Below are 206,622 nucleotides of genomic sequence, written 5' to 3' on the forward strand. Positions count from 1 at the left end.
AGGGCGCGCGGCCCCGACGGGAGGTAGACCCGGTGCACCAGCACGGTGGCGATGCACACCATGATCAGCGAGGCCATGAAATGAAATCCGACGATGAACGGGTTGAGACCGGTCAGCACGGTGACGCCGCCGACGAGGGCCTGGGCGAGAACGCCAACGCCGAGAATGACGGCAAGGTTGAACAGATCCTTGCGCTCGCTGCGCAGTCGCCACAGCAGCACGACGGCCGCTATCGCAATAATGCCGATCAGTCCGGTCATCAGGCGGTTTCCGAACTCAATGACGCCGTGCAGGCCCATCTCCGGCGTCGGCACGAGCGATCCGGCGACACAGGTCGGCCAAGTCGGGCAGCCCAGTCCTGAACCGGTGAGGCGTACGGCGCCTCCGGTTCCGACGATCAGGATCTCCGTCACGAGTGACAGCCAGGCGACGACCCGGATTCGTCGGTCGACAGCGCTCGGTAACCAATCGTGAATTTTCTGGCTGACGACCCGGTATCCTGCGCCGATAGCACTGGACAAGCCCTGATTTTTCCGATTCACCGGTTCTGCTCTCTCTGTCGTGCTTATCATCCGTGCGTTCTGATCGTGCCGTGTCCAAATGTGAATAGACCGGCAAGCACGCGAATCCCGGCGATCAACCTGTAGAATTGAGATATTCATGGAGATCCTTCCCGCGGTCATTCGATCGAGGGATTCAATCCGGGCCGCAGGGCTCGGGTTCATCGCGATACTCCATGAATATTCTAGGTACGCAACGTAGCTGTCCAGACAACCCGTTCCCCCCGTCTCCGTTGGAGGCACCGTGGGAATGACCGGACTAATATCCGGGTTGTGATGGGTAGAGAAGAGGTTAATATGTCGGATGTCCTGCTAGACCGTCCCGACCTTGAGGGGATCGGCACCTACGAATTCGGGTGGGCCGACTCAGACAAGGCCGGAGCATCCGCTCGTCGTGGTATTTCTCCCGAGGTTGTCACTGACATCTCGAACCTGAAATCCGAGCCGGATTGGATGCTGCAGCGACGGCTGAAGGCACTTCAGCTGTTCGAACGCAAGCCCATGCCCACCTGGGGCGCCGACCTCTCCGAGATCGACTTCGACAACATCAAGTACTTCGTGCGGTCCACGGAGAAGCAGGCCCAGACCTGGGAAGACCTGCCCGACGACATTAAGAACACCTACGAGAAGCTCGGTATCCCCGAGGCCGAGCGTCAGCGCCTCGTCTCCGGTGTCGCCGCCCAGTACGAGTCTGAAGTCGTTTACCACCAGATCAACGAAGAGCTCGAAGCTCAGGGCGTCATTTTCATGGACACCGACACGGCGCTCAAGGAACACCCGGAGTTCTTCGAGGAGTACTTCGGCACCATCATTCCCTCCGGCGACAACAAGTTCGCCGCGCTCAACACGGCCGTCTGGTCCGGCGGATCCTTCGTCTACGTCCCCCCGGGCGTGCACGTTGAAATTCCCCTCCAGGCCTATTTCCGCATCAATACCGAGAACATGGGCCAGTTCGAGCGCACGCTGATCATCGCCGACGAGGGCAGCTACGTTCACTACATCGAGGGCTGCACGGCCCCGATCTACAAGTCCGATTCGCTGCACTCCGCCGTGGTCGAGATCGTCGTGAAGAAGAACGCCCGCGTTCGGTACACGACCATTCAGAACTGGTCGAACAACGTCTACAACCTCGTCACCAAGCGGGCCACCGCCGGCGAAGGCGCGACGATGGAGTGGATCGACGGCAACATCGGTTCCAAGGTCACCATGAAGTACCCGTCCATCTACCTGATGGGCGAGCACGCCAAGGGCGAGACGCTCTCGGTGGCCTTCGCTGGCCCCGGCCAGCACCAGGATGCCGGCGCCAAGATGATCCACATGGCTCCCTACACGCAGTCGTCGATCGTCTCCAAGTCCATCGCTCGCGGAGGCGGGCGCAGCGGATACCGCGGTGAGGTTCGAATGGATGCCTCCGCGCACCACTCCGCCAACACCGTGCGCTGCGATGCACTCCTCGTCGATACCTCGTCGCGCTCCGACACCTACCCGTCCATCGACATTCGCGTCGACGATGTGCAGCTCGGTCACGAGGCCACCGTCTCCCGGGTCAGCGCCGAGCAGCTCTTCTACCTGATGAGCCGCGGCATGCCCGAAGATGAAGCCATGGCCATGATCGTTCGCGGATTCATCGAACCGATCGCCCGGGAGCTCCCGATGGAGTACGCCCTCGAACTCAACAAGCTCATTGAAATGGGCATGGAAGGATCCGTCGGCTAAATGTCCGCCGCTTCAGCGCTTTCGAAGAGCGCGTCAACAACTGTGCCCGAATCATCCACACCCGCGCCCGAGTCGGTTCTGCCGGCCGGTCAGCACGGAATCAAGAAACACTCCGACGGACGTTTCGGCTACGTGCCGGTCCAAACCCGATCGGATCGTTTCAAGAGTGTCAACGTCGCCGACTTCGAGACCGTCACCGGCCGCGAAGCCGTCTGGAAGCTCTCGCCCGTCGCGAAGTTCACCGATCTCACCGCCGGTACCCTCGACGGCTCGCGCTACGAGATAACGTCCACCCCGTCGGAGGACGTCTCCGTCGAGTGGGTCCCCAGAACGGATGCCCGCATCGGCACCGCCGGTCTGCCGGAAGAACGCGCCGCCGCGAACGCCTGGGGCGTTTTCGAGGACGCCCTCGCCATCACGGTGAGCGGCGAAGAGGCCAAGGAGATCACGGTCACGCGATCGGCCCTCGGGAACTCCGCCCGCGGCGCGCACACCATCATCGAGGCCAAGCCGTTCAGCCAGGCCACGGTCATCCTGGCGAACACGGGCGACGCCCGGCTGAGCGAAAACGTCGAGATCATCCTCGGCGAGTCCGCCAACCTCACGGTCGTCTCGCTGCAGGAATGGGACGACTCGGCGGTGCACCTGGCCAACCATTTTGCATCCATTGGTCGCGATGCGCGCCTCAAGCACGTCGTCGTTTCGCTCGGTGGCAGCATCGTGCGGGTGAACCCGTCTGTGCGTCTGGCCGGAGCCGGCTCCGACACGCTGCTACTCGGTCTCTACTTCGCCGATGCCGGTCAGCACCTTGAGCAGCAGGTGTACGTCTTCCACGACGCTCCGAAGAGCCGCAGCCGAGTCAACTACAAGGGCGCGCTGCAGGGCCAGGACGCCCGGACGGTCTGGATCGGCGACGTGCTGATCGGCAACAAGGCCGCTGGTACCGACAGCTATGAGCAGAACCGCAACCTCGTGCTCAGCGAGGGCACTCGCGCCGATTCCATCCCGAACCTGGAGATCGAAACCGGCGACATCGTCGGAGCCGGTCACGCCAGTGCCACCGGACGTTTCGACGACGAGCAGCTGTTCTACCTGCAGTCTCGCGGTATCACCGAGGACGAAGCGCGTCGGCTCGTCGTACGCGGATTCCTCACCGAGGTCGTGCAGCAGATCGGTTCCCCGGAACTCGAAGCTCGGTTGCAGCTCGCAATCGAAGCCGAACTTATTGGAACGGACTAAGCATGGCCGCGACGAAGATTTGCGCTCTCGATGAGCTCGAAGTAAACCAGGCCGTCAAGGTCGAAATCGACGGGGTCGCCATCGCCCTTGTGCGTGATGCCGCCGGCGATGTGTTCGCCATCGGTGATACCTGCACGCACGGCGATATCTCCCTGTCAGAGGGATTCGTGGAAGGCCAGACTCTCGAGTGCTGGGCTCACGGTTCGATGTTCTCCCTCACGACCGGCAAGCCGCTCTCGCTGCCGGCCTACGACCCGGTCCCGGTCTACAACGTTGAACTCATCGACGGCTTTGTCTTCGTCGATCCTTCCGTCACCGTCGCGGTCTAGTCACACCTTAAAGCAACCGCCTCACCAGCCATTTTTAGAAAGGGATAAGACATTCATGTCTGTTCTTGAAATTATCGACCTGCACGTCAGCGTCGAGACCGACCAGGGCACCAAGCAGATTCTGCGCGGCGTCAACCTCACCATCAACGAGGGCGAAATCCACGCCATCATGGGCCCGAACGGCTCTGGCAAGTCCACCCTCGCCTACACGATCGCCGGCCACCCCAAGTATCACGTCGAGAGCGGTTCCATCCTCCTCGACGGCGCTGACGTTCTCAAGATGACAGTGGATGCCCGTGCCCGCGCCGGCCTGTTCCTCGCCATGCAATACCCGGTCGAGATCCCCGGAGTCACCGTCACGAACTTCCTGCGCACGGCCAAAACGGCCATCGAGGGCGAAGCCCCGCCGATCCGCACCTGGATCAAGGATGTGCGCGAGTCGATGGCCAACCTGCGAATGGACAAGGCTTTCGCCGAGCGCAACGTCAACGAGGGCTTCTCCGGTGGCGAGAAGAAGCGCAACGAGATCCTGCAGCTTGAACTTCTCAAGCCCAAGTTCGCCGTACTCGACGAGACCGACTCCGGCCTCGACGTTGACGCGCTCAAGGTCGTCTCCGAGGGAGTCAACCGTGCCAAGGCCAACACCGGCCTTGGACTGCTGCTCATCACGCACTACACGCGCATCCTGCGCTACATCCACCCAGACTTCGTGCACGTCTTCGTCAACGGACGCATCGCCGAACAGGGCGGCCCCGAGCTCGCCGACCGCCTCGAGGACGAAGGCTACGATCGCTTTCTTGTCCCGTCGAACGTAGGCTAGTCGTATGGTCTCAACACTCAGTCCGGCCCGCTTCGACGAAATCGAAGAGGCTCTCAAGGACGTCATGGACCCGGAGCTCGGCATCAATGTCGTCGACCTTGGACTCATCTATGACCTCGGCTGGGACGACGAGAATGACGCGCTCATCGTGCACATGACGCTCACCTCGGCCGGCTGCCCGCTGACCGACGTGATCGAGGAGCAGACGGCAGAGGCGCTCGATGGCGTCGTCGACCAGTTCCGCATCAACTGGGTCTGGATGCCGCCGTGGGGTCCGGAGAAGATCACCGACGATGGTCGCGACATGATGCGAGCTCTCGGCTTCGCTATGTAGCTCTAGTTCTATCTTGAAGGCCCCGCCTGCACCGCAGGCGGGGCCTTTGGTCTGCCTGGTTCGGGTCGCGCCGAAACCTCAATGTCTGAGCAGTAGCAGGTGACCCGTCCCGGCGCGTCACACCACGACATCCGCTTTAGAAAAGGTTTCTACTCAGTAGAACGGTATGCTAGTTGTATGGATACAGGGGAAAACGGGGCCATGAGGCGGCGTGCGGCACAGGCGGCGAGTACGCGGGCGGAGATTGTTATGGCGGCGGGGCGCCTCATGCTCGAGCGCGGATACGTGGGCACCTCGGTCGCGGCGATCGCGGCGGAGGCTGGCGTGGTGGTGCAGACCATCTACAACTCCGTGGGGTCGAAGGCGGAATTACTCGCGGCGGTTCTTGATCGAGTGGCCGCGGAACCGGGGGCACCGGCGTTGCTATCGGGGGCCACACGCGAACGCATTGCCGAGGCGCGAACGGCGACCGAGGTCATCCGCATTCTGGCCCGGTCAAGTGCGCTCGTGAATGAGCGCACCTCGGGCATTCTGCGCATCGTCAGCGAAGCGGCCGTTGTCGATCCGGACGTGGGGGAGTTCGAGCAGAAACGGGATGCTGCCCGGCTGCACGGCTTCGGCGAAGTGGCGGCTGCGCTTCGGGAAAAGCGCGGACTGCGCGGTGGCATCAGCGACCACGAGGCGGCCGCGACGATGTGGGCGCTGGCCCACCCGCACACGTTTCGTACCCTCGTGCTGTCCCTCGGCTGGTCGACGGAGGCGTACCTGAATTGGCTGGAAAAGTCGCTTCTGGCGTCCCTGCTGTAGGCGCCGTGTGCCGAGCACAGCCTGAGGGCAAATATACTAGTGAGTTGGACCGCTCTGGCCCACCCACACTTCACACCCGTACAAACACTTCGAATGGACTATTGCTGTGCTCAACGTGCAAGATCTCGAAATCCGCGTTGGAGCCCGCGTGCTCATGGAGGGCGTCAACTTCCGCGTCGCGAGCGGCGACAAGATCGGCCTCGTCGGCCGTAACGGTGCCGGCAAGACGACGCTGACGAAGACCCTCGCCGGGGAGACAAACCCGACCAAGGGTTCGATCAGCCACTCCGGCGAGATCGGCTACCTGCCGCAGGACCCGCGCGCGGGCGACCCGAGCATGCTTGCCCGTACGCGCATTCTGGACGCCCGCGGCCTCGGCACCATTGCCCTGGGCATGCAGGAGTCCAGCATGGCCATGGCCGATCCCGATCCCAAGATCGCCGCCGCCGCCATGAAGAAGTACGGGCGTTTGACCGATGAGTTCAACGGCCTTGGCGGCTACGCCGCCGAAGCCGAAGCCGCATCCATTGCCAGCAACCTGAAACTGCCGGACCACATTCTCGACCAGGCTTTGAGCACCCTCTCCGGTGGCCAGCGTCGTCGCATCGAACTCGCTCGCATCCTGTTCTCGGCCGCCGAGATGATGATCCTCGACGAGCCCACCAACCACCTCGACGCCGACTCGGTGGCGTGGCTGCGCGAGTTCGTCAAGAACTACAAGGGCGGCTGCATCATCATCAGCCACGACATTGAACTCGTCGGCGAAACGGTGAACCGGGTCTTCTACCTCGATGCGAACCGCATGATGATCGACATCTACAACATGAACTGGAAGAACTATCTCCTCCAGCGCACAGCGGATGCCGACCGCCGCAAGAAGGAACGCTCGAACGCCGAGAAGAAGGCCTCGACCCTGCAGCTGCAGGCCGCGAAGTTCGGGGCCAAGGCCAGCAAGGCCGCCGCAGCCCACCAAATGGTGGCCCGGGCCGAGAAGCTGCTCTCCGGCCTCGACGCCGTGCGTGCCGTTGAACGCGTTGCCAAACTGCGCTTCCCCGAGCCAGCGCCGTGTGGTCGCACACCGCTTATGGCCAAGGACCTCTCGAAGAGCTATGGTTCCCTCGAAATCTTCACCGCGGTCGACCTCGCGATCGACCGTGGATCCAAGGTCGTCATCCTTGGCCTCAACGGTGCCGGAAAGACCACCCTGCTGCGCATGCTCGCCGGCGTTGATGAATCCGACACCGGTTCCATCGAACCCGGTCACGGTTTGCGCATTGGTTACTACGCCCAGGAACACGAAACCATCGACGTGAAGCGTTCGGTGCTCGAGAACATGGTCTCCTCCTCGCCGAGCATCACCGAGATGGAAGCACGTCGGGTGCTCGGTTCGTTCCTGTTCACCGGCGATGACTCGAACAAGCCGGCCGGCGTACTCTCCGGTGGCGAGAAGACCCGGCTGGCCCTGGCCATGATCGTGGTCTCCGGTGCCAACGTGCTGCTGCTCGATGAGCCCACTAACAACCTCGACCCGGCCAGCCGCGAAGAGATCCTCGACGCCCTCGCCCACTACGCCGGCGCCGTCGTTCTGGTCAGCCACGATGAGGGCGCCGTGCAAGCCCTCAACCCCGAGCGCGTCCTGATCATGCCCGAGGGCACAGAGGACCACTGGAACAAGGACTACCTCGACCTGATCGAGCTGTCTTAAGCAACTCCGTGACCCGGTCACCCGTCGGTGACCCAGGCAAAAGGACTAGAGCGTGATATCGATGAGAACGCCACTGCGCATCGCGCTGGTCTGCCTGCACACCTCGCCGGGCACGGACCCTGGCTCCGGCGATGCCGGCGGTATGAACGTCGTCGTGCGGCATCAGGCCGAGCAGCTGGCCGCCCTTGGTCACCGTGTGACGATTCTGACTCGGCGGTCAGCGGCGGATCAGCCCGAATCGCAACAGCTGGCCGAGGGCCTCACGCTGCGGTTTCTGGCCGCCGGGCCCGACCGAGCGCTGTCCAAGGGCACGCACGAGAACTATATCGATGAGTTCTCCGACCGGCTCAACGCTCTCGAGCCGGTCGACATCATCCACTCGCATCACTGGTTTTCCGGCATGGCAGCGCTTCCGGTCGCCCGCAACTGGGGCGTCCCGCACGTTCAGAGTTTCCATAGCATTGCAGCGGATGATGCGTCTCCGCTTTCGGCCGGAGAACGCGCCGAATCACCGGGACGGATGCGCGGAGAAGCGCGGCTGGCGCGGGAGTCCGACGCGCTGGTGGCGATCAGTGCGGCGGAGGCCGCCACGATTTCCGGGCGGCTCGGCGGCTCGGCGAGCCGAACCAGCATCGTGCTCCCGGGGGTGGACAGCAACCTGTTTTCACCCTCACGCCAGCCCGCCGGCAGCGCGGACGACCGCGGTTACGCCGTCGTCGCCGCGCGTTTGCAGCCGTTGAAGGGCCTTGATCTGGCGATTCAGGCCATCGCGGCACTGCCGGCGGGCCTGCGTCCCGACCTAGTTGTTGCCGGTGATGCCTCGGTCGACTACTCCGGTTACGTTGAGGAGCTACATCAGCTCGCCGAACGGGCCGGTCTGTCCGGTATCCGCTTTGTTGGGCCGCAGTCCCATGCGCACCTGGCTGAACTGTTTCGCGGTGCGCGCCTGGTGCTCGTGCCTTCGCACTCGGAAACATACGGTCTGGTGGCACTGGAAGCGGCCGCGAGCGGTGTGCCCGTCGTCGCTTCGGCGGCCGGTGGCCTGCGTGAAGCAGTTGTCGATGGGATCACCGGACTGGTCCTGGAATCCCGCGAACCGCGGGTCTGGGCCGACGCGATGGCGCAGATCCTGTCCGATCCGACCCTGGCACGCGAACTGTCGCTGGCTGCTCGCAAGCATGCCCTCGGCCTGGATTGGAACCGTTCGGCAGCGTCGCTGGTTCGGGTGTACCGCGGTCTCCTCGACGAGGCGACCGAGGCTCGGCAGAACCACCGCGCCGTCGCCTGAGGAGCCGTCTCGGCGGGCTCGACCAGCGAAGTGGACCAGCTCGAGAGTAGAGGTGGCTAGCCCCGTTGCCGGTCGAGCAGCTCGTCTTCAATCTCGGCATCATTGCGTGGCTTCGCCGCGCGCTTGCGGGCGCGTTCCTCGGCGCGTTCGCGCTCCTCGGGGTCCTCAGCATTGACGCTGCGGTATTCTTCGCGCAGGGCCCAGCCGAGTCCGATGAAGGCGAGTAGCCCGAATACGAACCACTGGAACGCATAGGACAGGTGTGGGCCCTCATCGCGGATCGGTTTCAGCACGGCGGCCGGGCGCTTCTCGGTCGCCGCGGGGCTCTCGGTGTCCATCAGGCCGTACGCGCCGGTATAGGTCGGGGCATTGAGTCGTTCGGCGATGGTAGTGAGGTTGATGGTCGCGACCTGGTTGCCGCTGGCCGTGCGGCCGGGCAGATCGGGTTCGCTGGCCTTGAGCCGGGCCACCACGGTGACCGTTCCGGAGGGCGCCGCCGGAACGGTGTCAGGAGCATCCTGTTCCTGCCCGGTGGGCAGCCAGCCGCGGTTGACGATAAAGATCGTGCCGTCGGTAAGCAGCAATGGGGTCAGTACTTCGAAGCCCGGGTTCACGTTGAGCGGGCGGTTGCGCGCGAGCATCTCGTCAGCGGTGAGGTAGGTTCCGGTCAGTTCCACCGGCATCCACTTTTGCGATTCGTCGAAGGCGGCCGGGTCTTCAAGAGCCTCGGCGACGGGCACCGGGTTCGAGTCGAAGTTGGAATCAATCTTGAACAGCTCGGTCAGTGCCTCATCGCGGCGGGCCAGCTGCCAGAACCCCAGCCCGGCGCAGACTGCGGCGAACAGCATGGTCAGCACGAGATATCCGGCCCAGCGGCGGCTGAAGGCGAACTTCCAGCCCGTCATCGCTGGGCTCCGGAGGAGTCGGGCGTGCACGTCTCGAGTGCGCTCACCGTCAGCGGAAAGTCCCGTGCGGCCAGGAATTCGCGCAGGTAGTCCACGTGTTCGTCGCAGGCCAGCCAGGTTTTCACCCGATCAGCAGAGTGGATGCGCGGGTTGCGCCAGTCCAGCCGCCACCCTCCTGCAGCGCGGCAGTCCGCCCGCGAACAAGTCGTAGATTCCAGAGGTCGACCCAGGCCTATCATCGGACTGCCGCCAGCAACCGCGTCCGCACTCACTTGACCTCGTCGTTGCCGCGGTAGAGCTCGACGCCGCCGGGCCGGAGCACTTCTGCTGCCGGAGGAGAAATTTTCACGGTCGCGACCACGACAGCAAAGTACGGCAGCAGAATAGCGCCGAGCGCGCAGACCACGAGCCACCAACCTTGTACGAAGAGCATGAGCACAATGCAGATGACACGCACTCCCATAGCAATCGAGTATTTGATCATTCGGTTGCGGCGTTCAACCTCGGGGGAGGCGGGGAGGGAGGTGATCGACTGCTGCTTCATAGGTCCATCGGGTTCGTCTACGGTGGAAACTCCACCTCTTCAAGACTACGTCTGCCCGGCGACTTTGTGGCACGCCTTAAACTTGAATTTGCCGGGTGTTTCCTTGAACCCGATTTACGATACCCAGCGCACCAGGACAGGAACATCATGACAACGACTCGAACAGTGCTCGTCACCGGCGGCAACCGTGGAATCGGCTTCGCCATCGCTGAGGAGTTTCTGGCCCAGGGACATCGGGTTGCCGTGACGTCCCGCTCCGGTCATGGACCGTCCGGCAGCCTCACAGTGCGGGCCGACGTGACAGACGCCGCATCCATTGACGCCGCCTTCACCGAGATCGAAGCGACCTACGGCCCGGTCGAGGTTGTCGTGGCCAATGCCGGAATCACCCGCGATACCCTGCTCATGCGCATGTCAGAGGATGATTTCACCGCCGTTATCGACACCAACCTCAGTGGTGCCTTTCGCGTGGTCAAGCGCGCGAGCAAGGGGATGCTCAAGGCCCGATTCGGGCGCATCGTGCTGATCTCCAGCGTCGTCGGCCTGTACGGCTCGGCCGGGCAGGTGAATTACTCGGCGTCGAAGAGCGGCCTGATCGGCCTGGCCCGCTCGGTCACCCGCGAACTCGGGGCCCGCGGAATCACCGCGAACGTGGTCGCTCCCGGCTTTATCGAAACCGATATGACCGCTGCCCTGCCCGAAGCGCAGCAGGCCGACTACAAACGCAATATTCCAGCCGGCCGGTTCGCCACGCCGAGCGAGGTTGCGCGCGTCGTCAGCTGGCTGGCCGGCGATGATGCCGGCTACATTTCCGGTGCGGTCATTCCCGTCGACGGCGGCCTCGGCATGGGGCACTGACCGTCCTTTTGCAGCTGTCCGTTCAGCCGCGCAGGCCGAGAAGCGGCAGCACCTGGCTGAGGTCGCACAGGTCGATCACCAGGTCGGCCTCACGTTTCACCCGCGGTTTCGCGTTGAACGCGACGGCGAGTCCGGCCGCGTCCATCATGCGCAAGTCGTTGGCACCATCCCCGACCGCAATAGTCTGCGCGAGCGCGATCTGCTCCAGTGCGGCCCATTCGCGCAGGGCGACAGCCTTGGCCTCGGCGTCGATGATCGGTCCGATAACGCGACCGGTCAGGTGGCCGGCCTGCACCTCAAGCCGATTAGCCCGCCAATGATCCAGCCCCAGCTCGGCGGCCAGGGGGTCGAGCAGTTCATGAAAGCCGCCGGACACCACCCCGACCACGCCACCGCCGGCATGAATGCCCGCGATCAGTTCGGGCACGCCGTCGGTCGGGCGGATGCGTCGCCCCACGTCGGCAAAAACGCTCTCCGGCAGCCCCGTCAAGGTCAACACCCGCTCACGCAGGCTCTCGGCAAAGTCGAGCTCACCGCGCATGGCACGGTCGGTCACCTCGGCGACGCGCTCGCGCACGCCGGCGGCATCCGCGAGCAGCTCAATCACCTCGTCTTGGATGAGGGTGGAGTCGGCGTCCAGAACGACGAGAAAACGTGCTGCGCAGCTAACGATCACGGAGTAACGAGCACGCCCTTACCGACGACGGTGATGCCGGATTCGGTCACGCTGAAGCCCCGCGCCAGGTCACGATCCCGGTCGACACCGACGGTGGCGCCAGCTTCGACGATGACTTCCTTGTCAAGGACGGCGCGCCGCACGATGGCGCCGGGTCGAATCTGCACCCGGTCGAAGATGATGGAGTCCACGACCTCGCAGGCGGAGCCGATCGATGTCCAGGGGCCGAGCACGCTGCGCTCGATGTGCGCGCCGGAGATGACACAGCCCAGCGACACGATCGAGTCGATCATGGTGCCGAGGGCGCCCTGGCCGTCGCGCACGAACTTGGCCGGCGGCGAATTCAACTGCATGCTGAAAATCGGCCATTCCTGGTTGTACAGGTTGAACACCGGCAGGGCCGAAATGAGGTCCTGGTGAGCCTCAAAAAACGAGTCGATCGTTCCCACGTCGCGCCAGTAGTAGCGGTCGCGATCGGTCGACCCGGGTACTTCGTTTCGCTTCAGGTCATAGACGCCGGCGTCGCCACGCGAGACGAAATCGGGAATAATGTCGCCGCCCATGTCGTGGCTGGAGTCGGTGCGCTCACCGTCACGCAGCACGGCTTCGATCAGGGCATCGGTGTTGAAGACGTAGTTGCCCATCGAGGCGAATACCTCGTGCGGGGCATCGGCGAGTCCGACGGCATCTTTGGGCTTTTCACGAAAGTCGCTGATTCGATCCGGGGTGGCGGCATCCACTTCGATGACGCCGAACTGGTCGGCGAGACCGATCGGCTGGCGGATGGCCGCGACGGTGGCGGACAGCCCCGACGCGATGTGGGCGTCGATCATCTGACTGAAGTCCATGCGGTAGACGTGGTCGGCACCGACCACGACGACAATGTCGGGCTTTTCATCGTGAATGAGGTTGAGGCTCTGCAGAATGGCATCGGCGGAGCCACTGAACCAGCGCTTGCCGAGGCGCTGCTGCGCCGGCACCGAGGCGATGTACGAGTTGAATAACCCACCCGAGACATGCCAGGTCTGCGACACGTGGCGGTCCAGGCTGTGTGACTTGTACTGCGTCAGCACGACGATCTGGGTCACGCCCGAGTTGATCAGATTGGAGAGGGCAAAATCCACCAGGCGGTAATGCCCGCCAAAGGGGACGGCAGGCTTCGCCCGGTCTTCGGTCAACGGCATCAGCCGTTTTCCCTCACCACCCGCGAGCACGATTCCAAAGATCTTCTTGGCCTTCATGTGTACAGAGTAGGGCCTCCCCGGCAAGCCGACTCGCAACATGGCTGTGCGCCGTGTCGCCCTGCGCTACCTTTGCTCCATGCGAGTGGATCTGATGACCAAGGAATACCCCCCGGAAATCTATGGGGGAGCCGGTGTACACGTGACCGAACTGGTGCGAGCGCTCCGGCATGACATCGAGGTGTCCGTTCGGTGCTTCGGCGCGCCGCGTGACGACCTCGACACGTTCGCCTACGACGTTCCCGCGCAATTGGCCGACGCCAATGCGACCCTGGGCACCCTCGGGGTCGACCTGCAGATGGCGCAGGACGCCGCTGGCGCCGATCTGGTGCACTCTCACACCTGGTACGCGAATGCGGCCGGGCACCTCGCCCAAATGCTGCACGACATCCCGCACGTGGTCACGGCGCACAGCCTGGAGCCATTGCGACCGTGGAAGGCCGAGCAGCTCGGCGGCGGCTATCGGGTGTCGAGCTGGATCGAGAAAACCGCCTTTGAAGCAGCGGATGCTGTGATCGCCGTCAGCGACGGCATGCGTAGCGATATCCTGCGCAGCTACCCCGCACTCGACGCCAGCCGGGTGCACACGGTCTACAACGGCATCGATCTTGAGCGGTGGAAACCGACCAGGGATGACGATTTTGTGCGCGGCCTGGGAATAGACCCCGAGCGCCCCTCCGTCGTCTTCGTGGGACGCATCACCCGACAGAAGGGCCTGCCCTACCTGTTGCGTGCGGCGCAGTTGCTGCCGCCGGAGGTGCAATTGGTGCTGTGCGCGGGCGCACCGGACACGCCCGGAATTCTCGCCGAGGTTACGGCCGGTGTCGAATCCCTGCAGCAGGAACGCTCCGGCGTGGTCTGGATCAACCGGCTGCTGGCCCAGCACGAGCTCGCCGCGGTCCTGACGCAGGGAACGGTGTTCGTCTGCCCGTCTATTTACGAGCCCCTCGGAATCGTCAATCTTGAGGCCATGGCCTGCGGCCTCGCCGTGGTCGGTACCGCAACCGGTGGAATCCCCGAGGTCGTCGCTGACGGCGAGACCGGGCGTCTCGTGCCGATCGAGCAGTTCACCGACGGCACCGGAACGCCCCTGCACCCCGAACAGTTCGTCGCCGACCTGGCCCGCACCCTCACCGAGGTCGTGAGCGATCCGGCTCGCGCGGCCGAGATGGGGCGCGCCGGTCGGGTCCGTGCCGAGCAAGTATTCGGCTGGGCTCAGATCGCCACCCGCACACGGGAGATCTACGCCGCCCTGCTCTGAGCTGGCCGTATCTGCTGCCTCGGCGCGTCCCACTGCGACGCGCCGAGGCAGGTTCGCACGGTCTGTCGGCAAGCGCGGCGCCCGATAACATGGCTGTATGGTCAACGTTTTGCATTTCACCGACGTCTCCGTCGTCCGGGGTGGCACCGCCATCCTCGACTCAGTGAATTGGAGCGTCGACGACGACCAACGCTGGGTGATTCTCGGCCCCAACGGTGCCGGCAAGACCACCCTGTTGCAGATCGCCGCCGCCTTCATGCACCCGTCGACCGGGCAGGCCGAGGTGCTCGATGAGACCCTCGGTGGAACGGATGTCTTCGAGCTGCGGCCCCGTATCGGCTTCGCTTCGACCGCCATGGCGCGCAAGGTTCCCGGCAACGAAAAGGTCATCGACGTTGTCATGACGGCCGCGTACTCGGTGACTGGCCGCTGGAATGAAGAATATGCAACCATCGATGAACGCCGTGCCCAGCGCGTTCTGCAGGAATGGAACCTCGATCACCTCGCCGATCGCAAGTTCGGCACCCTCAGTGACGGCGAGCAGAAGCGGGTGCAAATCGCCCGCTCGGTCATGACCGATCCGGAGATGCTGCTGCTCGATGAGCCCGCCGCGAGCCTGGACCTCGGTGCCCGGGAATCCCTGCTGCAGCTGCTGAGTGGTTTTGCCCGCGAGACGAACTCTCCGGCCATCATCATGGTGACCCATCACGTCGAAGAAATTCCCCTCGGATTCACGCACGTACTGCTGTTGTCGCAGGGCAAGATCGTCGCCGCCGGCCCGATCGCTGAGGCGCTCACCGCCACGGCGCTCAGCGAGACCTTCGGTCTCAAGATTGAGCTCACCGAGACAGATGGACGCTACGCGGCACGAGCGATCTAGGGCGGTTGCTTTCGCCGCGCGCCCAGCGCTCCAAAGCCACGGTGTTCTGCTAAAGTTAGTGGCTGGCCATTTGGCCAACCAGCTTGTCGCCTCCTGGGGCTGCGGGCCCAACATTCGAACAGCACTGTGACCAGTTACAAGTCTGTTCACCAGAAGTGCAAAAGGAAATTCTCATGAAGTCTGACATCCACCCCGAGTACGCTCCCGTGGTCTTTCGCGACCTCGCCTCCGGTGCGACCTTCCTGACTCGTTCGACGGTCTCCAGCAAGAAGACCATCGAGTGGGAAGACGGAACCACGTACCCGGTCATCGACGTGGAAATCTCCTCCGAGTCGCACCCGTTCTACACGGGCAAGCAGCGCATCATGGACTCCGCCGGACGCGTGGAGAAGTTCAACTCGCGCTACAAGGGTTTCGGCAAATAGGCCCTGTTTTTTAGTTCCAACGAAAAAGCGACCAGCCTCGGCTGGTCGCTTTTTCGTATCTGGAGTTGGTTGCTTAGCGCTGGTCCTAGTTAGCGCTGGTCCTAGTTAGCGCTGGGGCCAGGCAGTATCGGCCAAAAATTCGGGATCGCGGCCGCGGCGCATGTATTCCTGAAAGCTTTCGGCCTGCTGGCGATACCAAGTGACCTGCAGGGCGTGCATCTCATCGAGGGTGGTCGGCAGGGCCACGCGGTGCGCGCGGTGAATCGCCTGGGCGACCCGGCCGGCGGCGATCGCATCCGCACCGGCATCGTGCGCGTCATCGAGGCTGACACCGTAGAACGCGCTCGTCACTTCGAGGGTGCGCTTCCCCTTGCGGTACTTGTCGACGGCCTTGTCAATGACGAGGGGGTCGACCACCGGGCTGGGGGAGACGAGCGGGGCGATGCCATAGCGCACGGCTTCACGATTGAGCAGGGTGAGGTCGTACGGGGCGTTGTAGGCGACGATGGGCAGTCCGTCGGCCAGGTGCGCGCGAAGTGCCGCAACGATCTCGGCGACGGCTTCGGTGGCGACGCGACCGTGTTGCACGGCGTGCTCCGTGGTGATGCCGTGCACGTTGGTGGCACCGGCGGGAATCTCAACGCCCGGATCGACGAGCCAGTCGATGCGCTCGACGGCGGTGCCGCTCGCGTCGAGGACTGCGACGGTGGCCGACACGATGCGGCAGGATTCTACGTCGATGCCGGTGGTCTCAAGGTCGAATACGGCGAGGTGATCGCTCCAGGTGCTCATACTTCAACCCTAGGGCCGACCACCGACACACTTCCGCGGCGCCACTCTCCGGCGAGAGAACGGGCCGCGAGCGCTGAGATCGACCTAGGAGTTGCGGGTGGCTCACGTCCGGCGTAGGTGGTCGGTACGCGGGGCACAATGCTGGACTTCGGCGCCGCAGTGTCTGTTGCCAGCAACCAACGCGGTTGCGTCCCGGAGTGGGGTCAGCTATCGGCGGGGAATTCGTTAGAGCCGAATGCGACGGTTGATGACATTCTCGGCGCTCTCGCGCATGGTGTGGTTGCGGGCGCGGGCATCCGCTCGTAATCTCTTGAAGGCTTCGTCCATGTCGACGGTGCTGAGCTGGGCGATGACCCCCTTGGCCTGTTCAATCACGATGCGGCTGTTGAGGGCACGTTGCAGCTGTTCGTTGACCACGGCGTCTTCGCGCACGGTGCGTTCCTGCAGAATGCTGATCGTTGCAACGTCAGCCATGGCCTGGCCGATAGCAGCGTCTTCGGGTGTGACATCGCCGGTCTCGGTACGGAACAGATTGAGAGCGCCGATCGCCCGGTTACGTACCCGCATGGGAATGGCGTGCACCGAGCGGAAACCCTGGGACAGCGCGGCCGCCTTGAAAACGGGGTAGGTATCGCCGGAAGCAGCGATATCGCCCATGGTGACGACCTTGCCGGTGAGGTAACAGTCAACGCACGGCCCGGCGCCGGCCTGCTGTTGCAAAACTTCGACGAGATAACTTTCCTCGCTGGTTGAGGCGACGACCTGCAGTTCGCCGCTCGGATCGGCCAGCAGGAGGCCGGCAGCTGAGGCGTCGAGCAACTCAACGCATTCCTCGACGAGGGTGTGCAGCACGTCGAGAACGTCATATTCGCCCACCAGAGTGTCCGTCAACTTCACGAAGGCGGCGCTCACCATCGAGGCACGAGTCTGAGTGACCATGGGTTAATTCTATGACCTTTCCTGTTTTTTTACTCGGTTTCCGGCGTGAACTGCAACCGCCGCGCAACCACGTCACCGGCGATCGTGCGCACGGTCTTGCCGTGCGCAAACGCGTGCCCGCGCAGGAGTAGCAGCGCATCCGTCGGCGTGACATTCATCTGCACGAGCACCATGCCGGTGGCCTGATGAATTTCCCGCCTCGACAGGGGAGAAGCCTCCGTAATCGTCGCTGACGCGGTGGATTCCTTGACCCGAAGCAGCCGATCCAACAGGTTCCAGGCGGTTTGGTTGGCCAGGACCAGTGCTTTCGCCCGGTCGGTGCGATCCAGCGCTCCGGAGGTGGTGCTGTAGAGCTCGACGATGCCCACATCGAGCGCGCCGAGGGTGAGTGGAAAAACGTAGAGCGCCTCCACCTCGGTGTCCAAAAGTGCCGAGAAAAAGACCGGCCAGAGCGGATGCTCACCCTCGCGCACCCGAGGTTCGAGCACGGGAATGCGCGTGCGCGCCGCCTCCCACCGGGGGCCTTCGCCCAAATCGAACTGAAGCTCATCGAGGCGAGCGGCCAGCCCATCGGTGGCGCAGACAACCGTTTCGGGAACGGCCCCGCCAAAGACCGAAACCGCAGCGCCGGTGACCGGCAACGCGTCGAGAAATTTGGCGCACAGCGCCACGTCTTCGACGCCACAATCTGAGCTGGACAATTCAGGCACGATCGACCGGCCTCCAGACCTAGGACGACAGCTTGCTAGTCCTAAGGATACGTGCCATCGGTTGCGGCAACAAGGACAGCGGATGAGCTTTTGCCGAGCTCGCAGCATCCGGTTATCTGCGGCAGCATTCGTTTAATTGCCTGTCAACCGCAGTGCAGCCAGTAGAAGCTCTGCGCACCCAGGGTGAGCGTGAGCGATCCTTCGTCATTGAAGCTCGGAAAGACTGCTCCACCGAACAGGTCGTACAACCGCGTTCCGGCCATGTCGACGTCGTCGATCGTGAACGCGACCGGGTTGTGCGAGAAACTGAACACGCACAGCACGGTTTCGGGCTGGTCGCCAAACATGGAGCCGGAGCCGGCGTAGCTGCGGGTGAACACCAACACCGATTCGTGGTTGGTATTGAGCACGCGGATCGTGCCGAGTCCGAAGGTCTGGTGTGCCTTACGCACGTGGATCACATTGCGAATCCAGTGCAGGAGCGAACCGGACTGGGCCAGCTGCGACTCCACGTTGGTCTGGGTGAAGTTGTAGACGAGGGACTGCACAACGGGCAGAAATAGCTTGCCGGGATCGGCATCCGAAAAACCGGCATTGCGGTCGGGGGTCCACTGCATCGGCGTACGCGAACTGTCCCGGTCGGGAAGCCAGATGTTGTCGCCCATGCCGATCTCATCGCCGTAGTACAGAAACGGGCTGCCAGGCAGGGCAAACAGCAGGGCGTGGGCCAGTTCCAGCTCGGCCCGCGAATTGTCGAGCAGCGGGGCGAGCCGTCTGCGGATGCCGATATTGGCGCGCATCCGCGGGTCGTAGGCGTACCAGCCGTACATAGCCTGCCGGTATTCCTCGCTGACCATTTCGAGGGTGAGCTCGTCGTGGTTGCGCAGGAATACGCCCCAGCCGGCGCCCTCGGGGATGTCGGTCGTTTCGGAGAGCACTCGCACCAGTTCGTTGGCCTGCTGGGAACGTAAAGAGTAGAAAATGCGTGGCATGACCGGAAAGTCGAACGCCATGTGGCATTCCGGTTCTTCCTCGGTGCCGAAGAAGGCAGCGACCTCGCGGGGCCATTGGTTGGCCTCGGCGATCATGACTCGGCCAGGATAGTCGCGGTCGACCATGGCCCGCAGACGCTTGACGAACTCGTGAGTCGGCGGCTCGCCCTCACCGTTGCCCTCTTCGGACTCGAACAGGTAGGGGATCGCGTCGAGCCGAAAGCCGTCGACGCCGAGGTCGAGCCAGAAGCGGATGACGTCGAAGATCGCCTCCTGCACGGCCGGGTTTTCAAAGTTGAGGTCGGGCTGGTGCGAGAAGAAGCGGTGAAAAAAGAACTGCCGACGTACCGGGTCGAACGCCCAGTTCGATTCCTCGGTGTCGGTGAAGATGATGCGAATGTTGGGGTACCGCTCGTCGGTGTCACTCCAGACATAGAAGTCGCCGTAGGGCCCGTCCGGGTCTTCACGGGACTGCTGAAACCATTCGTGCTGGTCCGAGGTGTGGTTGAGCGGAAAATCGATCACGATGCGCATGTTACGTTCGTGCGCCTTGGTGACGAGATCCTTGAATTCCTCGAGGGTACCGAACTCCGGCAAAATCGTGCGGTAGTCGGCCACGTCGTAACCGCCGTCTTTCAGCGGAGAGTTGAAGAACGGCGGAATCCACAGGGCGTCGATTCCGAGCCACTGCAGGTAGTCGAGCTTCGATACCAGCCCGGAGAGATCGCCGGATCCATCGGCGTTGCTGTCCACGAAGGAACGAACCATCACCTCGTAGAAGACGGCGCGGCGATACCACAGCGGGTCGAGGGCCAATCCGGGTAACTGAATGGGGGCGGTGAAACTCACGGCTGTCCTTCCGTCCCCGCAAAGGGCTCTCTCTCGTTGCGCGTCGTGGCTTGAGTCTAGATCGAGCGATCCGGTTCAGGTCCAGCTTTGCGGAAGTCTCCCGCCTAAACTAGGGCCGGTGATCGTTTCTTCTCCCTACGACAAAGTCCTGGCTGGCCTGACGGTGCGCGAACTCACGGCATCCGTTCTCGGTGCGAACGGGCGAAGCAGCGCCACCCAATACTGGGAATACGGCGACCCCGCCGCCACGACCACTCTGGTTCTCGTGCACGGGTTTCGCGGCGATCACCACGGACTGCAACTGGTCGTGGCCGAGATGCTCGGTGCCGGTGAATTGTCCAGGGCCGTCGAAACGGATGCCGCAGCTCCCGCCCTGCGCATCATCGCACCGGACCTGCCCGGATTCGGCCGGTCGGAGCCGCTCCCCGACGGGGACCATTCCCTGGCCGGATACGCCCGCTGGCTGCGCGAATTTCTCAAGGTACTGGCCCCCACGGGGCGTCTGGTCGTGCTCGGGCATTCCTTCGGGTCGATCGTGGTCGCCGCGGCCGTCGCCGAGGGGCTGGCCGCCGACGACGTCGTTCTGGTCAACCCGATCGCCGCCCCGGCATTGTCCGGACCGCGCGGAATTCTGACCCGACTGGCCGTCTTCTACTACTGGGCCGCAGCATCCCTTCCGGAACGGTGGGGCTACGCTCTGCTGCAGAACCGGGCTATCGTGCGCGTCATGAGCGTGAGCATGGCGAAAACGCGGGACCCGGCGTTGCGGCGCTGGATCCACAACCAGCACGATCGATACTTCAGCGCCTTCGCAAACCGTCAGGTGGTCATGGCGGCGTTCACCGCTTCGGTCAGCCACGACGTGAGCGAATTTGCGGCACGCATTCGGCAACCGACGCTGTTGATCGCGGCCGACCGCGACGACATCACACCGCTCGACGCGCAATATCGGTTGCAGAGCTTGTTCCCGAACGCGACCTTGCGCGTCGTCGACAACGTGGGTCACCTCATCCACTATGAAACGCCGAAACCGGCGGCCACCTACATTCGTGAATTTCTTGCCGAGGAGCGACCGGAGTGAAAATCGTGGTCGACTGCCGGTACGTCCGTTTGGATCAGCACGACGGCATCAGCCGGTACACCGCTGGTTTGGTGACCGAACTCGGCCGGCTGCATCCGCTCACCATGCTGATCAGCGACCATCGGCAACTGGCGATGTTGCCGGCCTTGCCGTGGCAGCTTGTGCGGGCACCGACCAGTCTGCTCGAACCGCTGATCGCGCTGTCGGTCAACCGGTTGAAGCCCGACGTGGTGTTCAGTCCGATGCAGACCATGGGCTCGTGGGGCCGCAAGTATCGGCTGTTTCTCACCGTGCACGACCTCATTTATTACCGCAACCGCACACCACCGCGTGACCTGCCCGCGTTTATCCGTCTGCTCTGGCGGGCCTACCACCTCTCCTGGTGGCCACAGCGGATGCTGCTCAACGGCGCCGACGGCGTCGTGACCGTGTCCGAGACCACCCGGACGCTGATCACAGAGCATCGGCTCACCCGGCGACCGGTCACGGTGGTGGCCAACGCCGCCGATCCCGCTCTGGGGGCGGTGCGTCATCGCAGCATTCCGGAGACCACCCGGCTCGTCTACATGGGCTCGTTCATGCCGTACAAGAACCTCGACACCCTGGTTCTGGCCATGGCGGACCTGCCGGAATACGAGCTGCATCTGCTCAGCCGGGTGTCCGCAGCCGAACGTTCCCGGCTGAGCCGCCGCGCCCCGCAGGCGCGCCTGGTCTTTCACGATGGGGTCAGCGATGCCGATTATCACCGGTTGTTGCGCTCGGCCACCGCACTGGTGACCGCCTCGTTCGATGAGGGCTTTGGAATTCCGCTGGTCGAGGCGATGAGCCTCGGCATCCCCGTTGTGGTCAGCGACATTCCCATTTTTCGGGAGATCGGCGGGGTCGCCGCCCTGTATTTCGACCCTCGCAGCGAGAATTCCATTGCTAAGGCTGTTCGGCGTCTCGCCGAGCCGGGGGAGTGGGCGGCCAGATCGGCCCAGTCAGTCGATCAGGCGGCGCGGTTCACCTGGGCCGCTTCGGCCCGAACCCTGCTCGAGGTATTGGAAGGTACCGAGCCCCCGGCATAGCCGTTCGCGATCCGTGACCTAATGCCGTGAATCGACCGAGATTCGCCTGAGAATTCGCTCATCTCAAATGATGACACGATTCGGCCGGCGCCGCCCAGGCACGGAAAGCGGGTCGGGTCTCTCTCTGCTGTGGCCCCGCGGCATCCACCCGGCCTGGATCATCGCCGCCGTGGCCTTTCTTGCGCTCTTCGGTGCGGCCGGATTCCGTGCGGCCCCCGGAGTGCTCATGGTGCCGATCGAGGAGGAATTCTCCTGGTCGAGGGGGGGAACTCGCGGCAGCCGTTGGGGTGAACCTGCTGTTGTTCGGTCTGACCGCGCCGTTCGCCGCTGCCCTGATGCAGAGATTCGGCATTCGCGGAGTGACGACGGGTGCGCTCTTCATCGTCGCAGCGGGAAGTGCTCTCAGTACCTTCGCCACGTCACCGTGGCACCTCATGCTCACCTGGGGGGTGCTGATCGGCACCGGAACGCCGCCGCCGGCCTCTGCATCATCGCCGCGGTGGTCAGCGTGAGCATTCGCCGCGGATCCCCGACCGGCGATGCCGTTCCAACGGCCAGGGTCAACGCCGACAAATTTGAGTAGCGGCGAAGGTCACGCGTGCAGGGCTTGTGGCCACGCGTGAGGTGCCAACTTTGGCCGCATGGTGCTCGCCGCTCGCGAAAACAAAGGGGCGAAAAGTGGCACCTCGCTCCGCTGAGGCATCCCGCTGAACACGAGGTGCCAATTTCAGCGCCCTAAAGGCGCCCGCAGATCAGCTGGAGGCGTCACAGCACCGGCGACGAGCCGTGGTCGCCCGGCTGGCGCATCGCCGCATCGAAGTGGGTCAGCAGCAGCTGATCGTCCGCCCAGGCGAAATCGTGCACGGACCCATTGGCGATGTACTCGCCGTGCCGAGGGCGGTCGCCGTCCGTGAGGTGACGCAGCAGCGTTCCGATGATGCCGCCGTGACTCAACACGAGAACGGATTGGCCAGTATGCCTGGCGGCAAGTGCTGATAGCGCAGCGAGCACCCGGTCGATGACGTCGCGGCGGGTCTCGAGTCCGGGAACGGCCACACCGTCAGGAAAACGGTGCTGACGCTCGGCGAAGGTGAGGCCCTCGATGGCGCCGTGGTGACGTTCGGTCAGGGCGGGAACCACCTCGGGTTCCTCCAACCCGAGCTCCGCGGCAATAATTCTGGCCGATTCCGCAGCGCGCATCAGAGGGCTGGTCACGATGGCATCCCACTGCCGGCTCTGCAGACGCTCAGCGGCGGCGACGGCTTCGGCGCGCCCGGTGGCGTTGAGGGGAATGTCGGTGCGGCCCTGGATCCGCTGGTTCAAATTCCAGTCGGTCTGGCCATGACGCACAATGGCGAACCTGGTCACGAGTGATTGCCCCGATTCACCGGTGATTTCCAGGGCCGCGCACAAGCGCGGTCAGCCCAGCAGCCGGTCGGCCAGTGCGGCGAGGGTTTCGCTGGTTCCGGCCTCGAGCTTGTGCAGGGCTCGCCCGTCGCCCTTGGTCGCCCCACGGTTGATCACGATGATCGGCAGTTTGCGGCGCCTGGCCTGTTCCACCAGACGGATGCCCGAATTCACCGCGAGCGACGACCCGGCAACGATCAGGGCATCCGCAGCCTGAATCAAAGCGGATGCCTCCAGAAACGTTTCCGTCGGCACGAGTTCACCGAAAAAGACCACCCGGGGCTTGAGCATGCCGCCACAGACCGTGCAGGCCGGCACCACGAAGTCGTCGATGTTGCCGACGTCGGCATCGCCGTCCGGAGCGATTCGGATGCTGTCCGAATCACGCAGAACCGGGTTGTCGGCCTCCAGCCGGGCAGCGATGCTATCCCGGCCGAATGCCTGCCCGCAGTCCAGGCAGATGACCCGGTCGAGGGACCCGTGCAGTTCGACGACATGGCGCGATCCGGCCCGGGTATGCAGTCCGTCAACGTTTTGGGTGATGACCCCGGCAATGGCGCCGGCGCTTTCCAGCTGCACGAGAGAACGGTGTCCGAGGTTAGGTTCGGCCCGTCGAAACACGCTCCAGCCCAGGTGGCTGCCGGCCCAATAGCGTTTGCGGGATCGTTCGTCGGCGACAAAGGTCTGAAAGGTCATCGGCGTGCGCTTCGGCGCGCCTTCCCCGCGATAATCGGGAATTCCCGAATCGGTGCTGAGGCCGGCGCCGGTGAGCACGGCGGCGCGCTTGCCGCGCAGGAGCGTGGCGACGGCATCCACTGCCCGCTCGGAATCGAGGGCAACCGCCGAGGCGAGCGCGGCGTCGGCGTCGGGGGCGTCGGTTGGCTCGAGCGCGTCCACCAGGACCGTGTCGCGGGGCACGACCGAGTCGGCAGTCATCGGCGTTCCTTTCGGGCAGAGACGGGCAGCAAAAGTTGTTGGTCCCTTGATTCTAAACTCGTCTGTTTTCCCGTTTGACTACCCACCTGTCAGGCTTGAGCTCAATACCCCTTCTGAAAGGCACTTTTCCGTGCAGATCACCCGCATTACCGACCTGTCCAGCCCGGGTCTCGCCGACTATTCGCGTTTGACCGACGTCGCACTGCGACGAGTGCTGGAGCCGGCCGGCGGCCTCTATATCGCCGAGTCACCCAAGGTCATTGCTCGTGCTCTTCGGGCCGGCCATCGTCCGCGCTCCCTACTTATTCAGGAACAGTGGATGCCCGACGCCGAACGATTGCTCGCCGACTGGCCCGAAGTTCCGGTTTATGTCGGCGACGCGAGCGTGCTGGAACAGCTGACCGGCTACAACCTGCATCGCGGTGCCCTCGCCGCGATGCACCGGCCGGTGCTCGAGCCGGTCGAGGCGCTTCTCACCCAGGCCCGCCGCATCGTGATCCTCGAAGACATCGTCGACCACACCAACGTCGGGGCCATCTTTCGCTCCGTGGCCGGGCTCGGCGCCGATGCCGTGCTGATCACCCCGCGCTGCGCCGACCCGCTCTACCGGCGCAGCGTGCGCGTGAGCATGGGCACGGTGCTGCAGGTGCCGTGGACCCGCCTCCCGGAATGGAGCGTGGCCACCCCGCTGCTGCACGCCGCCGGTTTTCACCTCGCCGCGCTGGCGCTGGCCGACAATGCGGTCTCTCTGGACGTGTTTGCCGAGGCGCCGCCCGAGCGGCTCGCGATCATCCTCGGTGCCGAAGGCGACGGGCTCAGCCAGCACGCGCTCGAAGCCGCCGACACGGTCGTGACCATTCCGATGCTGCACGGCGTCGACTCGCTCAACGTCGCCTCCGCGAGCGCGGTCGCGCTGTACGCGCTGCGCACGCGGGCGTGAGCGCGCCGACCCGCCGAGCGCGACGAAGAAGTTAGGCTGAGCGGATGTCTCCCTCCCGGCGTGTCACCCTCCGACGGCGTCGACTCGCCGTCGCCAGCGTTCTGCTCGTGGTGCTGGGCGGCGTCGGCTATGTCGGCGCCACCGCCCTGGCTCCCGTTCCGGAGAGCGCTGCCACGATCGTGCAGCCAGCGGCGCTGACCCAACCAGCCGCCGCTTTGGTCTGGCCGACCTTCGGTGAAAGCGCGATCGGCGCAGTCGGTTTTCCCGGCGTGCTGGCCTCGAGCGGCGAACAGGACACGGTGCCGATCGCGAGCATCACCAAGATGGTCACCGCCCTCGTCATCCTCGATGCCAAACCACTGGGCGCGGGGGAGGACGGCCCCGCGATTACGTTCACCGACGCCGACGTCGATATCTACTACGAGGTGATCGCCGAAAATGGGTCGGTTGCGCCCGTGGTCGCCGGAATGGAACTGACCCAGCGGCAGGCTTTCGAAGCAATGCTGCTGCCCTCGGCCAACAATTATGCGGCGTCTCTCGCGGTGTGGGCGTTCGGCTCGACCGACGGCTACCTGGCGGCAGCGAAAACCTGGCTGGCCGACAACTCACTCAGCCAGACCAGCGTCGCCGACACGAGCGGCATCTCGTCGTCGAGCGTGAGCACTCCGGCCGACCTCGTTGAGATCGGCAAGCTCGTCGTCGGTCACCCGGCGCTGGCCGAAATCGTCGCCCTGCCCTCGGCGGTGCTGCCGGTCATCGGCACGGTAACCAACACCAACAAGCTGCTCGGTCGCGACGGCGTCGACGGTATCAAGACCGGTACAACGGATGTCGCCGGCGCCTGCCTGCTCTTTTCCACCGATTTCACCGTCGGCGACAACACAGTCACGCTCGTAGGCGTGATGCTGGGTGGCGACACCCACTCCGAACTCAATTCGGCGATCGCGGCGCTGATCCAGAGTGTGCAGCCCGGGTTCCACGACGTCGTCCTGGCCGAGGCCGGCACCGTGTACGGCAGCTATAGGACCCAGTGGGGTGACGTGAGCGATATCGTCGCCGCGCGGGCGGCATCCGCTTTGGTCTGGTCAGACTCACCTATTTCGGGTTCCGCGACGGCGACCGATTTGCAGCTGGGCCGGGCCGGCGACGACGTCGGCGAGTTGTCGTTCACGATCGGCACGGGATCTCCGGTGACGGTGCCGCTTGAACTGCAGGACAGCGTCACCGATCCCGGCCCGGCCTGGCGCATGGGCCACCCGGGCGAACTCGCCGCCGGCTGACCCGCCCGGCTGCCCACTCGCCCGGCCACGACCTGCCCCGTCTAGTGGACCGAAATGCGGGTCAGACGCGGGGGAGCGTGGAGGGGCCGGCTTTGGGACGCTTGGGCAGGACGTGATCGCCGGAGGACTGGTGGCGCACCCGGCGCAGCACCCACGGCACGAGGTACTCCCGCGCCCAGACAAAATCTTCGGTGCGGGCCTGCCGCCAGGTGGTTCCGGGCATGGGCTCCGGCTCGCTCGGCTCGAGCGAGTTCTTCACATTGAGGGTCTGCAACACCATGCGCGCCACGGTGTGGTGCCCGAGGGCGTTGAGGTGCAGCCGGTCGGGCGCCCACATGCGCGGATCCTGAATTTCGGTGAGCTGCCACATGTCGGCCACGATGCAGTCGTACTTCGTGGCAATGGCCCGGATATTCTCGTTGTAGATCGCGACCTTGCCGCGAATGCTACGAAACACGGGAGAGAATCCCACGTCGGCTCCGGTGAACAGCACGACCGTCGCGCCGTCCCGGGAGAGCCCGGAAACCACCTCATCGCAGCGGGCCGCGATGAAATCCGGGTCAGTTCCGGGACGAATGACGTCGTTGCCGCCGGCCGAAATCGTGATCAGGTCCGGGCGCAGGGCCAGCGCTGGCTCGATCTGTTCGTCGGCGATCTGCCGGATGAGTTTGCCGCGCACGGCCAGGTTGGCATAGGCGAAATCATCGGTCCCTTCGCTCAGTACCTCGGCGATCCGGTCGGCCCAGCCCCGGTGCCCACCAGGGCTCTGCTCTTCCGGGTCACCGATGCCCTCGGTGAACGAATCGCCGAGCGCGACGTAGCGCGACCATGGATGCTGTTGCTTCGTCATCAAACCATTGTGTCTGAACCCTGAGCCATTGGTGCAAACGGTGCCGTCGGCGACGAACGTCGGTGGTCTTTGGTAGATTTGTGAGAAGTGAATACTCCATCGGTTTTCGGTCCCGCGCAGGGAACGAGTGCAGCCGAACACCTGTCGCCGTCCTTCCCCGAACGCGCGGCCTGGGGTACCGCCGGCAAGCTGCGCGCCTGGCAGGCCGAGGCGCTCGAGGCCTACTTCGTGCACGAGCCACGCGACTTTCTCGCCGCGGCAACGCCGGGAGCGGGAAAGACCACGTTTGCCCTGCGCCTGGCCGCTGAACTCCGCTCCCGGCGCACAATCGACCGCATCACCGTTGTCGCGCCGACCGAGCATCTCAAAAACCAGTGGGCGGATGCTGCGGCGCGCGCCGGCATCCGTCTTGATCCCATGTTCAAGAACGCCGACCGCAGTTACGGCAGCCACTATCACGGCGTCGTCGTCACCTATGCCCAGGTGGCTGCCCGAGCCGCCCTGCACAAGCAGCTCACCGAGTCCAGCCGCACCCTGGTCATCCTCGACGAAATTCACCACGGGGGAGATGCCCTCAGCTGGGGCGACGCGATTCGTGAGGCCTTCGGCCCGGCCACCCGGCGCCTCTCACTTACCGGCACCCCGTTTCGCTCGGACACCTCGCCGATCCCGTTCGTCAGCTATCTGCCCGACAAACACGGCATCCGTATGTCGCAGAGCGACTATGCCTATGGCTACGGCCGAGCCCTCGCCGACGGTGTTGTGCGCCCGGTGATGTTCATGGTCTACGCCGGGCACATGAAGTGGCGTACCCGGGCCGGCGACGAGATGGAAGCCAAGCTCGGCGAGGGCAACGCCAAGGACATCACCAGCCAGGCCTGGCGCACCGCGCTCGAGCCCAGCGGGCAGTGGATTCCCTCGGTGCTGCGCGCCGCGAACTCCCGACTGACCGAGGTGCGGCGCGGCATTCCGGATGCCGGTGGCCTCGTCATTGCCACGGACCAGACCACCGCACGCGCCTACGCCGTCATCCTCGAGGACATCTGCGGTGAACCGGTCACCATTGTGCTCTCCGACGAGAAGGAAGCCAGCGACCGGATCGACGAGTTCTCCAAGAACACCCGTCGGTGGATGGTCGCCGTGCGCATGGTGTCGGAGGGCGTCGACGTGCCGCGGCTCGCCGTCGGTGTCTACGCGACCAGCGCGGCCACACCGCTGTACTTCGCCCAGGCGATCGGCCGGTTCGTGCGCGCGCGCCGACGCGGCGAAACGGCCTCCATTTTTCTGCCCAACGTGCCCGGGCTGCTCAGCCTCGCCAACGCGCTAGAGCTGGAACGCGATCACGCCCTCGATCGCAGCAATCGTGAAGACGGCGACGACGGCATGTACAACCCCGAAGATGCCATGGTCGCCGCGGCGAACAAGGAAGACAAGGCGTCAGACGACCTCGGCCTGGACGACTTCACCTGGCAGGCCCTCGACTCGCAGGCGACCTTCGACATGGTCATGTTCGACGGCGACGAATTCGGTGAGCTCGCCGAACCGGGCACCGACGAGGAATTCGACTTCATCGGCATCCCCGGCCTGCTCGAACCGGAACAGGTGTCGGAGCTGCTGCGTCAACGCCAGTCACGGCAGTCCAAACGTTCAACCGACAAGCGCAAGGATCCGGTGACAGGGGAGATCGCCCCGCTCGAGCCGCCGCCCCTGTACCGAACCCTGAAGGAACAGCGCACCCTGCTGTCGAGCCTCGTGGGCATGTGGTCCAAGCTCGCCAATGAACCGCACGGCATGATCCACGCGGAGATGCGTCGGATCTGCGGCGGGCCCGCCGTCGCCCAGGCCAGCGTGACCCAGCTGCAGATGCGGATCGATCTGCTGCGCCGCCGCCTCGGCCGCAGCTAGGCCGTCGCGACTGCTCCCACCGGCACGCGGGCGACCAGCAGGGCGGTGAGGATGTCGTCCATCAGATCGTCGACGTGCTCGAGCCCGATCGACAGCCGCACGATGCCGGCGCCCGGTCGTGCATCAGCCGCCACCGGTCGGTGGGTGAGCGAGGCCGGATGCTGCACGAGCGAATCGACCCCGCCGAGCGACACCGCGTGGGTGATCAGTCGCAGCGCCTCGGTGAAGCGCACGGCGGCGGCAAAGGAGCCGAGATCGAGCGCGATCAGGGACCCGGCCCCGGTGCTCTGCCTGCCGATCAGCCCGTGCGGGTCCTGGCCGGGCAGCCCGGGGTAGAGCACCCGGGTCAGCGCCGGATGGGCGCTGAGCCGGTCAGCAATCTCGCCAGCACTCGTCTGTTGGGCGCGCACCCGAATCGGCAGGGTGCGCAGCCCGCGATGCAGCAGGTATGCGTTGAACGGCTGCAGCAGGCCGCCGGTCAGCGCGCGTACCTGTCGCAGCCGCACCATCCACTCGGCCGGCCCGGACACCGTGCCGCCCATAGCATCGCCGTGACCGCCGAGAAACTTGGTCGCACTGTGCAGCACGAGCGTGGCGCCCGACTCGACCGGGCGCTGCAACACGGGCGTCGCAAAGGTGTTGTCCACCAGCACGGGAACCGAACCGGCAGCATTCGCCACCGCCCGGATGTCGGTCAACTCAAGCGTCGGGTTGGCCGGTGACTCCAGAATGACCAGACCGGTATCTGAACGGATGGCCGCACCAACGCCGGCCAGGTCGGTCCAGGTGACCGTCGTGCCGAGCAGCCCGTTCGCGAGAACATGATCGGTACCGCCATACAGGGGACGCAGCGCCACAATGTGCGGTTTGTCGGCCGTCACGGTGGCAATAAGGGTCGCGGTCAGGGCCGCCATGCCGGTGGCGAAGGCAACGGTGCCGGCGGTCCGTTCCAGGGCCGACAGTGCGTTCTCGAACCGGGCGACGCCCGGCTGCCACAGTCGCTGGTAGACGGCGGAATCGCCGGGTTCCGGCGTGCCGCCGGTGGCGAGGTTCTCGTAGGAATCCCCGCCAGACTCCACTCCGCGCAGCGGATTGGTGGTGGACAGATCGATGCCCGGAACGTGCGTTCCGGCCTCGGTGAGACCGTCCATTCCGGCGTGCACGGCAACGGTTTCGATATGTGACAGCGGTGGCAACATGAGCCAACAGAAACAGGTTCTGCCCTTGAACGCAAGTGACTATGCAGACCCTTGAAAATAACAAACCCGAATCGCATAAGCTTGCTAGAAATAAGGGAGTCTGCTGATGGAATCAAAGAAGCCGGAACTTGACCGGGTCGACCGTGCACTGCTGCGCGCCCTGTCGGTCAATGCTCGGGCCTCCGGTGCGGCCCTGGCCAGCGAGATCGGAGTGGCCGAGTCCACAGTATCGCTGCGACTGCGTCGGTTGCAGCAGCTCGGCCATATTCGTGGCTACCGGGCCAATATCGACCTGGCTGCGCTCGGGGCCAGCCTGCAGGCGCTTATTTCGGTGCGGCTGGCCAAACATGCCCGGGTGCAGATCGATGACTTTCGGAATGCCGCTCCGCACTGGCCCGGTGTGATCGGGCTCTTCCACACGGCCGGTGCCGACGACTACCTGCTGCACGTGGCTGCAGCGGATGCCTCGCACCTGCGCGACTTTGTGCTGGAACATCTCGCGGAGCATCCGGCCGTCGCCCATACCGAGACCAACCTGATCTTCGAGTATGTCGACGGTGATGGGTGGCAGGACCTGGTGAAGTAGGCCGGTCAGCCGCGAGGATTAAAACAAGAACGCCTCCCGCGTGAGCGGGAGGCGTTCTTCGCAAGCTCTATTTAGAGGGCGCGGATGTTCTCGGCCTGAGGACCCTTGGGGCCCTGGGTTACCTCGAACTCGACCTTCTGGTTCTCATCGAGGGACTTGTAGCCATTCGACGCGATCGCGGAGTAGTGCGCGAAAACATCGGCGCTTCCGTCGTCGGGTGCGATAAAGCCGAAGCCCTTTTCAGCGTTGAACCATTTCACGGTACCTGTTGCCATTTGTAAAACTCCTCCAGGAGTGTTAGACCGGCCCCGACTGTCGGAACCGTTCGTCGCGGTATTCGTCGTCCGCTTCCGAAAGGAATGTGGCGCACTAACTGTGATCCAGATGAATCACGATCAGGGCGTTTAAGACGTGCAAGCACTACAACTTCGAGTCCAACACTAGCCCACAAGTCTGGATGGTTTCGGAATTCAGCGCCTTTTTTACCGGAAAGCGTGTCGTTTGCTGTGGAAAAGGGGTGAACTCCGGGTCCACCACTGGGGATGACCGCGAATGCGAGATTGCCGAAAGCGACGCGAAAAACGTCATTCCGCTGTCACAAAGTCGATCAGATGTTCCACCCGGCCGAGAAGTTGCGGCTCCAGATCGGCAAAAGTGCGCACCTGGCCGAGGATGCGCTGCCAGGCCCTGGCAATATCGGCCTGCTCCTCGTGCGGCCAGCCGAGTGCCGCGCAGATTCCGTGCTTCCACTCGATGTTCCGCGGTATCTCGGGCCACGCGGCGAGGCCGACGCGAGCCGGTTTCACCGACTGCCAGACGTCGACAAACGGATGCCCGACCACCAGCACGTTCGCCGCAAACGGCCCGCGCGCCACAGCCTCCGCAATGCGACTCTCCTTCGACCCCGGCACGAGGTGGTCGACGAGCACGCCGACGCGGCGTCCGGCACCCGGTCGGAACGCGCGCAGAATCTCGTCCAGGTTGTCCACGCCCTCGATGTACTCGACGACGACGCCCTCGATGCGCAGGTCGGCACCCCAGACCTTCTCCACGAGTTCGGCGTCGTGCCGGCCCTCAACGAAGATCCGGCTGGCGCGCGCGACGCGCGCCGGGGCATCCGGAACCGCCGTCGAGCCCGAGGCGGTGCGCACCCGGCCGAGGGCTGCCGCCATGGTCGGAGCTATCAGTGTGACCGGTTTACCGTCGATGAGAAACCCCGAGCCGAGCGGAAACAGGCGCAGCTTGCCGTGGCGGTCTTCCAGAGTGACGATCTTCTTCTCGACCCGAATGACGGCCCCGCAGAACCCGGTCGCGACCTCTTCCACCACGAGGTCCCTGGTCGCTTCCTGGGTCGGAATAATGATGCGGCCGGCCTCGCGCCAGCCGGGGGAGAGCACGTCTGCGCTGTATCGATCGTCCATTGCATCGACGCTAGCTGATGCTCGCTAATACGTTAGGCAGGCCACGGTATTCTGGAGACATGTGTGGTCGATTCATCATTACCGATACGGCGCCCGATCTGGCTGCCATGTTCGACGTCGAGCATGAGGGAGAGAACCTGCCGGAACCCTCGTGGAATATTCGGCCAACGGAGCAGATCCCCATCGTGCTCGAGTCGGCGCGCACCGATCCGGCCGTGCGCCGGCTGGAATCGGCGCGCTGGTCCCTGATTCCGTCCTTCGCCACCGACCCCACCTCGAAGTTCCCGACCTTCAATGCGCGAGCCGAGACCGCCGCCGAGAAACCGACCTTCAAAACGTCGGTGCGTTCCCGGCGTGCGCTCGTGCCGGCCACCGGCTATTACGAGTGGCACACCGACGGAACTGCGAAGAAGCCGTACTTCATCCACTCGGACGACGGCCTTCCGCTCGCCTTCGCCGGCCTGTACGCCTGGTGGAAGAATCCGGCGGCCGCCGACGATGACCCAGCGCGGTGGGTGCTGTCCGCCACAATCCTGACAACGGATGCTCTGGGCCCGCTCGCGCAGATTCACGACCGCACCCCCGTTCCCCTGCCCGAGGAGTGGTGGGACCAGTGGCTGGATCCGGCGACGGACGGCGACCAGACGCTCGTCGATGCTGCTGTCGCCGCATCCCATGAGGTTGTGGAAACACTGAACTTCTACGCGGTCGCCCCGGTCGTCGGCAATGGACCCGAACTGATCGAGCCGCTCGACGCGATCGTCGGCGATTCCCTGTAATTCCGATCGGCCCCAGCCGGTACGCTCGAATAAGTACGTTCAAACCAGTTGCTGGGCGAAAACACCGGGCACTGCCGTGAAAGGGTTTCCCATGCACATTGTCGCCTTCATCGCCGCGTTCGCGATCTTCGTCCTCGGCCTCTGGCTGTTCGGTCTGGCGTTCTCCGTCACGTCGCTCATGGGCCTGACCTTCGTAGCCGGAATTCTCTGCGTGTCCCTCTCCATGGCGATCCCGTTCCACCTGCTGCGCGACTAGCAGCCACGCTGAACCCTCGCTGCTGTGAGACCGTCGCCCTCGGCGGGATGTCAGATTCCCGCGATACGGTGGATCCTCTGATCGTCTCGGAGACGATCTGCTCGCACCCGCAGAAAGGTACCGTTCAGGATGCATGACAGCCCGGCCGCATCCACCCCCTACGAGGTGCTCGGTGTGAGCCCGACGGCGACCAACGACGAGTTGCGCCGCGCTTACCGGCTCCTCCTGCGCAAAACTCACCCCGACGTCGGAGGCAGCGCGACCCGGTTTCATGCCGTTCAGCTGGCGTGGGAACGCATCGGTACTCCCGATCACCGGGCGGCCTACGATCGCCGTCGCTTCGGTGACACCGATCCAGAAGCGGATGCCTACGCCGCCCCCGCCGCCCGTGGCCCGGCCACGAAATCCAGCCTGAAAACCCGCATGCACGGTCACCCCGGCGGCCAGGCACGCCTGAGATACCTGGATCTCGTGCGCGAATGGGCCGGCCGCGGTACCGTCATCGACGATCCGTACGCGCCAGCCCTGATCCGCAGCGCCCCCCGTCTCGTGCGGCACTGCCTCGCCAAGGCCCTCGCCGAGGAGGCCACCGCTCAACTCGTGGCCAACCTCGGCATCGGATTCACCGCCTGGCACGACATCGACACCGGCCCGCAGACCGACAAACTCGACCACATCATCCTCGGCCCGGCCGGCCTGTTCGGCATCCTCTCCGAAGACTGGGGCGGCCCGGTGCAGCTGCGCCGCGGCGAACTGGTCGGTGACGATCTCGACCCCGACGACCGCCCGATCCATCAGTTCGAAGACGCCGCCAAATCGATCACGCGTGCCCTCAAGGTGCGTTTCACCGCCCTCATTATCGTGCTGCCCGACGGCACACTCGACGAAGCGGTATCGCTGCCGAAGCGCGGCCGCCGCCCGATGATCATCGGCATTCCGCGGTCACGACTGGTCGGCGTGCTGCGCGAGGGACTGATCGGCATGGAACGGGGCAGCTTCGAGAAGGTCTTCGAGCTGCGCAGCACGCTGCAGAACGGCATCCGCTTCGTCAATACGTGACGATCAGGCGGGCAGCGCCAACTTGTCGACCCAGTAACGCAGAAAAGTTGCCCCGGCTTCATCGTGAATCTGATCACCGATGACGATGACCGGATACGGCCGGTCGAGAATTCCATCGGCCGGGCGCACGTCGACGTGCGACACGTCATAGCCGGCCTCGTGCAGGTGGTCGGCCATACGGTAGTCGCTGCGCGAATCACCCACCGACCGCCACAACCGGGGCAGCGGACCGCTCTCGGCAAAGAAATCGAGCGCCCGCTTGGCCGCATAGTCCTTGTCCAGGGTGACCGATTCGATATCGGTCGAAATGATAGTGGCGTCCAGCCGAAACGGAATCTGCCCCGAGGCATCGGAGCTTTCGCGATTCTCGAATCGAACGCCGAGCCCGTGCCTGACCAGAATGGCGAAAGCGGCGTCATTGAACTCGGATTGGCGGGCCTGAAAGGCCTCCCGGCTGACATCGGTGCGCTGCTCAACCGAGATCATCGCCTGCTTGGTCTCGTCGAAGAACATCTCGGCGGCGAATGAGTCGGCGACCAGTTGGCGCACTTCATCGGTGACAGCCAGCGGTAGGGCGACGGCCCGATCAACCACGACTGTGCCCATGCCGTCTGACCCGATCGGAAACCAAACAGCACCCTTTTCACACACCCCGTACATGCGAAAATTCTCGGGCAGACCCGCGGCCACGAGCGGCGCGACGACCTGCTCGCGAATGAAATCGGCAGACCGCCCCGTAATGAAGGCGATCGGCACGTGCGCCCCGGCCAGGGTGATCAGGTCGGTCACAATGCTCGGCGCACTGATCGTGCGGGTGATCGGGCTCGCAATCGGCCCGTCCACGTCCAGGAGCAGCCCCAGCGGGGACGGAGTGTTTGGCATTGGGTCATTCTCCCACAGTGACGGGCGCCTGCTGCGAACGGATGCTCCGCGCGGCCCCCAAAAAGCGCCTATCGTAGTGCGAGATGATTACGCGACGAGAAGTAGCACTGCGCCTGGATATCCCCCTGGAAATGGCCACCCGCCACGGTATTCCGTCGCGCCTGAGCGAAGCTCAGCTGGCCAGGCTGGAGGCCGAACCGCCGGCCTGGTTGCTGCAGTCGCGCGCGAATCGCACCGGAAAGAAGCCGGTCTGGGCGTCGCTCACCTGCACCATCTGTGGCTACACCGAGGCCGTGCGGCCCAAGAAGTGGTGGCCGCCCTTCACCTACATCACCTGCTCGAACCACCGGGCGGATGAACTGCCCGATCCGGCCGACGGCCTCGGACGCACCGAGTGCGACGGCATCGGCAGTCAGTTCATAGGCATCACCGATGAGGCACCGAGCCGGAGCGAACCGACCCGCGATAGCCCCGAGTCCGGGGACCTGTAAATACGCTGACCCCACCGGTTGAGTGCGGCGTACGGGGCGTACGATCGCGGTATGAAGCTCGTGTCTCGAAATTCTCTCCGCTGGCTCCCGGCGTTCGTCGTTCCGGCAGTCGTCCTCGCTGCCGTCATTGCTGTGCCGCTCCAGGCCGGTGCCACCGTCGATCTGCCGGACAAGACACCGGAGCAGGTTCTCCTTCTGGTGAACGACAGCACGGTGTCCGCTTTCTCGGGAACCGTTGAACAATCAGCGGACCTGGGCCTTCCGTCATTAGACCTCAGCGCGGGCATGAGCGAAACCATGACGGGAGCCCTGCCCGAAGGCAACGACAGCGTTATTCCTTTGGGAGTGACCACGGCCCTCGAATTGCTGAGCGGCTCGCACGAATTTCGAGTGTATGTCGGCGGCGAAAGCCAGTCCCGGGTGCAGATCAAAGACCGCATGGCCGAACGTGATGTCGTGCACAACGGCGGAGACATCTGGCTGTATGACTCCAGCACGAACGCGGCGACTCACCTGAGCCTCGACCTCGAAGCCACCGCCCAGGCGAAGTCCGCCGAACTGCAGTCACAGCTGCCCACCGACCTCGCGACGCCGGCACAGCTCGCCGAGCGCTTCCTCGGCGAGCTCGACCCGAGTACGACGGTCTCGGTCGGCACCGATGCCCGAGTCGCGGGGCGCAGCGTGTACGAGTTGGTCCTCACGCCAAAAACGACTGAAACGCTCGTCGCATCCGTTTCTATCGCCGTTGACTCCGAAACCGGGCTGCCGCTTCAGGTGACCGTGCTGGCCCAGGGCCAGAGCGCGCCGGCATTCCAGGTCGGCTTCACCGCCATCGACTTCGCGGCCCCGAACGCCGACCTGTTCGCCTTCACGCCCCCGGCCACGGCCACCGTGACGGAACAGGCCATGCCGGCTCCGACGGAAGGCGCTAACGGCGACCAGCCGGGCGATCACAGCCCGGCAGCGGGCCAGGTTCCCGTCGTGACGGGTACCGGCTGGTCCACCATCGTTGAGGTGCCGGCAGCGGCCGTGCCGGCCGAGTTGAGCGCCAACCCCATGCTTGACCAGCTGACCACGGCCGTCGACGGTGGCCGTGCCGTGACCACCTCCCTCGTCACGCTGTTCCTGAGCAACGACGGGCGGGTGTTCGCCGGCGCGGTTCCGCTCGCCGCGCTGCAGGCCGCCGCGGAGTGACGACGGTGTCCGGGACCGGCATCCTGCGCACGGCACGATGACCGGCACCGTGACAGCCGCAAGCCAGGGTCACGGCCTGGCGATCGAGACCCGGGGGCTCACCAAAAAATTCGGCTCGCAAACGGCGGTGAACGGCATCGACCTCATGGTGCCGCGCGGCTCGGTCTTCGGCTTTCTCGGGCCCAATGGATCGGGCAAAACGACGAGCATCCGCATGCTCCTCGGACTCAGCCAGGCGACGAGCGGCACCATCAGCCTGCTCGGTCAGTCCATGCCCGCCCGACTGCGCGAGGTGCTGCCCCGCGTCGGCGCCCTCGTTGAAGGTCCGGCCTTTTACCCGTTTCTGTCCGGTGCGGCAAACCTGCGGCGCCTCGATACCGCCGATCGGTTCGCTCCACGCGGTACCCGTCGGGCCCGAGTTCAGGGTGCTCTCGAACGGGTCGGTCTCTCCCACGCTGCCGATAAGAAGGTGCACGCCTATTCACTGGGCATGAAACAAAGGCTCGGCATCGCCAACGCGCTCATCCTCCCACGCGAGCTGCTGGTGCTCGATGAGCCCACCAACGGCCTCGACCCGCAGGGCATGCGTGAAGTGCGCAGCCTCGTGCGCTCGCTGGCCGCCGAGGGCACGACCGTGTTCGTATCCAGCCATCTGCTCGCCGAAGTCGAGCAGATGTGCACGCACGCCGCCGTGATGAGTGCGGGCCGCCTCGTCGCGCAGGGCACCCTGGCCCAGCTGCGGCAGGTGGGCGAATCACGGGTCCACCTGCGCACACCGGACGCCGCCGGCGCCCTCCGGGTGCTCACCCACCTCGGGCTCGGGCCAGCACACGCCACGAGCGATGCCGCCGACGCGGTCGTCGTTGCGCCGCTCGGGGACACCAACTGGCAGCCGGAGGCCATCGTGACGGCTCTCGTGGCCGGTGGCGTGCGCATCCGTGGTTTCGCCATCGTGGAACCCAGCCTGGAAGAACGTTTCGTCGCACTGACCGGGGAGGGTTTTGATGTCGTCCAGTGAAGTCCTGCCACAGACGCCGGAGCGCGTCCTGTCAGCCCGCGCGGGAGGCTGGGATCTGCTCGGCTCGGAGATCTCCGTACTGTTTCGTCGTCGTCGTACCTGGGCCATGCTCATCGCGGTGGCGCTCATCCCGATTTTGCTCGCCGTGGCTGTGCGTCTGTCCTCGTCGACGCTGGACCCGGGGGAGGGGCCGCCGTTCCTCGACCGGGTCACCCAGAACGGCCTGTTCGTCGGCTTCACCGCCATGGTGGTCGCCATTCCGCTGTTTCTGCCACTGACCATCGGAGTCGTCGCCGGAGACACCATCGCGGGGGAGGCGGGCCTTGGCACCCTGCGCTACCTCCTGGTGGCCCCAGCCGGCCGCGTACGGCTGCTGTTGGTCAAATACGCCGGCGCTGCCCTGTTCTGCCTCGTCGCGACGCTGACGCTGACCGTGTCCGGCGCACTCATCGGCGCGGCACTGTTCCCGGTCGGGCCGGTGACTCTGCTCTCCGGCGACACCATCAGCGTGCCTGAATCGCTGTTGCGGTCGCTGCTGGTGGCCGCGTACGTCACGGTGTCGCTGCTCGGACTGTCCATGATCGGACTGTTCATCTCTACCCTCACCGATGTGCCCGTCGGAGCCATGGCGGCAACAATCGTGGTCTCGGTGATCGCGCAGATACTCGACGTCATCCCGCAGCTCGACTGGCTGCACCCGTGGCTGTTCAGTCACTACTGGCTCGGCTTCGCCGATCTGCTCCGGCAACCGCTCGACCTGGGTTCGTTTGGCCAGAACTCGATCGTACAGTTTTGCTACGTGGCCGTTTTCGGGGCTTTGGCCTACAGCCGATTCGTGACCAGGGACATCCTGTCCTGACCGACTCCCGTCACTGCTATGAATCTTAACGAGACAAGGCCGGATCCAGGGGATCCGGCCTTGTGAACTGTCTCAACCAGTCCTCGTTGATTTCTTGAAAGAAATCTCCGTGTCCGAGATGGGAATTGAACCCACACGCCCTTAACGGGCACTGGCACCTCAAGCCAGCGCGTCTACCAATTCCGCCACCCGGACTGGGTGAAACGGCCTCCGGATGAACCGGCTGCCGAGGTAACAACTTAGCACGGTTTAGAACGCCCGTTGTGTCACTGCACCCGTTGGCGACGGGTAGCGTGTGGTTATGGCTTCCTCCCCGAACACGATTCCAGCCGCAAGTTCCGCTGATTCAGCGGGTGCGTCACCCGGAACGGCCGCTGCGAAACTCGATCTGACCGCCGAAATCGCGCGCGATCTCATCCGTTTCGACACCACAAATTATGGAGAGGGTCGTTCAAACGGTGAAACGGATGCCGCCGAGTACGTTGCTGAGAAGCTGCGAGCCCTCGGCCTCGTGCCGGAACTGTTCGATTCCGAACCCGGCCGCACCAGTGTGGTGGCGCGGGTGCAGGGTCGCGATACCTCCCGCCCGGCCCTGGTCGTGCATGGGCACCTCGACGTGGTGCCGGCCGACCCGGCGAACTGGAGTGTCGACCCCTTCGCCGGCGTCATCAAGGACGGCTTGCTCTGGGGGCGCGGCGCGGTCGACATGAAGAATATGGACGCCATGATTCTGGCCTCCCTGCAGGACGTGATCGGCTCCGGCGGTGCGCCGGAGCGTGACCTGGTCATCGCCTTCTTCGCCGATGAAGAGGCCGGCGGTGTGCTCGGTTCCCATTTTCTGGTGAACGAACACCCGCACCTGTTCGACGGTGCGACCGAGGCGATCAGCGAGGTCGGCGGGTACTCCATCACCCTCGGCGGCAAACGCGCCTACCTGCTGCAAACCGGAGAGAAAGCCCTCATCTGGATCAAGTTGGTGGCCCGCGGCGAGGCCGGGCATGGCTCCCGCATGCATCCGAACAACGCGATCACCCGGCTCGCTGAAGCCGTGGCAAAACTGGGGCGTCACGAGTGGCCGATTCGGCTCACCGACACAACCGAACAGCTGCTCGGCGAGATCGCACGCATTCTCGACGTTGATCCGCAGCAGGTCGGCCCCGACGAGCTCGCCCTGGCGACCGGCACCGCCTCCGGCTTCATCCAGGCCAGCCTGCGCACGACCGCCAACCCGACCGGCCTCACCGCCGGATATAAGCACAATGTGATCCCGGACGCGGCCGAGGCGCTGATCGACATCCGCTCGCTGCCGGGGGAGGAAGACCTCGTGCTCGCTCAGATTCAGGACATCGTCGGTGCGGACATCGAAATCGTGACGATGCACCGCGATATCGGCCTGGAGACCGAGTTCAGCGGCCCGCTGATCGACGCTGTCGTGAGTACCCTGGAACGCCACGATCCCGGCGCGCCGGTGCTGCCGTATCTGCTGTCTGCCGGAACGGACAATAAGGCGCTGAGCACGCTCGGCATTAAGGGCTACGGGTTTGCCCCGCTGCGACTGCCGGCCGACCTCGATTTTCCGGCCATGTTCCACGGCGTGGATGAACGAGTGCCCCTCGACGCATTAGTGTTTGGCAGGCGGGTTTTGACCGACCTGCTCTCCAGCTACTAGCAAGCCCTGGATCCGACGCGGAGCGGGCATCCCCTGAATAATCTGAGAAAGCGAAGCGTGTGGACTTTCTGAATGCGATCATCCTGGGTCTGGTCCAGGGCCTGACCGAGTTCCTCCCGGTATCGTCGAGCGCGCACATCGCCATCGTCGGCCAGTTTCTGGGCACCGGCGAAGATCCGGGGGCACGCTTCACCGCCATCACCCAGATCGGCACCGAGGCGGCCGTGGTGATCTTTTTCTGGCGCGACATCGTGCGCATTATCGGCCAATGGGCCAGATCGCTCGGGGGCAGCGTTCCCCGCACAGATCCGGATGCCCGCATGGGTTGGCTCATCATTCTCGGTTCGCTGCCGATCATCATCCTCGGACTGCTGTTCCAGGACCAGATCGAGACCGTGCTGCGGTCGCTGTGGATCACCGCGACCATGCTCATCGTCTTCGGCATTCTGCTCGGAATCGCCGATCATGTCGGAGCCAAACGGCGCATGCTGCAGGACATCACGGTCGGTCACGGCGTCATCTTCGGATTCGCCCAGGCCCTCGCCCTCATCCCTGGGGTGTCGCGCTCCGGCGGAACCATCACGGCCGGACTGTTTCTCGGCTATGAGCGCGCTGCCGCTGCCCGTTATGCCTTCCTACTGGCCATTCCGGCGGTGCTCGGCAGCGGCTTCTTCCAGATCTACAAGTCCATTGCCGAGCCGTGTCTGGGCGGCGCAGCCAACTGCACGCCCGAAATCTTCGGCCCGCTGGAAACGCTCGTGGCCACCGTCATCGCCTTCTTCGTGGCCCTCGCCGTGATCGCGTTCTTCATGAACTACATCTCCAAGCGCAGCTTCCTGCCGTTCGTGATCTACCGCATCGTGCTCGGCATCGTGCTGTTCGTGCTCCTCGGCACGAACGTCATCTCCGCCTAGCCCGCTCGCAGGGCGACCGCCCTTTGAAAGCTAGGCTGGTTGTATGCGTGCATGGGAACGACCCGAAATTGTCTCTGTCCCCGGGGAATCCAGTGCTCCCTGGCTCCACGACACCAAAACGGACAGCCTGGTGCTGGCGCAGCCGCGGGATGCGGCCCGTCTGTACGTCTGCGGCATCACGCCCTACGACGCGACGCACATTGGTCACGCCAACACCTACCTGGCCTTCGATACCCTGCAGCGGGTTTGGATCGACGCCGGTTTCCGGGTGCACTATGCCCAGAATGTGACGGATGTCGATGACCCGCTCCTGGAGCGGGCGACGGCGACCGGCGTGGACTGGCGCGACCTCGCCGAATCGCAGGTGGAGCTGTTCCGTACCGATATGCAAGCGCTCAGCATCATTCCACCGGACGATTTCGTCGCCGTGACCGAGGTCATCGACGAGATCGCTGAGGCGGTCGCCGCGCTTCGCGATGCCGGGCTGGCCTACCCCGTGCCGACCGACGATGCCGTGGCCGGTGCTGACGGGCAGATCGCCGCTGATCTCTACTTCGATATCGCAGCAGCGCAAGCGAACACGGGCTGGACGCTCGGCGAGGAGAGCAACCTCGACCTGGTGAGCATGCTCCGACTGTTCGCTGAGCGCGGGGGAGACCCCGACCGATTGGGCAAGCGCGACCGTCTCGATCCGCTGCTCTGGCGGGCCGCCCGGGCCGGAGAACCGGCCTGGGAATCCCTCGTCGGTGCGGGGCGACCCGGCTGGCACATCGAGTGCTCGGTCATCGCCCTGAAGGAGCTCGGCACCGACTTCACCGTGCAGGGCGGCGGGTCCGACCTGATCTTCCCGCACCACGACATGAGCGCCGGACACGCGGAAGGGCTGTCCGGGCATCCGCTCGCCGGCGTCTACAGCCACACCGGCATGGTCGCCTACCGGGGGGAGAAGATGAGCAAGTCGCTCGGAAACCTCGTGCTGGTGTCGCGCCTGCGGGCCAGGGGCATCGATCCCCGGGCCATTCGTCTTGCCCTGCTCAACCGCCACTATCGCACCGACTGGGAGTGGACGTCCTCCCTGCTCGACGAAGGGGTGGAGCGTTTGGCCCGCTGGTCGGCGGCCTTCGGTGCCGATGCCACGTTCGGCGCCGGTGCCTCCGGTTCAGCGACAGCAATCGTGCAGTCGCTTCGTCTGGCTCTCCGACACGATCTGGACACGCCGGAGGCGCTGCGCATTCTCGACCACGCTGCAGCCGACACCGTTGACACCCCTGAACTCGTCCATCGCGCCGTCCATGCCCTGCTCGGCGTGGAGCTTTAGAACTTACTGCCGCGGGCCCTCTGGCCGGCTGCCCGGCCCGTCAGCGCGTCCATCGCGTCCGTCAGTGCCGCGTTTACGCAGGTATTTCTCGAATTCCTGCGCGATGGCTTCGCCGCTCGCTTCTGGGGAGTCGACGGTATCGCGGGCCTGCTCGAGCTGGGCGATGTAGGCGGCCATCTCTTCATCCTCACCGGCCAGCACATCGATCCCGGTTTCCCATTCGGCTGCCTCGGTGACGAGCGCCCCACGGGGGATCACGACGTCGATCACTTCTTCCAGCTTGTCGATCAGGGCCAGCATCGCCTTGGGGGACGGCGCGTTGTGCACGTAGTGGGGAACGGATGCCCAAATCGACAGCGTCGGAATGCCCGCCGTCTCGGCGGCGTCCGACAGCACGCTGAGAATGCCGACAGGCCCCTCGTAGTTGCTTCGTTCGATCTGCAATTCGCCGCGCACCTTCGAATTGTCGCTCGACACGAAGATAGAAATGGGTCGGGTGTGCGGAACGTCGGCGAGCATCGCTCCCAGAAACACCACACCGCTGACATCAGCGGCGAGGGCAGCGTCGAGAATCTCCGCCGCAAAACTCTTCCAACTTCGTGACGGTTCGGTACCGATGAGCAGGTAGATGTTGCCGGCATTCGTACCACTGACCCGCAACTCGGCGTCCTCGGCCAGCGGAACGCTGACCGGGCCGGCGGCCGTCGGTCCGTACATGATCGCGCTCGGCCATCCGATGGCACGCACGCCGTCTTCATTGGTCGACACGGTCGGTCGGTTGAACTGGTAGTCAAAGTACAGCTCCGGATCGACCTCGGTAATGACCTCGACGTCGAGGAGGTCCTTGAGTGCACGCACTGCCCCGGTCGCAGCTTCGCCGGCATCATTCCAGCCCTCGAAAGCAACGACGAGAAGCCGCCCGCCCAGAAACCCAATACCGTCAGTCACCGTGTAAGTCCTCAATTCTTTCGGCCTCCCGGTGGAGCGCCTCAGTCAAGGATAGGCGGTGGCCCTAGACTTGAACCCCGTGAATGTTTCTCCTGTGCCGCCCTCCGCGCCCGTTTCCCTTCCCGCCGCCGTCCTCTGGGACATGGACGGGACCATCGTCGACACCGAACCGTACTGGATGCGTGCGGAAACGGAGCTGGTCGCTGAATTCGGCGGCGTCTGGACGCATGATGATGGCATGCTGCTGGTCGGCTCCGGATTGTGGAACTCTGCGGCGATTCTGCAGTCCCGCGGGGTGGATCTCACGCCAGACGCCATTGTCGCTCGCCTCACCGACCGGGTGCAGCAGCAGCTGGCCGAGCATGGTATTCCTTGGCGCCCCGGTTCTCGTGAACTCCTGCAGGAGTTGAAGGCGGCGGGAGTGCCGACCGCGCTCGTCACTATGTCGGTCGAGCGCATGGCTCGGCAGATCATCGACCTGATCGATTTTCCCGCGTTCGACCTGGTTATCGCCGGCGATATGGTCGCCAACAGCAAGCCGCACCCTGACCCCTACCTCGTGGCCGCCGAACGGCTCGGCGTCGATCCGCGCCGGTGCATCGCCATTGAGGATTCCGTTCCCGGCGTCGCCTCGGCTGTGGCCGCCGGTACCATCACCATCGCTGTGCCCCACCAGATCGACCTGCCCGAAAGCGACGACTACACCCGCTGGCCGACGCTGGTCGGTCGCACGATTGATGATCTGGCAGCGCTCTATCGTTTCTCCACCGCTGAACTTTCCGAACCCGTTCATCTTCTCGCCCCCACCCGGGCTGCCCAACACGAAAGCGCACCACTCGCATGAGCAACAACCAGGTAATCCAAAACAGTGGACTCTTTCGCGTCGGCGACCGCGTGCAACTCACCGGACCGAAGGGGCGAATGAACACCATTTCGCTCCAGGCTGGCCTGACCTTTCACACGCATCGCGGAATTCTCGCGCACGACGACATTATCGGGCAGCCCGATGGATCGGTCGTCACCAACAACGTCGGGGTCGAGCATCTTGCGCTGCGCCCCCTGCTGGTGGACTTCGTGATGAGCATGCCGCGCGGCGCGGCCATCATCTATCCCAAGGATGCTGCACAGATTTTGGCCCAGGCCGATATCTTTCCCGGTGCCACTGTCGTCGAAGCCGGGGTCGGTTCGGGAGCGCTCTCGCTCTGGCTGCTGCGGGCGATCGGTCCGGCCGGTCGGCTCGCTTCCTTCGAACGGCGGGAAGAATTCGCCGACGTCGCCCGGGACAATATCGCCACGTTCCTCGGCAACGATCCGGAGAACTGGACCATCACGCTCGGTGACCTCGCCGAAACCCTGCCGGAGACCCTGCCGGCGCAGAGCGTTGACCGCGTCGTCCTGGACATGCTGGCACCGTGGGAGTGCCTTGGCTCGGTTTCCGACGCCCTCAAGCCCGGCGGGGTCCTGCTCTGCTACGTTGCCACGGTGACGCAGCTGTCTCGCGTGGCCGAGGCCATTCGGGGTACCGGGTTGTACACCAACCCGGACTCCAGTGAGACCATGATTCGTGGCTGGCACGTCGAGGGACTCGCCGTTCGCCCAGACCATCGCATGATCGGCCACACCGGCTTTCTCATCACCGCCAGACGGCTCGCTCCCGACACGATTCTGCCCGAACTGAAACGGCGACCGTCGAAGACCGACTTCAGTGACGCCGACGTCGAGGCGTGGACGCCCGGGGCGCTCGGTGAGCGCAATGTCAGTGCCAAGGTCATGCGCAAACGCGTGCGGATCGCCGGGACCAGCGCAGACCTCTCCAAAGCTCGAGACCTCGACGCCGGTTAGGATAGGGCCCGGCCCGTTTCGGTTGTACTACGTGCGAGGCCTCGGCCGCGCCACCCGGTCACAGATCGACCCCACAGCATCCAGCGCAGCGCCCAGTGCTGCAGCAACCCCGTATCGAAAGAAGGACTTGTGCGCAAAGCATCCGCGCTGATCGCCACCGCCGGACTCGTGATGGCGGCATTGACCGCCTGTGCCAGCCCCGGCACGGCCCAGGCCTCCTGTGACGCACCGATCTCCGCGGGTGCCGCCTCCGAGTTGGTGAAAGTTTCCGGCGACTTTGGTTCAGCACCGGAGGTCACTTTCCCGACGCCCCTCAAGTCCGCGTCCACCCAGCGCACCGAGGTGATTGCGGGTTCGGGGGACAACATCGTTCCCGGACAGAAGATCACCGCAGAGTTCAACCTCTACAACGGTACGACCGGTGCTGCGATCCAGCAGAGTGCTTTCGACGGCTCAACGGCCGTCCCGATCATCCTCAACGAGAGCACCCTTCCTGGATTCGTCGACGGTCTGCTCTGCGCCCAGGTCGGGGCACGTGTCGCCATCGTCATCGCACCCGAGGACGCCTTCGGACCAGCCGGCGGCAACGAACAGTTCCAGATCGCGGCGACGGACTCCCTCGTGCTCGTGGTCGACATCGTGAAGGCCTTCCTGCCTCGCGCCGACGGTGCAGACCAGCTGGTCGCCAACGGTCTTCCCGCGGTCGTCCTGGACGCCGACGGCACGCCCGGCATCGTGGTGCCGTCCGGCGATGCGCCCACTGAACTTGAAATCGGGGTCCTCAAGAAGGGCACTGGGGCCAAGGTCCTGGAAGATTCGACGGTCACCTTGAACTACACCGGAGTGCTCTGGAAAGAGAAGACGGTCTTTGATTCCAGCTGGGCGAACGGCAGCCCGGTCGAGTTCGTTCCCACTGAGCTCATCCCCGGCATGGCAGCGGCTCTCACCGGGCAAACCGTCGGGTCGCAGATCGTCGCCGTCATTCCGCCCACACAGGCCTACGGTAAGACCGCGTCGGGCGCAGTTCCGGCCGATTCCACGCTCATCTTCGTCTTCGACATCCTCGGCATTAACTAAACGGCGGGAGTGACCTCGTGCCTTCCCCGGTCGACCCAGACGAACGCGGCGACGCGCCCAAACCGCGCCCGGTCACCGCTCCGGAACGTCTGTTCAGCCTGGTCCTGGCGCTCGTAGCGACGGACACCGGGCTGACCAAGGCGGATATCCTCGCCAACGTTCAGGGCTATCGGCAGCGATTCCTGATCGCTGGACCCAATGGCAGTTTGGAGCGCCAATTTGAGCGCGACAAGGACGACATTCGCGAACTGGGCATTCCCCTCGAGACGATCGAGACGCCGGACGACCCGGGCAGCAACCATCACTTGCGCTATCGCATACCGAAAGGGTTGTACGACCTCCCGGCCGATGTGACCTTCACTCCCGACGAAGTGTCGCTGCTCAAACTCGCCGGCACGGTCTGGCGTGAAGGATCGCTGTCCGGTGAATCCCGTCGCGCCCTGATCAAGTTGAATTCGCTCGGCGTCGACTCGAGCGAACCTGTGCTCGGCTACGCACCGTTGCTGCGCACGCGGGACCATAGCTTTGACCCGCTCAGCAAAGCGCTGGATCGCACCGAGGTAGTGGCCTTTCTCTACCTCAAACCGGGCAACAGGAAACCGCTTCGTCGTGTGGTCGTCCCCCGGGCGCTCGTGCAGCATGAGGGGCGCTGGCACCTCTACGCGACCGATGAAGTCGCTCATGCTCCGCGCACCTTCCTCCTTTCGCGCATCGTCGGAGCGGTCAAGGTCGTACCGGCGGCGTTCCCGTCCCCGGTCACCGCTGCTGCCAACGACACGTCCGCCGACAGTGCCCGCGCCCTGGCCGAATTGGAAGAACTGTGGGCGAGCAACGTCGCGCACGTCCTGGTGCAGCCGGGCACCGACGCGGCAGTGCGCCTCGGCGCGCGTCAGTCGGGAATCCCGGCAACTGACCCGGCGTCCAGCCCGGAGCGCGTCGTGCATTTCACCGACCTGCACGTTCTCGCCGACGAATTGGCAGCCTTCGGGCCGGAAGTATTCGTCGTTGGTCCTCCCGCGCTCCGCACGGCCGTGACCACCCGATTGCTCGCTGTTCGCGATGCTCATTCGCCCGACCTGCCGGTCGGGGAAGCCGGAGCGGCGCCGCGCCGCCGCCTGACGCAACCCAAAACGCAACCGGCCACGACGGCCGCGCAGTCGCGAATCGCCAGCGACCAGCTCACTCTCCTGCTCTCGCTGGTTCCGTACCTGATCGAGCAGGGTCGGGTGACCGTCACGGAGGTCGCCGAGCATTTCGACCTGCCCCCTGAACGTGTGCGCTCCCTGGTCAGTCTCATCGCCTTATCCGGAATTCCCGGAGAAACCCGTCAGTATTTGCACGGCGATCTCTTCGACATCCTCTGGGATGAATTCGAGCTGAACGACCGCATCGTCCTCACCCATCAGGTCGCCATCGACGATTCGCCCAGGTTCTCGGCCCGGGAGGCTGCAGCGCTCATCGCCGGCCTGCAATATCTCTCGGCCCTACCCGACAATGCTGATACGGATGCGATTGCATCGCTGATGGCCAAATTGACCCGCGGCGCGTCGGCGCCGCCGACCCAACTCGCCGTCGCGCGGCGCGATGGCGGGGCGACACGTGTGCTCCTCCAGGCAGCTCTCACGTCGGGGATGCAGGTCGAGTTCGACTACCTAAACGCCCGCGGTGCTCAGGAACACCGTCTCGTCGATCCGCTGCGCATCGAATCTGTTGACAACGACTGGTACTTGCGCGGCTGGTGCCATCTCCGCGAAGCGGTGCGCACCTTCCGTCTCGATCGCATCAGCGACCCGCGCACGACCAGCAGAGCACGCAGCACGCACGCCGCGGATATTCTGTTGCCCGATACCCTGTTCCAGGCCTCCAGCGGCGACCTGGACGTGCGACTCGAACTCGAAACCGCGGCATTGCCGTTGCTCGCCGACTATCGCCCCGAACGGTCGATTCCGGTCGGTACGGGGGGTCGTACGCGCACCACTCTGCGGGTCGCCCACTCCCACGCCCTCAAACGACTGGTCGCGGGATTGGTCGGGATCGTCACTGTACTCGAACCGGCCGAATCGCGCCGTGTCGTCGCCGAGTGGGCGGCGGCCGGCGTCGCGCAGTACACCGATGCCCCGGCCAGTGAGGAGTAGCGGATGCCCTGGTGGTCCTGGCTGCTCATCTGGAGCGCGCTGACGCTGGGTTTCCTCGCCCTGCTGGTGTGGTCCGGTGTGCGGCTCTACCGAAAATCCCTCGGTGCGCTGCGTGCCTTCGAAGCCCTGGGCCATCAGATCTCCGCACTGAACGTGGACGTCAGCCCGAGGCCGGAGCAGTTCAGACCGGCCGTCTTCACGGATCTTGCGGCGCTGCGCCTCGAGGTCGAGCAGCGCGAAGCGGAACGCGTCCATCGGCGGCAGGTTCGTCGCGACGGCCGGATCGTGCGGGGTAAACTGATGCGAAACGCCCGCTACGTTACCCGCTAAGACAAGAGGACACACCCTCATGCTGCAAAACCTGACCGGATGGCATTTCCTGATCATCCTCGTTGTCGTACTGCTTCTCTTCGGTGCGCCCAAACTGCCCGGACTCGCCCGCAGCCTCGGCCAGTCGATGAAGATTTTCAAAAGCGAGATCAAGAGCGACAGCGTCGACCCCGATCCCAACGCACCGACCCAGTCGGGCGATGACGCCGCGAAGTCCGCGGGTCCGACCGACCCGGCCGCGAAGCCCTAGCTACCGTGGCGGTACGCACGCGTCGGCGTACGCCCGTTGAAGGCAAAATGTCGCTCGGCCAGCATCTGGTCGAGTTGCGTAAGCGCCTCTACCTAGCCGCCGCTGGCTTGCTGATCGGTGCGATTGCCGGTTGGTTCCTCTCGGATTTCGTCTGGGACCAGCTGCGCGAACCGATCTACGCCATCATCAACGCCCAACATCGCAACGCGCAGATCAACTACCCCGACATCACGAGCGCTTTCGACCTCAAGCTCAAGATCTCTCTGTATGTCGGCCTGATCGTGTCCAGTCCGGTGTGGCTCTACCAGGTGTTCGCGTTCCTGGTTCCCGGGCTCACCCGCACCGAGAAGAAGTACACCTTCGGGTTTCTGTTCACCGCCATCCCGCTGTTCCTGGCGGGCTGCGCCGCCGGCTGGGTCGTCCTGCCGCACGTCGTCGAACTCATGACCAGTTTCGCCCCGACCGAGGATTCCGCGTTCATCAATGCGCAGGGGTATTTCGACTTCGTCCTGAAGCTCGTCGTTGCCATCGGGATCGCTTTCGTCCTGCCGGTGTTCATCGTGCTTTTGAATTTTGCCGGTGTCATCAGTGCTGCATCCATCATCAAATCCTGGCGGATCGCCATACTGGTCATCGTGCTGTTCACCGCGATCGCCACCCCCGCGGCCGATGTCGTGTCGATGTTCCTGCTGGCGATCCCCATGGTCATGTTGTACTTTGCCGCCTACGGGATCGCGTGGCTGCACGATCGACGCGCGGCCAGAAAAGTGCTCGCGTTCGAAAAGGAACTTGGACTCCGGGCACACTAGGAGCCCGCTGTCGTAACTGTTAAGGATCACGTGACGCACACGCAATCGCCGGCCGAACGCTACTCGGCCGCTCGCACCCGGGCCAGTCAGCCAAAACTGCAGGCCTTCGAAAGCGGTCTCAAATTCGACCTCGACCCGTTTCAACGCGAGGCCTGCGCTTGTCTGGAGGCGGGCAATAGCGTGCTCGTCGCGGCACCGACCGGTGCCGGCAAGACGATCGTGGCCGAATTCGCGATCTACCTCGCGATGCAGCAGTCTCGCGCAAAGGTGTTCTATACCGCGCCCATGAAGGCGCTCAGCAATCAGAAATTCCAGGAGTTTGTCGCCGAGTACGGTGCGGATCAGGTCGGATTACTCACGGGCGACAGCAATGTGAACCCGGGGGCGCGCATCGTGGTCATGACGACCGAGGTACTGCGCAATATGCTTTATGCCAGTTCTGACCTGCTGACCAACCTGGCCTTTGTGGTGATGGACGAGGTGCACTACCTCGCCGACCGCTTTCGCGGCGCTGTCTGGGAAGAAGTGATCATCCACCTTCCGCAACCGGTGCGGATGGTCTCGCTGAGCGCCACCGTGTCAAACGCGGAAGAATTCGGCGACTGGTTGCAGGCGGTCCGCGGCGAAACCGACGTTATTGTCTCCGAGGAGCGCCCAGTACCCCTGGAACAACACGTTCTGGTCAAGAACAACATGCTCGATCTCTTCGATTCCACCGGTTTGATCGGCACTCATCGGGTGAATCCTGAACTCGTTCGGCTGGCCCACGCCGGCGGGCGTTCGGCCGGCGGGCGCGGCCGTGGCTCCGGCCGGCAGGGCGGTTCCTCCGGAGGGTATCGCGGTCATGACAAGCACCGCCCGCAGTTCGATGCCGGCCGGATGGACCGCGGCGACATCGTGCGCATGCTCGACGGTAAACATCTGCTGCCGGCGATCTTCTTCATCTTCAGCCGGGTCGGCTGCGACCAGGCCGTGCGGCAGGTGCTCCGCTCCGGTGTGCGCCTGACCCAGGAACACGAACGCGACGAAATACGCCGGATCGTCGACGACCGATGCCGCACCCTGCTCGACGAAGACCTCGGTGTGCTCGGCTACTTTGAGTGGCTCGACGGGCTCGAACGCGGAGTAGCCGCTCACCATGCCGGCCTGCTGCCCGCGTTCAAGGAGGTGGTCGAGGAGCTCTTTCAGAAGAAGTTGGTCAAGGCCGTCTTCGCGACCGAAACCCTTGCCCTCGGCATCAATATGCCGGCGCGCACCGTGGTCCTGGACAAGCTCGAGAAGTTCAACGGTGAAGCCCGGGTGCCGATCACGCCGGGGGAGTACACCCAGCTGACCGGGCGGGCCGGCCGTCGCGGCATCGACACGCTCGGTCACTCCGTCATCCAGTGGGCCCAGGGTCTGGACCCGCAGGCTGTCGCGTCGCTGGCCTCCCGTCGTACCTATCCGCTGAATTCGAGTTTCAAGCCGACCTACAACATGGCCGTCAACCTGATCGATCAGTTCGGCGTCGCCCGTACCCGAGGTGTCCTCGAATCCTCCTTCGCCCAGTTCCAGGCCGATCGGGCTGTCGTCGACCTCGCGCGCTCCGTGCGTCAGCAGGAAGAGTCCCTGGCCGGGTTCAAGACCAGCATGACCTGCCACCTCGGCAATTTCGAGGAGTACTCATCCATTCGACGACGGCTGACCGAGGTCGAGCGTGAAGGTACCAAGGCCGACAACTCACTCCGTGGGGAGCGCGACAAGCGGCAGCGTGAGGTGGCAAGCCTGCGCAAGCAGATGCGCGCCCACGGCTGTCACCACTGCCCCGACCGCGAGGCGCACTCCCGCTGGGCTGAGCGCTGGTTCAAGCTCAAGCGGCAAACGGATGCCCTCAACCAGCAGATCTCCCAGCGCACCGGCGCCATCGCGCGGGTTTTCGACCGGGTGACCGACGTTCTGCTCGGTTACGGCTACCTCGAATCCGACGCGCGCGGAACGATCGCGTTGAGCGAAAGCGGACGCATCCTGCGCCGCATTTACGCCGAGCGGGACCTGCTCGTGGCCGAATCCCTGCGCCGCGGCCTGTGGAAGGACCTCGATGCCGCCAGTTTGGCCGCCATGGCCTGCGCTCTGGTGTTCGAGCCGCGCCGCGAGGAGGGGCTGATCGATGCCCGCTACCTGCCCAAGGGGCCGTTCCGACCGGCACTGGACGAGACGCAAGACCTGTGGAGCCGCATCGACGACCTCGAACGCGACCACAAACTGCCCGGCAGCAATCCGCTGGCGGTTGGCCTTAGCCTGGCCATGTGGAAATGGGCCCGCGGCGCGTCGCTCGCCGATGTGCTCTACGAAGCCGAAATGGCCGCGGGAGATTTCGTGCGCTGGACCAAACAGACCATCGACCTCCTCGACCAGCTCGTGCAGGTTGACCAGCGCAGTATCGCCGGTACCGGTCGCGTTGGGCCGATCGCGCGCGAGGCCATGGACTCGATCCGTCGCGGCATCGTCGCGTACTCCTCGGTGGCCTGAGCCAGCCATGAGGGGGAGCGAGAGTGCGTTCAGCCTGCCACTGTGTGCATCCGTTCTGGTGGCGGCCGGTGCCGGCGCCATCCTCGACGCCGGATTTCCGGACCGGGACTGGTGGTTTCTCGCCCCGGTCGGCGTGGCGCTCATGCTCGTGGCGCTGCTCGGTCGAAGCCTCGGTACCGGGCTGCTGGTCGGGCTGGTCGCCGGGCTGTCCTTCTGGCTGATCCACATCTACTGGATCACTCTGTATCTCGGACTCGTGCCGTGGTTCGCGCTCGGTGGCTTGCAAAGCCTGTTCTTCGGCCTCGGCCTCGGCCTCACCGCGTTCGTTCTGCGGCACGGGCCGCGCCTCTGGCCGAGCGTCTGGGGCCGCGTCGGACTGGTTCCGGTCATCGTGGCCGGGCTCTGGACGGCCAGGGAAGCGATCAGCGCGGTCTGGCCTTACGGCGGATTCGCCTGGGGCCGAGTCGCGCTCTCCCAATCGGAGAGTCCGTTCGGCGCGCTCGTCGCCTGGGTGGGACTGTCCGGCCTGAGTTTCATCCTGGTCTGGCTGAGCGCCCTCGCCGTGCAGCTATTGCGGGAGCCCGACCTGGCCCACACCCTGCGGGCAGCCGTGGCGGTCGGTGCGGTCGCCCTCGTGCTCGCCATTCCCGCGTGGCCGACGCTGCCCAGCGGCACGACCCGGCTGGCCGCGGTGCAGGGCAACGCCGACGCCGGTCTGTTTGCGGAGTATTCACCCGGTCAGATTCTGCAGGACCACACTTCGGCCACCCTGCCGTTGATCGGCGAGAGCGTGGACTTTGTGGTCTGGCCGGAGAACGCGAGCGACATCGACCCGACCCGCTCGGCGGCGGCGGCGCAGGTACTGGACTACATCAGCACCGAAATGGATGCTCCGCTCATCACGGGCACGATCACCCAGCCCGAAGATACCTATTTCAACAGTTCTCTGCTCTGGGAGGCCGGACGCGGGGCCGTCGACGTCTACGACAAGGTGCATCCGGTGCCGTTTGCCGAATATATGCCGGATCGAGCGTTCTGGCGCCCGTTCGCGCCGGAGCTGATTGATCTGATCGCACGCGACTACGGTATCGGTACCCGCGACAATGTCTTCGACATCGACGGTGTGCTGGCCGGCATCGCAATCTGCTTCGACATCGCCGATGACCAGCTCGTGCAGGAGATGATCGACAGCGGGGCGCAGCTGATTCTGGCCCAGACCAACAATGCCGACTTCGGGCACACCGATGAAAGCGTGCAGCAGCTCGCCATCGCCCGGCTGCGTGCGATCCAAACCGGTCGCTCCGTTGTGAACATCTCCACGGTCGGGTCGAGCGCCATCATCACACCCAACGGTGACACCCTCGACAGCCTGCCCACCTTCACTGCGGGCGCCATGGTGCAGACGGTGCCGCTCAGCGACACCATCACGCCGGCGATGGTGGCCGGTCGGGGAACTGAGTGGTTGCTGTCGGGTCTGGGCCTGGCCGGTCTGGCGCTCTGCCTGGGCGCGGCCCGGCGACAGCGCCGGTAAAATCCGGGTTAACCAACGACGACCCCGCCACCACGGGTGCGAGTACGGGGGTACAAACACATTGGTGCGGGGTCGTGCGGGGATTTTGAGCGGTTAGGCACCGATCTTCTGCTGGCCACCACGGCGCAGACGCAACACCGAGAGGCGCTCTTCGAGCAGCTCTTCGAGTTCGTCCCTGGTGCGACGCTCCAGCAACATATCCCAGTGGGTCCGAGGAATTTTCTCGTCGGAGTGGTCAACGATTACGGGCATGGAGTCGACGAGCCGAGTCGCCGTCCGTGCGCAGTACTTGCATTCCCATTCGTCCGGAGCCTCGGCTTCGGCCGAGAAAATCATTACCGTCTCGCGCCCGCATGTTTCACACCGGTAGGTGTGGCCCACTCGGGGGGAGAAGGTGACGCCTTCTTCGCTCTGTAGGCTTTGTGCGCCCAATCTCATGCCACGCAAACTGCGGTCAGCCATAGTGTGGTCTCCTCTCGCTCGTAATCACAGATCGATCACGATGCCTTCACAGTTCTAAACCATCAAGCTGGGCGTTAACCTTCCCACTCCCCCCGTTCTGGGAGGTAACTCTCAGGTTCGGCGAGTAATGGCGGCAACGGCCAGATCTGCACGGTCCGTGACGAGGCCGTCAACTCCGCTGTCGAGGAGTCGAATCATGTCGATCGGATCGTTCACGGTCCACACATGCACCTCGACATCGACCCGATGCATCATCGCGATAAATCGGGGAGTGACTATGCGCACCGGTCCGAGCCGTTCGGGCACCTGCACAGCGACGCACCCCTGCAGGGTGCGTCGAACCAGGGCGGTCAGCCCCAGATTCGTCGCGGCGACGGCCTGGGCCACGAGTGACGATGACGCCGACGACACCACGCCGGGGAGAAGGCTGAGAGCGTGCCGCCGCCGTGGTTCGTTGAACGAGGTCACGAGCACTCGCTCAGAGGCCCGCTGATCGAGAATCGCCCGCGCGGTCGGCTCCGCCGCAGCATCACTTTTCATATCAATGTTGAACAGGGCGTCCGGAAAAGCTTCCAGAGCATCGCTGAGCGACGTGAACCCCTGGCCCTCGCCCAGACTGATGCGTTTGAGCTCGACCATGGTCAGCTGATCAATGCGCACATCCCGACCCAGCCGCGTGAGGTCGGGGTCGTGGCTGAGCACCGCGACACCGTCGAGTGATACCTGCACGTCGGTCTCGAGGTGCGTGGCTCCGGTCGCGAGCGCCTTCACGAAGGCTAGCAGCGTGTTTTCCGGGGCGGCCTGGGTCAGGCCCCGATGCGCGAACACCCGGGGCGGCGTCCCGCTGAGAAACACCGACTGGGCATTTTCGGCCACCGGCTAGCCCTGCGGCGAAACCGGGGGAGCGGATGCTGCCGGTGCGGCCGCGCCGGCAGCATCCGCCGGGTTCGCACCAGCAGTCTGGGCACCGTCTTGTTGTGCACCGTTTTGTTGTGCGCCGTTTTGTTGGGGACCGCTGTGTTGGGGACCGCTGTGTTGGGGACCGCTGTGTTGAGCACCGCTTTGTTGAGCACCGAACGCGCTGCCGATTCCCTTCATCGCCTCGGTGAGTTCACTCGGAACGATCCAGAGCTTGTTGGCGCTTCCCTCGGCGAGCTTGGGCAGGGTCAACAGGTATTGGTACGCCAGCAGCTTGGGGTCGGGGTCGCCATCGTGGATGGCCTTGAATACGGTCGTGATCGCTTCGGCCTCACCCTGGGCGCGCAGGACGGCAGCCTTGGCGTCGCCCTCGGCCTCGAGAATGGCCGCCTGGCGGGCGCCCTCGGCGGTGAGGATTGCGGACTGTTTGGTTCCCTCAGCGGTGAGGATGAGCGCACGGCGGTCACGTTCGGCGCGCATCTGCTTTTCCATCGAGTCCTGAATGGAGTGCGGCGGTTCAATGGCCTTGAGTTCAACTCGGCCGACACGAATGCCCCACTTACCGGTGGCTTCGTCGAGCACGATGCGGAGCTGACTGTTGATATTGTCCCGGCTGGTGAGGGCCTCTTCGAGGTTCAGGCCACCGACGACGTTACGCAGGGTAGTCGTGGTGAGCTGCTCGACCGCGCCGAGGTAGTTGTTGATCTCATAGGTGGCCGCCCGGGCATCCGTCACCTGAAAATAGACGACGGTATCGATCGAGACGACGAGGTTGTCCTCGGTGATGACCGGCTGCGGAGGAAAGGACACGACCTGCTCGCGAATGTCGAGGAGGGGACGCACCCGGTCGACGAACGGCACGAGCAGGTTCAGACCGGGCAGCAGGGTCTTGTGGTACTTGCCGAGGCGCTCGACCACGCCGGCGTTGCCCTGCGGAATGATGCGAATGGCGCGCAATAAAATGACGATGACGAACACCGCCAAAACGGCGAGCAGGGCGAACACGAAGATCTGTCCGATGAAGGCTGCGGGGTCAAGCATGATTCTGGGTCCTTTCGGCGGAGATGACGACGGCGGTGGAGCCTTCGATGAGGTGCACGGTGATCGCCTGTCCGGGATCAACGGATCCGTTGTCGGTGGTGCCGGCCGGTCCGACCAGGCGCGCGGTCCAGGTTTCACCGTTGGCCAGTTTGACGAGCCCGCCGGTCTGGGTTACCGTCGCGACGACGCGACCGGTCATGCCGATCAGGGCGTCGATATTGCTCAAGGCCGGATCGCCGCCCCTGCGCAGGGCACGCAGCAGGAACGGCCGGATGGTGAGTAGGAGCAGCACCGAAAGGCCGGCGGCGACGACGATTTGCAGCCACCACTCCAGACCGAGCAGATTGGCGCCCAGGCCGCCCAGGCTGCCGATGGAAATCATCAGGAAGGTGAATTCCAGGCTCAGGAGCTCGATCGTTACGGCGACGAGAATGAAGACGAGCCACAGAATCCAGAGATAATCAGTCAGGTCGACCATGGGTGCCACTTTCCCCAATCCATTTCCTCTGAAACTAGCAGGTGCCACCGACAACACGCCGGGGGAGCGACCGGTGCTTGTTGATATGGTCGACAGGCGAGTGTGTGGCAGTCGATGCCCGCCTCATCTAAATTCGACGTGAATGACTAACGTGCATGACTACCGGCGTGCATGAAACTAAAAGGAGCCCCCGTGACCAATCCACTTGCAGCAGGATCACTCGAGGGCAAGCGTGTACTCGTCACCGGCTCGTCCCGCGGTATCGGTGCCGATACTGTCGGGTACTTCGCCGAAGCCGGCGCCAGGGTCGTCATTAATTACCGCAATAAGGAGGCCCGCGCGAACAAACTCGCCGACGCCATTCGCGCTGCCGGCGGTACGGCCATCACGGTCGGTGCCGACCTGACCGACCCGGCCTCGGTCGCCGCGATGTTCGAGACCATTCGCAGCGAATTCGGCGGCCTCGATATTCTGGTGATGAACGCCTCGGGCGGCATGGAGAGTGGCATGGCCGCCGACTACGCCATGACGTTGAACCACGATGCCCAGGTGAACCTGCTCAACGAAGCGGTCCCGCTGCTCGGTGATGACTCCCGCGTCGTGTACGTCACCAGCCACCAGGCGCACTTCATCAAAACCACGCCGACCATGCCGGAGTATGAGCGGGTGGCTCGCAGCAAGCGTGCCGGTGAGGATGCCCTGCGCGCGGTGATCCCGCAGCTTGAGGAATCCGGCATCGGCTTTGTCGTGGTCTCCGGCGACATGATCGAGGGCACCATCACGGCGACGCTGCTCGAGCGGTCCAACCCCGGTGCTCTCAACGCCCGTAAGGAAGCGGCCGGTCGCTTGTACAACGTCAGCGAGTTCGCGGCCGAGGTCGTAGCCGCTGCGGTTGAGCCGGTTCCGGTCGGCAACACCCGCTACGTGGGCGACACGATCGGGTTTACGGGCGAATAGCATGACCACGAACCCGGCGAACCCGGAATCGGAGATGCAGGTTGCAGACAGCCACGACCTGATCCGTGTGCAGGGCGCTCGGGAAAACAATCTCAAGAACGTCAGCGTCGAGATTCCCAAGCGCCGGCTGACCGTGTTCACGGGCGTGTCCGGCTCGGGCAAGAGCTCACTAGTGTTCGGCACCATTGCTGCCGAGTCGCAACGCATGATCAACGAAACGTACAGCACCTTCGTGCAGGGCTTCATGCCGACCCTGGCCAGGCCCGACGTCGATGTGCTCGACGGGCTGACGACGGCCATTATCGTCGACCAGGAGCGGATGGGGGCCAACGCGCGCTCCACCGTCGGCACCGCCACCGACGCCAACGCCCTGCTGCGCATCCTGTTCAGCCGATTGGGCGACCCGTACCTCGGCTCACCCCAGGCGTATTCGTTCAACGTCGCCTCGATCAGTGGAGCGGGCGCCGTTTCGATCGAACGCGGGGGACAGACCGTCAAGGAACGCCGCAGCTTCAGCATCACCGGGGGCATGTGTTCCCGCTGCGAGGGTCGGGGATCGGTCACCGATATCGACCTCCGCGCGCTCTACGACGACACCAAATCCCTGAACGAGGGCGCACTGACCATCCCCGGCTACAGCATGGACGGCTGGTTTGGCCGCATCTTCAATGGCTGCGGCTTCTTCGACCCCAACAAAGCGATCAAGGACTTCACCAGGAAGGAACTCGCCGACCTCCTCCACAAGGAGCCGACCAAGATCAAGATCGAGGGCATCAACCTCACCTACGAAGGCCTGATTCCCAAGATCCAAAAGTCGATGCTCACCAAGGATGTTGACTCGCTGCAGCCGCACATTCGAGTGTTCGTGGAGCGTGCGGTGACCTTCACCGTTTGCCCCGACTGCAACGGCACCCGACTGAACGAGGGCGCGCGATCGTCGACGATCAACGAAATCAGCATCGCGGATACCTGTGCGATGCAGATCAGCGACCTCGCCGAGTGGGTTCGTGGCCTGAACGACTCGTCCGTCGCGCCGCTGCTGACCGCGTTGGAGCTCCTGCTGAACTCCTTCGTGCAGATCGGGCTGGGTTACCTGTCCCTGGACCGGGCCTCTGGCACGCTCTCCGGCGGCGAGTCGCAGCGTACCAAGATGATCCGTCATCTCGGATCTTCACTCACCGACGTGACCTATGTCTTCGACGAACCGACCATCGGACTGCACCCGCACGACATCCAGCGCATGAACACCCTGCTCGTCCAGCTGCGCGACAAGGGCAACACGGTGTTGGTGGTGGAGCACAAGCCGGAGATGATCGCGATCGCCGACCACGTCATCGACCTCGGGCCGGGTGCTGGTTCGGACGGCGGCGAGGTGGTCTTCGAGGGCTCTCTCGCCGGGCTTCGCACCAGCGGCACGTTGACCGGTCGGCATCTGGATGACCGGGCCGCCGTCAAGTCGACCGTGCGTGCACCGTCGGGTGTCCTGCCGGTTCGCGGCGCCAGCGCCCATAACCTGCAGAACGTCGATGTCGACATTCCGCTCGGTGTGTTGACCGTGCTCACCGGTGTGGCCGGGTCCGGTAAGAGTTCGCTGATCACCGGATCGGTCTCGGGTCGGGACGGTGTGGTGACCGTCGACCAGGGCACGATCAAGGGGTCGCGGCGCAGCAACCCGGCGACGTACACCGGCATGCTCGAGCCGATCCGCAAGGCATTCGCGAAGGCCAACGGCGTGAAGCCGTCGTTGTTCAGCTCCAATTCCGAGGGCGCCTGCCCCAACTGCAACGGCGCCGGCGTCATCTACACCGACCTGGGAATCATGGCGGGTGTCGCCATTCCCTGTGAGGTCTGCGAGGGCAAGCGGTTTCAGGCATCCGTCCTGGACTACCACCTCAATGGGCGCGACATCAGTGAGGTGCTGGCGATGTCGGTGACCGAGGCCGAGCAGTTCTTCGGTGCGGGGGAGTCACGCATTCCGGCGGCGCACGCAATTCTCTGCCGGCTCGTCGACGTTGGCCTCGGCTACCTCAGCCTCGGCCAGCCGCTGCCGACACTCTCCGGCGGTGAGCGGCAGCGGCTCAAGCTCGCCACGCAAATGGCCGACAAGGGCGATGTTTACGTTCTGGACGAGCCGACCGCTGGCCTGCACCTTGCCGACGTTGAGAATCTGCTCGGACTGCTGGATCGGCTGGTTGACTCCGGTAAGTCCGTCATCGTGATTGAGCACCACCAGGCGGTCATGGCGCATGCCGACTGGATCATCGACCTGGGCCCCGGCGCCGGGCGCGACGGCGGCCGAATCGTCTTTGAGGGAACGCCCGCCGATCTCGTGGCCGGGCGTTCGACGCTGACCGGCGAGCACCTGGCAGCCTACGTCGGCGCCTGATCCGGCGTTACCGGAGTGATGTTCGGCCCGCAGTTCGGCGGGCCGGACAACCCTCTCGACCACTCTCGGGCATGTGACTGATAATGCACATTATGTCAAGTACTGCGTGATAGGAGTCATTATTCCAAGCAACCACCATCGCCGCATACCATCCGCGATGACGGAGAGGAATTCGCAGCATGATCCAAGTTCGCATCAGCTGGAGATCAACTATTTTAGCCTGGCCCCCGTTTGTGGACACGGGTTCAGTGGTGAGTTGAACTTCCGCGGTCCGTGCGGTTTCCTACTATGTAGGATATCCTTACCTAACCAGCCCCTGCGCATCGTTCGAAAGTATTCTCGTGCTCCACACCATGCCCGCACCACGACTGACCCTCCTTAATGGCTCAGACGACGACGTCGCATTCGTCACCGGTAGTGGAGACCTCAGCTACGCCCAGCTAGCCAGGATGGTCGCCATACGCCGTCTCGAGCTTGGTAGTGTCCGCCGACTCGTGATGCTGGAGGCAGCAAATGCCGTCGAGCCGATCGTTACCTACCTTGCAGCTCTGGAAGGCGGCCACCCGGTGCTTCTGGTCGCACCGGGTGACGATGAAGCATCACGGACTCATCGCGCGTCACTGGCTGAACGGTTCGACCCTGACGTCATTGCCGTCCGCGACGGGGACGGCCCGGCCCTGCGGGAGACGCGGCCTGGATCCACGCACAGCTTCTCCGACGACCTAGCCATGCTGGTGAGCACCTCCGGGTCCACCGGGTCGCCGAAGCTCGTTCGGTTGTCCCGGCAAAACCTGCTGAGCAACGCACAAGCCATTGCGGCGTACCTGCGTCTCACGCCTGCAGACCGGGCAGTAACCACGCTGCCGATGCATTACTGCTACGGCCTCTCGGTCCTGAACAGCCACCTCGTGTCGGGAGCGAGCGTCGTCCTCACCGAGCGATCGGTGGCCGACGCGGCGTTCTGGGACGAGGCCGGGATGCATCGGATCACTTCTTTCGCCGGCGTGCCCTACACCTTCGAGCTTCTTGAGGCGGGCAATTTCACGGATCGGTTGCCAGCGAGTATCCGCTACCTCACCCAGGCCGGCGGCCGCCTCGCCCCAGAAACGGTGCGCCGTTTTGCACGCCTCGGTGAGCGTCGCGGGTTCGAATTCTTCGTGATGTACGGGCAGACAGAGGCCACTGCGCGGATGGCGTACGTCCCTGCGGAGCTCGCCGACCATGCCGCCGGCAGCATCGGCCGCCCCATTCCTGGAGGTCACCTGCGCATCGATGCCGAGGCGGGAGCGGACGTCGGCGAACTCGTCTACGAGGGCCCCAACGTCATGCTCGGCTACGCCGAGACACCGGCCGACTTCGCATTGGGGCGCACGGTCCACGAGCTTCGCACCGGCGATCTCGCCCGGCACCGCGAGGACGGCATGTTCGAGGTCGTCGGACGGCTGAACCGATTCGTGAAGGTGTATGGGCTCCGGGTCGACCTCGATTCCGTCCAACGCCTCCTCGCCGAGGAAGGAATCGAAGCCCGTACGGCAAGCACCGGAGAACGCTTGCTCGTATTCATCCGTGCGGCCCGGTACGTCGACAGGGCACGAACCCGCACCGCTGTGCTACTCGGAATCCCCACGCACGCTATACACGTCTACACGGTTAGCGAGTTTCCTCGCACAGCCAGCGGCAAGCCCGACCTTGCCTCGCTCGTCCGTTATGCCCAGATGATCGACGCCCAGAAGGCGTCGACAGCAGCGAACCCCGGGCAGGTCGCAACCTCCGACATGATCCGTAACCTGTTCATCGTGCTCCTTGGGCGCCCAGACGCGACCATCGACGACACTTTCGCCGGGCTCGGCGGGGATTCGTTGAGCTACGTCGAGGTGGCCCTGCGGCTGGAGGATCTCCTCGGCGCGTTGCCGCGGGATTGGCCAGCACAATCGGCCCGGAACCTCGCGTCCTCGGCCGACGGCCCTCCCCCACAGGCTGACAGCACGGCCGTGGGCGAAACGGCGAAGCGTGGAGCGGCGACAGTCGGAGCGCGGAAGGTCCGCTTTCCCCGGGTCGAGACTCCCGCCGTTCTCCGCGCACTCGCAATCGTGCTGATCGTCGGCACCCATGCCGACCTGATCACTGTGCAGGGCGGCGCACACCTGCTGCTCGCCGTCGCCGGATACAACCTGGCCAGATTTCAGCTCGCCGACGTTGCGGGGGCCACGCGCGTTCGCCGCCTGCTCAGAAGCGCAGCCCAGATCGCGATTCCGGCCACGCTGTGGATAGGGGCCGTCGCCGTGCTCACCGGCAAGTACACCTGGACCACAGCGCTGCTGGTCAACCACCTCGTCCCCGGCGACGGCAAGTGGAACGAGCAATGGCAATTCTGGTTTCTCGAGGCCGCCGTCTGGACCATGCTCGGCTTTGCAGCAATGTTCCTAATTCGCCCGATCGACCGCCTCGAACGACGGCACCCGTGGACGTTCCCGATCACCCTGTTGGCGGCAGCCGTCACGACCCGATTCGCACTCGTCGGCATCGAGGCAGAAGGAATTGAACGATACACCCCGTTCACCGTGCTCTGGTCTCTCGTGCTCGGCTGGGTCATCGCCCGGGCCGACAATAAGTGGAAGCGTGTGGCGGCATCGTCAGCGGCGATCGTCGCCACGATCGGATTTTTCGGGGATCCAGCACGCGAAGCAGTTGTGGTGGCCGGAATACTGTTGCTGATCTGGGTGGAACGACTGCGGATGCCGCGCACCCTCGTTCCGGCCGTTCGACTGCTGGCCAGCGCATCCCTGTTCATCTACCTCACCCACTGGGTCGTCTACCCGACTTGGGAGGCCAGTGCCCCCTGGTTCGGAACGATCTCGTCACTAGCCATCGGCGTCGCGGCGTGGTACCTGTATCGCCTGGTCGGCCGAGCAATCAATCACGTTGCCACCACAGGCTTGAGGAGCCGAAACCACTTTGCATTCCGAAGTTGAACCGCTTGACATCAATGGATCGAGCCAACCGAGCATGAATCGATGGGCAGCGGAGGGGAGCGGGACATTTCGCTCCCAGGATATGTGTTGCCGCGAGCCAGAGGCGGTGCTCGAGCGGAATCCTCTTCTGCACCGGACTCCAGGTGTTCCCGCAGCGCCAGGACTACGAGAGCGAATGCTTCACTCGTGCCAGCCGTAACGACGATGTCCTCGGCCTCACACCGCACTCCCCTGGCATGCCTCAGGTGGTCGGGTATCCCGGTGTCAAATCCAGCACATCAAGCGGATGCTGCTGACCCGCGTCCACCATCGGTCGCGCTGGCGCCGCGAGGGTTTCCCCGTGCAGCAGAACGGCCACGCGCGTCGGCGCTCCCTGAGTGCTGACCAAATATCCCTCGCCGTTGAGCTGCTCGTTCTCTCCGAACGGCTCATGCCCGGCCGAAGTGAAGAGGTGCGCCCGATGACGCGCCGCGAACTGGCAGCGGCCGTCGTGCTGTGCATACCCCTCACCGAGGTGAGCATGAAGATGCGCAGTGGTACACCGAGCGAGGCCGTCGACGATGGCGAAAGCCACGCGGTCTGGGCCGGAGTGGTCCCGGTGGTGACCGGATCGCGCGCACCATCTGCCTCACTGTTGACGGCGGATGGAACGGGAGTTCCCGCATCCGTTCGCCGGCGCTGAGCCAGTGACAGCGAGCTGGCCGCGCAATCAGAATTGCGGATCAGGCGTGCGCATGGTGCAGGACCATGCCGAATTCATTGACCGGTTCGAACGCGTCACGGTCCCAGGCCCCGGGGTGGGGCACCGGACAATTGACCACCGTGTTTCGCGACGAGTGGTCGATGGTGTGTTCACGCATCGCATGACCGCAGATCGGGCACGACCGGAAATCGGTTGCACCCCACTGTTCCGGACCGCGTGGGGTTTTCCTGTCCTGAATCATGCCATTACGATACGCCCGATTGGACAAAAAGGCACGCAGCTGGTACGCGAAACGTGCGGGCCGAGCTAGGCCTCGCCGAATCCGGATTCCAGCAGGGCCGCGAGGGCGCTGATTGCGGGCCCGGCCGCGGGGTCGGTCGAGGCCAGGTGCACGCTACTCCCCCGGGCCAGCCCGAGCGACATAATGCTGAGCAGGCTCGTCGCGTCCGTGCCGTTCACCGTGAGGGGCATCGCGAAGGTGCTCGCGAGGCTCACGAATTCCGCCGCCGGACGAGCGTGCAGACCGTCCCTGTTCACCAGGATCACGGTGCGGGAGATCTCCCCAGCCTCGGCTGGATCTGCGGTCCCGGCATCGGCACTACGCTCGCCCGCGTGGGCCGGCTGAAGTGCCGTGCGCGCGGCTGCCACGACGGCGTCGAGGTCTCCCCCGATTTCCGCGGCGACCGCCGCCGCAACCCCACCTTCGACCAGCGGAGCATCCACAATCCGTACCCGATCCTGCTCCGCCTTGTCGAGAAAATCGCGGGCCGTTTCCGCGGTCAGAATGGCCGAGCCAAGGTCGCACAAAATCACCACACCGGCGCCACCCTCCGCCTCGGCCAGTGCCGTCGTGATCATATCGAAGCTCGTTCCGATTGTGCCCTCGTCGGTGCCACCGGCAGCGACGAGGCGCACGGTCGGTGCCATCTGACGGGCTAGTTCAACCAGCCCCGCCGCGATCTTCGCGCTGTGCGAGACGAAAACCAGGCCAACCCGGTCAGCGGATGCCGGCACGCTCACTCCGTCACCAGGGTCGCGTCGACCGCGGCGCGTAGCAGGAGCGCCGTCGACTGTGCGCCCGGATCCCGGTGACCGATCGCCCGCTCACCGAGGTAGCTCGCTCGGCCCTTCCGCGCCACGAGCGGTTCGGTGTCCTGGGCGCCCCGCGCTGCGGCATCCGCTGCCGCTGTCAGCACGGCCGGTGCGCTCTCGCCCGCCGACTCCGCGGCCTGGGCCGCATCCACGGCCGGGCTCCAGGCGTCGATCATGGTTTTGTCCCCAGGCCCGGCTTTGCCGCGCAGGACGATGCCGTCCCTGGCCGCCGTCAGGAGGGCGACGAGTGCCATACCGTCGAGAGTGCCCACGGAAGCAGTTGCGCCGGCGGCCTTCAGAAACGCGGTGCCGTACAGTGGCCCGGCGGCTCCGCCGACGGTGGAGATGAGCGTGGTGGCGAGTAACTTGAGTACGGTACTCGGGTTCGCATCGTCAGCCAGACCGTCGAGTTTGGGCAGGACCGCCTGAAAACCGCGATCCATGTTTTCGCCGTGATCGCCGTCGCCGATGTCACGATCGAGCGTGTTCAACGCGGCGCGCTCGGCGGCCAGCACCTCTGCGCTGCGCCGAATCCACCGCACGGTCCAGGCGGTATCCAGGTCCGAGTTTGTTCTTGCGTCCGGGCTCATCGGCGCCTCCTTCTATCGTCCCCACCGTAGCGCGGCCGTCTGCACCGGTGCATCCCAGAGGGCGGTCAGCTCTGCATCCAGCTGCAGCACGGAAATCGACGCCCCCGCCATTTCGAGGCTCGTCGTGTAGTTGCCGACGAGGCTACGCGACACCGTGATGCCCCGCTCGCGCAGTACTTCGACCGCGCGCCGGAACACGATGTATAGCTCCACCAGCGGCGTGCCGCCCATGCCGTTGACCAACAGCAGCACCTGGTCGCCGCTGGCCAACGGTAGGTCCTCCAAAATGGGCATGAGCAGGCGGTCGACGATGGCATCGGCCGGCTCGAGCTTGATGCGTTCCCGGCCGGGCTCACCGTGGATTCCGATGCCGATCTCGATCTCGTCGTCAGCGAGCACGAAGCTCGGCTCGCCGGCGTGCGGCACCACGCACGGCGTCAACGCCACCCCCATCGTACGTACCCGAGAATTGACCTTTTCGGCCACGGTAACGACAGTAGCCAGGTTATCGCCGCGTTCTGCAGCGGCCCCGGTGATCTTCTCGACCAACACCGTTCCGGCCACACCGCGGCGTCCCGCGGTATAGAGCGAGTCCTTCACTGCGACGTCATCATTGATGATGACCGTGCGAACCTCAATTCCTTCAGCGGATGCGAGATCGGCTGCGGTCTCAAAATTCAGCACGTCGCCGGTGTAGTTCTTCACGATGTGCAGCACGCCAGCTCCGCCGTCGACCGCCTGCGTCGCGGCCAGGATCGGGTCAGGTGTTGGGGACGTGAAAACCGGCCCAGGAACGGCTGCGTCGAGCATTCCGAAACCGACGAATCCGCCGTGCAACGGTTCGTGTCCGCTGCCGCCACCGCTGACGATTCCGACCTTGCCCTTCACAGGTGCATCCGCTCGCACAATGAAAATAGGATCGTGCGAGACCCGCACCATGTCGGCGTGCGCCGCCTCGAACCCGGCGACGGCCTCGTTGACGACGTTCTTCGGATCGTTGATGAGCTTCTTCATGACCAGCCATTCACTCGGTGGTGCCACGGATTGATCGGACGCTTCGCCCCAAGCGCATTTTCCCACGATCAACGTACACGCATCGACCACGCACGGAAAGGGTCGAGGCCAACTCGAGCAGCCTATTCCCCTCGATGACAGCGCGCGCTATGTTGATGCCATCCGCTCACCGTAGAGGGGCAGCTTCGGCATCCCCGGCCTGACCAGAAAGGTTCTCGTGGACAATATCGGAGCTGTAATGATCTCGGAGGTCGTGGGCACCGCAATGCTGGTTCTGCTCGGAACGGGCGTTGTCGCCAACGTCGCCTTGGCCAAAAACAAGGGCCTCGGCGGGGGGTTTCTCATGGTCACCATCGGTTGGGGCTTCGCGGTCTTCGCCGGTGTCACCGTCGCCTACCGTTCGGGGGCGCACCTGAACCCCGCCGTCACCCTCGGACTGGTCGCCAACGGCGCCACGGAATTCGGCATGGGTGTTCCCGTTAACGTCGTCTCCGTGCTCGCCTACATCGGAGCCCAAATGCTCGGCGCCATCCTCGGCGCTGTCGCGTGCTGGCTGGCCTACAAACAGCACTTCGACGCCGAGCCCGAACCGGCCAACACGCTCGGTGTCTTCTCCACCGGGCCGGCCATCCGCTCGTACGGTTGGAACCTCGTCACCGAAATCATCGGCACCTTCGTGCTGGTCTTCGTCGTCATCGCCTTCGGCGGCGGTCGTCAGGGTGAGTCCGGCGGTCTCGCAGCGCTCGGAGCCCTTCCCGTGGCCATCCTCGTCATCGTGATCGGCACCTCACTCGGCGGGCCCACCGGCTACGCCATCAACCCGGCTCGTGACCTCGGACCGCGCATCGCCCACTTCATCCTGCCTATCAAGGGCAAGGGCAGCTCTGATTGGTCCTACTCCTGGGTTCCAGTAGTTGGACCGGTCATCGGCGGCCTGCTCGCCGGCTGGACCGCAACGGCACTTCTTCCCCTTCTCGTCTCTTAACCAGCCCACACGGGCCGGTACCCTTCGTGAGAATCGGCCCGTTTATGCCGCCACCCGCACGTCTCGCACCAATTTCAAGGAGGACACTGACCCATGACTGACTACATTCTTGCGATCGACCAGGGAACCACCAGTTCCCGCGCCATCATCTTCGACAAGGCCGGATCGATTGTCTCGACCGGGCAGCTGGAGCACGAGCAGATTTTTCCGCAGGCCGGGTGGGTCGAGCACGACCCGAAGGAAATCTGGGACAACACCCGCGAGGTTATTGGCCAGGCGCTGTCCAAGGCCAATCTGACCCGCCACGATATCAAGGCCATCGGCATAACCAACCAGCGCGAAACAGCCGTCGTCTGGGACAAGACCACCGGTATTCCGGTGTACAACGCCATCGTCTGGCAGGACACCCGCACCCAGCCCATTGTCGACCGCCTCGCCGCGGACGGCGGTGTCGAGCGCTTCAAGCAGAAGGTCGGCCTGCCGCTGGCCACCTATTTTTCCGGCACCAAGATTGTCTGGATCCTCGAAAACGTCGAGGGCGCGCGCGCGAAAGCGGATGCCGGCGACCTCCTCTTCGGCACCACCGACTCCTGGGTACTGTGGAATCTCACCGGCGGTGTCGACGGCGGAGTGCACGCGACCGACGTGACCAACGCGAGTCGCACCCTGTTCATGGACCTTGAAACGCTGCAGTGGGACGACGAGATCCTCGCCATCTTCGACGTGCCCCGGTCGATGCTCCCGTCGATTCGTTCCTCATCGGAGGTCTACGGAACAGCCCACACCTCGAGCCTGCTGCGGGAAGTTCCCGTTGCCGGCATCCTCGGCGACCAGCAAGCCGCAACCTTTGGTCAGGCGGCCTTCGACCAGGGCGAGGCGAAGAACACCTACGGCACCGGCAACTTTCTGATCTTCAATACCGGCACAGAGATCGTGCACTCGAAGAACGGGCTGCTCACGACGCTCGGCTACAAGCTCGGCGATGCAGCACCGCACTACGCCCTGGAAGGCTCAATCGCGGTCACGGGTTCCCTGGTGCAGTGGATGCGGGACAACCTCGGCATGATCAGTTCCGCCGCCGAGATCGAGGATCTCGCCAAAACGGTCGACGACAACGGCGGTGCGTACTTCGTGCCGGCGTTCTCCGGCCTGTTCGCGCCTTACTGGCGAGCCGATGCCCGCGGCGCGCTGGTCGGCCTGACCCGGTTCGTCAATAAAGGACACATCGCCCGGGCAGCGCTCGAGGCGACTGCGTTCCAGACCCGGGAAGTCATCGACGCGGTCAATGCCGACTCCGGTGTCCCCCTCACCGAGATCAAGGTCGACGGCGGCATGATCGCCAACAACACGCTCATGCAATTCCAGGCGGATATTCTCGGTGTTCCCGTGGTGCGTCCCGTCGTCGCCGAGACGACCGCCCTGGGCGCCGCGTACGCGGCCGGCCTCGCCGTCGGGTATTGGAGCGGACTCGACGAGCTGCGCACCAACTGGCAGGAGGACAGCCGCTGGACGCCCCAGATGAACGACGAGGAACGCAACCGTCAGCTGCGCAACTGGAAGAAGGCCGTCACCAAGACGTTCGGTTGGGTCGACGAGGACGTGTTGTAGCGGGCGATCGAGTGTACGGCGACCGGGGTCAGATCCGGGTCGCCGCCACCCAGGCCGACAATTTGGCCGTGGCCGCACCGGAGTCAATCGCTTCGGCGGCCACTACCAGCTTGCTGCGAAAACGATCCAAAATCGCAACCTGCACCTGAGCGGGATCGTTGGCGAGGTCGAAGGCGACGAGTCCGGCTGCGGCGTTGAGCAGCACGATGTCCCGAATCGGTCCCTGATCGCCGGCCAGCACGGAATGCACGACATCGGCGTTGTGCCGTGGGGAGCCACCAACCAGGTCGCCGATCTGCGCCCGCTTAATGCCGAGGTCACGCGGGTCAATGTCATGTTCGGTCACGAGGCCGCGGGAGACCTCCCAAATGTGGCTGTGCCCGGTCGTGGTCAGCTCGTCGAGCCCGTCGTCACCGCGAAAAACAAGAGCGGTGGCACCGCGGGTCTGAAACACGCCGACGAAAAGGGGGACCCGATCCAGGTTCGCCACTCCGACAGCGGATGCCTCCGGCCTGGCCGGATTGCACAGGGGGCCGAGGTAGTTGAACACGGTGGGGATGCCCAATTCGCTCCGGGTGAGGGCGGCGTGCCTAAAGCCCGGGTGAAAGGCCGCCGCAAAGGCGAAGGTAATTCCGGTCTCCTCAAAGACCTGCGCTACCCGAGCGGCGTCTCGCGACAGGTCAATGCCGAGTTCACCGAGTACGTCTGACGACCCGGAAGCTGAGCTGGCTGCCCGGTTTCCGTGTTTGACGACCGGCACGCCGGCCGCCGCACAGACGATCGATGCCATGGTCGAAATGTTGACCGTGCCGAACTGGTCGCCGCCGGTTCCGACGATGTCGAGCGCCATCGGATTGACGGGGAGTTCAATGGCATGCTCCAGCACGGCATCCCGAAAACCGACGATCTCATCGACGGTCTCTCCCTTGGCTCGCAAAGCGACCAGGAAGGCTCCGAGTTGGGAGGGGCTGGCCTCGCCGAGCATGATCCGTTCCATGCTCCATGCGGCGTCTGCCACGCTCAGATCCTGACCGGACAGGAGGGAATCTAAAATCTTTGGCCAAGTCTGGGATTCGAGCATGTTTTCGATCTTAGGAGAACGGGCCCGACTCGCCCGAATTCACAACGAAACCAGCCGGGAAAAGAACCACTCCATCGGGCATAAAAGGTCACTTGCATGGCAGATTGAGAAAAACTTGGGGGAATATCAGCCATAATAGAGGGGTGACCAGCACCTCAATTACTCAGACGGCGAGTGCGCCCGTTGTGAACCGGCCTAACAGCGTGGCTGTGGGCACCATTGTGTGGTTGGGCAGCGAAGTGATGTTCTTCGCGGGGCTCTTCGCCATCTACTTCACACTTCGTTCGACCTCTTCCGAGCTCTGGCTCTTCGAGGCGGACAAGCACAATTTCACCTTTGCGTTGATCAACACGCTCGTGTTGGTGTCTTCGTCGGTGACCTGCCAGTTCGGGGTATTTGCCGCCGAGCGGCTGCAAGCCCGATCGACCGGCTGGAAGCCGAGCGAGTGGGGCATGGTCGAGTGGTTCTTCCTCACCTATGCCCTCGGCGCGATCTTCGTCACCGGCCAGGTGTTCGAATACGCCACGCTGGTGTCCGAGGGAATCTCACTCTCCTCCAACGCCTACGGGTCAGCCTTCTACATCACGACCGGCTTCCACGGAATTCACGTGACGGCGGGCCTGATCGCCTTCCTTCTGATTATTGGGCGCGGTTTCGCGGTCAAGAACTTCGGACACAAGGAAGCCACCAGCGCCATCGTGGTTTCGTACTACTGGCACTTCGTCGACGTCGTCTGGATCGGGCTCTTCCTGGTCATCTACGTTCTTAAATAGAAGTTCTTACTGAGAAACGGGAGCGGACTACTTCAGCATGACCACGATCAAAAAGACTCGAGCACGCCGACCACGCAAAACCGGACGTCGCCACCCGCTCGCCAGCGTTGCCCTCATCGCCATCGGACTGCTGTTCACCGGAGGTGCCTATGCGGCCTTCAGCACCAGCACCGCCGTCGCGACAACGGATGCTTCCTCCCAGCAGACCATCGCTGAGGGTGAAAAACTCTTCGCCGCAAACTGTGCAACCTGCCATGGACTGAGCGCCCAGGGTTCCACAGAAGGCCCCAGCCTGATCGGAGTCGGCGCAGCGTCGGTCGACTTCCAGGTCGGCACCGGACGGATGCCCATGCAGATGCAGGGCCCTCAGGCACAGAAGAAGCCGGTGCAGTTCACGTCTGAGCAAATCGCAGCTCTCGCGGCCTACGTTGCTTCGCTGGCTCCCGGCCCCGCAATTCCGGCGGCTGAACTGCTCGACTCTGCTGCTGGCGATGCGGCAAACGGCGCAGAGCTGTTCCGCATCAACTGCGCGATGTGCCACAACGTGGCCGGCGCTGGCGGCGCCCTGACCGAGGGTAAGTTCGCCCCCGCGATCGAGAACGTGTCAGCTCAGCACATCTACGAGGCCATGATCACCGGCCCGCAGAACATGCCCGTCTTCAACGACATGAACATCACGCCGGAAGATAAGCGCGACATCATCACCTACCTCAAGTACGTCGAGGACAACCCGTCTCCGGGCGGCTTAGCACTCGGTTCCCTGGGGCCGGTGGCTGAGGGCCTCTTCATCTGGATCTTCGGGCTGGGCGCAATCGTGGCCCTGACCGTGTGGATCACCGCAAAATCCAACTGATGACCGGGAATCGGTCTTGACCAGTTCCCCCGTTTCACCCGAACGCCGCGCAGCACGAGCGCGCAGAGTATTTTCACAGCCCACAAAGGAGAACAATGGTCAAGGACGATAACGGCGCGGAGGACGTAACCGCCGCCGACTCGCCTGGCGACTCGCTTGCTCCAATCGCCGCAAGCACCGCCGTCGTCACACGGGATTCCCTGGTCAACCCGGGGCTCCCACCGCATCGTCCGCGCATCACCGACCTTGACCACAAGGAAGAGCGCAAGGCGGAGCGCGCTGTCTACACGTTGTTCTACGTTTCCATCGTGGGTAGTGTTTTCGCGATCGCGGCCTACATGGCCTTTCCCATCGTCCCGGAAGATCCGGGATCCGTACGCCTGAACAACCTGTTCATCGGTCTTGGGCTCAGCCTCGCGTTACTCGCCATCGGTATCGGTGCTGTGCACTGGGGCAAGGCCCTCATGAGTGATCATGAAGGCGTTGACGAACGCCACCCGGTTCGTGGAACCGAACCCGTTCGGGCCCGCGCCGTGGAGATATTTCAGCAGGCAAATGAAGAATCCGGCTTCGGTCGTCGCACGCTCATTCGTAACAGCCTGATCGGCGCGCTCGTCGTCTTCCCGCTGCCTGCCGTTGTCCTGTTCCGCGGGCTCGGTCCGATGGATCAGAACCCCGTGGATCTCCTAAACGAAACCATGTGGAAAAAAGGCGTCCGTTTGACCATGGACCCGAGCGGCACACCGATCAAGGCCTCGGATGTCACGTTGGGTTCGTCCTTCCACGTCATACCGGAAGGGCTGTCCGAGATGGAGCATGGTCGCCTGGAAGAAAAGGCCAAGGCAGCCGTCCTCTTAATTCGTATGGACCCAGCGGACCTTGTAGAATCAGAGGAACGCAAGACCTGGTCCTACCAGGGCATCGTGGCGTACTCAAAGATTTGCACCCACGTAGGATGCCCGGTGGCACTGTATGAACAGCACACCCACCACCTGCTCTGCCCGTGTCACCAGTCGCAGTTCGACGTTGAGAACCACTGCAAGGTCATCTTCGGTCCGGCGAAGCGGGCACTACCCCAGCTCCCGATTGCCGTGGACGCTGAGGGCTACCTGATCGCGCAGAGCGATTTCACTGAACCAGTCGGCCCGAGTTTCTGGGAGCGAGCATGACAACCGTAAACACCCGCGAATCTGCTGGGGACCAAACCGTCGGGGCGAAGAAGGCCGGTGGCTTTACCGCCACGGCCGCCAACTACATTGACGAGCGCACAAGCATCTCTGGCGCGGTCAAAGAACTTGGCCGCAAGATTTTCCCTGACCACTGGTCCTTCCTCCTCGGCGAAGTTGCGCTCTACAGCTTCGTTATCATCCTGCTGTCCGGGTCTTTCCTGACCTTCTTCTTCCAGGCTTCCATGGCGGAGGTCGTCTATGACGGCTCCTACGCGCCGCTCAAGGGCATCCCGATGTCGGTAGCCATGTCGTCGACCATGGACATTTCGTTTGACATTCGCGGCGGCCTGCTCATGCGCCAGGTACACCACTGGGCAGCTCTTCTGTTTGTCGCCGCCATCGGGCTGCACATGCTGCGGATCTACTTCACCGGTGCGTTCCGCAAGCCGCGCGAGCTCAACTGGGTCATCGGGTTCATCCTGTTCATCCTCGCAATGGCCGAAGGGTTCACCGGCTACTCCCTCCCGGACGACCTGCTCTCCGGTAACGGCCTGCGCATCATCGACGGTCTGGTCAAGGGCATCCCGGTTATCGGAACCTGGACCTCCTTCTTGCTCTTCGGCGGCGAATTTCCCGGCACCGACATAGTCGGACGGCTGTACTCGCTGCACATCCTGTTGCTGCCGGCGATCATCGTCGCGTTGATCGCGATGCACCTCCTCTTCGTCGTCGTGCACAAGCACACCCAGTACCCGGCCGCCGGACACACCAACCAGAATGTGGTCGGATATCCGGTGCTCCCCGTGTACGCCGCCAAGGCCGGTGGGTTCTTCTTCATCGTCTTCGGCGTCGTCATGCTGATCGCGTCCCTGTTCACGATCAACCCGATCTGGAATTATGGCCCGTATGACCCGTCACCGGTGTCTGCCGGTACCCAGCCCGACTGGTATATCGGTTTCGCTGACGGCGCCATGCGCCTGATTCCGCCGGGGTGGGAGTTCGTGTGGCTGAACCACACCTACTCGCTCAACATCGTGGTCGTACTGGCCGTGGTCGGGCTGTTCATCGTCACCGTCATGGTCTACCCCTTCATCGAAGCCTGGATCACCGGGGACAAGCGCGAGCACCACGTGTTGGATCGTCCGCGCAACGCCCCGACCCGCACCGCTATCGGTGCTGCCGGCGTCACGTTCTACGCCTCGCTCTGGGCTGCAGCCTCGTCGGACATCATGGCCACGCATTTCCACCTCACCATGGAAGGTGTTATCCACACCCTCCAGGCCACAACGTTGCTGGGACCGATTCTGGCTTTCTTCATCGCCAAGCGCGTCTGCCTCGCGTTGCAGAAGAAGGACCGCGAGATCGTGCTGCACGGCTACGAGTCAGGCCGCATTGTTCGACTGCCCGGCGGCGAGTTCGTCGAAGTGCACCAGCCGGTCGATGAGTATGAGCGCTGGAAACTGGTGAGTTACAGCGACTTCAAGCCGCTCATGCTTCGACCCAACGCCCAGAGCAAGATCGGCCCCGCCGAGAAGGTTCGCGCCGGACTGTCCCGCTGGTTCTTCGAAGACCGGATCACTCCAGTCACGCAGACCGAGCTGAATCGCGCTCATGGCGACCACCCCGCAGCGATCACCGACCAGGAACACCAGGCGGCGATCACCGACAAGTAGCGCTCTTCAGGCACCACCACAGATCGGGCATCGATGTCACTCCAGACGTTATCGGAGTGGCTTCGGTGCCCGAACTGCTTTCTGCCCCTCTCTCCGACGGGCGCACTCCGATTGGGATGCAGCACGGGGCATTCCTTTGACGTCAACAAGCGCGGTTTCATCAACCTCCTCACCGGCCCGCCCAAGTTCATCGGCGACAGCGCAGCCATGCTCGATGCCCGCGACAGATTTCTCGCAGCCGGCTGGTACGAGCCACTCCAGGCCGCCATTCGCGCCGTCATTTCCCCCGAGCATCCCCGACGTATTCTGGACGTAGGCTGCGGTACCGGCTACTATCTGCGCGAGGCATTGCCCCTAGGCGAGGACGTCCGGGCGCTCGGCATGGACCTCTCCCCCACTGCGGTGAGCCGAACCATCCGCTCGCATGACCGCATTGACGGGCTGGTAGCGGATGTCTGGTCCCCGCTGCCCGTGCAGGGAGCTGCGGTCGATGTCATCCTTAACGTCTTCGCGCCCCGCAATGCTGCGGAATTCCATCGCGTTCTCCGACCTGGCGGGCTGCTGCTCGTGGTGGTCCCTCGACCGACGCATTTGCGAGAGCTCCGGCGGGCCGGCCTGGCCGTGGAGATGCAGGCAGATAAGGCCGCACACCTCGAAGCGAGCCTCGCGGCCTGGTTCGCTCTGGAGAGCGCCCAGCACCTCGAACAAACCGTAGCGCTCTCAGTGGCCGAGGTGGCCTCGCTCATCGGCATGGGGCCGTCGTCGCATCACGCTGCACCGACGGGTCCTGAGCCGGCCCCAGATTCGTTGCAGGACGTGACGATCGCATTCGACATATTCGGGTTTCGGCGCCGCGCCACGGCCCCGCGTTGACACAGCCCGACCGGGACACGGACCTGCGCTGGCACACCCCGGCCCGGACACTACCCTTGCGCTGTCACAGCCTGACTCCAACACGCACCTGCCCTGTGACACAGCCTGGCCGAACGTTAAACGACGATACCGACCTGCCAGCAGCGGCAGATCGGTATCGGTTGGTGTTGTGTGCTTAGCGGGCGAACAGGCCGCGGTAGTACTCGTACACCCATCCGGTTAGGGAGATCAGACCCAGGCCGAGTCCAATGAAGGAGACCCAGAAACCCACGGCGAGACCGAGGAAGACCAGCGCCGTGGCGGCGGCCAGGAAGATTGGCCACCAGCTCCACGGGCTGAAGAAGCCCATCTCGGGATCCCCGTCGTCGATGTTGCCATCGAGACGGTCCTCGGGAAGCTCCCCACCCTGAGCGGCGTGCACCTTGTCCAGGTAGAACGCGACGAAGGCCACGAGCAGCGTGGACAGGGCGAGCATGAACGTGCCCGCCCACTCAATCTGGCCGTGGAAGGGATCGAGCAGGCTCCAGGCGACGTACACAACCGTGACGATTCCGAAGAAGACGGTGAGCACCCAGAGCAGGTTGACGTTGGTCTTCACTTATTTCACCTGATTCGAGTCGATGTCGTAGACGGGCGCATCGGGCGCATCCTTGCCGGGTCCGATTCCGACGGGGATGCCAGCTTCGGGGTGGTTGAGGTCGAAGGCCGGGCGTTCGGACCGAATGCGGGGAATGGAGGTGAAGTTGTGTCGCGGCGGCGGGCAGGACGTGGCCCACTCGAGAGAGGAGCCGTAGCCCCACGGGTCGTTGACCGTGACCAGGGGCGCCTTGCGGGCCGTGATGTACACGTTCAGGAAGAACGGGATCATGGACACGGCGAGGATCATGGCGCCAATGGTTGATACCTGGTTCATCCAGGTGAAACCATCCTCCGGCGAGTAGGTGGCGTACCGGCGCGGCATTCCCATGACTCCGAGCCAGTGCTGGATCAGGAATGTGGTGTGAAAGCCGATGAACAACAACCAGAAGTGCCACTTGCCGAGACTCTCGTTGAGCATCTTGCCGGTCCACTTGGGCCACCAGAAGTAGAACCCGCTGAACATGGCGAACACGACGGTACCGAAGACCACGTAGTGGAAGTGGGCGACGACGAAGTAGGTGTCGGACACGTGGAAGTCGAGCGGCGGCGAGGCCAGGATCACGCCGGTGAGACCACCGAAAGTGAACGTGACGAGAAAGCCGATGGCCCAGATCATGGGCGTCTCGAAGGTCAGCGACCCTCGCCACATGGTGCCGATCCAGTTGAAGATCTTCACCCCGGTGGGGACCGCGATGAGCATGGTCATGAGCGAGAAGAACGGCAGCAACACCGAGCCGGTGACGTACATGTGGTGCGCCCAGACCGAGATGGACAGCGCGGCGATGGAGATGGTCGCGTAGATCAGCGTCTTGTACCCGAACATCGGCTTGCGGCTGAACACCGGGAAGACTTCGGACACGATGCCGAAGAACGGCAGGGCGATGATGTACACCTCGGGGTGTCCAAAGAACCAGAACAAGTGTTGCCAGAGTATGGCACCACCGTTGGCCGAGTCGTAGATGTGCGAGCCGAAGATCCGGTCGGATGCGGCCGCGAGCATGGCTGCGGCAAGCACGGGGAACACCATCAAGGCGAGCAGAGCCGTGATGAGCGTGTTCCAGGTGAAGACGGGCATCCGCCACATCGTCATTCCAGGGGCGCGCATGGTGATAATTGTGGTGATGAAGTTGACCGAGCCGAGAATGGTACCGAAGCCCGACAGGCCCAGCCCGACCATCCACAGGTTGCCGCCGATTCCCGGTGAGAATGTCGTGCTGGCGAGCGGCTGGTAGGCGAACCAACCGAAGGACGCAGCACCCTGCGGGGTCAGGAACCCGGCAACTGCGATAAGGCTGCCGAAGTTGAAGAACCAGTACGCGAGCGCGTTGAGGCGCGGGAACGCAACGTCGGGAGCGCCAATCTGCAGCGGAACGAGGAAGTTGGCGAATCCGAAGAACAGCGGTGTCGCGAACATCAGCAACATGATTGTGCCGTGCATCGTGAACAGCTGGTTGTACTGCTCCTTCGTCTGCACGACGTCGAGTCCGGGGGCGAACAGCTGGGCGCGAATGATGAGTGCCATGACGCCGCCGAGGCAGAAGTAGATGAACGACGTGATCAGGTACATGTACCCGATGACTTTGTGGTCGGTGGAGGTGATCCACCGAACGAGGATATTTCCCTTGGGCTCCGCAGACGGAGAGACCGGCAGTGCCGGACGTGACTCGACTGGTGCGATGGTCGTGCTCATGGTTTAGTTGCCCTCCGGAGCCGTCGGGGCACTCGTGCCCGGCTGATTCTGATTGCGGTCGTAATTGTTGTCGAGCTGGCCGACGTTGCCCGCGGAACGCAGAGTCTGGATGTAGGTGTCGTAGTCCTCCTGAGAGACGACCTCGACGTTGAAAAGCATGAGCGAGTGGTACTCGCCGCACAGCTCGGCGCACTTGCCCTTGAAGGTACCGATGCGTTCGGGGATGACCGACATGTAGTTGGTCTTACCGGGAACGACGTCCTTCTTGTACAGGAAATCGATGACCCAGAATGAGTGGATGACATCGCGAGATTCGAGAGCGATTTCAACCTTCTGGTCGACTGGCAGAACCAGGACGGGAAGTTCGGACTCGATGAGTGAACCGCGTTCACCGTCGGGATCCGGCTGGCCCTGAATGCCCGGTGAATAGACGTCTTCGTCGACATAGTTGAAGTCCCACGCCCACTGCTTGGCCTGCACCTCGATCTTGACGTCGGGGGTCTCGAATCGGGTCTCAATGGCGATCTGGTCGCGAACCGTGAATGCGAAGAATCCGACGACCAGGATGAGCGGCACGACCGTGTAAAAAATTTCGATCGGCATATTGTAGCGCAGCTGAACCGGAAGTCCGGTCTGGCCCTTCCGGCGGCGGTAGACCACGATCGTCCAGATGATCAGCCCCCAGGTGATGAGGCCGACGACGAGGAGAACGATCCACCCCGTGGTCCACAGTCCGGCGATGCGATCAGTCTGATTGCTGACCGGCGCTTCACCCTCTTCAATAAAGCCGGGCAGGAAGCCGTGGAGCTGGGCCTGCGTGCATCCGGCCAGTACAACGGCTAACGTCGCTGCGAGCGGAATAGCAGCCCAACGAAGGCGGTGGTTATTGCGCACCGGGGGACCTTTCGGGAGATTCGAGGACACTTCTCAGGAAGTGTTTTGATCCATCCCAGCCTACTCCGCGAGAACGCTTCCGACGTGCACCCTCGGGTCGTGGCGGCGAGGTTTTCTGCAGCGCCACCGCTGATGGCTGGCTAAATCAGGCGAGACCACGGGAAAATGGCTGGGGAATAACGGGCTGGAAGCAAAAAAGGGCAGGAACATCATTGGGTAATAATGTTCCTGCCCTGCAGGTTTTTTTAAAGCGGATGCTTAGCTGAAGGAATCGCCGCAGGCGCAGCTGCCGCCGGCGTTCGGGTTGTCAATGGTGAACCCCTGCTTCTCGATCGTGTCCTCAAAGTTGATCGAGGCGCCATCGAGGTACGGGACGCTCATCTTGTCTACGACGACCTCGACACCGTCGAAGTCGACGAGGGCATCGCCTTCGAGAACTCGCTCGTCGAAGTACAGCTGGTAGATCAGGCCGGAGCATCCGCCGGGCTGCACGGCGACGCGCAGACGGAGGTCTTCGCGGCCTTCCTGGGTCAGCAGGCTGCGCACCTTGAGTGCCGCGACCTCGGTGAGGGCGATGCCGTGCGCGGCGCTAGGCGTCGCTATGTCAGCGGAGCTGATAGTCGGGGTCATGGTGTCGGTCATGCTTCTCCTTGGTTCGCGCAGTGACTGCTTCGCACGCAGGTTTTGGTCTTGACAATGCTATCCGGGACAACCGGAAAGTCGACCTGGGCATTCCCACGCTCTCATACTTCCCTGAGCGGGGTTTTCGAGGTCAATGCCCGGTGCGCTCATTCAGGCGACCGAGCAGGAACGCTTCACTCAGTACGGCCCGTTTGAAAACTCCCAGGTGCAGGGATTCATTCGGGCTGTGGGCGCGGGAGTCAGGGTCTTCTACCCCAGTCACGAGAATCTGGGCGGCCGGGAAAACGCGCACCAAGTCGGCGATGAACGGTATCGAACCGCCGACGCCAATGTCCACCGGCGGCGTGCCCCAGGCATCCGTCATGGCCGTGCGCGCTTCGGTCACGGCCCAGCCGCTGGTGTCGACCAGGAAGGGTTCGCCGGTGTCGATATCGTCGATCTCGACGGACGCGCCGAAGGGGGCGTGCTGACGCAGGTGCGTTTCGATGGCGACCGCGGCCTCGACCGCGGACTGCCCGGGGGCGATGCGCGTGCTGATTCGAACGCTGACGCTCGGTGTGAGGGTGTTCGACGCGTTGTCGACGCTCGGGGCGTCGATGCCGGTGACGGTGAGAGCCGGCTGCGACCAGATTCGACTGAGAATGGAACCGTGTCCGATCGGGCTGACGCCGGGCAGGAGCCCGGTCTCGGCGCGCAGCTGCTCCTCGGAGTAGTCGGGGGTGGGCACGTCGATGCTGGTCAGTCCGGCGACGGCAACCGAACCGTCATCGCCGTACAGCGTCGCGAGCAGTTTGATCATGGCCAGCATGGCGTCCGGGATTGCTCCGCCGAACACGCCGGAGTGCGAAGCATGCTCGAGCGTGCGCACGGTCAACCGCAGGGTGACGTTTCCGCGTAGTGCAGTCGTGATGGCGGGCGTGTTCACATCCCAGTTGTTGGAATCGGCCACGACGATCACATCGCCGCGCAGGGCCTCGCGGTTCTCGTCCAGGAACGTGGCGAACGAGCGGCTGCCGAACTCTTCTTCTCCCTCGATGAACAGCGCGAGCCCCAGATCGAAGTCGCGGCCGACAGCGGCGACGAGAGCTCGAATGGAGGCGATGTGCGCCATCACCCCGGCCTTGTCGTCGGCGGCACCGCGCCCGTAGAGCCGGTCGCCGCGGACGGTCGGGGTGAACGGGTCGGACTCCCAGTCTTCGTCCTTCCCGGGAGGCTGAACGTCGTGGTGAGCGTAGAGGAGCACGGTCGGCCGGCCGTTGCGCGCCGGACGAGAGGCGAGAATGGCGGGCTGGCCGACTTCGGTCCCGCCCGGTATACCTGCCTGCACGATGTCGACGGACTCGAACACGTCGAGGTGGCGCACGAGAGCGACTACGGCGTCGGCGCTGGCGGCGACGTGGGCACGGTCGAAAGCGGCCCAGGATACCGACGGGATGCGCACCAACGCGCACAGGTCAGCGATCGTGGTGGGGAGCCCCTGTTCGACGGCGGTGCGGAGGGCGTTTTGCGCCCCCGAATCCGCTTCCGAGTGTGCGGCGGAGCCCGTGGTTGGGGAATTTGTCTGTGGGTTACCAGTCATACGGGTAATCTTAAAGCACCCAATTGCAAGGATTTGATGTGGCTAAGACTCCCGTAAACCCCGACGCCCAGCCGTCGATTGAAAGCGCAGACGAGACCGCAGCGCGCCTCGGTCTCGCGCCCACTGCCGGCAAGGGTCAGGCGACCCCCACCCGCAAGAAGCAGGAAGCGGCCAACAAGCGCCCGCTGGTGCCGGACGACCGCAAGCTCGCCGCCAAGCAGGCGCGCGCCAAATCCACAGCAGCTCGGGATGTCGCTCGGGCCGGCATGGCTGCCGGAGTCGACAAGTATTTGCCGCTACGCGAACGCGGTCCGCAGAAGCGCTACGCCCGCGACTACGTCGACGCGCGGTTCAACGTCGGCGAACTGATGATCCCGATCATGTTCCTGGTGATCCTGCTCACGACGATTCCGAGCATTGACGTCTACGCGATCTTCGCGCTCTGGGCATTCTTCATCCTCGCCGTCATCGACTGCGTCGCACTCGGATTCATTCTCACCAAGAAGATCGAGGCCAAATTCGGCGAGGACAAGGCCGAGCGCATCCGCTGGTATGCAGCCATGCGCGCGCTGCAGCTGCGCCCGATGCGTCTGCCCAAGCCGCAGGTCAAGCGCCGTCAGTACCCGGTCTAATCGCTCCGGCGCCCCAGCAGGGGCGCCGGATTGTCTTCGTTATCGTTCAAAGGCACCCGCACGAATCAGTGGCACGCGCACTTCCTCATCGGTGAGGGAACCGTGCTGCCCGATCATGCCGCGCGCCTTCTGGTTCGCCGGCCGGGAATCGTAGTAGGCGATGCCTTTGAGGGCGGCAACGATCACATCGCCAATGCGCGGCAGCACCTCGTCGGCCACGCGCCCGTAGAGTCCGGCCGCTACCGCCTCAGCGCGGGTGTAGACCCAGGCGCGATCCCCCTGCGACTGCCGCCAGGCATCCGCGAGTGTGTCAGCGTCGACCGCGGACTGCTCCGGTTCGAGGTAGAGCTGCACGCAGCGCGGGTCCCCCGCCACGTGGCGAACTCCGGCGACGAGTGCCGGCTCGGTGTCGAACAGAACGTGTTTGGTGCTCGGCACGTCGATCACGCCGTGGTCTGCGGTGAGAAGCAGCCCCTCATCGGAGCGCAGAGTCGCCGCGAACCGGGTCACCTCCGAGTCGAGGTTCTCGAGCACGGCCAGCCAGCGGTCCGATTCCCAGCCGTGCGCGTGGGCGACAACGTCGAGTTCAGCGACGTACAGGTAGATCAGGGCGGTGGGGTTCTCATTCAGGATGCTGCGCGCTGCGGCAAAACGATCGGCCACCTTCTCGGCGGGCACGTACTGCGCCCCGCGCAATACCGCCTGGGTGAAGCCGGAGTCCAGAAACTTTTTCGGGCCGATGGCGAAGCTGGGCACGTTGTCGTCGGCGGCCCGGTCGAAAACGGTGCGGGCCCGCTGCCAGGTCGCGGGCTGCATGCCCGCGTCCCAGCCGGTCAGCTGGTTGACGACCCGGTCGCGAGCCGCATCGAGCACCTGGTAGCCGACCAGACCGTGCTGGCCCGGTTCCACCCCGGTGGTCAAAGTCGCTATCCCCGCCACGGTCGTTGCCGGGAAGACCCCGTCGATAATGTTGGATTTGTTGAGGCGGGAAGCCAGAAAACGGGCATGCCCGGCCCGAGCCCGGATCGAGCTGACGCCGAGGCCGTCCGCCAGAATCACGACCGCTTTGCGCACCGTGGGCAACCCGAGCAAATTCGGTCTGGCACAGACGGCATCGAGGGAACTGGTGAGAACATCGGCCAGGCGCAGGGCACTGAATTGGCGGGCCGGTAGCATGGTGGGCATCGGGTTCTATTCTTTCACAGGGACGAACCCGCGCCCTCCAGCGCTCCCGAGAGCGCCCCAGACGTAGTGCAGCCCGACCGGATCGTTCGGTCGCCGCCGCACGCTTGAAGCAGAATTCGCGAATGAGCCGCTCAGACAGCACCACACCCGACACCAGCACAGCCAGCACCGAACGCATCGAGGACGTCGATGTCGCGGTCGAGATGCAGGGGTCTTTCCTCGAATACGCCTATTCGGTGATCTACTCGCGCGCCCTGCCCGACGCCAGGGACGGTCTCAAGCCGGTGCAGCGACGCATCCTGTACCAGATGAACGAAATGGGATTGCGCCCCGACAAGGGGCACGTGAAGAGCGCCCGTGTTGTCGGTGAGGTGATGGGCAAGCTGCACCCGCACGGCGACACCGCCATCTATGACGCGCTCGTGCGCATGGCCCAGTCGTTCTCGCTTCGGGTGCCGCTGATCGACGGACACGGCAACTTCGGTTCTCTCGACGACGGGCCGGCTGCTCCCCGCTACACCGAAGCCCGTCTGGCGGCCCCGGCCCTCGCGATGACCGAGAACCTCGACGAAGACGTCGTCGACTTCGTGCCCAACTACGACAACCAGCTGACCCAGCCCGATGTGTTGCCGGCTGCCTACCCCAACCTGCTGGTCAACGGCACGAGCGGCATCGCCGTCGGCATGGCGACCAATATGGCACCGCACAATCTGATTGAGGTCGTCGGAGCGGCCCGGCATTTGCTCGCGCACCCGAACGCGACCCTGGACGACGTGATGGAGTTCGTGCCGGGGCCCGACCTGCCCACCGGCGGCACGATAGTCGGTCTGGCTGGCATCAAAGATGCCTACAGCACCGGCCGTGGCAGCTTCAAGACCCGGGCGCGCGTCTCGGTCGAGTCGATCAGCGCTCGTAAGACCGGGCTCGTCGTGACCGAACTCCCCTATCTGGTCGGCCCGGAAAAGGTGATCGAGAAGATCAAGGACGGCGTCAACTCGAAGAAGCTCAGCGGCATCTCCGACGTCACCGACCTGACCGACCGCACCAAGGGGCTTCGTCTCGTCATCGGCATCAAGACCGGGTTCAGCCCCGACGCCGTGCTTGAGCAGCTCTACCGCTACACCCCGCTCGAAGACTCGTTCAATATCAACGCAGTCGCCCTCGTCAACGGAGCCCCGCAGACCCTCGGCCTGCTCGAATTGCTGCACGTCTACGTCAATCACCGCATCGAGGTCGTCACCCGCCGCTCCGCTTACCGGCTGGCCCGCCGCAAGGAACGCCTGCACCTCGTGCTCGGCCTGCTCGTGGCCATTCTCGACATTGACGAGGTCATCCAGGTGATTCGCGCGAGCGACGACACCGAGCAGGCGCGCGCCAAACTCATCGACGTGTTCGACCTGAGCCAGATCCAGGCCGAGTACATTCTGGAACTTCGGCTGCGCCGCCTCACCAAATTCTCCCGCATCGAACTCGAAGCCGAACGCGACCAGTTGCTCGCCGAGATCGCCAAGCTGGAAAAACTGCTGTCCTCCAAGGCCGCCATCCGCACCCTGGTCTCCGAAGAGCTCGGTGCCGTCGCCGAAAAATTCGGCACCCCGCGCCGCACGGTATTGACCGAGGCCAAGCCGAGCATCGCCGGCCTCTCGGTCGCCGCCGCCAAACGCCAGGCGGCCGTGCTTGAGGTGCAGGACATCGCTACCCGTATTTTCCTGAGCGCGACCGGTCGCATTGCCCGGGTCGACCTGGTCGCGGTCGACGATTCACTTCCGCAGCGAATCCAGCCGCCCCAGCGACGTAGCAAGCACGACGCCGTGCTCTCCACGCTGGACACGACGAGCCGCACCGAGGTGGGCGCGGTGACCAACCGGGGTCGCCTCATCCGCTTCTCCCCCGTTGATCTGCCCGTGATGCCGCCGACGTCGATTCAACTCGCCGCCGGGGTACGAATCAGCGAGTACCTCGTGCTGTCCGATAAGGAGGAACACGTACTCGGCATCGTCTCCCTCAACTCCGATCGGGCGATTGCACTCGCCACCCGCCAGGGTGTCGTGAAGCGCGTCACTCCCGGGGACTGGGCCAACAAGCCCGATTTCGAGATCGTCGCGCTTAAACCGAAGGATGAAGTGGTCGGCGCGGCCCAGGGCGGCGAGGACGACGACCTCGTCTTCATCACCTCCGACGCCCAACTCTTGCGCTTCACCGCCTCCGGTGTGCGTCCACAGGGCCGGGCAGCCGGCGGCATGGCCGGCATCAAGCTGACGCCGGGTGAGACGGTCGTCTTCTTCACGAGCCTTTCGACCGAGGACGTCGCCACGGCGATCGTCGCGACGGTCGCGGCGAGCAGTCAGACCCTGCCGGGGACCGACCCCGGCAGCGCCAAGCTGAGCGACTTCTCTGAGTACCCGGCCAAGGGGCGAGCCACCGGAGGTGTGCGTGCCCAGCGTTTCCTGAAGGGCGAAGATACGCTCGCCGTCGCCTGGGTCGGGCCAGCGCCGGCGCGGGCCGTCGGTCCGGACGGTACTCCCCGTGCCCTCCCCGAGTCCGGATCCCGCCGAGACGCATCCGGGGTCATGCTTGACGCCATCATCGGAGCTATTGGCTCCGAAATATAGGCTCCCCTCCCCGCGAGAGCGCAAAAAGTGCCCGATTGAACTATCCAATCGGGCACTTTTTGCGCTCTCGCGGGAGGGTTAGACGTCGATGCGATCGCGGGAAAGCTTGTCGGAGCTGTCGATGATGAACTCCTTGCGCGGGGCCACATCGTTACCCATGAGCAGTTCGAACACCTTGCCGGCCGCCTCGGCATCGTCGACGCGCACCCGGCGCAGGGTGCGGTGGGCGCGTTCCATGGTCGTTGTCGCGAGCTGGTCGGCATCCATTTCGCCGAGGCCCTTGTAGCGCTGGATCGGGTCTTGGTAGCGGCGATTCTTCTTCTCGAGCGCCGTCAACACTGCGTGTAACTCGGTTTCGGAATAGGTATAGATGGTCTCGTTGGGCTTCGAGCCCGGGTTCATCACGATCACCCGGTGCAGCGGCGGCACAGCAGCGAACACGCGACCCTCGGTGATCATCGGGCGCATGTAGCGAAAGAACAGGGTGAGCAGCAGGGTGCGAATATGGGCGCCGTCGACATCGGCGTCGCTCATAATGATGACTTTGCCGTAGCGCGCCGCCGACAGGTCGAAGCTGCGCCCGGAGCCGGCACCGATCACCTGGATGATCGAGGCACACTCGGTGTTGGAGAGCATGTCCGAAACGGATGCCTTCTGCACGTTCAGAATCTTGCCGCGGATCGGCAGCAGCGCCTGATGCTCGCTGTCGCGCGCGAGCTTGGCGGTGCCGAGCGCCGAGTCGCCCTCGACGATGAACAGCTCACTCGTGGACACGTCGTTGCTGCGGCAATCGACGAGCTTGGCGGGCAGGGAGGAGCTCTCCAGGGCGTTCTTACGCCGCTGGGTTTCCTTGTGCGCCCTGGCGGAGATGCGCGACTTCATCTCGGCGACGATCTTGTCGAGCAACAGCGCTGACTGGGTTTTATCGTCACGTTTTGCCGAGGCATAGCGCTCCGCCATGGCCTTGGCGACAACGCTGGCAACGATCGCCCGCACGGCCGGCGTGCCGAGCACCTCTTTCGTCTGGCCCTCGAACTGCGGTTCGGGCAGGCGTACGGTGAGCACGGCGGTGAGGCCGGCCATCACGTCGTCCTTGTCGAGCTTGTCGCTGCCGACCTTGAGCCGGCGGGCATTCAGCTCCAGCTGACCGCGCAGAAATTTAAGCAGCCCGGCGTCGAAGCCGGCCTGGTGCGTGCCTCCCTTCGGCGTGGCGATGATGTTCACGAAACTCTGCACGATCGTGTCGTAGCCGGTCCCCCAGCGCAGGGCGATATCCACCTCGCAGTCGCGCACGAGTTCGGTGGGCACCATAGCGCCCTTGTCGGTGAGCACCGGTACGGTTTCGCTGAAGGTGCCGCTACCGGTCAGCCGCCAGGTGTCGGTGATCGGGGCATCCGTCGCAAGATGCTCGACGAATTCGCTGATCCCGCCATCGAACTGGAACAGGCTGACCACCTGCTCGTCGGTGCGCCGGTCGGCGACCTCGATCGCCAGGCCCGGAACCAGGAACGCCGTCTGCCGGGCCCGGTTCAGCACCTCGTCGGTCTGAAAGGCTGCACCTTTGGTGAAAATCTGCCGGTCGGCCCAATAGCGGATGCGGGTTCCCGTGACGCCGCGCTTGACCTTGCCGATCACCCGCAGCTCGCTCTGGTTCTCAAACGGAGTGAACGGGGCGTCCGGACTTTTCTCCCCCGTGTCGGCGAACAGGCCGGGCTCTCCGCGGTGGAAGGACATGGCCCAGGTCTTGCCGTCCCGGTCGACCTCAACATCGAGACGTTCGGACAGGGCGTTGACGACGGATGCTCCGACCCCGTGCAATCCGCCGGAAGCGGCATAGGATCCGCTGCCGAACTTGCCGCCGGCATGCAGTTTGGTGAAGACGACCTCGACGCCGGTCAGGCCGGTCTTGGGTTCGATATCGACCGGGATACCGCGGGCCGTGTCGCGCACCTCGACGCTCTGATCGGGGTGCAGCTCGATATTGATGCTCGCGCCGTGGCCACCGAGGGCCTCGTCAACCGAGTTGTCGATGATCTCCCACAGGCAGTGCATCAGACCGCGAGAGTCGGTCGAGCCGATGTACATGCCGGGGCGTTTGCGCACTGCCTCCAGTCCTTCGAGGACGGATAGGTGGCGCGCAGAATAGTCAGAACTCACAACAACCAAGAATACCGGGGCCAACCGGGGTGCCTTCGCGCAACGTCTGCCGCCCCTCGCGTCTCGCGCGGGTCACAACTGAGCAACACGGCTACGCGGTGAGCGAAATACCACCCAATCACCGCGTAAACCCAGCCAGGCCGTGTTTACATTAGTCAAAGGGTTCAAGCAACAAAGTCTGGAGGAGGAGAATATGTCCCAGATCGCCACCGAAAATGGTGCTGTAGACAACGGTGCTGAGAACAAGCAGGGCGCCCCCCACCAGCTCACCGCAGCCGACCGCTGCGATGCCTGTGGTGCCCAGGCCTACATTCGTGTCGTCGTGAAGAACAGTGAGTTGCTGTTCTGTGCTCACCACGGCCGCAAGCACCAGGAGAAGCTCGCTAGCATTGCCGAGAGCTGGCACGACGAGTCAAGTCGTCTGCTCGAAGACCAGCGTTCCTAGCTGGTCAATAATCTCGTTCGGCTCGAGCTGACGAAAGAACGGATGCCGCACGCGCGGCTGGCTCAGGCCAGTCTCGGGTGCGGTTTCCTCGTTAACGCCCGGCCGGCTACTATTCGGTCGGCTGCCCGAGCCGCAGCGCAACCTGGTTGCGCGCGGTGCGCGCCGTCTCATCGACGGACTCGGCCACAGCGCCGCGGGAATAGACGAGACTGCGGCGACGGAATGCCGCCTCGAGCAGGTGATCGGCCAGCCCGGGGTTTCTGGCCAGAACGGGTCCGTGCAGGTGGGTGCAGAACACCTCCCCCATGGTCAGTCCCTCGATCTGCGGTCCGCTCGCCGGAGCATCCGCATTGCCTGTGCCATGGAGCACCCGGCCCAGCGGGCTCGCCTCAGCGCCGACATAGTCGCGGGCGTGGTTCTCGAACCCGATCAGCCGCCCAAACTTTGACGACACGATGATGTCGTCGGTGGCGCGTTTCGTGCGGGGAACGGCGTGGCCCGCGACCAGTCCGAGTCCCTCGATTACGCTTCCGCCAGCGAGGTCTATCCCCCAGCTGATCAGCTCCCATCCGGTGCCGACGGCCAGAATGGGCACGCCGGAATTCGACCAGACTCTCAGGTCTTCCAGCACGGTGCGCAGGGCATCCCTCGCGGGCAGCAGCGCAGCATCCGTTCCCGATCCGATCGACACCGCGTCGACGTGTTCGGGCAGATCGGCCCGGGTATGCACGTCGACGACTCGCGCTTCGCGGCCGCTCCAACGGGCCCGCTGGGCGAACACGCGAGCGTTGCCGGCATCGCCGTTGGTGTCGAGGAGACGAGGCAGCAGCGAGACCACCGTGAAGGGGCGCTCAATCGACGTGGCGGTCATTTACGATTCCTCAACGTTGGAGACGAGGCCGAGGTGGGCACGGGTGCGCCGCATGCCGTCAGCCGAGAAGATGATCGTTTTCACCCCGGACACGGGATCCGGCAGTGCCAGGAAGGCATCCAGCGCGGTCGGGACGTCGGGTTCGATGCGATCGACCGCCACGCCGTCGTAGGCCAGCTGCAGGGCGATGTCGTGCGCCTTCAGCCCGGAGGCGATCAGCACGTGGCCAAGCCCCGAGGTATCGACCGGCCAGAAATAGGAGGGATCCCGCACATCGGAGCCGATGATCACGATGATCTGCTCCGTGCCGGCCTCGAGGCTGTCCACGTTGAGCTGAAAGCTCGACGGGTTTTGCACGAGCACGAATTCGATCGTTTTATCGCCGACGGTGACGACTTCGCCGCGACCGAAGACAGCCGGCATAGCCGAGAGTGCGGCACAGGCGGTAGCCGGGTTGAAAGTCTCCCCCAGCGTGGCCTCGGCGGCGCCGAGCGCGGTCAGAGCATCAACGGCGTAGTGGATGCCGCGGGCCGGCAGTGCAACGCTGTGGATGCCGCCATTGGAAGGGAATTCCACTTCGGCAGTTCGCCCCACCATTCCGGTCAGTTGGAGTCCCATTCCAGCGGGCAGACGCGATTCGGCGGTGTCGGCGTAGCCCAGGCCCCGGGGGTGCAGCGTGAGAACGTCGGCGGTGACGCCATAGCTGGACACCCGTATGCTCGGTTCGAGCCTGGAGCCGACGTCGGCGAGGTAGCGGTCGTCGGCATTGAGAACCACGGTTTCAGTGGCGCGGGCAGCGATCTTGCCGAGCAGGGCTGCGACCATCTCTGAGTCGTGGAACCGGTCGATCTGGTCGACCATGACATTGGTGAGGGCGACAACGCGCGGGCTCAGCGACCCGGCGATCAAGGCACCGTGCCCTTCGTCCATTTCCAGAACGGCAACGTCACCGGCGATGTGCCCGGTCAGAGTGACCCGTTCAAGCAGTGCGCTGGTCAAACCCTGGCTGATATTGGCCGTCGACTGGTTGGTGAACACGGTCAGGCCGTGCGCCCGCAGAATGGCCACGAGCATCTTGGTCGACGTCGACTTGCCGCTCGAACCGGTCACGATGACCAAACCGAGCGGAAAACCGTTGAGGGTGTCGGCCAAAAAACGAGGCGCGATGCGGTTGACGACGACGCCGGGGATGGCCGAGCCACCACCCGGTTTGCGCCAGCGGGCTAGAACCCGCACCGCTCGACCTATCAGAATTGCCGGAGCGTACTTCACCGACTTCACGAGAGCAGAGTCACGATCCGGGACCGCCGTGTCAACGCCACTCTTTACTCGAGGTAGTCGCGTAGGGACTGCGACCGGGACGGGTGGCGCAGCTTGGCCATCGTCTTGGACTCGATCTGACGGATGCGTTCACGCGTGACACCGAAGGTGTCACCGATCTGGTCCAGTGTCTTGGGCATGCCGTCGCCCAGGCCGAAGCGCATTCGAATGACGCCGGCTTCACGCTCGGAGAGCGAATCGAGCAGGCTCTCGAGCTGCTTCTGCAGCATCGTGAAGCCGACGGCATCCGCTGGTACAACGGCCTCGGTGTCTTCGATGAGGTCGCCGAACTCGCTGTCGCCATCTTCACCGAGCGGGGTGTGCAGGGAGATCGGCTCGCGACCGTATTTCTGTACCTCGACGACCTTTTCCGGCGTCATGTCGAGTTCGCGGCTGAGTTCTTCGGGCGTGGGTTCACGGCCGAGGTCTTGCAGCATCTGCCGCTGCACCCGGGCGAGCTTGTTGATGACCTCGACCATGTGCACCGGAATACGGATGGTGCGGGCCTGGTCGGCCATGGCGCGGGTGATCGCCTGACGAATCCACCAGGTGGCGTAGGTGCTGAACTTGAAGCCCTTGGTGTAGTCGAACTTCTCGACGGCGCGGATGAGCCCGAGGTTGCCCTCCTGGATCAGGTCGAGAAACTGCATGCCGCGACCGGTGTAGCGCTTAGCCAGCGAGACGACGAGGCGGAGGTTGGCACCGAGCAGGTGGCTCTTGGCGCGGGCACCGTCCTTGGCAACCCACTGCAACTCGCGGCCGAGCGCGTTTTTCTTCTCGACATCGGTCATGACCGAAAGCTTGTCCTCAGCGAACAGGCCGGCCTCGATGCGCATGGCCAGTTCGACCTCTTCGGCAGCGTTCAGGAGGGCGACCTTACCGATTTGCTTGAGGTAATCCTTGACCGGGTCGGCCGTCGCGCCGGTGATGGCACTCGAGTAGACCGGAACCTCATCGTCGTCGTCCACCAGCGACAGCACGAGGGCGCCGCTCGGCAATGGCTCGGTCGAGGCCGGGCGCTTGGTGCCTTCGTCGTCAGAGTCGTATTCCTCGCCGTCCGGCGCGGTGTCGACGTCGGCTTCTTCGTCTTTCTTGACGACCTTGGCCTTGGTGACGCGCTTCTTGGGAGCAGGCTTGTCGACGCCAGCTGCGGTGGCCGCGGACTTCTTCGTCGCGGCGGCCTTGGCTGCTGGAGCCTTGGTGACGGTCTTCTTGACCGTCGTCGTGGGCGCCTCGTCGGTCGCCTCGGTCTTTACGGTGGTTGCCATTGGAGCACCTCTCATGCGGAGTCTTACCTGCTTCTGTGCGACCGGTGACGGCGCCAGATGCGTTTTTGGGCAGAACTTGGACCCATGTCAAGCCCAGGGATGCCCAAACCAACACTGTAAGTACCACACGGTGTAGAGATGCCCCGGACCAGAACGGGTCCTAGAACAATTATTGCACGGTTTGTCTGGACGACAAGCCACGCCACGCACTACGATTATTCGTTACGTCGTTTCCAGGCGCGTGATAGTGCAACCCAGATGGGCGCCACCTCTATTCCCTCATCGCGGGAGAGCTGGCGACGGGTGCGGCGGCGGGCGTGCAGCAGAAATACGACTCCGATGCCGACCACGAGGTATTGCACCGAGAACGCCACCCGGAATGCATCGAGGGCGTACAGGTCGCTGGCCGCTCCCCCGGCGACCTTCCATCCGTTTTGCAGGTCGAGCAGCAGACCCACGAGATACATCGTGACGAAACTCGCGGTAAACCCGCCGACGTTGACCACACCGTTTGCCGAACCGAGACTGCGTTGCAGGTTGAAGGTGCGGGCAAAATCAAAGCCGATGAGCGAACCCGGCCCGCCGATGCCGAGTACCACGAGCAAAAGCACAATAGTCCAGAGTGGCGGAATACCCGGCCAGAGTAGAACGAGCGCCCAGGCGGCGGCTATGCCCGCGACTATTCCCAGCACGATATTGCTGCGGCGCAGGGGATGACGTGCCGTCAGCAGGCCGAGAATCGGCCCGAACACGAGCCCGGCCCCGACCAGCACTGTCAGCATGGCCGCAGCGAAGGCCGGTTCGTAGCCGAGGCCGAAAACCATGAACGGATAGCCCCAAAGCAGGCTGAACACGGTGCCGGCGGACTGCGTCACATAGTGCGACCAAAACCCGAGCTGGGTGCCTGGACGTTTGAAACTGTGCCGCAGCTGGGTCAGCGCGATGGCCAGGCTGTTCGTCCTGACCTGCTCGGTCAAGTCGCTGGGGCGGTCCCGCACAAAGATGACGACCACGATCAGGGCGATGACGGCGACGGAGGCGGCCGAGAGAAAAGCCGGCACCCATCCGCTCGTGTGCAGCAGCCAGGCCAGGGGGACCGCGGATAGAACCTGGCCGAGCTGGCCAATATTGCCCATCCATTGGGACAACAGCGGAACGATGCGTCCGCTGAACCACGAGCTGATCAGGCGAATCATGGAGATGAAGATGGTCGCATCGCCCGCGCCCACGAGAATACGCCCCACGACGGCAAGGGTGATGTCCGGTGCGAGCGCGAGGGTGATCTGCCCGATCACCATGAGTGCCGTGCCGGTGATCATGAGCACCCGCGGCCCAAAACGATCAATCAGAACGCCGACCGGGATCTGTGCCGCGGCATAGACCAGGAGTTGCACAACGGCGAGGCTCGAGAGCACGGCAGCCGAGCCGCCGAAACGCTCGGTGGCCGCCACTCCCGCAATCCCCATCGAGGTGCGCTGCAACACGGCGGACAGGTACGCGAACGATCCGATGACAAAGATCAGGGTGGATCGACGGGAGTTCACTTGTCCCAACTTACCGCGCTTGCGCCTGCCCCGGTTTCGGAACGCCCCCGCCGGTACTTGTCGTTAAGCCGACGGGCCGTCGTCGCGGCTGCGACGCAGCGCCAGGAAATTCTCCAGTTCGGCGGCGATTTCGTCGGCCGAGGGCAGTTCGCCGTCTTCATCGGTCAGCGGCGACCGTAATGTGCTGCCCTCCATGTAGGCGTCATAGCGTTGCTCCAGGGTGCCAACGAGCTTGGCCAGTTCGGGGTTATCCCGAACCTGGTCGTCGATGCGGGCGACGAATTCACGGTTGGCTTCGCGTAGACGATCGGTGGGGAAGATCAACCCGGTCGACGCGCTCGTGCTCTCCAACGCGCTCAGTGCTGCGGCGGGAAACTCGGCGTCGCCCAGGTAGTGCGGCACCAGCAGAACATAGCCGACCGCCCCGGCACCGCGCTCCTGCAGCCGAAATTCAAGCAGGTGCAGCACGTTGGCCGCGACCTGCGTGTGCGGCCGCCACACCGACCGATTCTCGATGAGGTCGGAGCGATTGCCGCTCACCGTGACGCCGATCGGACGGGTGTGCGGAACCGGCATCGGGATGGCGTGTACCCAGGTGGTCGAGGTAACGGTGAACCGGTCCACCAGCTGCATCACAGCGGCCGTGAATTGTTCCCAGCGAAAGTCGGGCTCGAACCCGGCCAGGAACAGGAATGGCTGCCCGATTTCGTCACGAGCCAGATACAGGCGCAGTGACGGCGGCTGATAGTCGGTCAGGTGGTCTTGATCGAAGTAGATGATCGGGCGTCGCGCTCGGTAATCCAGCAGAGCGTCGGTGTCGAACGACGCGACAACGGTGTGCTCGAGGGTGGTGAGGAGATAATCAGTGAATTGCGCGACCGCACCACCGGCATCCGCGAAGCCGGTCAGCCCCGCGACCAGGTGTAATCCCTCTGGAACGCCATCGGCGTCAGAGGTCAGTTCGTACAGCTCAGCAGGGTCTAACATTCCTTAACTCTAATCCGCACTGCCGTTTTTGGGGGGCTTCTGACGGAGCGCCGAGAGCGAACACCTCGCGCGCTGGCGCTGCCGGCAACCGGCGATCCTGCACCCCGTGGCTACCATCGAAGTATGACCGTTCCCACCCTGTCCCTGTCCACCAAGTCCGCCGTCGACTCTCCCGCCGCGATTCTCATCGTCGCTGCCCAACAAACGGATGACGGTGTGCGCCTCATCGAAACCGGAAGCGACACGCTGACGGCCGCGATCACGGCCCAGCTTCCGTTGCTCGGTGTGACCGGCGCCCGCGATGAGGTCGTGCGGCTGGTCACTGATGACGGTTCGCCGCGCGCGATCGCGATCGTCGGCCTCGGACGTACCGTCGATACCGATGCCTTACGGCACGCTGCCGGTTCCGCCGTTCGTCAGCTGACCGGCGTCGGTGCCGTCGCCTTCGCCATTTCGTTGACCGATGCCGATCAGGTCGAGGCCGTGCTCGAGGGCGCAGCTCTCGGCGGCTACTCCTACAACGCGTACCGACACAGCTCGCTCGCCGCGGCCAAGCTGCCGGCGTCGAGTGTGGTCGTGCACACCGGGGTCGCGGCACCCAACGCCATTGCGCGGGCCAGCGCGAGCGCCGAGGCGATCCGCCTGGTGAAGGACCTCGTGAACATGCCCCCCCTCGACCTCTACCCCGCCTCGCTCGCCGACGCAGCGGTTGAGGCCGCCACCGGTCTGCCGATCGATGTGACGGTCTGGGACGAGCAGCAGCTCGCGGCCGACGGCTTCGGCGGTATCGCCGGCGTCGGTGCTGGGTCCACTCGCCCGCCGCGCCTGGTCAAGCTCAGCTACACACCGGCCGGAGCCGACAAACACCTCGCCCTCGTGGGCAAGGGCATCACCTTTGATACCGGCGGACTCTCGCTCAAGCCGCCGGCATCTATGGTCGGCATGAAATACGACATGACCGGTGCGGCCACCGTGCTCGCCGTTGTGCTGGCCGCGGCGCGGCTGGAACTACCGGTGCGCATTACGGCTTGGATGTGCATCGCCGAGAACATGCCCTCCGGGTCGGCCATCCGACCCAACGATGTGCTGCGCATGCGCGGCGGACGCACCGTCGAGGTGCTCAACACCGATGCCGAGGGTCGCCTCGTACTCGCCGACGGACTGGTCGCCGCTGCCGAGGAACAGCCAGACGCGATCATCGACGTCGCCACCCTCACCGGAGCCGCCGTCGTCGCTCTCGGCACCCGGTATTTCGGAACAATGGGCGATGATGCCCTGGTGCAGCGGGTTCTCGCTGCCAGCGCTGCCGTCGGTGAGGCAGCCTGGCCGATGCCGTTCCCCGAGGAGCTGCGCGCCACCCTCAACTCCGATGTGGCTGACATCGCCAACGCCAAGATCGGCAGCACCGCCGGCGGCATGCTGCTGGCCGGCGTGTTTCTGCGGGAATTCATCGGAACGGATGTGAGCGGAACGACGATCCCCTGGGCTCATCTCGACATCGCCGGGCCTGCGCAGAACTCGGGAGCGGGGTGGGGGTTCACCGCTGCCGGACCGACCGGGGTATCAGTCCGGGCCCTGCTCCGACTGGCCGAGGACTTTTCACGCCCGTAGTACAGTCGTAGGGGCAAGAAAAAGCTTGTCAAACCACGTGGCCGATCAGCACAATTTCATCGGCCGTCGTGACAAAGCGTTAAGCGCGAGGGAGTAGCTGAGTGTCGGATCAGAATTTTGACATTGTCGTTCTCGGTGGCGGAAGCGGTGGATACGCAGCAGCGCTGCGCGCCGTGCAGCTGGGATTCACCGTTGGTCTGATCGAGAAGGGCAAACTCGGCGGCACCTGCTTGCACGTCGGCTGCATTCCGACCAAGGCTCTCCTGCACTCGGCTGAGGTCGCCGATGTCAGCCGCGAAGCGGCCAAATACGGTGTCAAGACCGCGTTTGAGGGCATTGACATGGCAGCGGTCACCGCGTTCCGCGAGGGCATCGTCGCGAGCAAGTACAAGGGCCTCCAAGGCTTGGTCAAGGCTCGCGGCATCACCGTGATCGAGGGTGAAGGCCACCTGGTCTCCCCCACGACCGTTCAGGTCGGTGAGGACACGATCGTCGGCAAGAACGTCATTCTCGCGACCGGCTCCTACGCCCGTTCGCTGCCCGGCCTCGAGATCGGCGGCCGCGTCATCACGAGCGAGACCGCGCTCGCCCTGGACTACGTGCCCAAAAAGGTCGCCGTGCTCGGCGGCGGCGTCATCGGTGCCGAGTTCGCGAGCGTCTGGAAGTCCTTCGGCGCCGACGTCACGATCATCGAAGCGCTCCCGCACCTCGTTCCGAACGAGGAAGAGTCCATCTCCAAGCAGCTGGAACGTGCATTCCGCAAGCGCGGCATCGAGTACTCCCTCGGCATCCGCTTTCAGAGTGTCACGCAGAGCGACTCCGGCGTCGTCGTCACCCTGGAAAACGGGGCAACGGTTGAGGCCGACCTTCTGCTCGTCGCTGTCGGCCGCGGCCCGGTCACGGCCGGACTCGGCTTCGACGAGGTCGGCGTCACCATGGATCGTGGCTTCGTTATCACCGATGAGCGTCTCGCCACGAACATTCCCGGCGTCTACGCCGTCGGCGACATCGTTCCCGGCCTGCAGCTGGCCCACCGCGGTTTCCAGCAGGGCATCTTCGTCGCCGAAGAAATCGCCGGACTGAATCCGATCATCGTCGAAGACATCAACATTCCCAAGGTCACCTACTGCGACCCCGAGGTTGCATCCGTCGGCTACAGCGAAGCGAAGGCTGCCGACAAGTTCGGTGCCGACCAGATTTCGACCTACGAGTACAACCTCGGCGGAAACGGCAAGAGCTCGATTCTCGGTACCGCCGGGTCGGTCAAGCTCGTTCGAGTCAAGGACGGCCCCATCGTGGGCATCCACATGATCGGTGCCCGCGTCGGCGAACTCATCGGCGAAGGCCAGCTCGTTGTGAACTGGGAAGCGTACCCGGAGGACATTGCTCCGTTCCTGCACGCCCACCCGACGCAGAATGAAGCGATGGGTGAGGCCTTCCTGGCTCTCGCCGGCAAACCGCTTCACGCGATGTAGTCGGAATCCCATTTTTATCCCATTTTTTTTAGACAATCAAACGGTTTTGAAGGAGACATGCGCATGAGCGAATCCGTCAGCCTCCCGGCACTCGGAGAGAGTGTTACAGAGGGCACGGTCACCCGCTGGCTCAAGAACGTGGGCGACCGCGTGGAGGTCGACGAGCCGCTGCTCGAGGTATCGACCGACAAGGTGGACACGGAAATTCCGTCCCCGGTCGCCGGCATTATTGAGGCCATCCTGGTGCAGGAAGACGAGACCGTCGAGGTCGGAACACCCCTCGTGACGATCGGCGACGGGTCCGGCGCTGCCGCTCCGGCAGCCGAGGCACCGGTCGAGGCAGCCGCAGCCCCCGTGGCAGAGCCGGTTGCAGCACCTGAGCCGGTTGCAGCTCCTGTTGCCGCCCCCGAGCCGGTCGCAGCGCCCGCACCGGTTGCAGCAGCCGCACCGGTTGCAGCGCCGGCACCAGTTGCCACAGCCGCACCGGTCGCAGCACCCGCACCGGTCGCACCGGTCGCATCGCCCGCACCGGTCGCCGCTCCCGCACCGGTTGCAGCACCCGCCCCCGTTGCCGCAGCACCCGCTGCGGTTGTGGGCGCCCCGGTCGCTCGCGGTTCGCACGCCGGGACCAGCGGGTACGTCACCCCGATCGTGCGCAAGCTCGCCAACGAGGCCGGTGTCGACCTGTCGACCATCAGCGGCACCGGGGTGGGCGGACGAATCCGCAAGGAAGACATCGTGCAGGCTTCGTCAGCGCGGCTGGCCGCGGCCGCCCCGGTCGTGGAGGTCTCACCGCTACGCGGAACTACCCAGCCGATGTCGCGCCTGCGCAAGGTCGTCGCCGAGCGTGCTGTCATCTCGATGCAGTCATCCGCTCAGCTCACGACCGTGGTCGAGGTGGATGTCACCCGGGTGGCCATGCTGCGCGACCGGGTCAAGGGTGCGTTCGCCGAGAAGACCGGCAACAAGCTCTCGTTCCTGCCGTTCTTCGCCCTGGCCGCGGCCGAGGCGCTTCGTGCCATCCCGATCGTGAACGCCACGATCGAGGGCGACACGATTGTCTACCCGGCCCAGGAAAACATCAGCATCGCGGTCGATACAGAACGTGGCTTGCTGACTCCGGTCGTGCGCAACGCCGGCGAACTCGATCTGGCCGGCTTTGCCGCCCAGATCGCGGACCTCGCTGCCCGCACCCGGGACAACAAGCTCAAGCCCGACGAGCTCAGCGGGGGAACGTTCACGCTGACCAACACCGGTTCGCGCGGGGCCCTGTTCGACACTCCCGTTGTGTTCCTGCCGCAGAGCGCCATCCTGGGCACCGGCATCGTGTACAAGAAGCCGCTCGTCGTCACGACCGACGGCCTCGACGCGATCGCGATTCGTTCGAGCGTGTACCTCGCGCTGTCCTACGATCACCGCATCATCGATGGAGCGGATGCTGCCCGCTTCCTCACCACGATGAAGGCACGTCTGGAAGCTGGAGCGTTCGAGGGCAACCTCGGCATCTAAGCTTCAGGATCTGCCGACGCTGAGCACTTCAGTAGTCGAAAATCTCACGAAGACGCCAGCCGCCCTCGCCCTTGACCACAAGGACCGAGGCCGGCTGGCTTTTTTCTTTCCCGGCGCCCGGGGCGAGCGCGACAACGGCCAGGTTGCCGGTTCGCTCCGCGAGGGTCGGCAGGTAGCCCACGTAGTCCGGCAGTTGCGGCCCTGACCCGCCCTGTTGCCGCTGACGCGCGTCGTAGCTGTCCAGAGCCAGCACGGCCGACCCGGTCTGGTCGACGCCCACCAGACAGACGAGGGACGCCGCAGCGAGGCAGGCGGCCCGGCCGGCGAGCAGCGCCACCACGGCCGCAATCGGATCATCCCCCGAAATCGCAGCCGCATCCGGCGTTTGAAGGTCGGAGGCGGCACCACTCGCCTGGCTCTGGTCTGAGGAACGGTCGTCCTCATCCGGGGTAGCGGACGTTGTGGGCGGTCCGGCCGCCACCGCGTCGGCGGCCGGACCGGGGCGCCCGGAATGACCGGAGAGCGGAAACAACGTCAGTGCCAGCACCAGCACGCTGACACCGACCAATCCCGCCACCAGGATAGGCCTTCGACGACCGTGCAGTCGTTTACGCAGACCATGCCCGAGTGCCTCGACCGGACGTGCGTCAACCAGGCTGTTGAGTAGCCGACTGGGCAGCCCGCTGAGGAGTTGCCGCAACCCGGCGACCCGCGCCACCAGGTTGCCGAGAGCCCGGGAGGGCAGTCTCAGGCCCGCATTGAGAGCAGAAGGATTCGGAGCAGAAGGATACGGGTCGGGGTCGTGCCGAACGGGGTCGTCGTGTTCCGGGGCGTACAGGCCCGGCGCAGTCCGTTCGGTGGCGTGGCCGCGTTCGCTGAACGTGCCTCGGATCTGCAGGTTTCCGATTAGCCGAGCGGGCTCCGCAACCTCCTGGCCACCGATCGACGGGTCAGCCGACCCGGCGCTGCCCGGATCCGGTTCGGTGACGAGTCGAAAGCCCCGCAGCGGTTCCGCGTCGGCCCAGTCGAACAGGGCGCGTTCCAGATCCACCAGGACCGATTCCGTCGGTTCCAATGCGAGGAACGCTCCAGGTTCTGCGCCGTACCGGCCAACATCGTACGGCCCAACACTGGTTTGACCAGCACCGTACCGACCCGCACCGTCGCTCGGATCCACCGCCTCGTGGAACCGCCGGATCAATTCTGCCCCGCCGTGGCTGCGCGCGTCAGTCTCGGCGAGCCCAGCACAGACGCACCGCCCGATGGTCGCCAGCCGGGTGTAATCGGCGCGGAGGAGCGGCATCCGCTCTCGTAAGGTGTCGCTGAACTGGCGGATCGCACCGAATCCGGTCAGCACAGAGCGGCCGCTCGCGTCGAGCAATACGGTGGCCTGGCTGAGGCTGCCGTGTGCGAACTCGGCAGAATGCAGCGCGTTGAGGGCCACCACGACGGGGGCGAGGAGGGTCACCGCTTCGCCCGGCGACAGCACGGGATGTTCGATCAAATAGCGGGCCAACGACCCGCCGGCGAGCCGTTCCAGGATCAGGCAGATTCGACCATCACCGAGCTGCGCGACATCGAGCAGCCGGACCAGCCCCGGCGCTGCTGCCGAGGTGAGGACGGCGATGTCGCTCTCGATGCTCGCCGACTCCGTGTCGGCACGGAATACCTTGAGGGCGACCATGGCGCCGCTCCCGGAATGTCCGAGATAGATTGCAGCGCGGTCCCCCGTGCCAAGCAGCCGAATCAGTCGGTAGCCGGCAACGACGCATTCGCTCTGCAGCGCTGCCGACCCCGGCGCGCGATTTCCGTCGACCTCCAGCTGTGGCCGAGGGACGAAGCGAATCGGGTCACCAACTCGGATCGGGTCTCTGAATCGGAACGGGTCATCGACCGGAGCCGGGGGCGCTGCGCTGCGTCGTTTCACGAGACCATGTTCCCGCGGGAATCCAGTGCGCAGACCTGGCCTGCACGCACCGGTGCACAACCGGCGAACCACGAAAGCGGGGAGGAGCGCAGAAACCTGACGGCAGCCAGACGGACAAACGTCTGCAGCACGCCCCAACTCCCCCGCAGCCCCCTAGACTGGGCCAATGCTCGACTTTGTCGTCGCGGGGCTAAGCGCCAACTCCGTGCCGTATGTTGAGGGCCTAGAGCTCCAACGCGCAGTCCACCGTTCCGTCGTCTCCCGTGAGCGACCGGACACCGTCCTCCTCCTGGAGCATCCCGCCGTGTACACAGCGGGTAAACGCACCCTGCCGGAGGAACGCCCCGTCGACGACACCCCGGTGATCGACGTCGACCGCGGCGGTAAAATCACCTGGCACGGACCTGGGCAGCTGGTCGGCTACCCCATCCTGCACCTGATGGAACCGGTCGACGTCGTCGGCTATGTTCGCGCGCTCGAGGGAATGCTGATCGACGTGCTGATCTCCTTCGGCATCGACGCCGTCCGGGTAGCCGGACGTTCGGGAGTCTGGGTCGGACCGGCCGGCCACGAAGACAAGATCGCCGCCATCGGCATCCGTGTCGCCCAGGGCGTCACCATGCACGGCTTCGCGCTCAACTGCAGCAACTCCCTCGAGCCCTACGAACACATCATCGCCTGCGGAATTCGCGATGCCGGAGTCACCACAATGTCCCGCGTACTCGGACGCACCGTAGACCCGAGCGAACTGATCGATCCCATCACCACCGCCTTCCGCAACACGGCCGCCCTCAATCCGGCCGGCCCGTCTGTTGTCACCTCAAACACCGTCAGGACACTCGCATGAGCGCAGCACCCGAAGGCCGCAAACTTCTGCGCCTGGAAATTCGCAACGCCGAAACCCCGATCGAGCGAAAGCCGGCCTGGATCAAGACCGTCGCCAAGATGGGGCCTGAATACCAGAAGCTGCAGGCGCTTGTGAAGAGCGAGAACCTGCACACGGTCTGTCAGGAGGCCGGCTGCCCGAACATCTTTGAGTGCTGGGAAGACCGCGAAGCAACCTTTTTGATCGGCGGCTCTCAGTGCACTCGCCGGTGCGATTTCTGCCAGATCGACACCGGCAAGCCCGCCGACTACGACACCGACGAGCCACGCCGTGTCGGTGAATCGGTCGTGTCGATGAACCTGCGTTACGCCACCGTGACCGGTGTGGCCAGGGACGACCTGCCCGACGAGGGGGCCTGGCTCTACGCCGAGACCATTCGCCAGATCCACCAGCAGAGTCCCGGTACCGGCGTCGAGATTCTGGTGCCGGACTTCTCCGGCAACCCGGAGCATCTCGCGCAGGTGTTCTCAGCGCAACCGGAAGTTTTCGCGCACAACGTCGAAACCGTGCCGCGCATCTTCAAGCGTATCCGCCCCGCCTTTCGCTACGACCGGTCGCTCGACGTGCTCACCCAGGGCCGCAACGCCGGTCTGATCACCAAGTCCAACCTCATCCTGGGAATGGGTGAAGAACGCGCGGAGATCACCCAGGCCCTGCACGACCTGTACGAAGCCGGCACCGACATCATCACCATCACGCAGTACCTGCGGCCGAGTGCCCGCCACCTGCCGGTCGCCCGCTGGGTGCGCCCGGAAGAATTCGTCGAACTCAATGAGGAGGCCAAAGAAATCGGCTTTCTCGGCGTGCTCTCCGGTCCACTGGTGCGGTCGTCCTATCGGGCTGGCCGGCTGTGGGCCCAGTCCATGGTCGCGACCGGCCGGGAGATTCCGGCGGAGCTGCGCCAGCTGGCGGATGCCCAACTTGGGTTCGCCCAGGCCGTCTCTTAATGCGAGGACGGGGCGAATTCGGTCACTCGGCATTCGAGTGACTGGGTAGTCTTATACCCATGGCACGCAGCAAGGAAAAGACCCCCAAAAAACCGAAGAAACCCGGCCGCTTGAAGCAAATGTGGCAGGTTTTCCAGATGACGAGACGATACGACTCGAATATCGTCTGGATTCTGGTTCTGGCCTTCCTCATCCCCGTTCTGATCAGCCTGGCCCTGGCCCTGCTGATCCCCGGCAGCAACGTCTTCACGATGGTGCTGTGGATCGTCGCCGGCGTGCTCGCTGGAATCCTGGCGATGCTCATCATTCTGGGGCGGCGGGCCGAGAAAGCCGCCTATTCGCAGATCGAGGGCCAGCCCGGTGCCGTCGGTGCCGTGCTGCGCAGCTCGCTCAAGCGGGGGTGGGTCGGCAGTGAAATGCCGGTCGCCGTCAACGGCAAGACTCAGGATGCTGTCTATCGCGCTGTCGGTCGCGGTGGAGTAGTGCTGATCAGCGAGGGCCCGAAAACGCGCACTGCACGCATGCTCGACGAAGAAAAGCGCAAGATCGTGCGCATCGGCGGCAACGTCGGCGTGACCGTGATCTCGGTCGGACCCGACGAGGACGCTGTGCCGCTGCACAAGCTGGCCCGCCGTCTGACCCGGATCAAGCCCACCCTGACCAAGGCCGAAGTTCTTGCGGTCAACAACCGCCTGAATTCCATGGGCACCAAGCTTCCCATTCCCAAGGGCGTCGACCCGATGAAGGCGCGCCCGCAGCGCGGTTGACTCCAGACAGATTCACCCGATTCCAAAGAACCAAAAGAAGGGCCCACGCTTCGCGTGCGGCCCTTCTTTTGGTTGTTCGGACTGTGCGGCACAGACCGGACCGCTACTGACGGATGAGGGCCGTTCCGGCGATCTTGTCGTGAAAGCCGCGCTGATCGGAATCCCAGACCAGGGCCGGAAGCGCGATCCCGAGCAGCAGCGAGCGCACCACCGGCCGCCACAGCCCGATCCAGCCACCGTGAATGGAGATGAGCCGCAGGCCAACGAGCCGGTGGCCGATACTGGCCCCGATGGTCGGAATGAACACGATCTGCAGGATGACGAAGATGATCAGGTTCGCGGCCGGATCGTAGTTGAAGAAGATCGCCGACACCGCAATTGCGATGGCCCAGTCGATGGCGAATCCCAGAATTCGCCGTCCCGGCCGACCGATCGAACTCGGCCCGTGCTTGGGTAGTCCGAGGCGCTCCCCTGGCCATTTACTCGGTGGCACTGGACCAAAAGTGTTCGGGCGGGAGCTGGAGTCTGGCACCCGATGAGTCTACCGAGCAGAGTCCCCTGTAACATGTGTGAAACATAAGCGTCACGAACAAGTAACGCAGCGCTACTAATCTCAGTGAAGCCGATGTGTCCGATTCGGCTGTTTCCACGTCCACGTCGTCTGGAGTTTATCCGCATGTTCCGCGATTCGTCAGAAGTGCTCAAATTCATCAAAGACACGGACGTCAAGTTTCTTGACATCCGTTTCACCGATCTTCCCGGTGTGCAGCAGCACTTCAACATCCCGGCATCCACCGTTGATGAAGAATTCTTTACCGTTGGCCAGATGTTCGATGGCTCGTCGATCCGCGGTTTCGCGTCGATCCACGAATCTGACATGCAGCTCATCCCCGACGTGTCGACGGCGTACATCGACGCCTTCCGCACCGAGCGCACGCTCATCATGCTGTTTGATATCTACAACCCGCGCAACGGCGAGATCTACTCCAAAGACCCGCGCCAGGTAGCCAAGAAGGCCGAGAAGTACCTCGCCTCCACCGGCATCGGCGACACCGCATTCTTCGGCTCCGAAGCCGAGTTCTACATTTTCGACGACGTGCGTTACGAAGTTAACCAGCACACCAGCTTCTACTCCGTTGACTCCAGCGAAGGCGCCTGGAACTCGGGCAAGAAAGAAGAAGGCGGAAACCTCGCCAACAAGACGCCGTTCAAGGGCGGCTACTTTCCGGTCAGCCCGGTCGACCAGCACGTCGACATGCGCGACGACATCTGCCTCAAGCTGATCGAAGCCGGCCTCATCCTCGAACGCAGCCACCACGAGGTCGGCACCGGCGGCCAGGGCGAGATCAACTACAAGTTCGACACCATGGTGCACGCGGCCGATGACCTTCTCAAGTTCAAGTACATCGTCAAGAACACCGCGCACGACTGGGGCAAGACGGCGACCTTCATGCCCAAGCCGCTGTTCGGCGACAATGGCTCCGGCATGCACACCCACCAGTCTCTCTGGGCCGACGGCAAGCCGCTGTTCTACGATGAGGCCGGCTATGGCGGACTCTCCGATGTGGCCCGCTGGTACATCGGAGGACTGCTCAAGCACGCCCCGGCGGTGCTCGCGTTCACGAACCCGACGGTGAACTCCTACCACCGCCTCGTTCCCGGCTTCGAAGCACCGGTCAACCTGGTCTACTCGGCCGGCAACCGGTCGGCGTCCATTCGTATCCCGATCACCGGCACCAACCCGAAGGCCAAGCGCCTCGAGTTCCGTGCACCCGATGCCTCCGGTAACCCGTACCTCGCGTTCGCTGCGCAGCTCATGGCCGGCCTCGACGGGATCAAGAACCGCACCGAACCGCACGAGCCCGTCGACAAGGACCTCTACGAGCTGCCGCCCGAAGAAGCCAAGAACATCCCCCAGGTTCCGGCTTCGCTCGAAGAAGCCCTGCAGGCCCTCGAAGCGGACCACGACTTTCTGCTGGCCGGAAACGTCTTCACCCCTGAGTTGATCGAGACCTGGATCGAGTACAAGCGCGAAAACGAGATCAAGCCGCTCGCTCAGCGCCCGCACCCGTTCGAGTTCGAGCTGTACTACGGCGTCTAAACCCAACGTATGAGAAAAGGACCGCATCCTCGGATGCGGTCCTTTTCTCGTAGCTGACGTCCCCGCGCAGGCTCAGCCGGCCGTCGGGCCCGGGCGCTCCACCGGGCCATAGAACAAACGTTCAAACACGGCGCGGGCGCGCCGCGTGACGGCGAGGTAGTCGTCTTCCAGCTGATTGGCCGACCCCGGTGGGTATTCCATCACGCGGGCGATGCCTTCGAGGGCTGCGCGATCCGTCGGGAGCACGTTCGAGGTGTGATTGGTCCACAGGGTGATGGCCGAGCGCGCGCGGGACGCGAAGACCCAGGCGCTGCGCAAGACCGCGGCATCCGCTGCCGGAATCAAACCCGCAGTCACAGCCTCGGTCAGCGCGTGCAGCGTCGACGTCGTGCGGAGCGCCGGAATGGCCGCGGCGTGCTGCAGTTGCAGCAATTGCACGAGCCACTCGACGTCGCTGAGCGACCCGCGTCCCAGCTTGAGGTGCCGGTTCGGGTCGGCTCCCTGCGGCAGACGCTCGTTCTCGACCCGCGCTTTGATGCGGCGGACCTCACGCACGGCCTGCTCGCTGATATTGCTCGGATACCGCACCTCGTCGGCCACGGCCTCGAAGTCCCGCAGCAGAGCGGCATCCCCGGCGACTCCGCGGCCGCGCAGCAGCGCCTGGGCTTCCCAGGTGAGCGACCAGCGCCGGTAGTAGGCCTGGTACGACTCAAGCGACCGCACCACCGGCCCATTGCTGCCCTCCGGGCGCAGGCCGACGTCCAGATCCAACGGCAGGCGGGCGTCGTCGCTCAGCCGGTTGAGTTCACGAACGATAAACCTGGCACGCTCGTTGGCGGCTTCACCCTCGAGGGTGCCGGCACGAAAGACGTACATGACATCGGCGTCGGAGCCGAAACCGAGTTCAGCACCACCGAAGCGGCCCATTCCGACGACCGCAAATTCAATGCCATCGGAAGAAGCGGATGCTGCGCTCTCAGCCGAATCGCTGAGTTCGCCCCCGCGAATGGCCGCGATCACTCCTTGGATATAGGTCGCATTGACATCGGTGAGGCCCTGACCCAGTTGGTCGAGGTTGATCTGGCCGAGGAGCGAGGCGAAGGCCAGGCGGAGCATCTCGCGCCGGCGCGCCGCCCGAAGGATGGTGCTGGCGGCATCCGCACTTTCGTGTCGGCCGAGTACCGCGCGTGTTTCGTCCCGCAGGGCCTTGAGTGGACGAGGCTGCAGGTCGTCCTCGTCTTCCAACCAGGCCACCGCTTCGGGGATCTTCTCGAGCAGTTCCCCGATGTAGCGGCTGCCGGACAGCACGCGGGTGAGTCGCTCCGCAGCGCCGGACGAGTCGCGCAGCATGCGCAGGAACCAGTAGGTCGAGCCAAGGTTGTCGCTGAGCCGCCGAAACGCGAGAAAGCCATAGTCGGGGTCAGCCCCCTGGGACAGCCACTGCAGCAGGACGGGCAGCAGATGACGCTGAATTGCCGCGCGTCGCGAGACCCCACCCGAGAGCGCCGCGATGTGGGCGAGGGCGCCCTTGGTGTTAAGGAAACCAATCGCGGCCAGCCGAGCCTCGGCCTGCGCACTGGTCAGATTCAGACCCTCGGCCGGCAGTGAGGCCACCGCTGAGAGCAGCGGACGGTAAAACAACCGCTCGTGCAGGCCGCGCACGCGTTGCTTGGTCTCTGACCAGCGGATGGTCAGCCCGGCAGCGCTCGTCGCCAGACCGGTCGACCGGGCCAGCACCCGCAGGTTCGCCTCGTCCCGGGGGACCAGGTGGGTGCGGCGCAGCTTCTGCAGCTGCAGCCGGTGCTCCATCAGGCGCAGCATACGATAGTCCTGAGCGAATTCGGTCGCTTCGGCCCGCCCGACGTAGCCGGCCGTGGCCAGTGCGGTCAGGGCGGGGAGAGTGCCGGACTGGCGCACCTCCGGATCAGTCTGGCCGTGTACGAGCTGCAGCAGCTGCACCGTGAACTCGATATCGCGCAGGCCTCCCGGCCCGAGCTTGAGCTGCACATCGACCTCATCGTCGGGGATATTGTCGGTGACGCGTTCCCGCATCCGCTGCACGGACTCGACGAAATTCTCGCGGCTGGCGCTGTTCCAGACCTTGGGTGTGACGGCGTCGATGTAGCGTCCCCCGAGCTCGCGGTCCCCCGCGAGCGTGCGCGCCTTGAGCAGGGCCTGGAACTCCCAACTCTTGGCCCAGCGATCGTAGTAGGCGAGGTGGGATTCGATCGAACGCACGAGCGCACCGCTCTTGCCCTCCGGGCGCAGGTTGGGATCGACCTCCCAGAGTTCCGGTTCGACAGCGGACTCGTTGAGTGCACGCATGATGAGTACGGCCAGCCGGGTCGCGATTTCGACTGCGCGGGAGCTTTCCAGCCCGACCGTGTCATCACCATCGGCGACGAAGATGACGTCGACATCACTGACGTAGTTGAGTTCACTCGCGCCGGCCTTGCCCATACCGATAATCGCCAGCCGGGTCGCGCGCACCTGTTCGGTGGGGAACACGCCGCGGCCGGCCGACTCGCCGCTGCACATGGTGCGCGCGACAGCGAGGGCGGCCTCGAGAGCCGCCGTCGCGAGGTCGGACAGGGTGCGGGCCACGCCGTCGAGCCCGGCCACGGGGTCATCCTGTTCGAGGTCGAAGGCCGCGAGTTGTGCCAGCCGGCGGCGGTATCGCACCCGAAGGGCGATCCAGGCCTCCTCGTCCACCAGGCGGGAGAATCCGTCGCTCGCGCCCACCGAGTCCAACAGGTCGCGCACCAGGTCATCGACGCTGGGCAGCACGGCCAGCGGTACCTTGAGGACGGACAATTCGTTCGGGTGTCGCAGGAAGAATTCGGCGAGGCCGCTCGACGCCCCGAGCACCCGGAGCAGACGCCCGGCCGCGGCGGGCGACTGCAGCAGGTGGAACAGTTCAGCGGATCCCTGCCGGAGCAGCGGGACCAGCGCGACCAGCGCCGCATCCGGACTGGCCGTTTTCGTCAGGAGCGGAAGCAGCTGGTGCGTGTCGGTCAACCGGTCGGTCGCCTCGGACGCGCTGTGCGGGCTGCTCGCACCGAGGTGCGCGACCTCGTCGAGCCGACCGCGCACCTCGGTGAGGTCCACGAAGCCGACCCGAACAAGCTCGGTCAGTGTTAAATACAAACGCTCCATCGCGGGTGATTCCTTCGATCATCGACAGGGTTGCGAGTTAGAGCATCTCCAGATTTTTCTGCAGCTCGAACGGAGTGACCTGCGACCGGTAGTCGCGCCATTCCTGGCGCTTGTTCAGCAGGACGTAGTTGAAGACCTGTTCCCCGAGCGTCTCCGCGACGAGTTCGGACTCCTCCATGAACTGAATGGCATGGTCCAGGCTCGCCGGCAGCTGAGTGTAGCCGAGGGCACGGCGCTCCGTGTCGCTCAGGCTCCAGACGTTGTCCTCGGCTTCGGGCGGCAGCTCGTAGCCCTCCTCGATGCCCTTGAGGCCGGCAGCCAGCATGAGCGAGTAGGCGAGGTAGGGGTTGGCCGCTGAGTCGATCGCGCGGTACTCAACGCGAGCGCTCTGGCCCTTGTTCGGCTTGTACAGCGGTACTCGCACGAGAGCCGAACGGTTGTTGTGGCCCCAGCAGACGAAGCTCGGGGCCTCGTCGCCGCCCCACAGCCGCTTGTAGGAGTTGACGAACTGGTTGGTCACCGCGGTGATCTCCGGCGCGTGCTTCAGCAGACCGGCGATGAATTGGCGGCCGATCTTGGACAGCTGGTACTTGGCACCAGCCTCGTAGAACGCGTTCGCGTCGCCCTCAAACAACGACATGTGGGTGTGCATGCCGGATCCGGGGTGCTCAGACATAGGCTTGGGCATGAACGTCGCGTAAACGCCCTGCTCAATGGCGACTTCCTTGACCACGGTGCGGAAGGTCATGATGTTATCGGCGGTGGTCAGCGCATCGGCGTACCGCAGGTCGATCTCATTCTGGCCGGGTCCCGCTTCGTGGTGGCTGAACTCCACCGAGATACCCAGGTCTTCGAGCATGCGCACGGACCGGCGACGGAAGTCGTGCGCGGTACCGCCGGGAACGTTGTCGAAGTAGCCCGCCGAGTCGACCGGGATCGGCCCGTTCTTGCCGTACTTCGAGGACTTGAGCAGGTAGAACTCCACCTCGGGGTGGGTGTAAAACGTGAAGCCGCGGTCGGCTGCCTTGGCCAGGGTGCGCTTGAGCACGTTGCGCGGGTCGGCCACGGCGGGCTGCCCGTCGGGCGTGGTGATGTCGCAGAACATGCGGGCGGTCGGGTCGACCTCGCCGCGCCACGGCAGAATCTGGAACGTGGTGGGATCCGGGTGAGCCAGGACATCCGCTTCGAAAGAACGGGTGAGACCTTCGATGGCCGAGCCATCGAAACCGAGGCCTTCGTTGAAGGCACCTTCAACCTCGGCGGGCGCGATGGCGACCGATTTCAGGGTGCCGACGACATCGGTGAACCAGAGTCGAACGAACTTGATTCCTCGCTCCTCGATGGTCCGAAGAACGAAGTCGCGCTGCTTGTCCATTCACGCTCTTTCTGATTGCTCCAACTTTAATAACTACTGCCTAGGCTACTGGCTCCAAGGACGATTGCTTGCCTGACTAAACTTGTCGCATGCCAGAGTTGACAGTGCCAGAGCCCATGGTCCCTCCCACCGATGTCCCGGTTCAGCAGCCGTATGGACACGCCCCCGAGGGCCCCAAGCGGGTACGCACCAGACATTTCCAGACCGCGAAGCTGCAAGGCATCCCGATTACCGGCCTGACCAGCTACGACATGCTCACCGCACAGATTTTCGATGAGGCCGGTATCGACTTTCTCCTGGTCGGTGATTCGGCCGGCAATAACGTCTTCGGTTACGAGACCACCCTGCCGGTCACCGTGGACGAGCTCATTCCGCTGACCCGCGCCGTGGCGCGCGCGGTAACCCGCGCGCTCGTCGTCGCGGATATGCCGTTCGGGTCCTACGAGAGCGGTCCGGATCAGGCCCTGGCCACTGCGGTGCGGTTCATGAAGGAATCCCAGGCGCACGCGGTCAAGCTGGAGGGTGGGGAGCGCAGCTACAAACAGATTCGGCGCATCGTGTCGGCCGGTATCCCGGTGATGGGTCATATCGGCTTCACCCCGCAGAGCGAACACGGGCTTGGCGGTCACATTATCCAGGGCCGCGGCGAAGCGGCCGAAGCACTCATTATCGACGCCCTCGCCGTTCAGGAGGCCGGTGCCTTTGCCGTGGTCCTTGAAATGGTCCCGGCCTCGGTCGCTGCCCAGGTGACCGAACGCCTGTCGATCCCGACTATCGGGGTCGGTGCCGGACCATCCGTTGACGGTCAATTGCTGGTCTGGACCGATTTCGCTGGCATGACCAGCGGCCGGGTACCAAAATTTGTGCGCCAGTATGCTGACGTGCGAGCGGTGCTAACGGATGCCGTGCAACGGTTCACCGCCGATGTCGCCTCCGGCGCCTACCCGGCTCCAGAGCACAGCTATGAGTAACGCGCCTTCGGGCCGTTAGCGAGCGTCTCGCGCGTCGTCCTCAGACCACTTGGCGCTGTTCGCCCGCAGCTTCTCCAGGGCGTGGGAGGCGTCCTCGCGGGTATTGAACGGACCGACCCGATCCAGCGACGTCGACTGCAGGCCGTGCTCGACCTCGCCGGTGCGCATGTTGTACCAGAATGCGTGTTCTTTGTCCTCGGCCATAAGCTTGATCCTATGCCTAAGGATTCAATCGGTCACCTCATCCCGGGAACGGTGTCATCGACCCGTTCCGTTCCCTCCCACATCGTTCGCCCGGAGTACGTCGGCAAGACCGGCCCGAGCCCGTTCACCGGCTCCGACGTCTACTCGGCCGAGAAGATCGAGCTCATTCGTGAGTCGGGCCGCATCGCCGCCGAGGCCATTGCCGCTGTCGGCCGGGCAATCGTTCCCGGCGTGACGACCGATGAACTCGACCAAATCGGTCACGACTACATGGTCGCCAACGACGCCTACCCCTCGACGCTCGGCTACCGCGGCTACCCGAAGTCGCTGTGCAGTTCGGTGAACGAGGTCATCTGCCACGGAATCCCCGATAACACCGTGCTCGAAAACGGTGACATCGTGAACATTGACATCACCGCCTTCAAGAATGGCGTGCACGGCGATACCAACGTCACCTTCATCGTCGGCGAAGCCCGCGAAGAGGTCACCCTGTTGGTCGAGCGCACTCGCGAGGCACTGGCCCGCGGCATCAAGGCCGTCGCCCCCGGCCGGCAGGTCAATGTGATCGGCCGCACGATCGAGTCCTATGCGAAACGGTTCAACTACGGCGTGGTGCGCGACTACACCGGGCACGGCGTCGGCGAAGCCTTCCACTCCGGCCTGATCATTCCGCACTATGACGCCCCGCAGTACGACACCGTGATGGAGGTCGGCATGGTCTTCACCATTGAGCCGATGCTCACCCTCGGCACGAGCGACTGGGATATCTGGGATGACGACTGGACGGTCCTCACCCGCGACCGCAGCATCACGGCGCAGTTCGAACACACCCTCGTGGTGACCGAACGTGGCGCCGAAATTCTGACCCTGCCCTGACCGCTCTTTCGACCAGATAGGTTCACTACATGACTGCAACGACGGCAATCGGCATCGACATCGGTGGCACCGGAATCAAGGGAGCCGTCGTCGATCTGTCGACCGGTGACCTTCTCTCGGAGCGGGTGAAGCTGCCGACACCCAAGGGTGGCCGACCGCAGGACATCATTGAAACCACGCGCACGCTGCTCGGGACGGTGTCCCAGGGAGTCGGCGACCTGCCGGTCGGCATCTGTTTTCCCGCGGTTGTCAAGAACGGGCACACCATGTCGGCGGCGAACGTGTCGTCGAAGTGGATCGGCCTGGCCGCTGAGGCATTGTTCGAAAAGAGCCTGGGGCTCCCCATCCACTTCGTCAACGACGCGGATGCCGCGGGATACGCCGAAGCGCAGTTCGGGGCGGCGAAGGACGTTGTCGGCGTCGTGCTGCTGACCACGCTCGGCACCGGAATCGGTTCGGCGCTGCTCAATGACGGTGTGCTGGTTCCGAACACGGAACTCGGCCACCTGCAAATCGACGGTCACGACTATGAGACCCGGGCGGCGTACTCGGCCAAGGAACGCGAGAACCTCAGCTGGGACAAGTGGGCGTCACGCCTGCAGAAGTACTACTCAACCCTGGAACTGTTGTTCACTCCCGACCTGTTCATCGTCGGCGGCGGCGTCTCCAAACATCACGAGGACTTTCTGCCGCTGCTGCGCCTGAAAACCAGGATCATTCCGGCCGTGCACCGCAACAACGCCGGCATCCTCGGTGCGGCCGCCCTCGCCGCCAGGTTCCCCGGCTGATTCGCACCAGCTGAGGCGCACCGCTCAACGTCAGCAGGACCGACATCACTTTTGTGGTGTCGGTCCTGCTGACGTTTGGGTTAGACGAACGCTACCGTGCCATCCGTTCGTCGACGGGGTCGTCCTCGGAAACTCGCTCAGACTCCATCGCACGCTGGCGTCGCTTCATCCAATACGACAGGGCGAAGATCACGATCAGCGAAACGTAGATGGTCGCCGCGATCGGTGACGCGATGAGCGCCGTTGGATCCCCCTGTGAGATCGCTAGCGACCGACGCAGTTGGTTCTCAAAGATCGGGCCGAGAATGAGCCCGACCACCATCGGCGCGATCGGGTAGCCGTAACGCCGCATGAAGAAGCCCAGCACGCCAACGACGAGCAGAATACCCACGTCAACCGGCGTGAAATTGAGCGAGAAGGCACCCAGCCCGGCGAACACCAGAATTCCGGCATACAGGTACGGGCGCGGGATCTGCAGAATCTTGACCCAGATGCCCACCAACGGCAGGTTGAGGATCAGCAGCATCAGGTTGCCGACGTACAGGCTGGCGATGAGTGTCCAGACCAGTGCGCCCTGGGTTTCAAAAAGCAGCGGCCCCGGTTGAATCTGATAGCGCTGGAACGCGACGAGCATCATCGCGGCCGTGGCCGTCGTCGGGATTCCGAGGGTGAGCAGCGGCACGAGCACTCCGGCCGCCGCCGCATTGTTGGCCGATTCCGGGCCGGCGACGCCCTCGATGGCGCCCTTGCCGAACTGCTTCTTATTCTTGCCCTTTGCCAGTCGACGTTCGGCCGCGTACGAGAGGAAGGTGGCGACATCCGCTCCCCCAGCGGGAATCGTACCGATCGGAAAGCCGATGAAGGTGCCGCGCAGCCACGGCTTCCAAGACCGCTTCCAGTCGTCCTTCTTCATCCAGGTCGTCCAGCCGCCGGTGACCGGAATCACCTTGACCGGACCGTGCCGCAGCCGGGACGCCACGTACATGGCCTCGCCGACGGCGAACAGGCCAACGGCGACGAGCACAACGTCGACACCGTCGGCCAGAAACGGATTACCGAAGGTGTAGCGCTGCTGACCGGTGAGGGCGTCGACGCCGATCAGCGCGATGAACAGACCGAGGGCCAGTGAGGCCAGCCCACGCAGAACGGATGCCCCGAGCAAGGCTCCTACCGTGAGAAAGGCGACAAGCATCAGAGCCACGTACTCTACCGGCCCGATTTGGATGGCGAACTCGGCCACAAACGGTGCCAGGAAGCTCAGCAGCACCGTCGCGAGGGTTCCGGCGACGAACGACCCGAGAGCCGCCGTGGCGAGAGCCGCAGCGCCCCGCCCGGCCTTGGCCATCTTGTTGCCTTCGAGGGCCGTCACGATCGACGCCGACTCCCCCGGGGTGTTGAGCAGGATCGATGTCGTTGACCCGCCATACATGCCGCCGTAGTAAATGCCGGCGAAGACGATGATGGCCGCTGTCGGTTCGAGGCTGTAGGTGATCGGCATCAGCAGGGCGATGGTCATGGCCGGGCCGATGCCCGGCAGCACGCCGATGGCGGTGCCGATGAAGACCCCGCCGAGCGCGTAGAGCAGATACATCGGCTGCATCGCGACGCTGAAGCCATTCATCAGGTTGATGAAGTTATCCATTGAAGATGGCCACCCCTTCCAGGAGGAAACCGGCCGGCAGGGACACGCCGAGGAGGCCCGCGAACACGAATTGCAGAATCAACGCCAGCACGATGCCGGTCAGGGCGTTCCGCCACCAGGGCTTGGCGCCGAGTGACCAGGCCGCGCCGAAGAACAACACGGCGGCCGCGACGGGCCAGCCAAGCGGCACGATCAGCACGATATGAACGATGACGAAGCCAACCAGTTTCACGACGGTGAGCCAGTCGGTTTTGATGCTCGGGTCGACGTCTTCGCCCTCTTCGGCGACGCCGACGTGGCCGCGCAGCAGCTGGAGAATCAGGCCGACGCCGATCAGGACGAGCAGTCCGGAGACCACAAAGGGGAACGCGCGGGGACCGATGTCACTGGCTGATGGCGGCGTGCGGATGTCGGCGCCGGCCATAAAGCCGACGACTCCCAGGCTGAGGATGACACACGCGAAAACTATTTCTCCGACGGGCCGGGCTGGAGCAGCCCAGTGCGGGCCACCCCCGCCCAGCGACTCGGCTGTGGGAACGGTCATCGGGTTACAGCAGACCGATGTCTTTCAGCGTGACCTTCACCGTCGCGATGTCTTCGGTGAGGAACGCGGCGAACTCGTCACCGATCATGAAGGCATCCGCCCAGTTGTTATCGGTGAGGGTGGTCTGCCAGGTGTCGGTCGCGTGCAGGTCTTCCATCAGCGTGGTGAGGATCTTCGCCTGTGCGGCATCGATGGATCCGGGGGCGACCACTCCGCGCCAGTTCGTCAGCACAACGTCGATTCCCTGATCGGTCAGTGTTTCGGTGTCGGGCAGCTGCGGGGCAGCATCCGAACCCGACACGGCCAGGGCCCGTAGCTTGCCGGCCTTGACCTGCTCGGCATACTCGCCGACGCCGGAGATGCCGGCGTTGACCTTGTTGCCGAGCAGCGCGGCCAGGGACTGTCCGCCGCCCGAGTAGGGGATGTAGTTGAGCTTGTCAGCGCCGATACCCTGTTCCTTGAGCATCATGCCGGCCAGAATATGGTCGGCGCCGCCGGCCGATCCGCCGGTGATCGAGACGGCCTGGCCGGTCTCGCCGATGTCGTCGAGCAGATCGCCAATGGTGTCGTACGGGGAATCCGCCGGAACGACCACGACGAGCGGTTCGTCGGTGAGGCGGGCGATCGGGGTGGTGTCTTCGATGCGGTTGGCCGCGCTGTTCGTTTCGACGGCACCGACCATGACATAGCCCATCACCATGAGGGTGTTGATGTCCTTCTCGGTCTTCATGGCGGCGAGCCCGTTGGTGCCGCCGGCGCCGCCGACGTTGACGACGGAGGCGCTCGTCACGAGGTCGTTGGCCTGCAGGTCCTTTTCGATGGCCCGACCGGTCTGGTCCCAGCCGCCGCCCGGGTCGGCTGGGACGATGATGTTGAGCTTGTCGATGCCGGCTGCAGCCTCATCGCTGCCGCCGCTGGTCGCTGCCGGGGTGCTGCACCCGGCGAGTAGCAGAACGGATGCTGCCGCCGTCACGATCAAACCGGTTCGACGCGTCATTGAGCCTTGTTTCATGCTGTCTTCCTCTATTCACTTCACTGTGATGCGTATGGCTACGCTGTGCCCCAGCGTATGGAGCCCCGTCGGCCCGAGGAAGAATTCGGTCATAGTGCGCATATTGGTCATTACGGACAGCGCCCGTCGGACTGCACGCCTGGCCAGATGGGAGAATGGGAAAATGATTCAGTCGATGTCGCTGAGAACACAGTTGTTCTTTCTGCAACTCTTTATTGTTCTCATCGTCGTCCTCGTTGCCGGGTCGGTCGCCATCCGCTTGCAGGAGCAGCAGATTCGTGATGCCTATCAAGCCCGCATGGTGGGAGTCGCGCAGTCGGTGGCCGAGCTGCCCGCGATCGTGGATGCCTTTGACGACAGTGATCCCAGCGCCACCATTCAGCCCATTGCCGAGCTGATCTCCGAGGCCGCCAATGTGACCTACGTCGTCGTCACCGACGACACCGGCGTGCGCTATTCGCATCCAAACCCGGCCATGATCGGCCGCGTAACCTCGACCGATCCGTCGATTGCGCTGTCTGGTGCGACCTATGTCGGCACGCAGACCGGCACGCTCGGGGAAACCTGGCGGGTCAAACTACCCATCTACGACGAGTCCGGAGTCATTATCGGCATGGCCTCGGTGGGAATTCTGGAGCAGACGCTGCGCGCCGACCTGTACAAGGTCCTGCCCGAACTGGTGATCTGGCTCGTCGGGGCTGCCCTGGTGGGAACAGCCGGGGCCACGATGATCTCTCGGATGGTGTGGCGCCGGATCCACCGGCTGGAGCCCGAAGAGATCGCCTCCCTGCTGGAGACCCGCGAGGCGATGCTGCACGGTATCGGCGAGGGTCTCGTCGCGGTGGATGCCGCCGGTTCCGTCGCGCTGGTCAACGACGAGGCTCGCAGGCTTCTTGGCGCGGACGATGACTCGGTGGGGCGTCCGGCGACGGACGTGGTCGGTGCGGAACTGGCCAGGATGCTGGCCGAGAGCGGAGAAAGCGATGAGACCGTGCTCGTCGGTGAACGTGTTCTGCTGGCGCGGTCCACCGATGCCGCCGTCGACGGTCGACTGGTCGGCCGGGTATTGATTCTGCGGGACCGGACCGAGCTGCACCAGCTTCTGCAAGACCTGGATGGCGCCAGGGATGTGACGCAGGCTTTGCGCGCCCAGGCCCACGAATTCGCCAACAAGATGCATGTCATTTCGGGGTTAATCGAACTGGGGCGCACCGAACAGGTGGTGGATTTCATCACTCGCGCCGGGCACGGTGGTTCCGTGCTCTCCCGTGCGCTCTCCCCCGGCATCACCGACCCCGACGTGGCGAGTCTGCTCATGGCCAAGAGCACCATCGCAGCGGAGAAGGGCATCAATCTGGTAATCGACGAAAATTCTACTTTGGCACCCGATGGGACGACGGATCCGGTCACTGTACTCGGCAATCTCATCGACAATGCGATGGAGGCGATCGGTGCCGACGGCACCATCCACGTTCGCCTCAGTGAAGACAGGACCGGTGCCACCATCGTCGTTTCCGATGACGGCCCCGGAATCGAGGAGAAGGACCGCGTGCGAATATTTGAAGCCGGCCAGTCCACCCGGGACGCCAGCCGCCCCGGAGCACGCGGTTTCGGCTTGGCGCTCGTGCAGCGCGTAGCCGTGCGCCGCACCGGATTCGTCACCTCCGAGCCGTCGCAGCACGGCGGAGCAACCTTCACCGTGCTCCTGGCCGCCGTACCATCTTCGCCCAACCCCATTGGAACCGCCTCATGACGCTCATTCGCACGGCTCCCGTTTGCACGGCTCTCATCCGCACGGTAGTCATCGACGATGACCGTGCAGTCGCGGGAATTCACACCGGTTTTCTGCTCGCTCACGGTGGGTTCGAGATCGTCGGCGTCGCCTATACCGGCACCGACGGCCTCGATCTGATCACGAGGCTGAAGCCAGACCTGGTGCTGTTGGACATCCATCTGCCCGGTATGTCCGGCATCGAGGTGCTGCGGGCCGCGCGTAATCTTCCCGGCGACCCGGTCGATATCATTGCCATCACCGCTGCCAGGGAGCTCGATACCGTGCGGGCGGCGATGGCCGGTGGGGTCATGCATTACCTGGTCAAACCGTTCACCTCGAACGTGCTGCTCGAGCGACTCGACCAGTACGTTCAACATCGGCTGGACCTGCACGAACACGCCGCCGTAACAGCATCGATGCTCGACCAGGCCCGAATAGACCGGATGCTGCAACCCGGCACGGTCGCGCCGCCAGCCAGTGCCCCTGGGCCCACCAGGTTAGCGCTGTCCAAGGGGCTGTCCGAGGTGACGCTCGACGCCGTCGTGGCCACGCTCAAGCGCGCCACCGTGAGCATCTCGGCCAGCGACGTAGCCCAAAACCTGGGTCTGGCTCGGGTGAGCGCCCGCAGATATCTTGAATTCCTGGTCGCCGCCGAACGTGCCGGCATCACCCAAAAATATGGTCACGCCGGGCGTCCGGAGAAGCTCTATCACTGGACCGCGGGGTAAATGAAGCGGAATGGGCCGGCTAGTACGCCGGGTTCTGTCCAGGTGCTTGCACACCGTCGACGGCCATCTATCTCGTGACTACGTTGCCGCAGCCCTCTAGCGGTCTACCCGAAAGCTCGGCGAGCCGCCTCAACGCTTTCTGTCTGACCTTGCTCCGGACGAGGTTTACCGAGCCGACCAGGTCACCCTGGCCTCTGGTGGTCTCTTACACCACCGTTTCACCCTTACCCCCAGCTCGCGCTGGTGGCGGTCTACTTTCTGTGGCACTGTCTCGCGGGTTACCCCGGGTGGGTGTTACCCACCATCCTGCTCTATGGAGCCCGGACGTTCCTCGGCATCCGCTTGACCCGAAGATCTCCCGAATGACGCGACCGTCTTGCCGACCCATTCCGAGTACAAAGCCTACCGGGCGGGCAGTCGACGTGCGAACCGGCGCTAGATTCCGGACTCTTCGGTGCGCACCAGCACGGCGCCACAGTCGGGGCAGAAGATGACCTCGTCCGCCGGAGCCTGACGGGCATCAGCGAGGTCGCTCCCGGTCAAGGTCATCGTGCATCCGCTGCAGGTACGCGCACGCAGCAGCGCCGCGGCGTTGCCGTGGCCGCTGATGCGCAGGCGCTCGTACAGGGCAGCGAGGTCATCGGGAATGGTAGCCGCGATCGTCGCGCGATCACGGGTCAACTCGCCGAGCTGACGGTTGAGGTCGACCAGCGACTCATCCCGAACGGCTTCCGTCGCGGCAACCCGCTCGGCGATGGCGTCGCGTTCCTGCTCCACCACAGCGACGGCCGCCTCGTGCTCTTCCTGGCGCTCAAGCACGGCAATCTCAATCTCCTCGAGATCGAACAGGCGCTTCTTGAGTGAAGCCACCTCGGAGTCCAAGGCCTGGATGTCCTTGATCGATGAGGTGTGCTGCAGGCGGTCGGTATCGCGGGCAATGCGCTTCTCAACGACCTCAACGTCGCTCTCGATGCGTCCCAATTCGGTGCGCACGTCGTCGAGCTCGCCAGACCGGCCGAGCAGCTTCATACGGCTGGCCTCAGCCTCCCGGTTGAGCGCGGCAAGCTCGGTGTGCGCCGCGAGTGATTTTGACTGGTGGCTGAGCTGAAGAACCTTGATGTCGAGGGCCTGAAGCCGCAGAAGTTCTTTCTGCTGGAGTGGTGATGCCTTCACGATGTCCTGACCTAACGCTGGAATTGAGTTGTACTGACGAAAGAAAAAAGAATTAGTGCACGACGGAAAAATCCCACGGGTCGGTGTTCAACTCACTCACCGTGACCGACACCCCCGGCAGGCTCGCCCGCAACTGCACGGCCGCCGGCTCAAGCCAGAGCCATTCGCTGGCCCAGTGTGCGACGTCGATGAGGGCGGGTCCGCCGACGCAGAGCGCCTGCTCGCGCGCCTCCTGCGCCGGGTGATGGCGCAGATCGGAGGTTATGTAGACATCCGCTGCCAGCACCTGCGGATTGCGAAGCAGGGAATCACCGGCACCGCCACAGAGAGCAACCGTCGTGATCGGGGCTGCATAGTCGCCGGCGACGCGAACCCCGGAAGCCGTGGCCGGCAACAAGGCCAGCACAGTGTGTGCCAGGTGTCCGAGCGTGGTCGGTTTCGACAGACGACCAACCCGTCCGATGCCGGTGCCCGGCACAGCGCCACTCGTGATGGGAAGTGCGTCGATCAGCCCCAACCGACTGGCGATCACGTCGGACACGCCGTCAGCGACCACGTCTGCGTTGGTGTGGGCGGCCAGCAGGGCACAGTCGGCGCGAATCAGCCGGCTGAGCAGTGCGCCCTTGTAGGTGTCCTCGGCGATGCTCGTGACACCGCGCAGCAGCAACGGATGATGCGTCAGCAACAGGTCGGCGCCGGCCGCAATGGCCTCGTCGACCGTGTCGGCGACGGTATCGACGGCCAAGTGGATGCTGCGAATCGGTCCGTTCGGATCGCCACTGACCAGCCCCGGTGTATCCCACGCTTCGGCACCGCCCGGGGGCCAGAGGGTATGGGCGACGCGGGTAACGTCGGCGAGCGAGAATGGCACCCGTTCAGCCTACCGGGCGACCGGTGCCAAGGTTTCGCGGACACGACGCAACCCGATGCGTCGGGTCCACGAAAAGGTAGGTCAGTAATCGAACTCGTCGAACTGCGCGGCAGCCGACTCCTCTCGGGTCCACGCCGCCGGAATCATGGCTCCGGTTTGGGCCTTGCGGTGCAGAAAGTCCGTGGTTTCCGGCTCTACCAGTTCTGGCGACAGACTGTCCGCGGTGACGCTGACCAGCTGACTCGCGGAACCGATCAAAAACTGAGCGCGAAGGAGAATACCGCCGTCGCCCATGACCGGTATATCAACGACGTCGACTTGTCGACGGTTACACAGTGCCTCGGCATACAGCAAGACCGCATCAGCCAGATCGCTGCCGGTAATCACTGACCCACCGGGGTGAAATATACGTTTCATGATCTCCCTCGCAAGCTCACCGTTGATGCGTGTGCTGCCAGGGTCCGGGGCTGCAAAAATTAGTATATGCCCGCCCAGCTTAAACGGCAGGTAAGTCTCGGCTAGTTCGCAACTAGCCGCGGCTTACGCTGCAACGCTAGAGGATCAGTACGCGATTGACGATGCGCTCGGCCACATCGGCCAGCGGAAGACCGTTATGACGGGAATACTCGCGAATCTTGTCGAAGGCATCGCCCATGTGCACCCCGTGGGTGTACGCCACGACGCCCTTGGCCTGTTCGATCAACACTCGACTGCTCAGCGCGTGCTGAAGTTGCTGGCGCACGATGTCGCTTTCGCGAATAGCGCGCTCCTGCAGGATGCCGATGGTCGCGACATCCGCGAGTGCCTGCACCGTGTTGGTGTCGGCCGTACTCAACCCGCCGGTGCGATCCCAGAACAGATTGAGTGAGCCGATGGTCGTTGCCCGCAGGCGCAGCGGTACGGCGTGCATCGAGGCGAAGCCCTGGGCGAGTGCCCCCTGGCGAAACTTGGGCCATTTATCGCCCGTGCTGTCGATGTCGGGAACGGCGACGGCCAGCCCGGAGGTGAAACTCTCAACGCACGGGCCACTCCCGGCTCGCAGCTGCAAAATTTCGACCAGGCGGCTGCGTTCGTTGGTCGACGCCACGACTTCCAGCTCGCCGTCACCGGCTGACAGGATGATGCCCGCCGCCGAAGCCTCCAGCAGGGCGGCGCATTTCTCAACCAGGGTGTGCAAGAGGTCGACGACATCGTAGTCGGCGACGAGTGTGTCGGCCAGGGTAACGAAGGTCTCAAGGAGTTGACCTTCCCGGGTTTTTGTCACCATATTTCCATTCTAAGACTCGGGAATCGACGAGAAATCCAATCGTCGTGTCACTACATCTGCGGCGACTTCCCGAACAGTTCGTCCATGAGCAAAAGCATGTCCATGAATTATCAGAAGCGCGTCGGTCGCGGAAAGATTGAGCTGGGCCAGAACCATTCCGGTCGCTTGATGCACGACACGCCTCGAATATCCTTCATTATCTTCCAGATTTGTTTTTAAGGTTTGCGCGGTGATGGATCGACGCAAGACCTGGAGCGCGGCGACCTGTGCGAGCACTTCCGCGTCCAGAATCTGCGCGGGTGTGAGGCCGCCGGAGAGGGTCGAAAACAGCGAGACAGCTCCGATATCGACCGACCCCATGATTAGTGGAAAGGCGTAGACGGCGTGCACTTCGGTGTTCCGTGCGGCTTTCATCAGCGCCGGCCAGGTCGCGCCCGACGACGTCGCAAAGTTGTCGACGAGTACGGGCCGTCTGGTGGCCAGCGCCGCCCAGGCAGGCCCCTCACCCAGGTCGAATTGCAGCTCGTCGAAGTGGGCCGCCATGGCATTGCTCGCGCTCACGGTCTCGGACCCAAACGGGGCCCCGAGCGTGCACACCGCTGCGGCATTGACCGGCAGCACCTGCATGAAAGGGGCACAGATACTGGTGCGGTTCTCGTGAGCGAGCGACAGCTGTTCGACCGCGGCCCCGAATGCCAGCCGATCAGACACAACAGACCAGCCCTACCCAGAAGCCCTGCATCGTGCGTGTCATTCGACCTCACGATCACAAGTTCTGGAAGAATTCTCTGTGGGCCCTACGGGGCTCGAACCGATAATATCCACGGTGTAAAAGGTCCGGTCGCAACCAAATTCAAGGAAAATCCGCAAGAACACTGACTTTCGAGAGACTGCGCATTTGCGGTAACTTGCTCGAAAATCCGGGATTGTGGCGAATCCTACTGCTGGAACACCAACGCTTCGCCGACTCAAAACACCCAGCAGATTTGTTCTGCCTGTACGCAACACTAGCCGAGCATTACGAGCTCGGCGGCACCCAACACCGGCGGTGCCGTTGGTCGTGACCCGGGGCTCCCGCGGACCGAGGGCATCAGGCCCTCATGAGGCCACGGAATGCACGAGTCCAGAGGACCTTCCCCCACTGGTTCTGGTCGCGATCTCGGCCATCCTGCTGTCCGGTAACCCACGCTTGCGATGAACAAGCGTCCGGCAGGAATTCGGATCGAAATCCACCGCGAGGGGTAGGCCATGGCGACGCATGCGCACCGTATCGCCATGGCGGCCACACCCTGGTCGATTTGTACTTCCTTGCCAAAGTGTGTAGGGGCGGACTACGGTTCGAACGTTCGATTCAAAATTCCGCACCGAAGGAGTGTCATGGTCAAATCACCTGCCATTCGCGCTGGACTGACGCTGGTGTCCGTCGCAGCGTTGATCCTCGCCACAACATCCGTCGCATCGGCCCGACCCGGGGACGACGGCTCGATATCGACCGCCGACGGCGCTCGCGACGCCCACCAGCACGGCGGAACGGTCGGTCATCTGCCGGCAACACAGTCCAATGTCACCGTAGTCTCCAAACTGAAGATGAAGAACGCGGTGCCTGAAAAGATCGCCGACGTGGGCGTCTTCAAGGATTATGCCTACCTTGCTGCGTGGGGCGTCGTATCGTGCACTTACAACGGGGTGCACGTCGTGGATATCAAGGACCCCGCGAAGCCGAAGGAGGTCGCGTTTATCCAGTCCAAGGAGGGCAGCTACCCGGGCGAGGGTGTCCAGGCCCTGCAACTCGATACGCCAGCCTTTACCGGCGACGTGCTCGTCACCAACAACGAGAAGTGCAAGGACAAAGCAGGTTTCGGCGGCATGAATCTCTATGACGTGACGAATCCCGAGCACCCCACACCACTCGCCGTGGGCGTTGGCGATTCAACAGCCGATGGTCAGGGCAAGAAGACCGCCAACCAGACCCACAGCGTCTTCGCCTGGGATGCCGGCGACAAGGCGTACGCGGTCATCGTTGACAATGACGAGGGCACCGATGTCGACATTATGGACATCACCAACCCGAAGAAGCCGTTCCTGACCGCGGAATACGATCTGGACAAGACCTTTCCGCAGATCCTCCAGAACGCACCGGCGAACCTGACCGACGTGTTTCTGCATGACCTCGTCGTCAAGCAGATCGACGGAAAACAGGTGATGCTGTTGTCCTACTGGGACGCCGGATACGTCACGGTCGACATGACCGACGTGCACACCCCGAGCTATATCGGCGATACAGACTTCACCAACCCCGACCCGCAGCTTCAGGAGTCGGCAGGCCTGATCGAGAAGCCCGAAGGCAACGGCCACCAGGGCGAGTTCACCCTCGACAACAGGTTCATAATCGGTGCCGACGAGGACTTCGCGCCCAACGGCGCGGAGGGCACCACGGATGATTCCGCGACGCCGTTTCAGATCTCGCAGGGCAGCGACACCCCGCAGCTGCAAGGCGGCGAGTCGCTGACCGGTGATGCCGTCTACGCGGGACAGGCATGTTCCGGTGATCCGATTGTGCTACCCGCACCGGTCACCGCAAGCGGCAGCCGGATCGCGATCGTCACCCGCGGCCTGTGCGCGTTCACCGAGAAGGTGGCGAACGTTGAAGCGGCCGGCGGCTATGACGGAATCGTCATTATCAACCGCGAGGGTACCGACGGATGCGGCGCGTTCGGGATGAGCGTTGCCGGCACCATCCCGACCTCTTCGGTCGACCGTCAAACCGGATTCGGTTTCTTCGACCTCGAGGCCTCGTACGATAACGCGGCCTGCCTCGCCGGTGCTGCCAGCGTGATTCCCGGCCTGAGTCTGGGCGCCGTCGGAGACCTCGTTTCCGTGCGCGCGTTCTTCGACGGTTGGGGTTATGTGCACCTCTTCGACAACTCGACGGGAAAGATGTCCGAGCTGGACACCTATGCAATTCCCGAAGCCATGGACCCGGCCTACGCTGCGGGCTTCGGCGACCTCTCGGTTCACGAGGTGGCCACGTCCAAGCAGCGGGCCGACCTGGCGTACTTCTCGTATTACGCGGGAGGTTTTCGAGTGACCACAATCATCGACGACAAACTCGTCGAGACGGGTCGCTTCATTGACGAGGGCGGCAACAACTTCTGGGGTGTGGACGTGTTCGAGAACAACGGCGTCGAATACGTTGCCGCCAGCGACCGTGATTTCGGGCTGTACATCTTCCGATACACGGGAAACTGAGCCGACAGCCTGATCTGAATTACCCACACGAAATCGCTCCTGAGAAACCCTCAGGAGCGATTTCGTTTGTCCCGGTGCGCCGCGGGAGGCGCCGGGCCATCTCGACCCGCCGGTTCAGCGGGGCAGCACCCGGGCACCGTCGATGTGACGGGGAATCGTGTCGTGGTGCTGAGCCTATGACGCCCGAACCCCCGTCGAGAAGCCGTTGAAGACCAGACGACCCACGGTTGGTGCGAGCGTATCGCTGATCTGACACCGAGATCGGGCTCGTTGCTGCTGTGGTTCTCGGTGGCGGTCAGCGAGGCTCCGCCGTCCCACAAAACGCGGATCATCGCCAATGGCCACAATCTGAATGCCAAGTCGGACTACAACAAGCTGAGCGTCGCAAAGACTGCGTATTACGCAGATATTTCCTCTGATCAGGCATTTATACTGTGGGCCCTACCGGGCTCGAACCGATGACATCCACGGTGTAAACGTGGCGCTCTACCAACTGAGCTAAAGGCCCCGACGACGACTCAAGGTCATCGGGTCTGTTCAGTATAGGTCAGAGGGCGGGTACGAGCTGTCCAAGGGCTGCCCGGTAGGCGTCGATCGGACGAGCTTCGCCCGGTGCTGTGATGAAACTGGCCCGAATGATGCCGCTCGGATCGATCAAAAACGTAGCCCGGTTAGCGAAGCCCTTGTCCTCGAGAAAGACGCCGTATTCTTTCGCAACGGCGCCGTGCGGCCAGAAATCGGCCACGAGGTCGAAGGTGTATTTTTCCTGCTCACCGAAGGCCCGCAGTGCGTGACGGGAATCGACCGAAATTCCGATGAGCTCGACTCCGCCGTCTTCAAACAGGGCCAGGTTGTCACGCAGTTCACACAGTTCGTCACTGCAGATGCCGGAGAACGCGAGCGGGAAGAATACCAGAGCGACGGATTTGATCCCCCGATACTGGCTCAACTGAACCGTTTCACCAAACTGATTGATGAGCTTGAAATCGGGGGCCTGGGTGTCATTTTCGAGAGCGATGAGAGCTTCTTTCCTCGGTGCCGGGCGCATGGATTGGCCGGTGACACACTCTAGCTCTGCAATCTGTCCGGTGTCACAGCGGACACGCTTTTGGGTTCAGTCACGCCCGCGCACGGACAAGTTGCGAAATCTGTAGGCTTACGTGGTGCCGCCGGTTGCAATCCAACCTGCTCTGTTACGGCACCTGCCACCGTTGTGTTCAAGCCGCGGGGCATCATCGCTGCATATACCCCAGGCTGCATCAACCACAGAGGAGAGGTCGACTATGACGGTCAACGACCAGGACCCGTATTCGACGAACAACGCCGACTCAGATCCGGAGGAGACTGCTGAGTGGTCGCAATCCCTCGATTCGCTCGTTGCCGAACACGGCCACGAACGCGGGCGCGAGATCATGCTGAGCCTGTTGAAGCGCTCGAAGGAGCTGCACCTCGGCGTGCCGATGGTTCCGACGACGGACTACATCAACACCATTGCTACGGAGAACGAACCCGATTTTCCCGGCGACGAAGACATCGAGCGCCGCTACCGTGCCTGGATCCGCTGGAACGCTGCCGTCCTGGTGCACCGGGCCCAGCGCCCCGGCATCGCCGTCGGCGGGCACATCGCGACGTACGCGTCATCCGCTGCCCTCTACGAGGTCGGTTTCAACCACTTCTTCCGCGGCCAGGACCACCCGGGCGGCGGCGACCAGATCTTCATACAGGGCCACGCCTCTCCCGGCACTTACGCGCGTGCCTTCCTCGAGGGCCGCCTGACCGAGAACCAACTCGACGGTTTCCGCCAGGAAAAGTCGCATGCCCCCGACGGCATATCTTCGTACCCTCACCCACGTCTGATGCCGGAATTCTGGCAGTTCCCCACCGTGTCGATGGGCCTCGGCCCGATCAACGCGATCTACCAGGCGCAGCTGAACCGCTACCTGACCAACCGCGGCATCAAGGATGCGAGCGACCAGCAGGTCTGGGCGTTCCTCGGCGACGGCGAAATGGACGAGGTCGAAAGCCGCGGCCAACTGCAGGTCGCCGCCAACGAGGGCCTCGACAACCTCAATTTCGTGATCAACTGCAACCTGCAGCGACTCGATGGCCCGGTGCGCGGTAACGGCAAGATCATCCAGGAGCTGGAAAGCTTCTTCCGCGGTGCCGGCTGGAACGTCATCAAGGTCGTTTGGGGTCGCGAGTGGGACAACCTGCTCAAGAACGACGTCGACGGCGCCCTGATCAACCTGATGAACGTCACGCCCGACGGCGACTACCAGACCTACAAGGCCGAGAGCGGCGCCTACGTGCGTGAGAACTTCTTCGGTCGCGATCCGCGTGCGCTCAAGCTCGTCGCACACTTGAGCGACGACGAGGTCTGGAACCTCAAGCGCGGCGGCCACGATTACCGCAAGGTGTACGCCGCGTTCAAGGCAGCGTCCGAGCACCAGGGCCAGCCCACCGTCATCCTGGCGAAGACGATTAAGGGCTACGGCCTCGGTCCGAGCTTCGAGGGCCGCAACGCGACCCACCAGATGAAGAAGATGACCCTCGACAACCTCAAGTCGTTCCGAGACAGCATGCACGTGCCGATCACGGATGCCCAGCTCGAGGAAAACCCGTACCTTCCGCCGTACTACACCCCCGGCGACCAGGATGAGGCGATCCAGTACATGCACGAGCGTCGTCGTGCGCTCGGTGGTTACCTGCCCGAACGTCGCACCAAGCACGCCAAGCTGAACCTTCCCGGCGACGACACCTACAAGGTCGCCAAGAAGGGTTCAGGCACCCAGGAGATCGCTACGACGATGTCGTTCGTGCGGCTCCTCAAGGAGCTCGTGCGGGCCAAGGACTTTGGCAATCGCATCGTGCCGATCATCCCCGACGAAGCACGTACCTTTGGTATCGACGCGTTCTTCCCGACCGCCAAGATCTACAACCCCAACGGCCAGCACTACACGTCCGTTGACCACGCCCAGCTGCTGTCTTACAAGGAGAGCCCGCAGGGCCAGATCCTGCACGTGGGCATCAACGAGGCCGGCGCCGCCGCAGCATTCACCAACGTCGGCACGTCGTATTCCACCCAGGGTGAACCGCTCATTCCGGTGTACGTCTTCTACTCCATGTTCGGATTCCAGCGCACGGGCGACGCCCTGTGGGCAGCCGGCGACATGATGACCCGCGGGTTCATCATTGGCGCTACGGCCGGGCGCACGACGTTGACCGGAGAAGGCCTGCAGCACGCCGACGGCCACTCTCCCCTTCTCGCGTCGACCAACCCGGCCGTCGTCTCGTATGACCCCGCCTACGGGTACGAGATCGGCCACATCGTGCGCGCCGGCCTCGAGCGCATGTATGGTGGCGCCCACACCGACCCGAACGTCATGTACTACATCACCGTCTACAACGAGCCGGCCGTGCAGCCGGTCGAGCCCGACAATGTCGACGTTGACGGCATTCTGCGCGGTATCCACCGGGTGAGCGCGTCGACGGTCAGCGGACCGAAGGCCCAGTTGCTGGCCTCGGGTGTTGCCGTTCCGTGGGCGCTGGAAGCTGCGAAGCTTCTCGCCGACGACTGGGGCGTTTCGGCCGATGTCTGGTCGGTCACGTCGTGGACGGAGCTGCGTCGCGATGGCCTGGCCGCCGAGGAGTACAACTTTCTCAATCCCGACGACGAGCCTCGCATTCCGTATGTCACCTCGAAGCTCGAGGGAGCTGCCGGCCCGTTCGTGGCCGTGTCGGACTTCATGCACGCCGTTCCCGACCAGATTCGCCAGTTCGTGCCGAGCGACTTCGCCACCCTCGGCGCCGACAGCTTCGGCTTCTCGGACACCCGCCCGGCAGCGCGTCGATTCTTCAAGATCGACGGCCCGTCGATGGTGGTGCGCACTCTCGAGCTGCTCGCCCGCCGCGGCGAGGTCGACCGAAGCCTGGCCGGCCAGGCCATCGCCAAGTATCGCCTGCACGACGTGAGCGCGGGCACCACCGGCTCTGCCGGGGGCGAGAGCTAAAAGCAGTGGCACCGGCGCCCAAGACGAAAGAGCAGACTCTCAACTGGTTGCGCACCATCTCCGGTGAGTTGTCCACGCAGACGCTGAAACGACTCGAAGACACGCTGTCCTGGTACGGCGATATGCCACCAGGGCGGCGGTCCGCTGTCGGCCTGGTCGCCCAGGCCGGAATTACGAGCTTCATTTCGTGGTTCGACGACCCGCGGTCAACACCGTGGATCGCCGCAGACGTCTTCGGCGCCGCTCCGCGCGAGCTGCTGCGCTCGGTGAGCCTGCAGCAAACGCTGCAGCTCATTCGAGTGACCGTCGAGGTCGTCGAGGAACGCGTCAAGGACGGTGGAGAGTCTCTCCGGGAAGCGATCCTGCTCTACTCACGCGAGATTGCCTTCGGGGCAGCGGATGTCTACGCGCGCGCCGCCGAGGCGCGCGGGCTCTGGGACGCCCGCCTCGAAGCCCTCGTCGTCGATTCCATTCTCAGCGGGGAATACGACGATGAGCTGCCCAGTCGCATCGCGGCCCTCGGCTGGCACGGCCACGGCGAGGTCTGTGTGCTCGTCGGCACCACATCGCAGATGCTTGACGTCGACCAGTTGCGCCGCGCCGCGCGCCATATGGCGGCCGACGTGCTCATCGGTGTGCAGGGCAATCGGCTGGTGCTCGTGATCGGGCGTGCCCGCCCGGCGCCGGTCGACAGTGAGGACGTCGGCACAGCGGCAGCGCTGACCTTCATGGAGATCGCCATGGCGCTCGAGCCCATCTTCGGGCCGGGACATTTGGTGCTCGGGCACGAGGTGCCCAACCTGGTCGACGCGTCCAAGAGTGCCAAAGCGGCGCTGGCCGGTTTTGCCGTTGCTCGGTCGTGGCGGAATGCGCCGCGCCCGGTGCAAGCCGACGACCTGCTGCCCGAGCGCGCCCTGGCTGGCGATCCGCTCGCCCGAGCCACGCTCATCCACCGGATTTACCGGCCGTTGCAGGCGCATTCCACCGAGTTGCTCACGACGCTGTGGTGCTACCTCGACAATGGGCGCTCACTCGAGGCGACCGCCCGGGAACTTTTCGTGCACCCCAACACCGTGCGCTACCGCCTCAAGCGGGTCTCCGAAGTCATCGGCTACGACGCCACCGGAGCCCGCGAGGCGCTCATTCTGCAGTCCGCCCTGATTATCGGTTCGATCAGCGACCACGACGGTTCCACCCGCCGCCGCTGACCGCCACCCGCGTTCACCGGCCAAATGTGCTGCTGCAAACAAAGGTTTCATGAATACTTAGTGTGATCTGCACACTCATTCGCGCTGCCAGATTGGAAGACTAATTAAGTGATCGTTGTCGTCTGCCCGGGTCAGGGCTCCCAAACCCCCGGATTCCTCGAACCCTGGCTGGCTATGCCGGCCTTCAGCGCCGGTCTCCGCCAAATTTCCGAAGACGCTGGACTCGACCTCGTCGCCCACGGCACCATCAGTGACGCCGACACGATCCGCGACACTGCGATCGCCCAGCCGCTGATCGTCGCCGCCGGCATCCTTACCCTCGAGGCCCTGCTCACGGATGGACGCCGCGACCGCATTGCCGGTATCGCCGGACACTCGGTCGGCGAACTCACCGCGGCTGCCGGCGCCGGCATCCTCAGCAACGCCGAGGCGGTGCGCTTTGTGCGGGAACGCGGCCTGGCCATGCAGGCGGCTTCCGCGCTGGTACCCACGGGCATGAGCGCCGTCATCGGGGCCGACGAAACCGAGCTGCTGGCCCGGGTCGCCGAGCTCGGTCTGGAACCGGCCAACTTCAACGGCAGCGGCCAAATTGTCGTCGCCGGTGCCCTCGACGCCCTCGCCGCCCTCGCCGAGACTCCCCCGCACCGGGCCAGGGTCATCCCGCTTCAGGTCGCCGGTGCATTCCACACTCGCTATATGCAACCGGCCGTCGAGCGGATGACCGTAGTCGCCGACTCGCTCAGCCCCGCCAATCCGACCCTCCCGATCTGGACCAACCGCGACGGCGACCGGGTGAGTGAGGGCATCCGTTTTGTGAAGCTACTCGTCGGTCAAGTGTCCTCGCCGGTACGGTGGGACAAGTGCATGGAGACTTTCGCTGCGGCGGGAGTCACCGGAATCATCGAGCTCGCACCCGCCGGCGCCCTCGTCGGTCTCGCCAAACGCGGCCTGAAAGGTGTCCCGAGTGTCGCCATCAAGACCCCGGACGACCTGCCCGCCGCCTGGGCCATGATCGACCAGCAGTCCTGAATGTTATGAGAGAGACAATGCCAAAGCCCACACTCCAGCAGTCCCACGGACCGCAGTTCACCCGCATTCTGTCCGTCGGCGCCGCTCGCGGCGAACACCTCGTGCCCAACGACGACCTGGTCGAAGCGATCGATTCGTCTGACGAGTGGATTCAGCAGCGCACCGGCATCATCACGCGTGCTCGGGCCGGCCAGGACATCGATGCCGTCGATCTGGCAACGGATGCCGCCCGCGAGGCCATCGAGAGAAGCGGCATCGACCCAGCCCTCATCGACGCCGTGATCGTCGCGACCATCAGCAACAGCCGCCAGACCCCGTCGATCGCTGCCGTCGTCGCCGATCGGGTCGGCACCAACCCGGCCGCCGCTTACGACATCAACGCGGCCTGCGCCGGTTATGCCTACGCCGTCGCCCAGGCCGACGCGCTGATTCGCACCGGGGCCGCGCACTATGCACTCGTCATCGGCGCCGAGAAGCTCTCCGAACTCGTCGACCCGACCGACCGCAGCATTTCGTTCCTGCTCGGCGACGGTGCCGGCGCTATCGTGATCGGCCCGAGCGACTACCCGGGTATCTCCACCACGGTGTGGGGCTCCGACGGATCCAAAGCAGACGCGATTCACATGAATCACACCCTTCAGGAGTACCGTCGCGGCGAGGCCGACTGGCCAACCCTGCGTCAGCAAGGGCAAACCGTCTTTCGTTGGGCCGTCTGGGACATGGCCAAGGTGGCCAAGAAAGCCCTCGAAGTCGCCGGAATCGAGAGCGCCGACCTTGCCGCGTTCATTCCCCACCAGGCCAACATGCGCATCATCGACGAGTTCGCCAAGCAGCTCAAGCTGCCGGAGTCCGTGGTCATCGCGCGTGATGTCGCTAACACGGGCAACACGTCATCCGCTTCGATTCCGCTCGCCACGCACCGTCTGCTCGAGGAACACCCCGAGCTCAGCGGCGGCCTCGCTCTGCAGATCGGCTTTGGTGCCGGACTCGTGTTCGGTGCGCAAGTCGTTGTGCTGCCCTAACCAACCCACCCCCTAAACTAGGTCTCGGTCAACCGAGACACCCCTCAAGGAGAAAAACATGGCACTGTCCACCGAAGAAGTTCTGACCGGCCTGGCCGAGCTCATCAACGACGAGACCGGAATTGCAACCGACACGGTTGAGCTCGGCAAGTCGTTCACCGATGACCTCGACATCGACTCCATCTCGATGATGACCATTGTCGTCAACGCAGAAGAGAAGTTCGACGTGAAGATCCCCGATGAAGAGGTCAAGAACCTCAAGACCGTCGGCGACGCCGTCGAGTTCATCGTGAAGGCACAGGACTAGGCCCGATCCTGAACCAGGTCGGCCGGAAATCGGCCGACCTGTTCATTGGGCTGGTGGCAGATCGCGCCGGCCCACACGTTTGTCGTTCCATGGAGAGTTGACTTATGACCAAGAAAATCGTTATTACCGGAATCGGTGCCACTACGCCGCTGGGCGGCACGGCGGTCGACACCTGGACGGCCCTTCTGGCCGGCGAATCGGGCGCTACCACCCTCGAACAGGCCTGGGTCGCCGAAACGGCGATCCCCGTAACTTTTGCCGCACAGGCCCGCGTGAAGCCCCTGGACGTGCTGCAGCGCTTTGAGGTAAAACGTCTTGACCCGTCCAGCCAGTTCGCACTGATCGCCGGGCGCGAAGCCTGGGCGGATGCCGGCGCCCCCGAGGTGGAGCCGGAACGCCTGGCCGTGGACTGGGCCACCGGAATCGGTGGAGTCTGGACCCTGCTCGACGCCTGGGACACCCTGCGCGAACGCGGCCCCCGTCGCGTGCTGCCGATGACCGTGCCGATGCTCATGCCGAACGGCCCGGGAGCGGCCATCGGCATGGACCTGCACGCCCGTGCCGGCATCACCACCGTGGTCTCCGCCTGTGCCTCCAGTACCGAGGCTTTGGTCAACGCCTACAACCGTCTGCAGGCTGGATTGGCCGACATCGTCATCGCCGGTGGCTCTGAGGCCGCGATCCACCCGCTGCCCATCGCATCCTTCGCGGCGATGCACGCCCTGTCGACGCGCAATGACGACCCGGCAACCGCGAGCCGCCCCTACGACGTCACCCGCGACGGATTCGTGCTCGGTGAGGGCGCTGCCGCACTCGTCATCGAAACCGAAGAGCACGCCAAGGCACGTGGCGCACACATCTACGCCGAACTGGTCGGAGGTGTCGTCAACAGCGATGCCTACCACGTGACCGCGCCGGACCCCGAGGGAACTGCAGCCGCCCGCGCGATGGTGTCGACCGTTCAAAACGCCGGCGCCTCGCTCGCCGACGTATCGCACATCAACGCCCACGCCACCAGCACCCCGGTCGGCGACATTGCCGAATACAACGCCCTCAAGCGGGTCTTCGGAGATCTGCTCGACGGCATCCCGGTGTCGGCCACCAAGGCGTCGACCGGCCACCTGCTCGGTGGTGCCGGCGCCCTCGAGGCGTTCTTCACGGTCAAGGCCCTCGCTGAGCGCACCGCGCCGCCGACGATCAACCTCACGTCGCAGGACCCGGAAATCCCGCTCGACGTCGTGACGACGCCGCGCGCACTGCCGGCCGGAGACCTGCTCGCCCTGAGCAACTCCTTCGGCTTCGGCGGTCACAACGCCGTCGTCGCGTTCCGCTCGGTCTAGTTTTGCGCGAATAGAGAATGACCCCGTCCAGCTGGACGGGGTCATTTCTGTCGGGCGGTTCAGGAGACTTCGTGATCTTGCCGCCGGGTAAAGTCACCGGTCGACAGGCCGCGCCACTACCGGCGAACCGCACGTTGCGCGGCCTGGCGGTTCAACCCACCTGGTGCAGCCAGACCACCGCGTTCAGGTCGCTCGCCTGCCGGAATGGTTCCAACTCGTCGTCCCAGGATTGCCCGAGGGCGAGCCGCAACTCGCGGTGCAGGTCGATCGCATTGGCGCCGGCGTTGTCCATAGCAGAGCGGATGCGGTCCTCCGGCACGACAACGTTGCCCACGCTGTCCGTCTGGGCATGAAAAATGCCCAGACCCGGTGTGTGCAGCCAACGGCCGCCATCCGTTCCCCGCCCGGCATCTTCGGTCACTTCGAAGCGCAGGTGGTCCCAGCCTCTCAGGCTAGAAGCGAGAACAGCGCCGGTACCCGGGGCGCCCTGCCAGTAATATTCAGCCCGCTGGGAACCGAGCAGCGCGGGCTGCTCAGACCAGTCGAAGTTCACCGCCTCGCCGAGCGCACGCCCAGCGGCCCACTCGACGTGCGGACACAAGGCGCGCGGAGAAGAGTGCACGAAAAGCACCCCCCGCGCGATCGGCGCCCGACGGTTCTGTATTGCGTCCATCGCGTTTCTCCGTTCTGTAGGTGCGTCTTCCCCAACGACCTCGGAACGACCGGACTCCCAACCTGAGGCTGTGAGCACGATGGTGGATGTGAAATTGTGCGGCAGTCGCGTTCACCCCAATGGAGATCCCGTGCAGTCGATAGCGTCATTATGCCCCAGGGAGCTGTGGATTGACAAGCGGGCGCGGGCATCACGATCTGATGATCGCGAGTGGCAGATCCGCCTCCGGCCGCAAGGGCGCCTAAGCCGCAGGACTCACCTCCCGGCTAGCTCCCACTAAGAATTCCTCGCAGGAAACCAGGTGGACCCCACGTGCACACAGCCCGCGGGGCCCGCCCTTTTGCGTGCCTCCCCCGTAGATCGGTTGCGTTGATCGACGTAGCCTCGTATGCCGGGCTTGGACCCAGCCTGTTGAGATTTCGACCGACGGGATGGGCGCGTCCCGTGGGCCTGGTCACGTCGGCGCGCTGGTGGTCTCGCCCTATTTGGCCTGGGCGTAGTTGTCGACGGTCGCAACCGTGAGCATGAAATCGACCGGAAAGTCGCCGAAGAGAAGCCGACCGGCGGTTTCGGCAGCCGTGACGATGATCTTCGCCACGACCTCCGCCTGGGCTGCCAACGTGTGCACGATGACCTCGTCGTGCAGAAAGAACACCAGGTGCGGCGCGTAATCGAAGGGCGCGCGTGCCCGCCCTGGTGCCGCGGGACGCTCGGCCGACGCAGCCAGGCCGGGCCCAGCATCCGCTCGTCGGAGTGCGCTGGTCGCACCGGCGGCCGGGAGGGCGGCGAGTTCTCGGCGAATCTCGGCCATCCAGCACAGCGCCCATTCCGCGGCGCTGCCCTGAACGATGAAGTTTCGGGTGAAGCGGCCCCAGTCCCTCGCTTGGCTGCGGGCCCGGCGCTCATCGGTCGCTGTGGCCGCCGGATCGTACGCCTGAGCTTGCACCTCATGCCAACCCTGCCCGGGTACCGGCGACGACCGCCCCAGCCGGGTGGTGACGACTTCGCCTCGCTCGCCGGCCCGGGCCGCCAACTCCGTCAGGGCGATCGCCCGAGGGTAGGCACGCGCCAGGCGCGGCAACAGCCGACCGCTCTCCCCCGTCGTGGCGCCATACATGGCTCCGAGCATGGCGACCTTGGCATGATCGCGGGTCTCCACGACGCCGCTCGCAACGATTCCGGTATAGAGGTCGGTTCCACGCCCGGCCGCAGCCATTCGCTCGTCCTGGGCCAACGCGGCGAGAATGCGCGGCTCCAACTGGGCGGCATCGGCGACGACGAGTTTCCAGCCGTCATCGGCGACCACCGCGCCGCGAATCTGCTTGGGCAGCTGCAACGCTCCCCCGCCGCGCGTCGCCCAGCGGCCGGTCACCACGCCTCCCGGCACGTAGTCGGGGTGGAATCGACCGTTGACGACCCAGGACTCCATCCAGGTCCAGCCGTTGGCGCTGAGCAACCGGGAAAGCTTCTTGTACTGCAACAGGGGCTCAATCACCGGATGCTCGAGCTTCTTCAACTCCCAGCCCCTGGTCGAGGTCACGGCCAGTCCCGCGCGTTGCAGGGCCTTGAACAGTTCCTGCGGCGAGTCCGGGTTGAGGGCATCATCATCCAGTTCCAGCCGGATCCGCTGGGCGAGCAGCTCAAGACGGTCCGGTCGCACACCCGGCAGGGCGCGGGGTCCCAGCTCCCGCGTCAGCAGATGATTGTGCACGTCGGTGCGCCACGGAAGCCCAGCGAAGCGCATTTCGGCGGCCACGAGCGCGCCCGCCGATTCCGCAGCGAGCAGCAGGCGCAACCGGCCCGGTTCGGCAGCGGATGCCACGGCGTCGAGTTGCCGGCGGAACTCACGCCCGGACGTCGATTCGGGGGCGCGAGAATCGAGGCCAGGTTCGGTGCCACCAGAGTCGCCGGTGCCGTCAGCGGCGTGGTCGGCGAGATCGTCACCACCATGGTCATCGTCGACATCAAACTCGAACAGGGTCGCCCGGAGCTCGATCTGGTCGGTTGTCACCGCGCTCGCTGCGTCCCAGCGATCCGGCGCGGCGAGGGCCAGTTCGCTCAACTGGGTCAGGGCGGAATTCTTGAGGATCACGTGGCACAGGCGCAGATCGTGGCAGCGCTCCACCCGGATTCCGGCACTGAGCAGCAGCGGATAGGTGTGGCCGGTGTCGTCCCAGACCCAGCGCGGGCGGCCTTCAATGGCCGAGGATTCCCTGGCGGCCACAAACGTTCGAAATTCGTCCAGACTCAGCCGGCGCGGCGGTTGCAGCGAAGCTCCGGCCTCATCGCGGGGTTCGACGACCAGGTCGCCACCGCCCGCCTGCCGCACCAGTACATACACCCTCCTATTCTGCCCGATTCAGCGTGGCTGACCTGTTCACGGCGCCGGGCAGAACGGCACCGTACCCATCGGCTTCGTGGTGCCGATGGGTGCGGGGGTTGTGCGTGCCGTCTAGCCGGCGATCTTGTCGCCGCTGGGTGACACCACCCACCAGACGTCGCCGACAGCCTGACCGGTGGTGTCACCGGCCGCCGCATCGCCAGCCCAGTAGTAAAGCGGGAGACCGTTCAGGGTGACCTGCTTGGTGCCATCCGTTCGGGTGATCACGCCAACGGTACCGGTGACTCCGTCGACCGTCGGGGTGTCCGATTCCGCGACGACCGGCGGCCACTTAACGAGACAGTCACCCTCGCAGGTACTCTCACCGGAGTCGGCAACGTCCTTGTCGAACACGTACAGGGTCATTCCGGCGCTGTCGACGACGATCGTGCCGAGGTCGCTGTCGGCCGTCGCGAGTGTCGCGTCGGCGGCCGGTTCGGCTACTTCGCTTGACGAGCTCGACTCGTCTGCCGGCGGCGTCGCGCCCTGCGAGCATCCGGTCAGTGCGAGGACGCTGATCGCCAGCGCCCCGACGACAGGCCCGACCTTGAGCCATATTTTGCTGTTCATGATTGCTTCCTTTTCTCGGTGCACTGCTTTGAAATGGTGCGTGATTGAGCGGTGCGTGATCACGTGGTGCGTAACGAGGGGCTACGTGAATTAGAACGAGATGCCATGCCGATTGGTTCAGCTCGGCAGAGCATATCCACTGAATCGATATCAAGCTGCAATCTTGAACTCTGCGCCGACATAGGAACGCGGGTGTGCCGATAACCTGACGGCCCTTTCCCGAAGTGCCACAAGTTGGTCCTGTTCGTCAGCGGTCAGATTGGTCACGGCAGAGAGATCGGCCAGAAGTCGACCTCGTCGAGATGTGCGTCCGGCAGAAGCATTCGCTTAATGTGACAGCGGCGCTTTCAGCCACCGCAGGAACGTGCCGCGAATCGTTTCTGATGTTTCCACCAGAATAAACAGGGACAAGTTTTACCAAATGTCGAGCATGAAAGCGGCGCGAGGTGAGTCGGGCCGTGCCGGTCGGCTGCTATATCGCTGCGCGGCGCGCGGCCTCCAGATCGTCGCCCGCCTTTGCGGCTTTTGCTGGGCAGCTTTTTTCTTTGCTGCAGGTGATGCTCATGGTCTTCCTTTTGCCAGCAGATCCATGCCCCCAATTTAGGCGGGTGTAAGCGGATGTAGGCGCTGCATCCGGGCTGGTCAACTTCTTCGATCAAATACGACGCCGGGCCTCGGCGTTCTCTTTGCCTGGCGCGCCGACCGGAGCAGATCGCCGATGCGTCAAAGAGAGGATTCTGATCGCGGAATACCTGAGCTCGCTCCCCGGTTTTGCACACGCTGAGAGAAGGTGGCTCACGGAGCCAGCTGGAATTCAACCCACAACGGAAAGTGGTCAGAGATCCGCCAGGAGACCTCGGTGCGTGTCAGGCTGCCGAGCAGGTGTGGCAGAAAGTTGAACGAACCCGCCTGCAGGGTGTAGGTCAGGGAGGTCAGCAGGGATTTTCCGTCTGGGTCCGAGAACCATGCGATCTGGTCATAGAAGTGCCTCGAGGTGTCGTTGTCGAACACCGTTCGTGGGATGTCATTCAGCTCGGTCGGAGGCCACAGCCCGGTCGATACAAATGCTTCAAACAGCGGGTCACCAATGCGGTCGAGGTTGAAATCGCCCAGCACGAGAAGGTTTTGGTTCCATCGGTCGGTCCGATCCGCCCAAGCACGCATCCACTCCGCGAACGCCGTGATCTCCGGCAGCCGCGCAGTCGGGTCAGCCCCCCAGATGACGTGCACGGTGGTCAAGGTGAATTCCGCTGAGCCGCGCACAAAACTGGCGGCGTACGGCGTTCGGGCGAACTGTTCGGCCGGCCCCTCGACCTGTGCTGGCAGCACGATCTCACCCACCAGTCCCGAAGGCTGCACCCGAGTCGAGTCATACAGAAACGTCAACCGTTCTCCGTTTCCTGGACCGCCCTCGGTGACGTCGGAGACGACCACTCTCCAGTCATCTCCGAGTAACTCGAGCAGAAATTGCAGGGCGGTTGTGTTGCGACGCACTTCTTGAACTGCCATCACATCAAAGCAGGCCACGACCGCAGCGATGCACGCGACGGAGTACCAGTCCCGCTTGGGAGTATCCCCCGGTTCGGCGTGCCACTTGGCTGTCAGATCCCCCAATGCCCGAAGGTTCCAGGTCGCGATCAGTAGATCGGCGGGGTGCTTCGGCGGCACCACTGCGGCCAGCGCTGCTCTGAAAGCGATCAGGTTTTCCGCCACGTCGGGCGGCATTGTTGTCGTCATGATTTGTGAACCAAACTGCTCCGCCCACATGTATGGGCCGTACGGCACTCAGTAATGGAAATCTGAAAAGATCATATCTCCGCCCACTCACGTACGTAAGGTAGCGGCCGCCGCCAGGAACGGTAATTTATCGAACTGGTGGCGACCGCACTTGCGCACCACTAGCCGGCATTGCGCAGCCAGTTCAGTACGTACCCCGGAGCCGTGTCGGCGGCCTCGAGAGCGAACGCGAGGACCGATCCATCCGTCCGTCCGTCCATCCGTCCGTCCGTCCATCCGTCCATCCGTCCAATACAGCTCGGAGCCGACAATATGCGCATGGGCATGCTCGGCGCTGGACGGTGGCAACGTATTATCCGAGCGCGCGTGCACGATCAGCGTCGGGCACGTGACGCGATCCAGCGATGCCGGAGTGAACGGACGGAAGTCGTTCTCCACGCCCCGCCGACGTTACTTCGCACCGAGCGACGCGCGAAGCGTCGCCTCCAGCTGCGCTGTGCGGTCGGGGATCGCCGCGAGCAGCGCAGCGCGATCGGACGCGACCGCCTTGGACTCGCTGCCCAATACGAGGAACAGTGCAGTGAGCGTCGGACTGGTCGCGTGGGTCAGTACTCGTTTGCACTGGTCATTCTGCCGGCATCGACCGTCGCTGTCACCTCGGATGGGGAACGTCTTGCGGGACGCATAGCCGGGAATGCCCTGGCGTCCCGGTGCGGCTCAGGGGCGTGTACGCGTATTTCCGATGGCGGTAAGGACTCCATCAACGGATGCACCGGCAGTGCATACGAGGAACGTGATCGCGGTGGTCCAGCCAGCAGGGCCGGCCATCACAAAACCTTGACCGCCTGCACGCTGCCCGTTACAGGCCCGCCGCAACGGCCACTAGGCCAACAAGTCGTGAGCCTGCTCGGGGTCTCCGCCCTTGGACCCGCGCCTGCATCAGGCGTCGGCGCCCTCCAGGCTCCACGTCCGTGACACGCGACACACAACGGCGCAGAACCGAGGTGTGCCTCAGGTCTGCGCCGCAGGGCGTGATTTAGATGTCGGTGGCGATCTCGAACTGCGAGACCTGCGGGGCGCTGACGAGGAGTGAGCCGAGCTCGGTCGCACCCGCGCCCGCACGCCAGGCACGGTAGGCCGAGTCGGCTTCGGCGGAGGCCCATCGCTCGAGCAGGATCAGGTGGGAGGAATTTTCGGCATCGACTAGTACGTCGACACCGAGGCAGCCGTCAAATGCCCGGGTGCCGGTGAGGATATCTCTCAGCATGGCCGGTGCATTGGCGACAGCCTCTGCTTTCAGACGAAGGTCGAGTAAAACGGTGAGTGCCATGGATGCTCCGATCAGGTGGGGTTGGTGCAGCGTCTAGAAGCTGAGGATCTGGTAGCCCTGAACGACCAGGTTGCGTGTGCTCGCTTCGCCCTTGTAGTCGGTGAGTAATGGCCATCCGCCGGTCTCGATCGCGTCGGAGACTCCGTGGGAGTTGACGCAGAAACCGCAGGCACCCAGGATGTTGTCCTGAAGCGCGACGGCGAGCGGGTTCATCTTGTGCTTGGGGTCGGAGATGGCGGCGAGAGACTCAACGCCGGAGCCGTCAAAGACCACCACGACCTCATCGCCGGCTTCCTTGAATTCGAGGGCGGTCTTGAGGCCGCGGTAAACGCGTGAGGTGTCGGAGCCGATGGGCTCGTAGATGACAACGGCGATCTTGAGTTCAGACATAAACATGTACCTCCTAGGTAGACCGATCTGGCCACTTATAACTATACCGATCTGTCTGGTATTGTCCAATCATGGGATCCACGACTACCGCTGCGACACGCAGCGCCCGGGAACGCCTGCTGGCATCCGCGGCTCAGCTGTTTCAGGAACGCGGCATCAACGCGACCGGAATCGACCTCGTCGTTCGCAACGCAGGAGTAGCAAAGGCCAGCCTCTACAACAACTTCGCGAGCAAGGAAGCGCTCGTCGTGGCCTATCTGGAACAAGAGTTGGACGGCTGGGTTCAGCACTCGCGCTCTCTGGACGACCCGTTCGGCGCGCGCCCGGAACGCGTGGCTGCCCTGTTCGAAGCGCTGGCCGTCTCAGTCGAATCCCACACCTTTCACGGCTGCCCGTTCACCAACGCGGTGATCGAGCTGCCCGAGTGCGTCAGCGTGCGCCGGGTAGCCGAACACTACCGTGAAGTCGTTCGCGCCCACCTCGCTTCCATCGCCGGCGAGGACCCAACCTCCACCTTGGTGTCTCGCCTCTTTCTGCTCTACGACGCGGCCATCACGGCCGCTAAAGTGGGCCGCGACGCTGGACTCGTGCGCCAGGCCAGCACCATGGCACAAGAACTCGTCTAAAACTCAGCTTCCAGGGAAGCGATCAATGAAGACATCAGCTGCGTTGCGGGCATTCGAGCTCAACACCCGACCGGTGCACCCGCCTTCCCGGGTGGCGCCCGCCAACGCTGGGAGGAAGCGACCTCAGAACGCCACCAAGTAGCGCCAAAGACCACATACACGCATTGATGAGCGTGGAAGCTCCATGGACGGTCGTCTGCGGAGACCTGGGTCAGAGCATGGAGCCAAGGTCGGAACCGACGGACGGATATGTCGCGGTCGCCGATTTTAGTTGTCGGGTGGTTAGGCCCAGCTTGATTGCGAGGCCGAAGATGTTGATCACTTCCGAGTAGCCGGGGCCGAGCAAATGTGCGCCGAGAATCTGATCGGTTGCTGTATCAATGATGACCTTCGTCGCCGCGACGGTCTCACCGACTCGGTAATTGGCGTACCAACTGCTGGTGTCGTTGTAGCGCACAGCGATATTACGGCCATCACGCACGGCTTCGTGCTCGAGCATGCCGACGCGGTTCAGTTCCGGGATCGTGAACACTGTGGTGGGGACGCCGGCATAGTCCGGCACGGTCATCGTGCCCTTGAGCATGTTGGATGCTGCCACCTTGCCCTCAAAAACGGCGACGGGCGTGAGGCGTTCTCCGGGGGTGTCGGCGGCGTCGCCGGCGGCGAAGACCGACGGATTACTGCGGCTTTGCAGGTGTCCGAACACATCGATCCCCTTCGGGCCCCAGGCAATGTTTGCCGCCGCCAGATTCAGGCCGTCGATGTTGGGCACCCGGCCTGCGCCGTGCACCACCAGATCTGTCTCGACGACGGTCGTGACGCCGTGCTGCGCGACGCTCACTTGAAGCCCCGTGGTGGTGCGCGCCACTGCACTGACCGTGGTGCTGTGCTTGACGCGGATGCCGGCTTGCTCACTGCGCTGCACGAGCAGATCGACGAGATCGGGGTCGAACGCGCGTAACGGCCGCGCCCCGTGATCGATGACCACGCAGTCCACACCAGCGCGGGCTGCGATGTGGGCGAACTCGAAGGAGACGAACCCGCCCCCGACGAATACGATCCGGCCGGGAAGCTCCTCGAGGTTGAGAAAGTCGGTGCTATCGATGAGGTGCTCGTGTCCGGGGAAATCGAGGGGGCGCGGTCGGGCACCAGTCGCTATGAGAAACCGCTTCGCCTGGTGCCGCACGCCGTTGATTTCGAGGTGATGGGGCCCGGTGAAGTGAGCGGCACCGTGAAAAGTGCTCACACCGTTGCGCAGAAGTTCGTCTTCCATGCTCTGAGGCACACCGTCGGTGAAGCCGCGCTTGTGACGCATCAGCGCCGCCCAGTCCAGCGTGAGCTCATTCTCGCTGATGCCTTTGCCCTGCATCAGATGGGCGGCGTCGATCACTTCCGCTCCCCGACGGAGAATCTTTTTCGGGTCACACCCGCGCAGCGCACACGTGCCCCCGTACGGCAGGGCATCAACGATCCCCACGCGCCATCCCTGTGCAGCGCACCTATTGGCTGCTGTGGTGCCGGCCATTCCGGCGCCGATCACAAACAGGTCGTATTCCTCAAACGTGTCGCTCATGCTGTGGTGATCGCATCGCGCAGTTGCTCCAGAGTGGGGGCGCCGGCTAATCCCGTGGGAGTCTTATAAATGCGGCACGCCATCCCGACCGACGCCGACTGGTCCGGAAAAAGGTCTGTTCCCCCCACCAGAATGCTCGGGGATCCCCGAAAATTGATTGCCTCTGCGTCTTCCAGATTCTCGACCAACCGCCGGGTCACGACGGTGCCGGGGCGTTCGACTGCGATAACCGCTAGCCGCTCAGCGGCAATTTTCCAGTTCGGGCACCCATCGAAGTACTGCAACGTAATATCCATGCCCTTACCGTAGACGTTGCACCATGGTGCAAGGTCAAGTGGTGGAATGGGACTATGCAAATTAGAGACCTGGCCATCGCGAGTGGCGCAACCGCACAGACCATACGGTTTTATGAGCGGCGCGGCCTGTTGGATCCCGCCGAACGTGCGGGGAACGGGTACCGGCGGTACAACGACGCGGCCCTCTCGCGTCTGCAGTTCATTCGGTCTGCCAAGACGGCTGGTTTAACCTTGTCCGAAATTGGCAGCATCATCACGGTGAGAGAAGCAGGCGAGGTGCCGTGCGGGCACGTCTTAGACCTTCTCTCGGCGAAACTGACGGATGTGCACCGCCGCCAGCAGGAACTTGCACTTCTTGAATCAGAGTTGCACCACCTCATCGAAGCGAGCCAACCTCTTGATCCGGGCGATTGCGAAGCGGGCAGTGTCTGTCACCTCTTCACCCAAGCTCACCATTAGCGCACAACGTTCATTCACGCCATTAATCGGTGCGAATTCACCGCCATTTAGCGCTGCAATTCAGACGTGGAGGTCACGTCCCGCCGGTTGGTGTAATTCATCGTCACCGTGCGGGTCAGCTGATTTGATTATGCAGCACTGAGCTCGGGGATCGGAATCACTCCCGTCAAGGCGCTGGCGTCGGCGTTCTCAGCGCGGTGGCCATGACCCACTATCGCTTCGACGGCGTGCGTGGTCAATGGCGCCAAATTCCGCGCGTGCAATTTCAGAGCGGATGCTGGCCCGCGCTCCCGACACAGGCTCGCGCTCATCCGTGGCGAGCGCACTATTCGCCAGGGCGCCGTCGAGTGTCAGCGCCGTGGCCTCGACGGTTGACCGAACGCTATCCTCGACAGCATGACGCGAAACGGCCCATCCGAATATGAAACAGACAGGGATGGCCTTCGCCTCATGGCCGACAGTCGGCAGCCGAAAGCGAATCAGCGCCAGCCCTGACCGCATCCTCGCCGGAGTCGACTCGATCACCGCACTGGTACATGTACCTCGATCGAGACGAGCGCCATCGCGCCGCTCAAGTCACTGTGCAGCATGCCGGCACGGTGCCCGTCATCGTCGGGATCGGCATCGGGTGGAGAGGATGCTCCTTCAGCACTCGATCACGTTCACGGCGAGGCCACCTCGGGACGTCTCCTTGTACTTGGTCATCATGTCGGCACCGGTGTCCCGCATGGTCTTGATCGCTTTGTCGAGTGATACCTTGTGGCTGCCGTCTCCGTGCAGGGCGAGGCGGGCAGCGTTGATGGCTTTCACACTGGCAATAGCGTTGCGCTCGATGCACGGGATCTGCACGAGCCCGCCCACGGGATCGCAGGTCAGGCCCAAATTGTGTTCGATTCCGATTTCCGCAGCGTTCTCCGCCTGGATGGGAGTTCCTCCCAGCGCTTCGCAAAGGGCGCCGGCGGCCATGGAGCAGGCCGCGCCGACTTCGCCCTGACAACCGACTTCAGCGCCTGAGATGGACGCATTGAGCTTGAACAGGATTCCGATCGCCGCGGCCGTCAGCAGGAAACGCACGACGCCGTCGTCGTCGGCCCCCGGGACGAACTTCACGTAGTAGTGCAGCACGGCTGGGATGATCCCGGCCGCCCCGTTGGTGGGCGCCGTGACGATCCGCCCACCGGCCGCATTTTCCTCGTTGACGGCCAGCGCAAAAAGATTCACCCATTCCATCGCCCGCAGGGGGTCGGTGGTGTCCTCCGGCGCCTGCAGCGCGCGGAACAGCCCCGGTGCCCGGCGCGTGACCTGCAGGCCACCAGGCAGAATACCGTCGGCAGCGCATCCGTTGGCCACGCACGTCTGCATGACGGACCAAATGTTCAGCAGCTTCGTGCGTAGCTCGATCTCCGTGTGCCAGGTGCGCTCGTTGGCCAGCATCACGTCGGAGATGCCGAGTCCCTCCCGGGCGCAGATTGCCAGCAGTTCATCGGCCGTCGTAAACGGATGCGGCAGGACGGTTTCATCCACAACCACACGATCCGCACCCACGGCATCCTCATCCACTACGAAGCCTCCACCGACGGAGTAGTAGGTGCGCTCCCGCACCACGCCACCATCGTGGCTCATGACCCGAAAGATCATGCCGTTCGGGTGTGCGGGCAATGATTTGCGCCGATGTAGGAGCACGTCCTCGGTGAAGTTGAAGTCAATGCCGTGCCGACCGGCCAGCATCAACCGTGCGTCGAGTGCGGCCGCCGCCACCTGGTCGTCGGCCGTTGCCGTGTCCACGGTTTCCGGGTCCAGGCCCTGGAGCCCGAGAACCACAGCCTTGTCCGAGCCATGGCCACGGCCGGTCGCGCCCAGCGAGCCGAACAGCTCTGCCTGAACCCGCACGATTCCGTCGAGCAGACCGTCCCGAGCCAGACCCTCGGCAAAGCGTTTCGCCGCGCGCATCGGACCCACCGTGTGGGAGGACGAGGGCCCGATGCCCACGGAGAAAAGGTCCAACACGCTCAATGCCATGTCGTGCTCTCCGCTACCGTGAACTCGCGCATCCCGTCCAGGAGCCAGCGTCCCAGGTAGTCGGCAAATGATGCCCGAGGGAATACGCGGAACGTTTCGTTCTCAGTTTTCCACAGGACGACCGGAACGTTGCCGATCACGGTGGCGATTGCCACGCCGGTCGAGAAGGCGCGGGGATGCAAGTCGGCCGCGCAGCTCTTCTCCAACACTGCCCGGGCGGAGGGGCCGGCTAGTTCGAACGTCGTGCGGTTGCTGGAGAGATCGACGGTTTGTCCGGCTCCATCGCCGAGGGCCGCCACTAGCTCGGCAGCGAGTGTGCCGTCAAGTGCCTCCTCCTCGGCAACCAGCAGAAACTCGTCCGGCCCCAGCCACAGCACGGCCATTCCGGCGACCCCTGCGGTCACCTGCCCACACGCGGTCGGCAGCCCTCCGGTGACGGCGCCGATGCGGCGACCACCCTCGGAGAGTGGGTCGACGCGGATGCCCACCATGACTTGGAAGGGGATCTCCCGGAGGGAGACCCGAGCCTCGGCCGACGCGGTTTTCGCGAATTCCGCCCAAAGATGTTCCGCGGGACTGTGGCGACGCGCCGTCAGGTGCGTTTGGTGGACATCCGTTATTTGAGCATCCGTGCTTTCAATCGTGTTAACCATCTCGGCGCTTCCCTTCGGCATCAAAAAGTACTGTTTCCCCAACGACGACGTCCACGCGCTCTGTTCCGAAGACGGCCACCAGGTGTTCCCCGATCCGGTCTCGACCGTTCGTGATCAGCGCGAGCCCGAAGGACCGGCCCAGGGCAGCACTATGATAACTCGACGTCACAAAACCCTGCATCGGAACGGGTCCGACTGCGGGGGTGATGGGCACACCGTGGTCGATGAGTTGGGTACCTTCCGGCAACCGGATCGTCCCATCCGTGGGCATTACGCTCACCAGATGTTTCCGGCCCTCCGAGCGCACACCGGCACGCTCGTATGAGCGTTTGCCGATGAAGTCCTTGACCTTGGACACCACCCACTCCATGCCCGCGTCCTGCGGGGTGACGGTACCGTCGGTGTCCTGGCCGACGATCGGGTATCCCTTTTCTGCGCGCAACACGTGCATGGTTTCCGTACCGTATGGGGTGATCTTGAACTCTGCGCCGGCCTCCGTCACGTCTTCCCAAGTCTGCAGCCCGTACCAAGCCGGAACGTTGATCTCGTAAGCCAACTCACCGGAGAAGGAGATTCGGCAGATTCGAGCGGCGACGCCGGAGGCGAGCACCGTTTCGCGGAACGTCATAAAAGGGAAGGCCTCAGTAGACAGATCAAGCCCCGGCGCCAGCTTGCCGAGCACCGCACGGGACTTCGGCCCGACGACGGCGATCGTGGTCCATTGCTCCGTCACTGACGTGCAGCTCACGTCCAGCTCCGGCCACTCGGTCTGCAGCCATTCCTCGAGCCAGTCCAGCACCTTCGCTGCACCGCCGGTTGTGGTGGTCATGAAGTAGCGGTCGTCATCCAGTCGAAGCGTCACGCCGTCGTCGAAGATCATGCCGTCGGGGGTGCACATGACGCCGTAACGGGCCGAGCCGGGCGCGAGCTTCTTGAAGGCATTGGTGTAAATGCGGTTGAGAAACTCCCCCGCTCCGGTGCCGCGGATTTCAATCTTGCCCAGAGTCGTGGCATCCATGTAGCCCACAGAGTCGCGCACAGCCGCGCATTCGCGCAGCACGGCAGCGTCCATGTCCTCGCCCGCAAGCGGGTAGTACCACGGACGTTTCCACTGGCCGACGTCCTCGAACAGCGCACCGCGCTGTTCATGCCAGGTGTGGATGGACGTCCGGCGAGCGGCGTCAAACAGGTCCCCGCGCTTTCGACCGGCCAAGGCCACGAACGACACCGGCGTGAACGGAGCACGGTACGTCGTGGTGCCGATCGAGCCGATGTCGGCGTCAACGGCGGTGCCCTGTCGGCGAAAAGCAGCAGCAATGACGCCGATCGCGTTCACACCAGAGGTCTTTCCCTGGTCATTGGCGGTGCTGATAGAGGTATAGCGCTTGATGTGCTCCACGCTGCGGAGCCCCGCCCCCGTAGACCGCCAGACATCGGCCACGCTTTGGTCGCGTTGAAAATCGACAAAGTGATGGTTCCAGTCGGACGTCGTCCCTTTGGTTCCGCCGACCAGCCAGAGGGCACGGGTCGGCGCGACGGGCTGCGCCGGACGAGCGGGACGGGCCAACGTGGCGATGGCAGCAGCTACGGCCGCTCCCGTGGAGAATCCGGCGTTGACAGCGGCAATCGCTCCCGCGGATACACCCTCGGCGATACAGTCGGCCAGTGCATAGCTCCCCCGCGCTGCGCCGACGACCTGCTGGTCGCGAACCACCGTCGACGGTACGAATCCGACGAGATCCTGGTCCCAACGCACCTTGCCCTGGGCCTGACTGTGCAGGTGTACCACGGGGCTCCAACCGCCGGAGATTGCCAGGAGGTCAGCCTCGAATTCCTCAATGCCACCCACCGGCGCACCGTCGTCGTCGATCCGGGCGACCGAGACCCGCGCCAGGCGCTGCTCACCCACGGTGTCAACGACAGCACTGCCGTAGAGAACGCGTACGCCCGTTTTGGCCGTCACGAGCGCTGCGAGCGCCGACGGCGCTGGCCGAGCGTCGACTACCGCTGCCACCTCTATACCCACCGCACACAGGTCGGACGCGAGCAGGTATGCGCTGTCGTTTGTGGTCCCGATCAGGACGCGGGAGCCCGCTGCCACACCGTACCGGTTGAGGTACGTGCGGGCAGCAGACGCCAGCATGATGCCGGGGCGGTCGTTGTTTTCGAAGACGATCGGTCGTTCGTGCGCGCCGGTCGCCAGCACCACCTGGTTCGCACGGATGTGCCAGATGCGGAGGTGCGAGACGCCGTCGGCCGGGGCCGTCTGCAGATGGTCGGTACGGTTCTCGACGGCGATGAGGAAGTTGCTGTCGTAGGAGCCGAACACCGTGGTGCGGCACAGGATCGTGCACTCGGGGATGCTGGCAAGTTCGGCTTTGATGTCGGCGACCCACTCGAGGGCATCGACGCCGGCTACCTGCTCATCACGGCCGGAAAGCAGTGTTCCGCCCAGCTCGGGCTGGTCGTCGATGAGGATTATGCGGGCGCCAGTGCGGGCCGCCTCCCGTGCCGCTGCCAGCCCGGCTGGACCGCCGCCGACCACAAGAACGTCGGCGTGAACATACTTCTTGTCGTACACCGCTTTGTCATCGCTCGGGTCGAGCTGACCCAGACCGGACAGGAATTCAGCCTCAAGACCGTCAACCAGCTCCACGGTCGTGGCTGGGAGCATAGATTCGGCGACGTGGCCGGGGAATCGTCCCGCCACCTTGACCAGCGCATTGGACTCCTCCACGCCGGCGGACATGATGCCGCGCGGTCGGTTCCCATACAGAGAATTGCCAACCGACACGCGGCCTGCGGCGAGCAGCGCGGAGGCCAGAGTATCGCCAGGATGGCCAGCGTACCCGACGCCGTCCACGGTGAATTTGAAGACCGTACCGCGGTCAATTCGTCCGCCATGGCTGAGCCGATTGGATTGAGTGTGCTGACCGGTCATAGCTGGACTCCTTCCGGTGTTCCTTGGCGGGTAGTACTCGTGGCCAGACCCGTCGTGGGTTGCGACGTCCGCAGGGCTGGCGGCTCATGGCCAATGCGATAGACGGCCGTGATGTCATAGCTCACGGTGTCCCGGAGCATATTGAACCACTTTCGGCATCCCGCACTGTGCACCCATCGCTCCGCAAAGAGCCCTTTCGTGTTCTGGCGATAGAAGAGGTACTCCGCCCACTCCCGGTCGGTGAGTTCTGCCGGATGCTCGGGGTAGGCCACGTGGGCTTGTCCCCCATAATGAAATTCGGTTTCGTTGCGCGGCCCGCAGTTGGGGCATGGAAACAGCAGCATGGCGTGCTCCTTACGTTCTGAGGGGTCGATTTCTAGTGAGCCACGGCGGCGGCGCCGTGCTCGTCGATCAGGGCGCCGGTTTCGAAACGTTCCAGAGAGAACGGCTTGTTCAGGGCGTGCGGGGCCCCGGTGGCGATGGTGTGGGCGAAGGTCAGGCCCGCTGCCGGCGTTCCCTTGAAGCCGCCGGTTCCCCACCCGCAGTTAACGTACATATTCTCAACCGGTGTGGTCCCGATGATGGGCGAGGCATCCATTGTGGTGTCGACGATGCCGCCCCAGGTGCGCAGCACATGGGCCCGGGCGAAGATCGGAAACAGCTCGACGGCGGCGGCCATCTGCTCTTCGATGACGTGGAAGGATCCACGCTGGCCATAGCCGTTGTACGAGTCGACTCCGGCCCCCATCACCAGTTCGCCCTTGTGGGCCTGGGAGACATACACGTGTACCTGATTCGACATCACCACCGTCGGGTGCACGGGTTCGTGCAGCTCGGACACCAATGCCTGCAGCGGGTGGGACTGGATCGGCAGCCGAAACCCGGCCATTTCGGCGAGCAACGAACTGTGTCCGGCCGCGCACAGTCCCACTTTGCCGGTGCTGATGGTGCCACGGCTGGTTTCCACGCCAGTGACCCGCTCGCCGTCTTTGATGAAGCCGGTGACCTCACAGTTCTGGATGATGTCGACCCCCAGCTCGTCGCATTTGCGGGCAAACGCCCACGCCACGTGATCATGCTTGGCGATGCCGGCCCGGGGTTGGTAGGTGGCACCCATGACCGGGTAACGGATGTTGTCGCTGATGTTCAGGATCGGGCAGAGTTCCTTCACCTGCTTCGGGTCGAGCCATTCGGCGTCGACCCCGTTGAGTTGATTGGCGCCGACCCGACGGATGCTTTCACGAACGTCCCCAAGAGTATGGGCGAGGTTCATGACGCCACGCTGGCTGAAGAGAAAGTCGTATTCGAGCTCTTCCGGCAGGATCTCCCAGAGTTTGAGCGATTGCTCGTAGATCGCCGCGCTCTCATCCCACAGGTAGTTAGAGCGGATGATGGTGGTATTGCGGGCCATATTCCCGCCAGCCAGCCAGCCCTTCTCCAGGATCGCGATGTTCGTCATCCCGTGATTCTTCGCCAGGTAATACGCCGTCGCCAACCCGTGACCGCCGCCACCGATGATCACGGCGTCGTACGACTTCTTGGGATCGGGGTTGTGCCACAGGAACTCCGGGTGCTCCTTCAGCTGTTGGGTACTCACTGAGCGACTCCGCTCAGCACGGCCACGATTGGTGCTTCGGACGATACCGGCGCGGACAGCTGCGGATACAGCGGAAATTTCTCTGTCAGCTTCCGAACCCGCTCGCGCAACAGGATCGCGGAATCCTCACTCAGGTCACCCGAAATGGCGGCCGCGATAATGTCAGCGACCTCGGTGAATTCGGCACGGCCAAATCCGCGGGTGGCCAGTGCCGGTGTGCCGATCCGCAGCCCGGAGGAAATCATGGGCGGCCTCGGGTCGAACGGAACGGCGTTACGGTTCACGGTAATGCCGATGCGGTGCAGCCGATCCTCGCCTTGCTGGCCGTCAAGGGCGGAGTTGCGCAGGTCGACCAACACGAGGTGCACGTCCGTACCGCCGCCCACCACGGAGATTCCGTATTCCGCGACATCCGGGGCGAGCAGACGTTCGGCGAGGATTTTGGCACCCTCGAGGGTGCGTTCTTGGCGCTCGCGGAAAGCTTGCGTGGCGGCAATTTTGAAGGCGACCGCCTTCGCGGCGATGACGTGTTCCAACGGGCCGCCCTGCTGACCGGGAAACACCGCGCTGTTGATCTTTCGTGCTAGGGACTCACGGCTGAGGATCACCCCGCCCCGAGGGCCACCCAGGGTCTTGTGTGTCGTCGTGGTGACGACGTCGGCGTACGGAACCGGGTTCGAGTGCAGACCAGCAGCTACCAGCCCGGCGAAGTGCGCCATATCCACCATCAGATATGCGCCGGCGAGGTCTGCGATGCGGCGGAACTCCGCAAAATCGAGCTGTCGGGTGTATGCGGACCACCCGGCCACGATCAGTTTGGGTTGGTGTTCCAATGTCAGCGCTTCCAGTTCGGCCATATCCACGGTCATGTCTGATTCGCGCACGTGGTACGCAATGGCGTTGTACAACTTGCCGGAGAAATTCAGCCGCATGCCGTGCGTCAGGTGCCCGCCGTGGGACAGGTCCAATCCCAGGATGGTGTCGCCGGGGTTTAGGAGCGCCGCCATGGCGGCGGCGTTCGCTTGCGCGCCCGAGTGTGGCTGCACGTTGGCGGCCTCGGCACCAAAGAGTGCCTTCACTCGGTCGATCGCCAGCTGTTCAATCACGTCAATGTGCTCGCAGCCACCGTAATAGCGCTTGCCCGGGTAACCCTCCGCGTACTTGTTGGTCAGTACCGAGCCCTGTGCTTCCATGACGGCTGCGGGGGCGAAATTTTCAGAGGCGATCATTTCCAGTGTCGATTGCTGACGAGCCAGCTCTCGAGTGATGGCCTCGCCGACCTCGGCATCTACGCTGGACAGAGTACCGGTGAGCACATCGGCCATGGGTTAGCTCCTTGCAAATCGCCGCTAATACGTAACTATTAGCCAATTGATATATTAGATTAAGTGCAACAATATAGTGCGGCCAGTTCGACGTCAAGGACTTCCTCTGGGGCAAGCGACCCGAGGAGAAACCATGACGAACGCTACAGCAGCGGCTGAGCCAGATCTGTCGTTGTCAGAGCATGCCTACCGCAGTCTGCGCGACCAGCTGATCATGCTGGAGATACGCCCGGGCGATGCCATCAACGATTCAGCCCTGGCGGCGAGCCTCGGTATTGGGCGCACCCCCGTGCGCGAGGCGCTCAAGCGACTCGAGAGCGATCACCTCGTCGTCTCGTACCCGCGCCGCGGAACTTTTGCCACCCGCGTCGACTTCACCGAGTTGGCAGACATTTCGGAGATCCGCCAATTACTGGAGCCACTCGCGGCCCGACGTGCGGCGCAGAACGCCACCGCGCCAATGCGCGCAAAATTCCGAGATTTAGCCGCTAGTATTGCGCGTTCAGAACCTGGCAACTCGGACCAGCATGACCTGATGCGCTTTGACATCAAAGTACACCGGCAGATCTATGCCGCAGCCGGCAATGCGCATCTGGAAGACGTGCTGATCCGCTACGACAACCTGGCAACGCGCATCTGGTGTCTGGTGCTCGACAAAATCCCATCCGTGGTCGGGCACATCACCGAGCATGTCAAGCTGCTCCAGGCCATCGCCGACGGTGACGGCGAACTTTCCGCTGGGCTGGCCCTCGAGCACGTGACCAACTTTGAGAAGACCATCCGCACCGCCCTTTAGACGGTTCCTGGTGGGCGGCGCCTGCCTCAGGCGGCGAAAAGAGCTTCGCGTACCGCCTGCTCGAAGCCACTCACGTGGATCCGCGCGAGTTCGGCGGCACCTGCCTCATCTCCGTCGATAACGGCACGGAGCAGGTCCACATGCTCATGGACGTGCCGGGACAGGTCAGGCAGGCGATCCAGGACCATGCACCAGATTCGTGTCGCAAGATTGTCGTAGCGGATCAGGACATCTTCGAGGTGGGGATTGGCGGCCGCCGCATAAATGCCGCGGTGCACGCTGGCGTCCAACCGCAGCGTTTCGACGACGGACGCTGCGCTCGCGTCGAATCCCTCGACGGCGCGCATGACCTCCCGCAACTGTTCCCTGGCAGACACCGTGGCCACGCGGGCAGCCCGGGAAGCGGCAAGGGGTTCCAGCTGCGTGCGGATTTCGGAAATGAACGCAAGGTCAGTAACGTCCACGCGGGTCGCGAAAGTTCCTCTCCGCGGGTAGGACACAACGAGGCGATCGAGCTCCAGCCGTTTCAAGGCTTCGCGCACCGGCGTGCGCCCGACGCCCAAGTCTTTGGCGAGCTCGCCATCACTGAGTAGATCGCCAGGCTTGATGTCCAGAGTCAGCAGCCGATCGCGAACGCGTTCGTAGGCTATATCCGCCAACGACCTCCGTGCGGCATCAGCACCAGCACCAGCACTCACCCAAGCTTCAACCGCCATTCGTTGACCCCTTTCAAATCGAGCAAGAAGGCTATTGACCTATCTCAGTCGCCAGTATACGCTGATCACCAAATCAGATATATCAGTAGTAATACTGCCAATATATATAGGGGCGGAGACATGACGCTAATTTCGACAGACTCATCTACCAGCACACTGCCTCAATCGGAGGTTCTTGGGCAAGAGCAGACGAAGAAGTTCGTTCTCACATTGTCGTGCGTCGAACGCGCAGGCATCGTCCACGCGGTCACAACGTTCCTGTTCGAGCGTGGCTTCAACATTGAAGAACACCAGCAGTTCGATGACGGCCTCCGAGAGACTCTGCATCTCCGCACCGCATTCTCGGGCCCTTCTACTTACACCCCGGACGATCTCGAGGAAGAATTCCGATCGATTGCTGCCCGCTTCGACATGAAATTTAGCTTTCATGACGAGACGAAGCAACGCATCCTGGTCATGGTGTCCAAGTTCGGGCATTGCCTGAACGACTTACTCTTTCGCTGGCGGGGCGGAAGCCTCCACGGCGACATTGCCCTTGTGGTTTCCAATCATGAAACCCACCGGGCAATGGTTGAGGCCGCCGGCGTCCCCTTCATCTACCTCCCGGTGACTCCCGCGACCAAATTGGACGCCGAGCGGCGCTTACTGGAACTGGTGGAGGAGCAGAAAATCGACCTCGTCGTGCTTGCCCGGTACATGCAGGTTCTGTCCGATGACCTCTGCCGCTCGCTGGAAGGCCGCGCTATCAACATCCACCATTCCTTTCTCCCGGGATTCAAGGGCGCACGCCCTTACCACCAGGCCTACGACCGTGGCGTAAAGCTGGTGGGCGCCACGGCCCACTACGTCACTGCGGAACTCGATGAGGGTCCAATCATCGAACAGGAAGTCATCAGGGTCGACCACAGCTATGGACCGACCGCTCTTTCAACAGTCGGACAGGACGCCGAAGCACTGGCACTCTCCCGGGCCGTGCGCTGGCACTGCGAACACCGTGTACTTCTGGATCGGAACAGCACCGTCGTGTTCCGGTAAGTAGAAGCCACCAAACCAGCAGGTATTGACACACAAAAATCAGGAGGAGAAACCATATGGCATCGACGCCAAGCATTGTCATTATCGGAGCTGGAATAGTCGGAACGAACCTGGCCGATGAACTCGTCACCCGGGGTTGGAACAACATCACTGTGCTGGACCAAGGGCCGCTGCACATGCCCGGGGGCTCAACGTCCCACGCCCCCGGCCTCGTCTTCCAGACAAACGCCTCGAAATCCATGGCACTCTTCGCCAAATACACGGTGGAGAAGCTACTCTCCTTGACCGAAGACGGCGTCAACTGCTTCAACCAGGTCGGCGGCCTCGAAGTCGCCACCACCGAGACCCGTCTCGCTGACCTGAAGCGAAAGCTCGGATACGCAGCATCGTATGGAATTACCGGAAAAATTCTTTCACGTGAAGAGTGCATGGAGCTCTACCCGCTCCTGAACGAGGAAGATATCCTCGGTGGACTACATGTTCCCAGCGACGGCCTGGCCAACGCCGCCCGCGCCGTTCAGTTGCTGATCAAGCGCACGGAAGCCGCGGGCGTCCAGTACCTGGGCAACACCACTGTCACGGGTATTGAACAGTCCGGCCGGCGCGTCACAGGTGTCCAGACGTCCGACGGTGTTATCCCCGCGGACATCGTGGTTTCCTGCGCAGGCTTTTGGGGGGCCAAGATCGGCGAAATGATCGGCATGTCCGTTCCTCTTCTACCCTTGGCCCACCAGTACGTCACGACCACTCCGGTACCAGCGTTGAAGGGCAAGAACAGCCTGCCCAACGGGGCCTCCTTACCCATCCTGCGACACCAGGACCAGGATCTGTACTACCGCGAGCACGGCGAGCGCTACGGCATCGGTTCCTACGCCCACCGCCCAATGCCCGTGGACCTCGACGAACTCGGCACCTTTGAGCCCGCCACGATCAGCGAACACAACATGCCCTCCCGGCTGGACTTCACCGTGGATGACTTCCTTCCGGCCTGGGAGGCCACCAAGCGGATCCTGCCCGCGCTTTCGGAAAGCAATATAGAGGATGGCTTCAATGGCATTTTCTCCTTCACCCCCGACGGCGGATCCCTGGTGGGCGAGTCCAAGGAGTTGGACGGCTTCTTCGTTGCCGAAGCCGTGTGGGTGACCCACTCTGCCGGTATCGCCCGCGCCGTTGCCCAACTGCTGACCACCGGAAGGTCGGAGATCGATCTGGGTGATTGTGATATTCACCGCTTTGAAGAGGTCCAGTTAACCCCGGAATACGTCAGCGAAACATCACAGCAGAATTTCGTCGAAATCTACGACGTCCTCCACCCACTCCAGTCCAAGCTGTCCCCCCGCAACCTCCGCGTGAGTCCGTTCCACGCGCGCCACAAGCAGTTGGGCGGGTTCTTCCTGGAGAGCGGCGGATGGGAACGCCCCTACTGGTTCGAAGCAAACGCGGCGCTGTTGAAGGAGATGCCGGACAGCTGGCTGCCGCCAGCTCGCGACGCGTGGTCGGGGATGTTCAGCTCGCCCATTGCTGCCGCGGAAGCCTGGAAGACCCGCACGGCAGTTGCCATGTACGACATGACTCCGCTCAAGCGCCTTGAGGTCTCCGGCCCGGGCGCTCTGAAGCTGCTGCAGGAACTCACCACTGCGGACCTGGCCAAGAAGCCCGGTGCAGTCACGTACACCCTCCTGCTGGACGACGCCGGCGGCATCCGAAGCGACATCACCGTGGCCCGGTTGAGCGAAGACACCTTCCAGCTCGGAGCCAACGGAAACATCGACACTGCCTATTTTGAAAGGGCAGCCCGCCATCAGACTGAAAGCGGGAGCGCCAGCGACTGGGTACAGGTGCGCGACACGACGGGCGGTACGTGCTGCATTGGCCTCTGGGGGCCCCTCGCTCGGGACCTGATCAGCACCGTCAGCAGCGATGATTTCAGCAATGAAGGTCTCAAATACTTCCGCGCTAAAAAGGTAGTCATCGGCGGCGTCAACGTAACGGCCATGCGCTTGTCCTACGTCGGCGAACTGGGCTGGGAACTCTACACAAGTGCCGACAACGGTCAGCGCCTCTGGGATGCGCTCTGGAAGGCCGGCCAGCCTCACGGTGTCATAGCGGCAGGCCGTGCAGCCTTTGGTGCGCTGCGTCTTGAAAAGGGTTACCGATCCTGGGGCACGGACATGACGACCGAGCACGACCCCCTGGAAGCCGGACTGGGATTCGCCGTGAAGATGGCCAAGGCATCCTTCGTCGGAAAAAAAGCGCTGGAAGACCGTAGCGAGGAAAACTCCGAACGGAACCTGTGCTGCCTGACGGTCGACGACGGCCGGAGTATCGTCCTGGGCAAGGAACCGGTATTTTACAAGGACCAGGCGGTCGGCTACGTCACCAGCGCCGCCTACGGCTACACCGTCGCTAAACCGATCGCTTACGCGTACCTTCCGGCGGCTGTCACTGTCGGGGACTCTGTTGAGATCGAGTACTTCGGCCGGCGCATTCAGGCCACGGTCACCGCAGATCCGCTCTACGACCCCACAATGTCCAGGCTGCGCGGCTAAGAGCCCCGGGGGCCATCCAGGTGGTTGAGCGCGAGCACCTCTCTGGGTCGATGCGCGGTGTCCTCAAGCCCGGGCGAAGACCATCACTTAGCCGTCCGCGGGGAGCTAGATCTGCCGGCGGCCCGGACTGAAGCGCTCAGCCGTGATATACGGGCGCTAAGAAATCTCTGGACACACACCCAGTCCTGCAATACGCTGCTTCTGATATATCTGAAATGGTGATTTAGGCATATCAGTCGTAGAAGACAGCATCATGATCATCGAATCGGACGAGGTCCTCAACCTTCTGCCCGATCTGACTACCAAGGGCCATATCTAACCGCAGGCCCCTGCCACACCGAACAAAGGACACGCTTATGCACTCTAGTAGTGACCTGAAATCCCATACACCCAAGGACTTACCTGCTAACAAAGATGTGGCAGAGACTCCGCGTAATGACGAGTCCCGAAGGGGGGAGAAGAGTAATGCAATCATTGGTGTCTCCGGCGAAGTAGACACAATCCCCGCACGCGCCGTGCCGGACGCCGAGTACGGGCAAATCCTCGAAGAATTGCGTCATGCCCAGACCGAGCAGGCAGTTGCGGATCGCCGCAACCATAAGCTCAGTCTCGACAAAATCATCTTCGGGATCACCGGCGCCATCGCCATTGCCTTTGTTGTCTGGGGCTTTGTGGGACGCGATAGTTTGTCCAGCACTTCCACGGGTGCCCTCAATTGGGTCATGGAGTACACCGGCTGGCTCTTCATGCTCGTGGCATCGCTCTTCGTGATCTTTGTCCTGTGGCTGGCCCTGGGTAAGTTCGGCAACATCCCGCTGGGTAAGGACGGCGAAAGGCCCGAATTCCGCACTGTCTCCTGGATCGCAATGATGTTCGCCGCCGGCATGGGCATCGGGCTGATGTTCTACGGCGTGGCCGAACCCCTTTATCACTACATCTCTCCCCCGCCCGGCACCGTGGACGGACGAACCCCCGAAGCCATCCAGACTGCCATGGCCACCTCGATCTTCCACTGGACGCTGCACCCCTGGGCCATGTATGCCATTGTCGGCATCCCAATTGCCTACGGGACGTACCGCCTGGGTCGCAGGCAATTGATCTCCGTCGCATTCACGTCACTCTTCGGAGTCAGGACGGTCGAAGGGCCAGTCGGGAAGTTCATCAACATCCTGGCCATTTTCGCCACCTTGTTTGGAACCGCTGCATCGTTGGGCCTTGGTGCCCTGCAGATTGGCAGCGGCATGACGTCCAACGGTTGGTTCGGCGAGATCGGCACCCCCGTGCTCGTGGCGATTGTCGCTGTCCTGACCTTGTGCTTCGTCGCTTCAGCCGTCTCTGGAATCAGCCGCGGTATCAAGTGGCTTTCCAACATCAACATGGTCCTGGCCGTCGTCCTGGCATTGATCGTCTTCGTCGCGGGCCCCACTCTCTTCATCCTTAACTTGATCCCCTCTGCAGTTGGCGAGTACGCCCGCGACCTGGCCGAAATGTCGTCCCGGACTGAAGCGGTCGGCGATGAGTCGCTGCGCAGCTGGATGAGCAGCTGGACAATCTTCTACTGGGCCTGGTGGATCTCATGGACCCCGTTCGTCGGTCTCTTCATCGCCCGCATTAGCCGCGGTCGCACCATCCGCCAGCTCGTCACCGGAGTGCTTCTGGTGCCCAGCGTCGTCAGCGTGATCTGGTTTGCCGTCTTCGGAGGCGCAGCCTTCCAAATTCAGCAGGAAGCCGACAGAACCAACACCCCGGGCCTGGTCACCGTGGTCGACGGGACACCGACCGTCAACTTCGACGGAGCACTCTTCGACCTGATCAAGAACCTGAGCATGCCTGACTGGGCCACTACTGCCGTTATCGTGCTGGCCATGGTTTTGGTCGCTATCTTCTTTATCACCGGTGCCGACGCTGCCTCAATCGTGATGGGATCGCTCAGCTCCAATGGCGCCGAGCACCCCCGCCGCGGAGTGATCATCTTCTGGGGCTGCCTCACCGGTGCCGTGGCGGCGGTCATGTTGCTGGCCGGCGGCGATGCACCATCGGAAGCCTTGGCTGGCCTGCAACGAATAACCATCGTGGCAGCGCTACCGTTCGTCATCGTCATGGTGTTGCTCTGCTTCGCTCTCACCAAGGACCTGCGTCGCGATCCTCTCTTCCTGCGGCGTCGCCTGGCCACATCCGTCGTAGAGCGAGCAATGCGCACCGGCGTGGAACAACACGGCGGCTTGCAGTTCGACCTCGTGACAAAGCACGACTGCGCCGAGAAATGCTCCGACTCGGACTGCCCGGGGGGCACTCGCACGGGGAGCATCCCAACCTTCGAGCCCCAGCAGCCGGGCCCGGACGGTAAATAGCGGCGCACCTTAGGTAGCAGCCCACCTCGGCGGCACGCGGCTTCTTCAGGCCCGTGCCGCCGAGCCTCACCCACCCCCAACGAATAGCAAAGGTATCTACATGTCCCAGCTCCGAGACCAACACGAGACTCTACGGATTAGCAGCGCCGGTAAGGAGTTCGTGGATATCCAGTTGGAGTGCTCAAATCCAGTCACTGTTCAGCTGCAACTGGATGGCGGCTGCAACTGCCAACACGACCACGGGAACCGCCCGGGCTCGTATGTTGACAGTGACCTCGGTCCTCGCTGACTGCGGCGGCGTTCCGCGCCCTGATTAACAGTCCTTGGCGCCCGGCCGCATTTTCGGAACTGTTTCGACAGCGACGCGCAATGGACCACATCCGCGAATACCGCATCCACACACGGCTCAGCAAACGGCAGATCCTGTCCGTTCGTCCTTAACATTGCTGGCCCTCCAAAATGACTCCCAGATCACGCCCAAGGAGATTTACCTTATGACGAACGAGAGCTTCGATTACGTGATAGTCGGCGGTGGAAGCGCCGGATCGGTCCTCGCAGACAGGCTGAGCGCCGACGGACAGCACACGGTGCTGGTCCTTGAAGCGGGCCGCAGCGACTACCCGTGGGACCTTTTCATCCAGATGCCGGCGGCCCTAACCTTCCCCAGCGGCAACAGGTTCTACGACTGGCAATACGAATCCGACCCCGAACCCCGCATGCACGGTCGGAAGATCGCCCACGCCCGCGGCAAAGTGCTCGGCGGCTCCAGCTCCATCAACGGGATGATCTTCCAGCGCGGTAACCCCCTGGACTACGAACGCTGGGGAGCGGACGCCGGCATGGAGACCTGGGACTTCGCGCACTGTCTGCCCTACTTCAAACGCATGGAAACCACGCTGGCCGCAGCTCCGGACGATGACTTGCGCGGCCATGACGGACCTCTGGTCCTGGAACGCGGGCCCGCCCGCAATCCCCTGTTCCAGGCCTTCTTCCGCGCCGCCGAGGAAGCGGGTCACAAACGCACCGATGACGTCAACGGGTACAGGCAGGAAGGCTTCGGCCCGTTCGACCGTAACATCCACAAGGGCCAGCGGCTGTCGGCTTCCCGGGCTTACCTTCGCCCCAACAAGGGCCGTCGGAACCTGACGGTCCGCACCCGGGCGCTGGTGGCCAGGGTCAACTTCGACGGCACAACGGCAACGGGGGTCAGCTACCGCCGGAACGGGAGGCTGCACACCGTCAGCGCCAAGGAGGTGGTGCTGTGCGGCGGGGCCATCAACACGCCCCAGTTGCTGCAACTGTCCGGCATTGGTGATTCGGCCCACCTCTCGTCGCTGGGCATCACGACTGTCGTGGCTCTGCCCGGTGTCGGCGAAAACCTGCAAGACCACCTGGAGGTCTATGTCCAGCACTCCTGCAAGCAGCCCGTGTCCATGCAGCCTAGCCTCAGCCTCTGGCGCTACCCATTGATCGGACTCCAGTGGCTGCTGAGCCGCAAGGGCCCGGCTGCCACCAACCATTTCGAAGGAGGCGGATTCGTTCGCTCCAACGATGACGTCACCTACCCCAACTTGATGTTTCACTTCCTGCCGGTGGCTGTGCGCTACGACGGCCAGAAGGCCGATGCCAAACACGGGTATCAGGTCCACGTCGGCCCCATGTACTCCGACACCAGGGGCAGTCTGAAGATCATCTCCACGAACCCGGCCACGCACCCGTCCCTGCAATTCAACTATCTGTCCACGGACCAGGACCGGCGCGAATGGGTCGAAGCTATCCGGGTTACCCGCGACATTCTCGGCCGGCCGGCCCTGGCTCCCTACAGCGGCGGCGAACTCTCACCCGGCCCGTCCGTGCAGACGGACGAGGAAATCCTGGACTGGGTGGCTCGGGACGCCGAAACGGCGCTCCATCCCTCCTGTACCGCCAAGATGGGCCCTGCCTCTGACCCCCTGGCGGTGGTGGATCCGCTCACCATGAAGGTCCACGGGACCTCGGGGCTCCGCGTGGCTGACGCCTCCGCGATGCCCTATGTGACCAACGGCAACATCTACGCACCGGTCATGATGCTCGCCGAAAAGGCTGCGGACCTCATCCTGGACCGTACGCCACTGGCACCCCAGCACGCCGACTTCTACCGGCACGCACCTGCAGCTACTACCGAGGCCGCGCCCAGTGTGGGTCTCGCATGAACCGCGTTCAGGGTGTTCAGCTGACCGGCCTTGGAACCGTCACGGTCCCCGATGCCTCACCGGTGCCGGGGCTGTTTGCGAACGGCCGGTGGACTGAAACGGCCGCCGGGTACACCCGGGTCATCCGCTGCCCGGCGGACGGTGAACAGGTCGCCGAGGTTGCCGAATGCACGGCCGCCGACGCTGGGGAAGCTGTCGCCAGCGCCCGTCGAGCGTTCGACAGCGGAGCGTGGCCGGGAACCAGCGAGAAGGCGCGTGGCCAGGTCCTGCTCCGCACCGCCGAATTGCTGGAGCGCGACAAGGCCCTGTATGCCCGGGCCGAGGCCCTCGACACGGGCAAGCGCTACGTCGAAGCGGAATACGACATCGACGATATCGCCGCATGCTTCAGGTACTACGGCGGCATCGCCGGGACGGACGCAGGCCGTGTGATCGACACCGGAAATCCCGGCAGCATCAGCCGCGTTGTCCACGCACCGGTCGGGGTTTGCGGACTCATCACGCCATGGAACTACCCCCTCCTGCAGGCCTCCTGGAAGGTGGCCCCGGCCCTGCTGGCCGGCAATACCTTCGTCCTGAAACCCAGCGAATTGACTCCCTCCACGGCCATCCTGCTGATGGAAACGCTCCTGGAAGCCGGGTTGCCGCCCGGCGTCGCAAACCTCGTCACCGGCACGGGCCCCGAGGTCGGCGCCGTCCTGAGCGAAAGCCCGGACGTTGACCTGGTCTCCTTCACCGGCGGCCTGGCCACCGGGATCAGCATCATGAAGGCCGCGGCCGACACCGTGAAGCGGGTCGCCCTGGAACTGGGCGGGAAGAATCCGAACATTGTCTTCGCTGACGCCGACCGCGAGTCTGCTTTGGATAATGCCCTCACTGCGGTGTTCCTGCATTCCGGGCAGGTGTGCTCGGCCGGCACGAGGCTCATTATTGAGGAATCGATCCACGACGAGTTCATGGCCGAACTGGTGCGGCGCGCCCAGTCCATCCGGCTTGGCGGTCCCTTCGACGAGCGCGCGGAAACCGGCCCGCTGATTTCGGCCGCGCACCGTGACAGGGTCCACGCCTATGTCCAGGCCGGCATCGCGGAAGGAGCCACGCTGCTGTGCGGCGGATATATCCCCGACACCGGCGCGCTGGCAATCGGCAGCTACTACCCTCCCACCATCCTGGATGACTGCCACACGTCCATGAACGCCGTCCAGGAAGAGTCGTTTGGACCGGTCCTGACCGTGGAGACCTTCAGCACTGAGCAGGAAGCCATCATGCTGGCGAACGACACCGCCTACGGGCTGGCTGGCGCCGTCTGGACGAATGACGGTTCCCGCGCCCAGCGCGTTGCCGGATCCCTCCGGCACGGAACGGTGTGGATCAACGACTACCACCCCTACCTTCCCCAAGCTGAGTGGGGCGGGTTCGGCAAGTCGGGAAACGGCCGCGAACTTGGGCTTCAGGGTCTCGCGGAGTACCGAGAAACCAAACACATCTGGCAAAACATCAACCCCCAGCCCAGCCACTGGTTCGAGTCTCCACCGGCAGGAGTACAGCAATGAATAGTCCCGACATCTCCGTGCGCAACCTTTGGAAGGTCTTCGGACCGGGGGGCGACCAGATTCCCGGAAACCCCGAACTCTCGGGCCTCAACTCAGCGGAACTGCTGGAACGTACCGGCTGCAACGCTGCCGTCCGTGACCTGAGTTTCGACGTCGCCAAAGGCGAGGTCTTCGTGGTCATGGGACTTTCCGGATCCGGCAAGTCCACCCTGATCCGGTGCCTGACCCGGCTGATCGAACCCACCTCCGGGCAGGTCCTGGTGGACGGCAAGGATGTTCTCCAGGCAGGCATGGCCGAGCTCCGCGAACTGCGCCGGCGGAAGATGTCCATGGTGTTCCAGCATTTCGGCCTCCTCCCGCACCGCACCGTGCTCGACAACGTCTCTTACGGGCTGCAGATCCGCGGGGCGGCCAAAAAAGAACGCTTCACCCGGGCCCGGGAGATCATCGAACTCGTGGGCCTCAAGGGCTACGAACAGCACTACCCGGACCAGCTGTCCGGCGGGATGCAGCAGCGCGTGGGCCTGGGCCGGGCCCTTGCCGGGGATCCGGACACCATCCTCTTCGACGAGCCCTTCTCCGCCCTGGATCCGCTCATTCGCCGTGATATGCAGGCCGAAGTCATCCGGCTGCACAAGGAAATGGGCAAGACCATGGTTTTCGTGACCCACGACCTCTCCGAGGCGCTCAAGCTCGGCGACCGCATCCTGATCATGCGAAACGGAGAGACGGTCCAGTGCGGCACGGGAGATGAGCTGGTGGGGTCCCCGGCGGACAAATACATTGAGGACTTCGTGTCCGAAGTCCTCCGCGCGGATGTCCTGACCCTGAAGTGGATCACCCGGCCCGTTGAGGCCGCAACACCGGCTGACGCGCCCGTTCTCAGTTCACGGATGATCATCCGCGATGCCATCGCGGCGGTCATGCAGTCCCCCTGCCCCGTCCTGGTGGAGGATTCCGGCCGGATCACCGGGCAGATCGACCGTGACAGCATCCTCTCGGTACTACAGCGCACGGAAGCAGCGGCCTAGTGTCCGTCCTCGTTCGGGATCGGGCCACGGCGCAGCCCGCACCGTTCCCCTCCCCCTCCCGTACCCGCGAACCGCGCCGCAGGCCCACCAGACGCACCATCCTGTTGGCCAGCGCAGTCGTCGTCTGGATCCTGGGATTCGTTTTCCTGCATGGAACCTCCACCCTGACGCTGCCGGCCTCTGAGCTGACGGACCTGCACCGCTCCCTCAACCAGTTCAACGTTTGGGTAGCGGCAAACCGCGCGGACAACCCCGTCTTCCTGTACGTCTTAACGCCCTTGCGTGCCGGCGTCGACGCCGTGGCCAACCTGTTCATCACCACCTTTGCGGCGAGTTCCACGGGCCTTCGTCTGCCGGAAATCGGCTGGCTCGGAACGGTGGGCTTGCTGGGGTGGATCGCGTTGGCGATCGGAAATGCCCGGGTCGCACTGTTGACGGTGACCATCTTTATCTTCTTTGGCTTCCAGGGCCTGTTCCTCGAAGCCACCTACACGTTCGCCTTGGTCGTCACCGCTGTGCTGCTGACCCTTCTGGTTGGAATCCCACTCGGTGTCCTGGCCGGCGTGTACGGCCGCGTCGCCAAGTTGATCACGCCGGTACTGGACTTCATGCAGACGCTGCCAACGTTCGTGTACCTGGCCCCCCTGGCTTTGATCTTCCTCATCGGCCCCGCATCGGCCGTTATCGCGACAGTGATCTACGCGGCTCCGCCCGTGATCCGCCTGACGGCGCACGGCATCCGCGGCATCCCCGAGAACACCCGCGAAGCATCCGACTCACTGGGCACAACTGGTGTGCAGCGGCTCCTTACCCTGCAGCTTCCCATGGCCCGCCGCACCATCGTCATGGGAATCAACCAGAGCACCATGGCTGCCCTGTCCATGGTCACCATCGCCGCCCTGATCGCAGCCCCCGGGCTCGGCCAGGTGGTGGTCCGGGCGCTGCAGTCGCTGGACGTCGGCACGGCCGTCAACGCTGGACTCTCCATAGTCCTGCTGGCGATCATGCTGGACCGGGTGACCACCGCCGCAAGCCGCCGCGCGGAACCAGGGGCAGCCCGCAACCGCAGGGTCTCCCGCAGGACCAGATTCATCCTCCTGGGCATAACCCTGGTGCTAGCCCTGGTCATGGTGCAGTTATCCCGGACCATGCTGTGGGCCGCCGCATTCCCGGCCAACCTTGACATCGGCCGGGTGATCGTCCAAGCCGTGAGCTCGGCCAGCGAATGGACGCAGGCCAACCTATCCCTCTTCACCGTCTCCTTCCGGGAAGCCGTCACCACCGGGATCCTCAACCCGTTCCAGTCGCTGCTCACCGAGACGCCCTTCTACATCCTGGTGGCCGCTATTGCCCTAGCCGCCTACGCCCTGGGCGGCTGGAAGCTCTCGGCCCTGACCACTGCCTGCCTGGGCGTTATTATCTACCTCGGCCTCTGGAGCGACTCCATGGTCACCCTGGCCGCAACGCTGGTAGCAACCACGGTGGTCATGGTCCTGGGTATAGTCTTCGGCGTCGCCATGGGACGGTCCGCTCGGGTGGACCAGATTATGCGGCCCATGCTGGACGCGGGCCAGACCATGCCCGCCTTTGTCTACCTGGTCCCGTTCCTGGGCCTCTTCGGCGCCACCCGTTTTACAGCGATCATCGCCGGAATCATCTACGCCGCCCCCGTGGCCATCAAGATCACGGCCGACGGCATCGCGGCGATCTCCCCCACCGTTGTCGAAGCCGCCGTATCCAGCGGCTCCACCCCCTGGCAGGTCATCACCAAGGTCCAGCTTCCGATGGCCAGGCAGACCCTGGCCCTCGCCGCGAACCAGGGCCTGATCTATGTCCTGGCCATGGTGGTGGTGGGTGCGCTCGTGGGCGCAGGCGGCCTCGGGTACGACGTCGTTGCTGGCTTCGTGCAAAGCTCGCTCTTCGGCAAGGGCCTCGCTGCAGGCCTTGCCATCGTCTTCCTCGGCATACTGCTGGACAGGATGACCCAGGCCGCCGCAGCCACACCGGCGCGAAAAATCCCTTCGCCCAAAACGTCGACAACCTGACCGCATGATCGCCCTGCGCCCGGCGCGGTGGACCCCCGCATTCCCCCCAATAAGGAGATCAGATAATGAACAAAGCTAGATTGCTGTTGAATCGAACTGTCCCGGCAGCGGCTGGAGCTGCTGCCGCGATCATGCTGTTCGCAGGCTGCGGCGGTGCCTCCGTCAATCAGTCGGCTGCCGACCCGGCTGCCGATGGCGCGACGGCCTGCGGAACGGTCAACGTCGCAATGAACGCCTGGGTGGGGTACACGGCCAATGCCGCCGTGTACAGCTATGTGGCGAAGAACGAGTTGGGCTGCACCGTGGTGCAGAAGGACCTGAATGAGCAGATTTCGTGGCAGGGCTTTGCCTCCGGCGAGGTGGACATCGTGATCGAGAACTGGGGCCACGATGATCTCGCCAAGCAGTACATCACCGATCAGAAAGTGGCCGTCGACGCTGGCACCACCGGAAACGTGGGCTACATCGGCTGGTACGTGGCGCCCTGGATGGCCGAGAAATATCCGGACATCACGGAATGGGAGAACCTGAACAAGTATGCCTCGATGCTCGCCACGTCCGAATCCGGAGGCAAAGGGCAGCTACTCGACGGCGATCCCGCCTTCGTCACCAATGACGAGGCGCTGGTGAAGAACCTCAATCTGGACTACAAGGTGGTGTTCTCCGGTTCGGAGGCCGCCCTGATCCAGTCATTCCGTACAGCGGAGCAGAATAAGACGCCGATTCTGGGCTATTTCTACGAGCCGCAGTGGTTCCTGGCCCAGGTGCCGCTTAAAAAGGTCAACTTGCCGGCGTGGACCGAGGGCTGCGACGCGAACGCGGAAGAAGTCGCCTGTGACTACCCGGAATACAAGCTCAACAAGATTATTTCGAAGAAGTTTGCGGACAGTGGATCGCCCGCAGCCAAGCTTGCGAAATCATTCAACTGGACCAATGAGGACCAGAATGCGGTTGCTACGGATATCCAGGGCGGCATGATGCCCGAGGAGGCGGCAAAGAAATGGGTGGATGCTAACGAGGATGCTGTGAACGCCTGGCTCAACTAGTCCAGAACGTTCAGATTATGCGGCGGCGAGTCCTCCCTGGGCTGTCTCACTGATCTCAGCCGGGTCGGTAGACTCACCCACCCACCGGAAATCCGTGGGTGGGTGAGTGACTTGTTTTCAGCTCCTTGTTCGGGCAGCGCGAACGTGTCGCCACCATGCGGATCTGCTGGCCCTGTCTGCGACGAATCGTGGGCATCCGCTCTCAGAGATCGTCTCCGGGTCGGGCGGTGAGGATCCGATTGGCGCTGACCTGCAAAATGCCGAGCGACTCCTGGATCAGGGGCGATGTGATGCTGCCCTTGCGCACCGCAGCGACAATGCGGCGCGAGGGTTTGCCCTTGCCGGCAATGCGCAGTCGAACCACGTTTTCGGCACCGTGCAGCGGCGCCAGTCGCGGCAGCAGTCCCAAGCCCAGCCCCGCACCAACGAAGGCGATCTGGGTTTCCCATTCCACGGCCTCATGGGCAATTCGCGGTGTTACCCCGACTGCCGTGAACGCCGCCGTAAATAGGGCATGGTACGTGGAACCGGCGGCCTCGGTGATCCAGGGTTCCGTGGCCAGCTCCTCGAGCGTCACCGTTTGCCGTGACGCCAACGGATGGTCAGCGGGAATGATCACGTCCAGGGGATCGTCGAGCAGAACAGTCTGTTCGAAGCGCGCATCATCCTCAACCGGGGTGTCGGACTGCATGGCGACGATGACCGCGAGGTCGATTCGCTCGGCAACCAACAAGTCGAAGCAGCGAGCCGGGTCGGCCTCGAGTACCTGTACCTCCAGCAGGGGGCGTGTCGAGCGCAGCGTGGCGGCCAGCGGCGCGAGCAGCTGGGCAGCCGCCGTGGAGAATCCACCGAGCCCCAAACGGGACGGCACCTGGTCGCCGGCCTCCATGGCCGCGGCGCGCAGGCTCTCCCATTCCGCAATGAGCGCGTCCGAGCCCGCCACGAGATAGCGGCCCGCGGCGGTTAGCCGTACCCCTCGACCGTCCTTCGTCAGCAGCTGCATTCCGAGCACACGCTGGAACTCCCGCAATTGCGCGGAGACCGCGGAGGGAGAATAACCCGTGAGCGCCGCCGTAGCCCCAACGGTGCCGCACCGGCCAAATACCCGAAGTGTTATAAGCCGTGGATCGATCATGCACTTATTCTGCACTGTTATTTGCTAAATCTTGCGCTTTTGTTGCAGATCTATGCTCCCTAATCTCAGGATTAGCTGTTTTCGACAACGCCGGTTGCCCCCCCACTCCGGGTCTCACTCATCGCACACTCATCCAACCCTCTCGGGAGGAAACCCATGGCTGCTCCAGTACACATGCCCCTCAATTCACGTGGAAGACTCGCTTCATACTTGCCAGCCGAGCAGATGGCGGAAATTACCGAGTTGTTTGATTTTCGGCGGGTGGGATATTCCCTCAATGCCCCCTTCTACACCGATCCGACGATTTTCAACATTGACATGAAGGCCATTTTTGGCCAGCATTGGATCTTTGCCGCCAGCATCGCCGAGCTCCCGGAACCAGGAGACTACGTCACTGTCGATTACGGCCCGTATTCCCTGATCGTGCTGCGCGACGACGACGGCGGCGTGAACGTGCTGCACAACGTGTGCCGCCACCGGGGCGCCCGCGTCCTGACCGAAGCTTCGGGGACCACGGGCAACCTGGTCTGCGGCTATCACTCGTGGACCTACTCCCCCCGCGGCGATTTGGTCCATGCCTCGGCACCGGGGGAAACGCAGTTCGACAAGGGCTGTTTCGGTCTCAAGCGCGCCCACAGCCGCGTGTTCGCAGGACTCATCTTCGTCTGCATTGCGGATGAGCCGCCAACGGACTTCGACGAAACCGGAAAGATCTTCGAACCCTACCTTGCGCCCCACGACCTATCGAAGACGAAAATCGCTTACCAGCAGAACATCGTCGAGGAGGGCAACTGGAAGCTCGTCATGGAGAACAACCGTGAGTGCTACCACTGCGACGGCCACCCAGAACTCGCCTGCTCCCTCTTTCCCACCTGGGGCCTGACGGAGGGCCTGATCCCGCTCCATCTTGAGGAGGTGTGGGGCCGAAACAAGGAAGCACAGTCCTCGCTCGAGGACCGTTGCCGCCGTTATGGCCTTCCCTATGAGGCCGTCGAGGAACTCGACACCCGCGTAGGGGGAATCCGCATCTCACGAGACGCTCTCGACGGCGACGGCGAATCGTTCTCGCCCGACGGGCGCAGACTCTCCAAGAAGCTGCTCGGCGACTTGCGCGACTTCCGCCTTGGCCGCTGCTCGATGCACCTGCAGCCCAACAGCTGGTTCCATTTCGTCGCGGACCACATCATCACGTTCGCCGTCTTCCCCGTCAATGAGCACCAGACGCTGGTACGCACCACCTGGCTGGTGGCTGACGACGCCGTGGAAGGCGTCGATTACGACCTGGAGAAGCTCACCCACACCTGGAAGCAGACCAATCTGCAGGACAAGGCGTTCGTGGAGTTGTGCCAGAAGGGCGCCAGCAGCCCCGCCTACGAGCCCGGCCCGTACATGAAGAGTGAATACCAGGTCGAGGCATTCATCAACTGGTATGTACAGCGCGTGCAGGAGCACTTGGCATGATTGAACTCGGCACCGTCACGGCCATCCAGGAGCCACAGCGCATTCGCGGCCTGGAGATGCCGTGGAACAGGGTGCTGGGCAGCACCGATGGACCCGCCGGTGCGGCCCGCGCATTGGGACCCTGGAATCCGCAGGAGCTTATGGCCGAATGTGTCGAGACCATTCCCGAGGCGGGCGGCATGATGACCTTCGTGTTCCGCCGCTCCGACGGGGCGCCCCTGGCGTTCCGTCCGGGCCAGTACGTGAATGTCGCCTTTCCCGTGAACGGCGAAGACCAGGACGCCGTGGACCGCAGCTACTCGCTGTCCAGTTCGCCCACCAAGCCGTGGACCTTTGAGATAACAGTCAAATGCGACCCCACGGGGCAGGTCTCGCCGTGGGTGCACGCGAACGTCAAACCCGGCACCGTCCTGGAGATGCTCGGGCCGGTCGGGGCCTTCCACCTGCCCGACGTCGACCGGCGGGCACGGTACCTCTTACTGGCGGCCGGCTCCGGCATCACCCCCATCATGTCGATGGTGCGGACCATCCACTCCCTGCCCGGACAGGCCGATGTCGTGCTGCTCTTCCACGGAGCGGAGGCTGGAGGGTTTGCCTTCCACCAGGAATTGAACTACATCGCCTCCGTGGACTCGCGCGTCAAGGTCTTCTACTCCCTGGGCGACCGCAGCGAACCCGAGGGGTGGCAAGGGCTCACCGGAAGGCTAACGGCGGCCATGCTCGACCAGGTAGCCCCGGATGCCAACGGCCGCCAGGTTTATGCCTGCGGCCCCGAGGGTTACCTGAACGCAGCCACCGAGCTCCTTGAGAAAGTCGGCGTCGACGACACCTCCATCCACGTGGAATTCTTCTCGGGAGACCGCCAGACCATTCTTGAATACCAGGCGGAGGTCGCGCTTGCAGTGGACATTGCGGAGGAAATCGCCGAGGAAATCGCCGATTCCGCCGAGGACTACTACGAAAGCCAGCCCGCAGCATTCGGGCTCTACGAGCCCGGCTACGATGCCGAGGGAACCCTGGAGGCCACGGGACTGCCGCTGGAAACCGTCGACCCGGACTCGTCCTGTCCCGAAGCCCCCGACGCCAGTTCGGATGTGAGGCCGGAGGCCGGGTCCACCGATGTCTCGAGCTTCGACACGGTCGGCACGGGAAGTCTCACCCTTTCCTTCCTGCGCACCGGCATCAACGTGCGCATCGACCCCGCCGAACATATCCTCGGGGTGGCCCAGCGTGCGGGCGTCAGGATCGGCGCGAACTGCAGGGAAGGCATGTGCGGCTCCTGCAAAGTCGTCAAGCTTTCCGGGGAAGTCGACATGAACCACCAGGGCGGGATCCGGGCTCGGGAAATCGATGCAGGCAAGTTCCTGCCCTGCTGCTCGACCGCGCTCACTGATTTAGTGATCGATGCCTAGCCGCCTCCAGCTTCTCCCCCCGGGAGCGTATCAATAGACCCGATTTGCTTCACGAAAGTGACAACAACGTCCTCACAGGCAGTCTGATGCGACCAGCATCACCGTGAGGGTTCGATCGCCAACCCATAGGAGCCATTTAATGTCAGGTAACAAAGCCGTTGCATACAAGGCGCCGGGGATCGTGGAAATCATCGATACCCCGTATCCCACCTTCGAACTGCAAGCCGGCCCAGGCGTCAATCCCCTCAATGTCGGCCGGAAGATCCCGCACGGGGTCATCCTGCGCACCGTGAGCACCAACATCTGCGGCTCGGACCAGCACATGGTTCGTGGCCGCACGACCGCCCCGGCCGGTCTCGTCCTGGGGCACGAGATCACCGGGGAAGTCATCGAGACCGGGCCCGACGTCGAGTTCATCAAGGTCGGGGACATCGTTTCCGTCCCCTTCAACATATCCTGCGGACGTTGCCGGAATTGCAAGGAAGGCAAGACCGGAATCTGCCTGAACGTGAACCCAGACCGTCCCGGTTCCGCCTACGGCTATGTCGACATGGGCGGATGGGTCGGCGGGCAGGCGGAGTTCGTCCTGGTCCCCTACGCGGACTGGAACCTGCTGCGGTTCCCCGATCGGGACCAGGCCCTGGAAAAGATCATGGACCTGACCATGCTCTCGGACATCCTCCCGACCGGTTTCCACGGGGCCGTTACTGCGGGTGTTGGCGTCGGGTCCACCGTCTATGTTGCCGGGGCCGGTCCCGTGGGGCTGGCCGCGGCAGCCAGCGCCCAACTGCTGGGGGCTGCGGTGGTCATCGTGGGGGATCTGAATGAGGATCGCCTGGCCCAGGCCCGATCCTTTGGCTGCGAAACCGTTAATGTGGCCAACGGGGACCCGGCTGACCAGATCGAGCAGCTTCTCGGGGTCCGGGAGGTCGATGCCGGTATCGACGCGGTCGGTTTCGAGGCCCGCGGCCACGGACATGGTGCCGGGGCCCAGGAGGCGCCGGCCACCGTGCTCAATTCACTGATGGATCTCACCGCCGCCGGCGGGTCCCTGGGCATTCCCGGCCTGTATGTCACCGGGGATCCGGGCGCCGCGGACGAGGCGGCCCAAAAGGGCAGCCTGTCACTATCCTTGGGCACCGGCTGGGCGAAGTCCCTCTCCTTTGCTACCGGCCAGTGTCCGGTCATGAAGTACAACCGGCAGCTGATGATGGCGATCCTGCATGACAGGATCCAGATCGCCAAGGCGGTCAACGCCACAGCCATTTCACTCCAGGATGCCCCGCGGGGGTACGCGGAATTCGATGCGGGCGCCGCCACGAAGTATGTCCTGGACCCGAACGGCTACCTCAGCAAATAGTCCGACAGGCAGGTTAGAGCAGTCGGTGCACCACCCATATCGTGCGGGCGGTGCACCGCCCAATCCGTCTTCGAAGCGCTTGAACGTGTTGCGGATCAGATGAATGTTATGCCGATGTCGGCACGGTGGCTTGATGACGTGGGTCTGAATGGCACCGGCTATGTCGCGGCCGAACTGGGCCGGCAACGCAATAGTGTCGTCGCTGGAGACTCTGATCTCGGCAGCGAGGTTGTCCAGGGCGGTGCCTTCCGGCAAAAGTTCTGCGAAGAAGTTGCGTCTTCGCCCCGCCCGGCTGCGGTTGCTGACGAGGTCGAACGGCACCGAAGCGGAGAGGATCGTGCTGCCGAGCCCCAAACACACAGCTGCCTAGGCGTTTAGGCGTGCAGCCAACTCGTGGAGGGTGGGAACGGTGTAGTCCGGTTGCGCGAAGTAGCTCGGATAAGGGGCATCGCCTCGGTTGATCCAAGCGGTGCTGAGGCCCGCTTGGGCTGCCCCGTGGATGTCCCAGGGGTGCACGGCGACCAGGAGCATGTCGGCCGACTGAACCCCCAGAGCATTCGCGGCGTAGTGATAGGCGGAACCCACAGGTTTCCACGCCGGTGCGTCCTCGACGGTGAGAAGGGCGTCAAAGTTATCTCGAATCCCCGCCTCGGACAGCATGGCTTGTGCCAACCGTGCCGACCCGTTGGACAAGGTCGCGAGGCGGTACCCCGAGACCTTTAACGCCCTGACCCCGTCTGCGACATCCGGGTGCAGGTTCAGTGTCCCGAGGCCCTCCAAGACATGGGATACGGCCTCATCGACAGTGCGCGTCAGGGCGATGCCGCGGAACAGATCATGCAGGATCGCGGTGCCGATCACGGAGAATCTCGCACTGTCGCCAGACGCGGCGAGGGCGAATCCGTCCCGAAGCAATGATGCGAACCAGATCCGGGCCAGATAACCCGGGGCACCGACCTCCACGAAACGATTCTCCATTGGTGACATGTCCGAGAGGGTTTCATTGACATCGAAAACGATTACTGACGCGGCTGCATTCATGATGGGCTCCTTAAGATTGATCAACGTGCCCGAGATCGGAAACCGACGGCGTCTGTTCACGCCGGTCGTGCCTCGACTCAAACACGAAGTCGGACAAACGATGTGGTCGACCCCTTCCACCCAATAGGCAGAGTCACGGCAGCGAACACGATGCGATCCACGGATCCATGGATCCACGGACCTCCAGTCTACGAAAACCTCGCCCGCGCCCTAAAACTGATCCTGTGAGGCGTGGGATGCACCGCCGGGAATTCCTCCCCTGCCTCATGGTTGTCTTCTAGACGTATCGGAATCGGCGGGTGTAATGCCGCCCGACGGACCGTCGCTCAACTCAACGGAAAGAAGATCGCCATGGACCTCAACAAATTGGATCTCGCCAATCGCCGCGGAATCATCACGGGCGCAGGACAAGGCATCGGCCAGGCCATCGCCCTCGAGTTTGGTCGACGCGGTGGTCACCTCCTGCTGGTCGGCCGCCAACTGGCCACACTCACCGAAACCGCCCGCCTCGTCGCCGCCGCGGGCGGAACAACCGAAATCCTCGTCGAAGACCTGACTCAGCCTGGCGCTGTTGAACGGATCACCGACACCGTTGCACCGTGGAGCACGGTTGACCTGCTCGTCAACAATGCCGGCAATGTACGCGCGGGTCGGCTCGAGCTCACCAGCGATGCGGATGTCCATTCAATGATCGATCTGAACCTCACCGCTCCGATCCTGCTCACCAAAGCCCTCCTGCCGGCGCTTCGTCAGAGCGGTAAGGGCCGTGGAAGCATCCTCCTGAACGTTTCCAGCGGGATAGCCCTCGTCGGGATGCCGTTCTATTCGATCTACGCGGCCACGAAATCAGGCCTAGCCCAGTTCGGCGAATCGCTGCGCCGGGAATTGATCGGAACGGGCGTGCACGTTGCGACCGTCTACCCGGGGGCCACCGATACCGCCATGATGACCTCGCAGAACGCCGGCGCCGACCTCGGCTGGGACCGCCGCAGCCTGGCCGACGTCATCACCGATCTGATCGCTGCGTTGCAGGCAGGTGAGCATGAAATCAACACCGCACCCGAGGGCCGCCGAGCAATGCAGGAACTCAACCTCACCGACCCATTGGCCGTGGATGCCGCACTGGCTCCCGGCCTCGAAGCCCTCGAACTCGCGGTGCGCGACCACCGCAGCATCTAGCGGCCCAAACTACGAGACCACCACGCTAAGAACACCGCAACCTCAAGCGGATCCAATCTTGCCTCAAAGGCCGACATCCAGACCCGAAGTGGCATTCTGCGCGCTGGAACGCGGCGGGCGTGGCGTACCGGGGCTCACGCATCCTCTTATCCAATCATCCCTGGCGCGTTCACGGTCAAGTAGCGCTGCGCGTTAGCTGGCGCAGGAGGTCCGGGGCTCGGTCCTGAGCGAACTGTTCTGTGGCCCCCTAAGGTGAGCTCGTAGACGTCGGCATCCAGGTTTCCGATGCCGTGCAGCGCAGCGGAGGATTCGTGAGAAACAACCGCCAGCTCGGGTGACACGAGGCGCTCGGACGCTCTCGGCCGGGGGTCAAGGGAAAGCCGAACCAACTGCGCTGGCGTAACTCCCAGACCACGGGCCTGGGGCAGCGAACGCCAGCAGCGAGCGGATCGCTGAATTGCTGATCCGTCGTCTCGCTCTTGGTCGATACCCGCGCAGACCCAATAAGCTTCGTCATTGACGCCTCCCGATGTCTCGCAACCGTCCTTGCCTACCTGCATAGTGTTGACAACCGAGGCGAGACACGCCGCTTCTTACATTGCCTTCAGACTGCGATGCCCACAACCCGATCACCGAGAAGGATGTCGACCGTGGCGCTCGTCACTATCGCGCAACGTCGACCTGTCCCATCGCGGCGTCAGCCGCCAGCTTGTGAGACGTGGTCTCCACCGTACCGGTGGGATTTGAAAACTAGACCGTCCCTAATCAGACGGCGGACCGCGCCCAGATCAGCAGGATTATCGGGTTTTTCAATCTTTTGAACACCCGTGACACCGATGCGATTTCATTCAAGTGCTGCCAAAATGTTGCCACGCACAGCACGGGACAGTGGACGACTCTGTGGACGACTCTGTGGACGCCCGAAGCATTGGGGGAAACCCGATGCTGACGGAGGGATGGCCGAGGCGCATGTGTGCCCCGGCCATCCCTAATTAGGGGTTAGTCCTGTGTGCCGTCTTCGACGGCGACACCGTTGATGTCGTCGCTCGTGTTCTCGGTGTCGGTTTCGGTTTCGGTACCAGACTCGGTGCCGGACTCGTCGGCGGTTTCGCCGTCGTTGGTGCCGTCTTCGACCTCGTCCTGAACGTTATCCGTGTCGGCCGACTTGACGCCTCGTTCGACGTGCGAGGTGGACGATGAGGGGCTGGCGGGAGTGGACTGGGCGCCGGCGGTGAGAGCGATGCCGCCGACGAGGGCCAGAGCCAGAGCGACTGCTGCGCCACCGGCGATTTTCGTCTTCTTCTGCATGGTGTGTGCCTTTCGTGAGTGAGCTCCGCGACTGCGGGGCCATACTTCCAAGCTAGAGAGGGGCACGTGAGATGAGCGTGAGAGCCAGAGCTACTGAGTCACTTTAGGGGCGGAGGGGAAGATTCACTGTCACGGTGGTGCCGATGCCGACCTGTGAGGTGAGCGTGATGCGCCCGTCGTGCGCCTGGACGATCTGCTGCACCAGGCTGAGGCCGATGCCGTGCCCGGGCTGTGATCGCCCCCGGTCCGATCGCCAGAACCGGTCGAAGGCGTGTTTCAGGTCGTTGTTGTCCATGCCGATGCCGGTGTCCCGCACGGTGACGGTGCAGGTGCTGTCCTGGACGGCAGTTCTGACGGTGATGACGCCCGTCGGCGGGGTGAATTTCAACGCGTTGTCGATGACGTTCGCGATCGCTCGAGCGAGCAGGGCCGGGGAGCCCAGAACGGCCGCGTCCCGCCCCCGGTGAACGTCCAGCCGGGCGGCATCCACTGGCCTACTGGCGCGCGCGTCGATGTCGAGGCGGACAAGGTCATTCAGGTCGACGAGTTCGTACGTTTTCTTCAACTCGGCTCCCGCGCCGCGCGATAGCAGCAGGAGGTCATTGGTGAGCTGGGTGAGGCCGCCGACGGCGTCGAGCGCGGTCTCCATCGCACGCTCATACTCGGCCGGGGTGCGGATGCTGAGCAGGGCGAGTTCGAGTTCGCCCTGAATGACACTGAGCGGGCTGCGCATCTCGTGAGAGGCGCCATCCACGAAGCGTTGCTGCAGCTCGTAGCTTTTCTGCAACGGTGCCAGGGCAGCGCGAGCCATGAGAAAACTCGCGATCGGGATCAGCACCAACAAGACGGCGTAGAGCACGAGCAGGCCGGTGCGGAGGTTGGCGAAGCCCTGCTCGGCCGCGTTGAGGGCGCCGGCACCGTCCGATTCAGCGGCGTCGAAATCGAAGGTTCCGGTGACGAAGATGTAGATGCCAACCGCGAACGCGGCGAACAGCACCAGCTGCACAATCGTGTAGGTGACGGTGAGTCGAACCAGCGCGCGGCGAAACATCAGCTGTCCGCTTGGATCAGGTAGCCGGCGCCGCGCCGGGTCTCGATGATGTCCGTTTCGCCGGGGAGGGTGAGTTTTTGCCGCAGGTAGCGGATGTAGGTTTGCACGACGTTGCTGAATCCCTCGTAGTTGCTGTCCCATGCATGGTCGATCAGCTCGGTGGCGCTGATGATCGTGCCGGCGTTGCTCATCAAGTATTCCAGCACGGCGAATTCCTTCGCCGTCAACACAATCGTGCGACCGGCCCGGACCGCGGTGCGGGTGGCGGGGTCGAGGAATACTCCTTGCGCCTGCAGCACGGGTGCGTGCGCCCGCGGAGAACGCCGAAGGAGCGCCCGCACGCGGGCCAACAGCTCGACCAGGTGGAACGGTTTGACGATGTAGTCGTCGGCGCCGGCGTCGAGCCCTTCAACCTTGGTACGCATCGAATCCAGCGCGGTCAGCATCAGCACGGGCACGTCGCTATTGATCAAGCGGATGCGTCGGCACACGTCCATCCCTCCGCCCGGCAGTCCCGGGAGCATCAGGTCTAGTACGACCAGATCGTAGGTGTCAATTTCGAAGGCCTGGACGCCGTCGGGCGCGGTGTGGGCAACATCGACGGCGTAGCCGGATTCGGTGAGGGTACGACGGATGACGTCCGCGATGCGGACGTCATCCTCGACGACGAGCACCTTCATACGCTGCCCGGCCCGACCGATTGCGGACGTGGCGGGCAGCGGGTGATGGTCATAGCCTCGACCCTAGACCGTGGCCGATGAGACCAGGATGAGAAGCCCGAAACCTCACGGCGATCACTGCGGCATGCACTGCCGCGTTCCGCTGATCCTCACACCCGAGCATTCTGGCGGCGTGAGACGAGGGCTCGGATGACGACGGGAACCACGGAGAGCACAACGATGCCGATCAGCACGAGATCGATGTAGCGTGCGGCGAAGTCGGCGACGCCCGGGATGTGTGCCAGCCCGAAGCCCAGGAGCACCACCGCGGTCGTCCAGAGCACGGCGCCGATGATGTTGAACAGTGTGAAGACCCGCCGGCGCATTTTGCCGACGCCGGCCGCGACGGGGGCAAAGGTGCGCACGACCGGTACGAAGCGGGCGATGGTGACGGCCGCCGGGCCGAACCGATCGAAGAAGCCTTGCGTTCGGATGACGCTCTTTCGGCTGAACAGGCCGGAGTCGCGCCGGTCGAAAATGCGTCGGCCCGTCGTGCGCCCGATGAGGTAGCCGAGCTGGTCGCCCAGCACCGCCGATAGGGCGATGGCCGGGATCACGATCCAGAGCGGCTGGCTGATCACCCCGCTGAGGACGAGCACGCCGGTGAAGAACAGCAGGGTATCGCCGGGCAGGAAGAACCCGACGAGCAGGCCCGTCTCCACGAACACGATCGCGCAGACGACCACGAGACCCCAGACGCCGGCGCCGGCGATCACAGATTGCGGATCCAGAAAACCGGACGTGGGTAGTGCGGTGGCGATCATGGTGTTCATGCTGCAGGGACTTTCTCTGAGTTTTCTGAAGGCGATCCGGGCATCCGCTGCTGCGCGAGGTGTTTAGGCGGTGGCCGTGAGCTGGGCGTCTTCCGGCTGGGCGTCTGCGGTGCGGGCGCGGCGGGTGAGCACGATCACGAGGATGAGGATCACGGCCAGGAACAGCACACTCGTTCCCGTGGTCCCCAGCCCCAGGCCGCCATCAGCGACAGGCTGAGACAGCAGATCGCCGGTGGATGCGCCCAGCGGGCGGGTCAGGATGTAGGCGATCCAGAAGGCCAGCACAGCGTTCAAGTGGAAGACGAAGTACGCCACAGCGACCAGCGCGATGGCGGCGGCGAAGACGAGCAGCGCGACGAAGAAGCCCAGGTTGAGTCCTTCGGCGACGAGGTCGCCCGCCGCAGTCCCGAGGGCGAACGTGAACAACACGGCCAGCCAGTAGAACGACTCCCGCCGAGTCGTGAAGATGGAGTGGATGGACAGGGTCTTCTCCGAGATGGCCCAGACGGTGAAGGTCGCGGCCAGTGCGATGGCGAAGACGACCGTCGTCACCCACAGGGGAACGCCGAGGCTGTCGGTGAGGTTATCGGTGATCAGAGTTCCCACGACGCTGATGAGCACCACGGCCAGCCAGTAAACCGCCGGGGTATATTTCTGCAATCTGAATTGCACAATCAGCGCGGCGACCAGCAGGACCGCCATAATGATCGACGTGATCGTCAGTCCCAGGTTGAGGTCGACGTTGAGGAAGTCCGCGGCGGTCTCCCCCACTGTGGTCGCGAGTACCTTAATCACCCAGAAGATGAGGGTGACCTCTGGCACCTTGGTGAGGATGTTCCGGACGGGCGAAACGGTCGTGGAGCGGGTCGAGGTCGTGGACATGTGTTCCTCCTGGGATGGGGTCGGTAACACCAGCGAACACGGTGGTGTCTAAGACTTCTCACAGAAGAAGGCAATCATCGAAATCGTTTTTTCTTACCAGCTGAGCGGCGACCTGCTCGACGGAGCAGGATCAGGATGCGGCTGGCTTCGCGCGCGGGAGGGTGAGGCTGATCGCTGTGCCTGCGGCGCCGCTGTAGACGACGTGCACGGCTCCTCCGTAGCGCACCGCAATTTCCCGCACCAAGGACAGGCCGATACCAAACCCCGTTCGGGCGTCCCCGCCACCGTCCACAGCCGCGCCGGAGTGCGCGAACCGATCAAAGATGCGGGCGGGGTCGATGCCTTGAATGCCGGGGCCGCGATCGCGCACGGTGACCACCACCGTCTTCTTAGTCACGGCCACGCCCACCGCGACGATCGACCCGCTGGGGGCGAAGCGCACAGCGTTATCCAACAGCGCGACCGCGCATCGGGTGATGCTGGAGGCGGGCACGCGCACCGGCGCGGGCTGGGCCGCATCCATTTCAATGGTGATGTTTTTGTCGACGGCGATCAGTGCCATCGATTGCACCGCGGCTTCGACGGCAGCGACCAGGTCGACGACGACGGTGTCGTGCACGGCCGCGCCGCCGACTTCAGCAGATTCGAGCAAGTCGTTGACGATGTGGATGAGGTCCTTCGCATCGCTGCGGAGCTCCGCAACGACCGAGGACGACGGGTCATCGGCGGGGAGGGTGCGCTGCAGAATTTGCAGGCGGGCATCAAGCACCGCAAGCGGAGTTCGGAGTTCATGGCTGGCGTCAGCGACAAACGCCCGTTGGATGCGCAGCACATCACCGAGCGGTTGCACGGCCCGGCGGGTGACCAGAAAGCTCAACACACCGGCCAGAATGATCAATGACACGCCCAACACTCCCGCGGCCCGCAGCAGGTTGACTGCGCTGACCTGCAGGTTGTCGGTGTCGGGCACCGGTTCGAACAGCTCACCGGGCGAGATCTCGGACAGGATGTAAACGAAGACGGCCACGATGACCACCGCGACAACCGCAGCGCACGCGATCGCGATGCGGGTCCCGACGAGTCGGGAGGCCCGACGGATGGCGAGGGTGTCGCTGTCAACGATGCGGGTGCTGCTTCGGATCATGGCTGTCCCAGGCGGTAACCCTCACCGCGCACGGTGAGGACGATGTCGGTTTCGGTCTTGCGCCGCAGATAATGCACGTAGGTGTCCACCGTCCCGGCGGTGTCCGCGGCGCTGAACACGGTCTGCAGGATCTGCTGGCGGGAGAACGTGCGTTGTGGGGCATCCGCTAACAATTTGAGCAGTTCGTTCTCCTTCACCGTCAGCAGGATGCGCCCGTCATACGGGGAATAGATCGTTCGACTGTCGGGGTAGTACTCCCAGGCGCCCACCAGCACCGTGCGGCCCTCTCCGGTGAAGACCCGACGGATGGCCCGGAGCCGGGCGAAGAGCTCATCGAATTCGAACGGTTTGACCAGGTAATCGTTGGCGCCGATGTCCAGCCCGGCCACCTTGTCCCCCGTCGTTCCCAGCGCAGTGAGGAGCAGGATGGGAGTGGTCACCAGTTTGCGGCGGAGCGCTTCCACCACTCCGAGGCCGTCCAACGTCGGCAGGCGCCGGTCGATCACCATCACCTCGAACTCGCCGCCGAGACCGGCCGCAAGTCCCTCCGCGCCGTCGGCGACCAGGGTGACATCGTAGTTTTCCGTGAGCACGTCGCGGATCATCGGGCCGAGCTTGGCATCATCTTCGATCAACAACAGCCGGGGGCGAGCTGTGCTCTCAGCGGGCATTCCAGACTCCTCCGTGCACGGGTCCAGCGTGGAGGCCGGATCGACGTTCGCTCCAGTGTGCCAGTAGTAGCACCGAGGCGGCGTTCACCAGCGCCACGGCAGCAAGCGAGTACACGATCGACGCCACCACATCCGACGGGTAATGCACCCCCAAATAGACCCGGGACGCAGCCGTGGCGAGCACCACCACCGCGGCCGTTCCAATCACAAACGGATGCCATCGGTGACCGGCCGTGACGAGGACGACCCCGAGCAGGAAGCAGGCGGCGAAGCTGGTGTGTCCGCTCGGAAAGCTGAGACCACCCGGTTCAAGCAGCAGGATGTGCGGCAGCGACGGTATGTCAGGTCGCGCCCGCTGCACCAGGAGTTTGATCACGTCGGCGCCCAGCGTGGGAATCATCACCACCAGCACGAAGCGGATCGCCGCGCCGGGTCGCCGGGTCAACAGCAGCACCGACCCGGCTGCCAACAAGACCAGTACCACGCCCACTGCGGGGCTGAACAGCCAGTCAATGCCGAGGGCCACCGCGTCCAGAGGCGCGCTGTGGTCAGCGTTTACCTGCCGGAGAACATTCATCTCCCCGTCCGTCCACCCCGCCGACCCGGTCAGCACGAACCCAGTGGCTATGACAGTGAGAATGACTCCAGCCGCGGGAAGAGCGGTCCGAACGAAGCTGTGGAGTGGACGGGTTTCTGAGCTCATCCCCCCAGACTCACCCGTCACGTCACAGAACCGTCTAAGAATTGTGTCTGCCGGGACGGGCTCTCACTGACAATTCAGTCCCGCTCCGCAGGAGTTGGTTCCTTCAACACCTACCCGGAGCAGTTCACCGAACGACGCGGTGAACACAAGCAGTGCACCTCCCGGCAAACTGGCCTTGGAAACCGGGTGGACAGCCACATTCGCAGCGGCCTGCGGGCCGTGGAGGCTGCGGTTGTCGAATAGCTCACGCGGTCTCGGCGCCGAGCTGCAGCCTGGTCATCACAGCTTCGACGCGGGCGCGTGCCGGAGCGTTCAACCCTCGGATGGGGCGCGGCAGACAGTCCGGGGCCACCAAGCCCAGTTGTTCTGCGATCGCGGCAACCACCCGGTAGCTCCCGCCGAGCTCGGCGAAGAGGGCCCACAGCGGCTCGAGCCGCGCGGACAGTTGCTCGGCTTCGCTGCTATCGCCGTGTTGTGCAGCCCGTGTGATCGCGAGGGCGAGGGCGGGGAGTGTTCCGCCGATCACGGAGTACCAGGCGTCGCATCCGGCGTTCAACCCGGTCGCTGCCGAGGCATCACCAGAGACCCCCACGGTCACGTGTGCGGGCACCGCATCCCGGATTGCTTGCACCCGGGCGGCGGCACGGGCTGGCACTCCGGGGACTCCCGGGATCTTGATCGAGGCCACCTGCGGGAGTCGGGCGATGCTGGCGTACAGGTCGTCGGTGAAGGTGACGTGGGTGGTGCCAGGGTTGTCGTAGACGACCAACGGCACAGACAGGTTCGAGGTCACGTCCTCGAACAAGCCGAAGACGTCATCGTCCGTGAGCGGCTGGTAGCTGACCGGTGCCAGCAGCACGGCGCGTGCGCCGGCTTCCTGCGCGTCTTCCGCCAGGGCGAGGACGTGCGACGTGCGGAGCGCACCAATGCCGACGATAACTGGCACCGTCTCGGCGTGCTGGACGGCGCACAGTGCCACGCGGCGTCGCTCCTCGCGGTCCAGATACAGGTACGACCCGGTCGAGCCGAGAGCGGTGATCGAGTCGACACCCGCAGCGACCAACTTCCCGATCAGCCCCGCGTAGGCGGTCTCGTCGAATGCGTCGTTGCGGAGCGGCGTCAAGGGGAAGGCGCTCAGACCGGTGAACATGGGCACTCCATTCGGATGGCAGTAGCTGCGGCAGTCCTTCCAGCATAGTGCACTATGATGCACCGTATGGGTGTTGAACGGGATGACTTGGCGGCGGTCATCGGCGCGCGCATTCGAGCGGGCCGGCATGCCCTGAAGTGGACGCTCGATGAGGTGGCGGCGCAGTCCGGGGTCAGCCGTCGGATGATCGTCACGGTCGAAAAAGGCGAGGCCAACCCGAGCGTGGCGACCCTGCTCCTTCTCAGTGATGCGCTCGGAATCGGCCTTCCGACGCTGGTCGCAGCCCGGGACGGTGTTCCAGCGGCACTGACGCGTCGCGGCGACGGCGCCGAACTGTGGTCAAGCCCGAGCGGCGGTAGTGGAATTTTGCTTGCGGGTACCCCCTCGCCCGACGTCTTGGAACTGTGGCAGTGGACCCTTGCCCCCGGAGATACCCACGAAAGCACGCCCCATGCTGCAGGCACACGAGAGATCCTGCACGTCGGCCGAGGCGTGGTGAACCTCACCGCCGGCCCCGATGAGGTGAACCTCAGCCCCGGCGATACCTTCGCGTTCGATGGCGACCAAGCGCACGCCTACGCGAACACGTCGAATTCCACTGCGGAGTTCACACTTGCCGTCTTCGAGCCCGGCGTCGGTACGTCCAGCCCACGCCCGTCCCACCAGACCACCTGACGACAGGAACACCATGACGACCTATCACGACCTCCTCAGCGGGGCCTACGTCGACGATGAGATCTTCGCGCTTCGACCGGACTACCGCGCCTGCCTCCTCACGGTGTCTGGCCTCACCCCGGGGGAAAGCGACGACGCCAGTGACGCTCTGCTGCACGAGGCGGAGACAACAGCCCGGCACCTCCTGGCAGCAGCACCGGTCGAGGAGGTGCCGCACGTTGCGGCGTGGCGGGATGCCTACCGTGGCTTCGGTGCGAAACCGCAACGCACGAGGAACAGCCTCGAGGCGCTCCTTCGCCGGGCCGGGGACGGGCTGCCACGGGTGAACCGGCTGACAGACCTCTATAACGCGATCTCTGTCCTGCATCAGGTGCCTCTCGGCGGCGAAGACCTTGACCGTTACGTCGGCGCACCCCGCCTCATCCGTGCCGCTGGCGACGAAACTTTCGATACCACTGCCGGCGGCGCCGACGTCACCGAGCACCCCGACTCCGGTGAGGTCGTCTGGTGCGATGACGCCGGCGTCACCTGCCGACGGTGGAACTGGCGTCAAGGCCGCCGCACGCAGCTGCGCGACAGCACCACACGTGCCCTGTTCATCTTGGACGCGCTCGCCCCGATGACCGACGAGCAGCTGCACACAGCGACCGAAGACCTCGCCACCCACCTCGCCCGGCTCGGCCCCGACGTCGTCATCGAATCACGAATCCTCGCGCGCCCCACCCCCAACTGACCTCGCCACTCGCGTTCTACCTCCCGGAACAGGACTGCCATGACGCCTTCACCGGACAAGCACGACGCCTCGACCGTTGGCGACCTCACCTGGGCCGTCCCTGGTGGTAACCGCATCGACGCCGGTACGGGCGCGATCCGGAGCCCGCTGGTGATGGCGAACTCCTATTTGCTGCCCGAGGACCCGGCATCGATGAACTGATCAGCGACCGAGCAGCTGGTCTACGGGCGGAATGGTTCCGCCAACCAGGAAGCCCTTGAAATAAAGATCGCAGCGCTCGAAGGCGGGGAGGTGGCGGTAGCGTTCGCGACCGGCGTCGCGGCCCTACACGGGGTATTCTTCACCCTGCTGCGCACTGGCAATCACGTGATCGTCTCCGACGTCACCTACGAGGCCGTCTGGCGACTGTTCTCTGAGCTGCTGCCGGAACGGTACGGGATCGAAGCGTCCTTCGTCGACGTCGCCGGCCTCGACGCGGTCCGGGAAGCAATCCGGCAACGCCGCCCTGATCGACCGAATCCGCCATGACGCCTAGGTCGATGTCTGCGGGGTTACGAACCGCGCCCTGGGCAGATTTTGGGAGCTTTCACGCACATCCTCTGAGCTCCGCCAAATAGTCCTCCACCGGCCGAGCAACGTGGCCAACTCGTCGAGCGACTCCCCCGTGAGCGTGAACTACTCAGCGACACCCTCGAAGAGCATCGCGAGCTCGTCGAGTTCGACGTCCCAGCCCTCTCGGTTCTGCTCAAGACGTTCGCGACGGTAGCGGGTGCCGCCGGGGAGGGTATCGAAGCCCGATTCGATCACCGTGACATCCGTCCCGGTACCAGCATCGGCGATGGTGAAGCGCACGTGCGTCGAGTACTCGTCGAGCTGTTCGGCGGGGATGCCCGACCAACGGAAGCCGAACGAGCCGTCGGGCACGACCTCGGTGATTTCGATCGGGAAGCTGCCGTAGTCATCCCAGTCAATGCTGCCAGTAGCACCGGGCTCGAGGGCGGTGAACACCACACCGTCGCCAAACCACTTGACCATCACCTCGGGGTCGGTCAGCGCCTTCCAAACGCGCGCGCGCGAAGCCTCGATGTGCACGGTGCGGGTCACGGTGTGCCCCTTGATTCTTGCCTGATCAGACACGGTGTTTCCTTCACGTTCAAGCCGAGAACGACGGGACATTGCCCGCCGAGCGGCACGTCAATAAGTTCTGCAAACGCACCTCGTCGAGCCTACCCATGATTGCCTATCTGTTCACGGCCGGGTGAGCGCCGTGAACGCGCATGTGTGCTCGGCAATAGATAGCTGCAAGCGCCTACGGAACGGCGAGCAGCATCGCCGACACGCCCCACTTCAGCCCGCGCCCCGTGTTAATCGCGTCGATCACGATGGCGGTCGGCATGAACCGGCGCAAGAAAGAATAGGTGCGGGCGGTGGCGACCAGCATAAGTTCGAACATGGCGCGGCTTTTCAGATGCTCGGCAACAAGAACCTGAAAGACGGAGAGTCGTCAAGCCGTCGCAACGAGCGACGGCGCATAAAAGAGGCTACCTACGATTATTTTAGAATCGGATGTCGGCAGGCGAAAGTATCGCGCACACCATTTCCCAGAGGAGTCTTCCTGCACCGGATCGCGCTCAAACCGTTGTGCCGAACTGTGGGAACGGTCAGGACGAGCCGCTCCATGCGGCCGGAACGATGGTCCAGAGAAGCTCGGTCTGTCCCCCACTGCGGTTGTCCCAAGAGTGGGGTTGGCGCCCCGCGACGGTCATCGTGTCCCCCTCCGATAGCTCAACTTCGCCTCCTACCAGCCGAAGGACGAGGCTCCCGGATAACACGTGCAACACCTCGACATCGCAGTTGATCGTGTAAAGCGCGTCTCCCCCTGAGGCTCCGGGGGCGAGGGTCGAGCGGAGTACTTGCACCCGTGACTCGCCCCGTGGGGTGAGCAGCTTTTCGATCGCGCCCTTCCCACCCATGTTGATGAGTGCCGCATCGGCGAGGGCTATGACCTCGTTATCGGGCGCCTCGAAGAGCGAGCCGAGCTGAAGGGAAAGCACCTGGCACAGTGCCACGAGCGAAGACACGCTGGGCGAGGTCTCGTCTCGCTCCACTCTGCTGATGAAGCCGGTGCTGAGGTTACTTGCCTCGGCTACATCCGCGATCGTCAAGGCCTGGGCTAGCCGCGTTGCCCGGAGTTTCGCTCCGATCGCGAGCGGTGCGCCCGATGGTGCCGGGTTGAGAGCTCGCACAGTGCCTTGCCTTTCTTAACGCGTTTCGACCTGATGTGGGACTGTTTCCCAGTATCTCGCGATCTCTCACCGCTCCCCGCCATAAGCACGGCCGGCGTCGCCGCGGGCCGGGCTTAGCGCGGTGTCATGGCCGAAAGGATTTCGTAGGCGACATGGGAGGCGGCAACGGCCGTGATCTGCGCATGGTCGTAGGCGGGGGCCACTTCGACGACGTCGGCTCCGACGATCCGCACGGCGCTCAGCGCACGGATGATGGCCAGCAATTCTCTGCTCGTCAGCCCGCCCGCTTCCGGGGTGCCGGTTCCGGGAGCGTGAGCGGGGTCGAGAACGTCGATATCGACGGACACGTATACCGGGCAGTTGCCGAGGCGGGCCAGCATCCGCTTCACGACTCCGGCAACGCCCTCGGTCTCGACTTCGTGGGCGGCAATGACGGCGAAGCCCAGGCGGGCGTCATCGGTGAGGTCCTTGCGGCCGTAGAGCGGGCCACGAATACCGATATGCAGGCTGGCTTCGAGGTCGATTAAACCCTCCTCGGATGCGCGGCGAAAGGGCGTGCCGTGGGTCACAGGTGCGCCGAAGTAGGTGTCCCACGTGTCGAGGTGAGCGTCGAAGTGCAGCACCGCGACCGGACCCGTCACCTTGGTGACCGCCCGCAGCAGGGGAAGGGCGATGGTGTGGTCCCCTCCAATCGTCAGCAGTCGTGTTCCGCCAGCGCCGAGACGGGTTGCCTCTGCCTCAATCTGAGCGACTGCCTCATCGATATTGAAGGGGTTCGCCGCAATGTCTCCTGCGTCGACGACCTGCTGGGCGGAGAAGGGCTCTACATCCTGCACGGGGTTGTAGGGCCGGAGCAGCCGGGAGGCCTCGCGCACGTGGGCCGGGCCGAAGCGGGCTCCCGGGCGATAGCTGACCCCGCTGTCAAACGGCACACCCACAACGGCTATGTCTGCGTTGGGCACGTCTTCGATGCGGGGAAGTCGGGCGAAGGTGGCGATGCCGGCATAGCGGGGTGAAATGCTGGCGTCGGATGGGCCGATCGGATTGTTCATGGGAGCTTTCTTGGAGGGAATCGGTGGAAGAGTGATCTGCGAGCCGGTGGTGACCGGGAGTGCGGCCTGCCTATGGCGTAAGTTGCAGCGCGACAGCCCGCACGGGCGCTCCATCCGCCGCGTCGAAGGCGATGGGCAGCAGGGAGATGAAGGGCTCATCGAAGTCGACCGACGCAAGGTTCGTGAGGTTCTCGCAGATCACGCCGTCGACGTCTGCAATGAGGTGATGCACGGGAAAGCCCTCACCGTGATGGGTGGAGTCCGGTGTCTCATCGATGTTGATCGCGTCGATCCCGAAGGTGCGAATGCCCAGGGCAATGAGTTTGGCGCAGGCATCGGCGTCGAGGAATGGATTGTCGAAGTAGGTCGGTGAGCCGCAGTGCGCGCTCCATCCCGTGTGGAGAAGCACGATAGCTCCCGGCAGAAGTTGCGCCTCGACGGGCTTGAAGTACGACCACGTGATGCGACCGCGCGCGCCCGCGGCACGGGCGTCGACGAGTACACCTGTGCCGACGAACCGGTCCAGCGGCAACTCATCGAGTTTCTTGGCCGCATCATCAAAGTGGTACGGAGCGTCAACGTGGGTGCCCGTTTGTGACCCCATGAACACCGAGAGAAGGTTAAAGCCGTCGCGCTCGATCGTGCTATGCGGGTCAAACCGTGGCACAGGATCTCCCGGATAGACCTGGGTGTCTGCGTTCACCAGGAGGGAGAGATCCACGACCTTGTTTGTCTTCATAGTCAAAAACTATTGCACAGGAGACAACATCCCGCTAGTGTCAATCAAAACCTGCCGCCTCCGCCGGCCCCCCTCCACGAGTCAAAGGCAAACCCATGAGTGACAACAATGGCGTTCATCACACCGCGCCCGCCGTCGAGCTAAACGCGCGGCCGAAAATCACCGAGGTTGAAACCCTCGGCGTCGACACCATTCCCGACGCCGACCGCACCTCGACCTGGCTCGACCTCCTCCGCATCCAGTTCGGCGGCGCGAACACGTTTGCCACCGTGCTGCTCGGTACCTTCCCGATCGTCCTTGGCCTTTCCTTCTGGCAAGCCGCCCTCGCAACGATCTGCGGAGTGCTCGTCGGCACGTTCTTCCTGATGCCGATGGGACTATTCGGCCCGAAAACAGGCACCAACAACGCGGTGTCATCCGCTGCATTCTTCGGCGTGCGCGGGCGAGTGGTCGGCTCGTTCCTCTCCCTTCTCACTGCAATCGCCTTCTACTCCATCTCGGTGTGGGTCAGTGGCGACGCACTCGTGGGTGCGCTCACCCGGCTTGGAGGCATACCGGACTCAATCGGACTTCGCACCCTGGTCTACGGAGTGATCGGAGTGATCGTCATCGTCGTGGTGGTGTTCGGTTATCAGTTCATGCTGCTGGTGAACAAGACCGCGGTCATCGCCAACACGATCCTCATCCTGCTGGCTATCGTCGCGTTCAACGGTGTGTTTGACAGCTCCTACAATCCCGGACCCGCGGCCTTTGCGCTCGGCTCCTTCTGGCCGACATTCGTCGCCGCCGCGCTCATCGTGGCCTCCAACCCCATCTCGTTCGGGGCGTTCCTCGGAGATTGGTCCCGCTACATCCCCCGCACCACCCCGCCTCGCAAGATCCTCGGCGCAACACTGATCGGCCAGTCCCTCACCCTCATTCCCTTCCTCTTCGGTGTGGCGACCGCAACGATCGTCGCTGGCGAGAGCGACTACGTCGTCGCCCTCATCCAGGCATCGCCCATCTGGTACGCGGTACTCCTCATGGGAGTGGCCTTCATCGGCGGACTGTCGACGGGCACGACCTCCCTCTACGGCACGGGCCTCGACTTCTCTTCGGTCTTTCCTCGGTTCACCCGCGCCCAGGCCACCATCGGTATCGGCATCGTCGCCTTCCTCTTCATCCTGACCGGCCGCATCTTCTTCGACCTGCTCGGCGCCGTGAACGCTTTCGTCGGCGCCATCATCGTCACGACCACCCCGTGGATGGTCATCATGGCCATTGGCTACATCGTGCGCCGAGGCAGCTTTCGCCCGCGCGATCTCCAGGTTTTCAACCGCGGTGAAATCGGCGGCGCTTACTGGTTCAACAACGGAGTCAACTGGCGCGGAATGGTCGCCTGGATCGGAGCCGCTGCCCTCGGACTGCTCTTTGCGAACTACCCGCCCATCATCGTTGGACCCTTCATCAATCTGGGCGGCGGCGTCGATCTCAGCCTCGCGATCGCCGTGATCTCGGCGGCCGTTCTCTATCTTGGAGCGCTTTGGATCTTTCCCGAGCCCCGATTCGTGTTTGGTGATCAAGGCGCACGCGGCGTACCAACCAGAGAATCGACTATCCCTGCCATCGAAACCGACCATTCGTCCACCGCTGCCAAGGTCGCAGCACGCCGAGTCGGATCCGCAACGTGAGCATGTCCGAAGCAGTGACAGCGGATGCGTTGGCCGCAGCCGACCAGATCATCGCGGACTTCGGTCATCACCACCGCGACGCCTATTTCGCCCGGTTCAGCCCGCAGGCAACCTTCATGTTCCACAACGTCGGGCGGCGCCTGGAGTCGCGGGAAGAGTATGAGCAGCTCTGGCTGGAATGGGAATCAGACGGATTCACGGTCATCTCATGCACGTCTACGAACCGCCGCATTCAGCTGGTTGGCTCCGTCGCCGTGTTCACCCACGATGTCGAGACAGTCTCCGAAGTTGCGGGCGAACGGTCGACAAGTCAGGAATCTGAGACCATCGTGCTTTCACTCACAGGCGGAACCTGGCTCGGTATCCACGAGCACCTGTCCATGCGCACCAACAACGCCGCCGAATAACTCCCCCGACGGCGATCGCAGTCGCTCTTAGTAACTCTAAGATGACTCGAGCGACTTCTGCGCTAACGCTAACAATAGGCAGCTTTCCGGGATAAACGTTGAATAAACGTTGACAGCATCGGGTGTCATGCATCTGTGCGGGCTGGAAATTCCTGATCACGGGAATTCCAATCCCGGTATTGAGACTTGAACCCAGAACTAATGGAAATACTCCGAATGTGACACGTTCGCCAGTAAAGAGAAGACCTGATCAGGTGTCGTTTTGACGAGGCTCCCGGGACTTGAACCCGGGACCGACGGTTTGCGCCAGGACTACTCGGTCGGATACTCGGGCCGGATTCAGACCTCGACTTTTCTCGATCTGACCTGGAGCTTCTTGCGTGAGACGTTTTCACCATTATCTCAATACCACGGTGCGTTTCGGTGGGTCTCGGGGCGATAATCGGTGAATAAACATGCGTGCGTCAAGTCCTCACGCGTCGACGTTGCTACCCGTGGGGCGTCCGCTGAGGAGATTCTTGGTGAACTGCGCAATGTCGTCTTGGAGCCCGGCGTAAGACTGTTCAACCGGAGTTTCTGAACGGGCAAAGGATTCCACGGTCTCAAGCACCGACGTGATAATTAGCCGGGGAGCGCGCACCTTCCACGCCTCGCCTTCGGCGACGAGGTCATCGAGTGTGATGGCGGCATGGCTGTATTTTCGATTGATGGCCAGAGCCATTTTTCCGTCGCTGTCGAGGTGTGTTTGCGGAACGACATCGTAGGCCGGGGTGATCCTCGTGCCGCCGTCCGGGAGGTGGAGCATGCTGATGTTCTTGGCGTGCATATCAAGGTTACCCACGGCCTGCGAGACGGTCAGGAGCCGGAGGAGCTGCTCGACGGAGGCTCGGTCGCCGTCGCGAACGAGGACATCCGCTATGCGCTTGAGGGAGACCTTGCCGCCGTACTCTTGATACTTCTCGTTCTTTGATGCGCCGAGAGCTTGGTTCATGTCTTCCTGGTGAATGCGTCCCTGTGCTGCGTGCGGTGATCGGTCATAGCGCTCGATGACCAAGCCGGGGACTCCGCCGAAGTCTTCGATCCAGGTGTGGAGCGTGGTGAGGCCGGCCGCTTTGGCCGCTCGGAAGCCGTATTCTTCGTCGAAGGTGATGGTCGGGTAGCGCACGGACGGTGGCTTGATGATGTGGGTCGACGGGTACCCCTCGAGGACTTGAAACCAGTGGTCATCCTGTCGTGCGAGCACGATCTTGTCTTGGACGCCGGCCAAGGACGTGCGCCCAGACTGCGGCCGGTTTCCGAGAGGAGCGGTTTGAGTATTGGTGAGCATCCGACCCACTTCGACCCTGTCAACCTGCGCGACGGCCGGCGTGCGCGGCTCCCCCGGCCCCTCTGGATCGTAAATCTGAATAGCGCCGGCGACGTCGCGGCCGAACCTTGCCAACAGCGCAATGGTGTCGTCGGTGGAGACTCTGATTTCAGCGGCGAGGGTATCCAGAGCGGTGGCCTCAGGTAAGAGTTCGGCGAAGGAGTTGCGTCTTCGCGCTGCCCGGCTGCGGTTGCGGACCAGGTCGAACGGCACTGATGCCGAGAGGATCGTGCTGCCGAGCCCAAAGGTCTCGATGGCATTCTTCGCCGTGACGAAATCAAATGTGTGACGGTCCGCACCGACCAGATGCCCGACCAGCTCGCCGTATAGCTCGACGCGCAAGTCACCCACGGGGCTCATCCACAACGTCGTCTTGGGGCCCGTCGGTGCCTGGATCGACCTCCATATACATGCGAATACCGGTCTCCCGCATGATCGCAAAGATGCGCTCGAGCACGATGGTGTTCTTTCCGGATTCCAAACCCCAGATGTACTTCTGGTCGGTCTCCAACCTGTCCGCGAGATCACGCTGCGTCAAGCCGCGCACGAGACGGCCCTGCTGCAGCATTCGACCGAGACCCTCAGGACCCTTCACTTCTCCACGTGCAGCCATGACATTCTCCTCGCGAAGGTCTTATTCCCTTCAGATTAGCTGATGGCAATATCGCCGTCAAGCGGGGCGAAGGCTTTATTACCGTCGCAGGGACGAATACTGAACTGGCCCCACTTGCGGAGCGCGCGACCAGGCGGTTGGTGACTGCATGATCTCTGAAAATTTGCGAGGAAGTGGCCTTCCGACCGGATGAGTGGGGATGCATCGTCGTCGGCATGATGGCGTGACGTACCGCGGCTCGGGCAACCACCTATCCAATCAGCGAGGTCACGTCTCGCCGGCTGGTGTCGTCAGACGTCAGATGTATTCCGTCGGCAGCGAGCACAATCCAGGCCCGCAAGCGGGACCTCCGACGTCGCACTTTCAGGCAAATTACTGAGCCGCGGTTGGCTTGCTCGATATCACAGCGGAATCATTTCAACTCGCCCGCGGCGACACCGGGACGGCGGATGCGTTCGGGTCGAGATTCGGATCCCAGGGCCGGGGCATCCCGATCGGGTTTGGAAACGGAAAAACCGTTTGGCACACTCTCGCGATGGGCGCGAGCGTGCGGGCGATACGTGCGATCTCAGCGTCGTTCAATTCGCGCCACGGACCGACCGCCAGCTGGTTGGTCATGTTCTCGGCGCGCTCCACTGCCACCCTGCCGTTCTCGCTGATCTCGCCCTGGCCGGTCAGCAGGCCACGAGTTATGAGCTCTTCGACTTCGACAGCCCACTCTTCCTCTGTCCAGCCACGCGCCTTCCGCACACTCGTCGCGTCGATATCCACCGCGCTGCGCAACACGATAGTACTGATGCCCGCGATCCCGCCCTCCACCAGTGCCATAACATGACCGTCCCCGCGATGCTCGCGAAGCGTGGCCGCGGCCTGCCAGAGCCGGCGATACGGATCCGCCTCGACCGTCAGCGCGCTGTTCGCCGCCGCGAGAGGTCGACCAATGGTGTCGACACGAGCCGCTATCTCGGCGAGTACGTCAGCCGCTTCGGCGACAGATCGTTCGTCGGGCACGAGATTTCGCAACGTCGTTGCTGCACCCCGCGACCGCGCGTCGAGGACCCGGTCTACGGTCACCGTCGACCACACAGCCGGCAGCACCCGCTCGACCAAGAACGGAGCGAACCCACTGAAAATCGCCACCACCGGAGCAGCCGTCACCGCCCCGAGCGGGGCGGCACGACCGGCGAAGTATCCGTCCCAGTAACGAGTGAGTCCGATATCCGCGAACGCCTCCCTCGCCTCCGGGGAGAAATACGTCACCGCGTGGATCGGCTCAAACAACGTCCACAGTGCCCGAACGTGATGCTCCAGCTCGCTCATTCGTCTCCCTTGTCGCCGCATCTTCCCGAGTCTATTGCGCGCGGCACCACCGACCTCGAAACGTCGCCCACCGCTGGCCCGTCGCGGACGTAGCCGTCCAGGACAGGCTGGAAAGGCGCGTGCGTGCAAACCGTTGATTTTCATTCGAATCGAAGACGAAACAGGCCCGACAGATTCCGCAGCGTATATCGCACTACCGCCATCGAGCAGACGCTTTACAATCTCGTCGCCGACCGCGCCACCGCGGACCGGGCATCCCGTTTTACCAAAGGCCACATCGTCGTCGCCGAAGGCTAAGCGCACATCTTCCAGGTCGAACGCGATGGTGAAGCCATCCAACGCGAAGAGTTCGTCGCCAACGAGGTCGGCCACGACCTCGCGCGCACCAATTATCAGGTCGACCGAGCCCATCGCGCGCTTCCGGGCAGCGAACAGGATGCTGCGTCGACGCAGACTGCAATCGTGTACGAGACGGAAGCGGCTCACGCCGGGGTGGTGAAACAGCGATGGCAGACTGAAACCTCCTCAGCGCCCACGACGCCGAGGCCGAATGGATCGAGGTCATGCCAGATGACTCGAACCGGGTCGTGCACCTTCTCTATGGGAACCCCAGAAGGACGGAAATTTTTGGAATCAGCAATGGATAGACAATGGGTGAGTCAGGTCTTGCCCTTTCGGTACAGACAAGAAACCTTGATCAGATTAGATTTACAGTCGAGCGGCCGGGACTTGAACCCGGGACCGACGGTTTGCGCCCTGCTCCTTATTAAGTCTTCAAGGCACGCGCCAAAACCTCGAGTATTCTCGACCTGACGAGGAGTTCTTCGGTCTAGAGGCCTCCGTTCTCTCGAAATAGCTGGACTGGCTTCGGCCTGTTTCGAGGCAATAAACGTTGAATAAATGTGCGTGCGTCAAATCTCACCGCGAACGGCCATCGCGACCCGGCGCCTTTCCGAGATCAAGCACGGCCGAAATTCTAAAAGACCGCCCGAATGTCGTCAAGAGTGCACGTTGACTCTTAAGAAAACCTCCGCGTAACTATATTCATTGCTGACGATTTTCAATCGCGTTAACAGCTTGCACCGCATCGGCGCGAATGGCACAGGGATGCCCGACTTCGAGAAAGCCTGGGTCGCAGCCCACGACACTCCTGGCTGCGCCTGCACGTTCCTGTGTGAATATACATTCTTCACGCCGTTGGTCATCGGCGAGTAGCCGCTGGACTGGCCAGCGGAATCGAAACGCGACACGCTGCTGGGTCGACGCGCTTCTGCACTCAGTATCAGCAGAAGGGCTGACACCAGTGCCTCCGCCCCGGAGTTCTCATGGGCCGCATCATCCACAACACGGTCTGGGTGGAGACGGGTACTTAGAACATGAGGGACCACAGCGCGGTGGCCAGCGCGTGATTGATGACGGATAGCGTCAGTGGCTCCCGGCCAAACCACGATTGGCGTTCTCTCGCACGATCGGTGGTGCTGAAATGCACCAATGGGTGGTGCTGAAATGCTCAACCCACCCCTGAATAATTACGTCGGTAAGTTCCACCCCTAATGTACGTGAGCGCCATCGACAGCTCGCGCCGCTGGTGTGGCTGAGCACCACCCGAAAAGCCCCTTCCACCCTGTGATGGCCTGCACCGGCGTCGCATCGCCCGCGACCACCGCATCCGAACACACTACGTCCGCATGCCTGACCTCGAGGATGCCTGGGACGCCGCCCAAGACAGCCCCGGCGGGGCCGAATACTATCGCCACAAAAGAAGACTCTCCGGAGCAGCTCAGTTGGGCGCCTGCTACCTTCCCTTCCGCTGTTGCGCGGTATAGACCATAAGCAGAGGCTCCCCCACCTCTCTCAGGACTTCCCCCGTCTGATAATCAACTTGAGGTAGCTCAGGAGAAAGATTGCACGTTGTTGTGTAACCCGCCCTCTCCTCTCGAGCCGCCTTGAAATAGACCCAGCCGCACCCAACGACCCTGTGGCCTTGTGGCCCGAAAACATGCACCCGCGCCGCCGCCGCCCAGACCGGGGAGAGCCATGGTCCTTTTCCCCTAGGACCAACGTTCATCGCGACCACGACGACCGCGAAAGCTGCGACGACCGTTGCAGTGCCCAGCGAGCGACAACACCATCAGACGTGAGTCCGCTCAAGCGCTCCGGGGGGCTGCCCGCAAGGGCGCGCGCACGGGAGTCGCCCACAAACCGGCCAGTCGTACCGCTCGAAGGGCGGTGAAAAGTTCGGCCGCCTGCACGGGTTTGGCTACGGAACGCCCGGTCATCTCGGTTATCCGCCCCAGTCGGTGAAGTACCGTATTTCGGTGGCAATGAAGTTGCTTGCCGCACTCGGCGGTCGAACCGTCGGTGGTGAACCAGCATTCAAGCGTGTCCAGAAGCACGCGGGCATCGTCTGGATCAAGGTCAGCCGCCCGCCGAGAACGCCATCGCGGAGTTCGGCAGCGTATGCGGGTTGAGACACAAGAATGGTATCGATCGGGGCCGCGCCGTAGAGATGCACTCCCACCGCGGCGGGGGCGATGCAACGCATGGCCAAAAGCGCTTGTCGCACCGCGACAGGCGCGCGCTCGAGGGCTTGTATCGGCAGGCTCACCCCGATTCGTGAACTGACGGTTCCGACCAGTGCGTGCGCGGCGGCGGAAGGATGCGCACCCGCCACACTTCCGAGGAGGCCCAGATACTCACCTTTCCACGGAGCCCAGGCGGAGCTGACCCCCATCCCCCGCAGTCGGTCGGTTATGGCGGGAATTGGGTCATCATCTGAGTGCCGCATCTCAACGGCAAGAACGACGAAGGTTGCCTCCTTGGGAAGGCCAAGAGCACGAACCGCTCGACCGGCATCCCCCGAGAACTCGCCTTCCAAAATCGCGAGCAGCACGACGTTCTTGCTCTGCTGGTCTTTGCGTTCCCGTTCGTCGACGACCTCTCGGTACGTCTCCGCGGCGGCGCTCGAGTACCGGTCGATAATGCCCCATACTCCGGATGACGCGGTGAGCAGCGCTGTTGCGTGTTCGGGCGTCGTCGCCTTCGCCATCAACGCGTCCCACAGGTGTAGACCGGCAAGCCGGTATGCGTGCAGGAGACTCGCCATGGGGATGCCGTGCTCCGCTTTCACGCGGCCGGCATGGCGGGGTGCGGCGAGCGAGTCGTTGATGCCGAGCAGGCACTGCAGGATCGCCTCGAGGTTGTCATGCACGATACCTTCGAGCACACCGGCGCCGAGCACGCTCTCGGCGTAGTCGTGCTCGCCGTTGATGATCTGGGCAACGATGCTGTCTGATAACTCGCCGACCGAGTCGATCATGCCCGAGAAGAGCTCGCGAGCGCCGTCCACCATGACATCCTGGGTCGGCATGCTCTGCGGCGCTTCATTGCGTTCCATTTGCACAGTGTAATCCGGTGACTCTTCCGTTTGGTTGTGCGGCCGCACAATGCACAGTTCCGAAATCGCGGCGGCGGCCCATCGCTATCGCTGACGGTGGAGCCGAGACTAGCCTGACACCGCAACCCGGAATCCGGGTCGCCGTCAGGCAACAATCAAAGGAGATTGATGACTACCACCGATCCGATGTCGAGGACACAGCCCATTCGGCCCCTCGACCAGCAGCAGCGCGACCAACTCGACGCCGCCATCATCGAGCTGGCCTCGGGTGCCAAGCGCTGGGCCAGCACCCCACTTTCCGAACGAGCCGCATTACTGGGAGCTGTGCACGCAGCCATGACGGCGGCCGCTCAGGAATGGGCGGAGACTGCCACTGCGATCAAGGGACTAGACCCGTCATCACAGCTCGTCGGGGAAGAGTGGATCTCCGGCCCGTATGCCAGCCTTTCAGGCGCCGGTACCCTCGCTCAGTCCATCGCAGCCCTCGCTGCGGGGAGGAGCCCCCTTGCCAGCAGCCGATTCAGAACGGCCCCCGGCGGTCGCGTCATCGTCCCGGTACTTCCGACCAACGGGTACGAGTGGTTGCTGCTGCACGGATTCAGCGCTGAGATTTGGATGGCTCCTGGCCGCTCTCCCGAGGAGGTACGGGCCAGCGCTGGCCTGGGTGAGCTCACGCCGACAAGGTCGGGCGGAGTGGGACTCGTGCTCGGCGCCGGCAATATCACGTCGATTCCGCCGCTCGACGTGCTGTACGAGATCGTCGCGAACAACCGGTCGGTGCTGCTCAAACTCAATCCGGTCATGGCTGGAATGAAATCCGTTTTCGATAAGGCTCTCGCCCCCCTGATCAAATTCGGAGTGCTTCGTATCGTGCAGGGCGCCGGCGACGTCGGTGCGTATCTCACGCAGCACAACGGCATCGCGCACGTGCACATCACCGGGAGTGCGGCAACACACGATGCCATCGTCTGGGGAACGGGCGCGGATGCCGCGAGCCGCAAAGCAACGGGCACCCCGTTACTAGGCAAACCGATCACCAGCGAACTCGGCGGAGTATCGCCCATCATTGTGCTTCCGAGCGCATGGACGAAGCATGACCTGCGCTATCAGGCCGAGCACGTCGTTACTCAGCGCTTGCACAACGGCGGATACAACTGCATTGCCGGCCAAGTGGTTGTCGTCAGCAGCAACTGGCCCCAGAAGAAAGCGTTCCTCGCCGAACTCCGACGGGCACTGGCGGCAGCACCTCAACGCCCCGCCTGGTACCCCGGCAGCGATGGGCGCATGAGAGCCGCATCGGCCGCGTATCCGACCGCCGAGCGGATGGGCCAAGACGGCTGCCGCCTGCTGATCGATGTCACAGCCGAAGACGACGCATCGAACGTGATCACCACGGAATATTTCTCCCCGGTGCTGGGCGTTGTCGAAGTGCCGGGCACGGGGCAAGCCTTCCTTGACGCCGCCGTCACGCTGGCCAATGACGAGTTCGTCGGCACCCTTGGTGCGAATCTCATTGTCGAGCCCCAGGTCATCCGGCAGCTCGGAACCGGGTTCCTCGAGTCCATTGCACGCCTGCGCTACGGCACGATCGCCATCAATGCGTGGACCGGCCTCGGATTCCTCACAGCAACCGCGTCGTGGGGCGCCTTCCCCGGTGCCACCATCGACAACGTGCAGAGTGGCATTGGAACCGTGCACAACGCCCTGCTCATCGATCGGCCCGAGCGCACGATCGTTCGCGGCCCGTTCCGGCCGTTTCCGCGATCGTTCGCACACGGAGAATTCACTCTTTTCCCGAAGCCGCCGTGGTTCGTGCAGGCGCGTTCCGCCGCGACGACCGGACGTCGTCTCGCGGGTTTCGCGGCCAAGCCGTCATGGCTGAAGATGCCCGCCATCTTCCTGGCGGCATTCCGGGCCTGACCCTCCGGTTATCCCGCACGCTCCCCCACACTCATCCCCAGCCAGAAGGCGAGCCGCCGTGTTCACCAGTCCCTTTCCCGACGTCGAAATCCCCAATCTCAGCGTCTTTGACCACCTCTTCGGTTCACTCGAAGTCGCATCCGCGAACCACATTGCCCTCGTCGACGGGGCGACCCGTGAGACCACCACGTACGGCGAGTTGGTGCGCCAGATCGAAGCAGTTGCGGGGGCACTCGCCGCTCGTGGCATCGGTGTGGGTAGCGTCGTGGCGCTGCACTCCCCGAACCGATCCGCTTTCGCCGTGGCGTTCCATGGCATTCTACGAGCTGGCGCTACGGCGACGACCGTCAACGCACTGTCGACGGCCGGTGAGATGGCCACGCAGCTGGCCGACTCCAAAGCGGTAGCCATCATCGCAGCGGATACGCTGTTCGCCGTCTCTGCGGAAGCCGGCGATCTCGCCGGTGTGGCAGCAGACAACATCATCAGCATCGATGAGGTCAGCGGGAGCACGAGTCTGGCCGACCTGATCGCGGAGGCGCATCCCGCGCCCGAGGTACATTTCGATCCGGCAACGCACCTGGCCGTGCTGCCATACAGTTCGGGCACGACGGGCAAGGCCAAGGGCGTCATGCTCACCCACCGCAATCTCGTGGCCAATGTTGCGCAGTCGGCACCCATCATCGGCGTGAGCGCCGATGATCGCGTTCTGGCTGTGCTGCCGTTCTTCCACATCTACGGCATGACGGTGTTGCTCAACATCTCTCTGGCACAACGAAGCACCCTCGTGACCATGGCACGATTCGATCTGACTGATTTCCTCAGTCTCATCCAGTCCGAGCGCATCACCTACGTCTTCATCGCTCCTCCCATCGCGGTGGCGCTTGCGAAGCATCCGCTGGTGAGCGAATTTGACCTGTCGAGCCTGCGCACGGTGTTCTCGGGGGCGGCGCCCCTGGACGGCATCGTCGGCGGCGCTGTTGCCGAGCGCCTGAATTGCGAGGTTCTCCAAGGCTATGGAATGACCGAGATGAGCCCGGTATCGCATGCCTCACCCCGAGGTCGAACCGACATTCCCCTGAACTCGGTCGGTCTGACGGTGCCAAACGTGCAGTGCCGTATCGTTGACCCGCTCACCGGAGACGACATCGAGATCCCGGCCGTGGGCGTGAGTGAGCCCGGCGAATTGCTGTGCCGCGGCCCGAACATAATGGTGGGCTACCTCGGAAACGATGAAGCAACCCGGGCGACCATCGACGCCGACGGTTTTCTGCACACCGGCGATATCGCAACGGTGAGCGCCGAGGGGTACGTGACTGTCGTTGACCGGCTCAAAGAGCTCATCAAATACAAGGGATATCAGGTCGCGCCCGCAGAGCTTGAGTCGTTGTTGCTGGGGCATCCCCAAATCGCCGACGCCGCAGTCATCGGTGTGATCGACGCGGATGGTGAAGAGGTGCCAAAAGCATTCCTGAGACTGCAACCGGAGGCCACGCTCACCGGGGAGGAGATCATGATGTGGGTCGCCGATCGGGTAGCCCCGCATAAGAAGGTTCGACAGGTGGAAATGATCGACTTCATCCCGAAGTCGGCGTCAGGCAAGATCCTGCGCAAGGATCTGCGGTCAAAAGGAGCGCTCGTATGAGTACCAACGCTGAAGAATTCGACTACATCGTCGTCGGTGCAGGATCGGCCGGAGCAGCTGTCGCAGCTCGACTCACCGAAGACGCGAGTATCTCCGTTCTGCTGCTCGAAGCCGGTGGTGTCGACGATAAGCAGGAAATCGTCATCCCGGCCGCGTTCCCGAAGCTGTTCAAGTCCGATGCCGACTGGAACTACCAGACCGAGCCGCAGGCCGAGCTAACGGGGAGGTCGATCTACTGGCCACGTGGCAAGGTGCTCGGCGGCTCATCCTCCCTGAACGCCATGATGTGGGTGCGCGGATTCGCTGCCGACTATGACAACTGGGCAAGGCTCGCCGGGGACGGCTGGTCGTACGAGGCGCTCCTGCCGTATTTCCGCAAGGCGGAGGCAGTGGAGGGCAACAGCGATCCCGACCAAGGCACGGACGGCGCGAATTCGATCTCGCACCAACGCAGTCCTCGATCGCATACCGCAACCTTTCTTGAGGCTGCCGCCGAGGTCGGAATGCCACTTGTCGCGCCGAACTCGGCAAACCCGGAAGGGGTCAGTCAAACGATGGTGAGCCAGCGTGGCGGCATGCGGCACAACACGTCGGCCGCCTACCTTGCGCCGGCAGCCGAGCGCTCCAACCTGGTCGTTCGCACCGGGGCACACGCCACTCGAGTGCTGTTCGACGGAACCCGCGCTGTCGGTGTCGAGTACCTCAGCGAGGGCACCCCGACCTCGGTCTTCGCGCGCCGCGAGATCGTGCTGAGCGGCGGAGCGGTGAACACACCGCAGTTGCTCATGCTGTCGGGCATCGGCGATGCGACGCACCTCCGCTCCTTCGGAATCACCTTGCTCGTCGATGCTCCGGAGGTCGGATTGAACATGCGCGACCACCTGTTCGCGGCGCTGGCAGTCGAGACCGACGATGACACCCTCTTCGGTGCCGAGACCGAGGAGCAGCTCAACGACTTCGTCTCGCAGCAGCGCGGCATGCTCACCTCCAACGTTGCGGAGGCGTACGGTTTCGTCAAGACCGACCCATCGCTCGCCTTCCCCGACATCGAGGTGCTCTTCGCCGCCGTGCCATATATCGGTGAGGGGCTCGTGGCCGCGCCGCGGCACGGCGTCAGTGTCGGCGCTATTCTGCTGCGGCCCAAGAGCCTCGGAAGCGTGCGACTCGCCTCCGCCGATCCGCTCGCGAAACCGCTGATCGATCCGAATTACCTGGGCGATCCGAACGGAGAAGACCGTGACACTTTACTCGCGGGCCTCGGCGTGTGCGAGCGTATTCTTGCCGCCACGGCGTTCGCTCCAACGCGGACTGACGGCAAGTTCATCCAACCCGCCGGGTCGGATGCTCAGACAGCGGCCGAGCGTGATGCCACGGTGATCGATGAGTTCTCACAGACCCTCTACCACCCGACGAGCACCGCTCGCATGGGATCGGATGCTGGATCAGTGGTCGACCCGGAGTTGCGTGTGCGCGGCGTGCAGGGACTTCGCATCGCCGACGCGTCGATCATGCCGGAGATCATCCGGGGGCACACGAATGCTCCATCCATCATCATCGGCGAGAAGGCGGCTGATCTTCTGCGCGCATCGGTGCCGACCAGAGTGGAAGCGGCTTCGGTTCATTGAGGTGAGTCCAGCGGCGAGGATCGCGCGGCAGCGCGGATCCATTCGGCGCAGGATCACGGTCGCGGCGAGAGTCTCCCTCGCGACCGGCGGTGGCGTGAATCAGAGGCTGGTCAGCGATGTTTGCAAACAGATTGGGCTTCATCCGCCCGCCTCTCGTTCCCTGTTCCCTACCGATGATGTGCTGTTGGATGCGGTGAATGATCTCCTCGTTGAGGAGTGTGCGCAACGACTTCGAGGTGGGGTTTCGGCGTTCACCCCGAAAGGTGATGGTGTGATTCTCGACACCTGGGAGCGATCCTTTGAAGCTTGGCTTCTCGACGGGTATACCGAGTCGAACTTCTCCGAGTCCCCCTATATCGCCAGAACACTGCCTGCGCTGCTAGAGCAGGTCAGCGAAAGGCGGTCGTAGTCGAGTAAAACCGCGAGGTGGCAACGATGATGCCTGTCCAGATCGGAAGCGTGCATTTATCGCGCCCAGCCATGCGCTCGCTACTTTCCGGTGGCAGCGGGCCCGTGACCCTCCCGTGGATTGCTTGACTCCAGAATCGCACTCTTGCGCCGTCCCCAGCGGATGAAAAGCCCCAGAGCCACGACGATGCCAACCACAACGAGAACCTGGACCACCACCCAGAAGATCCACCACGAAAGAGCACTGAATTCCATTTCGACCACCCCTCGATTCGCGGACACCTGAGCGCTCTACCTAGCGCGAGCCTAGGCCCGGGGTGTCGTTCGAGGCAGTACGCCGTCGAGTGCCTGGCCAGGAGAGAGCATCCCCAGCATCTCGTTTGACGGACATCGAGCACGACAGATCTGGGGCTGATCCATGCAACGGTCGAATACTCTGAGGCCGTGTCAGAGGGAAACCCTTGCGGGGTCTCCTGCACGGTTAGGGACAGTAGCCGAAATCCCCAGAAAAGCATTGGTGACAGGGCATTTCCTCGACGATGTGAGGTTGCAACGATACTCTCCGCGTGCTCCTCCAATGTGGGCACGGCGTTGTGAAATACATCGCAGTATTGACTGAACACCGCCGGTGTCCCGTTGACCTCCGAAGTGTGGGTTTTGAGCTTTCAGATTTCCCCAGACCGACTAGTAAGCAGTTACCGACGCTCTAAGCATTGTGCCGCGTGATGTGTCCGGCGGATGCTCGACTCTGCTGATCGTGTCGCCCTGTGTCAGGGTCCCGGGTCTACAAGCCCTGCTGGCGCAGCAGTTCAGGAATACGCTCGCGGAAAGGGAAGAACCCGCGCGCGGCGTAGGGCCAAGCGAGCGTGTCCCAGCGCCGCCTGACGATCGTGACCGTTATTCCCTCCGAGGCGAGAGCGGCGCCGAGCGTCAGCATCCGTTGCTGCACCGGGCCTACCGGTGCGTTCGGTATAACCACCGTATCGAGGCGTTCGGACTCCGCCCACTTCAGAACCGTGGAGGGGAGCGCGTCGGGCAGCACTCTCCCCGGTCGCCCGAGGGCGTCTAAGGCCCGCTTGGCAGCGTCATCGAGGGCTGATGCCGTGAATCGCCGCACTGCATCCGAGGCGCCGGAGGGCGAGCGCTCGTCGGGATCGGTGGATCCGGCGATAGCCACGAGTCGGCGGTTCGAATCCAACCAGGAAAACTCGGCGCGCAGGCTTGCCGCGTCCAGATCCTCTTCGTGCAGCAACAGCCCCACTCGGGCGCCTAATGGGGTGGACTCGGCGGGAGCAATCGGTGCCCGCGTTGGCAGTGGCTCTTCGATGATCGCTCGTGCCGACGTGGCGAGTCCCGATGGCGAGAACCGGCCCTCGGTGTAGCGAGAAATGTTCGATGCCGTCGCGAGGTAGGTCTTTCCGGCTGTCTGGAGCCCGGCAACCCACCGCCAGGAGAGCGTGTTGGAGGCGGCATCGCCATCAAGAAGGTGTCGATAGAAGAAGTCCGCACCGAGTTGCCACGGCAGGCCGAGCGTGAAGATCCAGATGCTCGCAAACCACATGCGGGTGTGGTTGTGCAGGTATCCGGTGTCCACAAGCTCACGCACCCACGCATCCATCGCATCAATGCCGGTGTGCCCAGCGATGGCTTCGCGGTAACCTCCGGAGCGTGTGTCACTCGCGAGCCCGGGCTCGGCCACATCGCGGCGATACCGTCGCCACACCTCGGGATTCTGTTCGAGCCATCCCTTCCAATACGTCCGCCAGAAGACTTCCTGCACAAATTTCTCGCATGCACCGAACCGATGCCGTTCAAGCACAGCCGAAACCACTTCACGCTCGGTCAGGAGTCTGTGGCGGAGGTACGGAGAGAGACCGGAGACGTTTTCACGGGAGGGTCCAGTGTCGTGATTGCGGTCTCGCGTGTAATCTAACCCCGCATGAGGGACGAACAGGCCGAGGGTTTCGAGGCCGGCAGCTCGGGTAGGAGTGAACATCCCTCTCATCATGCACCATGTGAATTTGAGAAGGTCCAGGTCGGCCCCCTGGGGCAATGCTAAACGGCGCCGAGTATGTCAATCACCCGCGGCACAGGCTGGCGGTCGCCGTTGCTGTTAGACAGGACTTATGAACATCGATCCTGCGACCGTGGTGAATATCGAGCGAGAGAGACTTCGCGCGCTCGTCGAACGCGACATGGCCGTTGCGGAGCGCCTCCATGCGCCCGATTACCAACTTGTGACGCCCAACGGATCCACACGGACAAAATCGACCTATCTCAGCGACGTGGAATCGAAGCGACTCGAGTACCTTGTGTTCGAGCCCGAATCAGAAATCTCCGTTAAATCGTCGGGGAACCTTATGATTCTGCGATACATCGCACGAATAGTCCTCAGCGTCGGCATAGCCGATGAGCTTGAATTCCGCGCCTGGCACACTGATGTTTACGAGCATCAAGATGGCCATTGGATGGTCTGCTGGTCGCAGGCCACCACAATCGCCCCATAGTGCAGCAGCCTGCGGGCCAGTGCCCGAAAGGCGAAGGCGAATTCAACCGGTCGTCGCAACGATGGGTATTTCTGGCTCTGACAATAGTCGTTGCATCGCTTGAGCGGGTGTGATGCCGCCGAGTGTTTTGCGGGGTCGATTGTTGAGTTCGGTA

The 206,622-nt window shown here is 63.7% G+C and carries 185 protein-coding genes, 2 tRNA genes, 1 other RNA gene and 1 pseudogene (1 of these 189 running past the window's edge); 96 read left to right on the plus strand and 93 right to left on the minus strand.

Annotated elements, in window-relative coordinates; translation table 11 throughout:
* Positions 1–521 carry the 5' portion of a COX15/CtaA family protein gene (locus tag E3T46_RS06205; protein WP_241980489.1) on the minus strand. It extends 454 nt beyond the left edge of the window, so the window shows 521 of its 975 coding nt (coding positions 1–521); its start codon is at positions 519–521; its stop codon lies off the left edge, out of view.
* A gap of 336 nt (positions 522–857) precedes the next feature.
* On the opposite strand from E3T46_RS06205, the gene sufB reads away from it, so the two are divergent.
* From sufB to E3T46_RS06245, 8 genes are all read left to right on the plus strand, one after another.
* Positions 858–2,276: a Fe-S cluster assembly protein SufB gene (gene sufB, locus E3T46_RS06210; protein WP_092448558.1), complete on the plus strand. Its 1,419-nt coding sequence runs from the start codon at positions 858–860 to the stop codon at positions 2,274–2,276.
* A complete protein-coding gene (gene sufD, locus E3T46_RS06215; protein WP_134577869.1) occupies positions 2,277–3,515 on the plus strand; it encodes a Fe-S cluster assembly protein SufD in 1,239 nt (412 codons plus the stop codon).
* Between the two features lie 2 nt (positions 3,516–3,517).
* Positions 3,518–3,844 carry a non-heme iron oxygenase ferredoxin subunit gene (locus tag E3T46_RS06220; RefSeq protein ID WP_092340113.1) on the plus strand — a complete coding sequence of 109 codons (327 nt, stop codon included), beginning with the start codon at positions 3,518–3,520 and terminating at the stop codon, positions 3,842–3,844.
* A gap of 55 nt (positions 3,845–3,899) precedes the next feature.
* Positions 3,900–4,664, plus strand: a complete 765-nt coding sequence (sufC, locus tag E3T46_RS06225; RefSeq protein WP_134577870.1) for a Fe-S cluster assembly ATPase SufC — start codon at positions 3,900–3,902, stop codon at positions 4,662–4,664.
* Between the two features lie 4 nt (positions 4,665–4,668).
* Entirely contained in the window at positions 4,669–4,998 is a 330-nt protein-coding gene (locus E3T46_RS06230) for a metal-sulfur cluster assembly factor (RefSeq protein ID WP_092448561.1), read from the plus strand.
* A 249-nt stretch (positions 4,999–5,247) separates the two neighbouring features.
* Positions 5,248–5,805 carry a TetR/AcrR family transcriptional regulator gene (locus tag E3T46_RS06235; protein WP_158251654.1) on the plus strand — a complete coding sequence of 186 codons (558 nt, stop codon included), beginning with the start codon at positions 5,248–5,250 and terminating at the stop codon, positions 5,803–5,805.
* Between the two features lie 106 nt (positions 5,806–5,911).
* Positions 5,912–7,510 carry an ABC-F family ATP-binding cassette domain-containing protein gene (locus E3T46_RS06240; RefSeq protein ID WP_134577872.1) on the plus strand — a complete coding sequence of 533 codons (1,599 nt, stop codon included), beginning with the start codon at positions 5,912–5,914 and terminating at the stop codon, positions 7,508–7,510.
* 61 nt (positions 7,511–7,571) lie between these two features.
* On the plus strand, positions 7,572–8,798 hold the full coding sequence (locus E3T46_RS06245) for a glycosyltransferase (RefSeq protein WP_134577997.1): 1,227 nt from the start codon (positions 7,572–7,574) through the stop codon (positions 8,796–8,798).
* 56 nt (positions 8,799–8,854) lie between these two features.
* On the opposite strand, the gene E3T46_RS06250 is transcribed toward E3T46_RS06245, so the two are convergent.
* Genes E3T46_RS06250 through E3T46_RS06260 form a run of 3 tightly spaced genes read right to left on the minus strand, consistent with a single transcriptional unit; the run spans position 8,855 to position 10,247 of the window.
* Positions 8,855–9,703, minus strand: coding sequence for an SURF1 family protein (locus E3T46_RS06250; protein WP_134577873.1), 849 nt, complete (start codon positions 9,701–9,703; stop codon positions 8,855–8,857).
* Positions 9,700–9,942, minus strand: coding sequence for a hypothetical protein (locus tag E3T46_RS06255; protein ID WP_134577874.1), 243 nt, complete (start codon positions 9,940–9,942; stop codon positions 9,700–9,702). Before E3T46_RS06255 ends, E3T46_RS06250 begins: the two co-directional genes overlap by 4 nt.
* Positions 9,943–9,971: 29 nt before the next feature.
* Positions 9,972–10,247, minus strand: coding sequence for a DUF3099 domain-containing protein (locus E3T46_RS06260; protein ID WP_092448567.1), 276 nt, complete (start codon positions 10,245–10,247; stop codon positions 9,972–9,974).
* Between the two features lie 147 nt (positions 10,248–10,394).
* Here E3T46_RS06260 and E3T46_RS06265 point away from each other — a divergent pair, with 147 nt between their 5' ends.
* Positions 10,395–11,105, plus strand: coding sequence for a beta-ketoacyl-ACP reductase (locus E3T46_RS06265; protein WP_134471657.1), 711 nt, complete (start codon positions 10,395–10,397; stop codon positions 11,103–11,105).
* Positions 11,106–11,127: 22 nt separating this feature from the next.
* Here the strand turns inward: E3T46_RS06265 and serB are convergent, their stop codons facing one another.
* The gene (serB, locus tag E3T46_RS06270; RefSeq protein WP_134577875.1) at positions 11,128–11,781 is read right to left on the minus strand and encodes a phosphoserine phosphatase SerB; all 654 of its coding nucleotides are present in this window, start codon (positions 11,779–11,781) and stop codon (positions 11,128–11,130) included.
* Positions 11,778–13,022: a glucose-1-phosphate adenylyltransferase gene (locus E3T46_RS06275; RefSeq protein ID WP_134577876.1), complete on the minus strand. Its 1,245-nt coding sequence runs from the start codon at positions 13,020–13,022 to the stop codon at positions 11,778–11,780. Before E3T46_RS06275 ends, serB begins: the two co-directional genes overlap by 4 nt.
* A 79-nt stretch (positions 13,023–13,101) precedes the next feature.
* Between E3T46_RS06275 and glgA the strand changes: the two genes are divergently transcribed.
* The 3 genes from glgA (at position 13,102) to E3T46_RS06290 (ending at position 15,588) form a co-directional block, all read left to right on the plus strand.
* Positions 13,102–14,283, plus strand: coding sequence for a glycogen synthase (gene glgA, locus E3T46_RS06280; RefSeq protein ID WP_134577998.1), 1,182 nt, complete (start codon positions 13,102–13,104; stop codon positions 14,281–14,283).
* Between the two features lie 97 nt (positions 14,284–14,380).
* Positions 14,381–15,163: an ABC transporter ATP-binding protein gene (locus tag E3T46_RS06285; protein WP_134577877.1), complete on the plus strand. Its 783-nt coding sequence runs from the start codon at positions 14,381–14,383 to the stop codon at positions 15,161–15,163.
* Between the two features lie 173 nt (positions 15,164–15,336).
* Complete coding sequence (locus E3T46_RS06290) at positions 15,337–15,588, plus strand: type B 50S ribosomal protein L31 (protein WP_092448573.1); 252 nt, start codon at positions 15,337–15,339, stop codon at positions 15,586–15,588.
* A gap of 105 nt (positions 15,589–15,693) precedes the next feature.
* Here the strand turns inward: E3T46_RS06290 and E3T46_RS06295 are convergent, their stop codons facing one another.
* From E3T46_RS06295 to treS, 4 genes are all read right to left on the minus strand, one after another.
* Entirely contained in the window at positions 15,694–16,380 is a 687-nt protein-coding gene (locus E3T46_RS06295) for an exonuclease domain-containing protein (RefSeq protein ID WP_134577878.1), read from the minus strand.
* A 225-nt stretch (positions 16,381–16,605) separates the two neighbouring features.
* Positions 16,606–17,319, minus strand: coding sequence for a GAF and ANTAR domain-containing protein (locus tag E3T46_RS06300; protein WP_104132461.1), 714 nt, complete (start codon positions 17,317–17,319; stop codon positions 16,606–16,608).
* A 29-nt stretch (positions 17,320–17,348) separates the two neighbouring features.
* Positions 17,349–18,029 carry a GAF and ANTAR domain-containing protein gene (locus tag E3T46_RS06305; RefSeq protein ID WP_241980491.1) on the minus strand — a complete coding sequence of 227 codons (681 nt, stop codon included), beginning with the start codon at positions 18,027–18,029 and terminating at the stop codon, positions 17,349–17,351.
* A gap of 143 nt (positions 18,030–18,172) precedes the next feature.
* Entirely contained in the window at positions 18,173–19,870 is a 1,698-nt protein-coding gene (gene treS / locus E3T46_RS06310) for a maltose alpha-D-glucosyltransferase (protein ID WP_134442086.1), read from the minus strand.
* A 118-nt stretch (positions 19,871–19,988) separates the two neighbouring features.
* Between treS and E3T46_RS06315 the strand changes: the two genes are divergently transcribed.
* The 3 genes and pseudogenes from E3T46_RS06315 to E3T46_RS18395 form a co-directional block, all read left to right on the plus strand.
* Positions 19,989–20,951 carry an alpha/beta hydrolase gene (locus E3T46_RS06315; RefSeq protein ID WP_241978836.1) on the plus strand — a complete coding sequence of 321 codons (963 nt, stop codon included), beginning with the start codon at positions 19,989–19,991 and terminating at the stop codon, positions 20,949–20,951.
* Positions 20,948–22,018 (plus strand): glycosyltransferase family 1 protein, encoded by a 1,071-nt coding sequence (locus E3T46_RS06320; protein ID WP_134577879.1) that lies wholly within the window; start codon positions 20,948–20,950, stop codon positions 22,016–22,018. Before E3T46_RS06315 ends, E3T46_RS06320 begins: the two co-directional genes overlap by 4 nt.
* A gap of 124 nt (positions 22,019–22,142) precedes the next feature.
* Positions 22,143–22,488, plus strand: a pseudogene (locus E3T46_RS18395) (MFS transporter); the annotation flags it as partial.
* Positions 22,489–22,783: 295 nt separating this feature from the next.
* On the opposite strand, the gene E3T46_RS06330 reads toward E3T46_RS18395, so the two are convergent.
* The gene (locus E3T46_RS06330) at positions 22,784–23,386 is read right to left on the minus strand and encodes a histidine phosphatase family protein (RefSeq protein ID WP_134577880.1); all 603 of its coding nucleotides are present in this window, start codon (positions 23,384–23,386) and stop codon (positions 22,784–22,786) included.
* Between the two features lie 51 nt (positions 23,387–23,437).
* Complete coding sequence (locus E3T46_RS06335) at positions 23,438–24,361, minus strand: NAD-dependent protein deacetylase (protein ID WP_134577881.1); 924 nt, start codon at positions 24,359–24,361, stop codon at positions 23,438–23,440.
* 130 nt (positions 24,362–24,491) lie between these two features.
* Between E3T46_RS06335 and E3T46_RS06340 the strand changes: the two genes are divergently transcribed.
* Both E3T46_RS06340 and E3T46_RS06345 read left to right on the plus strand, forming a co-directional pair.
* Positions 24,492–25,301, plus strand: a complete 810-nt coding sequence (locus tag E3T46_RS06340; protein ID WP_134577882.1) for an RNA methyltransferase — start codon at positions 24,492–24,494, stop codon at positions 25,299–25,301.
* Positions 25,302–25,345: 44 nt separating this feature from the next.
* A complete protein-coding gene (locus E3T46_RS06345) occupies positions 25,346–26,581 on the plus strand; it encodes a D-alanyl-D-alanine carboxypeptidase (RefSeq protein WP_134577883.1) in 1,236 nt (411 codons plus the stop codon).
* Positions 26,582–26,642: 61 nt separating this feature from the next.
* On the opposite strand, the gene E3T46_RS06350 is transcribed toward E3T46_RS06345, so the two are convergent.
* Positions 26,643–27,431: an SGNH/GDSL hydrolase family protein gene (locus E3T46_RS06350; protein ID WP_134577884.1), complete on the minus strand. Its 789-nt coding sequence runs from the start codon at positions 27,429–27,431 to the stop codon at positions 26,643–26,645.
* A gap of 87 nt (positions 27,432–27,518) precedes the next feature.
* On the opposite strand from E3T46_RS06350, the gene E3T46_RS06355 reads away from it, so the two are divergent.
* On the plus strand, positions 27,519–29,336 hold the full coding sequence (locus E3T46_RS06355; RefSeq protein ID WP_134577885.1) for a DEAD/DEAH box helicase: 1,818 nt from the start codon (positions 27,519–27,521) through the stop codon (positions 29,334–29,336).
* On the opposite strand, the gene E3T46_RS06360 is transcribed toward E3T46_RS06355, so the two are convergent.
* A complete protein-coding gene (locus tag E3T46_RS06360; RefSeq protein ID WP_134577886.1) occupies positions 29,333–30,535 on the minus strand; it encodes a PLP-dependent aspartate aminotransferase family protein in 1,203 nt (400 codons plus the stop codon). The genes E3T46_RS06355 and E3T46_RS06360 overlap by 4 nt on opposite strands.
* 106 nt (positions 30,536–30,641) lie before the next feature.
* On the opposite strand from E3T46_RS06360, the gene E3T46_RS06365 reads away from it, so the two are divergent.
* Positions 30,642–31,121 (plus strand): Lrp/AsnC family transcriptional regulator, encoded by a 480-nt coding sequence (locus E3T46_RS06365; RefSeq protein WP_092107921.1) that lies wholly within the window; start codon positions 30,642–30,644, stop codon positions 31,119–31,121.
* Between the two features lie 71 nt (positions 31,122–31,192).
* Here the strand turns inward: E3T46_RS06365 and E3T46_RS06370 are convergent, their stop codons facing one another.
* Together E3T46_RS06370 and E3T46_RS06375 are read right to left on the minus strand one after the other, a co-directional pair.
* Complete coding sequence (locus tag E3T46_RS06370; RefSeq protein ID WP_035840308.1) at positions 31,193–31,396, minus strand: cold-shock protein; 204 nt, start codon at positions 31,394–31,396, stop codon at positions 31,193–31,195.
* A gap of 309 nt (positions 31,397–31,705) precedes the next feature.
* The gene (locus E3T46_RS06375; RefSeq protein WP_134442068.1) at positions 31,706–32,542 is read right to left on the minus strand and encodes a DUF3097 domain-containing protein; all 837 of its coding nucleotides are present in this window, start codon (positions 32,540–32,542) and stop codon (positions 31,706–31,708) included.
* A gap of 59 nt (positions 32,543–32,601) precedes the next feature.
* On the opposite strand from E3T46_RS06375, the gene E3T46_RS06380 reads away from it, so the two are divergent.
* From E3T46_RS06380 to E3T46_RS06385, 3 genes are all read left to right on the plus strand, one after another.
* The gene (locus E3T46_RS06380; RefSeq protein ID WP_134577887.1) at positions 32,602–33,321 is read left to right on the plus strand and encodes an SOS response-associated peptidase; all 720 of its coding nucleotides are present in this window, start codon (positions 32,602–32,604) and stop codon (positions 33,319–33,321) included.
* A 91-nt stretch (positions 33,322–33,412) separates the two neighbouring features.
* Positions 33,413–33,577 carry a hypothetical protein gene (locus E3T46_RS17785; RefSeq protein ID WP_166787591.1) on the plus strand — a complete coding sequence of 55 codons (165 nt, stop codon included), beginning with the start codon at positions 33,413–33,415 and terminating at the stop codon, positions 33,575–33,577.
* Between the two features lie 129 nt (positions 33,578–33,706).
* Positions 33,707–34,636 carry a nuclease-related domain-containing protein gene (locus E3T46_RS06385; RefSeq protein WP_134471644.1) on the plus strand — a complete coding sequence of 310 codons (930 nt, stop codon included), beginning with the start codon at positions 33,707–33,709 and terminating at the stop codon, positions 34,634–34,636.
* A 3-nt stretch (positions 34,637–34,639) separates the two neighbouring features.
* Here the strand turns inward: E3T46_RS06385 and E3T46_RS06390 are convergent, their stop codons facing one another.
* Positions 34,640–35,518, minus strand: a complete 879-nt coding sequence (locus tag E3T46_RS06390) for a hypothetical protein (protein ID WP_134577888.1) — start codon at positions 35,516–35,518, stop codon at positions 34,640–34,642.
* Positions 35,519–35,601: 83 nt separating this feature from the next.
* On the opposite strand from E3T46_RS06390, the gene E3T46_RS06395 reads away from it, so the two are divergent.
* Genes E3T46_RS06395 through E3T46_RS06410 form a run of 4 tightly spaced genes read left to right on the plus strand, consistent with a single transcriptional unit; the run spans position 35,602 to position 39,080 of the window.
* The gene (locus E3T46_RS06395) at positions 35,602–36,009 is read left to right on the plus strand and encodes a hypothetical protein (RefSeq protein WP_134577889.1); all 408 of its coding nucleotides are present in this window, start codon (positions 35,602–35,604) and stop codon (positions 36,007–36,009) included.
* Between the two features lie 51 nt (positions 36,010–36,060).
* Positions 36,061–37,203 carry a DUF2092 domain-containing protein gene (locus tag E3T46_RS06400; protein ID WP_134577890.1) on the plus strand — a complete coding sequence of 381 codons (1,143 nt, stop codon included), beginning with the start codon at positions 36,061–36,063 and terminating at the stop codon, positions 37,201–37,203.
* A gap of 37 nt (positions 37,204–37,240) precedes the next feature.
* Positions 37,241–38,221 (plus strand): ATP-binding cassette domain-containing protein, encoded by a 981-nt coding sequence (locus tag E3T46_RS06405; protein WP_134442057.1) that lies wholly within the window; start codon positions 37,241–37,243, stop codon positions 38,219–38,221.
* Positions 38,208–39,080 (plus strand): ABC transporter permease, encoded by an 873-nt coding sequence (locus tag E3T46_RS06410; protein ID WP_134577891.1) that lies wholly within the window; start codon positions 38,208–38,210, stop codon positions 39,078–39,080. Before E3T46_RS06405 ends, E3T46_RS06410 begins: the two co-directional genes overlap by 14 nt.
* A gap of 110 nt (positions 39,081–39,190) precedes the next feature.
* Here the strand turns inward: E3T46_RS06410 and E3T46_RS06415 are convergent.
* Positions 39,191–39,275 (minus strand) — tRNA-Leu (locus E3T46_RS06415).
* Positions 39,276–39,381: 106 nt separating this feature from the next.
* On the opposite strand from E3T46_RS06415, the gene E3T46_RS06420 reads away from it, so the two are divergent.
* The 3 genes from E3T46_RS06420 to mshC are packed head-to-tail and all read left to right on the plus strand — an operon-like array spanning position 39,382 to position 42,981.
* Positions 39,382–40,749 (plus strand): M20/M25/M40 family metallo-hydrolase, encoded by a 1,368-nt coding sequence (locus tag E3T46_RS06420; protein WP_134442055.1) that lies wholly within the window; start codon positions 39,382–39,384, stop codon positions 40,747–40,749.
* A 59-nt stretch (positions 40,750–40,808) separates the two neighbouring features.
* On the plus strand, positions 40,809–41,663 hold the full coding sequence (locus tag E3T46_RS06425; RefSeq protein ID WP_134577892.1) for an undecaprenyl-diphosphate phosphatase: 855 nt from the start codon (positions 40,809–40,811) through the stop codon (positions 41,661–41,663).
* Positions 41,664–41,706: 43 nt separating this feature from the next.
* Entirely contained in the window at positions 41,707–42,981 is a 1,275-nt protein-coding gene (gene mshC, locus E3T46_RS06430; protein WP_134577893.1) for a cysteine--1-D-myo-inosityl 2-amino-2-deoxy-alpha-D-glucopyranoside ligase, read from the plus strand.
* Positions 42,982–42,984: 3 nt separating this feature from the next.
* Here the strand turns inward: mshC and E3T46_RS06435 are convergent, their stop codons facing one another.
* The gene (locus tag E3T46_RS06435; RefSeq protein WP_134577894.1) at positions 42,985–43,929 is read right to left on the minus strand and encodes a PAC2 family protein; all 945 of its coding nucleotides are present in this window, start codon (positions 43,927–43,929) and stop codon (positions 42,985–42,987) included.
* A 79-nt stretch (positions 43,930–44,008) separates the two neighbouring features.
* On the opposite strand from E3T46_RS06435, the gene E3T46_RS06440 reads away from it, so the two are divergent.
* From E3T46_RS06440 to lnt, 9 genes are all read left to right on the plus strand, one after another.
* A complete protein-coding gene (locus E3T46_RS06440) occupies positions 44,009–44,773 on the plus strand; it encodes an HAD family hydrolase (protein WP_277870929.1) in 765 nt (254 codons plus the stop codon).
* Positions 44,770–45,771: a tRNA (adenine-N1)-methyltransferase gene (locus tag E3T46_RS06445; RefSeq protein ID WP_092448598.1), complete on the plus strand. Its 1,002-nt coding sequence runs from the start codon at positions 44,770–44,772 to the stop codon at positions 45,769–45,771. The genes E3T46_RS06440 and E3T46_RS06445 overlap by 4 nt, the downstream gene beginning before the upstream one ends.
* Positions 45,772–45,900: 129 nt before the next feature.
* Entirely contained in the window at positions 45,901–46,848 is a 948-nt protein-coding gene (locus E3T46_RS06450) for an FKBP-type peptidyl-prolyl cis-trans isomerase (RefSeq protein ID WP_134577895.1), read from the plus strand.
* Between the two features lie 17 nt (positions 46,849–46,865).
* Positions 46,866–48,983: a WYL domain-containing protein gene (locus tag E3T46_RS18400; protein ID WP_241980493.1), complete on the plus strand. Its 2,118-nt coding sequence runs from the start codon at positions 46,866–46,868 to the stop codon at positions 48,981–48,983.
* A gap of 3 nt (positions 48,984–48,986) precedes the next feature.
* Positions 48,987–49,313, plus strand: a complete 327-nt coding sequence (locus tag E3T46_RS06465; protein ID WP_134577896.1) for a hypothetical protein — start codon at positions 48,987–48,989, stop codon at positions 49,311–49,313.
* A gap of 19 nt (positions 49,314–49,332) precedes the next feature.
* Complete coding sequence (gene tatA, locus E3T46_RS18680) at positions 49,333–49,563, plus strand: twin-arginine translocase TatA/TatE family subunit (protein WP_134442043.1); 231 nt, start codon at positions 49,333–49,335, stop codon at positions 49,561–49,563.
* Between the two features lie 47 nt (positions 49,564–49,610).
* Positions 49,611–50,372 (plus strand): twin-arginine translocase subunit TatC, encoded by a 762-nt coding sequence (tatC, locus tag E3T46_RS06475; protein WP_134578001.1) that lies wholly within the window; start codon positions 49,611–49,613, stop codon positions 50,370–50,372.
* Between the two features lie 30 nt (positions 50,373–50,402).
* On the plus strand, positions 50,403–52,880 hold the full coding sequence (locus E3T46_RS06480; protein ID WP_134577897.1) for a DEAD/DEAH box helicase: 2,478 nt from the start codon (positions 50,403–50,405) through the stop codon (positions 52,878–52,880).
* 7 nt (positions 52,881–52,887) lie between these two features.
* Positions 52,888–54,411, plus strand: a complete 1,524-nt coding sequence (gene lnt / locus E3T46_RS06485) for an apolipoprotein N-acyltransferase (protein WP_134577898.1) — start codon at positions 52,888–52,890, stop codon at positions 54,409–54,411.
* A gap of 93 nt (positions 54,412–54,504) precedes the next feature.
* On the opposite strand, the gene E3T46_RS06490 is transcribed toward lnt, so the two are convergent.
* The 4 genes from E3T46_RS06490 to E3T46_RS06505 all read right to left on the minus strand — a co-directional run bounded on the left by E3T46_RS06490 (position 54,505) and on the right by E3T46_RS06505 (position 57,310).
* Positions 54,505–54,873, minus strand: a complete 369-nt coding sequence (locus tag E3T46_RS06490; protein ID WP_092448605.1) for an RNA polymerase-binding protein RbpA — start codon at positions 54,871–54,873, stop codon at positions 54,505–54,507.
* A gap of 111 nt (positions 54,874–54,984) precedes the next feature.
* Positions 54,985–55,749, minus strand: coding sequence for a glycerophosphodiester phosphodiesterase family protein (locus tag E3T46_RS06495; protein ID WP_241978834.1), 765 nt, complete (start codon positions 55,747–55,749; stop codon positions 54,985–54,987).
* 3 nt (positions 55,750–55,752) lie between these two features.
* Entirely contained in the window at positions 55,753–56,832 is a 1,080-nt protein-coding gene (locus tag E3T46_RS06500; RefSeq protein WP_134577899.1) for an SPFH domain-containing protein, read from the minus strand.
* Positions 56,825–57,310, minus strand: coding sequence for an NfeD family protein (locus E3T46_RS06505; RefSeq protein ID WP_134442035.1), 486 nt, complete (start codon positions 57,308–57,310; stop codon positions 56,825–56,827). The genes E3T46_RS06500 and E3T46_RS06505 overlap by 8 nt, the downstream gene beginning before the upstream one ends.
* A gap of 192 nt (positions 57,311–57,502) precedes the next feature.
* On the opposite strand from E3T46_RS06505, the gene E3T46_RS06510 reads away from it, so the two are divergent.
* The 4 genes from E3T46_RS06510 (at position 57,503) to E3T46_RS06525 (ending at position 64,307) form a co-directional block, all read left to right on the plus strand.
* The gene (locus tag E3T46_RS06510) at positions 57,503–58,267 is read left to right on the plus strand and encodes an SDR family oxidoreductase (protein WP_134577900.1); all 765 of its coding nucleotides are present in this window, start codon (positions 57,503–57,505) and stop codon (positions 58,265–58,267) included.
* Position 58,268: 1 nt separating this feature from the next.
* The gene (locus E3T46_RS06515; RefSeq protein ID WP_134577901.1) at positions 58,269–60,653 is read left to right on the plus strand and encodes an excinuclease ABC subunit UvrA; all 2,385 of its coding nucleotides are present in this window, start codon (positions 58,269–58,271) and stop codon (positions 60,651–60,653) included.
* A gap of 353 nt (positions 60,654–61,006) precedes the next feature.
* Positions 61,007–63,625, plus strand: a complete 2,619-nt coding sequence (locus E3T46_RS06520) for an AMP-binding protein (RefSeq protein ID WP_206751480.1) — start codon at positions 61,007–61,009, stop codon at positions 63,623–63,625.
* A 340-nt stretch (positions 63,626–63,965) separates the two neighbouring features.
* Positions 63,966–64,307, plus strand: coding sequence for a hypothetical protein (locus tag E3T46_RS06525; RefSeq protein WP_134577903.1), 342 nt, complete (start codon positions 63,966–63,968; stop codon positions 64,305–64,307).
* Positions 64,308–64,347: 40 nt separating this feature from the next.
* On the opposite strand, the gene E3T46_RS06530 is transcribed toward E3T46_RS06525, so the two are convergent.
* The 4 genes from E3T46_RS06530 to dhaK form a co-directional block, all read right to left on the minus strand.
* Positions 64,348–64,569, minus strand: coding sequence for a hypothetical protein (locus E3T46_RS06530; RefSeq protein WP_134577904.1), 222 nt, complete (start codon positions 64,567–64,569; stop codon positions 64,348–64,350).
* A 65-nt stretch (positions 64,570–64,634) separates the two neighbouring features.
* Entirely contained in the window at positions 64,635–65,342 is a 708-nt protein-coding gene (dhaM, locus tag E3T46_RS06535) for a dihydroxyacetone kinase phosphoryl donor subunit DhaM (protein ID WP_241980500.1), read from the minus strand.
* Between the two features lie 2 nt (positions 65,343–65,344).
* A complete protein-coding gene (gene dhaL, locus E3T46_RS06540) occupies positions 65,345–66,010 on the minus strand; it encodes a dihydroxyacetone kinase subunit DhaL (RefSeq protein WP_134577906.1) in 666 nt (221 codons plus the stop codon).
* A gap of 12 nt (positions 66,011–66,022) precedes the next feature.
* On the minus strand, positions 66,023–67,024 hold the full coding sequence (gene dhaK, locus E3T46_RS06545) for a dihydroxyacetone kinase subunit DhaK (protein ID WP_134578002.1): 1,002 nt from the start codon (positions 67,022–67,024) through the stop codon (positions 66,023–66,025).
* Positions 67,025–67,262: 238 nt separating this feature from the next.
* Between dhaK and E3T46_RS06550 the strand changes: the two genes are divergently transcribed.
* Positions 67,263–68,009 carry an MIP/aquaporin family protein gene (locus tag E3T46_RS06550; RefSeq protein ID WP_134578003.1) on the plus strand — a complete coding sequence of 249 codons (747 nt, stop codon included), beginning with the start codon at positions 67,263–67,265 and terminating at the stop codon, positions 68,007–68,009.
* Between the two features lie 93 nt (positions 68,010–68,102).
* Positions 68,103–69,617 carry a glycerol kinase GlpK gene (glpK, locus tag E3T46_RS06555; RefSeq protein ID WP_134577907.1) on the plus strand — a complete coding sequence of 505 codons (1,515 nt, stop codon included), beginning with the start codon at positions 68,103–68,105 and terminating at the stop codon, positions 69,615–69,617.
* A 28-nt stretch (positions 69,618–69,645) separates the two neighbouring features.
* Here the strand turns inward: glpK and trpD are convergent, their stop codons facing one another.
* Positions 69,646–70,698, minus strand: coding sequence for an anthranilate phosphoribosyltransferase (gene trpD / locus E3T46_RS06560; RefSeq protein WP_134577908.1), 1,053 nt, complete (start codon positions 70,696–70,698; stop codon positions 69,646–69,648).
* A gap of 143 nt (positions 70,699–70,841) precedes the next feature.
* Here trpD and E3T46_RS06565 point away from each other — a divergent pair, with 143 nt between their 5' ends.
* The 5 genes from E3T46_RS06565 (at position 70,842) to E3T46_RS06585 (ending at position 76,039) form a co-directional block, all read left to right on the plus strand.
* Entirely contained in the window at positions 70,842–71,471 is a 630-nt protein-coding gene (locus E3T46_RS06565) for a heme-copper oxidase subunit III (RefSeq protein ID WP_241978832.1), read from the plus strand.
* 37 nt (positions 71,472–71,508) lie between these two features.
* The gene (locus E3T46_RS06570) at positions 71,509–72,324 is read left to right on the plus strand and encodes a cytochrome c (protein ID WP_134577909.1); all 816 of its coding nucleotides are present in this window, start codon (positions 71,509–71,511) and stop codon (positions 72,322–72,324) included.
* Between the two features lie 95 nt (positions 72,325–72,419).
* Complete coding sequence (locus E3T46_RS06575; RefSeq protein WP_134577910.1) at positions 72,420–73,493, plus strand: Rieske 2Fe-2S domain-containing protein; 1,074 nt, start codon at positions 72,420–72,422, stop codon at positions 73,491–73,493.
* Complete coding sequence (locus tag E3T46_RS06580; RefSeq protein ID WP_134577911.1) at positions 73,490–75,166, plus strand: ubiquinol-cytochrome c reductase cytochrome b subunit; 1,677 nt, start codon at positions 73,490–73,492, stop codon at positions 75,164–75,166. The genes E3T46_RS06575 and E3T46_RS06580 overlap by 4 nt, the downstream gene beginning before the upstream one ends.
* A 33-nt stretch (positions 75,167–75,199) precedes the next feature.
* Positions 75,200–76,039 (plus strand): methyltransferase domain-containing protein, encoded by an 840-nt coding sequence (locus E3T46_RS06585; protein ID WP_134577912.1) that lies wholly within the window; start codon positions 75,200–75,202, stop codon positions 76,037–76,039.
* 175 nt (positions 76,040–76,214) lie between these two features.
* Here E3T46_RS06585 and E3T46_RS06590 read toward each other — a convergent pair whose 3' ends face one another.
* From E3T46_RS06590 to E3T46_RS06610, 5 genes are all read right to left on the minus strand, one after another.
* Complete coding sequence (locus tag E3T46_RS06590) at positions 76,215–76,637, minus strand: cytochrome c oxidase subunit 4 (protein ID WP_134577913.1); 423 nt, start codon at positions 76,635–76,637, stop codon at positions 76,215–76,217.
* Positions 76,638–78,368, minus strand: a complete 1,731-nt coding sequence (gene ctaD, locus E3T46_RS06595; protein ID WP_092448624.1) for a cytochrome c oxidase subunit I — start codon at positions 78,366–78,368, stop codon at positions 76,638–76,640. It abuts the gene before it with no gap.
* 3 nt (positions 78,369–78,371) lie between these two features.
* On the minus strand, positions 78,372–79,262 hold the full coding sequence (coxB, locus tag E3T46_RS06600) for a cytochrome c oxidase subunit II (RefSeq protein WP_092448625.1): 891 nt from the start codon (positions 79,260–79,262) through the stop codon (positions 78,372–78,374).
* 258 nt (positions 79,263–79,520) lie between these two features.
* Positions 79,521–79,904, minus strand: coding sequence for an iron-sulfur cluster assembly accessory protein (locus E3T46_RS06605; protein WP_134577914.1), 384 nt, complete (start codon positions 79,902–79,904; stop codon positions 79,521–79,523).
* Between the two features lie 130 nt (positions 79,905–80,034).
* On the minus strand, positions 80,035–81,483 hold the full coding sequence (locus E3T46_RS06610; RefSeq protein ID WP_134577915.1) for a dipeptidase: 1,449 nt from the start codon (positions 81,481–81,483) through the stop codon (positions 80,035–80,037).
* Between the two features lie 38 nt (positions 81,484–81,521).
* On the opposite strand from E3T46_RS06610, the gene E3T46_RS06615 reads away from it, so the two are divergent.
* Positions 81,522–82,115 carry a DUF3043 domain-containing protein gene (locus tag E3T46_RS06615; protein WP_092448628.1) on the plus strand — a complete coding sequence of 198 codons (594 nt, stop codon included), beginning with the start codon at positions 81,522–81,524 and terminating at the stop codon, positions 82,113–82,115.
* A gap of 39 nt (positions 82,116–82,154) precedes the next feature.
* Here E3T46_RS06615 and E3T46_RS06620 read toward each other — a convergent pair whose 3' ends face one another.
* Positions 82,155–83,300 (minus strand): alkaline phosphatase family protein, encoded by a 1,146-nt coding sequence (locus tag E3T46_RS06620; protein WP_241980502.1) that lies wholly within the window; start codon positions 83,298–83,300, stop codon positions 82,155–82,157.
* Positions 83,301–83,422: 122 nt separating this feature from the next.
* Between E3T46_RS06620 and E3T46_RS06625 the strand changes: the two genes are divergently transcribed.
* Positions 83,423–85,912, plus strand: coding sequence for a DNA topoisomerase IV subunit A (locus E3T46_RS06625; RefSeq protein ID WP_134577916.1), 2,490 nt, complete (start codon positions 83,423–83,425; stop codon positions 85,910–85,912).
* A gap of 78 nt (positions 85,913–85,990) precedes the next feature.
* On the opposite strand, the gene E3T46_RS06630 is transcribed toward E3T46_RS06625, so the two are convergent.
* Positions 85,991–88,069 (minus strand): DNA topoisomerase IV subunit B, encoded by a 2,079-nt coding sequence (locus E3T46_RS06630; protein ID WP_134577917.1) that lies wholly within the window; start codon positions 88,067–88,069, stop codon positions 85,991–85,993.
* Positions 88,070–88,262: 193 nt separating this feature from the next.
* Here E3T46_RS06630 and E3T46_RS06635 point away from each other — a divergent pair, with 193 nt between their 5' ends.
* Positions 88,263–88,514, plus strand: coding sequence for a hypothetical protein (locus E3T46_RS06635; RefSeq protein WP_166787589.1), 252 nt, complete (start codon positions 88,263–88,265; stop codon positions 88,512–88,514).
* 109 nt (positions 88,515–88,623) lie between these two features.
* On the opposite strand, the gene E3T46_RS06640 is transcribed toward E3T46_RS06635, so the two are convergent.
* The 5 genes from E3T46_RS06640 to E3T46_RS06660 all read right to left on the minus strand — a co-directional run bounded on the left by E3T46_RS06640 (position 88,624) and on the right by E3T46_RS06660 (position 94,504).
* The gene (locus E3T46_RS06640) at positions 88,624–89,385 is read right to left on the minus strand and encodes a glutamine amidotransferase (RefSeq protein ID WP_134577918.1); all 762 of its coding nucleotides are present in this window, start codon (positions 89,383–89,385) and stop codon (positions 88,624–88,626) included.
* Positions 89,386–90,666, minus strand: coding sequence for a MurT ligase domain-containing protein (locus E3T46_RS06645; protein WP_134577919.1), 1,281 nt, complete (start codon positions 90,664–90,666; stop codon positions 89,386–89,388).
* A 44-nt stretch (positions 90,667–90,710) separates the two neighbouring features.
* Positions 90,711–91,973 carry an RNA polymerase sigma factor gene (locus E3T46_RS06650; RefSeq protein ID WP_198419124.1) on the minus strand — a complete coding sequence of 421 codons (1,263 nt, stop codon included), beginning with the start codon at positions 91,971–91,973 and terminating at the stop codon, positions 90,711–90,713.
* Positions 91,974–92,188: 215 nt separating this feature from the next.
* A complete protein-coding gene (locus E3T46_RS06655; RefSeq protein WP_134577921.1) occupies positions 92,189–93,517 on the minus strand; it encodes an MFS transporter in 1,329 nt (442 codons plus the stop codon).
* A 63-nt stretch (positions 93,518–93,580) separates the two neighbouring features.
* On the minus strand, positions 93,581–94,504 hold the full coding sequence (locus E3T46_RS06660) for a PAC2 family protein (RefSeq protein WP_134577922.1): 924 nt from the start codon (positions 94,502–94,504) through the stop codon (positions 93,581–93,583).
* Between the two features lie 123 nt (positions 94,505–94,627).
* Here E3T46_RS06660 and E3T46_RS06665 point away from each other — a divergent pair, with 123 nt between their 5' ends.
* The 3 genes from E3T46_RS06665 to E3T46_RS06675 all read left to right on the plus strand — a co-directional run bounded on the left by E3T46_RS06665 (position 94,628) and on the right by E3T46_RS06675 (position 99,099).
* Entirely contained in the window at positions 94,628–96,115 is a 1,488-nt protein-coding gene (locus tag E3T46_RS06665) for a leucyl aminopeptidase (RefSeq protein ID WP_134577923.1), read from the plus strand.
* A 101-nt stretch (positions 96,116–96,216) separates the two neighbouring features.
* Positions 96,217–97,590, plus strand: coding sequence for a dihydrolipoyl dehydrogenase (gene lpdA / locus E3T46_RS06670; RefSeq protein ID WP_134577924.1), 1,374 nt, complete (start codon positions 96,217–96,219; stop codon positions 97,588–97,590).
* Positions 97,591–97,653: 63 nt separating this feature from the next.
* Complete coding sequence (locus E3T46_RS06675; protein WP_134577925.1) at positions 97,654–99,099, plus strand: 2-oxo acid dehydrogenase subunit E2; 1,446 nt, start codon at positions 97,654–97,656, stop codon at positions 99,097–99,099.
* 28 nt (positions 99,100–99,127) lie between these two features.
* Here the strand turns inward: E3T46_RS06675 and E3T46_RS06680 are convergent, their stop codons facing one another.
* Positions 99,128–101,026, minus strand: a complete 1,899-nt coding sequence (locus E3T46_RS06680; RefSeq protein ID WP_166790185.1) for a protein kinase — start codon at positions 101,024–101,026, stop codon at positions 99,128–99,130.
* Positions 101,027–101,192: 166 nt separating this feature from the next.
* Here E3T46_RS06680 and lipB point away from each other — a divergent pair, with 166 nt between their 5' ends.
* From lipB to E3T46_RS06695, 3 genes are read left to right on the plus strand one after another with little or no spacing between them, the layout of a single operon-like run.
* Entirely contained in the window at positions 101,193–101,873 is a 681-nt protein-coding gene (gene lipB / locus E3T46_RS06685) for a lipoyl(octanoyl) transferase LipB (RefSeq protein ID WP_134577927.1), read from the plus strand.
* Positions 101,870–102,859: a lipoyl synthase gene (lipA, locus tag E3T46_RS06690; RefSeq protein ID WP_134577928.1), complete on the plus strand. Its 990-nt coding sequence runs from the start codon at positions 101,870–101,872 to the stop codon at positions 102,857–102,859. The genes lipB and lipA overlap by 4 nt, the downstream gene beginning before the upstream one ends.
* Before the next feature lie 59 nt (positions 102,860–102,918).
* A complete protein-coding gene (locus E3T46_RS06695; protein WP_134577929.1) occupies positions 102,919–103,626 on the plus strand; it encodes a DUF4191 domain-containing protein in 708 nt (235 codons plus the stop codon).
* A 103-nt stretch (positions 103,627–103,729) separates the two neighbouring features.
* On the opposite strand, the gene E3T46_RS06700 is transcribed toward E3T46_RS06695, so the two are convergent.
* Entirely contained in the window at positions 103,730–104,158 is a 429-nt protein-coding gene (locus E3T46_RS06700; protein ID WP_134577930.1) for an RDD family protein, read from the minus strand.
* Positions 104,159–104,302: 144 nt separating this feature from the next.
* Between E3T46_RS06700 and glnA the strand changes: the two genes are divergently transcribed.
* Positions 104,303–105,727, plus strand: coding sequence for a type I glutamate--ammonia ligase (gene glnA, locus E3T46_RS06705; RefSeq protein WP_092448643.1), 1,425 nt, complete (start codon positions 104,303–104,305; stop codon positions 105,725–105,727).
* 72 nt (positions 105,728–105,799) lie between these two features.
* Here the strand turns inward: glnA and E3T46_RS06710 are convergent, their stop codons facing one another.
* The gene (locus tag E3T46_RS06710; protein ID WP_134577931.1) at positions 105,800–108,883 is read right to left on the minus strand and encodes a bifunctional [glutamine synthetase] adenylyltransferase/[glutamine synthetase]-adenylyl-L-tyrosine phosphorylase; all 3,084 of its coding nucleotides are present in this window, start codon (positions 108,881–108,883) and stop codon (positions 105,800–105,802) included.
* A gap of 37 nt (positions 108,884–108,920) precedes the next feature.
* Complete coding sequence (locus E3T46_RS06715) at positions 108,921–110,258, minus strand: glutamine synthetase family protein (protein ID WP_092108031.1); 1,338 nt, start codon at positions 110,256–110,258, stop codon at positions 108,921–108,923.
* Between the two features lie 98 nt (positions 110,259–110,356).
* On the opposite strand from E3T46_RS06715, the gene panB reads away from it, so the two are divergent.
* Positions 110,357–111,229: a 3-methyl-2-oxobutanoate hydroxymethyltransferase gene (gene panB / locus E3T46_RS06720; protein WP_241980520.1), complete on the plus strand. Its 873-nt coding sequence runs from the start codon at positions 110,357–110,359 to the stop codon at positions 111,227–111,229.
* Between the two features lie 15 nt (positions 111,230–111,244).
* Here panB and E3T46_RS06725 read toward each other — a convergent pair whose 3' ends face one another.
* Positions 111,245–111,433, minus strand: coding sequence for an SPOR domain-containing protein (locus tag E3T46_RS06725; protein ID WP_092448646.1), 189 nt, complete (start codon positions 111,431–111,433; stop codon positions 111,245–111,247).
* A gap of 12 nt (positions 111,434–111,445) precedes the next feature.
* Between E3T46_RS06725 and map the strand changes: the two genes are divergently transcribed.
* Both map and ppgK read left to right on the plus strand, forming a co-directional pair.
* Positions 111,446–112,309, plus strand: coding sequence for a type I methionyl aminopeptidase (map, locus tag E3T46_RS06730; protein ID WP_134577932.1), 864 nt, complete (start codon positions 111,446–111,448; stop codon positions 112,307–112,309).
* A 29-nt stretch (positions 112,310–112,338) separates the two neighbouring features.
* Entirely contained in the window at positions 112,339–113,097 is a 759-nt protein-coding gene (ppgK, locus tag E3T46_RS06735; protein ID WP_134443930.1) for a polyphosphate--glucose phosphotransferase, read from the plus strand.
* 91 nt (positions 113,098–113,188) lie between these two features.
* Here ppgK and E3T46_RS06740 read toward each other — a convergent pair whose 3' ends face one another.
* The 3 genes from E3T46_RS06740 to E3T46_RS06750 are packed head-to-tail and all read right to left on the minus strand — an operon-like array spanning position 113,189 to position 116,280.
* Positions 113,189–114,739 carry a tripartite tricarboxylate transporter permease gene (locus tag E3T46_RS06740; RefSeq protein WP_134577933.1) on the minus strand — a complete coding sequence of 517 codons (1,551 nt, stop codon included), beginning with the start codon at positions 114,737–114,739 and terminating at the stop codon, positions 113,189–113,191.
* A complete protein-coding gene (locus tag E3T46_RS06745) occupies positions 114,732–115,283 on the minus strand; it encodes a tripartite tricarboxylate transporter TctB family protein (RefSeq protein WP_134471596.1) in 552 nt (183 codons plus the stop codon). The genes E3T46_RS06740 and E3T46_RS06745 overlap by 8 nt, the downstream gene beginning before the upstream one ends.
* A 4-nt stretch (positions 115,284–115,287) precedes the next feature.
* The gene (locus E3T46_RS06750) at positions 115,288–116,280 is read right to left on the minus strand and encodes a tripartite tricarboxylate transporter substrate-binding protein (RefSeq protein WP_241980504.1); all 993 of its coding nucleotides are present in this window, start codon (positions 116,278–116,280) and stop codon (positions 115,288–115,290) included.
* Between the two features lie 190 nt (positions 116,281–116,470).
* Between E3T46_RS06750 and E3T46_RS06755 the strand changes: the two genes are divergently transcribed.
* Both E3T46_RS06755 and E3T46_RS06760 read left to right on the plus strand, forming a co-directional pair.
* The gene (locus tag E3T46_RS06755; protein ID WP_241980506.1) at positions 116,471–118,048 is read left to right on the plus strand and encodes a sensor histidine kinase; all 1,578 of its coding nucleotides are present in this window, start codon (positions 116,471–116,473) and stop codon (positions 118,046–118,048) included.
* A complete protein-coding gene (locus tag E3T46_RS06760) occupies positions 118,045–118,797 on the plus strand; it encodes a response regulator (RefSeq protein WP_134577936.1) in 753 nt (250 codons plus the stop codon). The genes E3T46_RS06755 and E3T46_RS06760 overlap by 4 nt, the downstream gene beginning before the upstream one ends.
* 7 nt (positions 118,798–118,804) lie before the next feature.
* Here E3T46_RS06760 and rnpB read toward each other — a convergent pair.
* The 6 genes from rnpB to E3T46_RS06790 all read right to left on the minus strand — a co-directional run bounded on the left by rnpB (position 118,805) and on the right by E3T46_RS06790 (position 122,819).
* Positions 118,805–119,184: RNase P RNA component class A (rnpB, locus tag E3T46_RS06765), an RNA gene on the minus strand.
* A gap of 48 nt (positions 119,185–119,232) precedes the next feature.
* The gene (locus E3T46_RS06770) at positions 119,233–119,970 is read right to left on the minus strand and encodes a C4-type zinc ribbon domain-containing protein (RefSeq protein ID WP_134577937.1); all 738 of its coding nucleotides are present in this window, start codon (positions 119,968–119,970) and stop codon (positions 119,233–119,235) included.
* Positions 119,971–120,022: 52 nt separating this feature from the next.
* Entirely contained in the window at positions 120,023–120,841 is an 819-nt protein-coding gene (locus E3T46_RS06775) for a Nif3-like dinuclear metal center hexameric protein (RefSeq protein ID WP_134577938.1), read from the minus strand.
* Between the two features lie 81 nt (positions 120,842–120,922).
* A complete protein-coding gene (locus E3T46_RS06780; RefSeq protein WP_134443923.1) occupies positions 120,923–121,258 on the minus strand; it encodes a hypothetical protein in 336 nt (111 codons plus the stop codon).
* 136 nt (positions 121,259–121,394) lie between these two features.
* Positions 121,395–122,108 (minus strand): GAF and ANTAR domain-containing protein, encoded by a 714-nt coding sequence (locus tag E3T46_RS06785; RefSeq protein ID WP_174844325.1) that lies wholly within the window; start codon positions 122,106–122,108, stop codon positions 121,395–121,397.
* A 9-nt stretch (positions 122,109–122,117) separates the two neighbouring features.
* Positions 122,118–122,819, minus strand: a complete 702-nt coding sequence (locus E3T46_RS06790) for a GAF and ANTAR domain-containing protein (protein WP_134577939.1) — start codon at positions 122,817–122,819, stop codon at positions 122,118–122,120.
* A 666-nt stretch (positions 122,820–123,485) separates the two neighbouring features.
* Here E3T46_RS06790 and E3T46_RS06795 point away from each other — a divergent pair.
* Positions 123,486–125,357 (plus strand): PA domain-containing protein, encoded by a 1,872-nt coding sequence (locus E3T46_RS06795; protein ID WP_166790186.1) that lies wholly within the window; start codon positions 123,486–123,488, stop codon positions 125,355–125,357.
* 435 nt (positions 125,358–125,792) lie between these two features.
* Here the strand turns inward: E3T46_RS06795 and E3T46_RS06800 are convergent.
* Positions 125,793–125,865 (minus strand) — tRNA-Val (locus tag E3T46_RS06800).
* Between the two features lie 39 nt (positions 125,866–125,904).
* The gene (locus tag E3T46_RS06805; protein ID WP_134578006.1) at positions 125,905–126,375 is read right to left on the minus strand and encodes a peroxiredoxin; all 471 of its coding nucleotides are present in this window, start codon (positions 126,373–126,375) and stop codon (positions 125,905–125,907) included.
* Positions 126,376–126,640: 265 nt separating this feature from the next.
* Here E3T46_RS06805 and aceE point away from each other — a divergent pair, with 265 nt between their 5' ends.
* The 6 genes from aceE (at position 126,641) to E3T46_RS06835 (ending at position 134,273) form a co-directional block, all read left to right on the plus strand.
* Complete coding sequence (gene aceE / locus E3T46_RS06810) at positions 126,641–129,367, plus strand: pyruvate dehydrogenase (acetyl-transferring), homodimeric type (protein WP_134577941.1); 2,727 nt, start codon at positions 126,641–126,643, stop codon at positions 129,365–129,367.
* A 5-nt stretch (positions 129,368–129,372) separates the two neighbouring features.
* Positions 129,373–130,575 carry a helix-turn-helix domain-containing protein gene (locus E3T46_RS06815; RefSeq protein ID WP_241978827.1) on the plus strand — a complete coding sequence of 401 codons (1,203 nt, stop codon included), beginning with the start codon at positions 129,373–129,375 and terminating at the stop codon, positions 130,573–130,575.
* A gap of 108 nt (positions 130,576–130,683) precedes the next feature.
* Entirely contained in the window at positions 130,684–131,604 is a 921-nt protein-coding gene (locus E3T46_RS06820; protein ID WP_134443918.1) for an ACP S-malonyltransferase, read from the plus strand.
* Positions 131,605–131,621: 17 nt separating this feature from the next.
* Positions 131,622–132,626, plus strand: a complete 1,005-nt coding sequence (locus E3T46_RS06825; RefSeq protein ID WP_134443917.1) for a beta-ketoacyl-ACP synthase III — start codon at positions 131,622–131,624, stop codon at positions 132,624–132,626.
* Positions 132,627–132,684: 58 nt separating this feature from the next.
* Positions 132,685–132,933: an acyl carrier protein gene (locus E3T46_RS06830; RefSeq protein ID WP_092108059.1), complete on the plus strand. Its 249-nt coding sequence runs from the start codon at positions 132,685–132,687 to the stop codon at positions 132,931–132,933.
* Between the two features lie 104 nt (positions 132,934–133,037).
* On the plus strand, positions 133,038–134,273 hold the full coding sequence (locus E3T46_RS06835) for a beta-ketoacyl-[acyl-carrier-protein] synthase family protein (RefSeq protein ID WP_134577942.1): 1,236 nt from the start codon (positions 133,038–133,040) through the stop codon (positions 134,271–134,273).
* Positions 134,274–134,424: 151 nt separating this feature from the next.
* On the opposite strand, the gene E3T46_RS06840 is transcribed toward E3T46_RS06835, so the two are convergent.
* The 6 genes from E3T46_RS06840 to E3T46_RS06865 all read right to left on the minus strand — a co-directional run bounded on the left by E3T46_RS06840 (position 134,425) and on the right by E3T46_RS06865 (position 141,353).
* Entirely contained in the window at positions 134,425–134,946 is a 522-nt protein-coding gene (locus E3T46_RS06840) for a DUF3145 domain-containing protein (RefSeq protein ID WP_134577943.1), read from the minus strand.
* 481 nt (positions 134,947–135,427) lie between these two features.
* Entirely contained in the window at positions 135,428–137,287 is a 1,860-nt protein-coding gene (locus E3T46_RS06845) for a bifunctional 3'-5' exonuclease/DNA polymerase (RefSeq protein ID WP_241980508.1), read from the minus strand.
* Between the two features lie 111 nt (positions 137,288–137,398).
* On the minus strand, positions 137,399–137,896 hold the full coding sequence (locus E3T46_RS06850; protein WP_104132521.1) for a hypothetical protein: 498 nt from the start codon (positions 137,894–137,896) through the stop codon (positions 137,399–137,401).
* A gap of 795 nt (positions 137,897–138,691) precedes the next feature.
* A complete protein-coding gene (locus E3T46_RS06855; RefSeq protein ID WP_134577944.1) occupies positions 138,692–139,633 on the minus strand; it encodes an endonuclease/exonuclease/phosphatase family protein in 942 nt (313 codons plus the stop codon).
* A gap of 1,036 nt (positions 139,634–140,669) precedes the next feature.
* Positions 140,670–140,963 carry an antibiotic biosynthesis monooxygenase gene (locus E3T46_RS06860; protein ID WP_134577945.1) on the minus strand — a complete coding sequence of 98 codons (294 nt, stop codon included), beginning with the start codon at positions 140,961–140,963 and terminating at the stop codon, positions 140,670–140,672.
* Positions 140,964–140,996: 33 nt separating this feature from the next.
* Positions 140,997–141,353, minus strand: a complete 357-nt coding sequence (locus E3T46_RS06865) for a DsrE family protein (protein WP_134577946.1) — start codon at positions 141,351–141,353, stop codon at positions 140,997–140,999.
* A 71-nt stretch (positions 141,354–141,424) separates the two neighbouring features.
* Here E3T46_RS06865 and E3T46_RS18685 point away from each other — a divergent pair, with 71 nt between their 5' ends.
* Positions 141,425–141,979: a TetR/AcrR family transcriptional regulator gene (locus E3T46_RS18685; RefSeq protein ID WP_092448667.1), complete on the plus strand. Its 555-nt coding sequence runs from the start codon at positions 141,425–141,427 to the stop codon at positions 141,977–141,979.
* Positions 141,980–142,190: 211 nt separating this feature from the next.
* On the opposite strand, the gene E3T46_RS06875 is transcribed toward E3T46_RS18685, so the two are convergent.
* The gene (locus E3T46_RS06875) at positions 142,191–143,552 is read right to left on the minus strand and encodes an NAD(P)/FAD-dependent oxidoreductase (protein WP_134577947.1); all 1,362 of its coding nucleotides are present in this window, start codon (positions 143,550–143,552) and stop codon (positions 142,191–142,193) included.
* Positions 143,549–143,848, minus strand: coding sequence for a thioredoxin family protein (locus E3T46_RS06880; protein WP_134577948.1), 300 nt, complete (start codon positions 143,846–143,848; stop codon positions 143,549–143,551). Before E3T46_RS06880 ends, E3T46_RS06875 begins: the two co-directional genes overlap by 4 nt.
* Positions 143,849–143,902: 54 nt before the next feature.
* On the opposite strand from E3T46_RS06880, the gene E3T46_RS06885 reads away from it, so the two are divergent.
* A complete protein-coding gene (locus tag E3T46_RS06885; protein WP_134577949.1) occupies positions 143,903–144,307 on the plus strand; it encodes a heavy metal-responsive transcriptional regulator in 405 nt (134 codons plus the stop codon).
* 645 nt (positions 144,308–144,952) lie between these two features.
* Here the strand turns inward: E3T46_RS06885 and E3T46_RS06895 are convergent.
* From E3T46_RS06895 to glyA, 6 genes are read right to left on the minus strand one after another with little or no spacing between them, the layout of a single operon-like run.
* Positions 144,953–146,326 (minus strand): L-serine ammonia-lyase, encoded by a 1,374-nt coding sequence (locus E3T46_RS06895; RefSeq protein WP_092448676.1) that lies wholly within the window; start codon positions 146,324–146,326, stop codon positions 144,953–144,955.
* Positions 146,317–146,979, minus strand: coding sequence for a sarcosine oxidase subunit gamma family protein (locus E3T46_RS06900; protein WP_134577950.1), 663 nt, complete (start codon positions 146,977–146,979; stop codon positions 146,317–146,319). Before E3T46_RS06900 ends, E3T46_RS06895 begins: the two co-directional genes overlap by 10 nt.
* Positions 146,972–149,920 carry a 2Fe-2S iron-sulfur cluster-binding protein gene (locus tag E3T46_RS06905; RefSeq protein ID WP_134577951.1) on the minus strand — a complete coding sequence of 983 codons (2,949 nt, stop codon included), beginning with the start codon at positions 149,918–149,920 and terminating at the stop codon, positions 146,972–146,974. The genes E3T46_RS06900 and E3T46_RS06905 overlap by 8 nt, the downstream gene beginning before the upstream one ends.
* Positions 149,917–150,264, minus strand: coding sequence for a sarcosine oxidase subunit delta (locus E3T46_RS06910; RefSeq protein ID WP_134577952.1), 348 nt, complete (start codon positions 150,262–150,264; stop codon positions 149,917–149,919). Before E3T46_RS06910 ends, E3T46_RS06905 begins: the two co-directional genes overlap by 4 nt.
* 32 nt (positions 150,265–150,296) lie before the next feature.
* Positions 150,297–151,517, minus strand: a complete 1,221-nt coding sequence (locus tag E3T46_RS06915; protein ID WP_092448680.1) for a sarcosine oxidase subunit beta family protein — start codon at positions 151,515–151,517, stop codon at positions 150,297–150,299.
* A complete protein-coding gene (gene glyA, locus E3T46_RS06920; RefSeq protein ID WP_134577953.1) occupies positions 151,514–152,842 on the minus strand; it encodes a serine hydroxymethyltransferase in 1,329 nt (442 codons plus the stop codon). Before glyA ends, E3T46_RS06915 begins: the two co-directional genes overlap by 4 nt.
* A gap of 133 nt (positions 152,843–152,975) precedes the next feature.
* Here glyA and E3T46_RS06925 point away from each other — a divergent pair, with 133 nt between their 5' ends.
* On the plus strand, positions 152,976–153,638 hold the full coding sequence (locus E3T46_RS06925) for a GntR family transcriptional regulator (protein WP_104132530.1): 663 nt from the start codon (positions 152,976–152,978) through the stop codon (positions 153,636–153,638).
* 26 nt (positions 153,639–153,664) lie between these two features.
* On the opposite strand, the gene E3T46_RS06930 is transcribed toward E3T46_RS06925, so the two are convergent.
* Positions 153,665–154,354, minus strand: a complete 690-nt coding sequence (locus E3T46_RS06930) for a GntR family transcriptional regulator (protein WP_134577954.1) — start codon at positions 154,352–154,354, stop codon at positions 153,665–153,667.
* A gap of 120 nt (positions 154,355–154,474) precedes the next feature.
* Between E3T46_RS06930 and purU the strand changes: the two genes are divergently transcribed.
* The 8 genes from purU (at position 154,475) to E3T46_RS06970 (ending at position 168,156) form a co-directional block, all read left to right on the plus strand.
* Entirely contained in the window at positions 154,475–155,389 is a 915-nt protein-coding gene (purU, locus tag E3T46_RS06935) for a formyltetrahydrofolate deformylase (protein WP_134577955.1), read from the plus strand.
* Positions 155,390–155,445: 56 nt separating this feature from the next.
* Positions 155,446–157,938, plus strand: coding sequence for an FAD-dependent oxidoreductase (locus tag E3T46_RS06940; protein WP_134443900.1), 2,493 nt, complete (start codon positions 155,446–155,448; stop codon positions 157,936–157,938).
* Between the two features lie 356 nt (positions 157,939–158,294).
* Positions 158,295–160,289 (plus strand): BCCT family transporter, encoded by a 1,995-nt coding sequence (locus tag E3T46_RS06945; RefSeq protein WP_134577956.1) that lies wholly within the window; start codon positions 158,295–158,297, stop codon positions 160,287–160,289.
* Between the two features lie 494 nt (positions 160,290–160,783).
* Positions 160,784–162,481, plus strand: coding sequence for a choline dehydrogenase (gene betA / locus E3T46_RS06950; RefSeq protein WP_134577957.1), 1,698 nt, complete (start codon positions 160,784–160,786; stop codon positions 162,479–162,481).
* Entirely contained in the window at positions 162,478–164,034 is a 1,557-nt protein-coding gene (locus E3T46_RS06955) for an aldehyde dehydrogenase family protein (RefSeq protein WP_198419126.1), read from the plus strand. The genes betA and E3T46_RS06955 overlap by 4 nt, the downstream gene beginning before the upstream one ends.
* A complete protein-coding gene (locus E3T46_RS06960) occupies positions 164,031–165,065 on the plus strand; it encodes a glycine betaine/L-proline ABC transporter ATP-binding protein (protein ID WP_092448690.1) in 1,035 nt (344 codons plus the stop codon). Before E3T46_RS06955 ends, E3T46_RS06960 begins: the two co-directional genes overlap by 4 nt.
* Positions 165,065–167,110, plus strand: coding sequence for an ABC transporter permease subunit (locus tag E3T46_RS06965; protein WP_134577958.1), 2,046 nt, complete (start codon positions 165,065–165,067; stop codon positions 167,108–167,110). The genes E3T46_RS06960 and E3T46_RS06965 overlap by 1 nt, the downstream gene beginning before the upstream one ends.
* 65 nt (positions 167,111–167,175) lie before the next feature.
* Positions 167,176–168,156: an ABC transporter substrate-binding protein gene (locus E3T46_RS06970; RefSeq protein ID WP_174845381.1), complete on the plus strand. Its 981-nt coding sequence runs from the start codon at positions 167,176–167,178 to the stop codon at positions 168,154–168,156.
* Positions 168,157–168,358: 202 nt separating this feature from the next.
* On the opposite strand, the gene E3T46_RS06975 is transcribed toward E3T46_RS06970, so the two are convergent.
* Positions 168,359–169,291: a LysR family transcriptional regulator gene (locus tag E3T46_RS06975; protein ID WP_134577959.1), complete on the minus strand. Its 933-nt coding sequence runs from the start codon at positions 169,289–169,291 to the stop codon at positions 168,359–168,361.
* Between the two features lie 156 nt (positions 169,292–169,447).
* Between E3T46_RS06975 and E3T46_RS06980 the strand changes: the two genes are divergently transcribed.
* The 3 genes from E3T46_RS06980 (at position 169,448) to fdhA (ending at position 173,524) form a co-directional block, all read left to right on the plus strand.
* Positions 169,448–170,752: an aromatic ring-hydroxylating dioxygenase subunit alpha gene (locus E3T46_RS06980; RefSeq protein ID WP_134577960.1), complete on the plus strand. Its 1,305-nt coding sequence runs from the start codon at positions 169,448–169,450 to the stop codon at positions 170,750–170,752.
* Positions 170,749–172,164, plus strand: a complete 1,416-nt coding sequence (locus E3T46_RS06985; protein ID WP_134577961.1) for a ferredoxin reductase — start codon at positions 170,749–170,751, stop codon at positions 172,162–172,164. Before E3T46_RS06980 ends, E3T46_RS06985 begins: the two co-directional genes overlap by 4 nt.
* Before the next feature lie 139 nt (positions 172,165–172,303).
* Entirely contained in the window at positions 172,304–173,524 is a 1,221-nt protein-coding gene (gene fdhA / locus E3T46_RS06990; protein WP_134471984.1) for a formaldehyde dehydrogenase, glutathione-independent, read from the plus strand.
* On the opposite strand, the gene E3T46_RS18415 is transcribed toward fdhA, so the two are convergent.
* A complete protein-coding gene (locus tag E3T46_RS18415) occupies positions 173,432–173,884 on the minus strand; it encodes a HipA N-terminal domain-containing protein (RefSeq protein ID WP_277870931.1) in 453 nt (150 codons plus the stop codon). The two genes, fdhA and E3T46_RS18415, sit on opposite strands and share 93 nt — an antisense overlap.
* A 6-nt stretch (positions 173,885–173,890) precedes the next feature.
* Positions 173,891–174,565 (minus strand): haloacid dehalogenase type II, encoded by a 675-nt coding sequence (locus E3T46_RS07000; RefSeq protein ID WP_134471985.1) that lies wholly within the window; start codon positions 174,563–174,565, stop codon positions 173,891–173,893.
* A gap of 351 nt (positions 174,566–174,916) precedes the next feature.
* On the opposite strand from E3T46_RS07000, the gene E3T46_RS07005 reads away from it, so the two are divergent.
* Positions 174,917–175,744: an SDR family NAD(P)-dependent oxidoreductase gene (locus E3T46_RS07005; protein ID WP_134577962.1), complete on the plus strand. Its 828-nt coding sequence runs from the start codon at positions 174,917–174,919 to the stop codon at positions 175,742–175,744.
* Between the two features lie 999 nt (positions 175,745–176,743).
* On the opposite strand, the gene E3T46_RS07015 is transcribed toward E3T46_RS07005, so the two are convergent.
* The 9 genes from E3T46_RS07015 to E3T46_RS07055 form a co-directional block, all read right to left on the minus strand.
* Complete coding sequence (locus E3T46_RS07015) at positions 176,744–177,052, minus strand: hypothetical protein (RefSeq protein WP_134577963.1); 309 nt, start codon at positions 177,050–177,052, stop codon at positions 176,744–176,746.
* Between the two features lie 103 nt (positions 177,053–177,155).
* Positions 177,156–178,103 carry a HAMP domain-containing sensor histidine kinase gene (locus E3T46_RS07020; RefSeq protein WP_134577964.1) on the minus strand — a complete coding sequence of 316 codons (948 nt, stop codon included), beginning with the start codon at positions 178,101–178,103 and terminating at the stop codon, positions 177,156–177,158.
* Entirely contained in the window at positions 178,103–178,783 is a 681-nt protein-coding gene (locus E3T46_RS07025; protein ID WP_134577965.1) for a response regulator transcription factor, read from the minus strand. Before E3T46_RS07025 ends, E3T46_RS07020 begins: the two co-directional genes overlap by 1 nt.
* 149 nt (positions 178,784–178,932) lie before the next feature.
* On the minus strand, positions 178,933–179,586 hold the full coding sequence (locus tag E3T46_RS07030) for a VTT domain-containing protein (protein WP_134577966.1): 654 nt from the start codon (positions 179,584–179,586) through the stop codon (positions 178,933–178,935).
* Positions 179,587–179,658: 72 nt separating this feature from the next.
* A complete protein-coding gene (locus E3T46_RS07035) occupies positions 179,659–180,477 on the minus strand; it encodes a hypothetical protein (RefSeq protein ID WP_092448702.1) in 819 nt (272 codons plus the stop codon).
* 130 nt (positions 180,478–180,607) lie between these two features.
* Positions 180,608–181,621: a HAMP domain-containing sensor histidine kinase gene (locus tag E3T46_RS07040; protein WP_134577967.1), complete on the minus strand. Its 1,014-nt coding sequence runs from the start codon at positions 181,619–181,621 to the stop codon at positions 180,608–180,610.
* The gene (locus tag E3T46_RS07045) at positions 181,618–182,292 is read right to left on the minus strand and encodes a response regulator transcription factor (RefSeq protein ID WP_104132541.1); all 675 of its coding nucleotides are present in this window, start codon (positions 182,290–182,292) and stop codon (positions 181,618–181,620) included. Before E3T46_RS07045 ends, E3T46_RS07040 begins: the two co-directional genes overlap by 4 nt.
* Positions 182,282–182,905: a phosphatase PAP2 family protein gene (locus E3T46_RS07050; RefSeq protein WP_206751481.1), complete on the minus strand. Its 624-nt coding sequence runs from the start codon at positions 182,903–182,905 to the stop codon at positions 182,282–182,284. Before E3T46_RS07050 ends, E3T46_RS07045 begins: the two co-directional genes overlap by 11 nt.
* Positions 182,906–183,239: 334 nt before the next feature.
* Positions 183,240–184,145: a dihydrodipicolinate synthase family protein gene (locus E3T46_RS07055; RefSeq protein WP_134577969.1), complete on the minus strand. Its 906-nt coding sequence runs from the start codon at positions 184,143–184,145 to the stop codon at positions 183,240–183,242.
* A 66-nt stretch (positions 184,146–184,211) separates the two neighbouring features.
* Here E3T46_RS07055 and E3T46_RS07060 point away from each other — a divergent pair, with 66 nt between their 5' ends.
* The 4 genes from E3T46_RS07060 to E3T46_RS18425 are packed head-to-tail and all read left to right on the plus strand — an operon-like array spanning position 184,212 to position 186,081.
* Positions 184,212–184,820, plus strand: a complete 609-nt coding sequence (locus E3T46_RS07060; protein WP_198419127.1) for an XRE family transcriptional regulator — start codon at positions 184,212–184,214, stop codon at positions 184,818–184,820.
* 13 nt (positions 184,821–184,833) lie between these two features.
* Positions 184,834–185,553: a phenylalanine--tRNA ligase beta subunit-related protein gene (locus E3T46_RS07065; RefSeq protein ID WP_134577971.1), complete on the plus strand. Its 720-nt coding sequence runs from the start codon at positions 184,834–184,836 to the stop codon at positions 185,551–185,553.
* Between the two features lie 39 nt (positions 185,554–185,592).
* Positions 185,593–185,754: a hypothetical protein gene (locus tag E3T46_RS18420; protein WP_241980510.1), complete on the plus strand. Its 162-nt coding sequence runs from the start codon at positions 185,593–185,595 to the stop codon at positions 185,752–185,754.
* 15 nt (positions 185,755–185,769) lie between these two features.
* Positions 185,770–186,081, plus strand: a complete 312-nt coding sequence (locus E3T46_RS18425; protein WP_277870933.1) for a PLP-dependent transferase — start codon at positions 185,770–185,772, stop codon at positions 186,079–186,081.
* A 147-nt stretch (positions 186,082–186,228) separates the two neighbouring features.
* Here E3T46_RS18425 and E3T46_RS07075 read toward each other — a convergent pair whose 3' ends face one another.
* The 5 genes from E3T46_RS07075 to E3T46_RS07095 all read right to left on the minus strand — a co-directional run bounded on the left by E3T46_RS07075 (position 186,229) and on the right by E3T46_RS07095 (position 189,590).
* A complete protein-coding gene (locus tag E3T46_RS07075) occupies positions 186,229–186,690 on the minus strand; it encodes an SRPBCC domain-containing protein (RefSeq protein WP_166790188.1) in 462 nt (153 codons plus the stop codon).
* A 172-nt stretch (positions 186,691–186,862) separates the two neighbouring features.
* Positions 186,863–187,006, minus strand: coding sequence for a hypothetical protein (locus tag E3T46_RS07080; protein ID WP_174845382.1), 144 nt, complete (start codon positions 187,004–187,006; stop codon positions 186,863–186,865).
* Positions 187,007–187,214: 208 nt separating this feature from the next.
* Positions 187,215–187,799 carry a helix-turn-helix domain-containing protein gene (locus E3T46_RS07085; RefSeq protein WP_134443878.1) on the minus strand — a complete coding sequence of 195 codons (585 nt, stop codon included), beginning with the start codon at positions 187,797–187,799 and terminating at the stop codon, positions 187,215–187,217.
* Positions 187,800–187,912: 113 nt separating this feature from the next.
* Positions 187,913–188,851: an agmatinase gene (gene speB, locus E3T46_RS07090; RefSeq protein ID WP_134577973.1), complete on the minus strand. Its 939-nt coding sequence runs from the start codon at positions 188,849–188,851 to the stop codon at positions 187,913–187,915.
* A gap of 70 nt (positions 188,852–188,921) precedes the next feature.
* Positions 188,922–189,590, minus strand: a complete 669-nt coding sequence (locus tag E3T46_RS07095; RefSeq protein WP_134577974.1) for a cyclase family protein — start codon at positions 189,588–189,590, stop codon at positions 188,922–188,924.
* Positions 189,591–189,685: 95 nt separating this feature from the next.
* On the opposite strand from E3T46_RS07095, the gene E3T46_RS07100 reads away from it, so the two are divergent.
* Together E3T46_RS07100 and E3T46_RS07105 are read left to right on the plus strand one after the other, a co-directional pair.
* Positions 189,686–191,260 carry a cytosine permease gene (locus E3T46_RS07100; RefSeq protein ID WP_134577975.1) on the plus strand — a complete coding sequence of 525 codons (1,575 nt, stop codon included), beginning with the start codon at positions 189,686–189,688 and terminating at the stop codon, positions 191,258–191,260.
* 2 nt (positions 191,261–191,262) lie between these two features.
* Positions 191,263–191,667, plus strand: coding sequence for a nuclear transport factor 2 family protein (locus tag E3T46_RS07105; RefSeq protein WP_134578009.1), 405 nt, complete (start codon positions 191,263–191,265; stop codon positions 191,665–191,667).
* A 472-nt stretch (positions 191,668–192,139) separates the two neighbouring features.
* Here E3T46_RS07105 and E3T46_RS07110 read toward each other — a convergent pair whose 3' ends face one another.
* The 4 genes from E3T46_RS07110 to E3T46_RS17795 all read right to left on the minus strand — a co-directional run bounded on the left by E3T46_RS07110 (position 192,140) and on the right by E3T46_RS17795 (position 198,363).
* A complete protein-coding gene (locus tag E3T46_RS07110) occupies positions 192,140–193,384 on the minus strand; it encodes a HipA domain-containing protein (RefSeq protein WP_134577976.1) in 1,245 nt (414 codons plus the stop codon).
* Positions 193,377–193,646: a helix-turn-helix transcriptional regulator gene (locus tag E3T46_RS07115; protein ID WP_092448714.1), complete on the minus strand. Its 270-nt coding sequence runs from the start codon at positions 193,644–193,646 to the stop codon at positions 193,377–193,379. Before E3T46_RS07115 ends, E3T46_RS07110 begins: the two co-directional genes overlap by 8 nt.
* A gap of 417 nt (positions 193,647–194,063) precedes the next feature.
* Positions 194,064–195,452 (minus strand): hypothetical protein, encoded by a 1,389-nt coding sequence (locus tag E3T46_RS07120; protein ID WP_134577977.1) that lies wholly within the window; start codon positions 195,450–195,452, stop codon positions 194,064–194,066.
* A 1,798-nt stretch (positions 195,453–197,250) separates the two neighbouring features.
* A complete protein-coding gene (locus tag E3T46_RS17795; RefSeq protein ID WP_166790190.1) occupies positions 197,251–198,363 on the minus strand; it encodes a hypothetical protein in 1,113 nt (370 codons plus the stop codon).
* A gap of 168 nt (positions 198,364–198,531) precedes the next feature.
* On the opposite strand from E3T46_RS17795, the gene E3T46_RS07130 reads away from it, so the two are divergent.
* From E3T46_RS07130 to E3T46_RS07140, 3 genes are read left to right on the plus strand one after another with little or no spacing between them, the layout of a single operon-like run.
* The gene (locus E3T46_RS07130) at positions 198,532–200,283 is read left to right on the plus strand and encodes an aldehyde dehydrogenase family protein (RefSeq protein WP_241980512.1); all 1,752 of its coding nucleotides are present in this window, start codon (positions 198,532–198,534) and stop codon (positions 200,281–200,283) included.
* A 58-nt stretch (positions 200,284–200,341) separates the two neighbouring features.
* On the plus strand, positions 200,342–201,928 hold the full coding sequence (locus tag E3T46_RS07135; RefSeq protein ID WP_134577979.1) for an AMP-binding protein: 1,587 nt from the start codon (positions 200,342–200,344) through the stop codon (positions 201,926–201,928).
* A complete protein-coding gene (locus E3T46_RS07140) occupies positions 201,925–203,553 on the plus strand; it encodes a GMC family oxidoreductase N-terminal domain-containing protein (RefSeq protein ID WP_134577980.1) in 1,629 nt (542 codons plus the stop codon). Before E3T46_RS07135 ends, E3T46_RS07140 begins: the two co-directional genes overlap by 4 nt.
* Before the next feature lie 1,192 nt (positions 203,554–204,745).
* Here the strand turns inward: E3T46_RS07140 and E3T46_RS07145 are convergent.
* Positions 204,746–205,969 carry an FAD-binding domain-containing protein gene (locus E3T46_RS07145; RefSeq protein ID WP_347232610.1) on the minus strand — a complete coding sequence of 408 codons (1,224 nt, stop codon included), beginning with the start codon at positions 205,967–205,969 and terminating at the stop codon, positions 204,746–204,748.
* 118 nt (positions 205,970–206,087) lie between these two features.
* On the opposite strand from E3T46_RS07145, the gene E3T46_RS07150 reads away from it, so the two are divergent.
* Positions 206,088–206,468 (plus strand): nuclear transport factor 2 family protein, encoded by a 381-nt coding sequence (locus tag E3T46_RS07150; RefSeq protein WP_134577982.1) that lies wholly within the window; start codon positions 206,088–206,090, stop codon positions 206,466–206,468.
* Positions 206,469–206,622 lie beyond the last annotated feature (154 nt).

The organism is Cryobacterium sp. Hh11, assembly GCF_004404045.1.
GTDB classification, from domain to species: Bacteria; Actinomycetota; Actinomycetes; order Actinomycetales; family Microbacteriaceae; genus Cryobacterium; species Cryobacterium levicorallinum.

Excerpts from the sequence above, each read along its gene's own strand:
- E3T46_RS06665 (WP_134577923.1), top strand. The coding sequence starts at position 94,628 with ATGACCGTTCCCACCCTGTCCCTGTCCACCAAGTCCGCCGTCGACTCT.
- E3T46_RS06750 (WP_241980504.1), bottom strand. The coding sequence starts at position 116,280 with ATGACGCGTCGAACCGGTTTGATCGTGACGGCGGCAGCATCCGTTCTG.
- E3T46_RS06840 (WP_134577943.1), bottom strand. The coding sequence starts at position 134,946 with ATGGACGCAATACAGAACCGTCGGGCGCCGATCGCGCGGGGGGTGCTT.
- E3T46_RS06865 (WP_134577946.1), bottom strand. The coding sequence starts at position 141,353 with ATGTCTGAACTCAAGATCGCCGTTGTCATCTACGAGCCCATCGGCTCC.
- E3T46_RS06410 (WP_134577891.1), top strand. The coding sequence starts at position 38,208 with ATGTCGTCCAGTGAAGTCCTGCCACAGACGCCGGAGCGCGTCCTGTCA.
- E3T46_RS06885 (WP_134577949.1), top strand. The coding sequence starts at position 143,903 with ATGCAAATTAGAGACCTGGCCATCGCGAGTGGCGCAACCGCACAGACC.
- E3T46_RS06230 (WP_092448561.1), top strand. The coding sequence starts at position 4,669 with ATGGTCTCAACACTCAGTCCGGCCCGCTTCGACGAAATCGAAGAGGCT.
- E3T46_RS06620 (WP_241980502.1), bottom strand. The coding sequence starts at position 83,300 with ATGCCCACCATGCTACCGGCCCGCCAATTCAGTGCCCTGCGCCTGGCC.
- E3T46_RS18685 (WP_092448667.1), top strand. The coding sequence starts at position 141,425 with ATGGGATCCACGACTACCGCTGCGACACGCAGCGCCCGGGAACGCCTG.
- E3T46_RS06900 (WP_134577950.1), bottom strand. The coding sequence starts at position 146,979 with ATGGTTAACACGATTGAAAGCACGGATGCTCAAATAACGGATGTCCAC.
- E3T46_RS06725 (WP_092448646.1), bottom strand. The coding sequence starts at position 111,433 with ATGGCCGAGGACAAAGAACACGCATTCTGGTACAACATGCGCACCGGC.
- E3T46_RS06835 (WP_134577942.1), top strand. The coding sequence starts at position 133,038 with ATGACCAAGAAAATCGTTATTACCGGAATCGGTGCCACTACGCCGCTG.
- E3T46_RS06855 (WP_134577944.1), bottom strand. The coding sequence starts at position 139,633 with ATGACGACAACAATGCCGCCCGACGTGGCGGAAAACCTGATCGCTTTC.
- speB (WP_134577973.1), bottom strand. The coding sequence starts at position 188,851 with ATGAACAATCCGATCGGCCCATCCGACGCCAGCATTTCACCCCGCTAT.
- E3T46_RS06695 (WP_134577929.1), top strand. The coding sequence starts at position 102,919 with ATGGCACGCAGCAAGGAAAAGACCCCCAAAAAACCGAAGAAACCCGGC.
- E3T46_RS06925 (WP_104132530.1), top strand. The coding sequence starts at position 152,976 with ATGACGAACGCTACAGCAGCGGCTGAGCCAGATCTGTCGTTGTCAGAG.
- E3T46_RS07130 (WP_241980512.1), top strand. The coding sequence starts at position 198,532 with ATGACTACCACCGATCCGATGTCGAGGACACAGCCCATTCGGCCCCTC.
- E3T46_RS07005 (WP_134577962.1), top strand. The coding sequence starts at position 174,917 with ATGGACCTCAACAAATTGGATCTCGCCAATCGCCGCGGAATCATCACG.
- E3T46_RS06390 (WP_134577888.1), bottom strand. The coding sequence starts at position 35,518 with ATGCCAAACACTCCGTCCCCGCTGGGGCTGCTCCTGGACGTGGACGGG.
- E3T46_RS07105 (WP_134578009.1), top strand. The coding sequence starts at position 191,263 with ATGTCCGAAGCAGTGACAGCGGATGCGTTGGCCGCAGCCGACCAGATC.
- E3T46_RS06505 (WP_134442035.1), bottom strand. The coding sequence starts at position 57,310 with ATGGTCGACCTGACTGATTATCTCTGGATTCTGTGGCTCGTCTTCATT.
- E3T46_RS07080 (WP_174845382.1), bottom strand. The coding sequence starts at position 187,006 with ATGTTCGAACTTATGCTGGTCGCCACCGCCCGCACCTATTCTTTCTTG.
- sufC (WP_134577870.1), top strand. The coding sequence starts at position 3,900 with ATGTCTGTTCTTGAAATTATCGACCTGCACGTCAGCGTCGAGACCGAC.
- E3T46_RS06250 (WP_134577873.1), bottom strand. The coding sequence starts at position 9,703 with ATGACGGGCTGGAAGTTCGCCTTCAGCCGCCGCTGGGCCGGATATCTC.
- E3T46_RS06895 (WP_092448676.1), bottom strand. The coding sequence starts at position 146,326 with ATGGCATTGAGCGTGTTGGACCTTTTCTCCGTGGGCATCGGGCCCTCG.
- E3T46_RS06420 (WP_134442055.1), top strand. The coding sequence starts at position 39,382 with ATGGCTTCCTCCCCGAACACGATTCCAGCCGCAAGTTCCGCTGATTCA.
- ctaD (WP_092448624.1), bottom strand. The coding sequence starts at position 78,368 with ATGAGCACGACCATCGCACCAGTCGAGTCACGTCCGGCACTGCCGGTC.
- E3T46_RS06400 (WP_134577890.1), top strand. The coding sequence starts at position 36,061 with ATGAAGCTCGTGTCTCGAAATTCTCTCCGCTGGCTCCCGGCGTTCGTC.
- E3T46_RS07035 (WP_092448702.1), bottom strand. The coding sequence starts at position 180,477 with ATGTCCACGACCTCGACCCGCTCCACGACCGTTTCGCCCGTCCGGAAC.
- E3T46_RS06515 (WP_134577901.1), top strand. The coding sequence starts at position 58,269 with ATGACCACGAACCCGGCGAACCCGGAATCGGAGATGCAGGTTGCAGAC.
- betA (WP_134577957.1), top strand. The coding sequence starts at position 160,784 with ATGACGAACGAGAGCTTCGATTACGTGATAGTCGGCGGTGGAAGCGCC.
- E3T46_RS06575 (WP_134577910.1), top strand. The coding sequence starts at position 72,420 with ATGGTCAAGGACGATAACGGCGCGGAGGACGTAACCGCCGCCGACTCG.
- E3T46_RS06830 (WP_092108059.1), top strand. The coding sequence starts at position 132,685 with ATGGCACTGTCCACCGAAGAAGTTCTGACCGGCCTGGCCGAGCTCATC.
- E3T46_RS06295 (WP_134577878.1), bottom strand. The coding sequence starts at position 16,380 with ATGAGCACCTGGAGCGATCACCTCGCCGTATTCGACCTTGAGACCACC.
- E3T46_RS06940 (WP_134443900.1), top strand. The coding sequence starts at position 155,446 with ATGGCATCGACGCCAAGCATTGTCATTATCGGAGCTGGAATAGTCGGA.
- purU (WP_134577955.1), top strand. The coding sequence starts at position 154,475 with ATGACGCTAATTTCGACAGACTCATCTACCAGCACACTGCCTCAATCG.
- E3T46_RS06930 (WP_134577954.1), bottom strand. The coding sequence starts at position 154,354 with ATGGCGGTTGAAGCTTGGGTGAGTGCTGGTGCTGGTGCTGATGCCGCA.
- E3T46_RS07025 (WP_134577965.1), bottom strand. The coding sequence starts at position 178,783 with ATGAAGGTGCTCGTCGTCGAGGATGACGTCCGCATCGCGGACGTCATC.
- E3T46_RS06880 (WP_134577948.1), bottom strand. The coding sequence starts at position 143,848 with ATGGATATTACGTTGCAGTACTTCGATGGGTGCCCGAACTGGAAAATT.
- E3T46_RS06715 (WP_092108031.1), bottom strand. The coding sequence starts at position 110,258 with ATGGACAAGCAGCGCGACTTCGTTCTTCGGACCATCGAGGAGCGAGGA.
- E3T46_RS06490 (WP_092448605.1), bottom strand. The coding sequence starts at position 54,873 with ATGGCTGACCGCAGTTTGCGTGGCATGAGATTGGGCGCACAAAGCCTA.
- dhaK (WP_134578002.1), bottom strand. The coding sequence starts at position 67,024 with ATGAAGAAGCTCATCAACGATCCGAAGAACGTCGTCAACGAGGCCGTC.
- lnt (WP_134577898.1), top strand. The coding sequence starts at position 52,888 with ATGAGGGGGAGCGAGAGTGCGTTCAGCCTGCCACTGTGTGCATCCGTT.
- E3T46_RS06580 (WP_134577911.1), top strand. The coding sequence starts at position 73,490 with ATGACAACCGTAAACACCCGCGAATCTGCTGGGGACCAAACCGTCGGG.
- E3T46_RS06570 (WP_134577909.1), top strand. The coding sequence starts at position 71,509 with ATGACCACGATCAAAAAGACTCGAGCACGCCGACCACGCAAAACCGGA.
- E3T46_RS06710 (WP_134577931.1), bottom strand. The coding sequence starts at position 108,883 with ATGGAGCGTTTGTATTTAACACTGACCGAGCTTGTTCGGGTCGGCTTC.
- E3T46_RS06220 (WP_092340113.1), top strand. The coding sequence starts at position 3,518 with ATGGCCGCGACGAAGATTTGCGCTCTCGATGAGCTCGAAGTAAACCAG.
- E3T46_RS06605 (WP_134577914.1), bottom strand. The coding sequence starts at position 79,904 with ATGACCGACACCATGACCCCGACTATCAGCTCCGCTGACATAGCGACG.
- E3T46_RS06675 (WP_134577925.1), top strand. The coding sequence starts at position 97,654 with ATGAGCGAATCCGTCAGCCTCCCGGCACTCGGAGAGAGTGTTACAGAG.
- E3T46_RS06235 (WP_158251654.1), top strand. The coding sequence starts at position 5,248 with ATGGCGGCGGGGCGCCTCATGCTCGAGCGCGGATACGTGGGCACCTCG.
- E3T46_RS06760 (WP_134577936.1), top strand. The coding sequence starts at position 118,045 with ATGACGCTCATTCGCACGGCTCCCGTTTGCACGGCTCTCATCCGCACG.
- E3T46_RS06945 (WP_134577956.1), top strand. The coding sequence starts at position 158,295 with ATGCACTCTAGTAGTGACCTGAAATCCCATACACCCAAGGACTTACCT.
- glpK (WP_134577907.1), top strand. The coding sequence starts at position 68,103 with ATGACTGACTACATTCTTGCGATCGACCAGGGAACCACCAGTTCCCGC.
- E3T46_RS06585 (WP_134577912.1), top strand. The coding sequence starts at position 75,200 with ATGTCACTCCAGACGTTATCGGAGTGGCTTCGGTGCCCGAACTGCTTT.
- glgA (WP_134577998.1), top strand. The coding sequence starts at position 13,102 with ATGCGAGTGGATCTGATGACCAAGGAATACCCCCCGGAAATCTATGGG.
- E3T46_RS06290 (WP_092448573.1), top strand. The coding sequence starts at position 15,337 with ATGAAGTCTGACATCCACCCCGAGTACGCTCCCGTGGTCTTTCGCGAC.
- E3T46_RS06285 (WP_134577877.1), top strand. The coding sequence starts at position 14,381 with ATGGTCAACGTTTTGCATTTCACCGACGTCTCCGTCGTCCGGGGTGGC.
- E3T46_RS07060 (WP_198419127.1), top strand. The coding sequence starts at position 184,212 with ATGGGTGTTGAACGGGATGACTTGGCGGCGGTCATCGGCGCGCGCATT.
- E3T46_RS06265 (WP_134471657.1), top strand. The coding sequence starts at position 10,395 with ATGACAACGACTCGAACAGTGCTCGTCACCGGCGGCAACCGTGGAATC.
- E3T46_RS06650 (WP_198419124.1), bottom strand. The coding sequence starts at position 91,973 with ATGGCAACCACCGTAAAGACCGAGGCGACCGACGAGGCGCCCACGACG.
- E3T46_RS06755 (WP_241980506.1), top strand. The coding sequence starts at position 116,471 with ATGTCGCTGAGAACACAGTTGTTCTTTCTGCAACTCTTTATTGTTCTC.
- E3T46_RS06360 (WP_134577886.1), bottom strand. The coding sequence starts at position 30,535 with ATGTTGCCACCGCTGTCACATATCGAAACCGTTGCCGTGCACGCCGGA.
- map (WP_134577932.1), top strand. The coding sequence starts at position 111,446 with ATGCCTAAGGATTCAATCGGTCACCTCATCCCGGGAACGGTGTCATCG.
- ppgK (WP_134443930.1), top strand. The coding sequence starts at position 112,339 with ATGACTGCAACGACGGCAATCGGCATCGACATCGGTGGCACCGGAATC.
- E3T46_RS06745 (WP_134471596.1), bottom strand. The coding sequence starts at position 115,283 with ATGACCGTTCCCACAGCCGAGTCGCTGGGCGGGGGTGGCCCGCACTGG.
- E3T46_RS07000 (WP_134471985.1), bottom strand. The coding sequence starts at position 174,565 with ATGAATGCAGCCGCGTCAGTAATCGTTTTCGATGTCAATGAAACCCTC.
- E3T46_RS06980 (WP_134577960.1), top strand. The coding sequence starts at position 169,448 with ATGGCTGCTCCAGTACACATGCCCCTCAATTCACGTGGAAGACTCGCT.
- E3T46_RS07065 (WP_134577971.1), top strand. The coding sequence starts at position 184,834 with ATGACGACCTATCACGACCTCCTCAGCGGGGCCTACGTCGACGATGAG.
- aceE (WP_134577941.1), top strand. The coding sequence starts at position 126,641 with ATGACGGTCAACGACCAGGACCCGTATTCGACGAACAACGCCGACTCA.
- E3T46_RS07055 (WP_134577969.1), bottom strand. The coding sequence starts at position 184,145 with ATGTTCACCGGTCTGAGCGCCTTCCCCTTGACGCCGCTCCGCAACGAC.
- E3T46_RS07095 (WP_134577974.1), bottom strand. The coding sequence starts at position 189,590 with ATGAAGACAAACAAGGTCGTGGATCTCTCCCTCCTGGTGAACGCAGAC.
- E3T46_RS17795 (WP_166790190.1), bottom strand. The coding sequence starts at position 198,363 with ATGGAACGCAATGAAGCGCCGCAGAGCATGCCGACCCAGGATGTCATG.
- E3T46_RS06445 (WP_092448598.1), top strand. The coding sequence starts at position 44,770 with ATGAGCAACAACCAGGTAATCCAAAACAGTGGACTCTTTCGCGTCGGC.
- E3T46_RS06910 (WP_134577952.1), bottom strand. The coding sequence starts at position 150,264 with ATGCTGCTGTTTCCATGCCCCAACTGCGGGCCGCGCAACGAAACCGAA.
- E3T46_RS07145 (WP_347232610.1), bottom strand. The coding sequence starts at position 205,969 with ATGATGAGAGGGATGTTCACTCCTACCCGAGCTGCCGGCCTCGAAACC.
- E3T46_RS06385 (WP_134471644.1), top strand. The coding sequence starts at position 33,707 with ATGCATGACAGCCCGGCCGCATCCACCCCCTACGAGGTGCTCGGTGTG.
- E3T46_RS06255 (WP_134577874.1), bottom strand. The coding sequence starts at position 9,942 with ATGATAGGCCTGGGTCGACCTCTGGAATCTACGACTTGTTCGCGGGCG.
- E3T46_RS06825 (WP_134443917.1), top strand. The coding sequence starts at position 131,622 with ATGCCAAAGCCCACACTCCAGCAGTCCCACGGACCGCAGTTCACCCGC.
- E3T46_RS18420 (WP_241980510.1), top strand. The coding sequence starts at position 185,593 with ATGACGCCTTCACCGGACAAGCACGACGCCTCGACCGTTGGCGACCTC.
- E3T46_RS06500 (WP_134577899.1), bottom strand. The coding sequence starts at position 56,832 with ATGCTTGACCCCGCAGCCTTCATCGGACAGATCTTCGTGTTCGCCCTG.
- E3T46_RS06985 (WP_134577961.1), top strand. The coding sequence starts at position 170,749 with ATGATTGAACTCGGCACCGTCACGGCCATCCAGGAGCCACAGCGCATT.
- E3T46_RS06795 (WP_166790186.1), top strand. The coding sequence starts at position 123,486 with ATGGTCAAATCACCTGCCATTCGCGCTGGACTGACGCTGGTGTCCGTC.
- E3T46_RS06245 (WP_134577997.1), top strand. The coding sequence starts at position 7,572 with ATGAGAACGCCACTGCGCATCGCGCTGGTCTGCCTGCACACCTCGCCG.
- lipB (WP_134577927.1), top strand. The coding sequence starts at position 101,193 with ATGCTCGACTTTGTCGTCGCGGGGCTAAGCGCCAACTCCGTGCCGTAT.
- fdhA (WP_134471984.1), top strand. The coding sequence starts at position 172,304 with ATGTCAGGTAACAAAGCCGTTGCATACAAGGCGCCGGGGATCGTGGAA.
- lipA (WP_134577928.1), top strand. The coding sequence starts at position 101,870 with ATGAGCGCAGCACCCGAAGGCCGCAAACTTCTGCGCCTGGAAATTCGC.
- E3T46_RS06520 (WP_206751480.1), top strand. The coding sequence starts at position 61,007 with ATGCCCGCACCACGACTGACCCTCCTTAATGGCTCAGACGACGACGTC.
- E3T46_RS06860 (WP_134577945.1), bottom strand. The coding sequence starts at position 140,963 with ATGGCACTCACCGTTTTACTCGACCTTCGTCTGAAAGCAGAGGCTGTC.
- E3T46_RS07045 (WP_104132541.1), bottom strand. The coding sequence starts at position 182,292 with ATGCCCGCTGAGAGCACAGCTCGCCCCCGGCTGTTGTTGATCGAAGAT.
- E3T46_RS06550 (WP_134578003.1), top strand. The coding sequence starts at position 67,263 with ATGATCTCGGAGGTCGTGGGCACCGCAATGCTGGTTCTGCTCGGAACG.
- E3T46_RS07040 (WP_134577967.1), bottom strand. The coding sequence starts at position 181,621 with ATGATCCGAAGCAGCACCCGCATCGTTGACAGCGACACCCTCGCCATC.
- E3T46_RS07100 (WP_134577975.1), top strand. The coding sequence starts at position 189,686 with ATGAGTGACAACAATGGCGTTCATCACACCGCGCCCGCCGTCGAGCTA.
- E3T46_RS06740 (WP_134577933.1), bottom strand. The coding sequence starts at position 114,739 with ATGGATAACTTCATCAACCTGATGAATGGCTTCAGCGTCGCGATGCAG.
- mshC (WP_134577893.1), top strand. The coding sequence starts at position 41,707 with ATGCGTGCATGGGAACGACCCGAAATTGTCTCTGTCCCCGGGGAATCC.
- tatC (WP_134578001.1), top strand. The coding sequence starts at position 49,611 with ATGTCGCTCGGCCAGCATCTGGTCGAGTTGCGTAAGCGCCTCTACCTA.
- sufD (WP_134577869.1), top strand. The coding sequence starts at position 2,277 with ATGTCCGCCGCTTCAGCGCTTTCGAAGAGCGCGTCAACAACTGTGCCC.
- E3T46_RS06785 (WP_174844325.1), bottom strand. The coding sequence starts at position 122,108 with ATGGTGACAAAAACCCGGGAAGGTCAACTCCTTGAGACCTTCGTTACC.
- E3T46_RS07015 (WP_134577963.1), bottom strand. The coding sequence starts at position 177,052 with ATGCAGAAGAAGACGAAAATCGCCGGTGGCGCAGCAGTCGCTCTGGCT.
- E3T46_RS06905 (WP_134577951.1), bottom strand. The coding sequence starts at position 149,920 with ATGACCGGTCAGCACACTCAATCCAATCGGCTCAGCCATGGCGGACGA.
- E3T46_RS06955 (WP_198419126.1), top strand. The coding sequence starts at position 162,478 with ATGAACCGCGTTCAGGGTGTTCAGCTGACCGGCCTTGGAACCGTCACG.
- glnA (WP_092448643.1), top strand. The coding sequence starts at position 104,303 with ATGTTCCGCGATTCGTCAGAAGTGCTCAAATTCATCAAAGACACGGAC.
- E3T46_RS06300 (WP_104132461.1), bottom strand. The coding sequence starts at position 17,319 with ATGGTCACTCAGACTCGTGCCTCGATGGTGAGCGCCGCCTTCGTGAAG.
- E3T46_RS06260 (WP_092448567.1), bottom strand. The coding sequence starts at position 10,247 with ATGAAGCAGCAGTCGATCACCTCCCTCCCCGCCTCCCCCGAGGTTGAA.
- E3T46_RS06350 (WP_134577884.1), bottom strand. The coding sequence starts at position 27,431 with ATGACGAAGCAACAGCATCCATGGTCGCGCTACGTCGCGCTCGGCGAT.
- tatA (WP_134442043.1), top strand. The coding sequence starts at position 49,333 with ATGCTGCAAAACCTGACCGGATGGCATTTCCTGATCATCCTCGTTGTC.
- E3T46_RS06625 (WP_134577916.1), top strand. The coding sequence starts at position 83,423 with ATGAGCCGCTCAGACAGCACCACACCCGACACCAGCACAGCCAGCACC.
- trpD (WP_134577908.1), bottom strand. The coding sequence starts at position 70,698 with ATGCTCGAATCCCAGACTTGGCCAAAGATTTTAGATTCCCTCCTGTCC.
- glyA (WP_134577953.1), bottom strand. The coding sequence starts at position 152,842 with ATGGCCGATGTGCTCACCGGTACTCTGTCCAGCGTAGATGCCGAGGTC.
- E3T46_RS06370 (WP_035840308.1), bottom strand. The coding sequence starts at position 31,396 with ATGGCAACAGGTACCGTGAAATGGTTCAACGCTGAAAAGGGCTTCGGC.
- E3T46_RS06610 (WP_134577915.1), bottom strand. The coding sequence starts at position 81,483 with ATGACTGGTAACCCACAGACAAATTCCCCAACCACGGGCTCCGCCGCA.
- E3T46_RS07020 (WP_134577964.1), bottom strand. The coding sequence starts at position 178,103 with ATGTTTCGCCGCGCGCTGGTTCGACTCACCGTCACCTACACGATTGTG.
- E3T46_RS06395 (WP_134577889.1), top strand. The coding sequence starts at position 35,602 with ATGATTACGCGACGAGAAGTAGCACTGCGCCTGGATATCCCCCTGGAA.
- E3T46_RS06875 (WP_134577947.1), bottom strand. The coding sequence starts at position 143,552 with ATGAGCGACACGTTTGAGGAATACGACCTGTTTGTGATCGGCGCCGGA.
- E3T46_RS07030 (WP_134577966.1), bottom strand. The coding sequence starts at position 179,586 with ATGATCGCCACCGCACTACCCACGTCCGGTTTTCTGGATCCGCAATCT.
- E3T46_RS06375 (WP_134442068.1), bottom strand. The coding sequence starts at position 32,542 with ATGGACGATCGATACAGCGCAGACGTGCTCTCCCCCGGCTGGCGCGAG.
- E3T46_RS06530 (WP_134577904.1), bottom strand. The coding sequence starts at position 64,569 with ATGATTCAGGACAGGAAAACCCCACGCGGTCCGGAACAGTGGGGTGCA.
- dhaL (WP_134577906.1), bottom strand. The coding sequence starts at position 66,010 with ATGAGCCCGGACGCAAGAACAAACTCGGACCTGGATACCGCCTGGACC.
- E3T46_RS07150 (WP_134577982.1), top strand. The coding sequence starts at position 206,088 with ATGAACATCGATCCTGCGACCGTGGTGAATATCGAGCGAGAGAGACTT.
- E3T46_RS07140 (WP_134577980.1), top strand. The coding sequence starts at position 201,925 with ATGAGTACCAACGCTGAAGAATTCGACTACATCGTCGTCGGTGCAGGA.
- E3T46_RS06365 (WP_092107921.1), top strand. The coding sequence starts at position 30,642 with ATGGAATCAAAGAAGCCGGAACTTGACCGGGTCGACCGTGCACTGCTG.
- E3T46_RS06780 (WP_134443923.1), bottom strand. The coding sequence starts at position 121,258 with ATGAAACGTATATTTCACCCCGGTGGGTCAGTGATTACCGGCAGCGAT.
- E3T46_RS06335 (WP_134577881.1), bottom strand. The coding sequence starts at position 24,361 with ATGACTGCCGACTCGGTCGTGCCCCGCGACACGGTCCTGGTGGACGCG.
- E3T46_RS06380 (WP_134577887.1), top strand. The coding sequence starts at position 32,602 with ATGTGTGGTCGATTCATCATTACCGATACGGCGCCCGATCTGGCTGCC.
- E3T46_RS06850 (WP_104132521.1), bottom strand. The coding sequence starts at position 137,896 with ATGAACAGCAAAATATGGCTCAAGGTCGGGCCTGTCGTCGGGGCGCTG.
- E3T46_RS06635 (WP_166787589.1), top strand. The coding sequence starts at position 88,263 with ATGTCCCAGATCGCCACCGAAAATGGTGCTGTAGACAACGGTGCTGAG.
- E3T46_RS06975 (WP_134577959.1), bottom strand. The coding sequence starts at position 169,291 with ATGATCGATCCACGGCTTATAACACTTCGGGTATTTGGCCGGTGCGGC.
- E3T46_RS17785 (WP_166787591.1), top strand. The coding sequence starts at position 33,413 with ATGCACATTGTCGCCTTCATCGCCGCGTTCGCGATCTTCGTCCTCGGC.
- E3T46_RS06345 (WP_134577883.1), top strand. The coding sequence starts at position 25,346 with ATGTCTCCCTCCCGGCGTGTCACCCTCCGACGGCGTCGACTCGCCGTC.
- E3T46_RS06640 (WP_134577918.1), bottom strand. The coding sequence starts at position 89,385 with ATGACCGCCACGTCGATTGAGCGCCCCTTCACGGTGGTCTCGCTGCTG.
- E3T46_RS06405 (WP_134442057.1), top strand. The coding sequence starts at position 37,241 with ATGACCGGCACCGTGACAGCCGCAAGCCAGGGTCACGGCCTGGCGATC.
- E3T46_RS06960 (WP_092448690.1), top strand. The coding sequence starts at position 164,031 with ATGAATAGTCCCGACATCTCCGTGCGCAACCTTTGGAAGGTCTTCGGA.
- sufB (WP_092448558.1), top strand. The coding sequence starts at position 858 with ATGTCGGATGTCCTGCTAGACCGTCCCGACCTTGAGGGGATCGGCACC.
- E3T46_RS06660 (WP_134577922.1), bottom strand. The coding sequence starts at position 94,504 with ATGTTAGACCCTGCTGAGCTGTACGAACTGACCTCTGACGCCGATGGC.
- E3T46_RS06275 (WP_134577876.1), bottom strand. The coding sequence starts at position 13,022 with ATGAAGGCCAAGAAGATCTTTGGAATCGTGCTCGCGGGTGGTGAGGGA.
- E3T46_RS06465 (WP_134577896.1), top strand. The coding sequence starts at position 48,987 with ATGCCCTGGTGGTCCTGGCTGCTCATCTGGAGCGCGCTGACGCTGGGT.
- E3T46_RS07115 (WP_092448714.1), bottom strand. The coding sequence starts at position 193,646 with ATGGCTGCACGTGGAGAAGTGAAGGGTCCTGAGGGTCTCGGTCGAATG.
- E3T46_RS06970 (WP_174845381.1), top strand. The coding sequence starts at position 167,176 with ATGAACAAAGCTAGATTGCTGTTGAATCGAACTGTCCCGGCAGCGGCT.